Here is a 196,363-nt window from a genome sequence, read left to right as displayed (position 1 = left end):
ACAAGCAACCAGCATCCATTTCCTCTAATGTGTTCTATTGTATCTATTGTGGTTTATTTTTATGAGTGCCTGAGTGCCTGAGTGCCTGAGTGCCTGAGTGCCTGAGTAAGCGATTGCGAAGATTACTATTCCGGTTAGGACTGATCAGCCAGCTGGCGGACTATAGTTTTCTATTGCTTTCAACTGCTTCCCATTGCTTTCAACCGCTTTCTTTTACCACAGAGAACCACGGAGATTTTTTGAGTGCCTGAGTTCCTGAGTGCCTGAGTGAATTAGTGCATAAGTTCATAAGGAAGCCATTGCGAAGCAAATTACGATTCCACTTTCCGCACACCAACAAGCAACCAGCAACGAGCATCCAGCAACAAGTAACGAGCAACGGTTTCCTATTGTGTTTTTTTGAGTTCCTGAGTGCCTGAGTTCCTGAGTAAGCCGTTGCGAAACAAGTTTGCAGTTCACTATCCGCAACCAGTAACGAGTAACGAGCAACGAGTAACGAGCAACAAGCAACCAGCATCCATTTCCTCTAATGTGTTCTATTGTATCTATTGTGGTTTATTTTTATGAGTGCCTGAGTGCCTGAGTACCTGAGTGCCTGAGTAAGCCGTGGCGAAGCAAGTTAGCAGTCCACTATCCGCAACCAGTAACGAGTAACGAGTAACGAGCAACCAGCAACGAGCATCCAGCAACAAGTAACGAGCAACGGTTTCCTATTGTGTTTTTTTGAGTGCCTGAGTGCCTGAGTTCCTGAGTAAGCCGTTGCGAAACAAGTTTGCAGTTCACTATCCGCAACCAGTAACGAGTAACGAGCAACGAGTAACGAGCAACAAGCAACCAGCATCCATTTCCTCTAATGTGTTCTATTGTATCTATTGTGGTTTATTTTTATGAGTGCCTTAGTACCTGAGTGCCTAAGTAAGCCATTGCGAAGATTACTATTCCGGGTAGTAGTGATCAGCCAGCTGGCGGACTATAGTTTTCTATTGCTTTCAATTGCTTTCCATCGCTTTCAGTTGCTTTCCATTGCTTTCCATTGCTTTCAGTTGCGAAGCAAGTTGGCATTCCACTATCCGCACACCAACAAGCAACCAGCAACCAGCAACGAGTCCGCCAGCTGGCGGATTTCCATTGCTTTCCTTTTCGCCTTACCGACACAACGACCAATGACTTTTTCCCTTTGTCTTCAATTGCTTTCAACTGCTTTCCCTTTTTTCCTTTTTTCCTTATTGACCATTGACTTCTTCCTTAGCACATCATTTTTCTTTATATTTGACATGCGTATCAGTAAACACTAAACCCTTTTATAATGAGCGAACAACACAAACTCATCAGGATTTTCACCGGCTCCGAAGTAACAGCCTTACTTATCAAAAGCAAGCTGGAAAAGCACGACATCGACGTGCTGTTAAAAAACGACTTCCGTTCGGGCATCGCTGCAGGTGTTCCCGGAAGTGTTCCATCGGCGGTGGATGTGTACATCGATGAAGCGGCAAAACACGAAGCGGCAATTTTACTCGATGAATTTAACCAGCATCTGCCTGATTAACACAAGTCATCAATTTCATTTTTACATAATCGGATCATACTGTTTGTGAATTCGAAAAAATGAAGTACTTTTGACGCCTCAAAACAAGGTGCCATAGCTCAGTTGGTAGAGCAACGGACTGAAAATCCGTGTGTCCCCGGTTCGATTCCTGGTGGCACCACTAAAAAAGACGATCAGCTGGTCGTCTTTTTTTGTAAACACGTTCACTGACAAAAATAAAATCTGTTCAAAAGCGCTGATAATTAACTTCCAACACCGAAGTGCTCAAATTATTTGATTTTTTTATTGGCAGTTTGATTTTTTTTATAAATTTGCACCCGTCTTAGAAACAAGGCAAACAAGGACTGTCCCATGGTGTAACTGGCAACACGTCTGATTTTGGTTCAGAAGAGTCTAGGTTCGAGCCCTAGTGGGACAACAAAAAGATCTGCAACTGGCAGGTCTTTTTTTTTGCCATAAAGCGAGCACAAGGCTGACCATTCAGCGTCTGAATCCCAATCAGTAGCCCTCGCTCAGGCCCCTTCGTTCACAGCAAAACAACTTTGCCCGAAGCTTTCACTGCCGGAAAAATCACCCCGCCGCTGCCCTTTTCTAAAAATTGAAATGACTACATTTGTTCCCATGATTGATCAGCATACGGTTGAAAGAATTATGGACGCTGCCGACATTGTGGAGGTAGTGCAGGACTTTGTTACCCTCAAACGTCGCGGGGTCAACTACCTTGGAAATTGCCCCTTCCATAACGAAAAAACACCGTCGTTTACCGTATCACCCGCCAAGCAGATTTACAAATGTTTTGGCTGTGGAAAAGGTGGAAGCCCTGTGAATTTCATCATGGAACACGAGCATCTTTCGTACGTTGAAGCACTTCGTTACCTGGCAAAAAAATTTCGCATCGAAGTAGATGAAAAAGAAGAAACGCCCGAAGAAATTGCCCAGCGTAACCGCCGTGAAAGTTTGCTGATTGTTACCAACTATGCCCGTGAATACTTCTCAGCTTTTCTGATGAACGAAAATGAGGGACGCACCATAGGCCTAAGTTATTTCAGGGAGCGCGGTTTTCGCGACGACATCATTAAAAAATTCCAGCTGGGCTACTGCCCCGATCAAAAAGACACCTTTACCCAGGCTGCCCTTCGCAACGGGTACAAAATGGAGTTCCTCGAAGAAACCGGACTGACCATCAAACGTGACAACTGGATTCGCGATCGCTTTTCGGGGAGGGTCATCTTCCCCTTTCACAACCTGGCAGGAAAGGTCATTGCTTTTGGCGGACGAATTTTAAAAACCGACCCCAAAGCCGCCAAATACCTCAACTCGCCCGAATCGGAAATCTACCATAAAAGCAAGGTGCTTTACGGCATTTTCCATGCTAAAAATGCCATTACCCGCAACGATAAATGCTACCTGGTGGAAGGCTATACCGACGTGCTATCGATGCACCAGTCGGGCATCGAAAATGTGGTGGCTTCATCGGGAACCTCGCTTACCAACGACCAGATCAGACTGATCAAGCGCTTTACCTCCAACATCACCATTATTTACGATGGCGACCAGGCCGGAATCAAGGCTTCAATCAGGGGAATCGACATGGTGCTCGAAGAAGGCATCAATGTAAAAGTGGTGCCACTGCCCGATGGCGAAGACCCCGACTCTTTTGCCCGCTCGATGAATGCCACTGCCCTGCTCGACTACATCAGCAAGAACGAAACCGACTTCATTCGTTTTAAAACGAAACTGCTGATCGATCAAACCGATCAGGATCCCGTGGCCAGGGCGCGGCTCATCATCGACATTGTAAAATCGATTGCAGTCATTCCCGATACCATTACCCGCTCGGTGTACATCAAAGAGTGCAGCAAAATGCTCGACATGGAGGAGCGCATCCTGTACACCGAAGTCAATAAAATCAAATTCAGGCAGACTGAAGAGCAGATTGTAAAAGAAAAGCGGGAGCAAATCAGGGAAGCAACACAGGCAAAAGCAGCTGCTGCGCAACCGGCCGAAGCACCCAAGAATCCCTGCGAAATTGAAGAGAAGGCTTTGCTCAGGGTATTGCTACGCTATTTTTCAAACGATTTATTCAAGGTGGAAGAAGAAGAAAACGGAGAAGAACGCATGGTAAAGGTGGGCGAATACATCCTCTCGGAACTCGAGGCCGACAACCTTTCTTCGGTCGATCCGGTTATTCAGAAAATATTTGAAGAATTCAACGAACACCAGTTCGAAGATTATTTCAACCCTGAACGCTATTTTGTTCAACACACCGACAACCAAATCAGCAGTCTGGTAAGCGGCCTGCTGGTCGACAAGCACATCGAAAGTATGATCTGGCGCAAGAAAGGAGCCTACATCGAAGAAGAAGAAGAAATTCTCTTTCAGATTGTCCCCCGCCTGATCGAGGAATACAAGCTCAGGCATGTGAAACTCATCGTGAAAGGCTTGATGAAGAAAATCGGAGCACTGGGAAATGAACACCTCGACCAGGTGCTCGAAATGCAAACCATCATCACCAACCTGAAAAAGGTGGAAAAGGAACTATCGGTCAAACTGGGCAGAAGGGCCATAACATCATAATTATGAGAACACTATTCATCGAAGACAAAGAAAGTATTGAACAGTTGATCCGGTCGTGTCGTACCTGCTATGTAGGCCTGGCTGATAAAAACATGCGACCTTATGTCATCCCCATGAACTTCGGCTACGATGGTGAATACATCTACCTGCACAGCGGGCAGTTTGGACGCAAGTGGGCAATCATTCAGGAAAATCCCCTGGCCTGCATTACCTTCCTTTCGGGCGACGATCTGGCCTGGCAGGACGAAATGGTAGCATGCAGCTGGCGCGTGAAATCGAAAACGGCGATTGTTGAAGGCCGCATTGAAATTGTCGATGATTATGATGAAAAAGAAAAAATACTGCATATTTTCATGCAACAATACAGCGACAAAACCTTCAAATTCAATGCACCTGCCGTGAAAAATGTAGGCGTCATGAAAATGAAAATCGACCAGCTCGCAGCCAGGGAATTTGGTGCCAAAGCCCCCACACCATGGAACAGTTGAAGCACGACGAAACAAGCATAAAACCCCTGGTACTGGTAACCGGTGCGACCGGCATGCTGGGATCGAGACTGCTGATCGACCTTTTCAAAAAGGAATGCCGCATCAGGGCCATCTACCGCGAAAAGCAGCGCATCGAACAGTTTGAGAGCAATGTGGCAGCCTACGCCGATTGTCCCGCACAACTGTCGGCTGCCATTGAATGGGTAAAAGCCGATTTGCTCGATGCTGTTTCCATGCTGGAAGTGCTCGAAGGTGTCGACACTGTTTACCACTCAGCAGCCATGGTATCATTCGATCCTGCACGCCGAAAGGCCATGTATCGGGCCAACATCGAAGGCACCCACCTGCTGATTAATGCGGCCATCGAAAAAGGAGTACAACGTTTCTGCCATGTGAGCTCGGTGGCAGCTTTGGGAAAAACCGAAAATGCCGAAGCCATTAATGAAGAAACCGGCTGGGTTCCTGAACAAAAAAATTCGGGCTACAGCATCAGTAAATTTCATGCTGAAATGGAAGTTTGGAGAGGAATTAACGAAGGCCTGGATGCTGTGATCGTCAATCCTTCGATTATTCTCGGCCCCGGCGAATGGGAAAGCGGAAGCTCGGCCTTCTTTCACCAGATTTACAAGGGCCTGAAATTTTATACCCGGGGCGAAACCGGTTTTGTCGATGTGCGCGATGTGAGTGCGGCCCTTGTTACGCTCACCAACCCGCAAAACTGGGACAAGACAAAAAACCAGCGCTTTTTGCTCAACGCCTCCAACCACAGCTACCAAGAAATATTCGGTAAAATTGCCGAAGTGCTGCGAGTGCCTGCTCCCCGTATCCATGCCCGAAAACCCATGCTGGCCGTGGCATGGCGTGCTGCCTGGCTGTTGGCTAAACTAAGCGCTTCGTCCCCGCTTATTACGCGCGAAAGCGTAAGCAATTCGGTCAAGATCAACCGTTTCGACGGTTCCAAAATTACCCGCATCACCGGATTGAACTACCGTTCAATCGATGACACCATTGCCGAGGTGGGCGCCATGTTTCTGGCATCGCTTAAGAACAAATAGCAATGGCCACCCCTCAGGGCAGCCATCACTTTTTATTTTTCTTCAGAACAACTAAAGACCAAAAGCGGCCTTTACCTTTTCAACATAATCAAGTTTTTCCCAGGTAAAGAGTTCAACTTCCCGCTCGAAAGCTTCGAAATAGGGAGAAGTGAAAACTTTCTTCACCACTTTCGGATCACGCCCCATGTGCCCGTACGAAGCGGTTTCCTCATAAATCGGGTTGCGCAGTTTCAGCCGGTCTTCAATGGCCTTGGGCCGCATGTCGAAGAGTGTTTCTACTTTGGCTGCAATCTCCTCGTCGCTTATTTCAAGCTTCGACGTTCCATACGTATCGATGAAGATGTTCATGGGCCGTGCCACACCAATGGCATAGGCTACCTGCACCAGAATTTCATCGGCAAGGCCGGCCGCCACCAGGTTTTTTGCTACGTGACGCGCGGCATAGGCTGCCGAACGATCGACCTTCGAAGGATCTTTGCCGCTGAAGGCACCTCCTCCGTGAGCTCCCTTTCCACCATAGGTATCTACAATAATTTTGCGCCCGGTAAGGCCGGTATCGCCATGCGGACCGCCTATTACAAATTTACCGGTTGGGTTAACGTGGAAGATGATCTGATCGTCGAACAACGCCTGCAAGCGTTCAGGCAAATTACTGACCACGCGGGGCAGCAGGATCTCTATCACATCTTTCCTTATCTGATCAAGCATGAGCTGATCGGCCTTTTCGACCGCTTCGGGCGACTTGCTTTCGGGCTGTACAAATTCGTCGTGCTGGGTCGATACCACAATGGTATGTACCCTAAGGGGCTGGCCCTTATCGCCATATTCAATGGTCACCTGAGATTTCGAATCGGGGCGCAAATAGGTCATTACCTTTCCCTCGCGACGAATGGCTGCGAGTTCAATCAGCAGCCGGTGCGACAACTCGAGTGCCAGTGGCATGTAGCTGTCGGTTTCGGTACAGGCATAACCAAACATCATGCCCTGATCGCCGGCACCCTGCTCCATTGGATCGGTGCGTACCACCCCACGGTTAATGTCGGGGCTTTGCTCATGAATGGCCGAAAAAACACCACACGACTCACCATCGAAGCGATAGGCAGCCTTGGTGTAACCAATGCGGTTAATCACCTCGCGGGCTATTTCCTGTACATCGATGTAGGTTTCGGTTTTAATTTCACCGGCCAGTACCACCTGCCCTGTTGTGACCAGGGTTTCGCATGCCACTTTGGAGTTGGGGTCGAATGCCAGCAATTTATCTAAAATGGCATCTGAAATTTGATCGGCCACTTTATCGGGGTGTCCCTCCGATACCGATTCGGATGTAAATAAGTATCCCATAATTATAGTATTTCCTAAACTAACAGGTTAATAAATAAGGAAGGGATTTGTGAAGTGAGCGGCAATCGATAACAAGTCGAACGCTTTAGCATTTTTTTTCGTGGTTGCAATCATTCACAAATCTTTCCACAAATACGGGGCAAATATACAATGTTTTTCTGACTTTCAAAGCGTTTCACCCTAATGAAGACCTAAAGGTATCCAATTAATTTCCACCACATGAGCGATGAATACTCACTTCGAAGCGCTGGCGACATTGTTGCATGAAACCCGGGATGCCTAGTCAACTTCTTCAAAATCGACGTATTCCCCCTTGTCCTTGTCGACAATTTTTTCACCTCCCGGTTTGTAGCGAATGGTGGTTTCCCCCTCGTTTGGTTTTTGGGGTTCGTTGGAGCCCTGCCTGCGTTGAGCCGACTGGCTGCCCTGAATAAAAAGACGGGTCAGCCATCGTACCACCAGGTAAATCACTGCAATGACCAGAAGCGTTCGCAGCAGGCCGACAAAATATAGAATGATGCTTAACATTTTAACTAAATTGTGTTCGTGCAAAGGAATAAAAAAAAGTGCCTGTTTCAAAGTCAGGCACTCCAAATTGTAATGCGATGAATCCTACTGATTAATAAAGCCGCGTGAAGAACAAGCAAAACGCCCGAATTCGCTAAGATCCTCAATGGTAATGTCACCATAAAACGAGAACAGGAGGCTCATCTCGTCATCGTGCAGCAACATGTGAAATTCATCCATGTTATGGCGCTGTCCGTGGCCGATAAAAACAAGGCGGTCATCGTCATCGTCGAGTGTAATATGGCAGTTATCGTTGCTTACTTCATCGGGGTCGATGGTAAAATATCCTTTGCCATCCAACTGCTCAAGCATTCTTTCGAAAACCTCATCGGCAAAGAGGCTGCCTTTGCGCTCGTTGTACGACAACATTTTTATTTTATCCATCTTGTAGATCACCTTTTTGGTATCCTCATCGATAAAAACTTCTAACGGTTTGATTACCGACTTGGAAAAACTCAGGTTCACCACGCCATCTTTTCCCGAGAAAAGATCATAAATTTTATCTGACTGGCTCTGGGAGAAACCCAGCAATGAACTCAGCGTCATGGCCAGTATGATTCCTAGTTGAATTAGTGTTTTCATATTTGTCTTTTTTGGAAAGCTGAATTGTATCTGTTAGTAGTTTATTTATCAACCAGCGTCAGGCCATCGGCTTTCATTTCCCAATAACGACTGGTCATGTCGCCATCCCAGGTGTTGGTTGTGTTTTTAATATCATGAATAATGGGCAACAGGTTATCGTTGAGATACACCACCTTGCCTACAGGAAGTTTCAATTCGATGATCGTTTTCTGATCTCTCCACTTCCCTCCTTCTTCAATAAAGAACCAGGGGTCGAAAAGCAGCGTATTGCCCTCGAGCTGATACTGATAATTGATTTCGCCTGCATTGTGCAGCGCATTTTTAAAGTTATTTCCCTTCGACGATGAGCGCACCTTGAGCTCCACTGCTTCATTGTTGCTTTCCCTGATAGTAAACCTGGGTTTGCCCACCAGCCGTTCCTCGCCGTCGACAACAAGTATCTTAAAGTTATTCACCTGCATTCTCGATTCGTAACGCTCATACAAGTCCTCGTTCATTTCGAGCCATAGGGTGTCGCCTGGTATGTTCAGTTCCTTTTCGTTACTCACCGAAGTGCTGGTACTGAAAACATCGATGGCACCAGCGCCCGACCCAATCGCTACAATGATGCCAATTACCCACACGCCAAGGGCCGTCAAAAGTACCGAACGACTGTTGGCCACATAGTTGAACAACATTTTAGTTCCCAGATAAATGAGCAACAGGATGGGCATTCCCACAATGATGAGTACTGCCAGCAGCAGGGTGGTTGCCATGCTTCCGCTAAAGACATGATCGAGGAAGATTCCGCTATGAAAACCGGGAAGCACTCCTGCTATTTTAGAAGAAGTGAAAATACCAAACATCAGTCCGGCCAGCATTAAGAAACCAGTTACTAAAAAGATAAAACCAAATATGCGTGAAAATACGCTTACCGTTCCCCGTCCGGCCGCTTCGACGGTTTCACCCGTTCTGCGGGTGTACTCACGGGCCTTCTGGTATTCCTTTGAGTTTTTGTACTTGCCAAAATTATCCTTCATCTCACTGAATTCTTCTTTTACCGAACGTCCAATGTTCTCTACATTGATGGGTTCTCCCTTCATCTCGAGGCGTTGGGTGGTAGAATAAGCCTTTGGAACTGCAATCCAAAGTACCAGATAAACCGGCAGGGCAATGCCAGAAGTGGCAATGGCCAGGATCACAAAGAGCAAACGCACAATCCAGCGCTCCATGCCAAAATAGTAGGCCAGGCCGCCGCACACTCCGCCAAAAACGCGGGTTTCGGGATCGCGGTACAATTTTTTGCGTTGCGTATAATAATGCCTTTCGCTGTGCTGCTTCGTATCAGCTGTTGGCTCCTTAGGCGCTTCATCGTCGCCACCCGGAAAATCTTCGGGCATGCCCATGGTTTCGATCACCTGATCGACCAGCCGCTTGTTAATCACGCCCGAACCTCCGCTGGTACGTTCGCTAAACAGTTCGGCAATCCGTGCTTCAATGTCGCTAATGATCTCGTGCCCGCCTTCTTCTTTACTGAAATGTTGGCTAACACGCGACAAATAGTCTTTCAATTTTTCGTAAGCATCATCATCAATGTGAAAGACGATTCCGCTAATATTAATGGTCAATGTTTTTTTCATATCGTTATAAGTTATCGTTGTTCTGTTGTATTTCAAGATACTGAATCGATGAAAGGATTCAAAGCTTTCTGATTCGCTGCACGGCAGCATCAATTTCATCCCACGATGCGGCAAGATCAAGGAGGGCACTTTTCCCATCGCTGGTGAGTACGTAGTACTTCCGGGGCGGGCCCTGTTGTGATTCTTCCCAGCTATAGCTAAGCAGACCTGCATTTTTCAGCCGGGTAAGTAAAGGGTAAAGTGTACCTTCAACAACCAGCATCCGCGCTTTTCTCATTTCTTCAATAATGTCGGGCGCGTAGGCCTGTCGTTTCGAAAGAATTTCGAGGATGCAATACTCCAGTATGCCCTTCCTCATTTGTGCTTTTGTATTTTCTGTGTTCATGCGCTTAATTTAATTGATGTGTTCATGGCTTTTATTTTTTGTGTTCCTGGTTAAAAAACACGATTCAAAGATGCGGTACAAAATGGTACTTGGCAATGCAAAGTAGTATGTATGCAACAAAATTATCGGTAAACGAACCAAACAGGCAGGTAAACCAAGGAGCTGCTTCTGCAATTCGGACAATCAAACAACATTTGAGTTGACCGAAGGACCTATTTTTTTATGTTAGTCAAATGATCGTGCTGCACTTATTGAAAAAATTCTTAATTTAGGAGATCATTAAAAAATTAGATTATTTTTGATTTTGAATTAAGGGCTCCATCAACCCACAAGAGTTAACTTAGCCATTATGCAAAAAGAAAACAACTCCCTGATTTTTGTAGTAGAAGACAACAGGGTCTACAACAAGCTGATAGTGAGCTATCTCAAATCGAACAAATTCACCAATGTGATGCCTTTTTACTCAGGTGAAGATGCGATCAATAACCTGTACCGTAATCCCGACATTATAATACAGGACTTTCTGCTTGATGGCATGAACGGTATTGAGGTATTAAAAAAGGCGAAAGAGATGGATACCGACATCGAATTTATCTTCCTTTCGGGTCAGGACAACATCGATGTGGCCATCAACACGATGAAATATGGTGCCTACGATTACATTGTAAAAGATCAGATGGCGCTGAAGAAACTGGTCAATAAAATCAATAAGATACAATCGGTGAACAAACTGGTTCAGTCGAATAAGCGTTACCGCGTGGGCGTTATTGTATTTTTTGCCGCACTGATCATCATTGTTCTGGCAATTTTGGCCTTTACCTTCTTTTTTAACAAATAAAAGCTGCACTTATAAAATACTGCTATTCAGACCCGTACTCACACTGCGGGTTTTTTTTTCACTTTTTTTTGAATTTTTTTTGAAAAAGAGGGTAACCTTTTTGCCTTTTTCGGAATTAATAAGTGAAACCCTTTCACAGATTGTTTTTCGTTTACCCTGTCAATTGTAAGACTATTTTCATGGTAGAGACTGGCCAAACGGCCAGTCTTTTTTTTATCAAAACAACATGAGAATGGCCGATAATACCGTCACCACAATCACCATCCACTGATAGCGCCTGTTCGAGATCCGTTTTACCAGCCAGAAGCCGCTGAGTGCTCCCAGGGTAATGGCCGGCAGGGTGTAAAGGTCGGTCAGCAATCCTGGCCCGCTAATGGTATGCCAGCTAAAAACATGAAATGGTACTTTAATTACATTGATCAGAAAAAAGAACCACGCAGCAGTACCAATAAATTCGTTTTTAGGCAGGCGCAGGGCCAGCAAATAAATGGCCAGTATCGGACCTGCGGCATTGCCTATCATGGTGGCAAAGCCCCCGGCAAGTCCCATCAGGGCTGCAAAATACCACTGAGTGGGAATGGCGGCCTTTTCTTCCTTCCGCTCACGCCAGATCATCAGCCCCACACCGGCAAAAATAACCAATGCAATCAGGCGTTTAAACTGTTCATCGTTTACCCGGTTGCCCGCCACCATGGCCAGCAACACGCCCGCAACAGCCCATGGCAAGGCCCGCAACACATGCTTCCAGTGGGCATGACGGTGATAATAGCCTACCCCGAACAGATCGGCCATGATCAGTATGGGTAATAAAATTCCGGTTGAATTCTTTCCCCCGAATACCATGGCCAGTATGGGAATACTGATCATCGAGACGCCGGGCACACCGGCTTTCGACATTCCTACCAGAAAAGCACACAGCATCAGCAGTACCCATTCGGTACCATTCAGCTCAAGTACATTCAATAACATCACTGCTTACTAATTATGAAGAGATAATATAAACCCCCGACGCTAAAATTGTTTAAGCTGCCTTAGAATAAAACTGACATATTCTTCTTCATCGCTTACCGAGCCTTGTTTAATAGGATAGCCCATGGTATTCCGGTAAATATTTCCTGTTGAAGTCCCCCGCAATTCAATATTAACCGACTTCGACTCGAACTGAAACAAATCGGGCCGGCCCAGGTAAACCATTGGAAGCACATCGTAAATAAGGTATTTCCCGCATGTTTTGCAGGCAGGTTCGAGCAAGCTTCCAACCACACGGCTAAGCGCTTTGTCGCTGTTCTTTTCAAGATGATACAGCATGAACTGATCGACAGGCAAATGCTTTGCTGCATCGACAGGAAACAAATAAACCGGCAAAGAGGCGGCCAAAAGATTCACCGCAGCCTGTGGATCTCTGTAAATATTCCACTCGGCGCTTCCGTCGTGATCGGGCACCAGCACATTTCCATCGGCATAAAATGCCCCTGCCACCCACAAAATCCGGTCAATCTTGTCCTTCACTTCGGGATATTTCTCCAATACGGCGGCAAAGTGCGTTGCAGGTCCTGTAAGTACCACGGTTGTCTTTTGCTCCTCTGCAATCAGCTTCCGGTAAGTAAAATCGAGCGGATCTTCTTCAACAAGCTGCTTCTCATTGGGTTTTCGCTCGGCAAGCAGCTCATTGCATATCTTACTGGTTGTAATGCACCATTCCTCAGGAAAAGGATTTGACTCCACAGCTGAAGTTGAAACAACTTCCACATCGTGGCGGCAGAACAGATCCAAAATTCTCAAAGTTGCCTGTACACCACATGGTGGCACATAACAGCCCGGAGAGACTGCAATACCGCTCACCCGATACTGACTTAAAGTCAATAACAGTACCAGCGCCACCAAATCATCGATGGCACCATCGTGGTTAAAAAACAGGGGGGGCTGAACAGGTTTAGTTTCGATCACAGGCATGAAATATTAATTTTCAGGCGATACAAAAATAAAAATATTATTGTTAGTTAGGCTTTTTGCTGCTTAAAGTTGATAAAAAGGAAAGACGGTTGCTTGTTGCTGGTTGCCTGCCCCGTGAAATTCGACCTTAGGAGAATATTTCTACGAGGCTCGTTGCTGGTTGCTCGTTGCTGGTTGGTGTGCGGATAGTGGAATGCCAACTTGCTTCGCAACTGAAAGCGATGGAAAGCGATGGAAAGCAATAGGAAGCAATAGAAAAATACAATCATAGCTACATCGGGAGCGGCGATCTCCGATTCGCCGAACATCATCCGAATATTTCAAAGGTGCTGGATGCTGGTTGCTCGTTGCTGGATGCTCGTTACTGGATGCGAATAGTGGAATGCCAACTTGCTTTGCAATTGCTTACTCAGGAACTCAATAAACCTCTGTGGTCCTCTGTGCCTGCTCTGAGGTTCTCTGTGGTAAAAGAAAGCGATGGAAAGCAATGGGAAGCAATAGAAAACTATAGTCCGCCAGCTGGCGGATTGTGAAGATCTATGCAATTATCAGAGGAATCGTAATTTGTTTCGCAATGGCTTCCTTATGAACTTATGCACTTATTCACTCAGGCACTCAGGCACTCAAAAAATCTCCGTGGTCCTCTGTGGTAAAAGAAAGCGGTTGAAAGCAATGGGAAGCAGTTGAAAGCAATAGAAAACGGTTGTCCGCGAGCTGGCTGATCACTACTACCCGGAATAGTAATCTTCGCAATGGCTTACTTAGGCACTAAGGAACTCAGGCACTCAGGCACTCAAAAAATCTCCGTGGTCCTCTGTGGTAAAAGAAAGCGGTTGAAAGCAATGGGAAGCAGTTGAAAGCAATAGAAAACGGTTGTCCGCGAGCTGGCTGATCACTACTACCCGGAATAGTAATCTTCGCAATGGCTTACTTAGGCACTAAGGAACTCAGGCACTCAGGCACTCAAAAAAATAAACCACAATAGACACAATAGGACACATTAGAAAAGGGTTGAAAACGGTTATCGGTTGTCAAGGTTGTTGGTTGGTGTGCGGATAGTAAACTGCAAACTTGCTTCGCAACTGAAAGCGATGGAAAGCGATGGAAAGCAATAGAAAAATACTATCATAGCTACATCGGGAGCGGCGATCTCCGATTCGCCGAACATCATCCGAATATTTCAAAGGTGCTGGTTGCTCGTTGCTCGTTGCTGGATGCTCGTTACTGGATGCGAATAGTGGAATGCCAACTTGCTTTGCAATTGCTTACTCAGGAACTCAATAAACCTCTGTGGTCCTCTGTGCCTGCTCTGAGGTTCTCTGTGGTAAAAGAAAGCGATGGAAAGCAATGGGAAGCAATAGAAAACTATAGTCCGCCAGCTGGCGGATTGTGAAGATCTATGCAATTATCAGAGGAATCGTAATTTGTTTCGCAATGGCTTCCTTATGAACTTATGCACTTATTCACTCAGGCACTCAGGCACTCAAAAAATCTCCGTGGTCCTCTGTGGTAAAAGAAAGCGGTTGAAAGCAATGGGAAGCAGTTGAAAGCAATAGAAAACGGTTGTCCGCCAGCTGGCTGATCACTACTACCCGGAATAGTAATCTTCGCAATGGCTTACTTAGGCACTCAGGTACTAAGGTACTAAGGCACTCAGGCACTCAAAAAAATAAACCACAATAGACACAATAGGACACATTAGAAAAGGGTTGAAAGCGGTTGAAAACGGTTATCGGTTGTCAAGGTTGTTGGTTGGTGTGCGGATAGTAAACTGCTAACTTGCTTCGCAACTGAAAGCGATGGAAAGCGATGGAAAGCAATAGGAAGCAATAGAAAACGGTTGTCCGCCAGCTGGCTGATCACTACTACCCGGAATAGTAATCTTCGCAATGGCTTACTTAGGCACTCAGGTACTTAGGTACTTAGGCACTCAGGAACTCAAAAAATACCCCCCTCTCCCGATAGCTATCGGGACCCCTGAAGGGTGGAGGTAGCGCGGAATGATGCGAAAATCTATGCAATTATCAGAGGAATCGTAATTTGTTTCGCAATGGCTTCCTTATGAACTTATGCACTTATTCACTCAGGCACTCAGGTACTCAGGTACTCAGGTACTCCACCCACTGACTCACTGACTCACTGACTTTTTACTTTATTAATCGCGTGTAATCTCGTTGGTGGAAATGTTTTGATGAATGGTGAAAGGGGCATCCACATCGGTGCCATGGGTGAAAGTCCAGGTTTTGGGGCAGCCACCTGGAACTGTAATGGATTCAATCACTTGCTCGGTATCGGTAAAAGTGACCACAACCGATTCAGTACCCGATAATTCCAGTCCATCGGTTGTATAAGTACCAATTCCATCACCAACCTGATCGGGGTCATTCCAACCCAGCGGATCAATTTCTTCAGGTGTAATGACCGGCACTTCATAAACTCCCGTTCCACCGCTTACTGTCAGATTAAACTGAACTTCTTCTTTCGAACAGAAATGATCTTTTACAGGGTCAAAATTGATGGTCAAAGGCCGCAGGATTTTAATGTCCTGAGTAACTGACATTGAAAGACCTGCTTCGTCGCGTACGGTCCAGGTTATGGTATAAGTAGTATCGTTTAAAACTGGTTGCGGAAAGGTGGTGATGGTGATGGCTCCACCACTGGCCACCGTTGTGCCCGAAGCAGGTACTACATTGTCGCCATTAACCGTTACTTCCCACTCGATGGAGGGATCGGCTGTACAGCCACCATCGTTGGCTTCGGGGATATCCAGCGCTACATTCGAATTGTGACAGAAATCAAATATCTGGTTGACGGCCGCATTAATGAAAGGTTTACTTCCTATCCCGATTTTCTGCACATGGGTGCTTAAATTGCCGCAGGCATCGGTAATGGTAAAGGTACGGTTGAACCAGAATTCCTGATTTTCGGCTTCGTTACATACCCAGTTAACCGGACCATCCTCATAAGTCACCACAATTGTGCCTTCGCTGGTTTGGTTGTCGGTACAATTCTCCGGCTCTCCGGCACCCCTTGAATTTGGATTTTCCGGATCGTAGGGATCGGTGGTAATCATGCTGCCCACCGTGCTTCCGCTTAAAACTACATTTTCGATGGTAAAATCTTCAGTACCATCGGTGGTATAGCTCAAATAAACCCGAAGTTCATTGGCTCCCTGGGCAATCAGGGGCAAACTCACACTTACTTCCTCATCATCCAGCTCACTTCCCCAGCCATTTTCAGGATCCGGCAGCCGATAGATTTCTTCTTCTACCCCGTCGTAATTGATGCTTACAACAAAATAATCATCTTCATCGTCCCAGGTTTGACCGTCAGGTGTATTTTGTGTCAGATTAAAAGTGAGTGAAAGATTGTTATGATTGGATACATCAAACAGATACTCCCGGCTATATTCGTCAGCCAAAGTGTTCTCGAGATAGTCGTGATAATCATCTTCAGGTACTGCAGGTTGATATTGTTGTTGTGTTAAATCGATCGGGTTTTGAGTGTAAATAAAGTCCTTGAAATTTTCATACAGGAAGGTAGCATCCCCTGGAAGATCAGCACATACGGGCGCATCCTCGTCATCTTCCAAAATTACCTCTACCGGAGTAAAGGGGCAACTGTTGACATCGTCTACATTAATTGTATAGGTTCCCGCCAAAAGATTTTCAAAGGTATAATCAGAAGCACTAACAGGCCCTTCGTTAACAGGCCCGGAAAGAGTAATGTTGTAGGGAGGTGTGCCTCCTGAAACATGGGCTGTAATCGAACCATCATCACCAATACATTTTACCATTTCGTAAGTGAGGGAGAGTGGCTGAGGATTGGTTAAAACATAGTTATCGGTAAACACAGTTACATCGGCTTCATCTTTTATGCTTAAGCTATAGGTTCCAGGCACCAGGGCACTGATAGATGGCTGATCGCTTGTAAAACTATTAGGACCACTCCAGGCATAGGTATAAGTACCGCTACCGCCACAAATCGTTACTGCGATGGCACCGTCGTCAACCCCGTTGCAGGTATTGTTGTTTATTTCTACTCCAAAGGACAAGGCCGATGGGGCTTCCACCGTAATCTCCCTGTAAATTTCAGCTGATTCACCACCACAAGACCCTCCTGTTACAGTAGCACGAAGGGTGCCGGGCAATGAGGTCCACCTTACGGTACAGCTTGCTTCATCGTTCACACCGATAATCGATCCGCCTCCGCCTTCAATGCTCCAAGTAATTGTAGCATAATCGGCCGCATTGGCAATGGTATAGCTGGCATCGCCGGTTACGCACACTTCGCTTTCGATGGCTCCCCACTGGATTACATTGGGTGCAATGCCCCCTTCGTTGGTGGCAGCAATGGTGACATTATCGAGTGTTACCGTTTCCCCATCGGGAAAATTATCGGCATAGAGCCTGACTGCCACAATACCTCCATTGGCCATAATGCCTTCTGCACGGTACATGTCGCCACTATAATTGGTAAAAGAAACTGCGGCTGACCAGGTGTTTCCTCCATCGGTGGAATATTGCAGATAGGCCTCGGCATAGCTTGCTCCACCACTAAAAGTCACATCGGCCGATATTTGAACCCCGACATGACAATCAGTTTCCACATCGCCCGATTCCCAGATGGTTCCGGTAAAAGGACTTCCTAAATTATTGGTATAAGGTACTCCGGCCATGTCGGCAGTACTATTGAAAAGAAGCACGTCCATGCCTTCGGTCACATACAGAATGGGATCACCTGCTTCGATGCTTGTGGTGATTGTTGCAGGCTGCTGTGTTCCGCTTGCGGTCCCCATTACATCGACTTCACCATTGTCGGTATTAAAATTTGAAGAAGAAAAATCAGCATTTCCCAATACGCCAATGTAGGAACCCAATTGAAATTCGGCGTCAGCAGCTGAAAGACTCATATCTTTTCCAACAACAAGCGATCCTGACAAATTGAGTGACCGACCTCCTGAATGAGAAAAACTGCCACTTGTATTCCACGCTCCTGCAACAGCCAAATCACCCCTGACTGTTGTGTTTTGATAAACGACCAAACGCCCTCCACTATCAATTGTTATCGTACCATTTTCCTGGCTCGCACCATAATTGAAATTCCCTGTAACAATTAATAAGCCTTCAGATCCAATGGTAATTCCGGGTGAAGCACCGTTGGTAAAGGTCAGGTCGCCTTCCACGATCAAGGTATCATTAACAGTTAGTGTTTTAAAGTTGTTGGAGAAACTGAGTGAAGCCGATGAAGTAATGGTGCCGTTGATGGTTATCTCCAGATTGTTATCTGACTCATTTGGCACACCACCAACTTCCCAGGAAGCAGCATCGCTCCAGGTACCTGTATAAGCATCTTTTGTGGTATGAACCTGTGTCATTCCACTTGTTGCTATCAGCAACAGCCCTACTATGATTATTAAATACTTCACTGCGACGAGTTTGCTTAATCAGCTCAAAAATAGCAAGATTTTTTTAAGTAGCAGTGTGGATGGGAATTAATTCGTAAAGAAAGGAAGAAGGAAAAAGGAAGAAAGGGAAAGCAATTGAAGACAATGGGAAAAAGTCATTGGTCATTGTGTCAGTATGGTGAAAAAGAAAGCACTAGAAAATGTTTGCTGGTTGCTCGTTGGTGTGCGGATAGTGGAATGCCAACTTGCTTCGCAACTGAAAGCGATGGAAAGCGATGGAAAGCAATAGGAAGCAATAGAAAACGGTTGTCCGCCAGCTGGCTGATCACTACTACCCGGAATAGTAATCTTCGCAATGGCTTACTTAGGCACTCAGGTACTAAGGCACTCAGGTACTCAGGCACTCAGGAACTCAAAAAAACACAATAGGAAATCCGCCAGCTGGCGGACTGGTTGCTCGTTGCTGGTTGCTGGTTGGGGCTTGCCTGGCGTGCGGATAGTGGAATGCCAACTTGCTTCGCAACTGAAAGCGATGGAAAGCAATAGGAAACTATAGTCCGCCAGCTGGCTGATCACTACTACCCGGAATAGTAATCTTCGCAATGGCTTACTTAGGCACTCAGGTACTAAGGCACTCAGGCACTCAGGCACTCAGGCACTCATAAAAATAAACCACAATAGATACAATAGAACACATTAGAGGAAATGGATGCTGGTTGCTTGTTGCTCGTTACTCGTTGCTCGTTACTCGTTACTGGTTGCGGATAGTGAACTGCAAACTTGTTTCGCAGTCGCTTACTCAGGCACTCAGGCACTCAAAAACCTCCGTGGTCCTCTGTGCCTGTCCGTCGGCTGACGGACGGTTCTCTGTGGTAAAAGAAAGCGGTTGAAAGCAATAGGAAGCAGTTGAAAACGGTTACTGGTTGCTCGTTGCTCGTTGCTGGTTGCCTGCCCCGTGAAATTCGACCTTAGGAGAATATTTCACCGGGGCTCGTTGCTGGCATGCAGATATTGGACGGCTAACCTGCTTTGCAATTGCTTACTCAGGCACTCAGGTACTCAGGCACTCAGGAACTGAAAAAATACCCCCCTCTCCCGATAGCTATCGGGACCCCTGAGGGGTGGAGGTAGCGCGTCCGCCAGCTGGCGGATTGCGAAAATCTGTGCAATTATCAGAGGAATCGTAATATGCTTCGCAATAGCTTCCTTATGAACTTATGCACTAATTCACTCAGGAACTCAGGAACTCAGGAACTCAAAAAATCTCCGTGGTCCTCTGTGCCTGCTCTGAGGTTCTCTGTGGTAAAAGAAAGCGGTTGAAAGCAATGGGAAGCAGTTGAAAACGGTTACTGGTTGCTCGTTGCTTGTTGCCTGCCCCGTGAAATTCGACCTTCGGAGAATATTTCACCGGGGCTCGTTACTGGTTACTGGTTACTGGTTACTCGTTGCTGGTTACTCGCTATTGACCGGAATGGGAGTCTTCGCCAATGACTTCTTAGGAACTAAGGTACTCAGGAACTCAGGAACTCAGGTACTCAAAAACCTCCGTGGTCCTCTGTGGTAAAAGAAAGCGGTTGAAAGCAATGGGAAGCAGTTGAAAACGGTTAATGGTTGCTCGTTGCTTGTTGCCTGCCCCGTGAAATTCGACCTTCGGAGAATATTTCACCGGGGCTCGTTACTGGTTACTCGTTACTCGTTGCTGGTTACTCGCTATTGACCGGAATGGGAGTCTTCGCCAATGACTTCTTAGGAACTAAGGTACTCAGGAACTCAGGAACTCAGGCACTCAAAAACCTCCGTGGTCCTCTGTGGTAAAAGAAAGCGGTTGAAAGCAATGGGAAGCAGTTGAAAACGGTTAATGGTTGCTCGTTGCTTGTTGCCTGCCCCGTGAAATTCGACCTTCGGAGAATATTTCACCGGGGCTCGTTACTGGTTACTCGTTACTCGTTGCTGGTTACTCGCTATTGACCGGAATGGGAGTCTTCGCCAATGACTTCTTAGGAACTAAGGTACTCAGGAACTCAGGAACTCAAAAACCTCCGTGGTCCTCTGTGCCTGCTCGGAGGTTCTCTGTGGTAAAAGAAAGCGGTTGAAAGCAATGGGAAGCAGTTGAAAACGGTTACTGGTTGCTCGTTGCTTGTTGCCTGCCCCGTGAAATTCGACCTTCGGAGAATATTTCACCGGGGCTCGTTACTGGTTACTGGTTACTCGTTGCTGGTTACTCGCTATTGACCGGAATGGGAGTCTTCGCCAATGACTTCTTAGGAACTCAGGTACTCAGGAACTCAGGCACTAAGGAACTCAGGACAGGCACTCTGCCCGAAACATTCCGGCCAATGACAGACGCACGATAGTGCGTCTCTACTGCCTTTCTTAATCCCTGCGCATGATGCCGTAGCACAAAATACGCACGAAATTATCGACTGAGAGTTCAATGTTGGTTTCGTGGTAGTTGCCGGTCGAGAGAGGCATTTCGAGTCCTTTCATGGCCGTGGTGATGCCCATGGCCGTCAGGTTCAGATCGTCGATCTGGAACTTGTCGCGTCGTACGCCTTCAATCAGAATACGTTTGATCATTCTGATTTCGTCCTTCTCGTTTTTCTCTTTGATTTCTTCGATGAAGCCAATGGCCGTTACATCGTTTTCGAGGGCATTGTACAGGTTGGCCAGACTGCGGAAAGTCGACAGCTTGGTAAGTATGTATTCGCGCAGTTTCTCTTCAGGATCGAGCGAACGGAAAACGACCTTCTCGAGTGCCTGTTTCAACATTTCCACCTCCTTGACAATCACTGCCTGAAATAAATCTTCCTTGCTGTTGAAATAGTAATACAACGAGCTTTTCCCTTTACGTACCGCATTGGCGATGTCGTCGAGGGTTGTTTTTTTGTATCCGTATTTGCTGAAAATTTCCTGAGCAATCTGCAGAATGGTTTCTCTGTTTAGGTCCTTTTTATTGGCCCCGTTTTCGAATGATCCCATTTGGTATTGGTTTTCGATTTAATGCGTAGCAAATATACAAAAAGATAAAGCCATCCAACACGATGACTTTACCTTCTGTGAATATTATTTTTTTACCCGTTCGGAATAGCTGTTGTCGCGGGTGTCGACCTTGATCATATCGCCGGTATTAATAAAAATGGGCACCATGATTTCGGCACCGGTTTCGAGGGTTGCAGGCTTAAGTGCAGTAGATGAAGCAGTGTTCCCCTTTTCGCCCGGAATGGTATAAGTTACTTCCAATTCGACAAAAGGCGGCATCTCGAGCGTCAGCGGCGTTTCATCCTCAGCATGGAAGTTGATTTCAACAATGTTACCTTCCTTGAGCAGACCTGGATTATCGATCAGTGCTTCGGGAATAGAAACCTGTTCAAAGGTTTCGGTGTGCATGAAGTTAAAGCCCATCTCGTCTTTGTACAGGTACTGGTACTGGCGACGTTCGATGCGAACCGTGGTAATTTTCACACCGGCATTGAAGGTATTCTCAACCACCTTGCCGGTCTTCAGGTTTTTCAGTTTGGTGCGCACAAAGGCGGCCCCTTTTCCGGGCTTTACATGCTGAAACTGAACGACCGAAAAAAGCTGTCCGTTGTATTCGATGCACAGTCCGTTTTTAATATCTGATGTTGTTGCCATCTGGTAATCTTATAAAGTGTTATATTTCAATTTGCTGTGCAAAAATAAAAAAATTCTTTAAACTTGGTCATCCATGGCCTTCCTGATGTCGCAAATGGTCTTTGCTTGCACGGGAATCGGTGACGACGGCCTATGTTGGTAGAGACGGCCTATGGTAGAGACGGCCTATAGGCCGTCTCTACTACCGTTTTCGATTCCTTCGCTTTCCCGATCGTGATTTTTTGCCCGTTGTGGCGGCTTCGGGTTTTGCTGTCGTAGCATTTTCTTCTTCCACCAGATGGAAGTCGAGCTGCTTTTTCTCCAGATTGGCACGTACTACCTCCACCTTCACATCGGCTCCCAGCTGGTAGCTTTTGTTGGTATGCATGCCCGAAATACTGTAGTTCTTTTCGTCGAAAAAGTAGAAATCGTCGGTCAGGTCGCGAATCGAAACCATGCCTTCACACTTGTTGTCATCGAGCTCGACATAGAGTCCCCAGTCGGTCACACCCGATATTACGCCCGAAAACACCTCGCCTACTTTATCCTGCATGAACTCAACCTGTTTGTACTTGATTGATGAGCGCTCAGCTTGCACCGAACGTTGCTCCATGTTGGAGGCATGGCGGCATTTTTCCTCAAATACATCGGCTTTCACCGAACGGCCACCATTGAGGTAACGCTCCAGCAGTCGGTGCACCATTAAATCGGGGTAGCGCCTGATGGGTGAGGTAAAGTGGCTGTAAAAGTCGAACGACAAGCCATAATGCCCAATGTTGCGGGTGGAATAAACCGCCTTCGACATGGCCCTGACGGCCAGCGTCGAAATCACATTTTCCTCGTGCTTTCCTTTTACATTTTCCAACAGCTTGTTCATCGACTGCGAAATGTTGTTGGGTGAATTCATGTCGATGCCATAACCAAACTTATGAATGAAGTTGTTGAACGACTCCAGTTTGTCGGGGTCGGGGCGGTCGTGAATACGGTACACAAAGGTTTTGGGCTTTTGCTTTTTGCTGGCCCCGATGAATTCAGCCACTTTCCGGTTGGCCAGCAACATGAACTCTTCCACCAGATGGTTGGCCTCTTTCGATTCTTTAAAATACACGCCCAGTGGCTTGCCCTTCTCATCGAGATGAAACTTCACCTCGACCCGGTCGAAGGCAATGGCCCCGCTTTTGAAACGCTGTTCTTTCAGTTGTTGTGCGAGCTCATGGAGTTTCAGCACTTCTGCTTTCATTTCTTCTCCCTGGCCTGTTTCAATAATTTGCTGTGCTTCTTCGTAGTTGAAGCGCCGGTCGGACCAAATTACGGTTTTACCAAACCATTCCTTTTGTACCTGCGCCTGATCGTTGAGTTCGAAAACGGCCGAGAAACAAAGCTTGTCTTCGTGCGGACGCAGCGAACAAACGCCATTCGACAGTTTTTCGGGCAACATGGGCACCACGCGGTCGACCAGGTACACCGAGGTTCCGCGCTCTTCTGCCTCGTTATCGATGACCGTGCCCGGCTGCACATAATGACTTACGTCGGCAATGTGAACACCCACTTCCCAATTGCCGTTGGGCAGTTGCTGCAGCGACAGGGCATCGTCGAAATCCTTCGCATCTTCGGGGTCGATGGTAAGGGTGGGTACTTTGCGAAAATCGCGACGACTGGCCAACTCATCGGCCGAAATCTCAGTTTTGAGCTGACTGGCTGCCCGATCGACACTGCCTGAAAATTTATAGGGCAGGTCGAACTCAGCCAGGATGGCATGCATCTCGGTGTCGTTTTCACCACTTTCACCCAGTACATCGATGATTTCGCCAAAAGGATTTTTTGCGTGGGCCGGCCAGTCGGTAATTTTGGCAATTGCCTTCTGTCCCTGTTTGGCCCCGGCCAGTTTATCCTTTGGAATGAAAATATCGAAATTGTTCTTACCACTTGGAACCAGAAAGGCAAAATTCTTCGACATCGAAATGGTTCCCACAAAATTGGTTTTTGCCCTTTCGATGATTTCCACCACTTCGCCTTCGGGTTGTTTGCGTTTGCGCTTGGCATTGATGTACACCCTCACCTTATCGCCATTGAGCGCCTTGTTCAGGTTGGGGCCGGCAACAAAAACATCATCGTCCAATTCTTCGGAAATGATAAAGGCGTAACCTTTTTGTGTCATGTCGACCGTTCCAATTACATAGCCGGTTTTTCCCTTCAGCTTGTATTTGCCCCTGCCTTCATGGTCGAGATAGTTGTCGTCGGTCAGTTCCTGCAGGGCCACCGTGATCAGCTGGCGGCTCGATGGGTCATTCACTTTTAATTCGGCTGCCAGTTGTTTGTAATTGAATAAACGTTCGGGTTCAGAATAGTATAATTCGAGAATCGCTTTCTTTAATTCTTTTTTATTGAGGCCCTTTTTTCCTTTGACGGCCTTCACTTTATTTTTTTTTGCCATGGTATTCACTTTAATAATTTATCATAAATATAGAACGAATGGGAGCAGTGAAAGTTTTAACCGGGAAGTATTTTACACTTACCCAGGGCATCCTGCCATAAACCCCGGTTATTGCTTCCCGGCCCAATCCATCCGGTAGTAAAGCACAGTAGAAATTACATTGTTAAATTGTCCGTTGGAAAAATATTTGGTAAACAGGTCGTGATCTTCGTCGATCGAGAGCGCCGAATAGTGAAAGCGTGTTTCGAGTTGCAGCCGCTTCGCCCAGTTCTGGCGCATCAATCGTTCAAAATCGACCCTGATGCCGGCAAACATGCCCAGCTCCCAGGGAGCAATGTTGTACAAATCGGTGGGTTCGTCGCCATAACTGCTCTTACTGTGCATGTTGAAAACATAGCCGAACGACAATCCGCCAAACACCGACCAGTCGGGCTGAATGCGAAAACCGGCCATTACCGGCAGATCGATGTAGTTGATCCGGAAAACATATTTCCAGTTCGAATTCTGAGCCACCCATTTACGGCTTCCTTTCTGGTTTACTTTCAGTTCCATTCCCCAGTAAAGGCGCTCCGATACATCGCGCTGAATCCAGGCACCACCGGTCAGACCCAGCTTTTTGTAGCCGCTCGAGGCATCTCCCTCAACCTGGCTGCCATTAAAACCCGCCAGTACGCCTCCTTTGAACTCCTGTGCCCTGAGCTCGAAAAAGGTGGTGGATAGCATCAGCAACAGAAAAATTGTTTTCTTCATCATGTTCCCAGGGAAATCAATTGTTTTCGTCGGAGTCGGTGAAATATTGTTCTTCATCGATCATGCTGTCGTCGTTTGTTTTTATTTCGGTCAGCACATCGTAATCGATGCCCAATTCGGCCAACAATTGAGAAACAAAAAATGCTTTTTCTTCAGGTACTTTCAATAAGTATTCAATCATAATTTCCTGTTTATGCCAGAAGGAGCAGTTCATCGCGTAGCATCTCAATGCCTCTGCCGGCTTTTTCCTTAATTACCTTTACTTTGGAATACACCTGTACAGGTTCGGGATCGATGAGAAACACCGGTACTCCCGGTCGTACATAATTGAGCAGTCCTGCTGCAGGGTAAACATTCAATGAAGTTCCGACCACGACAAAGAGGTCGGCTTTTTGTGTCAGCCGCATGGCTTCGTCGATGGCCGGCACCGCTTCGCCAAACCATACCACATGGGGGCGCAACTGGCTGCCCTTTGCACAGTGCTCGCCCAACTTCAGCTCCCAGCCATCGATGTCGTAAAGCAGGGAATCGTCGACCGAGCTGCGGGCCTTCATCAGCTCGCCATGCAGGTGCAACACCCGGGTGCTTCCGGCTCTTTCGTGCAGGTTGTCGATGTTCTGCGTGATAATGTGCACATCAAAATCCTTTTCGAGGGCGGCCAAAGCGTAATGTCCTTTATTGGGTGCGCATTCGAGCAACTGTTTCCGGCGTTCGTTGTAAAAGCGCATCACCAGCTCCGGATTTCGGGCCCAGGCCTGCGGGGTGGCCACCTCGTTCACATCGTATTCTTCCCACAAACCACCCATGTCTCTGAACGTTTTAATGCCGCTTTCCTGACTGATGCCGGCTCCCGAAAGTATAACCAGTTTCTTTTTCATCTGTTACTTAAAGGCTAAAAGATTGTAAGATCTGTCTTACCATTTTAACCTTTGATTTAGGTGTATGAAAGACAGGATCTAATTTAACAACATTTTGACGGATAGTGAAGTCTAACCGTAAATTTGTCGTTATTAAAGTCAGTTTTAAATGGCACCAAAGTATCTTTTTAACCATAGATACGTATTTCCGGTGAATGGATTCACCATAGATACGTATTTTTGGTGAATACATTCACCCAACCTGCACTTCGTTGAAAGCTATCGTGCTATTTTTTGGAGCAACCAGGCCATGTTTTCACCCAGTTTTTTCATGGTATTGATTCCTTCGCTGTCGTTCAGCACGTCGCCGGGTTCTTTTCCCATGGCAATGTTCCAGTAGCTCGATCCGGGAATGATCATCTGGTTGATGAGAAAGAAATTGTTCATGCTGTTCAGCGCGTGCAGATCGCCGGCGCGGCGCTGTACGGCAATGCCAGCTCCCACCTTCCGGGCAAGCAAATGGCCGTTACCGCGGGTAACGTAACCGGCCACATCGATCAGGGCTTTCATTTCGCTGGTGACATCGGCAAAGTACACCGGCGATCCGAGAATGATCCCGTCAGCTTCGATCATTTTTTCGATGCACTGGTTCAGCAAGTCGTTTTTAATGTGACATTTTCGATCCTGCATTTCGCGACATTTGCCGCAGGCCGTGCAACCGTGGACCTTTTTGTTGCCCACCTGCACCTTTTCGGTTTCGATACCGTGTTTTTGGAGTACTTTAAAAATTTCGTCAATAAGGATGGAAGTATTGCCCTTTGAACGGGGGCTTCCGTTAAATGCTACTACTTTGGTCATTGGCTTGAGGTTAAGGTTGAGGTTAAGGTTAAGGTTGAGGTTGAGGGATTAGGGCAATTCGCGCTGATCGCGGTTGAAAACATAGGAGATGATGTTGGCGCCCATTTGCAGTGCCTGCTGGCGGATGTGCTCGGGATCCTTGTGTACGCTGTACGATTCCCAGCCGTCGCCCAGGTCGCTTTCGTAGGAATAAAAGACAACGAGCCGGTCTTCGTGAAAAAGGCCAAAGCCCTGAGGCGCCTTGCCATCGTGTTCGTGAATTTTGGGCAAGCCCTGATCGAAATCGTAATGCTGGTGATAAATGGGATGATCGAAAGCCAACTCTACAAAGTCCTGCCCGGGAAATACCTTTTTCATTTCGCGGCGGATGTAGGGATCGAGCCCGTAGTTGTCGTCGATGTGTAAAAAGCCGCCGCTCATCAGATAGGCCCGGAGCAGTTCTGCCTCATCGTCGGAAAACAAAACATTGCCATGGCCGGTCATGTGCACCAGCGGATAGTTGAACAGCTCGTAACTCCCCACCTCGACGGTGGCAGGCACCGGGTTGATGTTGGTTCCAATGTTGGCATTGGCAAATTCGATCAGATTGGGTAAGGAAGTGGGATTACTGTACCAATCACCGCCTCCGCTGTATTTCAGCAGGGCAATCTTCACGGTGGTGCCACTTTGTGCCCTGGCTCCCATCCCAACAATCAGTAAAATATATAGTAAGAATTTCGTCATTTTATTTCGTTCATTAAATTCACCATTTGCGTGGCCACCAGCCCTGCAGTTTCGGTACGCAGTCGGCTTTGTCCAAGACTTACGGGCTTAAAACCCCGGTCCAGTGCCTGTTCAATTTCCTTTCCTGAAAAGTCACCTTCGGGACCAATGAGCACCAGCACCTTTTGTCCGGCTTCCAGCTCATGGAACAAATGCGTTTTGTGCAGTTCATCACAATGAGCAATCACCTTCAAACCTTCGTGCTCATTTTGTATAAACGCTTCAAAATTAGTATAATTATTCAACCTGGGAAGATAAGCCTTCAATGATTGTTTCATGGCAGCCACCACCACCTTGTTCAGCCGCTCGGGCTTTATATTCCTGCGCTCCGAATGTTCGCAGATGAGCGGAGTGATTTCATCGATCCCGATTTCGGTCGCCTTTTCGAGAAACCACTCGAAGCGATCGTTGTTTTTGGTGGGCGCAATGGCCACGTGCAAATGGAAGGATCGCTTTTCATAATCTACAACATGCTCGAGCACCTTCACCTTACAACGACGGGGATCGGCTTCGGTAATTTCGGCACGGTACCATCCGCCCTTCCCGTCGACCAGCCTCAGCACATCGCCTTTCACCTGGCGCAATACCCTTACACAATGCTTCGATTCATTCTCATCGAGCACGTATTCATCGCCGGTAATATCGGGAGTATAGAAAATATTCATTGTAATAATTGTTCGAGCCAATCAATTGAACCGGCTCATTTTTAAAGAAGCAAACTTATAGCTTCTTCTGAAGTTTTACAAAATCATTCGTCAGCTTCGTTTCCCCGGATACAAATGAACAAACAGCTTTCCCTGCCTTGCCTCGATTTCCTTCCAGGCTTCCACCTCAAAATCGAGCACCACCGTTGAGCTGGTTGGCATGTGCCCGTCGTAGTCGCTGCTCATGTTCTGTGCCATGTAATGCATGAAAGGATTGTGTCCGAAGAGGAAAAGTGTTTGCACGCCGTCGTTGGTCTGATGAAGCAGATCGATAAAGTGGCTGGTGGTGTAGTCGAAATAAAGCCCTTTTTGTTCTTCTATTTGTGCAGGGGGAAAAGCCAGCCCTTCGGCAAAGATGAGGGCAGTTTGCAGCGCCCTTGTGGCCGGGCTCGAAATGATTTTATCCGGAAAAATCTTTAATGCTTTCAATTCTTCAGCAAGCCGGCGGGCATCGTCTATTCCCCGTTGAACGAGCTGGCGCTCAAAATCACGGTCGTAATTCTGTTGCTCTGATTTGGCATGACGGATAATGGCGATTCGTTTCATATTCTTTTCGTTTTTCAGGTTGCATCCTCGTTCTACACGAGGGAGGAATGAATTTTTGTTGAAGAAGCGATCGGAACCTTTTCGTTTCGCTGCTTTAACTTTGAGCTAAAGGTCGTAAATTTTCTACTTTTACGCCAAATTTTAATGAGCAATGAAGAAAATTGGTCTTCTATCGGATACACACAGCTTCATCGAACCGAAGCTCTATGAATTTTTTGCTGACTGTGATGAGCTTTGGCATGCCGGCGATTTCGGGAACATGGAAACCCTCGACCGGCTGTCGGCCTTCAAACCGCTCAGGGGTGTTTATGGCAACATCGACGACCACCAGATCAGAACGGTTTTTAAAAAGCACCTGAAATTCACCATCGAAGGCGTAAAGGTATGGATGACGCACATTGGCGGTTACCCGGGCCATTACGATAAAAGTGTGAAGCCGGGCATATACAACAACCCGCCCACCCTTTTCATTAGCGGCCACTCCCACATCCTCAGGGTGATTTTTGATAAAAAGAACGGAGCACTGCACATGAATCCCGGGGCAGCCGGTAATCACGGCTTTCACAAGGTGAAAACGCTGCTGCGCTTTGTGATCGACGAGGGCAACATCCGCGATCTGGAAATCATGGAAATTCCACGGAAGCAGCTTGTAAATGAAGTGCCGTAAAACGAAAGTCAATAAGTATCAGGCATCAGAAAGAAAAAGGTTTAAAACTGCCTTTTGCATCTTTTGAGGACTGCAGTGAAAAGCTAATTGGCACGGTAAACTTAACTTTTACCGGCTTCCCTTTCTGACGACCCGGTTTCCATCCGGTCATTTTTTTCACTACCCGAACGGCTTCGGCATCGAGCAAAGGATGGACACTCCGTACGACCCTCACTTCATCAATACTTCCATCAGGTTGAACAACAAAGCTGACGTACACCCGACCCTGAACACCTGCCCTGGCTGCTGATACAGGATATATTATTTCATTTCTGATAAAATTTCGCAGTGCCTTTTCTCCACCCGGATATTCGGGCATTTTTTCGACGATGACGAAGACCTCACCATCCTTCGACCCGGCTTTTAGTTTTTCGATTACTGCTGCTGGTTCCACTATTCGTTCGAAATTCAATACGCTTGAAAGCAGCCAGTGTTCATCGCCAGTGATCTTCAATACATCCTGTCTCGATGAGCGATAGCTGCGATTGAGCCATTCGCCGTTGTAGAAACTAAGCGGCAGTGTAAGTAGATAATCAACGGGAATACCATCAAAAGTAGCTCGGTCGAGGCCGCTTACCGTAGCCGCCCAGTCCCTGATACGGTCCTTGTTGGGCACCGAATTGGTACCATACTTATGAACGCTGCTCACCTTGCCCTCCTGATCGACTGCCAGCACAATTGGAATATTCACCACCGTATCCTTTTTTTCAAAATCAGGTAAACGGAGCTTTTCAAGTTGCTTACTCAGGGTATCGACCGAAGCAGGATAGTGATAGATTTCGGCATATTGTGTTTCACCTTTATCTTCTTTTTTGATTTTGGTAAGGCTGCTTCCGTTATCATACCGGTATTTGCGCTTTAACCTTCCTTCCTTATCATAAAACAATTGACGGCCATCGAGTCGCCCAAGGTTATACTTCAGCACCGCCCAAAGCACACTGTCGGGATAATAGATTAACTCCCTGCCCATTTTCTGATCGTTTTCAAAGTTGCTTTCAATCATGGGAGCCCCGTTGGGATAAAAAGACTGCAGACGTCCTTGTAAACGACCATCTTCCCAATTGGCAATCATTTTTAAATGACCATCGGGATAATATTCAACAACTTGTCCGCTAACCGTTCCCATTATGAAACGGCAAAGCAGCTGCATGGTACCTTTGGGATAATACTGCACATATTGTCCGTTAAGCACGAGCGCACCTTCCTTCATCAGCTGAACTACATTTTCACGGTTCACTTCCTGCTCACAGTAGTATTCGGCCCTTTCGTACAAGGTATCATCAACAAAAAACACAAGCGTGTAGTGATCAGCGTGTGGCGAAGTTTCCAGCTGAAGTCCGGAATAGTTCTGGGCAGAAAGAACAGTAGCCCAGAACAGACTGATCAGAAAGATGAGATGTTTCATTTTTAGTTGAGTTTAGTTTGAGTTCAGGCAGTTGTTGCTCTGATTAGTAAATAATAAAACAATTACCGTAATTTTTATTAATTTGATTGCCGAATTAAAGTTACCAATTTTATAGCTTAATAAACATAAGGCTCACAAAAGTTATTCCGCAAACAAGAACCCGGGCTTAATAACTAAAAAAAAGATCGTATGCATAAAAATATATTCTACTGCTTCTATGTCATCTTTTCGTTCGTCCCGGTATTTGTTGCGGCTCAGCACAATACCTCCGGGGTACCTTTTTACAAGGATGAATTCTTATTGACGCCTGACGAAAGCAGTCGATTCAAGTCGCTCGAAAAAGAGCGGACAGATTATGGCACCTGGGATCTTCATTACAACCGACTGGAGCTGGAGCTCGATCCGTCGAGAAAATTCATCAGCGGCAGTATATATTTTGCCTTTAGTGCACTGGTCGATCAGCTGCAAAGCATCACCATTGATCTGGCCGACGAGATGGAGCTTAACAGCCTGGTTTCAGAAGGCCGGCAACTTCATTATCAGCGCATGGGCCACCAGTTGATTATCACCCTGCCCAAGGTACTTTCAGCCGGTGAGCAGGCTTCGTTTACGGTTCATTACTCAGGCGTTCCGCCTTCATCGGGCTTCGGATCGTTTACAAGCGGAATCCATAGCAACAACATTCCCGTACTTTTCACGCTCTCGGAGCCCTATGGCGCACGCGAATGGTGGCCCTGCAAGCAAAGCCTGATCGATAAAATCGATTCGATCGATGTAATTGCCCGCTCACCCATGCCATACGAAACGGCGTCGAATGGTCTGCTCATCGAAAACAGCATTGAGGGCAATGTGCGCACCTGTCACTGGCGACACCGACATCCCATTGCCACCTACCTGGTTTTTGTGAGTACCACCGATTATGAGATTTATTCAGATTTTGCCACCCTTGACGATGGCAGCAAGGTTGAAATTCTGAACTATGTGTATCCCGAGAGCCTTGAAACGGCAAAAAAACAAACACCATTTACTGGTCGTTTAATCGAATTGTACAGCGAACTCTTCATCGATTATCCTTTTAAAAATGAAAAATACGGACATGCACAGTTTGGCTGGGGCGGCGGTATGGAGCACCAAACCATGAGCTCGATGGGCGGCTTCTCCACCAGTCTGATTGCCCATGAGCTGGCTCACCAGTGGTTTGGCGATTACATTACCTGCGGAAGCTGGCAGGAAATATGGCTCAACGAGGGCTTTGCCACCTACCTTACGGGACTATATTACGAACATCTCAATCCCGACTGGTGGTACCGCTGGAAGGAAGCCGTCATCGAGAAGGTTACATCGAATGCAGGGGGCAGTGTGTGGGTGGCCGATACCAGCAGTGTTAACCGGATTTTCGATTCGCGCCTCTCGTACAACAAGGGGGCCTATTTGCTGCATATGTTGCGGGGCCAGCTCGGCGACGAAGCATTCTACGACGGCATCAGGCATTATCTGAATGATGAGCGGGTTGCCGATGGTTTTGCCACCACCACTGTATTGCGCGAAAATCTGGAGGCTGCGGCAGACACTTCACTTGGTGAATTTTTCAACGACTGGTTGTATGGCGAAGGACATCCGCTCTACAATATTGAAGTGTTGAACGCACAGCATCAGCTTCGCATCGACATACAACAAGCACCCTCGGTAGTCGGCGGCCCCTTCTTCGAAATGAAAATTCCTTTGTCGCTTTATAAAAATGGAACCAGGGAAATGATTTGGGTTCCAAATACCTCACCTGAAGAAAGCATTATTCATGAAATGACTTATTCACCCGACTCGGTTGTAGTGGATGAAGATTTGTGGCTGCTGGGTACTTTAAGCTATAGCTACAGTTCGTCGCCAATACTGCAAAATGGCTTGTTGAAAATATATGTTAACCACCATGAACAAACGCTTGTGGTTGATCTACCCGGAGAGGAGAAGGCGACGCTTTCAATTTACAACATAAACGGTCAGTTCATCGAAAAAGCCCTTTGGGAAACAAACAACAGAAGCCATTCCATTCAATCGTATCGCAGGGGTATGTACCTGCTGCTTTTCAGGAATGACCATCAGAGCCTGTCGGCACGTTTTTATGTGCCCTGAAGAAACGAATTTAAAACATATCGTTGTGCGGACTGAGCAATTGGGTAATACGATGGATCCCACAAAGACACAAAGCACACAAAGGAATTTTTATTTGAACTTTGTCTGCTTCATACAAGAAATTTTTAACTCAAAAGCAAGCAGCTTTTTTTATATTCTATTTAGAGGCCTTTGGGGGATTTACCAACCCGAATTAGTATTAAAACCTTCGCAGCACAGTACACCCTAACGATTATTACTACCTTTTTTATACATTAGCCGCTCAAACAAAATTTCAAAATAATGAGTGGTTTTTTTGGCGCTACAGCTTTGAGTGATTGCATCGACGATGTTTTTTATGGTACCGACTATCATTCCCATTTGGGAACCAAGCGTGCCGGCATGGCGGTTTTTTCATCCCAAAAAGGTTATCAACGGGCAATTCACAGCCTGGAGGATGGTTATTTCAGAAACAAATTCGACAGCGATGTTGCCGGCTTTGAAGGCGAATCGGGCATTGGCATTATCAGCGACAATGAAGCACAGCCCCTGTTAATTTATGCACATTTGGGACGCTTTGCCCTGTCGACAGTTGCCAAAATCAACAACATCGACAAACTGGCGCAGCGCTTTCTGGGGCAACAAAAACTCTTCAGCGAAACCAGTCAGGGCGGCATTAACACCACCGAACTAATTGCCATGCTTATTTGTGAAAAGCAAAGTTTTAAGGAAGGCATCGAAAATGTATTCAACACCATCGAAGGTTCGTGTTCGATTCTGATACTGAACGAGGACGAAATCATTGCTGCCCGCGACAAGCTGGGCCGGACACCCATCATTATCGGAAAAAGAGAAGGTGCCTATTGTGCTGTTTCCGAAACTTCTTCTTTTTTAAATCTCGATTACACCATTGACAAATATTTGGGACCCGGCGAAATTGTTTCGATCCGTCCCGATGGCTACAAAGTAATCAGGAAAGCGGATGAGCCCATGCAGATTTGCTCCTTCCTGTGGGTTTATTATGGCTATCCCACTTCATTTTACGAAGGAATTAATGTAGACGAAACCCGTTATCGTTGTGGTGCCCGGCTGGCTCAAAACGACGATGTGGAACCCGACTTTGTGGCAGGCATCCCCGATTCGGGTATCGGACATGCCATGGGCTACAGCAATGCGGCCAAAATTCCCCTGATGCGTCCCTACGCCAAATATACACCTACATGGCCAAGAAGTTTTATGCCACAGAATCAGAAAACACGCGATTTGGTGGCTAAAATGAAATTATTGCCCAACAGTGCCCTGATTGAAGGGAAGAAAGGACTTTTTCTCGACGACTCGATCGTACGTGGCACCCAGTTGAAAGACAATGTGAAAGACCTTACCCGCTCGGGGATCGCCGAAGTTCACATGCGCATTGCCTGTCCTCCCTTGCTTTATCCCTGCGAATACCTGAATTTCAGTCGCTCAAGAACCACGCTCGAGTTGGCTACGCGCAAGGCCATTGTTAAACTGGAAGGAAAGGAAGATGTCGATTTATCGAAATATGCCGACCCCGACTCTGAAGAATACGGCCGAATGGTGGAACAGATAAGAAAAGACCTGGGACTTACCACGCTGAAGTTTCAACATCTCGACGACCTTGTGGAAGCAATAGGTCTGCCAAAGGAAAAGCTTTGTACCCATTGCTGGGATCAATCAAGCAGGGGTTAACAGAGGCTATAAACATGATCGCGGCGCTGCCGCTTTTTTTACACCTGCCATTTTACAACAAACAGATGTGGAGTTTCGATGCTGTTTATTGCATTCAAGTTCAAGAGCAACCTTAGGTGCGGAGCACCGATCATGTTTACAGCACAGGAATTTGCATCGTAAGCATTTAGGTGCAGCGCACCGGAATGTTGATGCCTGCGTTTATTCCACATAAGGCCTCAACATACTCTCTTCACTCTTAAGCACCAAGGTATAAGGTTTCAATCCTTCTGCTTTTGCAGTCAGCCTGATCGATCCTGCTTCTCTTCCGGTTTGTACGATCACCTGGGCATAACCACTGAACAAACTTCGCTGGTAGGGTGCTGCCGGTATAATTACCTGTACCACACCCGGATCGGTATTAGGCGACTCCCAGCTGTTCTTCACGGTGTAAGGAGTAGCCACGATGGCAATTTCGTTTTTACCGGGCCGAAGCAAGGAGTTTTCCAATTCGAAAGCATAGCGCTCCTTTTGGTCCTTGTTCAGCTCATCGCTAATCGCCTGGCCGTTAACATAAAGCTGCTGCAGGTTGCCAATGGCATTGTAAAACAGCTTTACTTTTGCTTCAGAAATGTCATCAGGCAAATGAATTTCACCCCTGAAAACGACGGCTTTAGCTTCCTGAATCTGCCGGCCCATTCTTTGCATGGACGACCAGCTGCTATCGTCGAAGCCCATAGTCACTTCGGGCCGGTCGAGGGTATTCTCCACCGTTTTGGCTTTCATGTTTTCAATTTTAAGCGCCTCCACCGTTTCGATGTATTTGTCGGGTTCGAGACAAGAAGGATCACCATTCCCGACGCCAATGATTTTACCGGGGCCGTCGAGCTCAAAATGTATCATTTGATCTGCTGTGGGAACATGTCGTCCCTGCCCATCGACTGTCGAAACTGTGATGATGGCCAGGTCTTCACCATTGGCACTGAAAGTTTTCTTGTGGGCTTTCATTTGTAATTGAGCCGGCTCTCCGGTACTTTCAATTTTCTCTTTCATCTGTACTTTGCCATTCACATAGCCGATGGCCTCAATGTTTCCAGCTTTGTAGGGCACCATCCATTCGATGTGTCCATTGCGCGGCATGCTTTCCCTTCCGGCACTTTTACCATTCACCAATAACTCCACTTCGTCGCAGTTGCTGTAAGCCACTACCCTAATGTTTTCGCCTTCGCGTCCCTGCCAGTTCCAGTGAGGAAACAAATGTAAAACAGGCTCATTGCCCCACCACGATTTGAGGTACCACACATTGTCCTTCGGAAAACCACACACGTCGTACATGCCGAAATAAGAGTTAATGGAAGGCCATCCATGGGGAGTTGGCTCTCCACGGTAATCAAATCCGGTCCAGATGAACATACCGGCCAGCCAATCACGCTCGTCATAAAATTTCCAGGTATATTCAATGGTTTTGAAATGGCCGTTTTGGGCCGTGCGGTCGTAGGCGGCAATGTGAAGTTGGTCGGGATCGTCGAAATAAATGCCGCGCGTGGTATTGGTCGATCCTTCTTCGGTTCCTACCGAAGGTTTATCGGGAAACTTTTGATGATAGGCATCGTGATCACCATTTCCGAGGTAGTTAAATCCCATTATCTCGATGTGCTTTGAAATGCCATTCCCCCAGCCACCGCTGCTGGCCGCATTTTTAGGTCGCGTTGGATCGAGCTGACTGGCAAAGACCTGCATTTCCTGAATAATACGTTCTCCGGTGATGGTACCCTCAATTCCCCATTCTTCGTTGCCCATGGACCAGAGGATGATGGAAGGATGGTTGCGGTCACGACGGATGAGCCGTTCAAGATAATCTTTCACAATGGGCGCTGTACCCATCATGCGGTTTTCGTCAATCACCAGCATGCCCAGTTCATCGCAGGCATCGAGCAGTTCGGGGGTGGGCGGATTGTGTGAGCTGCGATAGGCATTGCTGCCCATGGCTTTCAGCTGCGAAATCCGGTAGTATTGCAATTCATCGGGCATGGCTGTTCCCACGCCGGCATGGTCCTGATGGTTGTTGGTGCCCTTTAGTTTCACATGTTCACCATTCAGGAAGAAACCCTTATCGGCCTTCCATTCAATGGTACGAATACCTGTACGGGTAAAATAAATATCTTCGCTGGTACCCCCATGGCTAACGATGGTTTTCACCTGATAGAGATAGGGATCATCGAGCGACCACAAGTGTGGATTGTCGATTTCCATTTGTTGTTTGATGGTCGTACTTCCAACTGCCGGGATGCTTGTTTCTTCTTTACCCGAGCGGGCTACAATTTTCCCATCGGCATCGAGCAGTTGATGTTCGACCTGTGCAACAACCTGGTCGAGCTGGTCGTTTCGTATGATCGTTTCTATGAAAACCGTGGCCTGATCTCCCTGTACTTCGGAATAAACAAAAGTTCCGTTGGTGTCTACGTGCAGCGGGCTGGTTTTGGTGAGCCATACATGGCGGTAAATACCGGCTCCTTCGTAATACCAGCCTTCTTCGTAAGTAACATCAACGCGCACCGACAACACGTTTTTACCACCATAGTTCAGGTAACGGCTGAGGTCGTAACTGAAACTGTTGTAGCCACTCTCCTCATTCCCCAGGTAATGCCCGTTGATCCATACTTTCGAATCGCGGTGCACCCCGTCGAAGGTGACTGTGATGCTGCGGCCCAGGTCTTCCTCCGGTATTTCGAATGTTTTACGGTACCAGCCAACGCTCACATCGGGGAACTTGCGGCCAATGGCCTTGTATCCATGACTGTGGCTACCACTGGCACTAAAAGGTTGTTCCACTGCGAAGTCGTGCGGTACGTCGAGTACCCGCCAGGCACGGTCGTCGAAATTGGCAGCCGCCGGTCCGTCGCCATAACCGGCTTTGGCAAAATAGGAGAAATAGGCAGTTCCATGATTAAAGTCCTGTGCTGCATCGTAGGGGTGGCCGTAAGCAAATTTCCAGTTAAAATCCATCAGCAGCTCTTCACGCACACTGGCAGAAGCAAAACTGTTCACCAGTGCCCACATCAGAACAGTCATCATCAAAAACATTCGTTGCATCTCTTTTCAAGTTTAGATTCAGGGTAAAGATAAAGCGCAGAATACAAAAGGGGATGGGCAAATATTGCATGAATTACATTTCAGGGTGTGATTTTTGACATTTTAGGTTTCCTCTGGAAAAAATTAAGGGCGAAGTCCGCTTGATCGTAATTATAAAACAAAAAATTATGTTGTATCTTAGGCATTGATTCAAGAAATACTAATCAACAAAAACAATAACGATGGCAAAGCTTACTAAAGAAATGAAGGATATGATTTCATCGCAGCAGTGTTTTCATGCTACTGTAAGTAAAAACGGAGTACCCAACAATGCGCCCAAGCGTTCGACCCGTGTTTTCGATGACGAAACGCTTATTTTTAATGAAGGGGTAGGAAGAACTACTTATCAGAACCTGCTCGACGGCTCATTGGACGCAGTAGCCGTTGTGAATCGTGAAGTCATGGAAGGCTTTCGCTTTGTGTGTACTCCAAAAATTGTTACCGAAGGTGATATCTATGAGCAAGCATCCGAAATGTCGTTAAAAGCCGGAATGCCCCAACCCAAAGCCGTTGTTTTACTGCATATCGATGAAATTTACAGTCTAAAACCAGGTCCCGGGGCCGGACAACGCATTGCATAGAAGGCGTTTGACACCCAACAATACCCTTTAAATCATAGAGCGCTTGGCATACTACTCAACAATTTGAAAATAAGAACCATCTCCATCTCTTCTTAAGCTGGCCGGAGTCGTTATGTTTATTGTTTTGAGTTCCCGGCGAATGAAAAACAAATGAAATTTTTAAAGAAATAAAGCCTTGGCTGCACCGGGACAAGTTATCTTTAGCGCCGCAAAAAATATTATCATTATGAGAATAGAATACGATATCAAGCTGGGATTTAAGGATGTAATGTTCCGCCCCAAGCGTTCAACACTTAAAAGCCGTTCACAGGTAAGCCTGGAGCGGACTTTCAGATTAATGCACACACAACAAAGCTGGACCGGCATCCCAATAATGGCAGCCAACATGGATACGGTGGGTACCTTTGAAATGGCGCTGGCCTTATCGGCCAAAACGATGTTCACGGCCATTCACAAGCACTACACAACTGCTGAGTGGAACTCCTTTATGCAGCAGGCTCCCGACGGAATCGAGAACTACATTGCCCTTAGTACAGGCACAGGGGAACAGGATTTACAGAAGGTGCACGCCATCATGGATACGCATCCTCAACTTAAATTCATCTGCATTGATGTGGCCAATGGCTATTCGGAACCCTTTGTCGATTTTGTGAAAAAAACCAGGGAACAATTTGCCGATAAAATCATCATTGCAGGCAATGTGGTAACCGGCGAAATGGTGGAAGAACTGCTGCTGGCCGGAGCCGACATTATCAAAGTGGGCATAGGTCCCGGTTCGGTTTGCACCACACGTGTAAAAACGGGAGTTGGTTATCCGCAGCTTTCGGCCATTATTGAATGTGCCGATGCAGCACACGGGCTGGGCGGCCTGATCATCAGCGACGGAGGATGCAGCACCCCCGGCGATGTGGCCAAAGCCTTTGGCGCCGGAGCCGATTTTGTCATGCTGGGAGGCATGCTTGCCGGACACGACGAAAGTGGTGGCGAGCTGATTGAAAAAGAAGGAAAGAAATTCAGACAATTTTATGGCATGAGTTCGTCAACAGCCATGGACAAACATGCCGGCGGTGTAGCCGACTACCGCGCCAGCGAAGGGAAGACCGTTGAGGTACCTTATCGCGGAGCCGTTGACAATACCATTCAGGATATACTCGGAGGCGTTCGCAGCACCTGTACCTATGTGGGCGCATCGCAACTCAAGGAATTATCGAAAAGAACCACTTTTATCAGAGTGGCTGAACAAGAGAACCAGGTCTATTCCAAATAAAAAGAAAGCGATGACTGCCATTTTCAGTCATCGCATTCTTTTTCCATTTACTATTTATCGGCTTTAGGCAGTGCAAATTTAAGTACCACATAGGCTGTAATTCCTGCAGCCAGCGATCCAATGATAATCCCTATTTTCGACGAATCGAGGTAAAGTGAACTATCGGCAAAAGCCAGGTTGGCGATGAAAAGCGACATGGTAAAGCCCAGTCCTGAAAGCAGTGCCACTCCAAAAACCTGCATGAAATTAACCCGCTTGGGCAGATCGGCCAGTTTTAACTTGATGGCTGCCAGCGAGAAGAGCGAAACACCCAGCACTTTACCAACAAAGAGTGCAATGGCAATGGAACTAACCAGGGGAAGCTCAAAATTCATCCCTTCGGTAAAGCTCACTCCGGCATTCGAAAAGGCAAAAACAGGCATAATGAAAAAGGCCACCCAGCCATGCAGTCGGTGTTCGAGATGCTGCAGCGGTGATTGTACCTTTGCAGTCCAGTCTTCCAGATCATCGATGGCTTCGATTTGATGATGGCTCAACACAGGCAGCTTGGTAGTATTTTTATCGCGTGTGATATGACTTACAATTTCTTTCAGTTTTTCTGCAAAAGTAAATTCGTTGATTTTTTGGTTCACGGGTACTGCAAAAGCCAATAATACACCGGCAATAGTTGGATGAATTCCGGCCTTCAGGAAAAGCACCCATATAGCTGCACCTACCAGAAGAAGTAAATATTTATTGTATTGTTTTCGTGCCGATAACACATAGAGCAACAACAGAAGCAGTCCGGCAATGAAAAGCAGGTTCCATGCTATATTTCCCGTGTAAAACAAGGCGATTACCAGCACGGCACCAATGTCGTCGATGATGGCAAAAGCGGTGAGAAAAATCTTTAGTCCGATGGGCACCCGTTTACCCAGCAGCGTCAAAACAGCCAGCGAGAAGGCAATGTCGGTTGCCATGGGAATGCCCCAACCACCGGCAGTTTCAGGATTTTCGTTCAGAAACATATACAGCAACATGGGAACCACCATGCCCCCAATGGCCGCAAAAATGGGCAACGACGATTTCTTAAGCGAATTCAGCTCCCCAATGACGAGTTCCCGTTTTACCTCTAAGCCGATTACAAAGAAGAAGATGGCCATTAACCCGTCGTTGATCCAAAGGATAAGCGGTTTAACCAGTTTAAAAGAATCGGATTTAATTCCAATCTCAAACTGCCACAGTGCATCGTACCACTCGCGCAGTGGCGAATTGGCCAATACTAAAGCCAGAATAGTACTTGCAAACAGCAGCACTCCACTTGAGCTTTCTGCTTTGATAAACTTCTGAACCGGGTTCATTTTTAAATTTCTCTCCATAGCCTTTTTGCTCTTTTGTAAAAACTATTGAAGATAACAACACCAGTTTCATTTCGGTTTGCTAAAGCCAGACAAATCGTTCATTTAAACCTTGCAGCACGATGAATTAACACTTCAAATTCCGGATATTTCATCCACTGGAAGCACCCCAGCGCTCCATTTACTTCCTGATGCTAAAGACTCACCACTTTGTCGGCCTCGTTCTGTAGTGCAATGATGTCGAGCATGGTTCCGGCCTTTCCGACCAGCTGTTTATCCATCAACTTAAAATGATTCAAACAGGTTTTACAGGCAAGCAGTTGCACTCCCTTTGCTTCGATTGCTTTCAGGCTGGCGATTACCGTCGATCCTTCGGCCAATAACTTCACCCCACTGTTATAAAAAACAAGCACTTTGGGCAGGCTGTCTTCCTGTAAAATCAGTTTGAAGTAATTCTCAATCAACTGCATCCCCAGCACTTCATCTCCACTTCCCATTCCATTGGAAGTAAGCTGCAACAACATGTTCTTCATTCGTTTTAGATTTATCTTGAGTCGTTTTCTTCTGCTTGCGTCATTAGTATATTACTGCACCCCCTTCGGATAAGAGTTTCAGTTCCACCTTTCCGCTTTGATCAACTTTCAACTGCCTAATTCCGGCAGTACGGTCTTCCTTATCGTAGAGCATATTTACTTTTTGACCGGCCAGCATGGGCAGCTTCACGCTGAGTGTTTTTTCATTCTTTTCACCATTAACGGCCACCACATACCATTGTTTTCCCTTTCGGCGGGCCAAAACAATTTCTTTTCCGGGATATCCGTCAATCAGGCGTGTTTCGTCCCAGGTGCTGGGCACTTCCCTGATATAATTCAGCACATGCTCCGGTTGCTCGTCAAGATTGTTGGGTGTGATTCCAAAATACTGAACCGGTGAAAAATACAATACAGCTGTTGCCGCTTCAAATGCATCGGTGGTGCGTCGATAATTTCCATGATTTTCAGGATCGCGTGCCAGTCGCTTGTTAAAGAACACCGGTGCAAAGTCCATCGATCCGATGGCATTTCGTGTAAAGGGCAAGATGGTCGCATTAAAGGCATGCTTGTCGGTGAAATATTGGTTGAAGATCAGATTTTCGGATGCCAGTACGGCTTCGGAAGTGATGAAGTTCGGGAACATGCGCTGCCAGCCACGCGGAATGGTACTTCCGTGAACGGTAATGACCAAACCGTAGTCGTTCGCATCGGAAAGGATGTCCTCGTACAATTTCATGGTTTGCTGTTTGTCGCCTCCAAAGAAATCGACCTTGAGCCCTTTCACGCCGATACGCTGCAGCCAGGCCATTTCCTTTTTGCGGGCAGGGGCTGTGTTCATACAATCCTGCGGTGTTTGGGGCGCATTATTCCACCAACCGTTGGAGTTGTACCACAGCAATACGCTCACATTTTTAGAGGCAGCATATTTTACCAGCTCTTCCATGCGTTGGCGCCCGATGTTACGATCCCACCAGTTGTCGATCAGGATGTATTCGAAGTGGAGTGCGGCCGCTAAATCGATGAATTTCACCTGGTCGTCGTAATTAATGCTGTTGTCCTGCCACACAATCCAGCTCCAGGTTGAGCGCCCCATTTTGTATTCCTGCGAAGGCTCATAAAGCGGTTTCACCACATCGAAAGCCACTGTCGATTCCACAATGGGTTTCAAATCGCGCCCCACCGTGATGGTACGCCATGGTGTTTGTGCCGGCAGCGCCATGGCAGCAAAGGTTCCGCCCAGCCCATTGTTTTCTCCTTCCTGTGGAAATTCGAGCGGATAGAAGCCTGCCCTGTTTCCTTCCCCCAATCGCGAACCCACATAACGGCTGTCGACTCCGGTTTCTGAAAGTAAAACCCAGCCTTTTTCACCAATTCTGAAAAGTGCAGGAAAGGTATAGCCCACCCCATTGGGTGAAGGTGTACCTACTGCTTCGTCGTAAGTATATTCCTCTTCGTAACTTGGTTTGGTGTTCATCCAGCCGGTCATGGGCAGGGCCTGCTGCGAAATGAAAGTGGTGGCAAAATCTGGTAAATCGAATGCGGTCGCTTCGGCATTCACCCTGAGATTGGTTTCATCTCCCGATACGGCAATGCGGTAGGAAAAAGCCACATCGTTGTTACTCACCCTGAAAACGATTTGCAGGGTATCACCTTCCGAATTGATAAAGCTTTGTGTCAGCTCATTGGCCTGGTAATGAATGCGGCTTACCTTGGCCCGGTTCATTTCGTAGCTTTCATCGATTGTACGGCTCGAATGAGCAAGATAGTCCAGCGCGTTCGAGAAGCTGCCCAGCGAGGTTTCGAGCCCCAGGGGTGAAGGTTCAAGCAATACTTCACCATCATATTTTACAGTGTAAAACGGACTTCCATCTTTCAATCCGGTTTGAACTTCCAGACGACCATCGGGACCCGAAAGCTGATGGATTTGTGCCATCGAAAGCATGGCAAACAGGCTAAGGAAAGCAAGAACAAAGTATTTTTTCATTGGTTTGTATTTTCAATTTATCGCTTAATCATTATTTTCTTAACTTCTCACCGCTTTGCATCAGGAATTGATCTTCCAAACCTTTAAACCATTTGATCGTAATATCAGAAGAATTTACCAGCTGCATCAAGCCCGAAGTGTTGCTTTTGTCTGCTTCGATATCGAAAAAGCGAGCATTGGCCACATCGTCGAGTACATAAGCCGGCCGGCCATCGTCTTCTTCAAATTCTGCTTCCACATTGTTGAAATCGATGTTTTCGGCATGACGAACAAAGAAGGCCCATGCAGGAATATCACCATACATGCGCGGATCGGGATAACCGGTTTCGAGTTCGGGCACTTCAAGCTGTGCCTGACTGGCGGGTGCGCCGCCCTGAACCTTCATTTTTATGTTGTTAAAGTCGACATCGCAAACAGGATGACCGGGAATTCCCATGATCAGTGCTGCGTATCGTGGTGGCACTCCGGTGATGGTAACATTGGAAATGGAGATTCCTTTAAGCGTTCCAACCGGCACTCCTTCGGGGCCTCTCATTCGTGAACCCAGACGGATATAAAAAGGTGAGTTAACAAGGTCGTTCATTACCAGGTTGCTTACCACCACATTCTCGATAATTCCACCATCGACCGACTCGATGGCAAGGCCACGGCAATGGGTAAAAGTACAGTTGGTAATGGCGATGTTCCGGAAACCACCGTTCGACTCGGTACCCAGTTTGATACGTCCCGTAACCCCTCCTTTATCGGGTGCCATGGTCTGGGTAGTTTGATAGGTGCCGTCGAGAAAAGTACCCATGTCAAAGCCCGAAACCTTGCAGCCCGTAATGGTCACATTCTCGGTTGTGCGCGCATATCCCAGTGCATACGAGCTTTTCAGCACAATGGCATCGTCGTTGGGGGTATTCACATAACAATTGCTGATGCTTACATTGCGGCAACAGTCGATGTTGATGCCATCGCGGTTGGAATCGATTTTCACATTGTCGATGGTAAACTGGTCGACCGCAGTAGGCAGAATACCAAAGTGCCCTCCCCTGAAAATGGTGATATCCCTGATGGCAATGTTCCGGCAGTTTTTCAAAGCAATGGCTTTGTTTCCCAGTCCGGGAGCACGACTACCGTGTTTTACCAGGCCTTTGCCATCAATCATTCCCTGCCCTTCGATGATAACATTTTCGAGACCGATTCCCCAAATCAGACTGTTCTTCCAGTGGCTGTGGCCGAAATCCTGGTATTGCAGTGAGTCGCCCCACACATTGTAATCGGGCAGGTCGTAACCCTGATCGGGAAAGTCTGCCGGATTGGCTGCAAGCAGTATGGCGCCAGCTTCCAAATACAGGTTCACATTGCTTTTCAAACGGATTGAAAAAGAGAGGTATTCACCAGCGGGGAAGTAAACCGTTCCGCCACCGGCTGCTGCAGCTGCATCGATGGCCGCATTGACAGCCCGGTGATCGGTTTGCTCATCACCGGCTATTGCACCGTAGTCAAGCACATTGAAGCTTGTTGATCCGGGGCCGGCCAATAAATTCAGGCTGAAGAAGACCAAAAAAAGCAGAGGGGCTAAACGAAGCATAATTTCCTATTTTAAATGAATGCGATGAAGATAGCAATTCCTGCTCAAAATGAAAGGACAGCAAATATACATCTGCTGCCCTTCTCCCCCTTTTTGCTACAATAAGCTATTGTTTTACAATTCTTCTGCTAAAAGTTGATCCGTTTCTTTGTTCTGCACGTAAAAGATAAATTCCGTTTTTGAGCGAAGTAACATCAAGTCGCGTACGACCTACGGTTGGTTGTACTTCCCAGGACATCAGTTGTTGGCCACTTAAGTTATATATGCCGACTTTGCTTAGCTGTTCTCCTTCGATGGTAAGCCAGTCATTCACTGGATTGGGATAAAACTGAAACACAGATTCCCCAATAAACTGATCGTCGAGACGGATGCTAAACTGGGGCTGTTCCATCTCACGGGTGGTGAGCAGCAGGTATTCACCCGGTTCAAGGTTGAAATCCATTGTTGGCGAACTTAGCTCGATGGTGCTTTGTGCAAAGTAATTGTACCAGGTGCCCGTTGTTGGAAAATCGATCGAAACAGTCTGTGCCTGTACATCGAAATTCCCAATGGCGATTACATGCTCGCCTTCGTTGCTAAGTTGATAGCTTTTCACCTTTCCCTTTAAAGAATATGTGAAATCGCCTTCCGAAAACTCGCTGTAATTTTGCTTGAGCAGATTCAATGCAGCATATACTTTGAACAGATCGGCCCGATTGGCCTTATCGACATAGTTCCACCGTACAGGCTTTTCTCCCAGGCGTCCATTAAAATCGATGTTGACATCGTAGCCCAGTTCGCCAAACTGCCAAATCATTTTCGGACCGGGAAGTGGAAGGTGAAACAGGGCCGTAAGTGCGAGCCGATCGAGTGCAACATCCAGGTTTCGTATGTTATAGGCTCCTGAGCTGGTTCCAAAGTTCAGACAACGATAGGCATTGCGCTCTTCGTCGTGACTCTCCTGGTAGGTGACCAGATTGGGCTCACTCCATCCACGTTGTCCGTAATAGCCCCACGAAAGATCCGAATTATCGGTATAACCCATGGCTGCTTCTCCATAAGCGTGATTCATGTTTCCCCATAATAACATTCCATGGTCGGCCAGCGCCTTTTCCTCACTGTTGTCGGCCAGATGCTCAAGAATTACCAGCGCACCGGGTTTCCGTTTCCAGATTTCATCGGCCATCCGTTTTAGGTTATTGATACGGGGCAAATCATAATTACTTCCCCAGCTGGTGGGACCATAGGGCGTATTTGAAAATCCTTTGGTAAAATCGAAACGAAATCCATCGACCTTGTATTCGTTCATCCAGAAGCTGTTTACACTGTCGACCAGTTCGCGGGTAGCCGCCGCCTGATGATTAAAGTCGTAGCCCCACTGTGCATCGGGATTTTGAAAATTCGAATGAACATTGTACCAGGGATTATCGCTGGTGATGGTCCAGTTGTCCATATACATTTGTACAAAGGGACTCTGTCCATAGCTGTGGTTCAGTACCATGTCGATCACAACGGCAATTCCGCGTTGATGACATTCATCGATGAGTTTTTTCAGTTCGTCGGCCGGGCCATAATATTTGTCGGGGGCAAAATAGAAGGAGGGATTGTATCCCCAGCCTGAATTCCCTTCAAACTCATTCACCGGCATCAGCTCCAGTACATTGATGTTCAGATTTTCGAGATAGTCAAGCTTTTCAATAACTGCTGCATAACTATGCTCTTCGGTGAAATCGCGAATCAATAGCTCATAGATGATCATTTCTTCCTTCGCAGGGATTTCAACCTGCGGAAATTTCCATGTGTAGTTGCTTTTTCCGGGTTGAAAAACCGATGCAATTCCATCGGTTTTACCTACAGGGTAAGTCAGCAATTCGGGATAGGTTTCAGCACTGATGTACTGGTCGTTCCATGGATCAAGAATTTTTTCGGTATAAGGATCAGCCAAAAAGATTTCGCCGTCAATCAGGTATTGAAAGGCATATTCCTTACCACTTTCCAGTCCGCTGAGTTCAATCCAGAAATAGTCGCCGTCCTTTTTTAGCTGGTATTCGTTTTTAGGTACCCAGTCGCTGAGTTCTGAAAGAAGAAAGACAAACTCTTTCCCTGGAGCCCAAAGCACCAGCCGTACCGACTGATTGTCGGGATAAGCAATGCCTTTTCGGGAGCCTTCCGGGAGTGCCAGTTGCTCAACCGCATTGCGCACCAGCACCATCGAGGTATCGGCGGCTTCATTGGCACCTGCTTTTGCCTGTACCACCACCTCGTAATTTCCTGCTTCGGCAAAAGCATAATCGGCACTAATGCTTGTGCCGCTTGTTACGGCAAGCGTTGTACCATTCACTTTCAGGGTGAGAGCTGCTGCTTCGGTGGCTGTAGCCTGGATATTGACCGAAGTGTTTTGCTCGAGAATTGCGTTGTTATCGGGCACCTGCAGGTCGACACTCAATCCGGGCTGGTACACCGTCACAAAGAGATCGTTGGTCTGAGCCGTTCCTGCTGCATTACGAAATACAAACGACATGTTAATCACAGTTTCACCGGCTGAAACACTGTAAAACGAATTAATGTCGGGTGCAATGTTCAGTTGATAAATTCCATCGCCCTGGTATTCGAGTTTAGGCTGTGCCTCGTTGTTCCCCCAACTGCCAATTACATGTTGCCAGTCGCCTGCTTCGTCGGTGCCTACTCCGGTATGGGCATACAAATCGCCGGTAAAATAGCCCAGGCGACTCTCTTCGGCCGAATTGAAGGTGATGGTTACCGACTGATCGGCCACCGGCAGTTCAGGTGAAGTGCTTATTTGTGCCAGCGTCCAGATGGGGAGCGACAGCAAGATGCTAAAAAAGTATTTTCTCAATCTCATGGTATCCTTTCGCTTCTTATTTCATCAAACTCACTGCAACCCCGCCACCTTCGGCCAGGTTCAGTTTTAGTACATCGCTTGAAGTTACGGTTTTTTCTTCAATGGTATAGGCTGCAGGATTTTTGTCCCAGTGAGCATCGGGGGCATCGGCATAAATGATGGCCTTGTAGCTTTGTCCGGGTTTCAAAAAATCGAGGGGAAGCTCAAAATTGCGTGCCTTTTCGTCCGTGATACTACCAAGGAACCAGTTTCCTGTTTCGCGTTCCTCACGCGCCATGGTGATATAGTCGCCTACCTCGCCGTTCAATACCAGGCTTTGTTCCCAGTTAACCCCCACATCGCTGATAAACTGAAATGCAGGATGCCCTTCGTAGTGCTCGATTAGGTCGGCAGCCATTTGTACCGGGCTGTCGATAATTACATACAAGGCCAGCTGTTTGGCCAAGGTAGTGCTTACCTGGTTATTCGGCTTATAGGGTTCAAGTTTCAGGTTAAAAATGCCGGGGGTAAAATCGATCGGTCCGGCCAGCATTCGTGTAAAAGCCACAATGGGCAGATGTTCGGGAGGGTTGCCGCCATCGGAAGCCCAGGCGTTGAATTCCTGACCGCGTAAGCCCTCGCGGGAAATGATATTGGGCCAGGTACGGCGTTTGCCAGTTCCTTTAATGGGTTCGTGGGCATTGACAGCCACCTGGTATTTTGCTGCAGTTTCAATTACCTTCTGATAATGGTTCACCATCCATTGTCCGTGATGGTACTCTCCCTTGGGAATAATTTTGCCAACATAACCTGTTTTTACAGCATGGATTCCCAGCTTTTGCATCAGGGAATAAGCCGTGTCAAGCTGTGCTTCGTAGGTCCTCGGAGCTGCCGATGTTTCGTGGTGCATGATGATTTCCACTCCCTTTTCCTTTCCATAGCGAACCACTTCTTCAAGATCGTAGTCGGGATAAGGTGTAATGAAATCGAAAACCCCTTCACGGTCTTCAAAACCAATCCAGTGTTCCCAGCCGGTATTCCAGCCTTCGACCAGTAAGCCGCCAATGTTGTGCTCCGAGGCAAAGTCGATGAAGGCTTTTGCATTCTCGGTGGTGGCTCCGTGGCTTGAGATATTGGCTCCGGGAAGCGCTGCAGCATCTCCGGCGGCCTGGGTCTTGCTGATATCCCAGGTCGATTTTCCAAGGTGCATTTCCCACCAGATACCCATGTATTTCATCGGCTTGAACCACGAAATATCACCCAGTTTGTTGGGTTCATTCAAATTTTCAATTAAATCGGAGGTGATCAAACCAGCCGCACCTTCCGATACCTGAATGGTGCGCCACGGGGTATTGAAAGGAAGTGAACGTTTCACTTTGTACCCAAGCCGGTCGGAACCGACCAGTTCGCTGGTCATTTGCATATTTACGGTATCAACCAGCAGGGTCATGCCCGCATAGTTGGTGAGATCGGCTTCGTGAAAGCTCAGATGCAGACCACTTTCGGTACGCATGGTCATCGGCGTATTCACGGCATTATAGGGAATGTAAGTTTGTCCCAGGTTGGGATTATCGCGTTTGGTCGTAGCATCAATTTGGGAAAAAAGAGTGGTAGAGTACAAATGCTCATAGATGTCCCAGTCGCCGGGAATCCACCAGCAAGTGTGGTTTCCTGTAAGCCTGAACTGTGTCAATTCGTCAAGAATGATGAGTTCGTCGATTCCTTCCTGTTCGGGAAATTCGTAGCGAAAGCCCAGTCCGTCGTCAAAAACCCTGAACACAATCGAAAGCAAGACCCCAGTAGCCTCCTGTTTCAGATCGACTTTCATCTGCTGCCAGGTATTATCGACCAGGCGCTTTTCGCCCCAGGGCATTTCCCATTCTTCGGAGAAACGGCTGTGTTCAATATCCTGAATAATAAAACCTGCCTTCAAGGGTTCGCGATGATCTAATTCAAAGCCCAATTCTGAAGGAAGGATAACATTTTGATCACCATAACGGAGCTGGTAGTGTGGCACCCCTTGGTCGTCAAGCGAGAAGTGAAGCACCAGTTTTCCATCGGGTGATGTTTCCTGCATTCTTTGTTCAGAATTGCTACACGATGCTGTTAACAACAGGGTAAATACTACTAACAGGAAAATTTTCATTTCAATTCAGATTAAGTTGTTTTTTCACTTCATGAAAAAATTTAAAAATAAAGCGCACCAGGCATTCGGTGCGCTTTATACTATTCGCTATTTCATCAATTTGATCAGCTGTTTAGTTTTTTACCACCGAATAAGTATAAACCGGTACCTCAAGGTTCATGGTGATGGTATAGTTACCAGCCTCTCCAATTACAATATTGGAACCACCCTGGTCAAGTGTCAGATTCGCGCTGTTGTCACCATAATCGAGGTTCCATGCATCGTTGGCACGGAATTTAATGTCACCAGCTACCAAATCGAGGGTGATGGTCCACACATGGTTCACCATGTCGTAGTTCATGTTCTGATCGGTATCCCAACCACCGGGAGTTGCTGAACCAATCAGTCCCCATGTGGTATTCTCGATCTTGTAAGTCATATCGTTCAGATTGACATTCATCTTGTAATAACCTGCTCCCGGAGAAGCAATGTCGGCACCACCCGCATCGAGACTTCCATCGGCACCATCATCACCCCAGTTAACTGTCCAGTCGGGCAGATCGGTAAACTTGAACATTCCGCCATCGTTGGCAAAATTCACATAGCCTTCGTATTTGCTATTGCTCAGCACCGAATAGAGTTGTGGTGCATCGGCAGGTGACCAGTCGTTGGTATAGCCACTGGCTGCCTGATAATTACCCGGCACATACAACGAAGGATAAATGATGACCACTTCGTAAGGACTTACCGACAAGGCAACACTTTCGGAATAAAGTGTATCAACATTGGGATTAACATGGGCCATAACACGGGCTTCGAGCTGTGTAGCCATAGAATGGGGTAAACCATAAGCCAGCAGTTTTGAGTTGAGTTCTGCCACGGTTAAACCCACTTCAATATCTGAGGTTGTACTAATGTCGATAGGTCCGGCAAAATCATTACCAGCACGGTCGAATTGGAGTACGTAGGTTGTTGCACTCTGAAATCCGAAGTCGGCTTCTTCCCAGCTAAAAAATACTGAATCGGAAGCGTTGTCTTCGGTAAATACCATGTTGGCACCCATCGAAGGTTCTTCAAGTACCGGTCCGTTACCGGGTACTGCAACCGGTTCTCTTTCTACCTCTTCGCAGGCAAAGAATAAAAACAGCCCCAGTACGATGTATCCTAATTTCTGTATTTGTTTCATAATGATTACAATTTAAAATTACACGATTAATAACCGCTGGTTGGTTCCAGGTTTGGATTGGCAATAATGTCGGATGCCGGTATCGGGAATACCCGGTATTTGGCATCGGTAGCCTTGCCTTCTTTTACTCCGCCTTTCCAGGGCCAGATATAATCGCCGCCGGTTAGCAGCTTGTAACGAACCAGGTCGGTACGACGATGGCTTTCCCAGTACAATTCGCGTGCACGCTCATCGAGAATGAAATCGAGAGTCAGTTCACCGGCGGTGATATTACCCGATTCATCGGTATAAGCACGAGTTCGTACCTTGTTTACATATTCCACTGCCAGATTCTTATCGCCTCCGCCACGAAGTACTGCTTCGGCAAAGGTCAGGTAAGCATCAGCAATACGGAACATCGGGTAGTCGGTATCGGCATGTACAGGGTCAGAACCGGCAACACCATCAGAAGTCAGGTTTTTCCATTTGGTCACTGCATATCCATTGGTAAAGTCAGACATCAGGTCGATTTCGATCGACTGACCATCGGTGTGGAACATGGCGCGCTCGTCGGAACTTGCTTTTTCCATTCCGTAAGTGTAATCTGCAGCATTCAAAATCAAAGTAACCGTGTATTTTCCGGGTTCGCTAATAGCGATATTTTCACCATCTAACTCCAGCAAACCATCGGCACCGGTATCGCCGTAATTGATGGTCCATTCGTCATTGGCCCTGAATTTCATACTACCTGCAGCCAGTTTTACCTCGGCTGTCAATGATCCATCGGCGTTCAGCGTCATGTTCTGATCGCTGTCCCAGCCACCTTCGGTAGCGTCGCCAATGATGCCCCAGTCGGTGCGAACCATGGAATAAGTCATGGCATCGAGGTCAACATTCAATTTGTAAAGACCTGCATCGCCTGCGACGATGTTGTCACCGTCCTGGTCAAGGGTGCCGTCGGCACCACTGTCACCATAGTTGAGGCTCCAGTCACCAAAGCTGTCAAATTTGAATTGGGCACCATCTTCATTAATGTAGATGTATCCTTCGTACTGATTGTTGCTTTCGCGTGAATAAACCACCGTTGAAGTATTGGCTGCATCCCATCCCTGGTAGGAACCAGGCACATACAATACAGGATAAGCTGCGGTGCTTTTCATCGGAACAACTACACTTTTTCCGGCATCGGCATATTGTGGAAATTTCTGAACAAAGGCACTGGTGGTGCGATGACCGCCCCAGTTTTCCTGTACTCCAAAGTCGGCAGGATCCATGCTTCCACCAATGGCACCATTGATGATGAAGGTAGTAGCACCCCATGTTTTGGTATGAACACCATCAAAAGGAACAGCAAAGATAATACCCTGTGCAGTATGATTGTCGGCCAGGAAAAGGTTACCATAAACAGGATCCAGCTCATAACCGGCATCGATTACTTTTTGCGCATATTCAGCTGCTTCGGTATAATGTGCTTCATCAAGATAAACCTCGGCATTCAAATAAAGCTTCGACAACAGCATCCATGCAGCAGCACGGTCGGCACGGCCGTATTCATTGGTCATTGGTTCGGCCATCAGGCTTTCTATTTCGAGCAGTTCACCTTCGATGTATTCAAACAAGGCACCTGCTTCGATTTGTTCAGGTAAAAAAGAACCAACAGGATCATTCTCGGTGATGAAGGGAACATTACCAAACATATCAAGTGCATGCCAGTAGCTTAAGGCTCTCAGGAAGCGGGCTTCGGCACGATAGGTTTGAATCTCGCTTTTCTGGGCATCGTTTACTCCGCGCTCATTCAGTTTTTCATCGCTCGATTCGCGAATGAATTCATTGGCAATGGCGATCTGGTAAAAAACACGGTAATAGAAACCTTTTACAAAGTCGTTGTTCGATGTCCATACCTGAGCATGAAGATCAACCAAACCATCGTCGCCCCAACCGGTAACCGCCTCTTCGGTGGGTAACTCCTGGAGGTTCCAGTATCCACGCAGATAGGAAGAAAAACCTTCGTCGATACCTCCCACATCGGGGATGCCGGCAGGTCCTTCCTGACCGGTAGTAGCAAGACCTGCATATACTTTCGCCAGTACCTGGCGATAGGCCTCGGGATTATCGTACACCGTTGCACTTGTGGTGACATCGTCGTCAAGTGGTATGGTGTTCAGGTCGTTCAGACATGAGGTCATCGCAAACAGTGTTGCAAAAACCACCAATACGTATATTTTAATATTTCTTGTATTCATATTCAATATTGTTTTCCGATTAAAAATCAAGTGTTACACCCAACATGAAGGTCCGTGGTCGCGGATAGATGTTGTTGTCGATACCTCCGCTAACCTCAGGATCGAGCCCGGTATAGTTGGTTACAACCAGTACATTCTGAACAGTACCATAAACTCTCAGATTCATACTTTCCATGAGTTTCGGAATAGAATACCCCAAGGTAATATGATCGAGACGCAAATAAGAAGCATCCTGCACATAGTAATCGGAGAAGAAACGAGAGTCATAGAATCCGGTGTTGTAAATATCGCGGGTAACATTGTTCAGGTAACCCGACGACCAGTATAGATTTCCTTTGTAAGCCATTCGTGAGTCGATGTTGTTGTAAACATAGTTCCCCAGGTTGATACGTCCGCCCAGGCTGGCATCAAAGTTTTTGTATTCAAAGCGTGATGAAAAGCCCATGAAGATGTCAGCGTCAGGTGTTTTATAACGGTAACGGTCATCGTTGGTAATCTGACCATCCTTGTTACGATCAACATAAAGGCCTTCAATTGGTTTACCATCGGCATTGTAAACCTGCTCCTGAACATAGAAGGAGTTTTTAGGGAAGTTTACGCTGTGAATCTGGATGTTATTTCCAACGCCACCGCCAATACCTCCGGTTTCAACGCCCAGGTAATTGGGATCGTCGGAAGCAGTAAGACGGGTAATTTCGTTTTGATTGTAGGTAAGGTTAAAGCCTATTTCCCAGAACATATCGGTGGTACTGATGGCCCTGCCATTAACTGAAAATTCAAAACCCTTGTTGGTCATGTCGCCCACGTTGGTAAGCAGTTCGTTGGTAAAGTTCGAACCGGCAGCAACTGGTACCACATTCAACAGGTCTTTTGTATCACGCTGGTATACGTCGATGGTACCGGTAATGCGGTTGTTGGCCAGACCATAATCGAGACCAATATTGTAGGTAGTGGTTTCTTCCCACTTGATGTTGGCATCGTAACCATCGGGGCGCAGTGTATTCACATAGCCATCGCCAAACTGATAAGCTGCATTGTCCTGACTGGTAGTGTAACGGGCAAGATAAGGATAATCGCCCTGTCCAATGTTTTGCTGGCCGGTGATTCCCCATCCGAGACGAAGTTTCAAATCGGAGATGGCATCCACATCTTTAAGAAAGCTTTCTTCACTCATTTTCCAGGCTAAAGCAACAGCCGGGAAAAGCCCCCAGCGGGTTTCGGGCGAAAAACGGGAGGTTCCGTCCTGACGAAGGGTTACGGTTGCCAGGTAGCGGTCTTTCAGTGTATAATTTACACGGCCGAAAAAGGATACAAGGTAATATTCGGTTGGATCATAATTGGCCAGATATAAATCTTTTGTTCCGGCTACGTTGGTCGATTTGGCATAATTTTCACGGAAGAAATGCTGCCATGAATATCCACCCATCACATCAATACGGCTATCGATGCTTTCGATTTCTTTCACATAATTAAGGTAGAAATCGAGCAGCTCGTTGCGTTTATCCTGTGTGTACTCCCTTTTTTCACCGCCACCATTCACTGCATCGTACATCCACGAAGCATTTTCGGGAACATCAATGGTTCCTTCACTTTTTGAATAATCGTAACCGAGGTTAAGGTTGGCCCTTAAATCAGGTAGAAAGTGAAATTTATAATCAAGTGAAAGGTTACCAATGCTGCGCATTACCTGCGATACATCTTCGCGCATTTCGAGCATGGCCAGCGGGTTGTCGGGCGCCACCGTATTGGGGGCTCCGTTGGGCTGGGTCCAGGTAAAATAGCCACCATAAGGACTTTCGCTGTCGTAAACAGGCTGGGTTGGGTCAAAGCCAATGGCACTGCCAATGGCGCCCTGATCAGCAAAACGGTTGTTTACATACATTCCCTTTAGGTTGGCATTCACCTGCAGGTGTTCGTCAAGCAAGAGTGGATTCAGATTCAATGAACCGGTAAAACGCTCAAGGCTTGAAGTTTTCAACAAACCTTTCTGATTCGAATAACCAATTGAGGCACGGTAAGGGATGTCGGCCACACCACCTGCCAAACTCAGGTTGTGATCGGTACCGGTAGCCATCTGAAATATTTCGGATTGCCAGTCGGTATTGGCTTCACCCACGATGGCATTGGCGAGATCGGCTGTTGGCAGCTCCTGCAGGAGGGCTTTGTATTCGGTAGCATCCAATACGTCGATTTCACTCGCGCGGGTACCTACCGAGAAGTTACCACTGTACGACACCTTCATGCCCTGACCAAGGCGGCCTTTTTTGGTTGTAATTATTACTACACCGTTCGAAGCCCGGGAACCATAAATGGCGGTTGCCGAGGCATCCTTCAGTACAGTAAAGGTTTCAATGTCGTTGGGATTGATGGTATTCAACGGGTTTCTCATACCCGACACGTTATCGTTGTCGAGCGGAACCCCGTCGATTACAATCAGCGGATCGTTACTTGCCGACAAGGATGAACCACCGCGAATACGAATGGTCGAACCCGATCCGGGCGCACCACCACCACTTGTAATCTGCACACCGGCTATTTTACCCGAAACCAGTTCCTGAGGTGAAGTGATCGCCCCTTTGTTGAAATCGTCGACCGAAACAGCCGAAACCGAACCGGTAGCATCTTCCTTTTTCACCTGTCCATAACCGATGATCACCACTTCGCCTATGTCTTCAATATTGGATGAAAGGCTTACATTAATGGTGTTCTGATTCTGAACCAGTATCCTTTGGCTTACATAACCGATATAGGAATAAGAAATTGTTTGACCGGGAGCCGCCTCAATGGAATAATCGCCGTCGAATCCCGAAGTAGTTCCGATTGTTGTACCATCTATTACTATGGTAACACCGGGAAGTGGTTCACCCGACTGTGAGTCGGTAACCACACCTGTAATAACGTTTTGCTGTGCCATCGACAGCTGAACAAGCAGCATCGCCGCAAGCAGCAAAACATTACGTAGTTTAAATCGATTAAATCTCATACGTTAGAATTTAATTTTTAGTTTTAAAGTGCTTTCCTTCTAAAACAATAATTGGGATTTCGATGCTTCAAGTTCAGGAAAAAGAACTTTTCCCTTCTTCATCCACATAAAATCCATGAAGTAATCAGCTTCAATCTTAAATAATCTTAAAGAATCGATGCCAATATAGAACTTTAATATTAACGAAACATACTGTTTTTTCAGGCTTTGCACGAAAAAACAAACGCAAACGATATCGCAAACGTTTGCACTAAATATGCTTTAAAACATGTTTTTGAAAATACCCAAAAAAAGCACGAATGTTTTTGAGTTCTACATCCATACTTTAAAGTTTAAAAAGAGAATCTTCCGTTTAACAGCTTTAATTTTTATATTTATGCTTTCGAATCTTCAAACATGAGAAGCAATCAGGTTACCATAAAAGACATAGCCCGCAAACTGGGCATTTCACCATCCACCGTATCGAGGGCCTTGAAGGATCATCCCGATATCAGCCCCGAAACAAAAAGGGCAGTAAAAGAGCTGGCACTGGAACTCAATTACCAGCCCAATGCCATTGCGCTCAGTCTGAAGCATTCACGAAGCTTTACCATTGGAGTCATTATTCCCGAAACGGTACACTATTTCTTTTCATCGGTAATCAGTGGGATCGAAGACGTAGCTTACGAGGCAGGCTACAACATCATGATTTGTCAGAGTAATGAGCTTTACGACCGCGAACGATCGAATGCCAACATGCTCTATTCGAACAGGGTAGAAGGACTACTGGTTTCAATATCGAAGGAAACCTGTGATTTTGGTCACTTGCAGTTTTTTCAGCAAAACAACATTCCCGTAGTTTTTTTCGACCGGGGTACCGATGCCTTTCCCTCCGACCAGGTGCTGATCGACGATTATTCAGCTGCCTTCGACATTGTTAATTTCCTGATCCAACGAGGGCATCGCAAGTTGGTACATCTGGCGGCACCACAAAACCTGAAAATAGGTTATTTCAGAAAGAAAGGTTTTGAAGATGCACTCAAAAAAAATGGAATCGACTTCAATGAAAACCAGATCATATTTGCTGATAAATTCAATGTGGCTACCGAAGCCGTCGATCAGCTTATCAAAAAAGGCAACCTGCCCGATGGCATTTTTGCCGTCAACGACCTCACGGCCCTGGGTGCACTGAAGGCATTGAAACGCAATCACATTAAGGTACCTGAAGAAATCGGGCTGGCCGGATTCGGGAATGGCGAAAACGCAACACTTACCGACCCTCCGCTTACCACCATCGATCAAAATGGTTACAACATGGGCAAAAAAGCAGCACAGATTTTGCTGCATCGCATAGCCAACGGACTGGAGAATTTTGTTCCCGAAAGACATTTAATCGAAACGGAATTGATTATCCGTTCGTCGACCAGATAAAATTTTTTACATCTATTTGCATTTTTTTTCGCAAACGTTTGCATTGGATGCTTCAGCGTTAAAAACGCCTATAATGCTTGTAAATATCGGCGTTTCGGGGCTTCATCAATTTGGATCATTGTTTTTCATTCAGTACATTTGAATCAGTAATCAAACTTCAGGCAGTGGTTTTCATACCACGCTTACTTATCTTTCAGAATCACTTTCGATGCTGGTTTGCAGGAATACTGCAAGCTAAGTACTAACTATTTATTAAACATTATCATCATGAGTAAGAAGCCCAGACTCAGTTTCTGGCAAATCTGGAACATGAGCTTCGGGTTCCTTGGAATCCAGTTTGGTTTTGCGCTCCAGAATGCCAACGTGAGCCGTATTTTTCAGACCCTGGGGGCTGAAATCGATAATCTGGCCATCCTGTGGATTGCTGCGCCCATTACCGGGTTAATTGTACAACCCATTATTGGACACTACAGCGATAAAACCTGGACGCGTCTGGGCCGGCGACGACCCTACTTTCTGGCAGGAGCCATCATGGCTTCACTGGCTTTGTTTGTGATGCCCAACTCTCCTGCCTTATGGATTGCTGCTGGCATGCTCTGGATCATGGACGCTTCCATCAACATCTCGATGGAACCCTTCCGTGCCTTTGTCGGCGACATGTTGCCCAACGATCAGCGCACCATGGGCTTTGCCATGCAAAGTTTCTTCATTGGTCTGGGTGCAGTAGTGGCTTCGGCCCTGCCCTACATTCTCACCAACTGGTTCAATATTCCCAATACAGCCGAAGTGGCAGGTGAAATACCCCCCTCGGTAAAATGGGCCTTCTACATTGGAGGGGCGGTTTTCTTTACAGCGGTTATGGTGACCATTATCAGTACCAAAGAGTATTCACCCGATGAAATCGAAGCTTTTGAGACCCGCTCAGCTGAAGAAGTAACGGCCGACAAATTGCACAGCGACCGGCCGGTGAAAGGCAAAACCTTTTATTCTACCGCGCTTGTATTTGGAATCATCGGAGCCGTCAGTGTGCTGCTCACCTACTTCCTCAAACTGGAAAAAGAATTGTACATCATGGGCTTCATCCTGCTCTTGTTTGCATTGTTGATGCTACTGGCTGTTTCATTGCGAAAAGGAGGCAAAGAACACAATGCGCTGGTCGAGGTTTTCTCCGACCTGCTCAGAATGCCTGTCACCATGAAACAACTGGCCATTGTACAGTTCTTTACCTGGATTGGATTGTTTGCCATGTGGATTTATACCACCAGTGCAGTTACCAGCCATATTTTGAATACCACCGACACACAGTCGGAAGTATTTAACCGCGGTGCCGACTGGGTAGGTGTATTGTTTGGACTTTACAGCGGTGTGGCTGCCCTGGTGGCTTTTTTGCTGCCGGTGATGGCCAAATATACCAGCCGAAAGATCACACATGCCGTTTGCCTTTTACTGGGCGCTGCAGGCCTGGCTTCCATCTATCTATTCGATTCGATTGAACTGCTATGGATTCCGATGATTGGAATTGGAATTGCCTGGGCTTCGATCCTGTCGATGCCCTATGCCATTTTAACCGGCTCATTACCTGCCCATAAAATGGGAATCTACATGGGCATATTCAACTTTTTTATTGTTATACCACAAATTCTGGCAGCTACCATTCTTGGCTTTCTTGTTAAAGATGTATTTGGCAATCAGCCCATTTATGCCCTCGTTTTTGGAGGAGCATCAATGGCCATTGCCGCTTTTACGGTCATCTTTGTGAAAGACGAGGCTGCCGCTGAAAAAATTTAAAAATGCAAATCAAAGCCTGTTTATTCGATCTTGACGGAGTTATTGTCGATACTGCAAAATACCACTACCTGGCCTGGCGTGAACTAGCGTTGGAGCTGGGCTTTGAATTTACCGAAGCACACAATGAGCAGCTAAAAGGAGTTAGTCGTATGGCTTCACTCGACCTACTGCTCGAAATTGGCGGGATAAGCATCAGCCAGGAAGAAAAAGAAAAATTGGCAGCGGGAAAGAATGAGCGCTATGTGGCGTTCATCTCGAAAATGCAAGCCGATGAAATATTGCCGGGAGTGCTCCGATTTTTAGACGAACTTAAAAATGCCGGCATTAAAACGGCCATTGGTTCGGCCAGCAAAAATGCACCACTCATTCTGGAACGACTCAGGCTTACTCCCTTTTTCGATGCCATCGTCGACGGGAACAAGGTAGATAAAGCAAAACCCGATCCTGAAGTTTTTCTTAAAGGAGCCACCGCCCTGGGGGTCGAAGCCCATGAATGTGTCGTCTTCGAAGATGCTGAAGCAGGAATTGAAGCAGCCATCAATGGCAAAATGAAATGTGTTGGCATAGGAAATCCAAAAGTGTTGAATAGGGCCAACCTGGTCATCGATGGCTTTGAGCGTTTTACGCTGAATGATTTAAAATCTTTGTAAGCCTGAATGTACATGCTTACAAAGCGTACTGCATTCACAGTACAAAAAAATACTGGTTCTTACGCAGAGCCAGGGAGATCAAGCTGTTTGACTTAGAAAACAGGATCCCGATGATGGTTTTAAAAACAAAACAATGAAGCAATATCTGTTACACGACGAATGGAAAATAATTGAAGAGGGTTTTCATCGTGAAAACAACCGGGTTTCGGAAAGCATATTCAGCCTTGGAAACGGACGCATGGGAGGCAGGGGAAATTTTGAAGAAAAATATTCCGGCTCGTCACTTCAGGGTAATTATGTTGCCGGAGTGTATTATCCCGACAAAACCCGCGTAGGCTGGTGGAAAAACGGCTATCCCGAATATTTTGCCAAGGTGCTCAATGCAGCCAACTGGATTGGGATTAACATCCATATTGAAGGCGAAAGCCTCGACCTTGCCAAAATGAACATTGAAAGTTTTCGCCGTGAACTCAACATGAAAGAAGGGACCCTTGCCCGCAGCTTTGTGGCCACCTTTAAAAACGGGAAGAAAGTCAAAGTCAGCTCGCTGCGTTTCCTCAGCATCGTAAAACCTGAAATCGGTACAATTAAATACTGTCTCGAGCCACTGAATTTCAGCGGCAGTATCACGGTGACACCTTACATCGATTTCGACATCATGAACGAGGATGCCAATTACGATGAAAAATTCTGGGTAGCCGAAAGTGCCGAAAATTCAGGAAATGAAGCCTATCTGTCGGCCCATACGCGTAAAACCAAATTTCTGGTCTGCTCGGGCATGAAATACAATGTAATGGTCGATGGCAAGGAACGTGCTGTTCAGATTGAAAACGAATCGAAGGAAAAATACGCCGAATCGACCTTCACCATTGAACTCAAACAATACCAACAACTTACGCTCCACAAATATGGAGTAAACACCTCCTCGGAATATTATCCCAAAAAACAACTGGTAAGCAAATCGAAGGAGCTCTTAAACGAGGCCTTCGACATCGGTTTTGAGCGTTTGCTAACAGAACACATCGAAGCCTGGGCCCGGAAATGGGAAACCAGCGACATCCATATCGAAGGAGATGTTGCAGCCCAGCAGGGTATTCGTTTCAACATTTTTCAGCTGAACCAGACTTATACCGGCGATGACGAACGACTCAACATTGGTCCTAAAGGCTTTACCGGTGAGAAATACGGTGGTACTACCTACTGGGATACCGAAGCATATTGTTTGCCCTTTTATCTGGCCACCGCCTCGCAGGACGTAGCACGCAATTTATTAAAATACCGCTACAAACACCTCGGAAAAGCCATCGAAAATGCCGAAAAACTGGGCTTTATCGATGGTGCAGCACTCTACCCCATGGTGACCATCAACGGAGAAGAATGCCATAACGAATGGGAAATTACCTTTGAAGAAATACACCGGAATGGTGCCATTGCCTATGCTATTTACAACTACATCAGGTATACCGGCGACAAAGGCTACCTCGCACCTTACGGTTTTGAAGTATTATTGGCCATTTCACGTTTTTGGAGCCAACGGGTCAACTGGTCGCAAGCGCTCGGAAAGTATGTAATGCTGGGGGTAACCGGTCCCAACGAGTACGAAAACAATGTCGATAACAACTTCCACACCAATAACATGGCTCTGTGGACCATGCAGTACACGTTGGAGGTAATTGCTTTCATGAAACATGAGCATCCCGAAATGTATGCTGAACTTTGCAGGAAGCATCAATTCGGTGAAGAAAAGGAAACAGCCCGCTGGAATGAGATAATCGACAAAATGTACCTGCCCTACGACGAACAAGGTCAAATTTATCTCCAGCAGGACGGCTTTCTCAACAAGGAACTGAAACCGGTTTCGGATATCAATCCGGAAGAACGCCCCATTAATCAGCACTGGTCGTGGGATCGTATTTTACGTTCGCCCTACATCAAGCAGGCCGATGTCTTGCAAAGCCTTTTCTGGTTCGAAGAAAAATACGATAAGGACTTTATCGCACGTCACTTCGATTTCTATGAACCGCTTACAGTGCATGAATCGTCACTTTCTTCATGTGTTCATTCGGTTTTGGCAGCCAGCATCGGACGGCCCGAAAAAGCCTATGAATTTTACTTACGTACTGCACGTCTCGATCTCGACAACATCAACAACGACACCGACGACGGACTGCACATTACCAGCATGGGCGGAACATGGCTGGCATTTGTATATGGTCTGGGTGGTATGCGCGTCATCAATGATCAGCTAATTTTTAAACCCATCTTACCCGAGGGCTGGAAGTCGTATTCTTTTAAAATCAACTTCCACAATGCCCACCTTAAAATCAGTGTGACACACAAGGGCATAGAAGTTTCGAACCTTTCCGAACCAAAGCTCGAACTGATGGTTTATGATCAATTATACCTGCTCGATTCAAAAAGCAAAATAACCGTTTAATACTATAGAATGAAGAAACTATTAAGTGCAATAGCAGGACTGCTGCTCAGCCTTTCAATTCTGGCCGGCACGGTCAACAGGGTAGAACCGCCATCGTGGTGGGTAGGATTTCAAAATCCCGAACTGCAGCTCATGATCCATGGTGAAGCTATTTCACAGCTCTATCCGCAAATCGATTATGAAGGCATCACAGTTACTGCCGTAACACGGGTTGAAAATCCCAACTACCTGTTTGTCGATTTAAACATTGCTCCGGAGACAAAAGCCGGAACCCTGCAAATCAATTTTACAGCCGATGGGGAAATAATGAGCACCGTTCCCTACGAACTGAAAGCACGCGATGCGGCATCAGCCCATCGTGATGGCTTCAATACCAGCGATGTCATTTACCTGATAACACCCGACCGCTTTGTCAATGGCGATGTTTCGAACGACGAACTGCCCCAGTGTAAGGAAGGAATTGATCGCAGCGACCGCGACGGCCGACATGGCGGCGACATCAGGGGAATCATCAATTCACTCGATTACCTGCAGCAACTGGGTTTTACCGCTGTATGGCTCAACCCGGTACTCGAAAACAACATGACCAGTACCTCGTACCACGGCTATTCAACCACCGATTTTTACAAGGTCGATCCTCGCTACGGCTCCAATGAAGAATACCTGGAACTCGATCATGAACTCGACAAAAGAGGCATGAAACTGATCATGGACATGATTTTCAATCATTGTGGTTCGGAACACTGGTGGATGGACGACATGCCCATGAGCGACTGGATCAATCACTATCCGTCTTACGAAATTACAAGCCACCGACGCACGGTGAATCAGGATCCCAATGCCTCACAGTACGACACCCGTGCCATGACCGATGGCTGGTTTGTACCCACCATGCCCGACCTCAACCAGCGCAACCCGTACATGGCAAACTATCTGATTCAAAACAGCATCTGGTGGATCGAATACGCCGGACTCGAAGGCATACGCCAGGATACCTGGCCCTACCCCGATAAACACATGATGAGCGAATGGACCTGGCGTTTACTGGCCGAATATCCCAATTTCAACATTGTTGGAGAAGAATGGAGTCTGAATCCTGCCATTGTTTCATACTGGCAAAAAGGAAAGCACAATGCCGACGGATACCAATGCCACCTGCCCAGTTTGATGGACTTTCCACTACAAGCCGCCGTAAGCAGGGGGCTTAATAACGAGGAAACCTGGGACCGGGGATTGATCGAAATATATGAAGCGCTTTCAAACGATTTTCTCTATCCCGATGCAGGTAAACTCGTCGTATTTCCCGACAATCACGACATGTCGCGTTTTTACATGCAGGTAAACCAGGATGTTGATTTGCTGAAAATGGGCCTTGCCTTCTATCTTACAAGCCGGGGTATACCTCAGATTTACTATGGAACCGAATTGCTGCTGACCCACGAAGGAGATCATCATGGCAACATTCGGGCCGACTACCCCGGAGGCTGGGACAACGACCCGGTGAACGCCTTTACCGGAAAAGGGCTAAGCAAAGAACAGACCGATGTCAGAAATTATTTGAGCAAGATTCAGAACTGGCGTAAAAACCAAAAGGTGATTCATCATGGAAGTTTCATGCATTTTGTTCCCTTCGATGGTTTTTATACCTATTTCAGATACACCGACGAGGAAGCAGTGATGGTGATCATCAGTAAAAATGAAGAGGAAAAAAATATCAACACCAGCCGATTTACCGAAATAATGTCACCCTATTCTTCCGGAAGGGAAATCATTACCGGGAAACAAATCAATCAACTTGAAACGATTAATGTTCCGGCACGCAGTGCCATGATCATTGAATTAAAAAAATAAATCATGAAAAGTAAGAAATTTACCATCCTGGTCTTCGTCCTGCTTATCTCAGTCTGGTCGTGTAATAACAAGACCCAGACAGACAGTGAGCAGTCGGATTGCTATTATCCTACCCTGGCAGCAGCCTCTGAAACGATGCATCCTGCCTGGTCGAACGATGCAACCATCTACGAAGTCAATATCAGGCAGTACACTCCCGAAGGAACGTTCAAGGCTTTTGAGCAACATTTACCCAGGCTTCAGGAACTTGGAGTTGAAATATTGTGGTTCATGCCCATTCATCCCATCTCGGAGAAAAACCGAAAAGGCACACTTGGATCGTACTATGCAGTAGCCGATTACAAAGCTGTAAATCCGGAATTTGGAACCATCGACGATTTCAAAAACTTGGTTGACAAGGCCCACCAAATGGGTTTCAAAGTACTTCTCGACTGGGTGGCCAACCACACCGGCTGGGATCACCACTGGATTGAGGAACACCCCGAATGGTACAGCACCGATTCGACAGGAAACATCATTCCTCCGGTTCCCGACTGGTCGGATGTTGCTGATTTGAACTACGATGTTCCCGAAATGCGCGCTGCCATGACCGATGCCCTTAAATTCTGGGTAGCCGAAGCCGACATCGATGGATACCGTTGTGATGTTGCCGGTGAAGTTCCCACTGATTTCTGGAACGAAGCCCGTGCCGAACTCGATCAGATCAAACCGGTTTACATGCTGGCCGAAGACGAAGGAAATAAAGAGTTGCTGAACAAGGCCTTCAATGTAAATTATGGCTGGAGTTTTCATCATCTGATGAATGAAATTGCAAAAGGCGAAAAAGAAGCCGATGAAATAATGGCTTATTTTGCAGCAGCCGACTCGAGTTATCCCAGCCGAAGCTACATGATGCAATTCACCAGCAATCACGACGAAAACAGCTGGAATGGTACGGCATACGAACGCATGGGAGAAGCAGTGCAAGCCATGGCTGCGCTGTCGTTTGTGGTACCCGGAATGCCCCTTATTTACAGCGGGCAGGAAGCCGGTCTGAATAAACGTCTCGAGTTTTTTGAGAAAGATGAAATTGACTGGAGTCAACTTCCACTACAGGATTTTTACGCTCAACTCATCGATGTAAAGCAAAACAATCAGGCCCTATGGAATGGTTGCGCAGGCGGGCCGCTTACTTTTTATCCCATGACCGAAAAAAATAATCTTCTTGTTTTTAGTCGTAAAGCTGCCAATAACATGGTAGTAGCTATTTTCAACCTATCGGATGAAAAACAAAGTAACATGGTAGCGACCCTTGCCGTCGACGGGACTTACAAAAATGCACTTACTGACAACGAAATGGTACTGAACAATCAGACCATGTTGGAGCTGGAACCATGGCAATTCATGATTCTGATCAGGAAATAGTAAAGAATAACTTCAGGTACAAAGCCCGTAACTTTCATGACTGTTACGGGCTTTTTATTTTTCATAAAATTACCTTAATTTGTGATAGTTAATGTGTGGCGCTTTAAGGGGAAATGATATCCCAAGAAATAGCTGTGTATTAAGGGGTAAAACAGATGTTAACGAAAGAGAAAAAGATGAGAACGTCATTGCTTACAGTATTTTTCACCTTGCTTGTTACTGCTTTAATGGCCCGTTCGGCCTATAAAGTAGAAGGAAACAACGTTATTGTCAACCTTGATGGTTATGGCGTTAAATCAAAACTGCTCAAGGTCGAGTTATGGTCGAACAATACGGCCAGGGTGGTTAGCACCATGAACGAGGAATTTAAGGATCAGTCACTGCTGTTCGGGCAGCCTTTTGCAGGAGAAATTAAGTTCAAGGTTGCCTACTCACAAAACGACATCGAAATAACCACCAGCGACCTGTACATCGTAATTGAGGAAAGCGGACTGATACGGCTGATGAGCCGTGATGGACGAAAACTGCTGGTCGAATCGGATCGCAGCTACGAGCCATCGGAAAGCCACGAAGGCATGTTCAGGGTTTCGCAAAGTTTCTTTCTTAGCCGCAAGGAACATGTATACGGTTTTGGACAAAACTGCGGAAAGCCTCACTTTAACTTAAGAGATCAGTCTTTCGACCTTGTTCAGAATGAAAGCGATGTGGCAAACCCTGTTTTTTTCTCCGAAAAAGGCTATGCACTTATCTGGGATAATTTCTCGGCTACCCGTTTTGAAGATACTCCGGCAGCCCTGAAGATCAGCTCGGAGCTTGCCGACGAAATCAGTTTCTTTATGATTTCGGGACCACAGTTTGACCAAATCATCAATGAAATCAGGAACATCACCGGCAAAGCTAAACTGCTGCCTCAATGGGCCTATAATTTTCACCTCAACCCAATGGCTTATGCTTCGGAACAAGATTTAAAACAAGCCATCGGCCTGCTGAAAAGCAAAAACATAAATGTGGCAGAGGAAAGTGCAAATACTGATCTGCACCGAAAAGAAATGCAAATCAACACACAAGCAGGAAATGAAATCCATGAAAATGCCCGGGCTTTTCATGCCCTGAGGGATGAATTCTCGGCAGTTGAAAAAAACGGCAATACAAGGGTGGCTGTTGCAACCCATATCAACCTCCCTGGCATACAGCAGTACGGCAGTTTCAGTACCGCAGGAATGGTAAAATGCAGCTGGGAAAGCCTTCAAAACCAAGTGCAATGTGGCATTACAGCTTCCTTAAGCGGGCAGCCTCACTGGAGTACAACAATCGGTGGAAACGGCCAACATGAGCTAAGCAACGACGGCTATAACGAATTACTGCTCCGTTGGTTTCAGTTTGCCTCGTTTACTCCCGTATTTCAGGGACCAGCCGTATCGGGAGTACTCGAAAGCCTGCTCAATGCCAGCGATGAACAGAAGGAAGCTTTTGAGTCAACCCTTCTGTTGAGAAAACAGTTACTTCCCTATTATTATTCGCTTGCAGCCGATGCTGTGCTCAATAACAAAAGCATTATGCGCTCCCTTTTATTCGATTATCCCGATCAGGAACGCTTGCATTCAATCAGTAATCAATACCTTCTTGGAAAATACCTGATGCCCGTTACCATCAGCAGCCCGGATGCCACACAACAACAGGTGCTCCTTCCGGAAGGAACTCCCTGGTACGATTTCTTTACAGGTGAAAAGCTGGATGGAGGAAAAACCATTCAACGCCAGCCTGGCATCAAGTCACTTCCCTTAATGGTAAAAGCCGGAGCAGTGATTCCCATGCAATTAAGCGGAAATGAAGGAGATGAATCGTTGATCGAAATTCGCATCTACCGTGGAGCCGATGGAGCTTTTGTCCTTTATAACGACGAAGGGACCAACAAGGATTATCTCAACGGCGCGCATACTTATATTGCCTTTAACTACGACGAAAAGAAAACAACACTGACCATCGAAGCACTTGAAGGCGAGTTCCCCGGCATGCCGGCTACACAAAATTTCAGAATTGTGTGGGTTGATGAAACAAACGGAATTGGAACCAATCCGGCTGACAAGTACCAGGAAGTGGCTTACAAAGGCAAAAAGGTGAAGGTGAAATTTGAATAATCAGCCGGAAACTTCCACCGGAATGCCGGTTTCCTGCTCCACTTTTCGGGCGATAGCCTGCAAGGTCTTTTCATCAACCTTTTCAAGGGTTTCAAGCGGTGTATCGCGGGCAATGGTATATATCATTACCTTTTGTGGTCCGATAAATTTTAAGCTTTCGATCCAGGCAGCCAGCTCGGTATCCGTGGTATTGTCGAATGTTTGTCCTTTGAACTCCCCCTTTAAAAACAGGGTTTGAATAATCAGCTGTCCTTCAAAGGCTGCAAGTGCCTCGATCGTTTTTTCAAGGCTGAAATGGCCAACCGGACAATTCATTAGCTCCACTGTTTCGGGAATGGCCGAGTCGAGCTTCAGAATGTTATCATCGACCTTTTTCAGGGCTTCGACAACAGCCGGTTTAAACAACATGGTCGAATTGGAAAGAACAGCGATTCGTGCTTTCGGAGCCAGCTGGTTTCTAAGGGCGATGGTATCGTCAATGATGGCTGCAAACTGTGGATGCATGGTCGGTTCACCGTTCCCGGCAAAAGTAATCACATCGGGTAGAACGCCCTTTTGCAACATGTCGCTCAATCGGTCTTCAAGCTGCTGGTAAACCTCCTTTTGTTCAGGTAGTCGGGCCTTTACCTTTTTGCGGTCGGGATTCCAGCCACATTCGCAGTAAATACAATCGAAAGAACAAAGCTTGCTGTCGTTGGGCAAAAGATTAATACCCAGAGAAACTCCCAGTCGCCGGCTGTTAACCGGACCAAAAACAGTTTGATCAAAAAGAAAAGTGGCCATGGTTTTTCACGCAAAGTTATAAATAGGTGATCAATTGAGGTGGAAAGAAAATTTCAGATTTAACAATACGAGGGCTTTTCAGTTGATGATTACTTTTTCTTCACCCTTTTTTTCTTCCATCAACAAACTGATTCCACTCAGTACATCACCAAATATTTTATCATATTCCTTTTGATTACGCGAATAGTACAGTGTGGTGGTAAGCATTTGTTCCTCGCTTACTCCGTGTTTCTTCAGAACAGCCAGATACAATTCAGGCGAAGTAATACTGTCCAGCTTGATCCGGGTACGGTCGCGGTAAATGGCCTCCGAAAGATGCACATCAATAAGAACGGCAACAAACAGCTCCCGGTCAATCGCATCGCGCGGAACAGGATCCCGCTTGCACGATAAAAGGCTCAGTGCAAAGGCAAACAAAAGAATCAATTTTCTACTCGAATTCATGCCGGTAAAATTACGGGTTTCGAAAGAGCTTACGAAGCGTTTCGCTAACATTCTTAACGCGGTGGATGGTAATTTCGTATTTCTTCGGATCGATTCCTTTGTTGGCAAAAGGGATGTATATTTCGTCGAAGCCCAGTTTCGCGGCTTCACCTATACGTTGCTCCACCCTGCTAACCGGTCTTACTTCACCGGTAAGCCCTACTTCGCCAGCAAAGCAGGTACCCGCACTAACTGCCAGATCAAAATTCGACGACAATACCGAACAGATCATGGCCAGATCGATGGCCGGATCAACAACACGGATGCCGCCGGCGATATTCAGAAATACATCTTTCGTTTGCAGTTTAAATCCGGCCCTGCGTTCAAGTACGGCAAGCAACATGTTCATGCGTCGCAGATCGAAACCGGTGGCCGATCGCTGTGGATTTCCATAAGCTGCTGAGCTCACCAGGGCCTGCACTTCGATCAGAAAAGGACGTACCCCTTCGATGGCCGCCGCCACAGCCGTCCCGCTCAGTCCCTGATGTTCGGCATTAATCAGCAGCTCCGAAGGATTACTCACTTCACGCAAGCCGTTCTGTCCCATTTCAAAAATGCCCATCTCACTGGTCGCTCCGAAACGGTTTTTGCTGGCTCTTAAAATACGGTACATAAAATTGCGGTCGCCTTCAAACTGCAACACCGTATCCACCACATGCTCGAGCACCTTCGGCCCGGCAATACTTCCCTCCTTGTTGATATGACCAATTAAAATAACCGGAATCGATTGGGCTTTTGCCTTCTTCATAATCCCCGCAGTACACTCTCTTATTTGAGAAACACTGCCTGCACTCGACTCTATCAGTTCGGTACTTACGGTTTGAATCGAATCAATCACCAGCACATCGGGTCGAACCTGGTCAATTTGAACAAGAATATTCTCAAGCGAGGTTTCACTCAGAAACAGACAACTTTGGTTGGCACCTTCCAGCCGGGTAGAGCGCAGTTTGATCTGTTCGAGACTTTCTTCACCCGAAATATATAGCACTAGTTTTTCCCTGATGGTCAATGCCACCTGCAATGCCAGTGTCGACTTACCGATGCCTGGCTCTCCACCAAGCAAAACCATGGCTCCCGGCACCAGGCCCCCGCCCAGCACGCGGTCGAATTCCCGGTTGGCCGTTGAAAAACGCTCCATCTTTCCGGTTTCTATCTCTCCAAGTGTTAAGGGTTTTTCGAGATGACGCGAAACCATGGTAGCCAGATTTTTATTTTTGCCTACCACCTCAATTTCTTCCACAATCGAATTCCATTCCCCGCATGAATTGCACCGGCCAGCCCACTTGGGACTGGTAACACCGCAGTGCTGACAAACATATATTGTTTTTGTTTTAGCCATGAATTCAAAGATACATTTTGTGAGCTAAAGTGTCAGGCTCTCCATTGAAATATTGTCGAAAAATGATCGATGTTTCCACTACAGGGTAAAAGCTTCAATAAATTATTAACTGCCTTTATTCCCAAAACTTCATACATTTTTCTAATTTAGTCACAAATACAATTTATGAATACCTCATCAGTTAAATATATACAGCTCATTATTACGCTGCTGTTTATTACGTGCCTTGGCCCGAAGGCATGGGGAAACAGTACACAAGGCACTGTAAGCGAATCGGTCAGTATTGCATCACTGCTTGCAGCCGACAGCCTGCTTTACATCGAAGATGTGGCTCCTGAATTATCGTCCGAAGGCCGTAAACCCTTGTTGCTGATCCACGGCTGGAGTTTTGACGGACGTCCTGCTCCTCCCGGCGGAGGCTACTGGGATCACTTTAAACAATACCTGCTTAACGATGCCACACTGCGGGCTTCATTTAAGCCCTACTACGTGAAGTACTGGTCGAATGCCGTTTCAGTTAACGAACTATCGGCACTTTTACGTGCAAAAGTTGAAGCAGAAGGATTTAACGAGCAGAAAATTGTCATCATTGCACACAGCATGGGCGGCCTCGTGGCCCGCTCGTACATGAATGAACAGGTATTTACCGAAGGAAGCATGCAGGGCGAAGCTTGCGGTCTGCTGGTTGACCGGCTGATTACTCTCGGCACGCCCCACCACGGCTCTCCCATGGCCAACGGACCGGCACGTGATGCCAAAGTCGACTTCCTTTTACAGGTTTACTTGAGCATGCTCGAATCGCTTGTGTTTAGCGAAACGACCTATCAACAGGTCAATCGTAGCGACCTGAGATGGGATAACTATGATCAGCTGCTTGATTATTCAAGCTACCCCGACGAAAAAAACCAGTGGCTCGAAGCCCTGAACCTCCATACCCGTTTCGACGAACGAACCATTTGCTATACCGCTTCAATCGAAGGAGAGAACAATCCCTTCGGTGCTTCAACCCTTGAAGAACAATACCAACTGGGAGCTTACATCATCAAAAGTGGGTTTTCGTTGGAGAACGACGGAATTGTCCCCTTAAAAAGTGCGGCTTTCGACGGGCACGAGGTATTGCTTCTGCGTCACTTCGACAACTACAACCATGCTGATATTATCAGGGGAAAAGAAAACAAAAGCGAACTATTCGATCCCATAAAAAGCGACCTTTCGACACTCTTTCCTCTTCAACTCACCTGGCCCGCAGCAGCCACGCTGTACCTCGAGAACACCAAAGCCTATACCATTAGCTGGAAGGCTCCTTCAAGCGTAAGCAAGGTGAATCTGTATTTCTCGTCCGACGGAGGGGTGAATTACCAGCTGCTAGCCGAACAGATCGATGCTGCTTCGGAAAGCTACCTTTGGCAGCCACCTGCAGTGAATGCTAAAAACTGCCTGATTAAAATTACCAATGCTGAATATGAAAATGAAAAGAGCATTGCTCCGACTCCTTTCACCCTCTTCCACAATGCTGTTGCCTTCACTCACCCCATAAACAATCAATATTTTGTTTACGATCAAATCAACAAGATCGAATGGGAATACGAAGGAATTGCAGATGAAGTACGCATCAGCTACCGTGATGCCATGAATAACGACACCCTGCTTATTGCAGACCACTACAGGCTTGAACAGGGAAACAATGCCCTGAAATGGGCTCCAGACACAGCGCTGCTTCCCAGCAACGAAGTCTACATCGATATCGAATTGCTTGTTGATGACAGCTTTTATGCCACCGGCGTTGCTTACCAGTTCAGCTCAACAGCATTTCATGTGCTGGGCGAGCCTTCATTCACCTTAAAGAGCCCCGAAAGCAATCCGGTGGATGTCTTTGGAATTGAAGGTGAAAAACTATTGTGGGACCAGCTTTCCAACATTAGCTGGAACGTGACGGGAGAAATAAAATATGTAGAATTCTGGCTGTGTGATAGTTTAAAAAACAAAGTGGCCTACATCGATACTGAAGTCTTTGTGCCCCGTTACGAATTAAGTAAAGCATCCCGTTGGTATGTTCCCAAACTCTATGGTGATCAATTTTATTTGCTGGCCCGGGCAGGAAAATCGAAAGACGAGATCTTGATTGAGCAATACGCTGATTATACTTTCAGAATCAACCGGCAGACTGAAATAATTGCCCCCTCGGCCGATGAAGCAAACGTTCCGCTTTATCCCTGCTTTACTGCCCGTGTGAAAGGCGGTGCCGATTTTTATCACTTTGCCCTTGCCACCAACCAAGCTCCTGATCAATTTCTTTGGGAGATAAAGCATCGTGATAGTAGTTTCTGCACTCCCACCTCACCCGATTATGAATTACTTCCCGGAGAAAGCTACGTACTCACCGCATGGGCTTCGGTGGGTGATACTGTCACCACCTATCCTCAACGCCTTTCCTTTTCATCAGCACAGGTTGCACCCGAAGTTTTCAGCATTATTTCGCCTACAAACGGCGATTCACTTGAAGCAGACCTAACAGAAGTCAGCTGGGAACGCTCCGTTGGTGCCAATGGCTACCAGCTCACACTGAGTCAATACGAAAGCCCGGTTCAAAGTATCAATCTTTTGGGAAGTATCGACACTGTTGCTACCATCGATCTTACACATCTTGAGCATTATGTTCCTGCAAACATAAGCATAACAGCACTTAACGATTTTGGAAGCACTGAGCAGTCGCTTACAATAACACGAAAATTTAAGACGGGAGTTCAGTACCCTATCAAAAATTACGAAGCAAGGCCTTTGGTTTACCCCAATCCATTGATCAATCAGGGACAAATTGAGTTCACGGTTTCCACGCTGCAGGAACGGGTGATCATCGGCTTGTACCAGCCTGGTGGAAAATTGATTCTGACAATAATTGATGAGGAATTAACACAGGGCAGACATACGCTTCCGTTCGACGTGAGTTCTATCAAGCGGTTTCAGCAAAAAGGAGTTTATTTTCTTCAGCTACGAACGGAGACACAAGTCCGTACCGAAAAGCTGATTATACAATAAGAGAGAGAGGCAGCAGGCTGTCTCTCTCTCTTTTATTGCTTATTTCTTGTGGTCTAAATCTAAATCAATGAATTAGTTTCCACATTGGGAAACACCAGAGCGGGCTTAAAGCTTTTTGCCTCTTCAAAATCCATCGAGGCATACGAAATAACTATGACCACATCACCAACAGCCACTTTGCGGGCTGCAGGTCCGTTAAGGCAAATTACTCCACTTTGGCGCTCACCCTTGATGACATACGTTTCAAGACGTTCACCATTGTTAATGTTCACCACCTGTACCTTTTCATTCTCGATCAGGTTGGCTGCATCCATCAGGTCTTCGTCAATGGTAATGCTACCTACATACTGTAAATTAGCTTCGGTAACCCTTACTTTGTGAATTTTCGATTTACAAACTTCAATCAACATGCCTATGAAAAAGTTACGTTATCTATCAATCTTACGCTACCACAATGAACAGCTATACAGCCTACTTTGTTGACCGGATCGTCCCAACTACCGATGGCACTGAGTTCACGATCATCAACAATTTCAAAGTATTCTGTCCGGAGATACGGGTTGGCATCAATGGTTTTGATGACCCATGCTTTCAATGCCTCCACCGTTAGCTCATTCGCCTTATCAAGTGCTTCAAACAAAGTCTTTGAAATAAGTGCCGCATTGGTTCTTTCTTCAGGTTTTAACAAACTGTTACGTGAGCTCATTGCAAGTCCATCGGGCTCACGAACAATGTTACAGGGCACTATTTCAACATTCATTTTCAGTTGTTGCACCATCTTTTTCACAATGGCCAACTGCTGAAAATCTTTCAGTCCAAAAAAAGCTTTATGGGGTTCAACCATGGCAAACAACTTACTCACCACCTGCGCCACACCATTAAAATGCCCCGGCCGGTGTTTTCCTTCCATTACTTCCCCTATTTTTCCAAAGTCAAAAACTCTCTTATCTTCCTCCGGGTATATTTCTTCAACCGATGGTGCAAACACCAAACTACAGGGCACCTTCTTCAGCAAGGCCATATCTGTTTCCAGATTTCTGGGGTAACGCTTCAGATCGTCCTTGTCGTTGAACTGGGTAGGATTCACAAAGATGCTTACCACCACGTAATCGCTTTGTTCACCCGCCTCACGCACCAGCTGAAGATGCCCTTCGTGCAAAGCTCCCATAGTGGGTACAAAGCCAATCAAATCGCCCTGCTTTTTCCGAAGTTCAAGCACCGCTTTTAATCCGGCAACTGTGTGTACTAACTCCATTCAATTATTATTAGAGTGCAAAGTAAATAAATTAATCAGTAATAAAACAGGCCTAAAGCAATCTTTTGACTCCGGCTTACCATTCGGTAACAGTATGATATATCATGGAATTTTACTAATTTTGCAAAATCAAAAATATCGAAAGATAGAATGGAAAAGAAAAAGATATTGTTTATTTTTCAAGAGATTACTCCCTACTTACCCGAATCCGAAAAATCAAAAATAGGCAGATTTCTACCCCAGGGCATCCAGGAAAGAGGAAAAGAAATTCGCACCTTTATGCCGCGTTACGGCAGTGTTAACGAACGTCGTAATCAGCTGCACGAAGTGATCAGACTTTCGGGTATGAACCTGGTAATCAACGATACCGACCACCCGCTCATCATTAAGGTGGCCTCAATTCAGGCAGCACGAATGCAGGTGTACTTTATCGATAACGAAGACTATTTTCATCGTAAGTCGGTAATGGCATCGAAAGATGGAAAGCCCTTTGAAGACAACGACGAGCGCGCCATCTTCTATGCAAAAGGAGTTCTCGAAACAGTGATAAAACTGCGCTGGGCTCCCGATCTGATTCATTGTCAGGGCTGGTTTGGTGCAATTGTACCCCTGCTCATTAAAAAAGTGTATGCCGACGATCCCTTGTTCTCACAGGCCAAAGTGGTGTATACCATCCACGACGATGAGTTTAAAAATGACCTCGATCCAACAATGATTGAAAAAATTCAGGGTGAAGAAATTACAGCTGAAGATGTGAAAATTATTGAGCAGCCTTCGTATGTCAATCTGAACAAACTCGCCATTCAATATGCCGACGGCATCATTAAGGGAAGTCCCCGTATCAATGCCGAAGTGGAAGAAGCACTGAATAAAAGTGGCCTTCCGGTACTCGAATACCAGGACGAGGACAACTACATCGATGCCTACGATCAATTCTACGATTCGATACTCGAAAAAGAATAACAACATTACAAAGGGTGCTGCTTACAGCACTCTTTTTTTTCCCCTTTTTTTGCCTTATTTTTATTCCCAACCAAATTATTCATCATTTAAATGAAAAAGACATGTGTGGAATTGTAGCTTACATTGGGCCCAAAAACGCCTACCCTATCTTGCTCAAAGGCCTCAAGCGGCTCGAATACAGAGGATACGACTCAGCCGGAGTTGCGCTTTTCAAGAACAACAACATTGAAGTTTTTAAGAAAAAAGGAAAAGTATCAGAGCTTGAAAATTATTGCGCCGACAAAGATACTTACTCCAATATGGGAATTGCCCACACCCGCTGGGCCACCCATGGCGAGCCAAACGATATCAATGCCCATCCCCACACCTCAATGAATGGCTTGTTTACCATCATTCATAACGGAATCATTGAGAATTACGAGAAAATTAAAAAAGATCTGGAAAAAAAGGGCTACAGGTTTTATGGCGAAACCGATACTGAAATCCTGGCCAACCTGATTGAATACATGTATTCGGAAGCTGAAAATATCAATGCAGAACAGGCTGTGCGCTATGCGCTTTCGAGGGTTGTTGGGGCTTATGGCCTGGTGGTACTTTGTAAAAACGAACCCGAAACCATGATTGCCGCCCGAAAAAGTAGTCCAATGGCCATTGGCATAGGCGAAGGCGAATACTTCATTGCTTCGGATGCAACCCCCATGATCGAATACACCAAAAATGTTGTTTACCTGAACGACAACGATGTAGCCATCATTACTCCGCACAGCTTTACGCTGAAAAGCATCGATCATGATGAAGAACTTAAACCTGAAATTCAGCAACTTGAACTCAGCGTTGGTGAGCTCGAGAAAAATGGTTTTGAGCACTTCATGCTGAAAGAGATTTTCGAACAACCCAAAACCATTGCCGACTCGTTCAGAGGACGCATTGATCCACAAACAAAAGAAGTATTTCTGGGAGGACTCAACGAAGTAATGCCCCGGATACTTGATGCCAAAAGGGTCATCATTATCGCCTGCGGTACTTCGTGGCATGCAGCCCTGATTGGAGAATACCTTATCGAAGAATATGCCCAGGTGCCCGTCGAGGTCGAATATGCCTCGGAATACCGCTACCGGCGCCCAATTATCCGTGAAGACGACGTGGTACTGGCGATCAGCCAAAGCGGTGAAACAGCCGATACACTGGCCGCCATCAGACTGGCCAAAGAAAAGGGAGCCCTTGTTTTGGGTATTTGCAACGTGGTTGGCTCGAGCATTGCCCGCGAGACACATGCCGGAATATACACCCACGCCGGAGTCGAAATCGGAGTGGCATCGACCAAGGCATTTACAGCCCAGGTGACCGTGCTAACCCTGATTGCACTTCGCCTTGCCCGCAAGCACCAAACCATCAGCGACGAGCGCTACTTCTCCATTGTGAACGATCTGATCAGTATTCCCGATAAAATTCAACTTATTCTCGAGAATCATCTCAAGTTGAAAGCCATCGCCGAAAAATACAAGGACAGTGTTAACTCACTTTATCTTGGACGCGGCTACCTCTTCCCTGTAGCACTTGAAGGCGCACTGAAGCTGAAAGAAATTTCATACATTCATGCCGAAGGCTATGCCGCAGGCGAGATGAAACATGGGCCCATTGCCCTGATCGACAGCAATCTCCCCGTTGTTGTAGTTGCTGCCAAAGACCGTTATTACGAAAAGGTTGTAAGTAATATACAGGAGGTAAAAGCACGAAAAGGAAACATCATTGCAATTGTTACCGAAGGAGACAGCAACCTGGCAGACATGGTTGAAGACATTATGGAAATACCAAAATCGGACGATGTGGTTACTCCATTGCTGGCGGTAATACCACTGCAGTTATTTGCCTATTACGTTGCCGTAATTCGCGGATGTGATGTTGACCAGCCACGCAACCTGGCAAAAAGTGTAACCGTGGAATAAAAAAAAGCTCATCATTTACCAAAAACGTTGGTGAAGTGATGAGCTGATTATAGAAAAAATAGTATTTTCGCCGCACGAAATGCATGACAGGGCTGTTTCCCGACCTTCATCGGGACAGTTGGTTTATACATAAGGTAACAGGGACGTTAGCTCAGTTGGTTTAGAGCGCTTGCTTGACAGGCAAGAGGTCACTGGTTCGATTCCAGTACGCCCCACTTTATTTGTTTAAATTTCACCTGATAGTGTAGCAAGTTTTCGTTGCACGTTTCGACTCCGGTACAGCCCACATTTTAATTTTCAAAACAAGACGCTTTGAGCTATTGCCTGCCCTTGTGGTGGTCTCTTTTGATGTGTTTCACCATCCTGGCAAACTGCTTACCCTGCTTTCTTTTTTCATGTTCAGAAACAGTATAGTGCCATGCTTCCCGTTTCAACTTTTGATAATTGTTGTAAATCCCCCTGTCAAGAACTCCATCTTCAAGCGCTTTAATTACAGCACAGCCTTTTTCATTCGTATGGGTACAGTTTGTATAGCGACATTCATTTTTCAAATGATCAATATCAAGCACCTCTAAAAGTGCTTCATGGTCATCGGTACTAATCCCAAACAATTTGATGCCAGGCGTGTCGATTAAAATACCCCCTTGTTCCAGCAAAATTAACTCACGCTTCGAAGTGGTATGTTTTCCTTTTCCCGTTGCACTGCTGATTGCAGCTGTTTGCTGAATCTCCCTGTTACACAAAAAGTTCACAAGTGTACTTTTTCCTACACCCGACAAACCCAGAAAAACAACTGTTTCACCGGTTTGAATAAAACGGCGTAACTGCTCAATACTTCCACCCTCAAAAATACTGGTATATACTACCGGAATTTTGTGACCAAGATGACTAATTGCTTGCTCGATGGAAGCCTTATCGTGATTCAAGTCGGCTTTTGTGAAAATCAAAACCGGCTGTATTTTCCCGACTGCCAACTGCAATAAAAATCGTTCAATGCGCCTTACACTGAAACCCTGATCGAGGCTTTGTACAACAAAGGCTTTATCGACATGTGAGGCAAGTGCCTGCTTCCCGAAAGTGGTATCACTTCTCGATCGATGCAATGTTTTTTTTCGTGGCAACATATCCAGAATAATCCCCTTGTTATCATCAATTGGCTGAAAAAGCACCCAATCGCCCGTACAGGGATAGTCATAGCGATCCCTTCCGAAAAGCATGTTACCACTCAATTCACAATCGAAATTGCCTGCTTCAGCCACAAGCACATAACGGGTTTTGTGGGTCACTATTACCCTGCCATGTACTTGTTCTTTATAGCTACTTGCTTCCTTTTGCTGCAATAATTCCTGATTCCAGCCATATAATTCCAGGTCATTCATTTCTTTTTACTTTTAAATTATTCATTTGCTTTTGGATCGATCTGCGTCTGTCAACTGACGAATCATAACGAAAAATCTTGCCCTCATAGCTTGTCCCAATCTGTCTCTTGAACTCGCACATGGTAATCGATAGAATGAAGTTGGAAGGCATTGATCTGTCACCATTCTTCAATCCATTCAATTCATTTTGAGGCGATCAGCCTGGACCCTATTTCTACAGTCTGCCACTTCATTCCCTCCTGGATGACTTCGCCCCCAACGGCGTTTCTAAGCACTACAATACTGGCTAATTTTAATACAAAGCCCCTGCTGAAAAAACCAAGCGTGGTTTTGAGTAAAACCACGCGTGGTTTTTATCATCAACACGCCTGCGATTCATCTAAGAGCTGATCTTATTCATTACGGCCTGTTTATTCGCAGCTAGCACGGGCTTGTCCGGGTGCTAATTCATCACTTCTTCCCGATATAAAATACATAGCCATAAAACGCCTTGTACTTTTTGTACAATTCATATTCATGCCGTTGATTGGCTACCAACTCAACGGCCGTTACATTGCCTGCATTTTCTTTCAGGAAATCCTCCTGCATAGCTTCCTGAGGCTCATAAAAGTTCTGAAGCCAGCATTCGTCAGGTAAAACAAAAGTAGCAAGCGGAACATATCCGGCCTTTTGCATTTTCTCAAGCTTGCTTGCTATGGTTTCAATTTCGGGATAAGCATCCATCCAGAATTGCTCGATTTCTGCTGGTCGTGTATTGCTTAGCCACGACACCTCAGTGACGGCAATAAATCCGCCTTTTTTCAGGTATTTATACCATTCATTCAGTCCCTTTTCGAAGCCGATGTTGTAAATAGCACCTTCCGACCAGATGAGGTCGAGCTCTTCTTCTCCGAAAGGCAGATCGTCCATCGAACCAACAAGGCCTTTAACGCTCTGCTGCAAATTCAGCTTCATGGTATTTTGATTGAAAAGATCGATGAAAGCCGGAAAAAGATCAATACCGGTAAGCTGTCCCTGAGTATGCTGAGCCAGCACCATGGTTTGTCCACCGGTACCACAGCCAAGATCGGCAATTTTCGATGCCGGTCCCGGTGGGTCGATAAAACTTAGTGCTTTTAAAGTTGCTTCCCGACTTCCGGGCCCCTGACGATCAAATGCTGAATAATAACGGCATATCAGGTCGATGTCAAATTCGTGGATTGATTTTATTTCTTCACTCATGATGTTTAAATTAAGTTTTAGTCTCAATGCTGTAAATGATCTGTTTACTGCAGAGACACAATGATTATTTCAGATATAAGCATAAAAGAAGTGCTCAGACACGAACAGGTCTGAACCGAATGAAGGGATAACCACAGACTGTAAGCCGATGGTTATTTACTTTACCGAAACCGTAATTGTATTAAACATCCAAAAGTTTTAGTGAAAGCAAAGATAAATATTTTTGAAATACGTGTTGCCCAATTAGCAATCTGTTTTACAATCACTTTGCAGATCAGCCCTTTCAACCTGAAAAGTGGTGTGTCCGATCCCGAACATGTCGTGAAGTGACTGCTGCAGGTCAGTAATGAAATGATCACCAGCCCCATGCGGCATAATCAGGTGAACGGTGAGCGCCACCTGCGTTGTGCTCATGGCCCAGATATGCAAATCGTGTATATCATCGACTCCGCTTTGAGAAAGTAGAAACTCACGTACTTTGCCGGCATCGATGTGCTTTGGTACCGCGTCGAGGGCCAGATCAACCGAGTCGGTAAACAATTTCCAGGTACCCCATACAATTACTGCGATGATCACGAAACTGGTAACAGGATCGATCCAACTCCATCCTGAGAAATGAATCAATAAACCCGAAAGCACCACTCCAAGCGAAACTCCGGCATCGGCTGCCATGTGAAGGTAGGCTCCTTTGATATTCAGATCGTGCTTTTGTCCCTTCATAAACAGCATGGCTGTAATGGCATTGATCACCACTCCTATCCCGGCCACTATCATCACCTGCTTTCCTGCAACAGGAGCAGGATTTTTAAGATGATCGACGGCTTCCCAGGCGATAAAGCCAACAGCTCCAAACAACATCAAGGCATTCACAATCGACACCAGTATGGTCGTTTTGCGCCAGCCATAAGTATATTTGCCCCGGGGCTTTAGCGTTGCAAGCCAACTGGCTGTCCATGCAAAAATCAAACTGAGCACATCGCTGGCATTGTGACCAGCATCGGCAAGCAAGGCCGACGAATTGGCCAGCAAACCATAAACAACCTCAATCACTACAAAGGCAATATTAAGTCCGATGCCAATGGCAAAAGCCTTTCCATGAGTCAAACCAGAACTGCTATGATGATGATTGTGCGACATAAACGAATCTAAAATAAAACAAAAGTGCATGCTTTAAGAAAAGTAAGCTGCTTCAAATTTGTACTTCTTTCAATTTGTTAACAAATGCCCTGAACAGAAGTTTGCTCAAAAATACACACAATGACTGTTTCTACTCCAATTATTACCGTTAATTGACCCGCTGCATCTGTTGACCGGTGCTTTTCGGTCGTTGATCGATCCTTTCATTTTTACTCAGTAGTACGCATTACCTTTACCGCAGGTTAATAAGAGTCATTTTCGTACAATGAACTCGAAAAGATAAAGGAGGTTTCGCAAGCCTCCTTTTGTTTTTATTGCGCTGCCTATAAATTCTAATCCAACAGCTGAATTCATCTATAACAAAATCACAGCCTCCATAGCTTACTTTTTGCTGTTCTTGGGCTTTCGATTTCTCCGGGGCCGTTTGTACACAAAGCGGTATTTTGCATTTACTCCTCTCTTAGATTGCATGCATGTTCAACTCCCAGTAAACTGGTACAAACAACTTCTTTCACAATATGAGCTGCATAAAACATTTCAGGGCTGACATTGAAATACGTACGAAGGTCGTACATCAATCATTCATTATTAAGAAAACGGGACACACTATTTTGAGCTTTCACCTCGAAAAACGAAGTGGATTTCGAGCGATCAAAAACCAAAAACTTGCTTTTATGAAGAAAATTTACATGTTACTACTGTGTCTCACCATGATCTATTCATCAATGGCACAAGAATTAAGCATTTCAGGCAGGGTCATTTCGGCCTCCGATGGGGAAGCCCTGCCAGGCGTTACTGTATTTCTGAGCGGCACCTCCATTGGAACCGTTACCAATGTCGACGGACAGTACCGCATTAATGTACCCGATGCCAATGGCACACTCCATTTTACTTTCATCGGGAAAAAAACAGCAAAAGTAGCCATCAACAATCGCTCTGTACTAGACGTAAGCCTCGAAGATGAGGCGGTTGATGTGAATGAAGTGGTGGTAGTTGGTTATGGACAACAAATTAAATCAGAGATTACCGGAGCCATTAGCAAACTCAACAGCGAAGAACTACAAAAAATGAATTCACCTTCGTTTGAAACCTCTTTACAAGGGAAAACACCAGGTGTATTTATTGAGAAATCGACAGGCAAGCTGGGCGAAGGAGTCAAAATAAGAGTCAGGGGAACTTCTTCGCTGGGCGCCAGCAACCAGCCACTCTACGTGGTCGACGGCATCATCATTACTACCGAAGACCAGGGCACTACGGGTAACCACCCAACCAATCCGGTGTCGGATATCAACTTCGACGACATCGAATCGATACAGGTGCTGAAAGATGCTTCGGCAGCTGCCATTTATGGTTCCAGGGCCTCAAACGGGGTGGTCATCATCAATACCAAAACGGGACGAAAGAATCAGCCCTCGAGTATTAGTGTAAACTATTCACGTACCTATTCGGGGCCAACCATTGTTACCGACTTTCTCAACACTGCCGAATATGTCGAGCTGATGGGAGAAGCCATGGAAAACAGCGGCTGGGCCGATCCCGGCCAGGGAGAAGCAACTATATTAAGTTATGCCAATTACGAAAGCCTCGACGAAGCCATCGAAAACAACTGGAACGATCATATTTTCAGAAAGGCCGTTTCATCCAATTTCAACCTGTCGTCGCAGGGAGGCAGTGAAACAACACGCTACTACCTCGGTTTTAGTTACGACGATCAGGAGGGCATTCTCATTGCCAACGACTACCAACGCTTTAGTGGCCGTTTAAACCTCGATCACAAGGTCAACGAGTTCATTGATTTGGGAGCCAAGTTCAATTTTGTGCGCAGCGATTTGTTCAGGGCTGCCAACGACAATGCCTTTGCTACTCCCATGCAGCTCATTGCCCAGGCACCTTACTTTCCTGCTTTTGTTGATGACGAACCCTTTGAGGATACTTTCTATTACAATGGCCTGATGACTTTCAAGTACGATAAAAACGATACCCGTGTTTACCGCACCTTTGCCATCGCTTATGCCCGGATGAAACTGGCTGAAGGGCTCACCTTCAATTCGGTTTTTGGCATGGACAACCTCAACCAGCGTGAAGATCAATACCGCAGCAGAAAAACCGACGACGGATCTCCTGCCGGAAAAGCCTACCTGCGCAATGTCAATGTTTTCAACTGGTCGTTCGACAACTATTTCACTTACAGCAATACCTTCGCCGAACTGCACACCCTGGATTTAACGGCAGGTACTTCGGCCCAGCAAGCCGACCGCTTTATAAGCCGCACAGGAGGAAAAACCTTTCCTTCCGATCAGTTTCAAACCATTGCATCGGCAGCCGAGAGTGACGACTTCTTCAGTTTTAGTACCGGCTATAGTTACCTATCGGTCTTCAGTCGAATCAACTACAAATATGCGGGGAAATACCTACTGGGAGCCAGCTACCGTGTTGATGGATCCAGCAAATTTGGCAAGGACAATCGCTTTGGTAGTTTTTATTCGGCCTCGGCCGGATGGCTGCTATCAGAAGAAGCCTTCATCCAGTCAGCCGAGGGAATCAGCTTCCTGAAACTAAGGGCATCGTATGGCGTAACCGGCAACTCCGAAATTGACAACTTTGGTTCACTGGGTCTGTACGATGGCAGCAGCTATGCCGGAAAGCCAGCCATTGAACCATCACAGCTGGCCAATGAAAAGCTTTCGTGGGAAAACACTGCACAAACCGACATTGGTATCGATTTTGGTTTATTCAAAAACCGCATTAACGGCGAAATCGACTTTTACTACAAAAAGACATCCGACCTGCTGCTTAACAGACTCCTCCCCTTTACAACAGGTTTTGCCAGCATTACCGAAAATGTTGGCGAATTGGAGAACAAAGGTTTTGAGCTGGCCATCAACACGGCCAACGTTACCGGCGATTTTAGCTGGAACACCAGTTTCAACCTGGCTACCAACCGAAATAAAATACTGAACATTGTTTCTCCCATGACTTTTGGTGCCAATCGCGTGGAAGAGGGGCAGGCCATCGGAGTATTCTACATGAAAAAATATGCCGGTGTTGATCCCGATAATGGCGATGCCCTTTATTATGTAGAAGAAGGCAGCGACGAAACAACCAGCAACTATTCGCAGGCAGCCGACATGGTGGTGGGTGACCCAAATCCCGAGTGGTTTGGTGGAATGCTCAACCGTTTTGCATACAAGGGCTTCGATTTGAACATCTTTTTTCAGGCTGTTTACGGCAATGATGTGTACAACGACGCAGGTCGTTTCATGAGCAGCAATGCCAACTGGGTCGATAATCAAACCAAAGATCAGATGAACAGGTGGCAAAAGCCGGGCGACATAACCAATGTACCTCAGGCCCGCTTCGGCGTAACCAATGGCAACCGCATGTCGTCGCGTTATATTTACGACGGTTCCTATCTGCGCTTTAAAGAACTCACCCTGGGTTACACCCTGCCGAAAGATCTGACACGCAAAGCATCTCTCGAAAAAGTAAGAATCTATTTCAGCGGTGTAAACCTGCTTACCTGGACCAACTTTCCCTTGTACGACCCTGAAGTAACTGCACCCGGAATTAACCGGACCACCACTTCAGAAAATATTCAGCAGGGAATATGGTACTATTCAACCCCACAGGCCAAATCGTACTCGTTTGGTGTAAACATCACCTTCTGAAAGCGATCATTGTGTACAACTATTTGAGTCGAATAATCATAAAAAGAAATAAAATGAAAATAAAGAATATACCAGCAATGCTCATCGTCCTGCTACTGTTTGCCTGCGACGGGTTTCTCGACATTGAACCAAAACAGAGCATCGATTCCGAAACAGCACTAAGCAGCAGCGAGAACCTGCGGCTGGCCCTTAATCAGGCTTATGTCAATATCCGAAACGGATACGGACAACAACTACTGCACGCCGGGGCACTTTTGCCCGATGACGGAGAAATCTTTTTCCAGGGAACCTATCTTGAACCCCGCGAGTACCTCAACAAGGAACTGGTGGCTTCATCGCTGTGGCCCCGTGAAGCCTGGCAGGATCTTTACAAGGGAATTTACATTTGCAACCAGGTATTGGGGCACATTGAGGTAGCCGAACCTGACGCAAAAAACCAGCTAATGGGAGAAGCCCTTTTTCTGCGCGGCTTGTGCTACTTCGATCTGACCCGTTACTTCGCGCCGGCTTATGAACCCGGAGGAGCTAATGAAGCCGATGCTGTGCCCCTACTGCTTGAGAATGATACCACCATGTACCCCCCGAGGGCTTCGGTCGAAGCGGTAATTAATCAGGCACAGGCTGATCTTGAACAGGCAGCTTCCCTGCTGGCTCCCGATGAGCACTTCTTTGCCGGCAGCTATGCTGCCAAGGCCATTCTTTCACGTTTATACCTGATGAAAGAAGAATGGGAGAAAGCAGCCACCGCAGCATCCGAGGTGATTGAATCAGGTCAGTTCAGCCTGATGGAAACACCCCTGGCAGCGTTCAATCACCCTTCGAACCTGCAGGAAGATGTGTTTGCCTTCCAGCAAAACAACGACGACAACCTGGGCTCGGAGCAAGGAACGGGCAATGAAGGCATGTCGACCTTTTATGCAAGTACCAATGTAACCGGACGAAGCGATTTTGCAATGAACGACAAAGTATTCGATTTGTATGAGGAAGGAGACCTCAGAGCTGCCATTCAGACCGATCTGGGCGAGGACTCAGACGAGAGCGACATCGAAAGTATGTATTACCGGGGCTTTGGAAGTAACAGCAACGACGGAATTTTCTGTGCCAAGTGGCTTAATTTTGAGAACAATGTCACCTTTATCCGTTTGGCCGAAATGTACCTCACACGTGCCGAAGCCAACCTGGAGAACGGTAGCGAAACAGGCGATTTGCCTGTCAACGACATTGCCCGCATTCGCAGCCGCGCAGGCCTTTCAACACCCGAAACAATCGACCTCGAGTTGGTAAGGACTGAACGTATCAGGGAATTGATTTTTGAAGGCTGGCGGCTACATCATTACCGTCGTTGGAAATGGTCAGTCGGAGAGCTGCCCTACAATGCTCCCCGCTTAGTACTTCCTATACCTCAACGCGAGCGTGATGTGAATAATAAACTAAGCCAGAATAACGGCTATTAAAATCAAGGCCAAATATCCGACGTCAGTTTGCATTAAGAAGAAAAGCAAGTACCCACGGGTTTACTTGCTTTTCCTTTTAATGCAAATTACTGTTTAGGTATCCTGCACCTTCCCATTGTACTCCAATGCGTGCAAAACCGACTTTTTATAACTTCGGCCAATGGGCAATTCCTTCTCCTTATTGATTTCGATAATCGAGGCAGAAAAGGCCGTCACCTTTTTCAGAGGAACCACAATCGACTTGTGGATGCGAATAAAATCTTTGTCGGCCAGTAGTTCCTCGAATTGCTTGATCGACATTTTGGGAATAATCCGACGCCCTTCGACAAAAACCTGACAATATTCTCCCATTGCTTCAATATAATCGATCTCGTTGAGGACCACCTTCACCACCTTCTTATTTTCTTTCAGATAAACAAAGGCTTCTTCCGTATTTCTCGAATCGCCGTGCAGGCGGGTAGCATTGTTGGAAAGCATAAAAAACTTGTCGATGGCTTTCAAAAGTCGGCTAAATGAAACAGGTTTCAGTAAGTAGTCGACCACATCGAGCTCAAAACCTTCGAGGGCATATTCTTTATGTGCCGATACGATGATCACCTTTGGCGGGTTACTGAGTGAACGGATGAAATCGATGCCCGTAATCTGGGGCATGTTGATGTCGAGAAAAATAAGATCGATCTTCTTTTCCTTAAGCACCTGGAAGGCTTGCATTGCATTGCTGCAACTTGCTATCAGTTCCAGATTATCTATCTTTTCAAGATATCCGGCGATGAGTTCCCTGGCTAAAGGCTCATCATCAATAATCATACAGTGTGTTTTCATGTTTTCATTATTATTATGTAACGCTATTTGCTGGATTCATTGTTTGATTGATATTTTCTTCATAAAAGGAAAGCATTTTCCCCGATACCACATTAAAGGTGAAAGGCACTTCCTCTTTGTTGATTCTTCGGTACGAATTAAAAAGGTAATTCAGATTCAACGATTCACCGGTCACCTGTTCCAGCATATCACTCCACTCCATTGAATCGCCCAAACGCATAAAACCCTTTACCGGACCGATCACATCGTCGGGGAAATAAGCCTCAAGCTGGGCAGCCACTGCTGTGGCAAACAAATAATACACATGAACACCATTGGCATAAATAATGTGCTGATTCGAAATCCATTCTGGCAATCGCTTATCGTTGTCGGTCTGATAGTACAGGTATTTTTCGTTCAAGCTCCACCATAGCTCATTAAAATCCTGTTCGGGGTTTTCAAAAATCTGTTGCTGAAAGGCGATACTTCGCAAGAGTTTTCTTAAAAATACGAGGCGTGAAGGGTCGACAAACTCGCTGAAATAGGCCGATTCAGAAATATCGGGCAAGGCCATCAGCGTTCGTAGTGTGTTTGAGTGATACAACTTATCGTTAAAATAGATGGCTACCGCCTCGGTGGCAATGGTGTGCGGTTCACAAAGAAGGTAAGGCAATTTCTTATCTACCTCCTGGTAATGTACAGCATGTCCGAATTCATGAAGCATGGTATACACGCCCATCGTATTGGTTTTTATATTGGCATAAATCCTGTAATCCGATTTTTCGGCATCGACACTGAAAAAGAAACTCTGATTAATTTTTTCAGGAGCAAACCACAAATCTGAATTCTGAATAATCGATTCAGTGTTGTATTCACCATAAGCAAAATAACGATTCAATATATCAACAAACTCTTCGCGCGTATAATCTTTGTCCCAGGCTTCGGGCAGCATCATTTTCTTTGCTTCATAGTTGTAATGTTGCGCTGTGATTTGGCTGGCCGGTATATTAAAATTGCGATTGATTTCTCTATTGCATGCTTCCAAAAGCTGCCTGTAATCGGCAGCCGTCTCCTGCTCGATAATTTTTGTAAATTCATCCAGCTGTTGATAGTCGACCCCATTGAAATCCATGACAAGCTGAAAATAATTCGCATAACCCATTTTTTGGGCATCACGGTTCATGGCTTTAATCATTTCCTTGAAATCGACGGTAAGTTCCGAAAACTGTTCGATCCATTCGTTGCGTGCATCCACTCCGGGAACCTGCTGCACTGAATCCCAGAAAGCCGTTTCACTTTTCTTCAGGTCGAAAAACTGTTCAAACAATTCGGCCTGTTTGCTTTCCGATTCATCCCAGCTATTTTGAATGGAAAGATATTGCCGGAATACCTTCATGAACTGCCTTTTTAGCAGCGGATCCTGAATCAGCCCCGACGCTTTGATCTTCATTAAAATATCAAAATCGCTAGAATTGTCGTATACATTGTTTAACAGGTTTTGATAGTATTCGACCGGCTCTCCTGCCGCCCTGTAGAGCGAATCGGTCATGCGTGAGCGTTCAAGCAAGGACGTAAAACTCGCTTGTCCGGTATAGGTTGCCCAAACCACTTCGCTGTATTTCTGATTGATGGGTTTAATCCGATCGACATGGCGATCGAGAAAATGCTCCAGTACCCTTTCGGTCTGCTTTACATCGGAACAGGCTGCCAACAGAAATACGATGAACAGGGTAAAGACAAATTGTATTCTCATGCTGATCGGTTTTAGGTTTTACTGTTTAGTTGCCTGACATTGTCAGTTGAGGAATTTTAAGATGGACCTGGTAGCAGCCATCACTGATTCCATTGTTGAACTCATATTCATCCTTGTAAATCAAATCGAGCCGTTTTTGCGTATTATCGAGTCCAATTCCTCCGAATTTTGATTTTTTGCCTTCGTTTTCGGGAATGCTGTTTACCGACTCAAAATGAATGTATTCGTCTTTAATCAGAACCGATATTTTAATAAATGGCTTCCCCACATCGTTTCGACATCCATGTTTGAAAGCGTTTTCAACGAAAGTGAACAGAAGCAGGGGCGGAAGAATAATCTGCTCATTGATGTCCTCGGGTAATTGAATGTCAATTTTAAGTCGTTCGTCATACCTGATTTTTTCCAGCTCGATATAATTATCCATTAATTTTAATTCTTCCCTGAGGGGATAAAAGTCCTTGTTGCACTCATACAACATGATACGGTAGAGCTCCGAAAGTTTCATAATGTACTCCGCCGCATTCTTGTGATCGAGCGTCGACATCACATAAAGATTATTCAGCGTATTGAACAGGAAGTGCGGATGAAGCTTTATTTTCATCAACTGGATCTCCGACAAAAGCTGTTTATTTTCAATGATCAGTTTTTCCTGTTCGGCTCTGAACCAGTTAAGAAAAAAGGTTTTAATCGAAAGAATGAAATACGGAAACCACAAAAGGATCACATTTTGAGGGATCATGCGCCAGTTAAACCAGGGAACGGGCTCAAAAACACGCGGATACAATAAGCCAAAGAAAATAAAGTGATTCAACACAGGAATAAGCAAAGCACAGGCAAGGGTAAACACAAAAAGCAGAAGAAGAAATAAAACTGCCTGGTGTTTCCCAAACAGCAAGCGGTTGCCCAGTGCATCCATCACATACGAAAACAACATCATGGCAGGGAGTGCCACCAGCATGTTTAAAAGATAGAAACTAAAAGGCCAGCTACCATTAATACTGATTAATCCTGTAAGAATTAACAAGACCCCTATCCATAAAACGGGATGAAAAAACCAACTGTTTTCAATTACCCGCATCACTTCATTGCTGTACGATCGTGATTTTATCTGCTTTTCCATTGAAATTTCCTGTTACTATACTTGTCGTATGAAAAGTGAAAAAGTTACTAAAAACAGTCATTTATTATTCAAAAACATGTTGCAAAGCATCAAAAGCAGCTTAAAACTACCCATCGACACAACAGGCACAGCAAGCCAGCCTGACTTTCATCCTCAGCAACCTGTTAATCATTTGCTTTTGCAGTCCATTACCTCTTCGCCTGCTAAAAACGAAAAATACGGCAGCCAAGGTTCATCAATTACCGTAAACTGCTATTGATTAGCTCCCAACGGTCGATCGTTGATCTTCGCAATTTATTTTTTTTCAGGTACTTAATTTAGCTTACAAACACAAACGTTCCGCAGGAAATAAACCTTCGTTTCATTTCACCCGGAACATAATAAGCCATTGAAACAATAAAACTTATTAAGATGAAAAAATTAATGATCGTAATCGCAGTTAGCCTGCTTGCAACTGCCAGCTGGGCAAAGAAACCAATCAGCGGTAACAGCAACAGTTTTCTGAAAGGATATGAAGTAAGCAGTTTAGATGAAAACAGTTATCAGCTCAGTTATGAAAATGCTTCGGCACATTTTACCATCGAGGTATGCCCTGGTGAATCGGAATGCTGCTATTTACTTCGGGGTGATAATGTTGAAGTAATGTATGTATGCAACGATTTGGGTTTAGGCTTACGAAAAATGCCCGAAAAGTGGCAACAGCTTTCAACAAAAAGTTATGCAGGCTTGGTAGAAAACAAAGCATTCTGCTATCAGTCGCTGCTTACTCCAAAACGCAAAAGCACCAAAAAAGCATTGGCGCTCATTGCCTGTTTCTTTCCCTCAGTGATCAAGGAAGAAGCCCGTGATGTAGTGTTTCAGAACCAGTCGCTGCCTAAAACCGATGGTCTGGCCCAACATTGATCAAAACAAATACAATCACATCTTTTCAACAGTTCCGTATCGCTAACACCGGTGCGGGACTGTTGCTTTTTAGTGGAAAACCCGCCGAAGTGTTTCCCTTCCTTGATAATTCTTATCAAAGTTTCGTATTATTGCATATTTTATAAAGCAGCCTTCGACGGGTGCATACAATATAATTGCAAAAAAAGAGTTTTATTTTCCGAGACAACGATTTTAGACCTTGAGAAACACATTACCACATCAGAATATCATCGCGTTTTTGTTGACATTGGTACTTCTTTCCTGTTCAACCGAGAAGAATACGTTTGTGAACAGAAATTACCATAATCTGACCGCTCATTACAATGTTTACTTCAATGGCGACGAAGCCATGAAGATGGGACTGGAGAAAATTGAAACCCGCGTTGAAGAAGATTATACAAAGATACTGCCCGTTTTCAAAACCAGTCTGCCGGGAACCGAAACCCTGGTGATGAGCGACATGAACACGGCCATCGACAAAGCAACCAAACTCATCAAATTCCATTCAATTACCAATCAACCCGAATCGAACCGGCGGAAAACCAATGCCCGAAAAAGGAAACCCATAAAACCCGAATACAACAAATGGGTCGACGATGCCTACATCATGATGGGAAAGGCCTATCTGTATCAGAAAGAATACCTGATGGCAGCCAGTACCTTCACACTTACTTTACGAAAATTTAAAGACGAAGATGTAAAATACCAGGCTTATTTGTGGCTGGTTCGCACTTATAACGAAGCGGAACGATATACCGAAGCGGCCGAGCTGATCGAATCGCTCGAAGGCAACGATCAGTTTCCTGAAGCGCTCGAAGGTGAACTGGCCATTGTTGCTGCCGATCTGCATCTTAAACAACAGCATTTCGAGGAAGCCATACAATACCTGAACATTGGAATTAAAAAAATTAAAGGAAACGAACGCAAGACACGTTATACCTTTATTCTGGCACAATTGTATCAGGAACAGGGAAACAAACTAAAAGCACTCGAAGCCTACAGGCAGGTGGTCCGTCGTCGTCCCGATTACGAAATGATGTTCAATGCCCGCATCAACAGTGCAGGTGTTTTTTCAGGCGAAGGCGATGTGGCTACCCTGAGAAAGTCGCTCAATAAAATGAGCAGAAAAAAAAGAAATGAACCCTTCCTCGACCAGATTTATTATGCCCTGGGCAATATTCTGTATAACGAAGGCAAAATCGACGATGCCCTTGAATACTATCGCCGTTCGGCAGCAGTTTCGGTCGAAAACACCCATCAGCGCGCCCTGAGTTGTCTCACGCTGGCCGAAATCTACTTTGAAAAACGCGCTTACCTGCCAGCCGGAAACTATTACGACAGTGCCATGGTGGTGATCGACGAGAATTATCCCAATTATCCTCAAATTGCCGATCAACATGCCAGCCTCAGCCGGCTGGTAAACAATCTGCTAACCATCGAAACCGAAGACTCCCTGCAGGCACTGGCTGCCCTGAGCCCGGAAATGCTCGATGCAAAAATCAACTCCTGGATACAGGAGGAAGAAAAGCGACTTGCCGAAATGGAAGCATCAGGAGCCGATGGCATGTATGCCGGAGCTTATGGAAACTCGATGAACAACCGCATGCGACTTAACGGAAGTGGTGGAGGATGGTATTTCTACAATCCGTCAACGGTGTCGTACGGAAAGCAGGAATTTGAAAGACTGTGGGGCGACCGTAAAAATGAAGATAACTGGAGGAGAAGCGATAAATCGATCTCCTACGATCAGGAAGGCCCGGAAGCACTTGCCGAAGCCGATTCAATCGGACTTTTAGATGAACTTCCCGAAGAAGAACCGCGCATTGATGACCCCACTACCCGCGAATTCTACCTTCAGGACATTCCCAGCAACGATTCATTACTGGCTGTTTCCAACCAAAAAATACGCGATGCCTTATTCAATGCAGGAAATATTTTCAAAACCGACTTCAGCGATTTTGAACGCTCCATCGAGCAGTTCAAGAGTCTGAATCAACGCTACCCGGGAAATATGTATGAATTGCCAAGCTATTTTCATCTGTGGGATTTGTACACTACCATCGAGAACAGCGACAGTGCCGCTTATTACAAACAATTAATCCTCGACCGTTATCCCAATTCAAACTATGCCAAATACCTCATCAATCCCAACTTCTTTATTGAAGAAGAAGCCCGGATCGACAGCATTAACACACTTTATCAAAATGCATTCAATCATTATAAATACCGCGACTTTGATCAGGCTCTGAAATACAGCCGTATGGTGCTCAATTACCAGCCCGATTCGGCCATGGTACCCAAAGCCCGCTTCATCGAAATGATTGCTGGTTCACGACAGCTCAACAAAGAGCAGTTTACCGATTCACTCAATGCCTATATCAATACATGGCCAAAAGCCGAACCAACTCCACTGGCTCAACAAATTGCCGGGCTGATCAGTCAGGATAAACTTTCAGATTACGATCAGCTGGTAAATACCGGTTATCTGAATGAGGTAATAAAAAACATGGAACTTCTTCCACAAAACGAAGAAGAGCAAAATGCCTTTGATGCAAAATGGGACGACAACACCGGACTGCTTCACTACTTCATCATTGCCTTCCCCAACGACGATGGCATTGATGTAAACCGGCTCAAATTCGATATCGCCAACTACAACATCGATCATTATACAGCACTCGATTTCGACATCGAAACAGAAAACCTGAATAACGAAACAAAGCTTATCATCGTTCGCAACTTCGGAAACAAGGAGAATGCGATGGTTTACTTCCTCTCCATTATCCGCAAACCCGAAGTATTTAAAACACTGGCCGGTCAAAAATTCCTGAATTTCATTGTTTCAAGCAACAATTATCGCGAAATGCTTGGCGACCGTTCCTACAATGAATACCTGAAGTTTTTCGTAAAAAATTACAGTTCGTTTACCACCGGTGAGTTCCCCGAAGAAGAACTCGAATCGCCCGAGGAATTGATGGCCCGTCTCAACCGTGACGAAGAGGAAGAAGTTGTCGAGCAGGGTGAATTTGTAGAAATCGATATCGACACGTCGTTGTATCAGGCACCCGACCCTGCCAGTCAGCCTTTCGTTAACGACTACAATCTTCCACACAACTACCTGTTGTTAATCAACGAACCAAGGTACCGCACAGGATTTGTGATGCGCGACCTGGTACGTTACAATCTCGACAAACACCGCCAGCAACGCCTGCGTGTTGTTCCCGGCAATCTGCCCGACGCGACCATGCTTCAGGTTGTTCAGTTTGAAAATGCTTATCTGGCCCTTCAGTATCTCAATGAAATAAAAGAACAGGAAGCACTTTTTGAAAGCCTTGGAGAAACACCGTACGAACAATACATTATCAGCAATCCCAACCTGGATTCCCTGAAACAAAACAACAACATTGACGAATGGAAGGAATTCTATCAGCGAAACTATGTATACCGGAAACCCCCTGCTCCAAAAGATGAAAGCATTGAGGAAACTCCGGAACAAAGCCAGATCAGGTCCGAAGAAAACACTTCAGTCAAAGAAGCAGACCAAACACTGCCTGAAGAAGTAACAGCGCAGCAACAACAGGCAAGCAATGCAGAAAGCACAGTCAGTGAGCTCAACCCGCTTGCTGAAAATGAAACAGAAAAAAGTGAAGAAATATCGGAAGCACCACTGCTTACTGACCCGACTGCAGGCAAGGAAACCACTGAAGATACCACTTCGGTAACAGCCAGTGAAGCTCCTGTTTCAAGCTACGATGGTGAGTTTTCATTCGATGCCGGAGCCGATCAAAATCTGATTTACCTCTTGCCATCAGGCGGATCGAATCAGACCTTGCTTACCACCTACCTCAACCGACTCAATGCAGTAAATTTCCGTGGAAACGGAATCACCGTTCAGGTAGAAAACTTCGACGACTTCCGTTCGCTTGTTATGGTAACAGGAATTGGCACAATTGAGCAAGCCAATGAATACCTTCGCGTTCTTGATGCTGACCGCCGGATCGGCATGTCGCTGCGCAATGTGAATTATAAACGCTTTTTAATTTCACAACCCAATCTGGAATTGCTAAAGGAATCGAAAGACATAGGCGACTACCAGCGCTTCTACCAGCAGTTTTATAATATTGAAGAATAAGCCGTCATTCATTTGCCTTGCATTGTAAAGCCATGGTCTGGTCAGGCTCTTTTTGGGTCCAATTCCGCATTCCTGCATCAAAACGCATCAAAGGGGCCTAAGCGTTAAAAGTTGTCAAATCGTGCAAAATGAACAATAATTGCCAAATGGGCTTGTTATAAAGTCAGCAGAAGATTAAAAGAAGCATTAACTTTACACAAAAAACAGCCTATGCTTGCAAAGCGCATTAAAATATTATGGGTCGACGATGAGATTGACCTTTTGAAACCACACATTATTTTTCTTGAGAACAAAGGATACGACGTACTAAGTGCAACCAATGGTGCCGATGCCATCGAGATCGTTAAGGAAAATCCGCTCGACATCATTTTTCTCGATGAAAACATGCCAGGCTATTCGGGACTCGAAACCCTGAATCTTATTAAACAGATCAACAACCTGGTACCGGTTGTGATGATCACCAAGAGCGAGGAAGAATCGATCATGGATGAAGCCATTGGATCTCAAATGGCCGACTACCTGATTAAACCTGTAAATCCGAAGCAGATTTTACTTTCGATTAAAAAGAACATCAACAAAAAGGAACTCGTCACACGACAAACCACTTCGGCCTATCAAATGGGCTTTTCAAAACTCGGCATGCAAATTAACGACTCCTACACCATCAGCGACTGGGAAGAAGTTTATCGCAAGCTCACCTACTGGGAAATGGAATTAAGCAATTCCGACGACAAAGCCATGGACGAAGTATTACAAATGCAAAAGACCGAAGCCAATCATGCTTTTTGCCGTTTCATTGCCAAAAACTATATAAGCTGGCTCGACAGTAACAACAAGGAACGGCCGCTCATATCACCCGATCTTTTTCCCAAACGTATTTTTCCGGTACTCGACGAAGGAAAGAAAGTGTTTGTGATGATCATCGACAACATCCGCTTTGATCAGTGGCGTGCTCTGAGTCCCATCATCAGCGAGTATTATTCGGTGGTTAAAGATGAAATGTACATGAGCATTCTTCCTACTGCTACCATGTACGCCCGCAACAGTATCTTTTCAGGCCTGATGCCTGCCGATATTAAAAAAATATCACCCCGGTTCTGGTCCGACGACGACAATGAAGAAGGCGGGAAGAACAATTTTGAGGAAGAGCTATTAAAACAACAAATGTCTCGTCACGGACGTAAAGAAAAGCTTTTCTTCGAAAAAATTACTTCGGTAAAACCGGGTCGAAAAGGGACCGACAACCTGAATAAAATGTTGCAATCCGATTTGGCCGTACTTGTGTTGAATTTTGTCGACATGATTTCGCATGCCCGTACCGAGATGAACATGATCAGGGAACTGGCTTCCGACGAAGCAGCCTACCGCTCGCTAACGGTCAGCTGGTTCAAACATTCGGGCCTGACTGATCTGCTCAAGGATTTGAGCGACAACAATTACGAACTGATATTGACAACCGATCACGGAACCATCAGGGTGAACAATCCCTTAAAAGTGATAGGAGAACGAAGCACCAATACCAACCTTCGATACAAGTTGGGGCGCAATCTGAATTACAATCCCAAAGAAGTATTTGAGATAAAAAAACCTGAAGAAGCACGCCTGCCGTCAAACAATGTCAGTACTTCGTTTATATTTGCCATGAATCAGGATTTCTTTGCTTATCCAAATAATTATAATTACTATGCCAACTACTATCGCGATACTTTTCAGCATGGTGGAATTTCGATGGAAGAAATGCTCATTCCTGTTATCAGGTTACAGCCCAAATAAAAAAATGATACCGTATCAATGAGTCGCCATTTTGTAACATATCCTTCTCAGCATGAAATTATTCAGAAACAAATAATGACAACAAACCAATCAGTTGAAAGTGCTTTTTATCAATTTTGAAGCAAGGAATCGTTTCAGCACACTGTTTGAAAATGATATTTTAGGTATATTTAAGCTCCAACAAAAACAATTCAAATATGAAAGATAATTTTTGCGTGATCATGGCTGGCGGAATCGGAAGCCGTTTCTGGCCACTCAGCAAATCATCGCGTCCAAAACAATTTCTCGATATTTTAGGTACCGGCGAAACCCTCATACAACAAACCTACCGGCGCTTATTAAAGATTTGTCCGGTTGAAAACTTCCTGATTGTAACCAACCTCGACTACAAGGAACTGGTTATGGAACAACTTCCCGATCTGGATGAAGAACAGGTATTGTGTGAGCCCATGCGCCGAAATACTGCACCCTGCATCGCTTATGCAAGCCACAAAATCATGAAAAAGAACCCTGAGGCCAACATCATTGTTGCACCTTCGGATCACCTGATCACCAAGGAAGATGATTTTATCAAACATTTAAGCAACGGACTCAATTTCATTGCGCAGCACGATGCTTTGCTTACGCTTGGCATCAGGCCCAGCCGTCCCGAAACAGGCTATGGCTACATCCAGATAAACGGGAATGTAAAATTCGATGGTGTAGAAAACCTGCACAAGGTCAAAACCTTTACCGAAAAGCCCGATCTGAAAATGGCAAAGGTCTTTATGGAAAGTGGTGAGTTCTTCTGGAATTCAGGTATCTTTCTTTGGTCGCTCAAGTCGATTATGAAAGCATTCGACAATTACCTCCCCGATGTGAACGAGCTTTTTGCCAAAGGAGCCAGGTATTATTACAGCGACGAAGAATCTGCCTTCCTGAATAAAACCTATTCGGAATGCCGTAACATATCCATCGACTACGGTGTGATGGAAAAAGCACAAAATGTATATGTATTGTGTGCCGATTTTGGCTGGAGCGACCTGGGAACATGGGGCTCGCTTTGGGATAATTCAGAAAAAGATGAAGCACAAAATGCAGTCAATGCAGCCAATGTTAAATTGTACGATACAAACAACTGCATTGTTAACATTACCGACGACAAGCTCGTTGTTATACAGGGCCTCGACGGATACATTGTAGCTCAGTCGGACAATACGCTGATGATTTGTAAAAAAGAGGAAGAACAACAAATCAGACAAATCGTAAATGATGTCAAAATCAGCAAGGGTGATGAATATGTATAAGCAAAGCTGAAACAAATAGGAAAGCACTAACCTCTGTAGTCAACAGAGGTTTTTTTGTGGCTTAACATTGGCTTAACACAGTTGCATCTATTTCAAGAAAATCTACCTCCTTCTGCTGCAGGCAGCGCAAAACCAAATTCTACTTAAAACAAAGCATTCGCTTATACTTCGTAAGCCGAACTCCCCCAAAAATATCACTTTCATTCATATTTCATCATAGCTTTTATAAACACCAATAATGTTAACAAATGTTAATTTGTTTAAAAAATGAAGACCAACTTTAATCAGTTTTTAAGGGCTAAAAGCAGCCTTAATTTGCACCTATCAAACAAACACAATAGTTAGCCACACATTAAATAAAATGCTATGAAACGAATTATTTTAACAAACGCAATCCTTATCGTATTTTTGATTTCCGTTTTGAGTGTTAATGCCAAAGGCATTGTAAAGGCAACCGAATCGTTTACTATCAGCACCAACGATGCAGTTGAAGCCACACTCGATTTTGAAAAGTCGTGGAACATCAATTATGGCGACAGCAGTAAAGGAATCACTGTTTACAAAAACGTTACAAAAAAAGGTGAAGAGTACATTGTTAAAAACAACTTCTTCGAAGTTCGCTATGTAAACACAGCCGAAGGTTTTGGAGTAAAATCAGTAAAACGCTCGCAGAGCACTGTTGATCCGATGATCAACGAAGCAGTGATCGATCAGCAACAAATGAGCTACCAGTCGAAACTTTCACCAAAGCAATTAAACGAAGAAAAAGCACTTAACTACATTGCTTCGTTTGTACCACAGCTGTTGAATGAGAACTACAGCCACATTCTGAATTAATTTTCTCATAAAAGATAAGCAAGCAAATTTTCTTAAAAAGAAACCCGCAGCAATGCGGGTTTTTTTATGTTTATACTCGACCGGGATAAACCTTCAAAGCCTCTTCAAGTACTCTTAATGCCTTTCCCAGGTCGGTCTTGTTGAGCACATAGGCAATCCGAACCTCGTTGTAACCTAAACCGGGGGTGGTGTAAAAACCACTGGCCGGCGCCATAAATACCGTACTGTTCTCGTAAGTAAAATCGCTTAACAGCCATTCGCAAAACTTATCCGAATCATCAACAGGTAAGCGGGCCACAGTATAAAAGGCGCCCATAGGAATAGGTGAATAAACCCCGTCGATGCGATTCAAGCCGTCAATTAAAAATTTTCTGCGCTCTACATACTCATTGTATACTTCGAGCATATAATCGTCGGGAGTATCAAGCGAAGCTTCGGCTGCAATCTGCCCTATCAAAGGCGGACTTAAACGCGCCTGACAGAATTTCATCACATTGGCACGTACCGCTTTGTTTTTACATATCAGTGCACCAATCCTGATTCCGCATTCGCTGTAACGTTTCGATACAGAATCGATGAGAATTACATTTTCTTCAATGCCCTCGAGATGAAATGCCGAAATATAAGGTGCACCCGTATAACAAAACTCCCGGTACACTTCATCTGAAAACAAATACAGGTCGTACTTTTTCACCAAATCCCGTATTGCATTCATTTCACTCTGCGTGTAAAGATAACCAGTCGGATTATTGGGATTACAGATCATAATCCCTTTTGTCCTCGGGGTAATGAGTGCTTCAAATTTTTCAATCGGAGGCAATGAAAATCCCTCTTCAATTTTCGAAGGAATTGTTTTCACAATGGCCCCGGCCACAATGGCAAATGCTGTATAGTTGGCATACGAAGGTTCGGGTACAATAATCTCATCGCCCGGGTCGAGACAGGCCAGAAAAGCATAAGTAACTGCTTCCGATCCACCTGTTGTAATAATGATATCGTCGGCCTCGACGGCAATATTAAATTTGTGATAATACTTCGCCAGTTTCTCCCGATAGGAACCGATACCTTCACTTGGGCTATACTCCAGTATCTTTCGGTCGATATTTCGGATCGCATCAATCGCCACCTGAGGCGTATGCACATCGGGCTGACCGATGTTCAAATGATAAACATGAACTCCTTTGGCTTTGGCCCTGTCGGCGTGTGGAACCAGCTTTCTGATTGGCGACGCAGGCATTCTTACCCCTCGTTTTGATACTTCCGGCATAAATTTTTGCTTTTTAACAAATCGCGTAAAGATAAAACTAACAGATTGAAATAAAAAATACCCTTCAGCCACATTTTTAACACCGAAAAATGACACTGTCTTTCAATTTTCAAGCATTGAAAAAAAGATGAAAAAAATCAGCTACAAATTGTTGCCAGCCCCTTGTTTACATGGGTTTTATCATATTTTACAGCTGACAGGTAGCGTATTTTTGAATTAAACAAAAAAAATTAGCTATGATAATTGGTGTTCCTAAGGAAATTAAAAACAACGAAAACAGGGTCGCTTTAACCCCGGCAGGAGCCGGTGAATTGGTTAAACATGGTCATGAAGTTTATGTTCAGTCAACAGCTGGTGAAGGCAGCGGTTTTATGGATGAGGATTATGCCCTGGTAGGCGCCAAGCTTCTGGGCACCATCGAAGAAATTTATTCCATTGCCGAAATGATCATCAAAGTAAAAGAACCCATTGAGCCAGAATACAAGCTGGTTAAGAAAGACCAGATTCTATTTACCTATTTTCACTTTGCTTCATCTGAGGTGCTCACCAAGGCCATGATCGCATCAAAGGCCGTATGTCTGGCCTACGAAACGGTTGAATTACCCGACCGCAGCCTTCCATTGCTGATTCCCATGTCGGAGGTAGCGGGACGCATGTCGGTTCAGGAAGGTGCAAAATACCTTGAAAAAACCTATGGCGGACGTGGTGTACTTCTGGGTGGGGTTCCAGGTGTTCATCCCGCTAGAGTGTTGATCATAGGAGGAGGAATAGTGGGTACCGAAGCGGCAAAAATGGCTGCCGGACTAGGTGCCGATGTCACCATTATGGACATCAGTCTCCCCCGCCTGCGTTACCTCGACGATATTATGCCAGCCAATGTGAAGACCATGATGAGCAACGAGTTTAATATCAGAGAACTCATTTCAACACATGACCTTATTATAGGAGCCGTTCTTATTCCTGGGGCCAAAGCACCTTCACTGATTACGCGAGACATGCTCACCAGCATGAAACCCGGAACAGTATTGGTCGATGTTGCAGTTGACCAGGGAGGCTGTATCGAAACGACCCATCCTACTACCCACGATGATCCAACCTTTGTAATCGACGATGTGATTCATTACTCTGTAGCCAATATGCCCGGAGCAGTTCCACGTACATCAACCATTGCACTTACCAATGCCACCTTACCTTATTCCATTAAAATTGCCAATATGGGATGGAAAGCTGCATGCAGGGAATCAGCGGCACTACGTAAGGGCCTCAATATTGTGGATGGACACATTGTCTATCAGGGTGTTGCAGAGGCATTCAATCTAAAATATGAAGATATTGAGAAATCCCTATAATTGTGTATGATATACACATACAGCTTTTCAACTAAAAAGTCAACTTTTTGGACATCTTTTTTTGAAATTTCATATTGCTGTATTTGTGCAACTTACATCATAGGTGTTAAAAAAAAATCAACAAACAATGAAAATTCATTAAAAAAAACTTGCATTGTAAAAAAACACACTTTATATTTGTACAAGAAATCAATTACAAACATGATTGATTTCATTCAGATCAAGTCTTTTTCATGTTTGGCGTTTTAGTTTGGGGGATAGTTTTTTGGGAGACATCAGATGATGTCTCCTTTTTTTATGCCAACTTGTAATTCCTGCCCTTTTTCAGCTTACCAACATCATTTTTTTTATTTTTGTACGATTTTAACAGAAACAACATTAATCAATGGAAATTCCCAGCAAGTATAATCCTTCTGAAGTTGAAGACAAATGGTACCGTTACTGGATGGAAAATAAATATTTTCATTCCGAACCCGACGACCGTGAACCCTACACCATTGTAATTCCACCGCCCAACGTCACCGGCGTTTTACACATGGGACACATGCTCAACAACACCATCCAGGACATTCTTGTACGCCGCGCCCGGATGCTGGGAAAAAATGCCTGTTGGGTGCCGGGAACCGACCATGCGTCCATCGCCACTGAAGCCAAAGTGGTTAATAAACTAAAATCGGAAGGCATCGATAAACATGCGCTCTCAAGGGAGCAGTTTCTTGATCATGCCTGGGAATGGACCGAAAAACATGGCGGAATAATTCTGGAACAATTAAAAAAACTGGGCGCATCGTGCGACTGGGACCGAACCTGTTTTACCATGGACGAAGAACGTTCAGCATCGGTAATTAAGGTATTTGTCGATTTATACAACAAAGGTCTCATCTATCGTGGTGTGAGAATGGTTAACTGGGATCCCAGCGCCAAGACAGCAGTTTCGGATGAAGAAGTTATACATAAAGAAGAACAATCGAAACTTTACTATGTAAGATATAAAATTGAAGACTCACATGACGAGTGGGTTACCATAGCCACAACGCGGCCGGAAACCATCCTGGGTGACACTGCCGTTTGCGTGCACCCCGAAGATGAGCGCTTTAAACATCTTAAAGGGAAAAAAGTGCTGGTACCTTTAATTAAGCGAAGTATCCCTATCATCGAAGATGACTATGTTGACAGAGAGTTTGGTACCGGCTGCTTAAAGATAACACCTGCACACGATGTCAATGACTACGAGATTGGCATGCGTCATAACCTGGAAACCATTGATACTTTTAACGATGATGGTACACTTAGCGAAAACGCAGGACTCCTGATTGGCATCGACCGTTTCGAAGCCCGCAAGCTAATCGTCCCCATGCTTGAAGAAGCTGGAAATCTGGTAAAAACTGAAGACTACAAAAACAAAGTAGGTTACTCCGAACGCACCAATGTTGTTATCGAACCCAAACTTTCGGCTCAATGGTTTCTTTCAATGGACAAACTGGCCAAACCGGCACTCGACGCTGTTGAAAATGACGACGTTGAATTTCATCCGGCAAAATTCAAAAACCTTTACCGCCATTGGATGGGAAACATCAAGGACTGGTGCATTAGCCGTCAACTTTGGTGGGGCCATCAAATTCCGGTTTACTACCTTAGCGATGGCAGCTATGTAGTGGCTGCAAGCCTGGAAGAAGCCTTACAATTAGCCCGCGAAAAAACAGGCAACACGGCGCTAAGCGCCAACGACCTGAAACAGGATGATGATGTGCTCGACACCTGGGCCTCATCATGGCTTTGGCCAATCTCGGTTTTTGGCGGAATAAGCCAACCCAACAATAAAGAAATTCAGTATTACTATCCGTCGAACGATTTGGTTACCGGACACGATATTATCTTTTTCTGGGTAGCCCGGATGATTATGGCCGGCTATGGCATCCGCGAAGAAAAGCCTTTTAAGAATGTATATTTCACCGGAATGGTGCGTGACAAGCAACGTCGAAAAATGTCGAAATCGCTGGGCAACTCACCCGACCCACTTGAATTGATTGCAAAATATGGTGCCGATGGAGTTCGTGTTGGCATGCTGTTTTGTTCACCTGCAGGTGGCGATCTGTTATTCGACGAAAGCCTGCCCGAACAAGGCCGGAACTTTACAGCCAAAATATGGAATGCTTTCCGGCTGGTAAAAAGCTGGGAGGTCGATACGAGCATTCCCCAGCCCGAACATGCTAAATTAGCCATCGAATGGTTCGAATCAAAAATGAGCAGTGTCATTGAAGAGATGAATAAGCATTTCGATAAATTTCGAATTTCGGATGCCCTGATGCTCATTTATACTACCATCAGAGACGAATTTTCATCGTGGCTGCTCGAAATCGTGAAACCTGCCTACCAGCAGCCCATCGATCAAACAACCTACAACAAAATCATTGGCTTGTTCGACGATCTGATGAGATTACTGCACCCCTTCATGCCTTTTATCAGCGAAGAAATATGGCAACTTATAAGCGAACGCCAGAAAGGTGAAAGCATCATGATCAGCCCGATGCCAGTGTATCTCCACTCCGATGCACAGCTTCTGAGTGATTTTGAAGATGTAAAGGAAACGGTTACCGGCATACGCAACATCCGAAAGTCGAACAACATCGCCTTTAAAGACGCCATCGATCTGCTGGTCAATGAAGGATCGAAGGGATACAATACCCGCTTCAATGCTGTCATTCAGAAGCTAGGTCACATTGCACAAATTGAAAAAATAGATGAAGACCTGAAGGGTGCCGTTTCATTCAGGGTGAAAACCTCCAGTTTCTTCATCGATCTTGGCGATCAGGTTGATGTTGAGGCTGAACTTCAGAAACTGGAAGAAGAACTTAACTACACCAAAGGATTCTTAAATTCAGTGTTAAAAAAACTTAGTAATGAACGCTTTGTAAACAATGCCCCTGAAAGTGTCGTTGAGACTGAACGTAAGAAACAAGCCGATGCCGAAGACAAGATCAAGGCCCTTGAAGAGCGCATCGCAACACTGAAATAATATAGTATTTCATCTAAAAAGCCTGCCCTGATCATTCAAGGCAGGTTTTTTAATGTTCTTTAACCAACAAACAGGGCGTCTCAGTTGTATTATTGGTACTAATGTCTGGTTTTTCATTTTTGAACCATGCATTGATTATGAACCCATTTAATCGTTCTAAAAACAATGTATACAATCATCATCATACTGGCTTTATTTTATCCACAAAAGAAAGACACCGTGCAATACAATCAGCTTAACAATTTCGAGAAATTCGTTATCGAACAAAAAGGAACCGAACGCCCCTTCAGTGGCGAGTATACCGACCATTTTGTGCCGGGAACCTATTTGTGTAAAAAATGCGATGCACCGCTTTACCGGTCTTCATCAAAGTTTCATTCGGGCTGTGGCTGGCCCAGTTTCGATGACGAAATAGAAGGGGCTGTAAAACACACAATCGATGCCGACGGACATCGTACCGAAATAACCTGCAATAATTGCGGCGGGCATCTGGGGCATGTATTCAAAGGAGAACGGTTCACAGAAAAAAACACACGCCATTGTGTTAACTCAGTATCGCTAAAATTTTTACCCGAAACCAGCAAAACGAAACAAGCCGAACAAGAGTAAGGAAGCACATCCGCTTTCTGTTTTTTATCCTGTAAAATTTCCATAAATTTGATGAATGCTCAATTATACCAGACATTCATTGCTGTTACAATATAATGTATTGGGGAGCCTTTCAACATACATTAACACTAAAGCTATATCATGAGTAACATTATCACCTACATTGAAAAGAACAAGGAACGTTTCCTCGAAGAACTTTTTGGTCTCATCAGAATTCCTTCAATCAGCTCTGAACCCGAACATGCAGCCGACATGTACAAAGCCGCTGAATATTGGAAAAAATTATTGATCGATGCGGGGGCCGACAAGGCACTGGTGATGGAAACCGACGGAAATCCTGTAACCTATGGTGAAAAAATAATCGATCCGGCGCTTCCCACCATATTGGTGTATGCCCACATGGATGTTATGCCAGTTGACCCGCCTGAGCTTTGGGAAAGCGACCCGTTTGAACCAGTGATAAGGGATGGGAAAATATTTGCACGTGGTGCCGACGATGACAAAGGCCAGGGCTTTATGCATGCAAAAGCCTTCGAATACATGATCAGAACCAACACGCTTCCATGCAATGTTAAATTCATGATCGAAGGCGAGGAGGAAATAGGCTCTCCCAATCTGGGAAAATTTTGTGAAGAAAATAAGGACCTGCTCAAGGCAGATGTGATCTTAGTTTCGGATACAACCATGATTGCAGCCGATAAACCATCGATTACTACCGGACTAAGAGGACTTGCCTACTGGCAGGTAGAAGTAACAGGGCCTAACCGCGACCTTCACTCAGGACTTTATGGCGGAGCTGTTGCCAATCCCATCAATGCCCTGTGTCGTATGATTGAAAAATGCACCGATAAAAACAATGCCATTGCCATTCCGGGTTTCTACAACGAAGTAAAAGTAGTTTCTGCTGAAGAAAAAGAACTGCTTAATAGTCGCCCCTTCGACAAGGAGGCTTATAAGTCGGCAATTGGCGTTGACAAACTTTTTGGTGAAATGGGCTACACCACCATCGAACGCACCGGCATCAGACCCTCGTTCGATGTTTGTGGAATTTGGGGTGGTTATACAGGAAAGGGAGCTAAAACCGTTCTTCCCTCAAAGGCCTATGCGAAATTATCAAGCAGGCTGGTACCTGATCAGGATCACCACGAAATTTCCAAATTGCTTGACTGGTATCTTAAGAGCATTGCTCCACGTTCAGTTAAAGTGAAGGTAGAGTACCTTCACGGCGGACAGGCCTACGTGTGTCCGATTGACCACCCCGCTTACCTGGCTGCAGAAAAAGCAATGACTCAAACATTTGGTGCAAGGCCCCTTCCCGTGCGTAGTGGAGGCAGCATACCTATTGTTTCAACTTTTGAAGAGATACTTGGAATAAAAACCATTTTAATGGGTTTTGGCTTAGAATCTGATGCCATACATTCCCCAAACGAAAACTTCCCGCTGGAAAATTTTTACAAAGGCATAGAGACCATTCCTCTGTTTTATCAATATTTCACCGAAAAGCACCAATAACATTTTGACAGCTCAAATAAAATAAGCAGATTTTTTAGTCTGCTTTTTTTATTGAATAACGACACTTTAACATTTTTTATTTTTCAATAAACTAACATGTTTTATTAATTAGCCCCCCGCATAAACACGACCTGAACTAACTATTTTTTCGATTTTGAAAATTTCTATTTTATATTCCAACCTATTTATAAAGGAATACAAAACTCACCTTAATCACTGTTTTACTGCACCTTATATCACACCAGCAAGCAATTTAAAGAAAAAGTAAGACAGCGAAGAATATCCTGAAGAATTTACCCCTGGCGCGCCTCTTAATTATATTTACTATTCATCGACCCCCATTTTAAACCAAGTCTGTTTGTGTTTTTACACCTTTTTATCATCATTAGCCTCACTCAAATGGACTCAATGTTAATTTTTCTGTTTTTTATTCACCAATTCTGCAAATAATTCAACAAAATTTCATTTTTTTGTGTCAGATGATCATTTTTAATGGGTATTTTCTCAATAATTAAAAATTTTACGTTTTGACAAAATGCCAGATCATCATACCGATCTTCAGAAATGGTAATGATAAAACGATAATTAAAACAATTAGCTATGGCAACTTTTCGTTTAGCAGCTTTTGAAAAGCTTTTAGAAAGAAAACCTGTACAGGTAAAGAGGGAATCTGATCTGACATCCGATTATTATGGAATGCTTGTATTCGATCGCCCCAAAATGAAGAAATATTTGTCGAAAGACGCATACAAGGCTGTTGTTGACGCCATCGACAACGGTACAACCATCGATCGCAAGATTGCTGATGGTGTAGCTACAGGAATGAAGGCATGGGCCATGGACAATGGCGCAACCCACTACACCCACTGGTTTCAGCCCTTAACTGACGGAACAGCTGAAAAACACGATGCATTTATCGACCTGGATGAAAATGGTGGTGTGGTTGAAGGCTTTTCAGGCAAACTGCTTGCTCAGCAGGAACCCGATGCATCTTCTTTTCCAAGCGGTGGCATACGTCAGACTTTTGAAGCCCGTGGCTATACAGCCTGGGATGTTTCATCTCCTGCATTTATCATTGGAACCACCCTATGTATTCCAACCATATTTATTTCGTATACCGGAGAGGCGCTCGATTATAAAGCTCCGCTGTTAAAATCACAGAGTGCTGTCGACAAGGCTGCTGTAGCTGTATGTCAGTATTTCGATCGTAACGTAACGAAAGTAAATGCCAATCTTGGATGGGAACAGGAATACTTTCTGATTGATGAAGCACTGTACCATGCCCGTCCTGACCTGGTATTGACGGGCCGCACCCTAATGGGCCATTCATCATCGAAAGACCAGCAGCTCGACGATCATTACTTTGGCTCCATTCCCGAACGAGTAGGCAGCTATATGATCGATCTTGAAAATGAAGCCTATAAACTGGGAATACCGGTAAAGACCCGCCACAACGAGGTTGCTCCCAACCAATACGAGCTTGCACCTATTTTCGAAGAAGTAAACATTGCCAACGATCACAACCAGCTGATCATGGACCTAATGAAAAAAGTAGCCCGCAGGCATGGTTTCAGAATTCTCTTCCACGAAAAACCCTTTGCCGGCATCAATGGTTCAGGAAAACATAACAACTGGTCTTTGTCGACCAATACAGGAGTCAACCTATACTCTCCTGGTAAGAATCCCAAAAGCAATCTTCAGTTCCTAACCTTTGTGGTCAATGCATTGATGGCAGTATACAAGCACCAGGATTTGCTGCGTGCAAGCATACTGACCGCATCGAACTCACACCGGCTTGGTGCCAATGAAGCTCCACCGGCAATCGTTTCGGCCTTCCTGGGTACCGAGGTAAACAAAATGCTCGACCTGATCGAACAAAATGTTAGTGACAAGAAAATGTCTCCCGAAGAAAAGACATCACTAAAACTGAACATCGGTCGTATACCAGAAATTCTGCTCGACAACACCGACAGAAACCGTACCTCACCGTTTGCCTTTACAGGTAACCGTTTCGAATTCAGGGCTGTTGGCTCTTCGGCCAACTGTTCGTCGGCAATGATCGCGCTGAATACCGCTGTTGCAGAACAACTCATCGAGTTTAAGACAGATGTTGATGAGCTCATAGATAAAGGAATTAAGAAAGACGAAGCCATTTTCCAGGTATTAAAAAAATACATTGAAATATGTAAGCCCATCCGTTTCGATGGCAATGGCTATAGTGAAGAATGGGTGACAGAAGCTGAAAAACGTGGCCTCACCAATATCAAAAGTGTACCTGTTGCACTCGAAGCCTATTTGACAGAAAAAGTTAAAAAGCTCTTCGACAAAACGGGTGTTTTCTCTGAAAAAGAGCTGGAAGGCCGTGTTGAAGTCGAATATGAAAAATTCACCATGAAAATCCAGATTGAAGCCCGGGTATTGGGAGATCTGGCTATCAACCACATTGTACCTACCGCAGTTCGCTATCAAACACAATTGGTTGAAAACGTCAAAGGGCTAAAAGAGGTATTTGGTGACGGAGAATTTGAGAAACTGGCCGGTAACCGGATTGAATTGATCAAGGAAATTTCAGATCACATTACTCAAATTAAAAATAAGGTCAATACAATGATTGAGGCCCGTAAAGTAGCCAATAAAATTGAGGATGGAAAAGAGAAAGCCTATGCTTACGACAAAACCGTACGCCCATACCTTGAAGAAATTCGCTATCACATTGATAAGCTTGAACTGATTGTTGATGACGAAATGTGGCCACTACCCAAATACCGCGAATTGCTCTTTAACAGCTAATCATTTGAACACTACCATAAAAAGAACTGCCCTCAACAGGAGCAGTTCTTTTTTTTATCCTGTTGCTTTCCATCTGTTACCAACCACATACTCAATTCGCATTTTCTCCGTTATGCATAAGAGTTAATCTCAACCTTCGGCATGTCGTTGAAATTCTTTATTTTTAAAGCCATTTTAGTAAAATAACAATGCAGCAACATAAATACACCTTTATCTACCTGATTGCCTTGATTCTTCTCCTTTCGGCCTGTTCGTCATCCCGTACGGCCAACTCTGCATTAAAATCGTATGAAATTGGAGAATACAATGCGGCCATCGACAAACTGATCAAGGCCTACCGTAAGGAGAAGCTCCCCGACAAACGAACAGAATACGATTACTACCTGGCAAACGCCTACTGGTATCTCGACGATTATCAGCGGGCTGAATTAAGAATCAGAAACCTGCTTCGCAAAAACTATCCCGACAGTTCACTGGTACTAAAATATGCCCACGCTCTGCGATACAATGGAAAATTTGATGACGCACTTGCTTCCTATCAACAATTTCTCGATTCATTTCCAAATAACCAGGAAGCTTTAAACGGGATTGAAGCCTGTAAGCTAATCCCCGTATGGGAAGAAAACCCCACCCGCTTTGAGGTCAATCGCGAAAAGCTGCTCAGTTCCCGCTATGCCGATTTTTCGCCCTGGTTTATTGGAGGCCTCGACAATGTGATCATTTTTACCTCGACCCGCGACGGTGCAGCCGGCAAAGGGAAAAGCGAAATAACCGGTCAAAATGCAGCTGATTTGTTTCGTTCAAACTTCGACATCCAGAGACAACGATGGGAAAAGCCGGTACCAGTAGATGAAGAGTTGCTCATAAATACTCCGTTTGAAGAAGGAGCCGCTTCGTTTAGCAGCGATGGTAACACCATGTATTTTACCCGTTGTGAATTCGACAAGAAAGGATCGAACGGAGCTGCCATCTATACAGCCCTGAGGAGCAAGGATACCTGGTCCGATGCTGTTAATATCGACTTACTCCCCGACAGTTTGGTTGCTGCTCATCCGGCCATCTCGCATGATGGAATGACACTTTACTTCGTTTCCGACATGGAAGGTGGCCAGGGAGGTAAAGACATATGGAAAGTCGAAAAACTAGCTAACACCTGGGGCCCGCCTGAAAACATGGGCTCGGAAATAAATACTCCCGGTGACGAACTCTTCCCCTTTATTCGCGATAACGATGAATTGTATTTTTCATCTGATTATCATATCGGCATGGGAGGCCTTGACCTATTTAAAGCCACTTACAACGAAAGCACAAAAACATGGGAAGTTGAGAACATGAAAGTTCCGATCAATTCGGCCGGAGACGATTTCAGTATCACTTTTATTCCCGGACGCGATCAGGGCATGTTTACCTCCAACCGGAAGGGTTCAACCGGCGATGATCTATACTCCTTTATACTCCCTCCTAAAATATTTCGCACCGAAGGCCTTATTGTTGATTCAGAAACAGAATCACGGATCAACGATGCCTACATCAGGGTGATTGGCACCGATGGAACCATGCTGAAGGTTCGATCGCAGGATGGTAAGTTTCAATACCGGATGGCTCCTGAAACCGACTATATTTTTGCAGCCTTTAAAGACGGATTTCTGAATGCAAAACAAATTATCTCCACCACCGGACTTCCCGACAGTAAAGTCTTTGAAATTGAACTGAAGCTAACCCCAACCGATGCCCCGGTTAAGGTCGATAATATCAATTACGAATTTGGAAAAGCTGACTTGTTACCAGAGGCAAAAAAAGCGCTCGATAGCTTAATTACCATCCTGACCATTAATCCTACTATCGTAATCGAAATCATGTCGCATACCGACTTTGTGGGATCTGTGCAGTTTAATTCCAATCTGTCGCAACAGCGCGCTCAAGGAGTTGTAAACTATCTGATAGAACAGGGAATAAATCCCAAACGGCTGCTTGCAAAGGGATATGGTGAAACATGGCCCAAAACCGTGAACCGTAAACTTGCCCGACAATATGAATTTTTAAGCCGCGGAGACGAACTCACCGAGTCGTTCATAATGGCACTTACCACTGAAGAAGAACAGGAAATCGCAAAAGCCATCAACCGCAGAACAGAATTCAGGGTATTGAGCAACGATTTCAGAGAAGATTACAGTGCGCACTAAGTTTATTCCCTGAATTTTTCGGGAATATCTTTGGAAGCAGATGCTCCCAGCTCCCTGATTTTTTCAATTCGTCTAACCAGGTTTCCACTTCCTGTATAGAGCTTCTTCGTTGACTGATCATAGGTTTTCTGAAGTGAGTCAATTTGCGATCCCAGCTTATCGAGATCGTTGATAAAACCAACAAATTTATCGTAAAGCGCACCACTTTGGCGGGCAATCTCGAGGGCATTCCGGGTTTGGTTCTCCTGTTGCCATATGGATGCAATGGTGCGAAGTGTGGCCAGCAATGTCGAAGGGCTGACCAGAACAACCCGATTGTCCCAGGCATAGGCAAAAAGTTGCTGATCATATTCCAGCGCCATACTAAAAGAAGCTTCCACTGGTAAAAACAACAATACAAAGTCGGGGCTGTTTAACTGAGGAGAACTACTGTAGTGTTTATCACTCAAACCTTTTATATGTTGCCTCAACGAAGCCAGGTGGGCCTTTACTTCCAACGCCTTCTGCTCTGCATCATCGCAATTGGCCCAGCGCTCATAAGCCACCAGCGACACTTTTGAATCGATGATCAGGTGCTTTTTATCAGGCAGATTCACGATCACATCGGGCCTGATGGTTTTCCCTTCGCCATTCAGCATCACTTTTTCGCGTTCGTATTCCTGACCTTCGGTGAGCCCCGACCGCTCCAAAATCCGCTCAAGTACCACTTCTCCCCAGTTTCCCTGCTGCTTTACATCACCCTTTAAGGCCCTTGTTAAATTGGAAGCTTCGGTGCTAATACGGTGATTTAGTTCATACAACTTCTTTAGTTCTGCCCTTAAATCAGTCTGATCACGCAGGCCTTTCTCATAACTTTCTTCCACTTTTTTCCCAAAACCTTCAATTTTCTCCTTTAATGGTCCAATCAATTCGGACATCCGCTGTTGATTGACCTCTGAAAACTCCCTGCTGTTTTTCTTTAAAATTGAATTGGCGAGATTCTCAAAACTAAGCGCTGCCTGCTTTTGGAGTTGTTCGAATTCACCCAGTTGCTCATTCAATTTACGCTGTAACATGTTGTTTGTAGCCACCATGGCACTATTTTGCTTCAACAGTTCGTTCCGCTCATTTTCAAATTTTCCGGAAGTTTCGTCGGCCCGCTTCAACTGTTGATTTAGCTGATCGTTGCGCTCTTTCAAAATCAAACATTCATTCTTAGCAAGGGAAACCCTACTGCGTTCTTCATCGATGCGCTTCATCAGTCGTTGTTTAAGAACAGAAACACGATAAAAGTAGATGGCAATCAAAAGTAACAATGTAATTATTCCCAGGTAAATTTCAGATTTCATGCTTTTCAGTTAATTCAATTGTTTTACAAATAACAATAAGATTTTTTTTCAATAACACCATTCATGCTATTCCAAACCCTTAAAGAACTATTATTCTATCAGAATATCTTCATTAATCGATTTAAAATAAAATATGTGGCCAGAAATCAGTTTGTTTTTAGTAAAAATATTTATTTTCATCCAATATTTTATTTAATAAGGGGGATAAGCGCATGGGGATTTTTTTAACCAGCCTGATCAATGTTTTTTTTTACTTTGAAAAAACAATGCAACAGGTTCATATTCTTGATCTGGGACGTTACAGATTCAAACAACATACACTGGCTTTGATTGAAATCAACCACAGTAACAATATGGTTTCTGTCGATTTAACAACACTCATTGCCTTTTTTCTGCTTGTAATTGCTTTGTTTATTGCAGCCACTTTCTTTTTCAGGGGAAAAAGACAACGCCATTTACTTTACGAGAAGAACATGATGTCGTCGCTGATTGACAACATTCCTGACACCATTTATTTCAAAGATCTCGACAGCAAATTTACGCGGGTAAACAAGGCCCAGGCGAAGCTTCTTGGCTTTGAAAATCCGGAGGATGCAATTGGCAAGTCTGATTTCGATTTTTTCGATCATGCGCAGGATGCTTACGATGTTGAACAACAGATTATCAAAACCGGAATCCCTGTAGTCAATCAGATACATGTCCACACAAAAGACCATGTCACCCGCTATTTATCCGACACTAAAATTCCGCTTACAGGGCCCAGGGGAAATTGCATCGGAACGGTTGGAATCACACGCGACATTACCGATTTTAAAATAACTGAAGATGCCATGCTGGCGCATCAGGCAAAGTTCAAAGCACTTTTCGACAATGCCCCGCTTGCCATATTCAGACTTGACAAACAAATGAGGGTTGTTGAATGCAATCATCGTTTTCGGAAAATGTTTGGTTACGACGAAGATTATGACATTACAACGGTTACCAAATTTGACCTTCTGGTTGAACCCGATCTTGGAGAACTCATTATCGACACCTTGATGGAAACCAAGGAGGTTAATACCGAGATAATGCTAAAACGCAGTAACGGAGAGTCCTTCATTGCCAACCTGACTCTTGCCCTGCTTAGCGAAGGTTTTAAGGAAACCTCGATTGAAGGAATAGTAGAAGACATTACCATGGTGGCCAAGGCACGCGACGAGATCATCAAAGCCAAGGACAAGGCCGTGGAGGCCGACAACCTGAAATCACTCTTCCTGGCCAATATGAGCCACGAAATTAGAACGCCCATGAATGCCATTATTGGTTTTACCAATATGCTGAGAGAAGATGACTTAAGTACAGAAGACAGAAATTCATTCATCGATGTCATTCAAAGCAACGGCAATTCACTAATGACACTTATCGATTCAATTGTTGATTTTTCGAAGCTCGAAACCGACCAAATGGTTGTAAGCATCAGCGAATTCAACTTCAGGCCTCTTTTTGAATCGCTTTGTGATCATGCCAGTAAACTCATTGCCACCGAAGAAAAAAGTTCAAAAATCAAACTCATAAAAACCCTGCCCGAACAGCTCGAGGTCAGAATTAAATCGGATCGTCACCGCCTAAATCAGGTACTGACACACCTCATTTCGAACGCTGTAAAATTTACCGACGAGGGGCAGATTGAACTCGGTTTTGAGCTTGATAACAAAAAGATTAATATATTTGTACGTGATACCGGAACAGGCATCCCAAAAAACAAGCACCGTACCATTTTTGAGCGTTTTGCCAAGGTGAACAGTGATAAAAACAAGCTCTACGGAGGAACCGGTATTGGATTAACCATATCGAAAGGACTGATCAAGCTTATGAATGGTAAAATAAGGGTTGATTCAACCCCCGGTAAAGGATCCACCTTTACTGTTGAATTAAAGCTTGATGAGTAACTTAGGCACAAAAATTACTTAAAGTTGAATTTAAGTAATGGATTGATTACTTTTGAACCATAATTTAAAACGGCGATAATGAGTGCAAACGACAAACCTTTGATCTTAATTGTGGAAGACGTAGAATCGAATTACCTCTACCTTAATGCAGTACTCACAAAACTGAATGTAAGCATCGAATGGGTTAAAAACGGTCTCGAGGCTGTCAACTTTGCCAAAGAACACCCGGAAATCAGCCTGATCCTCATGGATCTGCAAATGCCCGAAATGAATGGCTATGATGCAACCCGTGAAATTAAAAAGATCTATCCCGATTTAAAAATCATTGCTCAGACAGCCTTTGCCATGTCGGATGACAGAGCCAAAGCAATTGAAGCCGGTTGTGATGACTATTTGGCCAAACCTATCCGTTCAAAAGATTTGCTCGACACCGTTAATAAATATTTAGAAAACTAAACAAGCTTTAAAATATGAAAGTCCGGATCACAGCTTCCGGACTTTTTTTTTTAGTTTTGAGATCAACTTCTTCTTAAAATGTATACATGCAAAGATACTTCAAAATATTACTGCCCCTTTTGCTCTCGATTGCTGTCGCCGGAGGCGTACTTCTTGGAATTAAGATTGAGCAACGAACATCGGTCAAACCACATGGCACCTCAACCAGCTTCTTTCAGCCCGATAAAATTTCCCTGTTGTTAAAACTGATTCAACGAGATTATGTCGATAGCATAGACCAGACAGAAATAGCAGAAAAAGTAATTCCCGAGATTCTTGATGAACTTGATCCCCACAGCACCTACATTCCGGCGAGCCAAATGAAGGCCGTAAGCGAAGAAATGCGTGGAAATTTCTCAGGCATCGGTGTTCAGTTTGTAATGCAAAAAGACACGGTGCTTATCACCGACGTTTTATCGGGCGGACCTTCGAAGGAAATTGGGATTCTCGCTGGTGACCGCATTGTAGAGGTGGACGGCCGAAACATAGCAGGCACTAAAACCAGTCAGGATACCATTGTAACCTTACTAAAAGGGAAAAAAGGAACCCTGGTAAATGTGATGGTTCACCGGCCGGGCTACCCCGACTTGCTTGACTTCACCATTACAAGAGGTGAAATCCCGCTATTTAGTGTTGACGTAGCTTATAAAATTACCGACAACATTGGCCTGATTAAAGTAAACCGTTTTGCCGAATCGACCTATGAAGAATTTGTTCGCGCCATCATCGAGTTGTCTCAGTTGGGAGCTCAAAAACTAATCGTTGATTTGCGGGGCAACTCCGGAGGCTCATTACAGGGCGTAATCCAAATGGTTGATGAATTCCTGCCTCAGGGGCGGCTCATAGTCTATACTGAAGGCAAATCGAGAAACCGGAACGACTTCTATTCAAGTGCCAAAGGGCTGTGGACCGACAAGGATGTGGCCGTCTTAATTGATGAATTTTCGGCCTCGGCCAGCGAAATTTTTGCCGGAGCCATACAGGACAACGACCGGGGAATTATTATCGGACGCCGTTCATTTGGCAAAGGGCTTGTTCAGGAACAAATTCCCTTTTTCGACGGATCGGCACTGCGTCTGACTGTGGCCCGCTTTTATACCCCCAGTGGACGATGTATTCAAAACTCATACGAAAACGGTGTGGAGGCATACTACGACGACTATCATGAGCGCCTTATTCAAAGCCAGCACAACCAGGCCGATACAATTTCCCGTTCCGATTCACTAAAGTACCAAACCATTGGCGGACGAACAGTTTTTGGAGGAGGTGGAATTACTCCCGACTTTCATGTGGCAGTCGATACTACAGGAATCAACCGTTTCTTCTCGGCAGTAGCATCACAAAACCTGGTATATCATTTTGCATTCGAATATGCCGACCAACACCGCAGCGAACTGCTTGAACAAAACGATTACAGCTCACTTGACACATACTTACATAAAACAGATTTGTTCAGCGATCTTTTAAAGCACATCAAAGCCAGGGGAATCAAATACACAAGCGAGGAACTCGAGGAGTCGAAGTTGCTGCTGCAAACCCAGTTACACGCCTATGTGTGTCGCAACATTTTTGGAGATGACGCCTTTTATCCTATTATCTTTCAAATTGACAAAGTGGTAGAAAAGTCAGTGGAACTGCTTCAGAATAACTGGGAAGCCGAAAAGGTTGCTGCAATAAACCGTTGAATCAATACAAATTATTTTGTGCTTCATCGACATTAATTGCAAAATCGCCAATGCGTTCACATTGTGAAATAATGTCGTTATAAATAATTCCGGCATCGTATTTATACAAGCCCTTTTCCAGATTATTCAGATGTTCACTTTTAAGAATATCCCTGTAATTGTTGATTTCCCGCTCAGTTTCCTGTGCCATACTGAGTGGGAGCTCTTCATTGTGGGTCAGCATGGTTACCATCATATCGAGTGCTGCACGAACCATGTTAAAAATTAACTGCACATTGTAATTGATTGAATCGGGAAAGTTAATTTTTGCATTTCGTTTTCGCTGAATCGCATTGGCAATGTTAACACACGAGTCGGCTATGCTTTCGATATCATCTATCATTTTAAACAGCGATCGCATTCTGCGTGAACTGTTTTCACTCAGGCGCCCTTCGCCAACCGAAGTAAGGTATTTGGCAATTTCTTTCTCGAGCCTGTTAGCAAATTCCTCATCATCATGGATTTTTTCAATCAGTTTCTGAAATTCCTTTTCATTCGATTCAGAAAAGGCTCTTTCGACATTCAAAAACATCTTTCTCACCCTTTCGGCAAAAAGCACAGTTTCTCTTTTTGCCTGATATAGTGATGCATCGGGAGTCGACAACAGGCCAATTTTAATGTGGGTAAGCCTGAATTCATTATCGTAGTTAGGCCCCGGGGTCACCCTGCGTGTCACAAAACGCGCTATACTTCCTGAAAAACCACTTAACAATAAGGCATTAATAACATTAAACAAGGTATGAAATAAGGCCAGCGCAATAGGAACACTCTCTTTGTTTCCGAATGGATCTCCCCCTCCCATACTCATATACAACATGGCTACTCCCTTCAGAAAGAAGGGAAAAACCAGAATCACCCAAATTACACCAAAAAGGTTGAAAAAAAGATGAGCCATGGCAGCACGTTTTGCGGTTAAATTGGCCACTCTGGCTGCGGTGATTGCTGCAATGGTGGTACCTATATTCTCGCCAAGCACCATGGCAGCTGCATGTTCAAATCCAATCCATCCATTAAAAACAAGCACGAGGGTTAGCGCCAAAATTGCATTCGACGAACGTATCAGCATGGTAATTACTGTTCCAAGGAGCAAAAACAGCAAATAGGAAAAATAGCCTATTCCGGTTAAACGTAACACAAAATTGCCCACCAACGATTCTCCGGCACCTGGTAAATAAGCTTTTAAAAAACTAAGGGCAATGAATAAAAGTGAAAATCCCAACAACATTTCACCCCAGTTTTTCACTTTTCGACGATTAGAAAATAGAAAGGGAATGCTTAAGCCTATTAAGGGCAAAGTATATAGCGAAAATTCGATCTTAAATCCAAAAAATGCAATCAGCCAGGCAGTAAAGGTCGTTCCGATATTGGCTCCCATGATGATACTTACTGCTTCAAACAAGCGAAGAATTCCGGCATTAACAAAGCTAACCACCATAACAGTGGTTGCCGATGACGATTGAATAAGCGCGGTAATAAACAAGCCTGTCATAACGCCCTTGAACTTATTCGAAGTCATCGATGTGAGAATCAGCCTGATTCGCTCGCCTAAGATTTTCTGCAGCGACTCACTCATTAACTTCATTCCATAAAGGAAGAGAGCGGTTGCCCCGGCAATGGTTAAAAGTAAAATGAATATGTCCATAATGCTTATTGAATTGCATGCAAATTTAACAATCGAATTTTCAAGTAGATCGTTTTATCATGAAAATATTGTGATAACTTATTGCTTTTGAATATTACACACAGAATTTGAATCGGGCCGGATGCCCTTCCTGACACATTATCCCGGGGAAGGCATTCTTTCTTTCTAATTTTGTTAAAATGGTTGATTAATCGTATTTTCGCCAAGTTTAATCTTGAGGGCAAATGTGGCAGCGATTATCTAGTTTTATTCTACGATACAGGGTTTTATTATTAATTCTTGTTATTTTATTTACCATCTTCATGGGCCTTACCGGCCGGAAGATTGAGATGTCGTACACCTATGCTGAGATGCTTCCTGAGAAGGACTCTGCATCCATTATATACGATGACTTTGTCGAAAGTTTTGGTGAAGAGGGAAACATCATTGTAGTTGCCGTTAAGGACAGCAATTTTTACGAGTTAAATCACTTCAGACAATGGCAACAACTATGCACTCGCCTGCAAGGCGTTGGTGCTGTTGAAAATATGCTGTCTACACCCAACGCCTATCAGTTGGTAAAAGATACCGAGGCTAAAAAATTCGACGTAAACAAAGTTTTTCCCGAACAAATAGATAGTCAGAACCAACTCGACAGCCTGAAGACGGTGTTTGAATCAATACCAATTTACCGAAACTACTTATACAACGATTCAACCAAAGCCTATCTGGCGGTGCTTACCATGAACAAAGACCGCATGGCCACCAAAGAACGTGAAAAACTGGTTGAGGACATCATTTCGCACTGCAATACTTATGAGGAAGAAACCGGAAATACCATACGCTATTCAGGTCTGCCCTACATACACGTTCGTAATTCCATCCTAATAAAAAACGAGATCTACCTTTTCACGGTACTTGCCCTGCTAATCTGTCTCATCATTCTTTACGTTTTCTTCCGCTCGTTCAAGGCCATGATATTCCCGGCACTGGTTGTACTTTCAGGCGTGGCAACCGCCATGGGATCCATGGTATTATTCGGCTACCAGATTACCATACTTACGGGAATGATTCCGCCCTTGCTGATAGTAATCGGAATCCCCAACAGCATTTATATCCTTAACAAATACCACCATGAGTACCGGCTGCACGGGAATAAAATTCTGGCCCTGAAAAGGGTTATTATGAAGATAGGGAATGCCATCTTTCTCACCAACCTGACCACAGCAATGGGTTTCGCCACCTTTATTACTACCAGCAGCGAAATCCTCAAAGAGTTCGGCATTATTGCTTCATTGAATATTGTTTTCCTGTTTGTACTTTCCATATTGCTTATTCCTATTATTTTCAGTTTTCTTAACCCGCCTAAAACCCGCCATGTTCGCCACCTCGATCGTAAGCTTTTAGGCAATGTCACAAAAAAACTGATTTTCATTACCGAAAATTACCGGATCACTGTTTATTCTTTAATGATTATTCTGGTACTGGTCAGCATATTCGGCATCACAAAGATCAGAACTACCGGCTACATGCTCGACGACATACCCAAAGATGATCCGATCAATGTTGACCTGCACTTTTTTGAGTCAACCTTTGACGGAATCATGCCGCTCGAAATAGTGGTTGACACCCGAAAACCCAATGGCATATTACAGGCTTCAACCTTAAAAAAAATAGAAGAACTCGATCTCAGGCTCTCGTCTTACGATGAGCTCTCGTCATCGCTTTCACTGGTCAATGCCATAAAACTTGCCCGTCAGGCCTTTTACAACGGGAATGAGAAATTCTACAGCCTGCCGGCAAACACCGAACGAAACTTCATCATGTCGTATATTGGTAATGGCGAAGGCGACATCGCCATGGCTCGCTCATTCATCGACAGCACCATGCAAAAAGGCAGAATCAGTTTTCGGGTTAAAGACATCGGCACCAAGCGAATGGATGCTCTTTATGAGCAAATCATGCTTGAAGTTGATGATCTGTTTCCGCCCGACCGTTATGATGTTACGATAACCGGGTCGATGGTCGTTTTCTTCAGAGGCAATCAGTACCTGGTTGGAAACCTTTTTATTAGCCTGGCACTTGCCATTGGACTCATCTCCCTGTTTATGGCCGTCATGTTCAAGTCAAGCCGAATGATGCTGATGTCGCTCATCCCCAACATCATTCCTCTGATTGTAACAGCAGGAATCATGGGCTATGCCAATATTCCCATAAAGGCTTCTACAATTTTGGTTTTCAGCATTGCCTTTGGCATATCTGTCGATAACACCATCCACTTTCTGGCCAAGGTCCGACAGGAACTATCAAGCACTGGCTGGTTCATGCGCAAAGCCGTTATTAAGGCGCTGAAAGAAACCGGTGTTAGTATGATGTACACTTCAACCGTACTTTTCTTTGGTTTTGGAATATTTGCCATTTCAAAATTTGGTGGAACCCAGTCGATGGGCATACTGGTTTCAGTAACGCTATTGGTGGCACTGATTTCAAATTTAATTCTTCTTCCCTCTTTGCTTATTGGGCTCGAACGATTTATTACCACCAAATCGTTTCACGAACCCATGCTTCAGATTTATGATGAAGAAGAAGACATCGACCTCGATGAACTGGAAATTGCTTACAGGCCCAAAACACTGAATAAAAAAGATAAAACCGATGCATAACTTTGAACAACTGTACGACTTTTTTTCAGTTCAACTGGAACAGGAACGGAACAGCATATCGGACCGAAAGCCTGAAAACCTATATCAGCCGGTAGTTTTCACACTCGACATGGGTGGGAAACGCCTTCGTCCGGTACTGCTTTTAATGGCCCACGAACTGTTCTCCAATGAAATTGAAAATGCATTGCCTGTAGCTTTTGCTATTGAAATGTTTCACAATTTCACGCTACTGCACGACGATATAATGGATGGTGCCCATCTCCGGCGCAATCATCCCACAATACATGTTAAATATTCAAACAACATTGCCATTTTGTCGGGCGATGCCATGTCGATACTTTCCTACGAATACATCAACCAGTGCAAGTCGCCCAACTACCGCGAAATATTTGAACTGTTTACTCAAACGGCATTGAAAATTTGCGAAGGTCAGCAATACGATATGGATTTTGAAACCCGCGACGATGTCTCGGTTGATGAATATCTGTATATGATTGGGCTTAAAACTGCAATTCTAATAGCTGCCAGCCTGAAACTGGGTGCACTTATCGCCAATGCTCCTGAATCGGATGCCTGTTATTTGTATGATTTTGGATACAACCTGGGCATGGCTTTTCAGATTCAGGACGATCTGCTCGACACTTTTGGAACAACCAGTGACTTCGGAAAAAGAATCGGAGGTGATATTATTTCGAACAAAAAAACCTTTTTGATGTTGAAAGCATTGGAATTGGCAAAAAGCAGGCAGCTTGAAGAATTAAAGCATCTCACTTCATCGACTAATTTCGATGCTGAGAAAAAAATAGAAAAGGTAAAATCCATTTTTAATGAGTTGCAAATTGACAGCGTAGCCAAAGCAAAAATGGAAGAATACTATCAGCTTTCACTACAAGCTTTAAATGCTGTTAATGTCAGCAGTGATCGCAAGCACGAGTTACTGCACATCGCCAGTCGAATGATGAAAAGAACCAGCTGAATAAATGTTTAAGAACAAACACATATCTATTGTTATTTAGTTTTATACTAAATAAAATTATTAGTTTTGTGCTTCAAAATTGAATAGGACCATGACAGTTAAGGGCAAAGTATTACAAGTGATCGGACCAGTAGTCGATGTAGTTTTTGACGATGAAAAATCGTTGCCTGAAATTAACGACGCACTCGAAATTGAAAGAAAGGGACAAGCGCCCCTGGTTTTAGAGTGCCAACAACACATTGGTGAAAAAACAGTAAGAACCATTGCCATGGATTCGACCGATGGCTTACGACGAGGCATTGAAGTTACTGCAACCGGGTCCTCTATTATGATGCCCAACGGTGAAAATGTACTTGGTCGTTTGCTTAATGTCACAGGTATACCGGTTGACGGTCTTGCCCCTGTTGACAAAAAAAACGGAGTAAGTATTCATCGCGAACCTCCAAAATATGAAGATCTCACCACCGAAACCGAAATTCTGTTTACCGGAATCAAGGTAATCGACCTAATAGAACCCTATGCCAAAGGTGGTAAGATTGGTCTCTTTGGCGGTGCCGGTGTTGGAAAAACAGTATTGATTCAGGAGCTGATCAACAACATCGCCATGGCCCATTCGGGCTTGTCGGTATTTGCCGGTGTTGGAGAACGCACCCGGGAAGGGAACGACCTGCTGCGCGAAATGATTGAAGCAGGAATTATCGACTATGGCGATGCTTTTCGCGAGGAGATGAAAAAAGGCAACTGGGATCTTTCAAAAGTTGATGCTCAAAAATTAGAAAAATCAAAACTTGCCCTGGTATTCGGCCAAATGAATGAACCACCGGGTGCACGCGCAAGAGTTGCTCTTTCGGGATTGTCAATCGCAGAAAGTTTGCGCGACGGAACCAAAGAATCGGGCGGACGTGACATTCTCTTCTTCGTCGATAATATATTCCGCTTCACCCAGGCAGGGTCCGAAGTCTCTGCGTTGCTGGGGCGAATGCCTTCGGCTGTAGGGTATCAACCGACCCTGGCCAGTGAAATGGGAACCATGCAGGAAAGAATCACCTCTACAAAGCAGGGATCAATCACTTCGGTTCAGGCAGTATATGTACCTGCCGACGACCTTACCGACCCGGCCCCTGCAACCACCTTTGCCCACCTCGATGCAACCACTGTATTGAGCCGTAAAATTGCAGAGCTGGGAATCTATCCAGCTGTTGATCCGCTCGACTCGAGTTCACGAATCCTGTCTCCCGAAGTCGTTGGTGACGAACACTACAATTGCGCACAGCGGGTTAAGCAGTTATTACAGCGCTATAACGAACTTCAGGATATTATTGCCATTCTGGGAATGGATGAACTGAGTGAAGACGACAAGCTAGTTGTTCACCGCGCACGCCGTGTTCAACGTTTCCTTTCGCAACCGTTCTTTGTAGCCGAGCAATTTACAGGATTAAAAGGTCAGCTTGTTGCTATTGAAGATACCATCAAAGGTTTTAACATGATCATGGATGGTGAAGTAGATCAGTATCCCGAAGCAGCTTTTAACCTGGTTGGAACCATTGAGCAAGCCATCGAAAAAGGCGAGCAGCTGATTGCCAACTCAAAATAAAGCATTATGCATCTCGAGATTATTACACCAACAAAGAAATTATATGCCGATGAGGTGTCCCTGGTAAAACTACCAGGGACCAGCGGTTCATTCGAAATACTTGAAAACCATGCTCCCATCGTTTCGACGCTCGAAAAGGGTAACATTAAAGTAATTGACCGTCATCGCGAGACCCATTTCTTCAATATCACTGGTGGTGTAGTTGAATGCAGGTCAAACAAAATTACGGTATTAGCCGATGGCATCGTGGCCAACGCTGAATAAACAGCTCAGCTACAAGCCATCGATTGCACTTTTCATCTTAACCAGCGCTTCGTGCAACACACTGCGCGGGCAGCCCATGTTTAAACGCAGATAATTTTCTCCACCCGATCCGAAAAGTTTTCCCGGACTTAAACCGACTCCGCCATCTACCAAGGCCTGGTAAACCTTCTGAGCCGGTACTGCTAGCGCTGAAACATCGATCCACAATAAATAAGTTCCTTCGGGTTGCATTAATTTTAGCTGTGGAATATTTTTGCTCAAAAACTCACTCACCAATTTAAGATTCCCCTCAAGATAAGTCATTTGTTGCTGCAGCCAGTCAGCTCCGTGCCGGTAAGCTGCCTCGGTAGCTACCAGACCAAAGAAATTACCTGACGAAATATGCGTCGCATACATGAATCGATCGTAGGCCCTCCGATGTTCATTATTAGGTACGATCAGATACGAAGCCGACAAACCCGCAATATTGAAGGTTTTACTGGCCGACATGCTTGTTATACTGTTTTGGGCAAATTCATCAGAAATACTGGCAAAAGGTGTGTGCCGGTTAGGACTAAAAACCAAATCGGCATGAATTTCATCCGAAACGACTATGACTCCCTTCTCAATACATATATTACCAAGTTCGCGCAACTCTTCCTTGCTCCAAACTCTTCCACCGGGATTGTGCGGATTACACAAAAAAAGCATTTTCGTATTTTCATCAATCTTCGCCTTTAGATCTTCAAAATCGAAGCGATAACGGCCATCTTCATTGATAAGCTGATTTTCGATCATCACCCGCTCATTTCCTTCAATTACATGAAAAAACGGGAAATAAACCGGTGGCTGCACAATAATTTTGTCTCCCGGTTTGGTCATCGAAAGTACCAGTGAGGCCAAACCAATCACCACATTCGGGCTATACCTGATCCAATCCCGTTTGGTATTCCAGCCATGCTGGTTGCTGATCCATGACTGTATCGCTTCGAAAAACGATTCAGGCTTCTGAGGATAACCATATACCTCGTGCGCAGCCCGCTCCTTTACCGCGCTTACAATAAAATCAGGGGTTCTGAAATCGGTGTCGGCAACCCAAAGCGGAATCACATCACCCTTTCCAAATATTTTTTCCCTGCTGTCATATTTTTCACAGTCCGTATTGGTCCTGTCTATTAGCTCATCAAAATTATACTTCATCTGTTAATCTCTTGCTTTGGTTAATACATTTTAATCGCAAACGCGCTGATCGTTTTTTCATGCACTATGGCCTGACCTAATTATTGCTGATCAAATAAACGATACACTAAAATACAAGTTTATTGGAAATTTCGTAAACAAACGAAATATGCAGGTTCCAAACACAAAATATTTTGTACTCGCCTATCATCTGTTGACATAAACCATTCACAATTTATCCCATCCTTATCTGGAGAAAGTCTAAATTAATATAAAATTTACATTGTGAATTTTTGCGCCCAAAAGTCTAATCGCTGTTTTTCTGGCACTTAGATCGAATCTCTCGCTTCTATAGCATATTTTTTGATAATTAATGTATGCTTAACGTATGTTCTTCAGCATAATGTTGTAAAACATATTAGGTTTGCGCTGTAGTTAGATCAATTCATTAGTTAGTTAATTTAAAAAAGATCAGAAAATGAAAACAAAAGTATTCTATTTAGCAAGCAAAGTAACGGTAGCCGTTGTTTTGGTTGCAATTTTAGCCCTCAAGGCACTGGCAGGAGAAGCTCCTAAAGTAAAAATGGTACCTCATTCGAGCGAACGCGCAGTGGTGGTGGTTGACAATGCAGTAAACACCATTTCAGAACTTGCTATTGAAGATTCGAAAGGCGATGTTCTTTATTACCGCGAAGGTCGTATTGATGAGAAAGTCTATTCAAAAATCTTTGATTTCAAAAACCTTAGCGATGGTGATTACAAGATTATTGTAAGCAATGACTTTGGTAAAAAGGAGGTACGTTTTACAGTTGCCGACAACACCATCGAAGTAATAAAAGACGTAAAATCCGAAGTTCCCTATTTTTCTGTAGAAGATGATGTTTTAAAGCTTTCATTTTTGAATCATTCACTTAAAAACATCGACATTGTAATCAGCGATGCTTACGGTGAAGTTTTCAAGAAATCATTGGGTAACAATTTTAACATTACAACCGGATTTGACCTGGCAAAATTGAGTGCAGGTGGATATGCCGCCATCATAAGCGACGGAAAAAACACCTATCACTACACTTTTGAAAAATAATGCCATGGATGAAAACAAACAGTTAGAGAAAAGGAATAATCAATTAAGGCCTTGTCAGGATAATATCTGAACAAGGCTTTTTTGTTGATAAATATTGAAAACCGACCATGCGAATTCTTTTACTTCCAGACTCCAGTTCTTATCTTCGCACCAAACAAGAAAACGCATGCCATACCGCCGACTTCCCAATACAGATAAAGCACGCTTAAGGGCGCTTCAAAAAGCCTACAGAATGCTTGAAAAGAACGGATCCGACTCACTTCCCTTCTCCGAAGCGACACTTACGAGTCTGCGTGCCTTCCTGCCTTCGTTTCAAAATGCCATGATCAATCTCGAAGCGGCAAAGAAAAATCAGGTAAGAAAAAACACAGAACATACTGAATTGGTAAGAAAGGCCAGAATGTATGTTTCCCACTATATTCACGTAATGAATTTTGCCATTATACGTGGTGAGCTCAAGGCAACAGTCAGGGAGTTTTATGAACTGGAAACTTACGGTCAGAATTTACCTCCGCTGAATACCGAGAACGACTTACTTGAATGGGGCAAAAAAATAATCGACGGGGATCAAAAGCGCATCATGCACGGAGGTAGTCCCATCTACAACCCCTCGATTGCCCTTGTGAAAGTACATTATGAAAAATTCGCAGATTCTTTCCGCTTTCAAAAAACACTTCAGTCCACTACGGCCAGGCTTTCAACACAACTGGGTGACTTACGCCAGAAGTCAGACCAATTGATACTTGATTTGTGGAACGAAACCGAAGCCAGTTTTGAACATCTTCCCGATCACAAAAAGCGAATGATGTGCGAACCCTTCGGCCTGGTTTATGTCTACAGGAAATCAGAAAAAGAAAGACTGAAAGCAGAGCGCCTTCAGTCGAAATTTTCTTTTGAATAATCAAGCTTATTTCTCTGCTTGTAAGGATTTCGCTTTTCCCCATAGCAGAATAATACCTTATACAATTTGCTCGATGGTTGATTTTTTGGCTTCGTTGCGATAAAATAAAACAAACATCCCCACAACAAACACCAAACTAAATACTGCGGCTATGCCATACTCGCCTTGTGTACCTATGGCATCAGGATCGATTTTCAACGTTCCGTTATGGTATAAATAATAAGCAATTACTGCTGCTGTGTTGTTTATGAAATGCGCAAGTACCGGCAACCACAAATTGCCACTCCAAACAAGCATATATCCAAACATGGCACCCAAAACAGCCCTTGGGAAGAAACCATAAAACTGCAGGTGCAAGGCACTAAATAAGATGGCTGTTATCCAGATGGCTGCATGTTTATTGCGCGTCCACTGTGTAAATATTTTCTGAATCACCCCCCTGAAAAGCAACTCCTCTCCGATGGCCGGGATGATTCCGATAAGCAAAATGTTATATAAAAGAGCAGGCACCGTTTCAACCTGAACAAATATTTCTGTAAGATGAGCCGCTGCTTCTTCTTTTTGCTGCATCCAGCGTTCAAGCCCGTTGAGCCATGCAGGCAGTTGCATCTCAGCATTCCACAAACCAATCTGATTGATCATTGGGTTAGCGAAAACAATGATGGCTATTGCCAATAATGAACTCACCAACAAAGGCTTGCGGCTTAATAAAAGGTACTTGCCTATGTTTCCACCAAAAAGATAGGCTACAACGAGGGCAGGTACAACAAAAAGCCCTATTGATTGTGCCAGCTGAAAGAACTTCAAAACAGCCACATCTTTGGCACTCGAAACATCCACTCCTCCTCCTGTAAGGGCAGAAAAAGCATCGCTACCAAAAATGGGAATGACCAAAACAGCCGATAAAATCATAAACACAAGCAAGCCAATCAAGGCGGTAAGTGTTAGTACTGCAATTTTAGAAGCCGGACTAAGATGTTGATAAATAGCTTTCATTTAATATTTATAAAAAGAGCAAATTAACATTCTAATTTATGCTGAAATACAAGAGCCAATTGAAAAAAATTAAGATTGACAATATTTCACAAAAATAGCAAAACATTCCCGGAGTTCTTCTCAATAGAACAAACACCATCGACAAACAGATGTTATAGAACAAAAATTTCATCAGGATTTCGTCCTAAACGAAATTTTTCTAAATTTGTGCTTAGCATAAAACAGAGGCGTTAAAAATATGAACGAAGAAGTGGACATGATTATTGACATGGCTGGCGAGCAGATGCAGGCAGCTTTGGATCATTTGGAGAAAGAACTTAGCCACCTCAGGGCTGGTAAAGCTTCACCCCGCATGCTCGATAGTGTAATGGTTGACTACTATGGAACCATGACTCCGCTAGCTCAAACGTCGAGCATCACAACCCCCGATGCCAAAACAATTGTAGTACAACCCTGGGAAAAACAAATGATTGCTCCCATTGAAAAAGCAATTATCAATTCAAATTTAGGCTTCAATCCTGATAATAATGGAGAAATTATCCGTATTTTTATACCTCCTTTAACCGAAGAACGCAGAAAAACACTGGTTCGCGACGTTAACAAGGAGGGTGAAACTGCTAAAATCAGTTTGCGCAGTGCACGGAAAGATGCCAATGATCAGTTAAAAAAGATGCTGAAAGACGGACTTTCGGAAGATGAGGAAAAACTGGCATTGGATCAGGTACAAAAGTTAACCGACGAATTCACCGTAAAAGTGGATGAAAAAGTTGAGAAGAAGAACAAAGAAATTATGACTGTGTAATTATTTTATCTCACGATAAAGTTTGTGTTTTCATGGCTATTTATTTAAGAGCAATCCTTTGGGGTTGCTCTTATCTTTTTCGGGTAATTACATACCTGAACAATTTAGCCAGCGCCTCACTTGCTTCATTCTTTGGAAAAACCTCCAGGCGACGTATGGCTTCATCACAATAAAAGTTCATTCTTTCAGAAGCATATTCCAATCCTCCCCGCTCAACCACCAGGTCGATAAGCTCATTTACCTTTTCTTTGCGAAGATTTTTTCGCTTAACAATACGCAATATTTCGCGCTTTTCTGTTTTACTGGCGTTGTTAAGCACATGAATCAACGGAAGCGTGATTTTCTTCTCCTTGATATCGTTTCCGGTAGGTTTGCCAATGATCCCTTTATCCTGATAATCGAAAATGTCATCGCGTATCTGAAATGCCAGGCCTGCCAAAAGTCCAATTTGTCTCATCTCTTCAACCACCACATCGTCCTTTATTGCCGAATGCGCGCCAACTGCAAGACTGGTTCCTATGAGTGATGCCGTTTTTTTTGAGATAATTTCAAAATAGGTACGCTCATCAATGTCGAGTTTTCTGCTTTTCTCACTCTGTAAGAGCTCTCCTTCGATGGTTTCACGAACCGCTTCCGACATGATGTCAAGCACCCGGTATTCTTTTTCCTTGGTGGTGATAAGCAGGCCTTTTGATAAAAGAAAATCACCTATTAAAACGGCGATTTTGTTTTTCCATAGCGCATTGATCGATAACTTACCTCGTCTTTCGAACGATTCGTCAATAACATCGTCGTGAACAAGCGTGGCCGAGTGAAGCAATTCTATTGATGTTGCTGCAACGTAGGTACTCCGGTTGATCTCTCCGTGCATTTTGGCCGACAAGAATACAAACAAGGGCCTGATTTGTTTCCCTTTGGTTCTGATTAGGTAGTTAACAATCAGGTTGAGCAATTTTACATCCGAACGCGTGGCTTCTTTAAAAAAATGCTCAAACTCTTTAAGCTCGTGAGCTACAGGCTCCTTTATTTTTTCTAATTTCGACATGCTTAATACAATCGATTTCTTCCTTTTTTGTAAACGCTGCAATCTAAATCCGCTAATCCTTAGGCACTTCCAAAAATCCGTATAAAGCCTTCATTTTCGGGATTCAAAAGCAACATTTTCCTCGCTCAAAAGTAAAAAAATTAAATAGAATGATTCTACATCACTGTACTCTTTTATTACTCCCTCAACTTACAATCTAAAATTAATTTAAATATCTATAGTATTGGTTTGTGCACATATATATTATGTTAGAATTTTTAACTTTGTAGTTCAAAACTCAAAAATATCATGTTAGGATCAGGTTTTAAGGAAGATCAGCTAAGTATGGCAACAGGCATGCTTAAAGCGATGGCTCATCCGATTCGAATTTCTATTCTTCATTTTTTGAAAGAAGGTGGAAAATTAACAGTTACTCAAATACATGAGCGACTGGGGATTGAACAATCAACCACCTCGCATCATCTCGGAATTTTAAAGGATAAGGGAGTGCTGTGTTCGAAACGAGATGGTAAAAACACCTATTATTATCTAAAGCATCCGGTGCTGGGGCAAATAATCGATTGCATGAAAAGTTGTGCCTGCGAAGATTAAGCATGCATGCTGCATCAGTACAATTAACATTTTTATCGTTTCATTGTTAATACTTAAGAAAACCTGAAACGATACAATACAACTATGGCTAAGATTCGCGTTACCAAATTTTACGATTTCGAAATGGCTCATGCCTTATGGAATTACGATGGATTGTGTAAAAACATACATGGTCACACCTACAAACTGTACGTCACTGTAATGGGCGAACCAATTGCTGATCAGCATGACATGAAGAATGGAATGGTGATCGATTTTGGTGATCTGAAAAGAATTGTAAAAGGTGAAATTGTTGATCAACTGGATCATTCGCTGGTGATCAACAAAAAAGCCCCACATGACAAACTTCTGGAATTGAACGAAATGTACGAGCGCCATTTTGTTTTCGATTTTCAGCCAACCTGCGAAAATCTGGTAATTTGGATTGTTGACAAAATTAAACCCCTGTTCCCTGAGGGAGTAGAACTTAAAAAAGTGGTATTGTACGAAACAGCCAGCTCAAGTGCTGAGTGGAATGCCGATGACAACTAAGCGCTATGGAACCCGAACATGCTGAAAAGAAATTATTCCTTCTCGATGCTTATGCATTGATTTACAGAGCTTATTTTGCTTTTATCCGTAATCCCCGTCTTAACTCGAAAGGGCTAAACACCTCTGCAATTTTGGGTTTCACCAACACCCTTGAACAGGTACTCACCAGTGAATCGCCAACCCATATAGCGGTCGCCTTCGACGTTCACGGAGCTACCTTCAGGCACGAAATGTTTCCCGAATACAAAGCCAACCGCGAAAAAATGCCTGAGGACATCAGGCTCTCAATTCCACACATTCGTGAAATCATCAGGGCTTATAATATCCCGATTCTTGAAAAAGAAGGTTACGAAGCCGATGACCTGATCGGCACCATTGCAAGCCAGGCAAAAGACAGAGGATTCATCACCTACATGATGACACCCGATAAGGATTATGCCCAATTGGTTGAAGAAAATATTAAAATGTACAAGCCAGCAAAGGGAGGCAACAAAGCCGAGGTTTGGGGACTTGACGAAGTAAAAGCGAATTTTCAGATCAACACAAGCGAACAGATGATCGATTTGCTTGGACTGATGGGAGATACAGCCGACAACATTCCCGGGTGCCCGGGCATAGGGCCTAAAACAGCCATGAAGCTAATCGGCACCTATGGAAGCATTGATGGGCTGTACCAGCACATCGATGATTTGAAGGGCAAACAGAAGGAAAATCTGGAAGCCAACAAGGAACAGGTATATCTTTCACGTGAACTGGTTGTCATTAACCGCGAAGTCCCCGTTGATATCGACTTCGAACTGATGAAAATGAAGTCGCCCGATTATGACAAACTGCTTGCCAAATTTCAGGAACTTGAATTCAGAACACTTGCCAATAAAATAAGCAGTCCTGCTCCGAACAGTTCAAACAATACAGCAGTTCAGGGCTCATTGTTCGATCAAAACGAAGGTGCAAAAGCAAGTGATCAGAGAGATCTTAAAACAATCGACACCCTTGCTCACCGCTACTTTAAGGTAGAAACCGAACAGCAACGCGCCTCACTTAGAGCCGAGCTGGCTGTCAGTGCTTCATTTTGTTTCGACACCGAAACCACAGGACTCGATCCCTACCAGGACGAGCTGGTGTGTATCTCATTTGCCATCCGCCCCAATGAGGCCTATTGTGTATTGCTCCCAGAAAACCGGGATGAAGCAACAAAAATTGTAGCTGATTTCAAACTGTTATTCGAAGACGAGAAGATTGAGAAGATCGGTCAGAATATTAAATTCGACATGCTCATGCTCCAACAATACGGTATCAACTTTCGGGGTCCCGTTTTCGACACCATGATCGCTCACTACCTGTTGCAACCCGAATTACGACATAATCTTGATTACCTGTGCGAGTTGTATCTCGGCTACAAAAAGGTTCCCACGAGCCAGCTCATTGGAGACAAGGGCAAAAACCAGCAAACGATGCGCAGTGTCCCCGTCGATCAACTGGTAGCTTATGCCTGCGAAGATGCCGACGTAACACTTCAGCTCAAAGTAATACTCGAAAAGGAGTTAAAAGAACAAGAACTCGACCGACTTGCATACCAGATTGAGATGCCCCTGATTCCTGTACTTTGCGACATGGAACTTGCCGGAGTTAAAGTCGACACCAAAGCCCTTGACGAATATGCCGCCAAGCTCCGGCATCAGATCGAAGCACTTGAAAAAGAAATTCATCAGCTGGCCGGAAGTGATTTTCTCATTTCATCGCCCAAGCAACTTGGGATTATTCTTTTCGAGAAACTAAAGATCGATAGCAACGCCAAGAAAACCAAGACCAAACAATATTCAACCAACGAAGAAACACTGGTAAAAATTGCCGATAAACACCCGATTGTAAACAAAGTACTTGAATACCGAGGACTGAAGAAATTACTCAACACCTATGTTGAAACCCTGCCAAAGCTCATCAACCCTAAAACAGGAAAAATACATACTTCGTTCAACCAGGCGGTTGCTGCAACCGGAAGACTCAGTTCAGTAAATCCCAACCTGCAAAACATTCCAATCAGAGACGATAACGGGAAAGAAATACGTAAAGCTTTCATTCCTACCGATGAAAAGAGGGTGTATCTTTCGGCCGACTATTCTCAGATTGAATTGCGGATTATGGCCGCCCTTAGTGAAGATGAGAAAATGATCGAAGCCTTTGCCAACAAGCTTGACATTCACTCCATTACTGCCTCAAAAATTTTTAAGCTCCCGCTCGAAGAACTGACACCCGACATGCGCAGAAAAGCTAAAACTGCCAATTTTGGCATCATTTACGGCATTTCGGCCTTTGGACTTGCCCAGCGGCTTAACATCAGCCGCAGCGAAGCAAAGGAGATCATTGATGGTTACTTTGAAGCCTTTCCTGCTGTAAAAGCCTACATGGATAAAAGCATTGAAATTGCACGTAAAAAGGGATTTGTAAAAACTTTGTTTGGCCGTAAACGTTACTTACTAGATATTAACTCGGCCAACTCAGTTGTACGAGGTGTTGCCGAACGAAACGCAATCAATGCACCTATTCAGGGTTCTGCTGCCGACATCATAAAAGTTGCCATGATCAACATTGACAAAAGATTTAGAGAAAAGCAGCTACAGTCAAGGATGATTATCCAGGTGCACGATGAATTAAATTTTGATGTTTTTACAAACGAACTTGAAACAGTTAAAGCCATTGTAAAAACAGAAATGGAAAATGCCATTCAGCTTGAGGTACCCCTCACAGTAGAGATGGATAGTGGTAATAACTGGCTTGAAGCTCATTAGCATGACTTATTTTTATATGCAGGAAAGAATTCTAACAGAAGATGAATATCGGAAAGCCATCATCCGCTTTCTCGAGATTTGTGATGCAAATCCTGGCTCACCAGAATATGATGAAGCCAAAAGGCTAAGCATGTTAATGGAACAATATGAAAATATGAGCTGCTTCGAACGCAGGCACCTTAACTAAAACGAGTCGCTACCCAAATAAATTCTTGCAAATCTCACCCAATTACCGTCGGTCGATGATCACAGCATTTTATATTTCGATCAAAATTAATGTTATCTTTGATCTCAAATTTTAATATATGCTGCCTCTCGATTTCAATTTATCTGATTCAGTGGTGACCATCAATAGTTTGCCTGACACGCTGGCAAACCTGCAAATACTTCATTTCGAATCCGGTGTACCGCTTAGTGCACTTCCTAAAAAACCATATGTTGCCAACTGGGCAGTTCTTATTTTCGTTGTGATGATGGCATTGTTAGCCTGGGTTAGAACCACATCGGGAAAATATCTGCTCTCGCTTGTACAGTCAGGAATAAATTATCAGACAGCCAACAGGCTTTATCGTGAAAAGGCAGCCAATATTATTCATCCCTCATTTCGTCTCAATTTGTTATTTTTTCTGGCAAGTTCATTGTTTTTATACCAGGTAGAAATTCACTTTTTTCACCTGGAAACCTATCCCGGCTTATTGCTCTTTCTTCTCAACCTTACCTTGCTTTACGCTTTTATTAATATAAAAACGGTGCTGTACGAACTGAGCGGATTTCTTTTTAAAAACGAACAGGAGATAAATGAATACCTTTTCAATGTCGACTCGGGTCACCGAATTATTGGTATTTTTATGCTTCCACTTGCGGTTCTGCTCTTCCTTTCAGAAGGCATACTGTTAAATACACTGTTCGTTTTAGGCTTTGCAATTGTACTCTTATTCAGCGCCATCAGCCTGTTTAGAGGATTAAATATATTAGTAAAAAAAGATTTTTCTATTTACTATTTGATTTTATACCTTTGTACCCTCGAAATTTTACCCCTTTTGCTAGTGTGGAGGATTTTGTGGCGAGAATAGAAATATGTAGAACCTTCTAAAGTATTAGGTTTTGAAAATCAAGAGAATACTAGTGTCCCAACCAGAGCCGACTTCGGCTCGCTCACCCTATTTTGAATTTGCCGAACGAAACAATGTAAAGGTCGATTTCAGGCCTTTTATTCAGGTCGAAGAGGTTTCTTCAAAAGAGTTCAGACAAAACAGGGTGAATATCCTCGACCATTCGGCGGTAATTTTTACCAGCCGTACGGCTATTGACCATTTTTTCAGGATCTGCAACGAGTTGCGGATTACGGTACCTGACTCTTTTAAATATTTTTGCATTTCGGAAGCCACTGCTTTCTACCTGCAAAAATACATTGTGTACCGTAAAAGAAAAATCTTCTATGGTGACGGTAAATTTTCCGAACTTGTTGAAATAATAAAAAAACACAACGACGAAAAGTACCTGGTACCCTTATCACACATTCATAAGCCTGAAATTCCGAAACTGCTTGATGAAGCGAAGGTATCGTACACCAAAGCCATCCTTTACAAAACGGTTAGCAGCGATCTTTCCGATTTGAAAGATGTGAACTATGACATCTTAGTGTTTTACAGTCCTTCGGGAATTAAATCACTGATTAAGAACTTTCCCGAATTTCAACAAAACGACACCAAAATTGCCTCTTTCGGGCCATCAACCGCCCAGGCAGTAAAAGAAGCAGGATTACGACTTGACATTCAGGCACCTAACCCGCAAGCACCATCAATGACCATGGCGCTTGAACAATACATTAAGAAACTAGGAAAGAAATAATAAAAACCAGCTTCGGCTGGTTTTTTTATCTATAAATCCCATCCTCTTCCTACCCGCCAATCGCTTTTTTCAAATTATGGATAACGATCAGTTATTAAAGGGATAAAATGTATATTTTTGACCCAAATTTTAATGTGGATGGAGAATAGAGAAATTGAAATAATGGCCCCTGTCGGCTCCTATGAATCTTTAAGAGCTGCCATTCAGGCAGGTGCCGGATCAGTATATTTTGGTGTTGAACAGCTCAATATGAGGGCCCGTTCATCAAATAATTTCACCCTTGTCGATTTGGAAAAAATTGCATCGATAGCCAAAGAAAACAAGGTTAAATCGTACCTCACCGTTAATACCGTCATTTTCGATAATGAGCTTGGAAAACTCGAAGAAGTAATCCGGGCTGCAAAAAACGCAGGCGTTTCAGCCATCATTGCATCCGACATGGCTGCCATCATGACTGCACAGCGCATTGGTATCGAAATACACATTTCAACTCAACTCAATGTCACCAACTTTGAGGCGCTGAAGTTTTATGCACAGTTTGCCGACGTCATTGTGCTCGCCCGCGAAATGAACATTGGAAGAGTTTGGGAAATAAGCCGTCAAATAAAAGAACAAAACATAACCGGGCCATCGGGCAAACTGGTTCAACTTGAAATGTTTGTACATGGCGCACTATGCATGGCCACTTCAGGCAAATGCTATCTCAGCCTGCACGAAATGAATTCATCGGCCAACCGTGGCAGCTGCATGCAGGTGTGTCGCAGGGCCTATATTGTTACCGATAAGGAAACCGGGAAGGAAATAGAGATCGACCATGAATACATGATGTCGCCCAAGGATCTGAAAACAATACATTTCCTGAACAAAATACTGGATGCAGGAGTGAGCGTATTAAAAATAGAAGGAAGAGCCAGGGCTCCCGAATATGTTAAAACAGTGGTTTCGTGCTACCGCGAAGCTGCCGAAGCCTATCTGCAAGGTACATTTAACGATGAAAAAATTGCAGATTGGGACCAGCGGCTTGCAACGGTCTTTAACCGTGGTTTCTGGGATGGGTATTACCTTGGACAAAGACTGGGTGAATGGAGTAAAAACTATGGATCGCAGGCTTCGAAACGCAAAATATACATTGGGAAAAGCCTCAACTACTTCGCAAACATTAAAGTGGGTGAATTTAAAATTGAAACCCAAAAAATTAGTATTGGTGACAAAATTATGATTACCGGCCCAACTACCGGTGTGATCGAAACAGTGGTAAACGAAATCAGGGTCGACCTTCAAAAAGTCGACACAGCGCCCAAAGGGGCTAAATGTTCTATACTTGTAGGCGAAAAAATCAGACGAGCAGACAAATTGTATAAGCTTGTTGACGCTTCGGAAGTACGAAGACAATAAAATACCGACTGCGGGGGTTAATAGAGGGGAGAACTGTTTTCCGACCGTCGTCAATTATTGCCAATTGGGTTAAATACATAGCAACGATAGCAACTTGAGGCAACTTTTATTAGGGATATTATTATTTTGGGGGGTGAATACAAATTTGTTGGCACAGGGCTGGGTTGCCGACGATAACAACTTTGAAACCAACTGGAACGTCACTTTTCAGGTAGGACGCACCGCTCTGCTCAATGAAGTCAACATCGACTTCAGTGGGTCGAGTAATGACATGAATAATATGTCCGATTGGGGTATCAACCTCCAAATTGCAAAAATGGTTTGGGATGGTCTCGACATTGGCATGGAGTTCGGTGTTTCAAACTACAAAGGTTTTAAGGATAACTCAGCGAATGTTAACTGGCTGATGCTCCACAATGATTTTAACAACGAAAATGTCGATTTCAAACCCTACCCCATTTACTACGACTCAGACCTGACCAACTTTACCCTCTTTCTCAAATACAATTTCATCAATTTCAGTTCATGGTCCAAAGGATACTTAAAGATGAATATCTACCTCAAATTGGGAATTGGTCTGGCCTTCCCTTCATCGGAACTGGGATTCAAGGATTTTGCCAGCTATGAATTCACCGGCCTGACGCATCCTCTTTATTTAAAGGGACGCTATCCAAATACAGGAAAAGACACGCACAACTTTTTCAGTCCTGCTTTCGGACTAAATTATCAGTTAAGCGAACGATTATTCATTTCGGCCGAAACCAGCCTTCAGTTGATTGGTGCCGATAATCTCGATGGTATTCATAATTACAACCGGGAATTAAGTCCTGATGTGCCCGATAACATGACTAATGAATACCGCATCAGGGTTTACGATATGACGGCAAAATTTCTGTTTGGTTTGACATACTTTTTTAACTTTGATACGCATAAACAAAAGCGGAGAGAACACATGCCCTGGTTCTCGAACCGCTATCGTTCGTATTACTCAAAATTTCATCAGCAGAGCTCAAAAAAAGAACGTCAGGAGCGGCTGCCTTTTTACAGGGATAATTTTAAGAATGAGTAATTTTTCAACGTTCAGTTAAATTTATACAAACTATCATGCCATGTCGAAGCGTACAATTTACATCATCGGGTCAATTGTTGTTTTAGTACTTGCTGTACTTTGGTGGGGCTTTCTTAAACCCCGTGAAAGCATTGGTAATACCAATGTTTTCAAAGCAATTCCTCAATCGTCACCTTTGGTATTTAAAATCAACAAACCAGTCGATTTTATTGAACATTTCAATACCAATAAGATGATTCAAACCCTGCATGACAGTACACGTGAAGCCTCAATCTTTGCAATGCTTCATAAAATCAACGCTTTGGCTAAGGACCAACCTGTGTTTTACAAGGTGCTCAAAGGAAACGAAGTAATTGTATCACTGAATCACAGCGGTCGTGAGCAGATCAACGCACTTGTTCTCCGGGCAGTTAAAAACAACGATGATAGCGATCAGTATCAAAAACTGTTGAACAGCATTAAAAACGACCATCAAAGCCAGCTGCTTGCCAACAAATACAACAAAGTAGCGCTGTACGAAATCACGACGGCTGGTTTTACCTTTTACACTGCTTTACACAAAGGAATAATCATGCTGAGCGATCGGTCATTGTTAATCGAGGAGTCCATCAGACAGCTCAATGCCGACCATAGCGCCTACAGCGATGCGTTACAGCCACTGCTGAAGACGATTGGTCAGCAAGCCGACATCAACACCTTCATCAATCATCAGCATACAAAGCAATTAGCAACCCGCTTCTTTTCAAAATCGATTGCTTCAAAAACCGACCTTTTGAGCCGTTATGCTGCATTATCCGAAATCGACATTCAACTGGATGATGAAAAGATAATGATGAGCGGATTTACTCTTGGCGACAACGAAAATGATTACTTCAGCGAAATACTTCAGCACCAGCAGGCTGTACAAAGCCGAATCGACGAGGTACTCCCTGCTTCTTCAGCCTTCTTCATTTCCATAAGCCTTTCTGATATTTCATCCTTCTTCAATAAATATGAAGATTATTTAAAGAAACACAATCTCTATTTTCAAAGACAGGACCAACTTTTAAATATTCAAAAAGAAACAGGAACAGTCATCCAGGAACTTTTTGCATCATTTATAGACGAAGAGACCGCCATGGCAGCTATCAATGTTGATCAGTCGGCACCAACTAACGGGAGAATCTGGGCAGTGAAGACCAAAAGTGGCAGCACTGCCTTCACCCAGGTGCTCGAATTTCAACAAAGTTATCTCAAATCAAAAGGCAAGGGTAGTCAAAACTGGGAGCAAAGCTACAGCATTGATAACCAAACCAGTTTCAGCATCCATCGTTTTCCCTATCCCGGGCTTCCTGAATTGTTGTTTGGTAAATTGTATGCCGGAATTAAGGCCGAATGGTTTACCGTATATGACAACTATCTCATTTTTGGAGATTCCTTCCGCACGGTAGCCAAAGCTGTCCATTCCAATGTTTTGGGTGAAACCCTTTCGTCGAACATCGATTTCAACAAGTTCAAATCGAATCTGAATGGCCGAAGCAATGTACAATTCTTTTCAAATACCTCCATTTCGCTCCCGATAGCCGGGCTTCTGTTCAACAGCGAACTTGCCGGGCAACTTACAGCCAATGACCATCTTCGCAAGTTCAGATTTTTCGCATGGCAGCTTATGTCGGCCAACAACATGGTATATAACAACAGTTGCATAACTTTCAGCGAGGAAATAAAAGCCAAACCACAAACCATATGGCAAAGCCATCTCGAAGCTTCGTTTGATTTCAAACCCCGCTTTGTGCTTAATCATTACGACCGACTGAATAAAGAAATTGTTATTCAGGATCATGAAAACAATTTCTACCTGATAAACAATGTTGGACGCATCCTATGGAAATTACGACTCGATGCTCCGATCATGGGCGAAGTACATCAAATCGATTACTTCAACAATGGCAAATTACAATATCTTTTTAATACCGAAAACAAACTCTACCTGATTGACCGCAACGGGAATAATGTGAAGAACTTTCCACTTAACTTCAGGGCAAAAGCAAGTAACGGAGTTTCCATCTTCGATTATGACAATAACAAGGACTATCGCTTCTTTGTAGCCTGCACCGACCGTAAGATCTACGCCTACGACATCAACGGCAAACTACTCGAAGGCTGGAACCTTTTTACCACCGATCATGAAGTAAAACATCCGGTACAGCATTTTAGGGTCGATGGAAAAGATTACCTTGTTGCAAGCGACCGAATGAAGGATTATGTTTTACATCGGGTAGGAACGGTCAGAGTTCAAACAAACGAAGTTTATGCCCACTCAGGCAATACCATTTATCTGGAGGAAAGAACCAATACCCATGAACCCCGAATGGTGACAACCGATACCGAAGGTCGCATACATTATACTTATTTCGACGGTACGCACAAAGTACTTGAAACAGGCATTGGAAATCAAAAACATTACTTTACACTCAGTGATATTGATTCCGACAATGTATCGGAATACATCTTTGTAAGCGACAAACAACTAAAAATAATAGAAGCCAGCGGAAGTACCTTACTAAACAAGACTTTCGAAAACACCTTGTCACACCAACCCAATATCTATACTTTCTCCCGCAATCAAAAGAAGATAGGGTTGACCAGTAAAAGTGCCAATAAAATTTATCTGATCGATGCCAAGGGTAACAATCACCCGGGATTTCCGCTGGAGGGATGCACCGAATTCAGTATTGGATTTATCAGTGAGGAACTCAGCAATTTTAATCTGCTGGTTGGGAGTCCCGATGGCTACTTATACAACTACTATGTTGAATAAAAAACAGCAGCACAAGAACTCTGTTGTTTCTTGTGGTGCTGCCCTTACCTTGTATGGGTTTTAGTTCGACTGTATTATTTCCAATACTTCGCTCAAATCGGGGGTAAGAATGATTTCGGTCCGACGGTTCTTTCTTCGGGCGTCGGGGGTATTGGCTTCATCGAGCGGAACAAATTCGCTTCGTCCGGCTGCAGTAATTCGTTGCGGATGGATCGATGGATTTCGCAGAATTATTTTGGTCACAGCGGTAGCTCTCATTACACTCAGATCCCAGTTGTCCTTCACCTGACCAGCTCCGTTCAGTGGAACGTTATCGGTGTGCCCTTCAACCATGATGTTGATTCCTGGATTATTGGCCAATACCTCACCCAGACTTTCGAGTGCTTTCTGCCCTTCAGGGTCAACTGAATAACTGCCGGTTTTAAACATCAGGTTCTCTTCCAGCGAAACATATACCTTTCCATTTTTCTCGTAAACCGAAAGCCCCTGATCGTAAAAACCTCTCAGGGCATTGTTCAGTTTTTCCTTTAAATCGTTCACTGCACTTTTCTGACGGTCAAGCGCATCCTGCAATTCCATCAATCGCGCCTGCTGCATGGCCAGCTCCTTTTCTTTTTGCGTCAGGGCTTCTTCGGCATCATGCAACCTTTGCTGTTGCTGCGCAAGTAATTTCTCGGCCTGCTTAACACGATCTTCTCTTTCCTGAAGATCTTCCTGCATTTTCTGTAATTCGCTTAGCAAACTGGATATTTCATCCGAACTACCGGCTTTTAGCAGCTCAATTTGTTTTTCAAGTTCTGCCTCGTTACGTGACAACTGTTGATTATTATATTCCAGATCATTTGCCTTTTCCTTAAGCATTTCAGCCCGCTTTTCCAACTCCTGAAAACGTTTTTGCAAATTCATCACCTGTGCGTCGAGTTCGCGGTTTTCAACAGTTAGCTCACGGTTTTGTTCCTTTAACAGCTCGTTGCTGTCCTGCAGGCTTTCGGCATATTTCTTATTCTCATCCAGCTGTTTTAACGGCACACATGAATAAAATACCCCCAAAAGCATCAGGGTCGAAATAATTATCTTTGTTCTCATACTGTTTGTTTTTTGCTACTAAGTAATATCAAGGTTTTTCTTATAAAACTGCGTAATTTGCAAATTTATTTCGTGTAAACACAAGATGAAAACATTTTTTCATTTTTTATCCGCTAATATGAACAGGCAGGTTCAGCTAAAAATACGTATTATTGTATATTTGCGACCCGATATTGAGTAACTATGGCAGACGAACGGTTTAAATTACTATATCAAATTAATGATCCTTCCGATTTAAGAAAACTTAATGCTGAACAGCTTGAAGAAGTATGTGAACAATTGCGTTGTTTTCTGATCGACATACTTTCAGAAACCCCCGGGCATTTTGGTGCAAGTTTGGGTGTGGTTGAACTTACAGTTGCATTGCATTATGTTTTTAATACGCCGGTCGACAAACTCATTTGGGATGTTGGACATCAGGCCTATGGTCATAAAATTCTCACGGGCCGACGCGATCTGTTCCGCAGTTTGCGGCAATACAAAGGGATAAGCGGCTTTCCCAATCCGAATGAAAGCGATTACGATGTATTTGGAGTAGGACATTCATCCACCTCTATTTCGGCTGCCATAGGCATGGCCATGGGGGCCAATCTTAAAGGTGAAGAAAACAGCGTTGTTGCCATTATAGGCGATGGAGCACTTACCGGAGGCATGGCTTTCGAAGCACTGAACAATGCCAGCGAAAACAATCCCGACATTCTCATCATACTCAACGACAACAACATGGCCATCGACCCCAATGTGGGTGGCTTAAACAAATACCTTATCCAAATTTCGGCTTCCGACACCTATAACAGGTTGAAAGAAGTAGTGTGGAATTTTTTGGGTGCCTTTAAACGTGTAGGCCGAAAAACAAGAAAAGCAGTACAAAAGATAGAACACTCAACCAAGTCATTTTTCTTCAAGGAAAGCAATCTTTTCGAGTCGCTTAACATTCGATATTTTGGACCTGTCGACGGGCACGATGTTGAATTGCTGGTGCAGTTACTGAGCCAGCTAAAGAAGATACCCGGCCCCAAATTACTCCACATCATCACCAAAAAAGGCAAGGGCTATTCACCGGCCGAGAACAACCAAACCCTTTTTCATGCACCCGGCAGGTTCGACAAGCTTACTGGTCGTCAGCTGCATACACCCAATGGAAATGAACCCCCGCTTTATCAGCAGGTGTTTGGTGAAACGCTGCTTGAGCTGGCCAGGTCAAATGATAAAATTGTAGGCATTACCCCTGCCATGCTTACCGGAAGTTCGCTAAGCATCATGCAGAAAGAATTTCCGCATCGTGTATTTGATGTGGGTATTGCCGAACAACATGCCGTAACCTTTGCCTGCGGTCTTGCTAAAACCGGAATGCTTCCTTTTTGTAATATCTATTCCTCTTTTTCACAGCGGGCCTACGACCAGATTATTCACGACCTGGCCATCCAAAAACTGAATGTGGTGCTGTGTCTCGACCGTGGCGGACTGGTTGGTGCCGACGGAGCCACACACCACGGCGTATTCGATCTCGCCTTCCTCAATTGTGTGCCCAACATCATCATTGCCGCCCCTATGAACGAACAGGAAATGCGCAACATGCTTTACACGGTACAGCATGATCCCCAGGGGCCTTATGCCATTCGCTACCCCCGTGGAAACGGTGTGATGAAAAACTGGAGAACTCCTTTCGAAACCGTTGAAACCGGAAAAGGACGCAAACTCAGGGATGGAAAACAGATTGCCGTCATTTCGATTGGACACACCGGCAATTTTGTTCAGGAAGCACTTAAAAACCTGGGCGACGAAGATGCAGTTGCCCACTACGACATCAGGTTTCTCAAACCCATCGACCAGCGACTGCTACATGAGGTATTTTCAACTTATAAGCAGATTATTACCGTTGAAGACGGCAGTTTGAAAGGCGGACTGGCATCAAGCGTGCTCGAGTTCATGAATCAGAACAACTATCATGCGAAGATAGAAAGCATGGGCATTCCCGATTATTTTATTGAACATGGAAAGCCGGAAGAACTCTACCGCGAATGTGGCTTTGATGCTGAAGGAATAGAAGCTACCATTAGAAGAATGCTTGATCAGACCAGCTGATTATTCTTTTCAAGACTTTCTTAGACCAATTTTTCTGACAGCATGAAGGCGATAAGCACAATTTATAGCAGCAGCATACGTTTGATCACTAAAATACAAACGGTTACGCAATGGACATCTACTACAAAAAACGTCGTTGGAAACAGATTCTGTTTCTGAGTGCCATCATCATCGGCATCGGATCGTTACTGTACACCAACACCCTTGTCAAACAAACCTCGAATGAAGAACGGGCGAAGGTTGAACGCTGGGCCGAGGCCATCCGTCTGCTGGTTACCCACGACAACCTGGGCAGTGATGTCAACCTTTTTCTGAATCAGATATTAAGTACCAATACGACCATCCCCATTATTCTCGTCGACGATAACGGCCAGATCAATACCGACCGCAACATAAAATACCAGGCTAAAAATCGTGATAAGGTGCTGACCCGCGAATTGGAAAAAATGAAAGCCAAACGCCAGCCAATTGTTATTCCTTTGGGTGAAGAAGAAAAACAATACCTCTACTACAAAGAGTCATCGTTACAGGTTAAGCTGCGCTACTACCCTATTTTTCAGCTTGGAGTGATCATGCTGTTCATCACCTTGGCTTATGTCGCCTTCAGTTCGGCCCGTAATGCCGAACAAAACCTGGTTTGGATTGGCATGGCCAAAGAAACGGCCCACCAGCTGGGAACCCCAATTTCATCACTCATGGCCTGGGTTGAGTTATTGAAAGAGGAAGAAATTAACCAACAAATCATAACTGAATTAAACAAAGACACCGAGCGACTCGAGAAAATAACCGAACGTTTTTCAAAGATTGGATCGAAACCCGAACTTTATCCCGAGAACATTTACGAACACCTGCTGGGAAGCATTTCGTACCTAAGCGCCAGGGTATCAAAGAAAATTCGTTTCGAATACAATTTCACCGAACAGCAAACACTTTTTCTACCCCTTTCATCAGCACTTTTTAGCTGGGTAATCGAAAACCTGGTACGCAATGCAGTCGATGCCATCGGCAGCAACCAGGGTTTAATCGTTTTTGATTTACAGGAAAAAGAAAAAGAAATCATCATCGACATCAGCGACAATGGCAAAGGCATTGCCAAATCGAAATACAAGACCATCTTTAATCCCGGATTTACCACAAAAAAAAGAGGGTGGGGACTGGGGCTGACCTTGTCGAAGCGAATTATCGAGAACTATCACAGCGGTAAAATTTTCCTGAAGAATTCAGAATTGAAAAAAGGAACGACTTTCAGGATAATTCTGAAAAAATAAGTTATTTTCGTCCGAAAATCAATGTGTTAAAATGAAGAATCCTTTCCAACACCTCGATGTAAAAACCCTGTATCAGCTTAACGTCACTTCGCTGATCATAACCGCACTGTGTGAGGTATTTGTGATCTACATTTATCTCACCAAAGCTACTTTGCCTTACATTGAAAGATGGAAATACATTGCCATTGTCATTGGTCTTGTTGTTGTATCATTACTTTTTGCCGGAGCCATTGCATCGATGGTACTTTTCATAATCATGAGAAGGAAGAAAAAGCAAAAATAATAGAGCAACTTAGAACACATTGAAAATGTCGATCTTAAAAAAAATCCCAAATATTTAATGGTTTGGTATTTTTTTATAATTTTGCAGCACTTTTTTAAGGGCTGTTAAAAGGTGGCTTAAAGTGCAATAACTGTTTAAAATGAATACGAACACAATGCCAACAAACTAGACCAGAGTCTACTAAGGCATTTTTTAAAGCAGCAACAGCATGAAGACACTCTCAAAATACAACATTGCCTTTAAAGGATTGAAAGAAGGTGATCATCATTTTGAATTCGAATTGGATGATCAGTTCTTTGAAAAGTTCGAAAACAGCATTGTTCAAAAGGGTAATTTTAAAGCAAAAGTAACCCTAAAACGTCAGGCAAGCCTGATGATTTTGAAAATGGCTGTGAAAGGAAAAGCAGAACTGGAGTGCGACCGCTGCCTTGACAACTACCTGCAAAAAGTAAAAAACAGCAGTAGTTTGTACATTAAATTTGGCAGTGAAGCAGAAGAAATGAGCGATGATGTGGTGGTCCTTCCTTTCGACGAGTACCAGATCAATGTTGCTCACTTTCTTTACGAACTTGTAATTTTGGGATTACCAATTAAACATGTGCACCCCGATGATGAATACGGAAACAGCACCTGTAATCCCGGAATGGTAGACAAACTGAATGAATACCTGATCGTCGGGGATGATGTTCCGGAAACAGAGGAAACTCAGGAAACAGACGACCGATGGAATGAATTAAAGAAATTATTAGATAACAAGCAAAAGTAGAGAAGAAAATGGCACATCCAAAGCACAAAACTTCGAAATCGAGAAGAGACAAGCGCAGGACTCACTATAAAGCAACTCCTGCCACCCTGTCGACCTGCTCAAATTGCGGAGCAGCTGTAAAATATCACACCGTTTGTGGAGAGTGTGGATATTACAGGGGAAAATTAGCAATTGAGAAAGAAGTTACTGTATAAACAACAGTTATAAAGAACTTTATTAAAACAAATCCCGTGAATGCGGGATTTTTTTTGTATCCGTACTTTTACAATTGTCACACCTCAGGTTGAGCAGATCATCATATTTTATTACATTTGCTTACCACAATAAAAACAACATGGCAAAGCAAGTCGAAAACAGCATTGGTACCGTTAACCTCATTGCATCAACAACCCACCTCGAAGGCAATGTTCGTACAGAATCAGACATCCGTATCGACGGATTATTAAAAGGAAATCTGACAACAAGCGGCAGGCTTATTGTAGGCCCCAAAGGCAACATCAATGGAGAAATTACATGCAAAACAGCCGAAGTTGAAGGAAGCATTGAAGGAAAAATAAATGTAAGTGAACTTCTTAGCTTAAAAGCAAGCTCTCGTTTTACCGGTGAAATTATCACTAAGCAGCTGATGATAGAACCGGGAGCCATGTTCTCGGGCAATTGCAAAATGAATTCAACTAGCGAGGGGAAAACTAAATAAATTTTATAATTTAGTCCTTGATTGATTGCAGGTAAGTAGATCACCCCTAATCAAAAGCAAATACAGACAGGTCATGGATAATAATTTTGCAAAATTTTTGAAGGGGCTCACAACATTTACACTCATCATACTGGGTGTAGGCATTATCTTGTTCCTTACACTGTTTAAGAAGCATTTCTTAATCATATTCCCCTTTGTTCTGGTCTTTTACTACAGCTCAACCCTTTTACTGCATCGTTACATGTTAAAGATCACCCGAAACGACGTATCGCGTTTCAGCTTTAAGTTTATGATGCTATCCTTCCTGAAAATGTTTATCTACATTATTTTTGGAGTACTGTACATTATCTTCGACGAAGAACATGCCGTAAACTTTCTGATCGTTTATCTTGTTCTTTATGTCGCTTATGCCGTTTACGAAGTCAAATCGGTCATGAAGCTGATCAACGAATCGAAGGTGTGATAATTTACAATTATTTGCACTTCTTATTTGTAAGATATCTAAATAAAATGTTTAATTTTACGCCTCTTTTTAAGGCTTATGAAGTGGTTTAATTACATTCTGGCAACAATTTTCCTGAGTTTCTTCCTACCCTGTTCGCTTATTGCCGCAAATGAGGCTGGCGATCAAAACGGACATGAAGAATTCAACACAGTAGATTTCATCTTTGGCCATGTCAACGATTCCTACGAATGGCATTTCTTTTCTGTTGGCGACAAACATTACTCAGTTCCTCTTCCGGTTATTCTGTATAGCAAACACAGCGGATGGCACTTTTTCTCTTCTGCAAAATTCCACCATCCCGGTCATGATTTTCCTTTCTACATTCCCGCCGAAGGTGCAAACGAAGGAAAGATTGTAGAAAAACTTGAAAATGGAAGTGAAATAGTACCTTTCGACCTATCGCTCACTAAAACAGTTTTGGGATCCATCATGGTCTCCCTTATTCTGATTTTTGTAATGATAAAAGGAGCCCGGAAAACCGTAGCCAATCAATTCAAAACGCCAAAAGGAATCCAAAACATTGTCGAGCCACTGGTGCTTTTTGTACGCGACGACATTGCCAAACCTTTTGCCGGCCCCAAATACCAACGTTATGTTCCCTATTTGCTGACACTTTTTAGCTTCGTTTTGCTGGCCAATCTTTTCGGACTCATACTCCCACTGGGCTTCAATATTACAGGAAATATAGCAGTAACCATGGTGCTGGCCGCCATTACTTTTCTTATTACATCGTTTAGTGGGAACAAGCATTACTGGGGACATATAGTCAACCCCGACGTACCCATTTATATGAAAATACCGGTACCGCTGATGCCTTTAATCGAATTTGCCGGCATTTTTATTAAACCAATTGTACTGATGATTCGTTTGTTTGCCAACATGCTTGCCGGACACATGATCATTACAGTGCTCATCGCACTCATTTTTTTAATGTCGACGGTGCTTAGTCCCGTAGTAGGAGCAGGAACATCAATTATTTCGATTGCATTTTCCATTTTCATGGTACTACTCGACATTTTAGTATCAGCAATACAAGCATATATTTTTACCTTGTTATCGGCCATGTATTTTGGCATGGCCACCGATAACGGACATTAACCATAAAACAATTGAATATGACAATTTTAATGGTATTGGCCCAATTGGCCCTCGGCAAATTAAGCGCAGGTTTGGGAGCAGGTTTAGCTGCTTTGGCTGCTGCAATCGGAATTGGTAAAATTGGTGCTGCTGCAATGGAAGCCATTGCTCGCCAGCCCGAAGCCAGTGCCGACATCCGCTCAAACCTGATCGTGGTTTCAGCCTTTATCGAAGGGGTCGCCTTCCTGGCTGTGATCGTGTGCGTTTTGTTGGCCGTATTGTAAAAACAAGTGCTGCCAATACGGGATTGCCGTTTGGCAGCACTCTTTATTTGAATTCAAAAAAAACAAGACATGTTTCTGATACCACATGTAGGAACCATTATCTGGTCGACCATCATTTTCGGAATCGTATTTTTTATTCTGAAAAAATTTGCATGGAAACCAATTCTGAGTGCACTCGACGAACGGGAGAAGTCAATTGAGAAAGCCCTGAAATCAGCAGCCCAGGCCGAGAAGAAACTGGCTACCCTGAAAGAAGAACAGGAAAAAATAATCGCTGCTGCCAATCAGGAGAAAGAACGAATTGTGAAAGAAGGTATCGAACAGCGTGAAAAAATTGTGGCCTCGGCTCACGACAAGGCACGCAGTGAAGCCGATAAAATCATCGCCGAAGCACACAAGCGCATACAGCGTGAACGCGAAACTGCACTTACCGAGATGAAAAACCAGATTGCTACCCTCTCGGTCGATATTGCAACCCGTGTAGTGCATGCCGATATGGAAGACAAAAAAAGGCACGAGAAACTGGTGAACGAATTGGTGAACGACATCGAGCTAAACTGATAAATGAATGGATAGAAACAGGGTAACCGTACGCTATGCCAAAGCACTGATCGAACTGGCCGAAGAACAAAATAAAATTGATTTTGTCGATCGTGACATGCGCATCATACATACCGCATTTACCAGCTATCAGGGTTTTGCCGACTATGTGCTGAACCCGGGTGATAGTTCAGATGAAAAGTTTAAAAAAATCAAAGCAATTTTTGCTCCTCAGTTTGATGAACTAAGCATCCGTTTTTTGGAAATGGTCTTCTCCAACAAGCGTGAAGAATATCTAAAAGATCTGGCGCGCAATATCATCGAAATGGCGCGTAAAAAGCGTGGCATTTTAAAGGCTGAACTCGTTTCGGCCATGCCCCTTGATGCAAAGTTGATCGAACGCATCCAACAAAAATTTGAAAAGCAGCTGGATAAAAAACTGGAAATGGAAACCGGCATCAGCGAAGAACTGATTGGAGGTTTTATATTTTCAATCGACGGGCAGCAGTATGATGCCAGTCTTGCCAGCAAAATCAAATCAATTCAGAAACAATTACAAATAAAATAAACAGGGATGGCAGATATCCGACCCGCTGAAATTTCAGCAATTCTTAAGGAACAATTGGCCGGTTTTTCGGCTGAAACTTCGATGGAAGAGGTAGGTACCGTATTGGAAGTAGGCGATGGAATTGCCCGTATTTACGGCTTACGCAGTGTTGAAGCCAACGAAATGATTGAGTTTGCAAACGGAACAACAGGCATTGTACTAAACCTTGAAGAAGACAATGTAGGTGCAGTGTTACTGGGTACTTCCGACGGCATTCGTGAAGGTGGCATCGTAAAACGCCAGCAACGAATTGCTTCAATCATGACAGGCGACGGACTGTTAGGAAGGGTCATCAATACCCTGGGTGAACCCATCGACGGGAAAGGCCCCATCGAAGGAGAGCGAATTGAAATGCCCCTTGAACGCAAAGCACCTGGTGTTATTTACCGTCAACCGGTTACCGAACCACTGCAAACAGGACTCAAGGCAGTCGATGCCATGATCCCGATAGGTCGCGGTCAGCGTGAGTTGATTATTGGCGACCGGCAAACCGGTAAAACAGCCATTGCCATCGACACCATCATCAACCAGAAAGAAAATTTTGAAAAAGGAGAACCTGTATACTGTATTTATGTCGCCGTTGGACAAAAAGGCTCAACAGTTGCCAATATAGCCCACACGCTCGAAAAATACGGTGCCATGGAATACACCTGCATTGTATCGGCCACAGCGGCCGAACCTGCAGCCTTACAATACTATGCCCCCTATGCCGGTGCATCCATCGGTGAATTCTTTCGCGATACCGGTCGTCACGCACTCATCATTTACGATGATTTGTCGAAACAGGCCGTTTCGTACCGCGAGGTATCACTTTTGCTTCGTCGCCCACCAGGCCGTGAAGCATATCCCGGTGATGTGTTTTACCTGCACTCACGCCTGCTCGAAAGAGCTGCCCGTATCACCGATTCCGATAAAATTGCACAGACAATGAACGACCTGCCCGAAAGCCTTAAAGGCAAAGTGAAAGGTGGCGGTTCGCTTACCGCACTTCCAATCATTGAAACCCAGGCAGGCGACGTATCGGCATACATCCCAACCAACGTTATTTCAATTACCGACGGACAGATTTTCCTCGAATCCGACTTGTTCAATGCAGGCATCCGCCCCGCAATTAACGTGGGTATTTCGGTATCGCGTGTGGGAGGTAATGCACAAATTAAATCGATGAAAAAGGTAGCCGGCACACTCAAACTCGATCAGGCACAGTACCGTGAACTGGAAGCCTTCTCAAAATTTGGATCCGATTTGGACGCAGCCACCAAGCGGGTATTGGCAAAAGGAGCACGAAATACCGAAATTCTGAAACAGGGGCAATACCACCCGATGAGCATTGAGCATCAGGTAGCAATTATCATCCTTGGTGTAGAAGACCTGCTTAGGGAAATTCCACTCGAAAAGCTCGACGAGTTTGAAAAAGAATACCACGAACGGCTTGAGCTTAACCACCGTGATACACTCGACCAGCTCAGAGCAGGCCAGCTTGACGACGATATAAAGAACGTACTCAAAAAAGTAGCTGCCGAGCTTTCGGCAAAATATCAATAAGAAGCGCATTATTTAAAAGGATCAAATGGCCCAGTTAAAGGAAATACGCAGCAGAATAACTTCGGTTAAAAATACCCGCCAGGTAACCAGTGCCATGAAACTGGTATCGGCAGCCAAACTTAAGAAAGCCCAGGATGCAATCATGCAAATCATTCCTTATGATGAAAAATTGCATGAAATCATTCAGCATCTGAGTTTGGGAGAGGTTGAATTCAACCCGGTATTTTTCTCGAAACCTGAAAAAGGAAAAGTTCTGATTGTGGTTGTTGGGGCCAACAGAGGTCTATGCGGTGCATTCAATGCCAATGCTAGTAAAATGGCCCTGATGCATGCCACCAAAAATTATTCCGACGAGCTAATGGCCGGGAAAGTGGTGTTCCTTCCCATAGGCCGACAGGTTGAAAAACAATTGAAGATCCGCAATGCCATTATTTTTAACGAAGCCAACCAGCTGATTGATGAGCACAATTACGATGAAATTTCATCATTCAGCGACCAGCTGATGCAAGGATTTTCACAAAGTGAATTTCAGCAGATTGATATAGTTTACAATAAATTTAAGAATGCGGCGGTACAGGAACTCACGGCCGAGAATTTCCTTCCCGTCAACAAGCCAGAACTGGATGAAAATGACAGGAGCAGCTCAGACTATATTTTTGAACCATCGCAGGAAGAAATACTTTCATCACTTATTCCACAATCACTCAGGATGCGAATTTTCCGCATTCTGCTTGATTCGAATGCAGCTGAGCACGGAGCCCGTATGACGGCCATGCACCAGGCCACCGACAACGCGACCGACCTGCTAAGACAGCTGAAAACAACCTACAACAACGCACGTCAGGATGCCATTACCAATGAGATTCTTGAGATTACAGCAGGAGCAGAAGCCTTAAAAGCTTAATCTAATTTATTTGGAAGGACGCCCATGCAAGGTCTGAAAACAGCTGCTGCTTGTTTTTAGCTCCTCTTTATTCAACAATTCAATAACATCCGGGAGCATTGTAGTATTGCCTTCGGTGGTTATCGATTGTGAAAGGGAAATAACAGGGCGAGCCCATGTTGGCATTGTAGCGCAGCCCCTGCATTCTGTAATTTCCATTTTGCAGATCAATGGGCTTTGGATCATATTCCACACAATTTTCTCCCAGAATTGAAGCATTCACTTCATCGATGGTTTGCCAGCTTTTACGATCAAAGTTGCGCGTAACAATCGAATTCACATCATTCGCAAAAAATACACAGTTTTCGAAAGCGACCCAGCGTTTTAGCACCACCGCGTCTCCTGCTTCGTTGACCCTTATCTGGGCTTCACCCTCAATTTCGAAAAGTGTACCTCCATTGTTTTCATACATTATGCAGTTAAGCAAACGGGCTGTGGCGGGCACCCTTCCAAAGTTTCCAAGAACAGGCCCCTTGCTGATCCCACTATTGTGTACAAAGCTGGCATTGACCACGCTTAGTCCTGCGCTGCCGTTTAACGCAATGGCACCTGCATGACCAAGGGTTTTGTTGCGCACCACCAAAGCATTCACCAGCTCCAACACGCCATGATTTCTGCGATTGGTATCGAAAAAAACAGCACCCCCATTGCCGTAGGCAAAATTATCATCGAAACTGCAATTGTAGAGGCGCGAGTGATAACCATTGGTCATGTTACAATAAATGGCCACAGCGCCTCCGTTACGCCTTGAAACATTGTTACGAAAGGTACAGTTGAGCAATAAGGGAGAAGCGCCAATAGAGGCGTAAAAAGCACCGCCGTCGAGCTGTGCCTGATTGTCCTCGAAGATGCAATTCACAATGCGTACCGTTTCTCCTCCGCCCAGCAAATGAATGCCTGCCCCGTAGCGTTGAAACTGACTTCCGTCGCTTGCATTTCCCCGGGTGATGGTAAGCCCTTCAACTCTGATGTAGCGGCTCGATTTAATCGAAATCACATTCTTTGCATTCCGCCGACCATCAATGATGGTTGGATACAATTGAGGATCCCTCTCACTTAAAAATTGTTCGTTGCCCTTGAAGCCTCCAAAAATATACACTCCCTCACGCAAGTTTAATTCTATGGGGCCTTCATAACGATCACCTGCCACCCATATCTGAGAGCCATTTGCAGCCAGCTCAACAGCCCTTTTCAGGGTAGTAAAGGCATTGGCCCACGATGTTCCGGTTGAATTATTGCCATAGCGTGAAACATACACCACAGGAATGCGATGATCGGGGAAAAAAGGATAGGGATGATTCATGACAAAACCCTTATCAGGGTTGCCTTTCAACGAAATGACCGAAGGGACCGAATTGACCGGCTGAAAATTTCCTTTCCCCGAAAAAAGAAGAAAATAGCGCTCGTTCAAATCTCTGAATACCTCACCTCCACCTCCATGAGGAATGCTTGTTACTTTGCGATAACCCGCCAGTAACTGATCAGACACTGCAATAAAAGCAGCCGATGCTTCACGCATGGGGTTGAGACATTCACCCGATGCCACCTCGTTTGGATCGCTTTCGGGCCGGGAACTTCCCGTGAGAATATATTTGTCATCGACCTGCGTAATGTTAATACCTTCCGCCACGACCGGCGTACCATTGGCATCTGAAAGATAGGAAGGGCTTTCCGAAACCAATGCATTGAGCTCCTCATTGAGCTGGTATACCCTGCCTTCGTCGCACAATAAATATACAGTGCTGTCGACCGAGCTTACAAGCGAAGGATGTTTTCCTTCAACCAGTCCCTTTTCAGTGGCCTCAGTATACGGCCCCTGTGCCCTGCCTGAAAGGCTGCGTAAGATTCCAATGGTATTTGTATTCGAATTGGAATAGACGATCCAGTAATTGTTTTTCAGATAATGTAGCGAAGGAGCCATTATCCCCCTTTGTTTCCAACCATTACGGGTACTTATTTCATTCTGCCAGGGAGTACCGTCAGCATCGAAAGTCCAAACATAACCATTATTGCTCCCAATAAGGTTCCAGTTTTTCATGTCGCGCGAGGCCCAAATCTTAATTCCGCTTTGCACCCCGTCGATGTCGCCGGAAGTACCCGTTATGTAATAGGTTTTATCAGGCCCGATACACATTGAAGGATCTTCAAGGCGTTCATCGAACAAGACTTCTACCATTGGCAAGGCTGGTGCTACCGAATCGATGTATTGTTCGGTAAGCGCCATTAAACTGTCGGGTGAGGCTCCCCGTGCTGAATATAGCAGCGTAAGCAGTAACAATAAGCAGTAAAACCTCTTCATGTAGCTGGTAGATTATTTCAAACAATTCAAAATTATGAAATTAATCGTAGCACAAAGAAAAGAGTTATCAACAGCATCATCAGGGTTTTGCAAGTTCTTCCTTCAAAAGCTTGACCTGGTTTCGTAAAACATTCAGTTCTTCATTACGCGAAGCGATGGTGTGCCGGGCTTCATCAAGTTGTTTTTTCATCGAATCCAACTCCTTGTTAAGTGCCGAAAGCTGTGCTTCGTCTGCGACTTTTTCTTCTTCCAGTTTGTTTAATCTTAGCGCATTACTTTGCTTGTCGGTGCTAAGTGAATTCACCTTATCTTTAAGGGCTTCAAGCTGGATACGGCTTTCATCCAATGCTTTTTGTCTTACGCTGAGTTCCCTGTCCTTTTCAGCCAACATTTGATTCAGCCTTCGCTTTTCGACCTGAAAGGTATTCACACGATCTTCTGAATTCTGCATTGTGGAATTGATGCTTTGATTCAAATCATTGATCTCTGCCTGTAATGAATCGATTACCGACTGCTTTTGTACATCGTTATAGTGAAAATCTTTTTTTATACTGTTGAATTCACCTTCCCACTGCTTTAACTGCTGTGTGAGCTCAAGCACCCGGCTTTGGGCACGGTTGCGTGATGCTTCCATGGCAACAAATTTCTTCTTCGCTACACAAGACGAGAGGATAAGAATCGCAGCAAAAAGAAGCAGGCGGGTTAAAAAAATCTGTAACTTCATGTTTTTAGTTTTTGTGTTCTCAATTACCCTAAGCCGTTTACCAACGACAACAACAATATTTTCAAAGTTAGAAAATAATATCTATAGTATGTAACGTTATATAAGTACTGGAATTGTATTTAACCATCGCAAAAAAGAAAGTACCATGACACATAAAATTATTTTATTCTTCCTGTTTCTGCTCTTTGTATTGAACAGCCGGGCACAGGAAGCCATTACAATTAGCGGAACGGTGCACGATGCTGTAAGTGGTGAAGGAATAGGTTTTGTCAATATTGGAATTGAAGGTACAAGTACCGGAACTGCAAGCAATGAAGCGGGTGAATTTGAGCTGAAAATTCCACCCCTTTACCAAAGCGACCGTCTTTATTTTTCAGCCATCGGTTATGAAAACCTGATACTTGGCGTAGCCTACTTTTTGAAAAATGAAAAACATCGCCTTGTTTTACAACCTCTTACATACGGAATTGGTGATATCGAAGTAAGCGCCGAATCGAAGGTACTTTACCGAATTGTACATGAAGCTGCCGAAAATATTCCGGCTTCATTTGTTTCACAAGCCTATGCCTATACCGCACTCTACTCCAATGAGCTTTTCGTGCAGAACAATGCGATCAAACGTAGGGATGCCCTTGTTGAACTTTCGGACCACACAGCCTACAGGGACCGAAAAAATGCTTATCAGTCCATCAACTATAAAATAGTGAATGTTAGTCGTAATTTCGAAATTTCAGACCTTCTTGACGGAACGACCCTCGTTGACGAGCTACTTTCATTCGATATTGCACGCTGCCAGTACAATGTGCTCGACACCTCACGCTTGTCGGCTTTCGATCTGCAACTGGTCGAAACGCTGCCAGCATCCGACGATACAATTTATATTATCGGCTATCAGCTGAGTGAGCCCAAACTGACATTCAGCGGCAACTGGCAGGCTGATGCTTATTCCGGCCGGCTTCATATTTCGAAAAGTAAAAAGGTGCTGCTAAAGCATGAACTCCAATTCAGCAGCAGGCAGCAAAGCATTCATGGCAGGGCAGTCGCCTCCGAACATCCCTTCAACATTTATGAAACTGAAAACCATGCGGTGGTAACTTATCGCATGACCCCTCAGGGATTAATTCCCAATAATTTTTCTTTAAATCGTAATTACTACAATGAAGAAAAACAAAAATGCAGGACTAACAGTACTCTTAAGTTGCTCAGTGCCGATTTTCAGAAACCGGAAATGATTGAAGGTCGCCAATACTTCGAAAACCTCCTTCCCGATCCTGATTTCTGGGTCGTTTTAAAAGAAAGATATCCAACAGAATAAGCAAGCTGCCTATATTATCTATATATATTAGAAAAGATCATCATTAATTATGATTTCCACCCTGCTATCCTATAAACCAGGTAGGATAGCAACAATTTATTCTAAATTTGCCCCTGTAATTAATTAAAATTAAAAAGGGGATGAAAATTTATATTGTTGTTTTACTGTTAATATCTGCGCTGTCACTTTGGGGGCAGGGAACTGATTATCTGAATGCTTCACAAAAAATGATTGCTGCAACAGATCAGAAGGTAACGCTGGGAGGCTATGCACAAATTGACTACAATCAGCCGCTCAGTTCTGACATCAGGCAAAATGGAAAATTGGATGTACACCGCATGGTTTTGCTTTTTGGATACAACTTTTCTGATAAAACACAATTTATCACCGAGCTCGAACTGGAACATGTAGTTGAAGTGTATGTTGAACAAGCCTGGCTAAATCATCGCATCAACAACTGGTTGAATTTCAGGGGAGGACTGATGCTGGTTCCCATGGGTATCGTAAATGAATACCACGAACCACCGACTTATAACGGAGTAGAGCGACCCAATGTTGACAAATACATTGTTCCCACTACCTGGCGCGAAATTGGTGCAGGTTTTAACGGCTATCTAAGCGGTGCAGGACTCAGCTATCAGCTTTACCTGATGAATGGCTTCAACGGCTACAATGGCAGTGCAAAATTCAATGGTGCCAACGGCTTGCGAAGTGGTCGGCAAAAAGGCGCCGAGTCGTACATCAGTGCACCCAATCTGTCGTTTAAGGCCAACTATAACCATATTCCCGGGCTGAATCTGGGCCTTTCGGGCTACTTCGGTAAAAGCCAGTCCACCTTATACAACGGGATCGATAAAAACGATGCTGCTGCCCTGGCACGTGCCGATTCATCGATTATCGGCATGAGTATGCTTGGGATTGACGGACGTTATAACCTCGGTCAACTTCAGCTGAAAGGCCAGTACATTCTTGCCAGTCTGTCGAATACTGCAGCCTACAATGCCTTTACCGGCAGTGATGTGGGAAGCGGGCTGTTGGGCTGGTATCTCGAAGGAGCCTGGAAAATGAATCTGAGCACAGAAAATGAGCTTAGCCTTACTCCATTTGTGCGCTTCGAACAGTACGACACGCACCATTCGGTAAGTGCCAACACCACTAAAAACGACCTTTACAATCGTCATGACATCACCTTTGGTGCTTCGCTGGGCTTAAATAATGGTGCCGTTTTGAAAGCCGACTATCAGCTATTCGGAAATGCATCAAACAACGAGCGCAAAGGTCAGCTGAATCTGGGAATTGGAATCTGGTTTTAAAGAAATATATGCTGCTACTGCTTTCTATCCTATTATTCACTGCAATTTCAGCCAGCGACGTACAGCCGGATATCGATCCGGCCTTGCAACGGCGTGCCGAAAAAGTTCTGGAAAAGGAATTCGACAAAAGCAGTTTCAGCTATACGGCACTGGCAATGGATGAACACAAAAAACTATACCGGCTTGAATCGGATGGAAAGCAGCTCGGATTGATCGTTTTTGCCAGCTCAAAAGGCCGTTTCGAACGCTTTACCTATCTGGTACTTTACAATTTAGAAATTGAAGTGAGCAAGGTAAAGATACTGGCCTATCATTCGTCGCATGGAACCGGAGTGACCTCCCGAAGATGGCTGCGACAATTTGAGGGTAACTCAGGAGAAACACTTCGCTATGGGCACGACATTCAGGCCATCAGTGGAGCCACCTATTCGGCAACATCGCTTACTGAGGACATCCCGGCCCTTAGCCAATGGGTAAAGGAACAAATGGCCCAATAAGCAACAAGGCCTGAAAGATCTGCTCTTTCAGGCCTTGTTTATACTGATTCAAATGCAATCGAAGCACTTATTCAATAATGCGCACCCAGTTGTGCACGTCGGGTTCGTCACCGTATTGAATACCAATCAGCTTTTCATACAGTTTTACACTCACTTCTCCGGGTTCGTCGCCATAGGTGTATCTGATGTCCCTATCGGCATCGTAAATGCTGCGAATGGGTGAAATGACAGCCGCTGTTCCGCATGCTCCGGCTTCACTGAAGTCAGCCAGTTCTTCCACTGCTACCGGTCGTTCTTCCACCTTCATTCCCATGTCTTCGGCCAACTGCCGCAGGCTCTTGTTGGTGATCGATGGGAGAATTGACTTTGACTTGGGTGTTACATAGGTATTTCCTTTTATTCCAAAGAAATTTGCCGGTCCACACTCATCAATGTATTTCTTTTCCCGGGCATCGAGATAAAGAACGGCTGAATAGCCTTCGTTGTGCGCCCTTACGCCGGCTTTCAGACTGGCAGCATAATTGCCCCCCACCTTGATCGTTCCGGTTCCCAGTGGCGCGGCACGGTCGTATTCACGATAAATCACATAGTCGGTAGGACGGAATCCTTCTTTAAAATATGGACCAACAGGCATTACAAAAACCATGAACATGTACTCGGTGGCTGGTTTGACTCCTATTTGCGGTCCGCTGCCGATTAACAAAGGACGAATGTATAGCGAAGCTCCTTCAACACCTGCAGGTGGTACAAATTCACTGTTCATTTTGATGGCTTTCACAATGGCTTCCTTAAAAAGTTCTTCAGGCACTTCAGGCATTAATATTCCCCGGGCCGAACTTTGCATCCGCTTTGCGTTTTCATCCATTCTGAAAACCCTTATTTTTCCATCTTTCCCACGATAGGCTTTCAGCCCTTCAAAGGCTTCCTGTCCATAATGCAGGCAGGTAGCTGCCATGTGCAGATTAATGGTGGTTTCGGTCGATACTTCCAATTCGCCCCATTGACCGTTCTTATAATAACAGCGGATGTTACAATTGGTATCGGTATATCCAAATCCAAGTTTATTCCAATCAGTATTTCCCATATTTGATGATTTAGCTATGTTTTACAAGTACTTCTATATTACACATTCACTTTTCAGCTCTAAAAGTAAAAAAAGTAACTTACGGTTCATATGCGTTGAGACTACTTATTTTAAAAAGTGACAACGATTTCATATCCATTGTGTTTTCTGACATTAAAAGCAGCACCGTTATCAAAAACCAGGTATTGCCCTTTAATGGCACTCAGAGTACCCTCAAGTACCGCTTGCTTATCGAGGCTTACCGTTTGCAGTGTTTCATCAGGCATGACTCCTGGATACTGAATTCTATAAACTTCGTCGCCGGGAAACACATACTTTTGCAATTCGGGATGCAAAACTGCTGCAGCCTTTTTCTTTTCATCAAGCAGATCAATCGTTGTTTCACCGGTACTGATCAGCATGTCCTTCCATTTTGTTTTATCGGCCATGCTTCGTTTCAGGTAATTTTCTATAATCCCGGCAATGTGTCTGTTTGGTGTAAGGGCAAGCTTTATAGCCTGCGATGCACCCTGGTCGATCCAACGGGTTGGTAGCTGGTGGTGCCGGGTTACCCCTACTTTTAATCCGCTGGTGAGCGACAGGTACACATAATGCTCGATTAAATCGTGTTCCTCACTCCAGGCCAAATCGCGTGCAACACCAAATTGTGCCATCGACAACTCAGGTCGCACCACACTTTCATCGGCCTCGGGTGCCGTTTTAAAGCAAGAAAAGCAAAAACCCTGATGAAACGATTTATTGGTTTTTCGACCACATGCTATGCAATGGATTGTCCCAGTGTACTCAATACTCAATTTCTTGCCGATCAACTCATTAACATACACTTCATCATTAGTCAGCCGGAGATAATAATCGACCGGCTGGCCTGCTTCTGTCCGCATTTTAATGAGATTTCCCTTTAGTTTCATCGTTACAAAAGATAAAATTTATTTGCGAAGTACTGCACGATCTTTGTCATGTTCATCGCTCATTTAAAAAAAACCCTGTCCCGAAAGAACGGAACAGGGTTTTCGGTATAGTTTACAAGACGAATTAACTTTCTTTTGAAGCCAGTTTTTTCGCTTTGCTTTGCGTATCGAATGCAATTGGTGTTGCAATGAACAATGATGAATAGGTACCCACCAACACACCAACCATCAGGGCAAAAGTAAAGCCTCGAATGGTTTCACCACCAAAAATGAAGATGGCAAGCAATACCACAAAGGTAGAGAGTGAAGTACTGAAGGTACGTCTCAGCGTACTGTTCAGTGCATTGTTGGTATTCAACTCACGTGAACGTTTTGGATAAAGTCCGATAAACTCCCTGATGCGGTCAAATACCACCACGGTATCGTTAATCGAATAACCCAGTACGGTAAGAATGGCCGCAATAAATGCCTGGTCGATTTCGAGCGAGAAAGGCAGCAGACCACTTAAAAGCGAGAAAATACCAAGTACAATGAGGGTATCGTGTGCCAGTGCTGCGATGGCTCCAAGACCATACTGCCAGTTCCGGAAACGAATAAGAATATATACGAAGATAATCAGCAAAGCCAGGGTGATGGCAATCATCGAACTGGTGCGGATATCATCCGAAATGGTTGGTCCCACCTTGGTTGAACTTTGAATGTAGTTTTCAGTAAATTCATCTTTACTTACATCGCTTCCAATCATCGGCTTTAAACCTTCATACAGCAGTGCCTCCACCTCATTGTCGACAGCCTCATCGTGACTTTCAATCATGTAATCGGTAGTAATACGCACCTGGTTGGCTCCACCAAAGGTTTTCACCTCGGGCGCATTTCCAAATACAACTGAAAGCTGACTGGCCACTTCCGAAACTTCCACGTCGTCATCAAAGCTTACCACATAGGTACGTCCTCCTTCAAAGTCGATACCATAATCCAATCCTTTCAGGGTAATCGATCCGATAGATACGATCAGTGCAATACCTGAAATTACATAGGCCACTTTGCGCTTATCGAGAAATTTGATTTTTGTATGCTGTAACCAGTCTTTGGTGACGGTCGAAGCAAACTTGATTTTTTTATCTTTTCCGAGGAATTGCTCAAACAATAAACGGGTAATAAAGATCGCACTAAACAGTGAAGTAATGATACCAATGATCAGGGTAGTAGCAAAACCTTTGATCGGTCCCGATCCGAAGAAATAAAGTACCACACCGGTTAACAAGGTAGTTACCTGACCATCGATAATGGCCGAAAGTGCGTTTTTGTATCCATCGCTGATGGCGAGCTTCAGTCCTTTACCGGCTCGTACTTCTTCCTGAACCCTTTCATATATCAGCACGTTGGCATCGACCGACATACCAATGGTCAGTACGATACCAGCAATACCAGGCAGAGTCAGTACAGCGCCAAACGACGCAAGTACACCAATGATGAAAAACAGGTTGGCTAGAAGTGCCACGTTGGCAACAGCTCCGGCATGATAACTGTAAATAAGCATCATGTAGGCTAAAACCAGTGCAAAGGCAATGGCGAATGACCAGAGACCTGAGCTAATTGACTGTTTTCCGAGTGAAGGACCCACAACATATTCTTCAACGATGTCGACCTTCGCTGGCATCTTACCACTCTTGAGCATGTTGGCAAGGTCTTTTGCCTCTTCTACCGTAAAGTTTCCGGTTATGTTTGAACGACCTCCGGTAATTTCAGTCTGTACGGTTGGATAAGATACAACATAGGCATCGAGCATGATGGCGATGGAGCGGCCTACATTGTCCTTGGTCATACGGGCCCAGGTTTTGGCACCTTCGCTGTTCATGTTCATGGTTACTTCGGCCGAGGCCTGAGTTTGTCCGAATTCCTGACGTGCATCGGTAACCACTGAACCATCAAGCGGAGCAGATCCGTCGCGGGTGCTTACTTTCAGGGCAATCAACTGATAAAAGTTTTCATCTTCATCAAAGGGCTTCATGGTCCAGCGGAAAATCATATCGCGTGGTAATAGCGAACGCACCTGAGGAATGCTGAGGAAATTATTTACCCTGGCGGTATCGGCATAGTGAGCAAAACCGATGGCAGGTCCCTGGAACAGTTGTCCCTGATTGTTTACATTAGGTGTTAAAACGGCAAACAAAGGAAAGTCTTTGGCCATGTCGGCCGATTGGTCGAGCGACAAACTATCACTTTCGCCGGCAGCCAGCTCATCGAGAAGTGACTTCTCTTCACCATCCTCGCTTACGGTTGTTTCTTCAGCCTGTGTTGTTTCTTCTGCTTCCTCTTCGCCTTTCACATCGGCCGAAGTTTGTTGCCTTTCTTTCAACACTTCATTTACTTCGAGTAAATAAGGATATACTTCCTGGTTTTCGTAGGTAGTCCAAAACTCGAGCGATGCAGTTCCCTGCAGAAGGTTACGCACCCTTTCCTTATCCTTTACACCGGGTAATTCAACAAGAATACGGCCTCGCTGTGCCAGCTTCTGAATGTTGGGTTGCGAAACACCAAAACGGTCGATACGTGAACGAAGAATGTTGAATGTGTTATCGATGGCCGCATCGGCTTCATTACGAATCACTTCAAGTACTTCGGCATTGGTCGAATTGAAGTTGATCAGATCTTTCAGTTCAGGAGTAAGAAAGTTGGCAGCCAGCTTGGCATTGGGATCAATTTCCTCGAATGCCTGTCCAAAGAGGGTTACAAAACCTTCCTGACTGTTTTGCTGGTATTCCTGAGCCAGCTTAAGAGCGGCATTGAAAGTTGAATCCTGACTGTTGTTCGATAAGGCCCTTACCAAATCGACTACTGAAATTTCGAGGGTTACGTTCATACCGCCCTTGAGGTCGAGACCTAAATTGATTTCCCGGGCTTTTACCTCACGATAAGAATAATCGCGTACTCCCAGAAAACTATATACGGTTTCACTTGCTATTGAGTCGAGGTAATGTAGTTCCTGTTGTGGATCTCCTCCGGCATACTCAGCAGCGTCTTTTTCAACCTGCCGGGCTTTGAAAGTAAATGATAGTTGGTATACACATACCAAGGCCAGCAATATTGCAAAAAGCCTTACAGCACCTTTATTCTGCATTTGTTTAAATTTTATTAATTCTTTTTGAAGCTTTTTTACTGAACGGCAAATATATCTTTTTTTTTTATAAAAAGGCAGGCCAAATCTTTTAAATCTCAATGCCAACAAGGGTGATGGTTGAATAAAACAACTAACTGAAATTCACCCAAAAAGACAAGGAAATCATGCATGCATTGCACTTCGTTTCAATTTTATGTAGCTTTGAATAAGCAGCATGCACTCATAAGGTGCAGGTTGTAACGTTTTTAAGCGGAATACTTAAATAAATGTATTTGAAGAAAAATGGTAATCAAAAAAAGAAAAAATTCCCAGTCATGAAGAATAAACGTTTTGCAATTATTTTATCGGGATGCGGTGTTTTTGATGGATCTGAAATACAGGAAGCAGTAGCCTGCATGCTGGCCATCGACCAGCGTGGCTCGTCGTACGAATGCTTTGCCCCCGACATCTGGCAATACCATGTTATCAATCACCTCACTGGTGAAGAAAGTACAGAAAAGCGGAATGTGCTGATTGAGTCGGCACGCATCGCCCGCGGAAAAGTTACCCGGCTCGACGACTTCGATCCAGCCAGGTTCGATGCCCTGGTTTTGCCAGGCGGATTCGGAGTAGCTAAAAATCTCTGCACTTTCGCAATCGACGGCCCCGATTGCCTGGTGAATCCCGAAGCAGAAAAAGCCCTGCTCCTTGCTCACAAGTCAGGCCTGCCCATTGGCGCCCTGTGCATTTCGCCTGCGCTGGTAGCCAAAGTATTGAGGGATATCCAACTCACCATTGGAAGCGATGAATCGACAGCGGCTGCGATCGAAAGCATGGGAGCCAAACACCACACAAGCCATGGCGACGAAATAGTTATCGATCGTAAAAACAGACTGGTTACTTCGCCCTGTTACATGCACGACACCTCCATTTCGGTGGTTGCACGCGGTGCCGCCAATGTGATCGACGCACTGTACGATTTGATGTAATTTATTTTCCTGCTGTCAGTTTGCCCTTCACAGTCCCGTAGTCGATGTAATAAAGAATTTTAAGGGACAGGTTATTGATTTTATCGGCATTGAATAGTCGTGACCAGTTTTCTCCGGCCGAAATACCCACTTCATCTTCGGAGGTATAAATCGCATTTTTCCATGCCAGTGAAAGTTCGCTACCAGGTGCAAACTCCCAGGTAAAAATCATGTCGATATTGAATGCATTGAAGTTGACATCGGCAGCCGTTGTACACCCGTCATCAGCCAGCAGCGTACCGTCTGACTGTAATAAATAATACTGAGCATCATAGTCGGCTTTCGACCAATAATGTCGTGCGCGAAAATCGAGCGATGTTTTGGTGTTGAAAGCATAGCCTAATGAAACGGTATTTACCAGTGTATTCCTGTCGTAAGTACCAAAGTAGATCGAATCATTCCCAAAATCATCAACATAACCTTTGGCGTTGATTTCATTTCTTAGTGAGAAATCATAATTGATGTTGAAACGCTGTGATGCTTTGAGCCATAAACCTGTATTCTGCCATGAGCCCCAACGCCCCTTTTCATCTGTTTGATAGAGCCCGCCATTGTAACTCCAGGCCAGCTTTTTGTTGTGATCGCTGTTTAGGTTGATTTCGACTGAATGAAAAGCCGGCCCTTTGTAATAACGATTATTGGTAGAGCGGGGCTCGAAAAAATCGTGACTGCCAAAATTATAACCATAGTACATACCCATCCACCAGTTGTTTTTAAAGGTGGCATCGGTCCAGAAATTCACTTCAGAATCAATGGCATGCCGGGGTTCAAAAAGCCGGGTATTCTCCCACCAAACCTGGCTGCTCCAGTTTTTGAATATCAAAAAAGGATCAAAAATATGATAGCTCAGTTCCACTTCATGTTCGATGATGTTATTTCGCTGCATATAGCCCATATCGTTAAAGTCGATTGTATTTGAAAGCACCCCCCGCTCGGCTGAATAGCGAAAATTTCCCTTGATCTTGCTTAATTCAAGCGTATATCCATAGCCGGCAGGATCGTCGGCAGTTGGCTTATAACTCATTCCGGCCACGCCCGAAAACTGGTGGGTTTGTTTCTTGTTTTTCAACATAAACTGCGTCGCTGTGGCATTGGCCGAATAATGATGATCGACCATCGACAGGTTGGTATTGATCAGGCTGACATAGGAATTGTTATTCATCGATTTTTCAAGCACCGAAACATTGAAGTTGGTGAAAGGCTGCGTCATTATTTCACGGCTGCCACCGCTAATTGTATCCTCTACACGGGCATATGACGGCAAGGTCATGGCATTGAGGAAGCCAACACCCCAGCCCGATTTACCGCGCCCCGAAATCTTTGTTGCATTAATCATTTGGGCACTGGCCGGATTGTAGCTGATTTTTTCGTGGTCCTTCAGCTGCCCTTCAACGTCGCCTGCAAATACAGGATGCCCGCCAATGCGCCGTGAGTAAAACAGATCGGCACGTCCGAAAAGCTCTCCTCCTTCGTTAAAAAACTGTCGTTTTTCATCGTACTGAATTTCATAGGGACTTAGGTTCAGTTCTTCGTCATCGGACTGAATTTGACCAAAATCGGGAATCAGCATCATGTCGAGGGTATGGCTTTCGCTGATACCATATTTTAAATCGAGCCCGCCTTTCAGCAGGAAATCAGGCTTTTCACTGCCCGTTTTCATTTCAACATATTCGGCAATGTAAGGAGATACCGACAAACGAACCGGCGGCTTAATGTTTTGTAATCCATGCAATTGTCCCGTTTGATGCAGAAATCCTGAGATTTTAAAGTTGACAAAGCTCCACGAATTGTTTGAATTGTATCGCCTGATGCGCCGAAAAAAGTTAAGTCCCCAAACAGGATTTTCTTCGGCTGCAAATCGTAAGGCAGAATAGGGAATGCGGATTTCGGCCGTCCAGCCCTCGTCGGTAATTCGGGTTGCACTTTGCCAAACGGCGTTCCAGCTGGGATCTTCATTGTCCCCGTTGTTGCTTCGTACCCCTTTCAAATCGGTTTGACTGTTGGCAGGGGTTACTATGAACTCGTAAGCCAGCAGCCCTTCATTATTGGGATCGAGCATCACCACAAAGTAATCGGAACTTCCAATGTTGTCGCGGGTAGTAATGTAAGATGCAATGCTGTCGGGATGATCGTATAGAGTGGCAGCAAAATACAGGGCATTGTCGTCGTAGAGCACTTTCACTTCGCTTGCTTTGTACGACGGCTGCCCATTGTAGGGCTCCAGCTGAACGAAATCACTGGCAGTTTCCACCCCTTCATACGCTTCTTCGTCGAGTAAACCGTCAATCGTTATGATACTGTTGGTGCGAATGGCCGTCAGTGATTTTCGTTCTACTTCCTGAGATAAAAGCAAAAGGGGAAACAGGAAAAAAAGAGCAATAAAAAGAAATCGTATTTTCATGGTCATTTAGGCTAACGGCCTATATGACGACCATCAAAGTAAAATGTTACACTTGAGTTGAAAAAATACCGGATCTAACTACAAGCGCTTATTCACCACATTGTTATAAATCGATCCAAAACGATAGCTAATACCAAGCGAGCCCGAGAGCTCAAAGCGTGAAGGCAGATCAAAGTTGTTCAGCAAAATATCTTCCAGCGAGTAAGCGCTTTCGGGAATGTAAATCTGGTTGTGTACGCTTTCGGCTGTCAGACGCACCGTAAACGATAAGCCCTTGCTTACCCTGAACGAAACATCGGTTGAAAACGTAAGATTGTAAAGACTCAGATCGTGCAGGTACTGGGTTCCCATCATGCTCACCGAAATGTCGCCCCACTGCTGAATTATCTCTGAAGTAAGATAGACTTTATGAATGGGAAGCGTCTCGTCCATTTTTCCCATGATTGTTTTTTCGTAATAGCCCAGCGATTCAAAACCTGCCGAATAGGCCAGCGCCAACAGCCTTTTGTTCGATTCATCCCATGGGAAGAAATTGTACTCAACTGCATGCAGGTACGATACCGACCATCGCGTATTGTAATAACTGCTTTGGTAACCGTAAAGTGTTCCGCCGGTTGACCAATGATCGCTCAGGCTAAAAACCGCCTTGGTATACATGTATTTGTAGTTGTATCGGTACTGATAATCTCCCTCTTCGTAGTTGGTTACCCTTTCGGTAAAATACACGTAGTTATTGATCTTCAGCTTCTCGGTCACTTTATCGGCTTTAAGGGTCGTGGTGTAGTTGTAGCCGTTTTTGCTTTCTTCATAATCAAATCCACCGGTGGTCGAAAGCCGGAAGACCCAGCTCCGCCAGCGATCAGTCAGCTCGTTGTTGGTAGAAGTTGGTTTTGGAACTACTTTCACCTCATAATTATCAGAAGCACTTACCTCGTTGAAGAAAGGCAGCAGTCCTTTAACGATGGCATTGGTTAACAAGCTTCGGGTTTGGTGAATGGTTTCGTCAGGCAAGGTGTAGACCGAAAGATTAAAGTCGTTGATCTGTTCAAAGCGAAGGCTGTTGAACCACACCGTATAATTGTAGCCTCCGCTTCCGGTGGCCTCCCTGATCACAATCAGATGCACATCGGCTGTTGCAGGATCGTTGACAAAATCAACAAAATTGATGCTTTGCCTGATATGATCAGCTCCATATCCACTTCCTTCAATAAATATTTTGAGTCTTTCTATTTTTGATGATGCCGGTGGATTTTGAGCAACTACAATTAAGCTAAAACTTGTAAACCAGAAAAGAACAAGGTATCTCAGTATTTGGGTCATTGGCAAATTTTTGTTCTGCAATGATCAAATATAGTTCTTTTTGATATACGCGACTGTAACGTAGTTTGTTTTTTTTATACAAAAAAGGCGGTAAAGGGATTTACACCTTTACCGCCTTTCCAACTTTTCAATTTTAGCAACTATTCGCTTTTCGGTACAAAAACGACATCGACCAGGTCGGCATTTTCAAAGAATTTGCTGGCAAACTTTTGAACGTCCTCTGCTTTCATCTTCTCTAAAATCGTTTCAAAATTTTCATCGAGTGCCGGATTATATCCTGTATAATAGTAATTATAGAGTGCATTCATCCAGAACTGATTGTGTTCGCGCGACTGTTCTCTGTCCTTTAAAAGGTTCTTAACGGTCTTGTCGAAATCGACAGCCAAAGGCCCTTCTGCTTTAATTTTATCTATTTCGCGATAAATGATTGCTTTCAAATCGGTGGCACGATTGGGATCACAATCGAACAACATGCGCATTGTTCCCTCGCTCACAGGATATTGACTTAAACCCGATCCAATTCCCACACCATAGGTTCCACCTTCTTCTTCACGAATGGTTTCGGTGTACCTTAAATCGAGAATGCCTTCAAGTACCTGCAGTAAAAGTTTGTTTTCGGGGGTATATTCCACTTCGTTCACAAAACGCACATTCACGTTCGATTTGGGGGTGGTAAAAGCAATCGGTATTTCCTTTTCAACTTTACCTTCGGGGGCCCTTACTCCGCGGTCTTTCCAATTTTCTTCCCGCTCATTGTCGCTTAACGAACCCAGGTACTTCTGAGCCATGGCTTTGGCCGTTTCCTCATCGATGTTACCAACAATGAACCAGGTAAAATCGCCTGCATCCTGCATACGGTCCTTGTAGATTTTCTGAATGTCGTCAAAACGAATGTCATTCAGATAAGCTGTGTTCAAAGGTCTTACGCGTGCATGGTAATCGTTGAAAATGAACGACAGCGAATCCTGCATAATTTTTCGGGGATCTTTCTGCATATTGGCTACATAAGCCAGGTAACGCGACATCAAAGCATTGTGTGCTTCCTCATCGAAACGTGGATGTTCAAAATAAAGGTAGGCCAGCTGCATCATGGTTTCAAAATCTTTTGGCGTTGAAGAACCGCTGAATCCCTCGGTAAGTGAACCCAGGGTCGGACTCATCGATACTTTTTTCCCTGTCAGCATTTTTTGCAGGGTAACTGCATCATAATCGCCCACACCGTAGGACTGAACAAAGGTGCCCAGCATGTCGAGATCAGGAACGTACTCATCGTCCCACAGAGAGCTGCCGCCATTGCTGTAGGCCATGAGTGAAACATTGTCTTTCTCATAATCGGCGTGTCGGTAAATTACTTTGGTATTGTTTGCCAGTGTCCATTCAAGGGCATCGAAGTCTTTTAGTTTCTTTTCCGAAACGATGGCGGACCCCTTCAGTTCTTCGCTAATAAGTGAACTACCAGAAGCTGCATCGACATAAGGTGCTACATCCATGGTTTCTACCTTACTGATGATCGCTTTGGCTTCGGCTTCAGTAAGGTGTTCGGCATCGGTGGGGCCCGTAATTACAATGGCACGGTTCTTTGGCGTGATCCATTCTTTTGCCTTGGATGAAACCTCTTCAACGGTGATGGTCGGAAGAATTTCATTGGCAAAACGGAATTCCTCTTCAATACCCGGAGCCGGATCGGCAGTCAGGTAATTTTGGGCATACTCGCGACAAAACTGATCGTTACGAATTTTGTCACGTTCCTTATAACGGCTTTCCATCCGGGTTAAGAGATTGGTTTTCGCTCTTTCGAGTTCGCTTTCCACAAAGCCATGTTGCTTCACCCTTTGCGTTTCAATCATGATGGCTTCGAGTGCTTTTGCTTCTTCACCACTGTTGGCGGTAGCACCAATCATGTAGGCATCGTAACCGCGCACAAAACCACCGCGCTGGGTATTTCCATTGATAAACGGCGGTGTTCCCTTTTGCAGCAATTCACTGATTCGCTGACTGGTCATCGAATTATACAATGAGCGTACAAAGCCTTCCCGAAAATCAGCATAAGTTCTTTGCTGCCCGTCTTTGTTCTCGTCGAAAATATAGATATTGATGCCCGACTGAGATGCTTCGTCGTCGGTAGCCAGTACGAAATAGGTCTCATCGTGCTCTGGTATTTTAAACGCAGGTCTTTCCTTTGGATTTTCAACCGCCTCAATTTGTGAGAACAATTCCTTCACTTTGGCTTCTACCTGATCGACATCAATGTCGCCCACAATGGCAATTGCTTGCAAATCGGTACGGTACCAGTCGTGATAGAAAGAGCGGAGGGTTTCCGGTTCGTGGTATTTAATAACCGTGGTATCGCCAATTACATCGCGAACAGCCCATTGCGAACCTTTAAAAACCACCGGGAACCACTGATTGCGCAGCCTGAATGAAGCATTGCGCCGAGTGCGCCATTCTTCGGAAATCACCCCGCGCTCGAGATCAATTTCTTCTTCAGTAAGCAAAAGACGGTCTGACCAGTCGTGCAAAATCAGCAGGCAGGTATCCACCAGCCCCTCGTGTGTAGTAGGCACATCACTCAAATTGTACACCGTTTCATTAAACGAGGTATAGGCATTGATGTTACGGCCAAAGGCTACTCCATGTTTTTCAAGCGTGTTTAGTATTCCTTTGCCTTCGAAATTTTGGGTTCCGTTAAAAGCCATGTGCTCCAGGAAGTGCGCCAATCCGTTCTGATCGTCGTTTTCGAGTAAGGCGCCCACATTTTGAATGATGTAAAAGCTGGCCCTTTCTTTGGGTTCCTGATTATGCTTAATGTAATAAGTCATTCCGTTTTCAAGTACTCCTTTTCTGAGCGTAGGATCATTGGGTACTGACTTCGACAAATCGGTCTGTGCAAAACCGGCCTTTGCCATAAGCGCTGCCAGTACAAGCGCCAGGAAAATAAATAATTTACTCATTGTATGCTTTCTTTAATTATTTGAATAGTTTTTGAATAATGCTAACATAAGTCGTGATTTAATGTTTTTTGTTACATAATTGTTCAGAAATTTTTGTTGTTGGGCCGAAATGCTCAAATTTACCCAGGCGTAAGATCATTTACATCAACTGCTACATGCAGCATCAGTTCAAGGTCAGAATATTAACTCACAAACAACTAAATTTATTACCATGATACGGAAAAACTATTTACTCTTTTTGGGCATTTTACTCACCACACTCAGCTCGTGCGATGTGCTGTTGCGCACTGCCGGCGAACTGGCTGTTCAAAACAAGCCACTGAGCACCGAAGAAATCAAACAGGGCCTAAAGGAAGCACTGCGCGTAGGCGTTGACACCGCCCTTACCCGGCTCCATGCCGAAAACGGCTACTATCTCGACAGCATGGTAAAAATTAATCTTCCGCCCGAAACCGACGAAGTGCTGAAATATGCCCGCAGGGTTCCGGGACTTGATAGCAAAATAGAAACACTGATCAGGCAGGTAAACCGTTCGGCCGAAGACGCAGCCCTGAGTGCCGCCCCGGTTTTTTACCAGGCCATCCGTTCGATGAGCATCGACGATGCCCGCTCAATACTTGCAGGCGAAAAGGATGCAGCCACCAACTACCTGCACCGGCAAACCTACGATTCATTGGTTTCGGTATATCTGCCCACCATGAACCGCTCGCTCGACAAGCCCATTGTTGCCGGAATTTCGGCTAACCAGTCGTGGAGCGAAATTAGCGGACAATGGAACAAATTTGCCACTTCACTGGCAGGCCGCTTACTCGAGGTTCAAACCCTCGATACCCGGCTCGATCTTTATGTGACGCGCAAGGCCCTCGACGGTGTTTTTCTGAAAGTAGCCATACAGGAAGCACAAATCAGGACCAAAGCCGAAGCCAGAGTCAACCAGCTGCTTGAGAGAGTATTCGGAAACCCTTCGCTTGCCGGAAGCTAATGAATATTCCATCGAAAAAATCGGCAGCTTTTCATCGTGTTGAAAAGGCTTTTGCTATTTTTGTCAACTCAAACAAAATAAATACTGTAAAATGTTAACACTGAAATTCATTCAGGAGCATCCCGATTTTGTTATTGAACGCCTGAAAGTAAAGCATTTCGATGCCAGCCAGATCGTGGCACAGGTCATTGAACTCGACAGGCAGCGTAAAGCGACACAAACACAGGTCGACCAGTTGAAAGCCGAGATGAATAACCTTTCGAAACAGATCGGTCAGCTTTTTAAGGATAAAAAGATGGATGAAGCCAATGCTGCCAAAGAGAAAACTGTTGCACTAAAAGACGAGATCAAATCGCTCGACAGTTCATTTGCAAGCATCGACAGCCAATTGAATGAGTTGCTGGTACAACTGCCCAATATACCACATGAACTGGTACCCGAAGGTCGCAACGAAAACGACAACCAGGAAATCCGTTCGGGAGGCACCCTTCCCGAGCTGGGAGAAAACAAACTCCCCCACTGGGATTTGATACAGAAATACGACATCATCGACTTTGAAATGGGCACCAAGCTTACGGGCGCAGGCTTTCCGGTATACAAAGGCAAAGGGGCAAAACTACAACGTGCCCTGATCTCCTTCTTTCTCGATGAAGGCGAAAAAGCTGGGTTCAACGAAGTGCTGCCTCCCATTTTAGTGAACGAAGATTCAGGTTTTGGAACCGGACAGCTTCCCGACAAGGAAGGCCAGATGTACCATGCTACTGCCGACAACCTTTATCTGGTTCCTACTGCCGAGGTGCCGGTTACCAATATTTACCGCGATGTGATTCTCGACGAAAGCGAACTACCTGTTAAGAACATGGCTTATACTCCCTGCTTTCGCCGCGAGGCCGGATCATGGGGCGCTCATGTACGCGGCTTAAACCGTCTGCATCAATTCGATAAGGTGGAAATTGTTCAAATCGCCCATCCCGATCATTCGTACGAGATACTCGACAGCATGGTGGCCCATGTTGAAGGCCTGATCAAAAAGCTCGAACTTCCCTACCGCATCGTCAGGCTTTGCGGTGGCGACATCAGCTTTACCTCGGCCATGACCTACGACTTTGAAGTGTATTCGGCTGCCCAGGAGCGTTGGCTCGAAGTGAGTTCGGTATCGAACTTTGAATCGTTCCAGGCCAACCGGCTCAAATGCAGATACAAAGGCAAAGGGATGAAGAAGCCCGAGCTGGCCCATACGCTCAATGGCAGTGCCCTGGCATTGCCCCGTATTCTGGCGGCCCTGCTTGAAAACAACCAAACGGCCGAAGGAATCCGGATCCCTGCGGTATTGCTTCCCTACACAGGCTTTGAATACATTGCCTAAGGTTTAAAAAATTGTATTTGAAGCACTAAAGAAAATAGAAAAAAAGAAATCCATAATTTTTCATTTTTTCTTTTGGTAGTAAAAAAACCTTTTCTATTTTTGCATCGCTCTTGAGAACAGAGCATGTTCAAAACAAGAGATTATACTCCCTAGTAGCTCAGTTGGTTAGAGCGGCGGACTGTTAATCCGTAGGTCGTAGGTTCAAGTCCTACCTGGGGAGCACCTAGGAAAATAAAAGCGTTATACTTTCAAAGTGTAACGCTTTTTCTTTTTGCATCAATTCACAAAAAAATAGATTCGTATATTTGTTGGTAGAAATGACAACAAAGAACTTCATATTAAAAACTTTAGAAGCCAATCGATACCAATTCTCGTCAATTGGTGTTCGCAATGTAGGTTTGTTCGGATCATACATACGTGATGAACAGACGGAAAATAGCGATATTGATATTCTTGTTGACTTTGATCCTGAAAAGGAAACATACGACAATTTCTTGGCAGTCTATGAGCTGTTAGAAAAGCTTTTTTCACAAAATAAGGTTGATGTTGTTACAAAAAACGGTTTAAGCCCCTACATTGGTCCCAAAATACTAAATGAAGTACAGTATGTCTAAAGAGCCATTAGAATACCTCAAACATATTCGGGATGAGTGCTCTTATATTCTTTCCGTAATTCATAGGGATGTTTCAAAGGATGATTTTTTGAGAGATGAAACATTAAAACGTGCCATAGTAAGAAGTCTTGAGGTTATTGGAGAAGCAACTAAAAAGATTCCTGCTGATGTAAAATACAAATGGAGTTCTATCACATGGAAGAATATGGCAGGGATGCGAGATAAGCTTATTCATGATTACATGGGCATCAACTACAGCATTGTCTGGGATGTCGTAAAGAACAAGATACCGGAATTGTATCCCCAAATTGTTGAAATTATCGATAATCAATAGTTATTTGGCTTGCAACTTTCAACGGTTAGGGGGAGCCAGTACAAAAAAGAGAGCAGAGATGGTCTCTTTTTTGTACCCAATATTTCCTGTTGCCTGCATCTTTTATCTGTCAGTGGGAGCTAGATCAAGCCATGCATAAGGGGTCAGCTTTTTCTTTCAGCTTATTTCAATACAATTTCCGGCTGCTTACCCCGTACAATTAACCAAAGGGCAAAGCCTACTTCGCCTGCCATCATAGGCAAACTGAGCACCATTTCAACAACAGCCATGAGCTGTTCCGATCCGGGAACAAAATTTTTGCCTGCGTGAATCAGAATATACGACGCTGCCGCAATGATTAATAGTAGCCCCCAAAAGCGGTGAATATTCACCGACCTGTAAACGAGAAAGCCTAATAAAAGCAGGTGGAAACCAAAAATGATCAAGCCCATCGACCAGGCCGTTTCAAAGACATGCAAGGAATTCATCACCTCTGTTTGAACTGTTTTATCAAGCACATTGATTCCTTCGACACCAATACTGATGCTGATGAGATGATAGATGGCATAAGCCAAAATACCACTATAAATCAAACGAAAGGCTGCCATCCATCGGGCAACATTCCGACAGGAATCTTTAAAATAGCCATACAAGGCGAAAGAGGCTATGAGGTCGCACAGGAGGATCAGCATCCAGCCCATGATTTCAAATTTGAACAACGACGACATGGACTTCAGATTGTTTACTGTGTTGGCGGCATCGCCCGAAACAACAATCGCATTGTGGGCATAGCCGAAGGTGAATGCTGCAGCCACGGCCATAATGACAATGGCAAGGCCTGCTGTTAATGATGATTTTCTGTTTGCTTGCATTTTATGGTGTTTTTTAAGCTTGAACAATGATGACAACATTTCCCTTTTTGTGGCCTGAAGCCACGTAGGTATGGGCTTCGGCTACTTTCTCCAACGGGTACTGACGATCGATGACGACATTTAGTTTCCCTTCCTTGAACAGCTTAACAACTTCGCTCAGTTGCACGCACAATTCATGATCTTTGAGCAAGCCGGTAGCGCTGAATTTGGCTTTCTTCTTTCCAATAATGGAGCTTGCCATCATTTGAATTAATAGGGCGAATCCCATCACCGGCGACAGGTAGGTGCCTGATTCGGCAAGGATATTTTTGCATTTGTTGAAAGAGCTTTTTCCAACCGTATCGAAGACAAAATCGTAGGTTTCATTGCTATGGGTAAAATCTTTGCGGGTATAGTCGATGACCTCGTCGGCACCCAATGCTTTTACGGCACCAACATTGCGATGACTGCAAACACCGGTTACCTGAGCACCCAGGGTTTTGGCGATTTGAACGGCTGCCGTTCCAAGACTTCCGGAGGCGCCATTAATCAGCACTTTTTGTCCGGCTTGCACTTTGGCCACTTCTTTTAGAAAATTATAGGAAGTGAGCGGACCATCGGTCAAGGTAGCTGCTTCGTTAAAACCAAGGTTCTCAGGTTTTGGAAGTATTACGCCCGTTTCAGGAATGCTAACAAATTCGGCATTGGTGCTGGCTCCCAGCGTGGTTTCACCAAAAACTTCGTCGCCCGGCTGAAAGCTGGTTACTTTCTTTCCGATCGCTTCCACAACTCCTGCAAATCCGGTGCCTGGTATTGGATGCTTTGGTTTGCTGAGTCCGGTAAATAAGCGACCAAAATAGGGTGTGCCTGTGCGCATCATGCCATCGGCCGTGGTCACGGTACTTGCATAAATTTTCACCAGCACTTCGTTTTCTTTCGGTGCAGGTTTGGCCACCTGTTGTAGCTGAAGCACATCCGGTGCTCCGTATCCTGTGGCTACAATTGCTTTCATCATTTCTTGCATCGTGTTTTATTTTATTGTTTTCTGACGCTGTTTGATTGGTGTTTCAATCACGATGCAAAGTTGAGGAAGACGAACAGGCGAAACGTTCGGGAAAAGAATCAGGAGGTTCGGGATTATAATTGCGGGCTAAAATGCATGATTTGCAGGATTAGGCTGCCAGGCAAAACTGATGTGTTGTACTATAGTGAAACTTATCCTATCTTTGTCTTGTGGAATCAAAAAAAAATATAGAACAGCGATTTTCTACAAAGATTATTTTGAGAAATTCTTTCTTAAACAATCTGAGAAAGTTAAGGCGAAAATAATCTGGACTATTCAATTAATTGAAGAACTTGAACGCATTCCTGAATCTTATCTTAAGCATATTGAATTTACTGATGGACTTTATGAAATTAGGGTAAGATTGAGCAGAGACATTTTTAGAATATTTTGCTTTTTCGATCAAGGTAAGCTGCTTATACTAAGCAATGGGTTTCAAAAGAAAACACAAAGAACGCCTAAAAATGAAATAGAGAAGGCATTAAAAATTATGGAGGAGTATAAAAATGAAAACAAGTAACAAAATGACCCTTGATGAGTTTAAGGATAAACATTTCGGAAAAAAAGGAACTACTAAACGTGATGATTTAGACGAAGGCTATGAAAATTTTAAGCTAGGAACACTTTTGTATGAAGCAAGAATGGAAAAGGGTTTAACCCAGGCAGAATTGGCAGAGAAAGTTGGAACCACAAAATCGTATATTTCAAAGATTGAAAATAATGTAAAAGAAGTAAGACTTTCAACATTACAAAAGATTGTGGAATTAGGCCTGGGTGGACAACTTGACCTATCCATAAAACTTTAATCAATGTTTCTTACTCGCAAGAAGACCTGATACGCTCTACCCCCTTAACAAGCGCTTTAAAATCGAAATCGTATTCATCCATAAAACGAATGGCAATAGCACCACTTGGAAAAAACCAGACATAATTTCCCCCATAGCCCAGCATGTAGGTGACATTCACTTTGCATCCGTTGCTTCGTACATCTGTGGCCCAAAACGAATGCCGGTAATATTCGCCCCTCCAGTCATTATTGGTGCTATAGCCTTTCCAATTGGTCCGGCCAAGTGCTTCACGGCATTTTTCCCTGTTCAGGATCTGCTGCCCGCGATACATGCCTTCTTTTGAAAACAACATGGCTATTTTTGCCACATTATCGAGGGTAGGCCATGCTCCGTAGGCCAGTAGCGGAATGCCTTCCGAACCGTCCGATTCCACTGTATGCAGCAAGGTAAAGTCTTCAGCACCTATCGGGACCAACACATTCTCGCGAAGCAAATTCCAATACGAGCTACCTGTACCCTCCTTTTCTTCTACATAGTTTTGCAGTGCATAAGAAAGCACAAAAAGGTTGGTGGAGGCATAATTAAATGCTTCTCCGGGTTGGGCCGCCTGGTCACCTAAGCCTGCAATATTATTGATTACTTCTTCAGCTGATCGGGGCTGAACCATTATTTCATACATACGCGCAGCATCTTCTCCTCCTTCGGTACCGGTAAGCATGTTCAGGGTATTTGAAAAAGTTACCCCATGCCATTCGGGGAGACTGGCCAGTGCAGGCACGTATTCTGAAATCACCGCATCGAAGAGCTCGTTGCCGTAGCGTTCAGCAAAATAGAACAGCGCCAAGGCACCGGTCATGCTTTTGGAAACTGAATATACCGCTTGCCGCATTTCATTGGGGTAGGGATACAAACCATGTCGTGTTTTGGGCGCTTGCAAATAGATTTGGTCATCCATTACAATGGCTCCCAGACTTGTTGGTGCATTGGTATAGCCTGCTTTCTCAAAATAGTCGGCAACTTTATGATCGGTATCTATCTCAGACAAGGGATGTACAGGCAGTCTTTCTGCTTTGATTCTCTTTCGTTTTTCGATAACAGAAAGTGAATCGGTATAGGTTCTGGCCTTATAATCTGCCATTAGCATCACCCGGATGTTCCCAACCTGTCCATCGTTAAAATCGGCAGTTTCCTGACTGCATTGAACGTAAACATTGCTCACCGAATCTCCTTTGTAGAGAAAGGTAGCCACACAATTTTTAACCTGGCCAATGTAGCTATCGCTTAACGACAGCGGGAATGATGCCCGGTTCCAATCCCCGTCTGCTTCCTCATGCCATATTTTTCCGGTTCCGACAAGTACATTCCAGGAGTCATTGCCTGAAGAACGGTAGCCAGGAATTTCATTCTTTATGGGGATTAATTCACCATCGTGGCTGATAAAATCCAGCGTAATACCCGGAAATATATTCTCTCCCGGATAATAAGCTCTTTCTATAGGAAAGTCCATTTCAGTATCTTCAAACGAAATGGCCCCCGAAAAAGAATGCGTTGCTGTTTGTGCCCATTCCGGTTTGGCGAAAAAACTCATATCCATTAAAGGGAGAATACTTTCAGCCTGTAACTGTTGCAGCGTTAGCTCATCGCGAGGTTCAGTAATCACAGGCCCCGTCCATAAATCGGGATCTTTCTGACAGGAAATGGTCACTAAGGCTAGTTGGAAAAGCAGGATGATTATGTTCATTTTTTGCATTGTTTTCTTACTTTTTCGTTTTTGACTAATTCAGTTTTGTTGAGCGGATTTTATTGCTTACGTTCCACAAATCTCCATCGTTATAATATTCCAGTGAATTGCCGCAGTGAACAATGATAATTTCCTGGTCGGGAAGTACATAAATGTTTTGTCCCAGGTTGCCTGAAGCGGCAAACTGATAGGTCGAATCACAATTGGCATGCCCCCACCACTGATAGCTGTAGTAGCTGTGACTGCAATTGTCTCCACCAAGCCAGCCGGGGTAGATTTCGCGTGGAATTGATTGATCTTCGCGGGTAGATTTTACTACCCAGTCTTTCGAAATGATTTGCCTGCCGTTCCAGTTACCATCATAAAGAAACAAACGACCGAAGCGGGCGTAATCAATGGCCCTTGCAATAAGACGGCTGGGCATGTATTCAAAGCCCGATTTTTTGCTGTCGATGGAAAACAAGGCATCGTATTCCATGATTGGTGACCAAAGCTTTTCTTCCAGGTATTTCGATACGGTTTTGCTGCTAACCCGCTCAATGATTAATCCCAGATAGCTGGTATTGTAGTTGCAATATTGGAAGTCTTTTCCCGGTTCACTAGCAATGTCCACCTTCTTCAGTAACAATTTGCGAACATTCGGGTGATAGTAACCAATGGCTTCGTCGTGCCACGGTGCATGAATGGATGTTCCGGGAATAAAACTGGTATTGTATTTCAAACCTGAGCGCATTTCCAATAGATTTCGGATGGTGATCCTTTCAAAGCGCGGGTCGCGGTCTTTTAATTCAGGCAGGTATTTAGTCATCGGATCATTAATGCTGCTAATCAGTCCCTCGTCGATAGCCGCTCCAATTAAAAAAGAAATAAACGATTTGGCCATCGATTGGGAGTGAAAATACGCATCGCGGGTGAAACCGTTAAAATACTTCTCATACAGAATGGTATCCCTCCGGATGAAGATGAGGGCCGTGGTTTGCGATTTTTCGGCCCATTCATTGAACGAAGCAAAACCGGAATGTTGAACTCTGTCGGCGAACAGGCTTTCGACATAGGCTTCATCCAGCTTTTTTGTAAAACGAAAAGTATCAGAAGAACCGTTGATTACCCTGTTTTCGTAAAGTTGATAGTCGTATACATCGGCTACGTTTTGCGTGATTAAGCGATAAACATAGGTAGGCGAATACATCACTGATAAAACGATCAAGGCAACTATCAGAAGCACCAATGGGCTTAGAAAAATTATTATTACTACTCGTTTCATTTTGCTGAATTTTAGTGTTCAGGGGCAAAATTATGCTTATGAAGCTGCACTGAAGTTCGGGATGAACTCCAACAAGTTCCGAATTATAATTTCGAACCACAGATCATCTTTTTTACATTTTTGGATGTATTATGGAATTGGGTTTTTCATTTGTTAATTTAATTGTGCTTGTACGAAATAGGTTAAATTTATGATACTGATCTTATTTTCAGATTGTTTAGCTACTCAACAAACAGGGCATTGAAGGAAAAGCAAAGAACCGTAGATTCGTCTTATTTTGTTATTTTTGTTTACACCGGATTAAAATCCGGCGTTATAAAATTAGTCGTTCCTACGGAACTGGTTGTAAATTGCGTATCAAAAGTTGATTATAAACTATACAAATGCAATGGAAAATTCTGGCTATCCTCTCAAAAATGTTTTATTTATTCTGCTTGAGAAATTCTTTTGGCGTCATTCCCTCTTCTTTTTTGAAGTAGGTATTAAAAACGGTTTTTGAATTGAAGCCACTTTCATAAGCCAGACCAATCAGCGAGATATGACTGTTGGCCGGATCGATGGCCAGTTTTTTAAAATAGTTAATCCGGTAATGATTGATGAACTCGTTAAAGTTTTTGCCCATCCGTTCGTTCAGTAACCACGACAATTTGTTGGGATGAATCTCCACCTGATCGGCCAGTGAACGCAGTGAAAGATTGGGAATCAGAAAGGGTTCTTCTTCTTCGATAAAACGGAGCAGTTGATTGGAATACTTATCGGCTGACTGATCATCTAATAACGCGACTTTTTCTTTTGTGCTTTGTACTTCCTTGAGTGGCTTTCCATAGATTTTGTTTTTGAAAACTTCATACCGGGGATCGCTTTTTAAATTGTACGCAAGCGGGTCGCCATAACTGAGCAGCAAAACCGACGAGTTTAGTTTTAAAGCCCGATCGAGCCAGGTAAAGGCTTCATCGGTTTTACCCATGTTGGCATAGGCTAAATAGAGATAAGAATGCGCCTGAAAAGACCTGGGCTTTTGGGCCTCTGCAAAAAGTTGATCAAACGATCTTTGAGCATTTACTTCATCGTTTTTCAGGACATAAGCCAGGCACAAGGTGCCCAGCTGTTCATCGGCCACCACAATTTCGTTGGGCATGCTCTTCATGAAAGCGATGGCCTCATCGTAGCGTTTCAGGTGCAAGAGGCAATAAGCACGTACAAAATAGGCAGGAATGTTATGCGGATTCTTTTCAAGCGCTTCATCGTAGAGCGCCAGCGCTGCTTCGTAATGCTCGCTGCGATACAAATAGTAAGCACGGTAAAACAGGGTTTCCTGCGAAAGCGGGTCGATGCGATAAGCCAAATCGAGATGAACTTTTGCATTGGCCATATCGCCTGAAATGATGAAGAGAAAAGCCATAAACTGTTGTGCTTCGGGATAATTGGCTTTTAGTTCAACGGCTTTTCTGGCATATTTCATCGACTCCTGAAAATTGCTGTCGAAAAAGAAGGCCACATTGGCCAACAGGTAATGAACGCCTGCATTTTGCCGATCCAGTGAATAGGCCTTGTCGGTATAATCTCTCGATTTTTGCCAGGCTTCCTTGGAGGGCATCAATTCGGTTACCGCAAAAAAGCTGTAGGCATCGGCCAGTCCGATCCAGGCATCGGTATGTTGGGGATCCAGCTCAATGGCCTTTTCAAACAGTTCAATGGCTTTCTTCGCATCAACCGGATTCCATTTGTTAAAATGATATTTTGCTTTTAGGGAATATTCATAAGCATCAATACTATCCGTTTTTTTAGTGACCAGCTGTTCCTGTATTTCAAAGTGCCCGTATTGCTCCCTGAGCTTTTCGGCAATGTGCAGGCTGATTTCGTCCTGAATCTCGAAAATATTTTCCAGCTTACGGTCCCAGGTTTCCGACCAGAAATGAAAATCTTCTTCAGCATCAATGAGCTGTGCCGTAATTCGAACGGTATTGGCTGCCAGGCGAACACTGCCTTCCAAAATGCTTGAAACATTCAACGCTTTTGCAATCTGATTAATAGGAATGTGTTTGTTCTTGAAAAAGAACGATGAAGTTCGTGAAGTCACCTTCAGCTGTTTAATCCCGGCAAGTGCATTAATAATTTCTTCGGTAATACCATCGCTGAAATACTCCATCTCCTCATTGTTGCTCATGTTGGCAAAAGGGAGCACGGCGATGGCTTTTTCTAATAGTTCGGATTTTATCATTTGTTCTCGCCAATGTAAATTGTTCTTGTTTTGTTTCCCTAATGTTTTCAAAGATAATTCAATGAATTACCCGAACATTGTGAAGCAAAACTATCAATTTTAACATAAGCAAGAATGAAAAGTTTAAGTGGACATATTTTAATGGCTGCTGTTCTTCTGGTTTCTTGTCATTAAAATCGCAATGGTTAGAATGTACACGAATACAATGGCAAGGGGGATTGCCACAAAGCGTTGTTGTGGCAAGGCATACCAAAGAATCAGTACGATTACCGTTCTGACAACGGAATGAAAAATTCCTACCCAATGTTTGATCATCCATGAAAACGGGACCCACATCAGCCCGGTCAAAATGCCGATGGTCATTGGGAGTGAGCTGTAATCGATTAAGAAAAACGGAATGGCGATGGAATAAACCAGTACGGCCTGAAAAACGGTAAACAGGAACAGCCGGTCGAATTCGTTTTTCGCTTTGCTTTTATCCAGAAATTTTTCTCCGGTAAATTTAGAAATAAACAGGGCCATATAAACAATGCTGCCGGTTGCAATAAACAGCACCCAAACGCTTACCACAGGAGGAAACAGCGTGCCTGCAATTCCGGAAATCAGCCAGGCAATTATTCCTGCAATCGGAGTGGCCATGAATTTACGTTTGGCAAATTCTTCTCTTTGTTGTTCAAGTGTTTTTGTGAATTGTTCCATTTGTATTTAACTTATCAAACTGCCTAAAGTTTAATCCATTGAGCTGGTTTTTTTAAAAATCAGTTGACTATGCTCTTTTGCTAGTGCTGTGAAAAGCAGGCGCGAGTCTTCCAGTGCGGCCCTCCGATGGCCGATGCCTCTTGCTTACGCTTCGTGCGCTTCGAAAAAGAAAACAATGCAGCGAAAAGTTGAGCCAGCCAACTTCTCCCCTTTCCTGCTTCCATGCTGCCTAAGGCCCCATCCATCCTGTACCAGGCTAAAAAGCTGCTGAATGTTCAGACAGCTTATTAGTCCGGACAGTCTATTAAAGCTGTTCTTCCTTTTCAAATGTTTCGATTTCCTGCAAAAAGCCCAGCGCCTCATCGAGCTGACTGCCGCTTCCTTTCAATAAACGTCTCATCCATGGCTTGTTGATGTTTTTCGAACGAAGCGCCCTTAGCAGCAGGAGCGACAGGAGCTGAAGTACAATGCTTAGCACGGCAAAGCCGATAATCGTCTCGCGGCTGATGAACACAACAGGATCGAAAGCCCACAGGGCTTTGACTACAAATAAGCCGATGAAGAGTCCAAAGGGAAGCATGTAGGCAGCGATCCGAAGATTGCTCAGCAACAAAAGTTTCAGCTTCGACAGCTGACTTTGCAGCCTTAGCACCGGTGCATCGTAATTCAGCATCGAGATGAGCCGTAGCTGGCGAATGGACACGGCACTCAAAAGCAAGGAAAAAAACGCAACCACCGCCCCCGAAAAGGCCAGGTACCACACCTCCCAATTCGTACTGATAAAATAAAAGGCATACCCGGCACTCAGGGTGTAAAACAGCAAAGTGCCCAGCGGCAGGAAAAGCAGGCTTTGAACCGATTTCCTTGCATTGTGAAGCTCCACTTTTTTCAGCAGGGTAAGATCCGGATTTCTGGTACTGGCTAATTGTATTTCGTTTTGCCTCCAAAGGGCTTCGATATTTCTATTTTCCATGTTCATACTCCTTAAATTTTTTCTGTAACTGTTTTTTGATACGGCCAATTTTCGTTCCTACATTGCTTTCAGATAGGCCCATGGCCTGTGCAATGTCGTTGTGATGATTGCCATCGAGGTACATGATCAGGATGGCCTTGTTCAATGGATCAAGCTCCTCTATGAATTGTTGCAGCAGCCTGAGGTCATCATTGCTTTCTTCAGGCCCGGCTTCGTCGATGCTCACCAGTTTCTCGGGCATGGGCGCCAGGTATTTCTGACGAGTACTGATTTTTCGGAAATGCGAAATGGAAACATTGAAGGCCACCTTGTACATCCAGGTCGTTACCTTTACCTGATGATCGAAACGAGGATAGGCCTTCAGCAGATGAAAAATAATTTCCTGTATCAGATCTTCCTGTTCATGCTGCGCTTTGCAGTAACTGTTGGCCACCTTGTAAATTAATCCCAGGTTTTCCTTAATCAGCCCGGTAATTTCATCGTGTTCTCCTTTGGTCATCTGTTTGATTTCAGTTGATGCTTGAAAGCCCAATGGTCAACTTTCGTCATGGCTTCGCTGCTGTGTCGTATCCCATTGTGCGTTTCACCTTCAACAAGATAACATTCTCCGCCCGAATAAGCCTCAATTACTGCCGGATATTCATGAGCCAGAAAGGTTTCATCGTTCTTTCCAAGCAGAACAAGCAGGGGCTGATCAATGTTCCTCAGGGCCTTCACATAGTCAATGGGAACACAGGCCTCCATGCTCCGGTAGGAATAAGAACGTAGCGGCATTTGTTCCGGAAGGTTATAATACACCACTTTCAGCGAATCGTAGCGATGGATGCCCAGCTCGTTGAGCATGCGCAGGCCCAGTCCTCTTGAAAGATGCGACCTGACAAAGTTGTTTTCAAGGGCCAGATTTTTGGAACTGGTAGGTGCACTGGCACCCAAATTGGGTGCAAACAATAGATAGCCATCTACTTTGGTGTCGGGGAAGGTTTCAGCATGGCGCAACACAATACCTCCACCCATGGAGTGGCCTGCCAGAATAATTTTTTGGCCTGGCTGTTGATGCTTTACCGCGGCAATGACCTCGTCAAGATCTTTGGCATATTGATTTGTGGCAGAAACATCGCCCGGGATCCCCCCCGACTGGCCATGCCCCCGCAAATCAATGGCGATGATCTCTGCCTGCAGGGCCTCGCGAAGCAGTCCGGCCATTTTGTTGTAAGTAAAACTGCTCGACAAAACCCCGTGCAATAAAATCAGCGTGCTTCCCGAGTTCTTTGCATACTTTTGAGCATGCAGCTGAACACCGTCCTCCATCACAAAGTTGATGCTTTCGTATTCATGGAGCTGTTCAAAGCCCATGTCGGCCATGGCCTTAGGACTTAAGGCTGCCTGATAAGCGTGGGGAAATACAGGGTCGGGAAAAGCAATCATTTGCAAGGCTTCATGAACAATGCGCAAACTATCGGCATTTTCTTTGGCCCACATGGCCGGGCTGGTAAAAAAAAGCAAGATCACTACCATCAATACTTTCATTTTTTGTGTTTTCATTTTCTGATCTTTTTAAAGTTTGTTCACTCCATTCATCGTTTCACCTTCTAAAAAATCACAGCCCCCCGGCAAAAAACTAAAACAAGGGGTATTAAAATGAATGCAGTACCCGGCTGCTAATAAATAAATTTTTCCCTGCAACTTTCAATTTCGTTTTAAAAACATGTTGCAGGAAATAATTTAAGTTATTATTATTGATAAATTTTACAATTTAGTAGTGCCCTCTTGTTTTTAACAGGCCGGGTGAAAAAAACCAATTGGTACCAGCAGGTACTTTGCAAATCAAACTTTATAACCTTAATAAATCAAAAATGGCTAACATCAAATTTCATTTAGGAGAAGAAATCCCCCTCGAAATGCACAAGGTAAGAATGGTTCAACGTTTAGACCTTGTGCCCATCGAAAGAAGACAAGAGGCAATTCAGGAAGCCGGAAACAACACCTTTCTGCTTTTTAACAAAGATATTTATCTCGACATGCTTACCGACAGCGGGGTGAATGCCATGAGCGACAAACAAACCGCATCGATGCTGGTGGTGGATGACAGCTATGCCGGTTCGGCAACCTATACCCGACTGAAAGACAAACTGACTGAAATTTTTGGTACCGAATATTTTCTGCCGGTGCATCAGGGGCGTGCCTGCGAGAACCTGCTCGCTAAGTTCTTTGTAAAAGAAGGCACCTTTGTTCCCATGAACTATCACTTTACCACCACCAAAGCCCATATCATGGTGAACGGTGGAACGGTACTTGAACTTTTCAAATCCGAAGCACTGAACCCCATTAGCACCGATCCCTTTAAAGGCAACATGGATCTGGATGCCCTGCAGCAGGTAATCGAAAAAGAGGGCGCCGAAAAAATTGCCTTCATTCGTATGGAAGCCGGAACCAACCTTATTGGTGGTCAGCCCGTCGCCCTTGACAACTTCATGGCCGTAAGTAAAATCGCCCGCGCCAATGGGATTCCTTTCATTATCGATGCCAGCTTGTGGGCCGATAACCTTCATTTCATTAAAACTCGCGAAGAGAAGTACAGGGAGCTGTCGACACGCGAAATCACCCGCATGATGACCGATACCGCCGACCTCGTTTATTTCTCGGCCCGTAAATTGGGGCATGTAAGGGGGGGTGGCATTATTACCAACAATGAAGAAACTTACAAACGCTTGCTCGAGATGCTGCCGCTGTACGAAGGCTTCTCGACCTATGGCGGCATGTCGACACGCGAAATGGAAGCCATGACGGTTGGTTTGGATGAAACCATGGATGAGGAAATGATCAACCAGGGCCCGATCTTTATTAAATTCATGGTGGAAGAATTGCTGAAACTGGGCGTTCCGGTTGTAACTCCTCCGGGAGGACTGGGCTGTCACCTCGATGCCATGCAGTTCCTTTCGCACGTACCACAGGAACAATATCGCGCCGGAGCACTGGGTGCCGCCCTCTACCTTGCCAGTGGTGTAAGGGGAATGGAACGGGGTACTGTTTCGGAAGAAAGAAATGCCGACGGAAGCGATCATTTAGCCGCTGTTGAATTATTGCGACTGGCCCTCCCCCGTCGTGTTTTTACCCTTTCGCAGGTGAAATATACCATCGACCGGATTGCCTGGCTGTATGAAAACCGGAAATTGATCGGCGGACTTGAATTTTACGACGAACCCAAGGTGCTGCGCTTCTTCTTTGGTAAACTGAAACCAACCTCCGACTGGCAGGAAAAGCTGGTGGCCAAGTTCAAAGCCGATTTTGGAGACAGTTTGTAGCCAATACGAATTAAATAAATTTCCTATAAAAGCTGTACTTCGAAAGTGTACAGCTTTTTTCTTTTGATCCCCTTCGTTTGAATGCAAGGGAAACAAAGGGCTTGCACTAACGCATCTCTGACGAGAGAAATCCAGCTTATTGGAAGCCAAAGCAGGAAAAATATATAAAATCCATTAAAATTTCTTGTGGAGCGAGCCTGTCTTCCCCTCCGTCCAGGTATCTATATTTAGAAACTTTTTTATCTTTACGCTGATTATTGTGACAATAAGCAATGAGATATTTTGAGACTAGATTTATGGACGAAGCGGATAAATTTATCGCCCAACTAGATTCGAAAACAGCAAAAAAGATTTTCTATAATATTGATTTAGCAGAACAAACTAATGACCCAAAATTATTTAAGAAATTACAATCTGATATTTGGGAATTTAGGACAAAGGTTGCAGCGCTTCAAATTAGACTTCTTGCATTTTGGGATAAGTCTGATAAAAAGAAAACGCTGGTTATTGCAACGCACGGATTCATCAAAAAGATTGATAAAGTACCTGCAAATGAAATTAAAAGAGCAATGAGATTGCGAGAGAAATACTTTGACAGAAAAAAAAAGTAATTTATGGCAAAAAAGGAAATCAAGACCTTTACGCTTGCTGAGATGAAAGATAAATATATCGGCAAGGTTGGGACAACAGAGAGAGATGAATACGAATACGAACTTCGTATGGATGTATTAGGTAAAATGATTAAGACTGCCAGACAAGAACGTAAGCTGACTCAAGAGGAACTTGGTAAACTTGTTGGCGTTCAGAAAGCACAAATTTCGAAACTTGAACGTAGTGCTAATAGTGCAACTATTGACACGATTATAAAGGTATTTAAGGCATTAAAGGCGGAGATAAATTTTAATGTGAAGCTTGAAAATAATTTTGTAAAATTAGCTTAATAAAAACTCGGCTGGTGTAGTTTCTATCCCCCAGCTGATTGAGATATCCCGCCTCTCCTTCGTTTGAGTGCAAGGGAAACGAAGGGCTTGCACTAACGCGTCTCTGACGAGAGAAATCCAGCTTATTGGAAGCCAAAGCAGGAAAGCGAAAAAGGAAAATTGATAATCGGGTCGCTTATGAACTGAAGTTCTAACGGAGCTATGAATAGCCGTTGGCTTTAGCCTACGGACCAGGAAGAACAAAGAATCATCCGGCCACAGTAGCTCCTGTTCAAATGAATGGGTGCTGTATGGCCGGAAGATAATGGTGAATGGTGAATGATTAATGGTGAATTGTATCAAAACAAAACAGTCATTGGTCATTGGTCATTAAGGAAAAGGAAGATGGAAGCAAGACACTCAGGAACTAAGGAACTAAGGCACTCATGCACTTTTCTTGCTTTCACTGGTCTGATGTACGAGAGTATCATGATCTGGCAGCTGCTATCCCTTCCCTGACTTGGGCGTCTGCTGACGGAAGGGTGGCTTAGGAGGGGCAGACTGGCTGTCGGCTATTTTATTTAAATTGTTTTTGAGCATTGGTAACTCATTGTTAATTATTTGCCACACAATGTCGACATTGATGCCGAAGTAATGGTGGGCAATAATATTCCGTAATCCATATACTTTTGACCAGTTGATTTGAGGATGGTTTTTTTGATACTATCACTTAATTTGCCGCTTTCTTCACCTAAAACAATAAAATTCATCATGGCAGCATCAAAATCGCGGTCGTTCTGATACAATTCTTCTGCTGATTGATAAGCTGAGGTATAACGTAGAATCTTATTGATCGATTCCAGCATCGACAGTATAATATAATAGTCTTTGCTAAGCATAAATGGCATCTTTCAAGACCAGGGGTTTAAAGATGGGTTTTATCCATTTTTTTGAACAGATATCAATTTCTCGTTTTAAGTTTTTCTTGAGATATTCTTTAAGTTCATTTTCAATAGTGTATAAGTCGGGTGCATTGGTGTCGAATTCAACAATGATATCAATATCACTTTTGTCGGTTTGCTCGTTTCGGGCAAAGGATCCAAATAGACCAATTTCAGTGCAAAAATATTTTTCCTTTAGGATGTTTTTATGCTGCCTTAAGAATTGGATAATTTCGTTTGATGTGGTCATTGTTGCTGTTTTTTACAAATATAATAAATAAACGAATTCAGAGGGTAGCAAGAATCAGGCATCAGGACATTTGGTTCACTGAAACTCACGGCGTTGCCAAGAGCGACACCGTGTGTGCAAGCGCTTTTGCCTGAAAGCTTGATTGCCTGATAAAAGGAAAAAGTCAGAAAGTCATTGAGGAAAAGGAAAATTGATAATCGGGTCGCTTATGAACAGAGGTTCTTACAGAGCTATGAATAGCCGTTGGCTTTAGCCAACGGATTAGGAAGAATAAAGAATCATCCGGCCACAGTAGTGCCTGTTCAAATGAATGGGTGCTGTATGGCCGGAAGATAATGGTGAATGGTGAATGATTAATGGTGAATTGTATCAAAACAAAACAGTCATTAGTCATTGGTCATTAAGGAAAAGGAAGATGGAAGCAAGACACTCAGGAACTCAGGAACTAAGGCACTAAGGCACTCATGCACTCATACACTCATGCACTTTTCCTTTGTGATCTTTGTGCGTACTTCGTGTCCTTTGTGGTTAAGAAATGGTATCAGAACGCAAGACAAAATGGGGCTTTGCCCCAAACCCCACTGACTTTTTTGTCTTGACACAAAAAACTCAGGAAAAAAAGTCATCCCGACAATTGTCGGGACCAAAAAAAAGCATTTTCATCTTCACAATCACTAAGTGCGGCCGGGTGATCTTCTCCCTGACCGGGAGAAGCTTCCCGGTCTTACTAAGTGATTGTTTTGATTCGAAAGCATTTTTTTGGAGGCCGTAGCGCTATGGAAATGCCTTGTTGGTGGCGCCCATGCACTTTTCTCCTGCTTTCACTGGTCTGATGTACGAGAGCATCATTATCTGGTAGCTGCCATCCCTCCCCTTCAGGGGAGGTTAGGAGGGGTATTACCTGATTAAAGACTAAGGAACTAAGGCACTCATACACTCATACACTTTTCCTTTGTGTCCTTTGTGGTTAAAAATGGTAGCCAAAGCAGGATCAAATGCAGCCCCGTTTTTCCATTCACTAAGCAAAATGAACCATTCACTCAATTTTTCCGGCCATTCACTCAATTTATTTTACAAATACCTGATTTTGATATAGCTTTGTAGTGATATAAAAAAATAATTAGCCAACAGATGACGGCTCAGCCGTGGACTGTTTCAGGCTTGATAGCGTTCCCTGAAAAGCACAATTCAATCCTGATCATCATTCATAATTGATTGTGTTGCCTCTCTTACCGAAGAGGATGTCTAAAAAGATCATGGTGTGACTTTGTGATAAGCTTTGGGTGCCTTGTGCTGAAAGCTAACAAACAGAACCACAAAGGTAAACCAAGTACAAGCAAAGTAGCACAAAGGAAAAAGATAGAGTTGGATAACTTTTTAGACAGCCTCTTCCTTATTCGTCTTCACTGGCCAATGGCCGGCTTTTAAATAAAAGACTACTTCGCAAATGCAATTCTTATCCAAACTTTTGGGAGGCGGTGCCTCCGAATTCATCGACGGGGTGACCAATGCCGTGGATGAATTCACCTTGTCGAAAGAAGAGAAACAAGACTTTAAGTTAAAAATGCAGGAATACCTGCTTAAACTCGACGAGCGCGCCAAAGCAAGCTACCAGGAGGAACTGAATACCCGTTCCGAGATTATCAAAGCCGAAATGGCTCAGGGTGACGTGTTCACCAAAAGGGCCCGGCCTACCATTGTGTACACCGGATTGATCTTCATCTTTCTGGTCCATGTAATTCTTCCCATAGTCGGCTATTTTACCGGCGACACCGAAAGCCTGCAACAACTGAAACTACCCGGTGAATTCTGGTGGGCCTGGTCGACAGTGGTCGGCATTTATGGCGTTGGACGTACGGCCGAGAAATTCGGCATGGTGAACAGTTATACCCAGCTGGCTACCGGATCGGGAGCCGCCAATGTACAGCGGGGCAACGCACCGCTTCAAGCTAAAACACCCGCAGGATGATTCGCATCAGTGACCATGTAATCGACAACAGCGACGGCCTGTTGAAATTCAGCCTCCACGACACGCCGAATCACTCCGGCCTGTTTTCCGCCGGAATGCCCGACACCCTGGTCATTCATTACACAGCCGGAGCCGGCTACCAATCAACTGCCGAATGGTTGTGCAACGAAACAGCGGGTGCCTCGGCACACCTGGTCATTGGCAGGCAGGGAGAACTCGCCCAGCTCCTTCCCTTCAATAAAATGGCCTGGCATGCCGGCACCAGCGCATGGAAAGGGCGCACGCACCTGAATCGTTTCAGCATTGGCATCGAACTGGCCAATGCCGGCATGCTTACCCGGCGCGCCAGTGGTTATTTCACCTCCTTCGGTCAGAAAGTGGCCGACGACAAGGTGGTACTGGCCCGGCACAAAAGCCGGACTTCAGAAGAAGCATGGGAAGCCTTCAGCGAAGCCCAGCTCGAAATGTGCGAGGCCGTTTGCATTGCACTCAAACAATGCTATGACATTAAGGAAATTGTGGGGCACGACGACATTGCCCCCGAACGTAAAATCGACCCGGGGCCGGCCTTTCCCATGGAACACCTGCGCAGCAAAGTTTTGTTCGGGCGCAGCGATGCCAGCGAAGAAGCTCCCCTGCTCAGTGCAGGCCATCCTTCAATTCAGGGACTGGTACTGGCCGAACTGCTAAACATCCGTGCCTCACCGGTACTAAACGCTGCCACCGTAGCCGAACCCCTGCGCAAGGGAACCCGCTTCAGCGTGCTGAAACAGGACGATCGATGGGTGAAAGTAAAGGTGGTAACCGAAGGATGGATTCATAAGGACTTTATTAAACTGGTAGAATAGAGGAGAAGCAACTGGCTTTTTTAAGCAGAAATAAATTTTTGTTTAACTTAAAATTAAAGGCCATGGCCCAATTACTTTACGACCGGCACTCGCCAAATGTAGTGCTAAAAACGGCAAAGCGCCACATGCGTTTGTGCCGTCAGAACAAGGGCACCGAAGACCATGCAACGGCCATCGAACCCGCTTACAATGCCCTGCTCGAAAAAAGCGAAGCAAGCAAAGCGGCCGTTGAGAACTATGAAAACAACTACGACCTGGTAGTGATCTGTGATGCCGAACTGGATGATAAGGCAAGGGATTCTAAAGAAGCCGCCCAGAAATTCGACCGTGAGCATCCCGGTGAAATGACCACCACTAAGTTGTTTCCAAACGGAATTACACCCGTTATTTACGTATCGTACCAAAATGAACCCTCGGAAATCGAGAAGCTGATTTTACGGATCAACGATTTAGGTGCCGAACATGAACTGCATGTTTTGGTTGAACCCCTTCAAACAGCTTTGAACAATTCCAAGGAAGCATTGAATGCCTTAAACCTATCGATTGAGGCTTTAAAAACTGCTGAAGCGCTCGAACAAATTGCCAAGATTAACTTATGCAGGCAATACGAGCAAAATTACTATGCGGTATCGTCCAGGTTTGGAAAGCTATATGCCAACCGTTTGTTCCCTAAAATTGCAGTTCCACCAAGGCTATCTGATGAAGAAACTGAAAATTAGGAAAAAAGGGCAGTGAATTATTTTCTAAAGCTGAACGCAACGCTTGTTGACACCTGAAAAACGTTTTTTAGGCTTCTCGAAACGTGTTGAGACCTGAAAAAATTATTTCAGGCTTCAACACGCGCAGAGAAATGCTCAGAAATCTTTTTTTAGCATTCAACACGTAAAAAGTTACCTGAAAAAACTTTTTCAGGTAACTTTTTACGTGTTGAGACCAGAAAAACGTTTTTACAGTTCTGACCAAAAAAAAAGTTGCGCTTTAAAACTTTTTCAGGCTTCTCGCGATGTTGTAAACGCGAAAATGAACTCTTTTGGGCAACTTTTTTCATGTTGGTCTCGTTTAGCCGTCGAAAACACACCGCGAAGCATGTTGACGGGCTTTTAAAGCGATGGATGGAAGATTGAAGGAAAAAGATGGATGATTGACGATTGATGATTAACGATTGAAGATTAACGATTAACGATTAACGATTGAAGATGATCGATTAACGATTGAAGATTAACGAAGGCATTTCCTTTTTTCATAGGCAGTACCATTTTCAGATGGAAGATGAATAGAGTCAATGAGTCATTGAGGAAAAGGAAAATGGAAGAAGGAAGATGGAATCATGTATCAAGACACAAGTTAAAAAGATAGGAAGTCAGTAAGTCATTGGTCAATGAGTCATTTCTGCTGATTCGTACCGTGTTGGGAGGCGCTAGCTCCGACTCGCGCATTTTAATGTATACAGGCATGACAGATTCCAATAATGATGAATTGAAACCCCGTTCGAACCGCTTTGCCCTTTGCTCCCGGCTCCATGTTCCCTACTCCATGCTCTCTGCACTCTGCGCTCCACCCTCCGCAATTATCCAAAGCGGCAGCGCCGCGATACTGTTTATAGCAGAAAAGTACGACACAGGAAGAGCGATGAAGCGCACCGGGAAATAAACAGGGCAAGCAATTTTCCAATAATGCATTTTATGAAACACATTCAGCGTATTTTAGAAGCCATGAGTTTTCCTTTGGAATTTTAAATTAAACTTTTCATAAATAGAAAAGATTGCATAGTTTTGTATCCAGGTGAATACAGATTGATCAATGTATATCATTGAGAAAACAGACGAATTTGACAAATGGCTGAGAAAACTAAAAGATTTAAGGGCCAAAGCCAAAATATTGTTTCGCATTCAAAAAATTGAGATTGATGAACACTTTGGAGACTGCGAACCTGTTGGCAATGGGATTCGGGAATTAAAAATTGACTACGCAAAAGGATACAGAGTATATTTTAAAGCATCTGATGGAAAAATCATTATTCTGCTAATTGGTGGAGACAAATCAACTCAGCAGAAAGACATAGAAAAGGCAAAGGCGATTCTAAAACGAATTAAAAAGCAGAAAAATGGAAACTACAAAATTTGATATAGCAGACTATTTAGATAGTAACGAAATGATTGCAGAATATCTGAATGCTGTTTTAGCAGAAGGAAATGATTCCGATGTAATTACAGCAATCGGACATATTGCAAAATCAATAGGAATGACAAAAATTGCTCAGGCAAGCGGATTAAGCAGACCAAGTTTATATAAAGCTTTATCTGATGGTGCTAAGCCGCAATTCGAGACAATTATGAAAGTACTGAGAGCAATCGGCGGACAAATACAAATAAAACCAGATAACTCAATAAAAAACGCCTCCTAATAATTTGACATCAATCACACGCATGATCCCAGGCTGGTCGGTTTGTTCACAACTGCTGGTCCCGATGAGCCGTCGAAAATGCACTGCGAAGCATGTTGAGGGGCCTTTAAAAAGATTGATGGAAGATTGATGGAAAAAGATGGATGATTAACGATTGAAGATTAACGATTAACGATTGAAGATGATCGATCAACGATTGAAGATTAACGAAGGCATTTCCTTTTTTCATAGGCAGTACCATTTTCAGATGGAAGATTAATAGAGTCAATGAGTCATTAAGTCATTGAGGAAAAGGAAAATGGAAGAAGGAAGATGGAAAAATGGAATCATGTATCAGGTATCAAGACACAAGACAAAAAGTTAGGAAGTCAGTAAGTCATTGGTCAATGAGTCAT

The 196,363-nt window shown here is 44.5% G+C and carries 152 protein-coding genes and 4 tRNA genes; 87 read left to right on the top strand and 69 right to left on the bottom strand.

Going from position 1 to position 196,363, the window contains the following annotated elements; all coding sequences use genetic code 11:
* Positions 1-954 precede the first annotated feature (954 nt).
* Complete coding sequence (locus FHS86_RS13245) at positions 955-1,197, bottom strand: hypothetical protein (protein ID WP_429414430.1); 243 nt, start codon at positions 1,195-1,197, stop codon at positions 955-957.
* Between the two features lie 109 nt (positions 1,198-1,306).
* Here FHS86_RS13245 and FHS86_RS13240 point away from each other — a divergent pair, with 109 nt between their 5' ends.
* The 6 genes from FHS86_RS13240 (at position 1,307) to FHS86_RS13215 (ending at position 5,666) form a co-directional block, all read left to right on the top strand.
* A complete protein-coding gene (locus FHS86_RS13240; protein ID WP_429414427.1) occupies positions 1,307-1,546 on the top strand; it encodes a putative signal transducing protein in 240 nt (79 codons plus the stop codon).
* An 87-nt stretch (positions 1,547-1,633) separates the two neighbouring features.
* Positions 1,634-1,706 (top strand) — tRNA-Phe (locus FHS86_RS13235).
* Between the two features lie 185 nt (positions 1,707-1,891).
* Positions 1,892-1,964 (top strand) — tRNA-Gln (locus tag FHS86_RS13230).
* A gap of 185 nt (positions 1,965-2,149) precedes the next feature.
* Positions 2,150-4,123: a DNA primase gene (dnaG, locus tag FHS86_RS13225; protein WP_429414424.1), complete on the top strand. Its 1,974-nt coding sequence runs from the start codon at positions 2,150-2,152 to the stop codon at positions 4,121-4,123.
* 2 nt (positions 4,124-4,125) lie between these two features.
* Positions 4,126-4,611, top strand: coding sequence for a pyridoxamine 5'-phosphate oxidase family protein (locus FHS86_RS13220; protein ID WP_429414421.1), 486 nt, complete (start codon positions 4,126-4,128; stop codon positions 4,609-4,611).
* The gene (locus FHS86_RS13215; protein WP_429414418.1) at positions 4,599-5,666 is read left to right on the top strand and encodes an NAD-dependent epimerase/dehydratase family protein; all 1,068 of its coding nucleotides are present in this window, start codon (positions 4,599-4,601) and stop codon (positions 5,664-5,666) included. Before FHS86_RS13220 ends, FHS86_RS13215 begins: the two co-directional genes overlap by 13 nt.
* A 51-nt stretch (positions 5,667-5,717) precedes the next feature.
* On the opposite strand, the gene metK is transcribed toward FHS86_RS13215, so the two are convergent.
* The 5 genes from metK to FHS86_RS13190 all read right to left on the bottom strand — a co-directional run bounded on the left by metK (position 5,718) and on the right by FHS86_RS13190 (position 10,160).
* Complete coding sequence (metK, locus tag FHS86_RS13210; protein WP_429414415.1) at positions 5,718-7,007, bottom strand: methionine adenosyltransferase; 1,290 nt, start codon at positions 7,005-7,007, stop codon at positions 5,718-5,720.
* Between the two features lie 279 nt (positions 7,008-7,286).
* Positions 7,287-7,535 (bottom strand): hypothetical protein, encoded by a 249-nt coding sequence (locus FHS86_RS13205; protein WP_429414412.1) that lies wholly within the window; start codon positions 7,533-7,535, stop codon positions 7,287-7,289.
* 84 nt (positions 7,536-7,619) lie between these two features.
* The gene (locus FHS86_RS13200; protein ID WP_429414409.1) at positions 7,620-8,156 is read right to left on the bottom strand and encodes a DUF4252 domain-containing protein; all 537 of its coding nucleotides are present in this window, start codon (positions 8,154-8,156) and stop codon (positions 7,620-7,622) included.
* Between the two features lie 41 nt (positions 8,157-8,197).
* A complete protein-coding gene (locus FHS86_RS13195; protein WP_429414406.1) occupies positions 8,198-9,775 on the bottom strand; it encodes a PspC domain-containing protein in 1,578 nt (525 codons plus the stop codon).
* Positions 9,776-9,833: 58 nt separating this feature from the next.
* Positions 9,834-10,160: a PadR family transcriptional regulator gene (locus FHS86_RS13190; RefSeq protein WP_429414403.1), complete on the bottom strand. Its 327-nt coding sequence runs from the start codon at positions 10,158-10,160 to the stop codon at positions 9,834-9,836.
* A 349-nt stretch (positions 10,161-10,509) separates the two neighbouring features.
* Here FHS86_RS13190 and FHS86_RS13185 point away from each other — a divergent pair, with 349 nt between their 5' ends.
* Positions 10,510-10,998, top strand: coding sequence for a response regulator (locus tag FHS86_RS13185; protein WP_429414400.1), 489 nt, complete (start codon positions 10,510-10,512; stop codon positions 10,996-10,998).
* Between the two features lie 216 nt (positions 10,999-11,214).
* On the opposite strand, the gene FHS86_RS13180 is transcribed toward FHS86_RS13185, so the two are convergent.
* The 13 genes from FHS86_RS13180 to FHS86_RS13120 all read right to left on the bottom strand — a co-directional run bounded on the left by FHS86_RS13180 (position 11,215) and on the right by FHS86_RS13120 (position 28,881).
* Entirely contained in the window at positions 11,215-11,967 is a 753-nt protein-coding gene (locus FHS86_RS13180) for a sulfite exporter TauE/SafE family protein (protein WP_429414434.1), read from the bottom strand.
* 42 nt (positions 11,968-12,009) lie between these two features.
* Entirely contained in the window at positions 12,010-12,951 is a 942-nt protein-coding gene (locus FHS86_RS13175; RefSeq protein WP_429414397.1) for a nucleoside hydrolase, read from the bottom strand.
* A gap of 2,155 nt (positions 12,952-15,106) precedes the next feature.
* A complete protein-coding gene (locus FHS86_RS13170) occupies positions 15,107-18,379 on the bottom strand; it encodes a hypothetical protein (protein ID WP_429414394.1) in 3,273 nt (1,090 codons plus the stop codon).
* Positions 18,380-20,731: 2,352 nt separating this feature from the next.
* Positions 20,732-21,337: a TetR/AcrR family transcriptional regulator gene (locus tag FHS86_RS13165; RefSeq protein ID WP_429414391.1), complete on the bottom strand. Its 606-nt coding sequence runs from the start codon at positions 21,335-21,337 to the stop codon at positions 20,732-20,734.
* Between the two features lie 84 nt (positions 21,338-21,421).
* On the bottom strand, positions 21,422-21,991 hold the full coding sequence (efp, locus tag FHS86_RS13160; protein ID WP_429414388.1) for an elongation factor P: 570 nt from the start codon (positions 21,989-21,991) through the stop codon (positions 21,422-21,424).
* A gap of 181 nt (positions 21,992-22,172) precedes the next feature.
* Positions 22,173-24,404, bottom strand: coding sequence for a ribonuclease R (rnr, locus tag FHS86_RS13155; RefSeq protein ID WP_429414385.1), 2,232 nt, complete (start codon positions 24,402-24,404; stop codon positions 22,173-22,175).
* Positions 24,405-24,512: 108 nt separating this feature from the next.
* Positions 24,513-25,157 (bottom strand): porin family protein, encoded by a 645-nt coding sequence (locus FHS86_RS13150; RefSeq protein ID WP_429414382.1) that lies wholly within the window; start codon positions 25,155-25,157, stop codon positions 24,513-24,515.
* A 13-nt stretch (positions 25,158-25,170) separates the two neighbouring features.
* The gene (locus FHS86_RS13145) at positions 25,171-25,335 is read right to left on the bottom strand and encodes a hypothetical protein (RefSeq protein ID WP_429414379.1); all 165 of its coding nucleotides are present in this window, start codon (positions 25,333-25,335) and stop codon (positions 25,171-25,173) included.
* A 10-nt stretch (positions 25,336-25,345) separates the two neighbouring features.
* Complete coding sequence (locus FHS86_RS13140) at positions 25,346-26,032, bottom strand: SIR2 family NAD-dependent protein deacylase (protein ID WP_429414377.1); 687 nt, start codon at positions 26,030-26,032, stop codon at positions 25,346-25,348.
* Between the two features lie 258 nt (positions 26,033-26,290).
* Entirely contained in the window at positions 26,291-26,869 is a 579-nt protein-coding gene (locus FHS86_RS13135) for a flavodoxin family protein (protein WP_429414374.1), read from the bottom strand.
* 48 nt (positions 26,870-26,917) lie between these two features.
* Entirely contained in the window at positions 26,918-27,592 is a 675-nt protein-coding gene (locus tag FHS86_RS13130; protein WP_429414371.1) for a DUF4159 domain-containing protein, read from the bottom strand.
* Positions 27,589-28,296: a 16S rRNA (uracil(1498)-N(3))-methyltransferase gene (locus FHS86_RS13125; protein WP_429414368.1), complete on the bottom strand. Its 708-nt coding sequence runs from the start codon at positions 28,294-28,296 to the stop codon at positions 27,589-27,591. Before FHS86_RS13125 ends, FHS86_RS13130 begins: the two co-directional genes overlap by 4 nt.
* A gap of 90 nt (positions 28,297-28,386) precedes the next feature.
* Positions 28,387-28,881 carry a SixA phosphatase family protein gene (locus tag FHS86_RS13120; protein WP_429414365.1) on the bottom strand — a complete coding sequence of 165 codons (495 nt, stop codon included), beginning with the start codon at positions 28,879-28,881 and terminating at the stop codon, positions 28,387-28,389.
* A 151-nt stretch (positions 28,882-29,032) separates the two neighbouring features.
* Between FHS86_RS13120 and FHS86_RS13115 the strand changes: the two genes are divergently transcribed.
* On the top strand, positions 29,033-29,548 hold the full coding sequence (locus FHS86_RS13115) for a metallophosphoesterase family protein (protein WP_429414362.1): 516 nt from the start codon (positions 29,033-29,035) through the stop codon (positions 29,546-29,548).
* Between the two features lie 25 nt (positions 29,549-29,573).
* Here FHS86_RS13115 and FHS86_RS13110 read toward each other — a convergent pair whose 3' ends face one another.
* Entirely contained in the window at positions 29,574-30,992 is a 1,419-nt protein-coding gene (locus tag FHS86_RS13110; RefSeq protein WP_429414359.1) for a TonB family protein, read from the bottom strand.
* A gap of 189 nt (positions 30,993-31,181) precedes the next feature.
* On the opposite strand from FHS86_RS13110, the gene FHS86_RS13105 reads away from it, so the two are divergent.
* On the top strand, positions 31,182-33,119 hold the full coding sequence (locus FHS86_RS13105; protein WP_429414356.1) for a M1 family aminopeptidase: 1,938 nt from the start codon (positions 31,182-31,184) through the stop codon (positions 33,117-33,119).
* 282 nt (positions 33,120-33,401) lie between these two features.
* Positions 33,402-34,808 carry an amidophosphoribosyltransferase gene (locus FHS86_RS13100; RefSeq protein WP_429414353.1) on the top strand — a complete coding sequence of 469 codons (1,407 nt, stop codon included), beginning with the start codon at positions 33,402-33,404 and terminating at the stop codon, positions 34,806-34,808.
* Positions 34,809-35,009: 201 nt separating this feature from the next.
* On the opposite strand, the gene galA is transcribed toward FHS86_RS13100, so the two are convergent.
* Positions 35,010-37,880, bottom strand: a complete 2,871-nt coding sequence (gene galA, locus FHS86_RS13095) for a beta-galactosidase GalA (RefSeq protein ID WP_429414350.1) — start codon at positions 37,878-37,880, stop codon at positions 35,010-35,012.
* Between the two features lie 221 nt (positions 37,881-38,101).
* Between galA and FHS86_RS13090 the strand changes: the two genes are divergently transcribed.
* Entirely contained in the window at positions 38,102-38,500 is a 399-nt protein-coding gene (locus FHS86_RS13090; RefSeq protein WP_429414347.1) for a pyridoxamine 5'-phosphate oxidase family protein, read from the top strand.
* 226 nt (positions 38,501-38,726) lie between these two features.
* Positions 38,727-39,767, top strand: coding sequence for a GMP reductase (locus FHS86_RS13085; protein ID WP_429414344.1), 1,041 nt, complete (start codon positions 38,727-38,729; stop codon positions 39,765-39,767).
* Between the two features lie 50 nt (positions 39,768-39,817).
* Here FHS86_RS13085 and nhaA read toward each other — a convergent pair whose 3' ends face one another.
* The 9 genes from nhaA to FHS86_RS13040 form a co-directional block, all read right to left on the bottom strand.
* Complete coding sequence (nhaA, locus tag FHS86_RS13080) at positions 39,818-41,125, bottom strand: Na+/H+ antiporter NhaA (protein ID WP_429414341.1); 1,308 nt, start codon at positions 41,123-41,125, stop codon at positions 39,818-39,820.
* Between the two features lie 173 nt (positions 41,126-41,298).
* Positions 41,299-41,637 (bottom strand): sulfurtransferase-like selenium metabolism protein YedF, encoded by a 339-nt coding sequence (gene yedF, locus FHS86_RS13075; RefSeq protein ID WP_429414338.1) that lies wholly within the window; start codon positions 41,635-41,637, stop codon positions 41,299-41,301.
* 43 nt (positions 41,638-41,680) lie between these two features.
* A complete protein-coding gene (locus tag FHS86_RS13070) occupies positions 41,681-43,621 on the bottom strand; it encodes a glycoside hydrolase family 97 protein (protein WP_429414335.1) in 1,941 nt (646 codons plus the stop codon).
* 31 nt (positions 43,622-43,652) lie between these two features.
* Positions 43,653-45,197, bottom strand: a complete 1,545-nt coding sequence (locus FHS86_RS13065) for a rhamnogalacturonidase (protein ID WP_429414332.1) — start codon at positions 45,195-45,197, stop codon at positions 43,653-43,655.
* A gap of 106 nt (positions 45,198-45,303) precedes the next feature.
* Positions 45,304-48,039: an alpha-amylase family glycosyl hydrolase gene (locus FHS86_RS13060; RefSeq protein ID WP_429414329.1), complete on the bottom strand. Its 2,736-nt coding sequence runs from the start codon at positions 48,037-48,039 to the stop codon at positions 45,304-45,306.
* A 16-nt stretch (positions 48,040-48,055) separates the two neighbouring features.
* Positions 48,056-50,164: a glycoside hydrolase family 97 protein gene (locus FHS86_RS13055; RefSeq protein ID WP_429414326.1), complete on the bottom strand. Its 2,109-nt coding sequence runs from the start codon at positions 50,162-50,164 to the stop codon at positions 48,056-48,058.
* A 112-nt stretch (positions 50,165-50,276) separates the two neighbouring features.
* Entirely contained in the window at positions 50,277-51,329 is a 1,053-nt protein-coding gene (locus FHS86_RS13050; protein WP_429414323.1) for a SusE domain-containing protein, read from the bottom strand.
* Positions 51,330-51,355: 26 nt separating this feature from the next.
* Positions 51,356-53,551: a RagB/SusD family nutrient uptake outer membrane protein gene (locus tag FHS86_RS13045; protein ID WP_429414321.1), complete on the bottom strand. Its 2,196-nt coding sequence runs from the start codon at positions 53,549-53,551 to the stop codon at positions 51,356-51,358.
* A 19-nt stretch (positions 53,552-53,570) separates the two neighbouring features.
* The gene (locus tag FHS86_RS13040; RefSeq protein WP_429414318.1) at positions 53,571-56,534 is read right to left on the bottom strand and encodes a SusC/RagA family TonB-linked outer membrane protein; all 2,964 of its coding nucleotides are present in this window, start codon (positions 56,532-56,534) and stop codon (positions 53,571-53,573) included.
* 396 nt (positions 56,535-56,930) lie between these two features.
* Here FHS86_RS13040 and FHS86_RS13035 point away from each other — a divergent pair, with 396 nt between their 5' ends.
* The 7 genes from FHS86_RS13035 to FHS86_RS13005 all read left to right on the top strand — a co-directional run bounded on the left by FHS86_RS13035 (position 56,931) and on the right by FHS86_RS13005 (position 68,212).
* A complete protein-coding gene (locus tag FHS86_RS13035) occupies positions 56,931-57,944 on the top strand; it encodes a LacI family DNA-binding transcriptional regulator (protein WP_429414315.1) in 1,014 nt (337 codons plus the stop codon).
* A 267-nt stretch (positions 57,945-58,211) separates the two neighbouring features.
* Complete coding sequence (locus FHS86_RS13030) at positions 58,212-59,732, top strand: MFS transporter (protein ID WP_429414312.1); 1,521 nt, start codon at positions 58,212-58,214, stop codon at positions 59,730-59,732.
* 2 nt (positions 59,733-59,734) lie between these two features.
* Positions 59,735-60,382, top strand: coding sequence for a beta-phosphoglucomutase (gene pgmB, locus FHS86_RS13025; RefSeq protein ID WP_429414309.1), 648 nt, complete (start codon positions 59,735-59,737; stop codon positions 60,380-60,382).
* 133 nt (positions 60,383-60,515) lie between these two features.
* Entirely contained in the window at positions 60,516-62,819 is a 2,304-nt protein-coding gene (locus FHS86_RS13020) for a glycoside hydrolase family 65 protein (RefSeq protein WP_429414306.1), read from the top strand.
* 9 nt (positions 62,820-62,828) lie between these two features.
* A complete protein-coding gene (locus FHS86_RS13015) occupies positions 62,829-64,670 on the top strand; it encodes a glycoside hydrolase family 13 protein (protein ID WP_429414303.1) in 1,842 nt (613 codons plus the stop codon).
* Between the two features lie 3 nt (positions 64,671-64,673).
* Positions 64,674-66,074 (top strand): alpha-amylase family glycosyl hydrolase, encoded by a 1,401-nt coding sequence (locus FHS86_RS13010; RefSeq protein ID WP_429414300.1) that lies wholly within the window; start codon positions 64,674-64,676, stop codon positions 66,072-66,074.
* Positions 66,075-66,250: 176 nt separating this feature from the next.
* A complete protein-coding gene (locus FHS86_RS13005; protein ID WP_429414297.1) occupies positions 66,251-68,212 on the top strand; it encodes a glycoside hydrolase family 31 protein in 1,962 nt (653 codons plus the stop codon).
* Here FHS86_RS13005 and FHS86_RS13000 read toward each other — a convergent pair whose 3' ends face one another.
* The 3 genes from FHS86_RS13000 to radA form a co-directional block, all read right to left on the bottom strand.
* Positions 68,213-68,995 (bottom strand): radical SAM protein, encoded by a 783-nt coding sequence (locus FHS86_RS13000; protein WP_429414294.1) that lies wholly within the window; start codon positions 68,993-68,995, stop codon positions 68,213-68,215.
* Between the two features lie 78 nt (positions 68,996-69,073).
* The gene (locus FHS86_RS12995) at positions 69,074-69,439 is read right to left on the bottom strand and encodes a DUF4296 domain-containing protein (protein WP_429414291.1); all 366 of its coding nucleotides are present in this window, start codon (positions 69,437-69,439) and stop codon (positions 69,074-69,076) included.
* 10 nt (positions 69,440-69,449) lie between these two features.
* Positions 69,450-70,817, bottom strand: a complete 1,368-nt coding sequence (gene radA / locus FHS86_RS12990; protein ID WP_429414288.1) for a DNA repair protein RadA — start codon at positions 70,815-70,817, stop codon at positions 69,450-69,452.
* A 165-nt stretch (positions 70,818-70,982) separates the two neighbouring features.
* Here radA and FHS86_RS12985 point away from each other — a divergent pair, with 165 nt between their 5' ends.
* Positions 70,983-73,853 (top strand): PGAP1-like alpha/beta domain-containing protein, encoded by a 2,871-nt coding sequence (locus FHS86_RS12985; RefSeq protein WP_429414285.1) that lies wholly within the window; start codon positions 70,983-70,985, stop codon positions 73,851-73,853.
* A gap of 59 nt (positions 73,854-73,912) precedes the next feature.
* Here FHS86_RS12985 and panD read toward each other — a convergent pair whose 3' ends face one another.
* Complete coding sequence (panD, locus tag FHS86_RS12980) at positions 73,913-74,263, bottom strand: aspartate 1-decarboxylase (RefSeq protein WP_429414282.1); 351 nt, start codon at positions 74,261-74,263, stop codon at positions 73,913-73,915.
* 2 nt (positions 74,264-74,265) lie between these two features.
* Positions 74,266-75,108 (bottom strand): pantoate--beta-alanine ligase, encoded by an 843-nt coding sequence (gene panC, locus FHS86_RS12975; protein ID WP_429414279.1) that lies wholly within the window; start codon positions 75,106-75,108, stop codon positions 74,266-74,268.
* A 150-nt stretch (positions 75,109-75,258) separates the two neighbouring features.
* Between panC and FHS86_RS12970 the strand changes: the two genes are divergently transcribed.
* From FHS86_RS12970 to FHS86_RS12960, 3 genes are all read left to right on the top strand, one after another.
* Entirely contained in the window at positions 75,259-76,071 is an 813-nt protein-coding gene (locus FHS86_RS12970; RefSeq protein WP_429414276.1) for a glycogen/starch synthase, read from the top strand.
* 101 nt (positions 76,072-76,172) lie between these two features.
* The gene (gene glmS / locus FHS86_RS12965; protein WP_429414273.1) at positions 76,173-78,017 is read left to right on the top strand and encodes a glutamine--fructose-6-phosphate transaminase (isomerizing); all 1,845 of its coding nucleotides are present in this window, start codon (positions 76,173-76,175) and stop codon (positions 78,015-78,017) included.
* A 140-nt stretch (positions 78,018-78,157) separates the two neighbouring features.
* Positions 78,158-78,232 (top strand) — tRNA-Val (locus FHS86_RS12960).
* A 102-nt stretch (positions 78,233-78,334) separates the two neighbouring features.
* On the opposite strand, the gene rsgA is transcribed toward FHS86_RS12960, so the two are convergent.
* From rsgA to FHS86_RS12945, 3 genes are all read right to left on the bottom strand, one after another.
* A complete protein-coding gene (rsgA, locus tag FHS86_RS12955) occupies positions 78,335-79,396 on the bottom strand; it encodes a ribosome small subunit-dependent GTPase A (RefSeq protein ID WP_429414270.1) in 1,062 nt (353 codons plus the stop codon).
* Between the two features lie 450 nt (positions 79,397-79,846).
* Entirely contained in the window at positions 79,847-80,617 is a 771-nt protein-coding gene (locus tag FHS86_RS12950) for a class I SAM-dependent methyltransferase (protein WP_429414267.1), read from the bottom strand.
* A 243-nt stretch (positions 80,618-80,860) separates the two neighbouring features.
* Positions 80,861-81,754 (bottom strand): cation diffusion facilitator family transporter, encoded by an 894-nt coding sequence (locus FHS86_RS12945; protein ID WP_429414264.1) that lies wholly within the window; start codon positions 81,752-81,754, stop codon positions 80,861-80,863.
* A 674-nt stretch (positions 81,755-82,428) separates the two neighbouring features.
* Between FHS86_RS12945 and FHS86_RS12940 the strand changes: the two genes are divergently transcribed.
* On the top strand, positions 82,429-85,422 hold the full coding sequence (locus FHS86_RS12940) for a SusC/RagA family TonB-linked outer membrane protein (protein WP_429414261.1): 2,994 nt from the start codon (positions 82,429-82,431) through the stop codon (positions 85,420-85,422).
* Positions 85,423-85,475: 53 nt separating this feature from the next.
* On the top strand, positions 85,476-86,876 hold the full coding sequence (locus tag FHS86_RS12935) for a RagB/SusD family nutrient uptake outer membrane protein (protein WP_429414258.1): 1,401 nt from the start codon (positions 85,476-85,478) through the stop codon (positions 86,874-86,876).
* A 93-nt stretch (positions 86,877-86,969) separates the two neighbouring features.
* On the opposite strand, the gene FHS86_RS12930 is transcribed toward FHS86_RS12935, so the two are convergent.
* Genes FHS86_RS12930 through FHS86_RS12920 form a run of 3 tightly spaced genes read right to left on the bottom strand, consistent with a single transcriptional unit; the run spans position 86,970 to position 90,550 of the window.
* A complete protein-coding gene (locus FHS86_RS12930) occupies positions 86,970-87,698 on the bottom strand; it encodes a LytR/AlgR family response regulator transcription factor (protein ID WP_429414256.1) in 729 nt (242 codons plus the stop codon).
* A gap of 13 nt (positions 87,699-87,711) precedes the next feature.
* Positions 87,712-89,430 (bottom strand): gluzincin family metallopeptidase, encoded by a 1,719-nt coding sequence (locus FHS86_RS12925; RefSeq protein ID WP_429414253.1) that lies wholly within the window; start codon positions 89,428-89,430, stop codon positions 87,712-87,714.
* A 25-nt stretch (positions 89,431-89,455) separates the two neighbouring features.
* Positions 89,456-90,550, bottom strand: a complete 1,095-nt coding sequence (locus tag FHS86_RS12920; RefSeq protein WP_429414250.1) for a sensor histidine kinase — start codon at positions 90,548-90,550, stop codon at positions 89,456-89,458.
* A 411-nt stretch (positions 90,551-90,961) separates the two neighbouring features.
* Here FHS86_RS12920 and FHS86_RS12915 point away from each other — a divergent pair, with 411 nt between their 5' ends.
* The 5 genes from FHS86_RS12915 to FHS86_RS12895 all read left to right on the top strand — a co-directional run bounded on the left by FHS86_RS12915 (position 90,962) and on the right by FHS86_RS12895 (position 99,502).
* Positions 90,962-91,453 carry a hypothetical protein gene (locus FHS86_RS12915; RefSeq protein ID WP_429414248.1) on the top strand — a complete coding sequence of 164 codons (492 nt, stop codon included), beginning with the start codon at positions 90,962-90,964 and terminating at the stop codon, positions 91,451-91,453.
* Between the two features lie 220 nt (positions 91,454-91,673).
* Entirely contained in the window at positions 91,674-95,606 is a 3,933-nt protein-coding gene (gene porW / locus FHS86_RS12910; RefSeq protein WP_459112894.1) for a type IX secretion system periplasmic lipoprotein PorW/SprE, read from the top strand.
* A 210-nt stretch (positions 95,607-95,816) separates the two neighbouring features.
* A complete protein-coding gene (gene porX / locus FHS86_RS12905; RefSeq protein ID WP_429414243.1) occupies positions 95,817-97,379 on the top strand; it encodes a T9SS response regulator signal transducer PorX in 1,563 nt (520 codons plus the stop codon).
* Positions 97,380-97,576: 197 nt separating this feature from the next.
* Positions 97,577-98,665: a mannose-1-phosphate guanylyltransferase gene (locus tag FHS86_RS12900; protein ID WP_429414240.1), complete on the top strand. Its 1,089-nt coding sequence runs from the start codon at positions 97,577-97,579 to the stop codon at positions 98,663-98,665.
* Positions 98,666-99,031: 366 nt separating this feature from the next.
* On the top strand, positions 99,032-99,502 hold the full coding sequence (locus FHS86_RS12895; protein ID WP_429414238.1) for a hypothetical protein: 471 nt from the start codon (positions 99,032-99,034) through the stop codon (positions 99,500-99,502).
* Positions 99,503-99,572: 70 nt separating this feature from the next.
* Here FHS86_RS12895 and FHS86_RS12890 read toward each other — a convergent pair whose 3' ends face one another.
* Entirely contained in the window at positions 99,573-100,769 is a 1,197-nt protein-coding gene (locus tag FHS86_RS12890) for a pyridoxal phosphate-dependent aminotransferase (RefSeq protein WP_429414235.1), read from the bottom strand.
* Between the two features lie 236 nt (positions 100,770-101,005).
* Between FHS86_RS12890 and ald the strand changes: the two genes are divergently transcribed.
* The 6 genes from ald (at position 101,006) to porE (ending at position 112,228) form a co-directional block, all read left to right on the top strand.
* Complete coding sequence (ald, locus tag FHS86_RS12885) at positions 101,006-102,118, top strand: alanine dehydrogenase (RefSeq protein ID WP_429414232.1); 1,113 nt, start codon at positions 101,006-101,008, stop codon at positions 102,116-102,118.
* 385 nt (positions 102,119-102,503) lie between these two features.
* Positions 102,504-105,134, top strand: coding sequence for a valine--tRNA ligase (locus FHS86_RS12880; protein ID WP_429414229.1), 2,631 nt, complete (start codon positions 102,504-102,506; stop codon positions 105,132-105,134).
* A gap of 165 nt (positions 105,135-105,299) precedes the next feature.
* Entirely contained in the window at positions 105,300-105,743 is a 444-nt protein-coding gene (locus FHS86_RS12875; RefSeq protein WP_429414226.1) for a methionine-R-sulfoxide reductase, read from the top strand.
* Positions 105,744-105,884: 141 nt separating this feature from the next.
* On the top strand, positions 105,885-107,255 hold the full coding sequence (locus tag FHS86_RS12870) for a dipeptidase (RefSeq protein ID WP_429414224.1): 1,371 nt from the start codon (positions 105,885-105,887) through the stop codon (positions 107,253-107,255).
* Between the two features lie 600 nt (positions 107,256-107,855).
* Positions 107,856-110,045 (top strand): glutamine synthetase III family protein, encoded by a 2,190-nt coding sequence (locus tag FHS86_RS12865; protein ID WP_429414221.1) that lies wholly within the window; start codon positions 107,856-107,858, stop codon positions 110,043-110,045.
* A 188-nt stretch (positions 110,046-110,233) separates the two neighbouring features.
* Positions 110,234-112,228, top strand: coding sequence for a PorE family type IX secretion system protein (gene porE, locus FHS86_RS12860; protein WP_429414218.1), 1,995 nt, complete (start codon positions 110,234-110,236; stop codon positions 112,226-112,228).
* A gap of 2 nt (positions 112,229-112,230) precedes the next feature.
* Here porE and FHS86_RS12855 read toward each other — a convergent pair whose 3' ends face one another.
* Positions 112,231-113,556 (bottom strand): DNA recombination protein RmuC, encoded by a 1,326-nt coding sequence (locus FHS86_RS12855; protein ID WP_429414215.1) that lies wholly within the window; start codon positions 113,554-113,556, stop codon positions 112,231-112,233.
* Positions 113,557-113,822: 266 nt separating this feature from the next.
* Between FHS86_RS12855 and FHS86_RS12850 the strand changes: the two genes are divergently transcribed.
* From FHS86_RS12850 to FHS86_RS12840, 3 genes are all read left to right on the top strand, one after another.
* Complete coding sequence (locus FHS86_RS12850) at positions 113,823-115,484, top strand: PAS domain-containing sensor histidine kinase (RefSeq protein ID WP_429414212.1); 1,662 nt, start codon at positions 113,823-113,825, stop codon at positions 115,482-115,484.
* 78 nt (positions 115,485-115,562) lie between these two features.
* Complete coding sequence (locus FHS86_RS12845) at positions 115,563-115,940, top strand: response regulator (RefSeq protein WP_429414209.1); 378 nt, start codon at positions 115,563-115,565, stop codon at positions 115,938-115,940.
* Positions 115,941-116,026: 86 nt separating this feature from the next.
* Positions 116,027-117,664 carry a S41 family peptidase gene (locus FHS86_RS12840; protein WP_429414206.1) on the top strand — a complete coding sequence of 546 codons (1,638 nt, stop codon included), beginning with the start codon at positions 116,027-116,029 and terminating at the stop codon, positions 117,662-117,664.
* 1 nt (position 117,665) lies between these two features.
* Here the strand turns inward: FHS86_RS12840 and FHS86_RS12835 are convergent, their stop codons facing one another.
* Positions 117,666-119,345: a Na/Pi cotransporter family protein gene (locus tag FHS86_RS12835; protein WP_429414203.1), complete on the bottom strand. Its 1,680-nt coding sequence runs from the start codon at positions 119,343-119,345 to the stop codon at positions 117,666-117,668.
* 224 nt (positions 119,346-119,569) lie between these two features.
* On the opposite strand from FHS86_RS12835, the gene FHS86_RS12830 reads away from it, so the two are divergent.
* The 4 genes from FHS86_RS12830 (at position 119,570) to atpC (ending at position 124,821) form a co-directional block, all read left to right on the top strand.
* A complete protein-coding gene (locus tag FHS86_RS12830; protein WP_429414200.1) occupies positions 119,570-121,987 on the top strand; it encodes an efflux RND transporter permease subunit in 2,418 nt (805 codons plus the stop codon).
* Positions 121,980-122,963, top strand: coding sequence for a polyprenyl synthetase family protein (locus FHS86_RS12825; RefSeq protein ID WP_429414197.1), 984 nt, complete (start codon positions 121,980-121,982; stop codon positions 122,961-122,963). The genes FHS86_RS12830 and FHS86_RS12825 overlap by 8 nt, the downstream gene beginning before the upstream one ends.
* A 91-nt stretch (positions 122,964-123,054) precedes the next feature.
* Entirely contained in the window at positions 123,055-124,557 is a 1,503-nt protein-coding gene (atpD, locus tag FHS86_RS12820; protein ID WP_429414194.1) for a F0F1 ATP synthase subunit beta, read from the top strand.
* Between the two features lie 6 nt (positions 124,558-124,563).
* Positions 124,564-124,821 carry an ATP synthase F1 subunit epsilon gene (gene atpC / locus FHS86_RS12815; protein WP_429414192.1) on the top strand — a complete coding sequence of 86 codons (258 nt, stop codon included), beginning with the start codon at positions 124,564-124,566 and terminating at the stop codon, positions 124,819-124,821.
* A 9-nt stretch (positions 124,822-124,830) separates the two neighbouring features.
* Here atpC and FHS86_RS12810 read toward each other — a convergent pair whose 3' ends face one another.
* Positions 124,831-126,000, bottom strand: coding sequence for a MalY/PatB family protein (locus FHS86_RS12810; protein ID WP_429414189.1), 1,170 nt, complete (start codon positions 125,998-126,000; stop codon positions 124,831-124,833).
* A 457-nt stretch (positions 126,001-126,457) separates the two neighbouring features.
* Between FHS86_RS12810 and FHS86_RS12805 the strand changes: the two genes are divergently transcribed.
* Together FHS86_RS12805 and FHS86_RS12800 are read left to right on the top strand one after the other, a co-directional pair.
* A complete protein-coding gene (locus FHS86_RS12805) occupies positions 126,458-127,063 on the top strand; it encodes a hypothetical protein (RefSeq protein ID WP_429414186.1) in 606 nt (201 codons plus the stop codon).
* A 166-nt stretch (positions 127,064-127,229) separates the two neighbouring features.
* A complete protein-coding gene (locus tag FHS86_RS12800) occupies positions 127,230-127,964 on the top strand; it encodes a hypothetical protein (protein ID WP_429414183.1) in 735 nt (244 codons plus the stop codon).
* A 57-nt stretch (positions 127,965-128,021) separates the two neighbouring features.
* Here FHS86_RS12800 and FHS86_RS12795 read toward each other — a convergent pair whose 3' ends face one another.
* Entirely contained in the window at positions 128,022-128,960 is a 939-nt protein-coding gene (locus FHS86_RS12795) for a CPBP family intramembrane glutamic endopeptidase (protein WP_429414180.1), read from the bottom strand.
* Between the two features lie 238 nt (positions 128,961-129,198).
* Between FHS86_RS12795 and frr the strand changes: the two genes are divergently transcribed.
* Positions 129,199-129,762 (top strand): ribosome recycling factor, encoded by a 564-nt coding sequence (gene frr, locus FHS86_RS12790; RefSeq protein ID WP_429414177.1) that lies wholly within the window; start codon positions 129,199-129,201, stop codon positions 129,760-129,762.
* 70 nt (positions 129,763-129,832) lie between these two features.
* Here frr and FHS86_RS12785 read toward each other — a convergent pair whose 3' ends face one another.
* Positions 129,833-130,807 carry a polyprenyl synthetase family protein gene (locus tag FHS86_RS12785; RefSeq protein WP_429414174.1) on the bottom strand — a complete coding sequence of 325 codons (975 nt, stop codon included), beginning with the start codon at positions 130,805-130,807 and terminating at the stop codon, positions 129,833-129,835.
* 288 nt (positions 130,808-131,095) lie between these two features.
* On the opposite strand from FHS86_RS12785, the gene FHS86_RS12780 reads away from it, so the two are divergent.
* From FHS86_RS12780 to FHS86_RS12740, 9 genes are all read left to right on the top strand, one after another.
* A complete protein-coding gene (locus FHS86_RS12780) occupies positions 131,096-131,398 on the top strand; it encodes an ArsR/SmtB family transcription factor (RefSeq protein ID WP_429414172.1) in 303 nt (100 codons plus the stop codon).
* A gap of 84 nt (positions 131,399-131,482) precedes the next feature.
* Positions 131,483-131,929, top strand: coding sequence for a 6-pyruvoyl trahydropterin synthase family protein (locus FHS86_RS12775; RefSeq protein ID WP_429414170.1), 447 nt, complete (start codon positions 131,483-131,485; stop codon positions 131,927-131,929).
* 5 nt (positions 131,930-131,934) lie between these two features.
* Positions 131,935-134,718, top strand: coding sequence for a DNA polymerase I (gene polA, locus FHS86_RS12770; protein WP_429414167.1), 2,784 nt, complete (start codon positions 131,935-131,937; stop codon positions 134,716-134,718).
* Between the two features lies 1 nt (position 134,719).
* Complete coding sequence (locus tag FHS86_RS12765) at positions 134,720-134,905, top strand: hypothetical protein (protein WP_429414165.1); 186 nt, start codon at positions 134,720-134,722, stop codon at positions 134,903-134,905.
* Between the two features lie 118 nt (positions 134,906-135,023).
* Positions 135,024-135,791: a DUF4271 domain-containing protein gene (locus tag FHS86_RS12760; RefSeq protein ID WP_429414162.1), complete on the top strand. Its 768-nt coding sequence runs from the start codon at positions 135,024-135,026 to the stop codon at positions 135,789-135,791.
* 52 nt (positions 135,792-135,843) lie between these two features.
* A complete protein-coding gene (locus FHS86_RS12755) occupies positions 135,844-136,569 on the top strand; it encodes a uroporphyrinogen-III synthase (RefSeq protein ID WP_429414160.1) in 726 nt (241 codons plus the stop codon).
* A gap of 138 nt (positions 136,570-136,707) precedes the next feature.
* Positions 136,708-137,964, top strand: coding sequence for a peptidase U32 family protein (locus tag FHS86_RS12750; protein ID WP_429414158.1), 1,257 nt, complete (start codon positions 136,708-136,710; stop codon positions 137,962-137,964).
* Between the two features lie 133 nt (positions 137,965-138,097).
* Entirely contained in the window at positions 138,098-139,033 is a 936-nt protein-coding gene (locus FHS86_RS12745) for a hypothetical protein (protein WP_429414156.1), read from the top strand.
* Positions 139,034-139,073: 40 nt separating this feature from the next.
* Entirely contained in the window at positions 139,074-141,833 is a 2,760-nt protein-coding gene (locus FHS86_RS12740; RefSeq protein WP_429414153.1) for a hypothetical protein, read from the top strand.
* Between the two features lie 60 nt (positions 141,834-141,893).
* On the opposite strand, the gene FHS86_RS12735 is transcribed toward FHS86_RS12740, so the two are convergent.
* Positions 141,894-142,919 (bottom strand): OmpA family protein, encoded by a 1,026-nt coding sequence (locus FHS86_RS12735; RefSeq protein ID WP_429414150.1) that lies wholly within the window; start codon positions 142,917-142,919, stop codon positions 141,894-141,896.
* A gap of 183 nt (positions 142,920-143,102) precedes the next feature.
* Here FHS86_RS12735 and dxs point away from each other — a divergent pair, with 183 nt between their 5' ends.
* The 13 genes from dxs to atpG all read left to right on the top strand — a co-directional run bounded on the left by dxs (position 143,103) and on the right by atpG (position 153,480).
* Entirely contained in the window at positions 143,103-145,004 is a 1,902-nt protein-coding gene (gene dxs / locus FHS86_RS12730; RefSeq protein ID WP_429414148.1) for a 1-deoxy-D-xylulose-5-phosphate synthase, read from the top strand.
* 110 nt (positions 145,005-145,114) lie between these two features.
* A complete protein-coding gene (locus FHS86_RS12725; protein ID WP_429414145.1) occupies positions 145,115-146,272 on the top strand; it encodes an ATP-binding protein in 1,158 nt (385 codons plus the stop codon).
* A gap of 31 nt (positions 146,273-146,303) precedes the next feature.
* Entirely contained in the window at positions 146,304-146,555 is a 252-nt protein-coding gene (locus FHS86_RS12720) for a hypothetical protein (protein WP_429414142.1), read from the top strand.
* A gap of 208 nt (positions 146,556-146,763) precedes the next feature.
* Complete coding sequence (locus tag FHS86_RS12715; protein ID WP_429414141.1) at positions 146,764-147,321, top strand: YceD family protein; 558 nt, start codon at positions 146,764-146,766, stop codon at positions 147,319-147,321.
* An 8-nt stretch (positions 147,322-147,329) separates the two neighbouring features.
* Positions 147,330-147,515, top strand: a complete 186-nt coding sequence (rpmF, locus tag FHS86_RS12710; RefSeq protein ID WP_429414138.1) for a 50S ribosomal protein L32 — start codon at positions 147,330-147,332, stop codon at positions 147,513-147,515.
* A 140-nt stretch (positions 147,516-147,655) separates the two neighbouring features.
* A complete protein-coding gene (locus FHS86_RS12705; RefSeq protein ID WP_429414135.1) occupies positions 147,656-148,018 on the top strand; it encodes a bactofilin family protein in 363 nt (120 codons plus the stop codon).
* Between the two features lie 73 nt (positions 148,019-148,091).
* Complete coding sequence (locus tag FHS86_RS12700; RefSeq protein WP_429414132.1) at positions 148,092-148,481, top strand: hypothetical protein; 390 nt, start codon at positions 148,092-148,094, stop codon at positions 148,479-148,481.
* A 78-nt stretch (positions 148,482-148,559) separates the two neighbouring features.
* Positions 148,560-149,621 (top strand): F0F1 ATP synthase subunit A, encoded by a 1,062-nt coding sequence (gene atpB, locus FHS86_RS12695; protein WP_429414130.1) that lies wholly within the window; start codon positions 148,560-148,562, stop codon positions 149,619-149,621.
* 17 nt (positions 149,622-149,638) lie between these two features.
* Complete coding sequence (atpE, locus tag FHS86_RS12690) at positions 149,639-149,884, top strand: ATP synthase F0 subunit C (protein WP_429414127.1); 246 nt, start codon at positions 149,639-149,641, stop codon at positions 149,882-149,884.
* A 69-nt stretch (positions 149,885-149,953) separates the two neighbouring features.
* Positions 149,954-150,445, top strand: coding sequence for a F0F1 ATP synthase subunit B (gene atpF, locus FHS86_RS12685; RefSeq protein ID WP_429414125.1), 492 nt, complete (start codon positions 149,954-149,956; stop codon positions 150,443-150,445).
* A 7-nt stretch (positions 150,446-150,452) separates the two neighbouring features.
* Positions 150,453-150,992 carry an ATP synthase F1 subunit delta gene (atpH, locus tag FHS86_RS12680; RefSeq protein ID WP_429414122.1) on the top strand — a complete coding sequence of 180 codons (540 nt, stop codon included), beginning with the start codon at positions 150,453-150,455 and terminating at the stop codon, positions 150,990-150,992.
* A 6-nt stretch (positions 150,993-150,998) separates the two neighbouring features.
* Positions 150,999-152,576: a F0F1 ATP synthase subunit alpha gene (gene atpA, locus FHS86_RS12675; RefSeq protein WP_429414119.1), complete on the top strand. Its 1,578-nt coding sequence runs from the start codon at positions 150,999-151,001 to the stop codon at positions 152,574-152,576.
* Positions 152,577-152,601: 25 nt separating this feature from the next.
* Positions 152,602-153,480, top strand: a complete 879-nt coding sequence (gene atpG / locus FHS86_RS12670) for an ATP synthase F1 subunit gamma (protein WP_429414117.1) — start codon at positions 152,602-152,604, stop codon at positions 153,478-153,480.
* 79 nt (positions 153,481-153,559) lie between these two features.
* On the opposite strand, the gene FHS86_RS12665 is transcribed toward atpG, so the two are convergent.
* Positions 153,560-155,818 (bottom strand): family 43 glycosylhydrolase, encoded by a 2,259-nt coding sequence (locus FHS86_RS12665; RefSeq protein ID WP_429414114.1) that lies wholly within the window; start codon positions 155,816-155,818, stop codon positions 153,560-153,562.
* Between the two features lie 79 nt (positions 155,819-155,897).
* Positions 155,898-156,542, bottom strand: coding sequence for a hypothetical protein (locus FHS86_RS12660; RefSeq protein ID WP_429414111.1), 645 nt, complete (start codon positions 156,540-156,542; stop codon positions 155,898-155,900).
* Positions 156,543-156,687: 145 nt separating this feature from the next.
* Here FHS86_RS12660 and FHS86_RS12655 point away from each other — a divergent pair, with 145 nt between their 5' ends.
* The 3 genes from FHS86_RS12655 (at position 156,688) to FHS86_RS12645 (ending at position 159,667) form a co-directional block, all read left to right on the top strand.
* Positions 156,688-157,857, top strand: coding sequence for a carboxypeptidase-like regulatory domain-containing protein (locus tag FHS86_RS12655; RefSeq protein ID WP_429414109.1), 1,170 nt, complete (start codon positions 156,688-156,690; stop codon positions 157,855-157,857).
* A gap of 140 nt (positions 157,858-157,997) precedes the next feature.
* A complete protein-coding gene (locus FHS86_RS12650; protein ID WP_429414107.1) occupies positions 157,998-159,170 on the top strand; it encodes a hypothetical protein in 1,173 nt (390 codons plus the stop codon).
* Between the two features lie 8 nt (positions 159,171-159,178).
* Positions 159,179-159,667 (top strand): FMN-binding protein, encoded by a 489-nt coding sequence (locus FHS86_RS12645; RefSeq protein WP_429414104.1) that lies wholly within the window; start codon positions 159,179-159,181, stop codon positions 159,665-159,667.
* A 67-nt stretch (positions 159,668-159,734) separates the two neighbouring features.
* Here the strand turns inward: FHS86_RS12645 and FHS86_RS12640 are convergent, their stop codons facing one another.
* The 3 genes from FHS86_RS12640 to secDF form a co-directional block, all read right to left on the bottom strand.
* Positions 159,735-160,751, bottom strand: coding sequence for a branched-chain amino acid aminotransferase (locus FHS86_RS12640; protein WP_429414101.1), 1,017 nt, complete (start codon positions 160,749-160,751; stop codon positions 159,735-159,737).
* Positions 160,752-160,861: 110 nt separating this feature from the next.
* A complete protein-coding gene (locus FHS86_RS12635; RefSeq protein WP_429414099.1) occupies positions 160,862-161,659 on the bottom strand; it encodes a DUF2797 domain-containing protein in 798 nt (265 codons plus the stop codon).
* Between the two features lie 124 nt (positions 161,660-161,783).
* Positions 161,784-164,780, bottom strand: coding sequence for a protein translocase subunit SecDF (gene secDF / locus FHS86_RS12630; protein ID WP_429414097.1), 2,997 nt, complete (start codon positions 164,778-164,780; stop codon positions 161,784-161,786).
* 314 nt (positions 164,781-165,094) lie between these two features.
* Here secDF and elbB point away from each other — a divergent pair, with 314 nt between their 5' ends.
* Positions 165,095-165,748, top strand: coding sequence for an isoprenoid biosynthesis glyoxalase ElbB (gene elbB, locus FHS86_RS12625; protein WP_429414094.1), 654 nt, complete (start codon positions 165,095-165,097; stop codon positions 165,746-165,748).
* 1 nt (position 165,749) lies between these two features.
* On the opposite strand, the gene FHS86_RS12620 is transcribed toward elbB, so the two are convergent.
* The 3 genes from FHS86_RS12620 to FHS86_RS12610 form a co-directional block, all read right to left on the bottom strand.
* Positions 165,750-168,188: a DUF5916 domain-containing protein gene (locus FHS86_RS12620; protein ID WP_429414091.1), complete on the bottom strand. Its 2,439-nt coding sequence runs from the start codon at positions 168,186-168,188 to the stop codon at positions 165,750-165,752.
* 78 nt (positions 168,189-168,266) lie between these two features.
* Positions 168,267-169,508, bottom strand: coding sequence for a hypothetical protein (locus FHS86_RS12615; RefSeq protein WP_429414088.1), 1,242 nt, complete (start codon positions 169,506-169,508; stop codon positions 168,267-168,269).
* A 140-nt stretch (positions 169,509-169,648) separates the two neighbouring features.
* The gene (locus FHS86_RS12610; RefSeq protein WP_429414086.1) at positions 169,649-172,459 is read right to left on the bottom strand and encodes a M16 family metallopeptidase; all 2,811 of its coding nucleotides are present in this window, start codon (positions 172,457-172,459) and stop codon (positions 169,649-169,651) included.
* Between the two features lie 211 nt (positions 172,460-172,670).
* Between FHS86_RS12610 and FHS86_RS12605 the strand changes: the two genes are divergently transcribed.
* The 5 genes from FHS86_RS12605 (at position 172,671) to FHS86_RS12585 (ending at position 175,755) form a co-directional block, all read left to right on the top strand.
* Positions 172,671-173,441, top strand: coding sequence for a DUF4197 domain-containing protein (locus tag FHS86_RS12605; RefSeq protein WP_429414083.1), 771 nt, complete (start codon positions 172,671-172,673; stop codon positions 173,439-173,441).
* 91 nt (positions 173,442-173,532) lie between these two features.
* Positions 173,533-174,807 (top strand): serine--tRNA ligase, encoded by a 1,275-nt coding sequence (serS, locus tag FHS86_RS12600; RefSeq protein WP_429414081.1) that lies wholly within the window; start codon positions 173,533-173,535, stop codon positions 174,805-174,807.
* 146 nt (positions 174,808-174,953) lie between these two features.
* Positions 174,954-175,027, top strand: a tRNA-Asn gene (locus tag FHS86_RS12595).
* Positions 175,028-175,124: 97 nt separating this feature from the next.
* Positions 175,125-175,421: a nucleotidyltransferase family protein gene (locus FHS86_RS12590; protein WP_429414078.1), complete on the top strand. Its 297-nt coding sequence runs from the start codon at positions 175,125-175,127 to the stop codon at positions 175,419-175,421.
* A complete protein-coding gene (locus tag FHS86_RS12585) occupies positions 175,414-175,755 on the top strand; it encodes a HepT-like ribonuclease domain-containing protein (RefSeq protein ID WP_429414075.1) in 342 nt (113 codons plus the stop codon). The genes FHS86_RS12590 and FHS86_RS12585 overlap by 8 nt, the downstream gene beginning before the upstream one ends.
* A 161-nt stretch (positions 175,756-175,916) precedes the next feature.
* Here the strand turns inward: FHS86_RS12585 and FHS86_RS12580 are convergent, their stop codons facing one another.
* Together FHS86_RS12580 and FHS86_RS12575 are read right to left on the bottom strand one after the other, a co-directional pair.
* Positions 175,917-176,606 (bottom strand): DUF4386 domain-containing protein, encoded by a 690-nt coding sequence (locus tag FHS86_RS12580; RefSeq protein ID WP_429414072.1) that lies wholly within the window; start codon positions 176,604-176,606, stop codon positions 175,917-175,919.
* Positions 176,607-176,619: 13 nt separating this feature from the next.
* Positions 176,620-177,600, bottom strand: a complete 981-nt coding sequence (locus tag FHS86_RS12575; protein ID WP_429414069.1) for an NAD(P)-dependent alcohol dehydrogenase — start codon at positions 177,598-177,600, stop codon at positions 176,620-176,622.
* A 211-nt stretch (positions 177,601-177,811) separates the two neighbouring features.
* On the opposite strand from FHS86_RS12575, the gene FHS86_RS12570 reads away from it, so the two are divergent.
* The gene (locus FHS86_RS12570; protein WP_429414066.1) at positions 177,812-178,168 is read left to right on the top strand and encodes a type II toxin-antitoxin system RelE/ParE family toxin; all 357 of its coding nucleotides are present in this window, start codon (positions 177,812-177,814) and stop codon (positions 178,166-178,168) included.
* On the top strand, positions 178,155-178,454 hold the full coding sequence (locus tag FHS86_RS12565; RefSeq protein WP_429414063.1) for a helix-turn-helix domain-containing protein: 300 nt from the start codon (positions 178,155-178,157) through the stop codon (positions 178,452-178,454). Before FHS86_RS12570 ends, FHS86_RS12565 begins: the two co-directional genes overlap by 14 nt.
* Positions 178,455-178,464: 10 nt before the next feature.
* On the opposite strand, the gene FHS86_RS12560 is transcribed toward FHS86_RS12565, so the two are convergent.
* The 7 genes from FHS86_RS12560 to FHS86_RS12530 form a co-directional block, all read right to left on the bottom strand.
* A complete protein-coding gene (locus FHS86_RS12560; RefSeq protein ID WP_429414060.1) occupies positions 178,465-180,177 on the bottom strand; it encodes a serine hydrolase domain-containing protein in 1,713 nt (570 codons plus the stop codon).
* Between the two features lie 34 nt (positions 180,178-180,211).
* The gene (locus FHS86_RS12555; RefSeq protein WP_429414057.1) at positions 180,212-181,441 is read right to left on the bottom strand and encodes a serine hydrolase domain-containing protein; all 1,230 of its coding nucleotides are present in this window, start codon (positions 181,439-181,441) and stop codon (positions 180,212-180,214) included.
* A 421-nt stretch (positions 181,442-181,862) separates the two neighbouring features.
* On the bottom strand, positions 181,863-183,662 hold the full coding sequence (locus tag FHS86_RS12550) for a tetratricopeptide repeat protein (protein WP_429414054.1): 1,800 nt from the start codon (positions 183,660-183,662) through the stop codon (positions 181,863-181,865).
* A gap of 138 nt (positions 183,663-183,800) precedes the next feature.
* Complete coding sequence (locus FHS86_RS12545) at positions 183,801-184,361, bottom strand: DUF7010 family protein (protein WP_429414051.1); 561 nt, start codon at positions 184,359-184,361, stop codon at positions 183,801-183,803.
* 304 nt (positions 184,362-184,665) lie between these two features.
* Positions 184,666-185,334, bottom strand: coding sequence for a hypothetical protein (locus tag FHS86_RS12540; protein ID WP_429414048.1), 669 nt, complete (start codon positions 185,332-185,334; stop codon positions 184,666-184,668).
* Positions 185,324-185,833: an RNA polymerase sigma factor gene (locus FHS86_RS12535; protein ID WP_429414045.1), complete on the bottom strand. Its 510-nt coding sequence runs from the start codon at positions 185,831-185,833 to the stop codon at positions 185,324-185,326. The genes FHS86_RS12540 and FHS86_RS12535 overlap by 11 nt, the downstream gene beginning before the upstream one ends.
* Complete coding sequence (locus FHS86_RS12530; RefSeq protein WP_429414042.1) at positions 185,830-186,876, bottom strand: alpha/beta hydrolase; 1,047 nt, start codon at positions 186,874-186,876, stop codon at positions 185,830-185,832. The genes FHS86_RS12535 and FHS86_RS12530 overlap by 4 nt, the downstream gene beginning before the upstream one ends.
* A 311-nt stretch (positions 186,877-187,187) precedes the next feature.
* Here FHS86_RS12530 and FHS86_RS12525 point away from each other — a divergent pair, with 311 nt between their 5' ends.
* The 3 genes from FHS86_RS12525 to FHS86_RS12515 all read left to right on the top strand — a co-directional run bounded on the left by FHS86_RS12525 (position 187,188) and on the right by FHS86_RS12515 (position 189,577).
* Positions 187,188-188,636, top strand: coding sequence for a tryptophanase (locus tag FHS86_RS12525; protein ID WP_429414039.1), 1,449 nt, complete (start codon positions 187,188-187,190; stop codon positions 188,634-188,636).
* A 296-nt stretch (positions 188,637-188,932) separates the two neighbouring features.
* Positions 188,933-189,247 (top strand): type II toxin-antitoxin system RelE/ParE family toxin, encoded by a 315-nt coding sequence (locus FHS86_RS12520; RefSeq protein WP_429414036.1) that lies wholly within the window; start codon positions 188,933-188,935, stop codon positions 189,245-189,247.
* Between the two features lie 3 nt (positions 189,248-189,250).
* Positions 189,251-189,577: a helix-turn-helix domain-containing protein gene (locus tag FHS86_RS12515; protein ID WP_429414033.1), complete on the top strand. Its 327-nt coding sequence runs from the start codon at positions 189,251-189,253 to the stop codon at positions 189,575-189,577.
* Between the two features lie 483 nt (positions 189,578-190,060).
* On the opposite strand, the gene FHS86_RS12510 is transcribed toward FHS86_RS12515, so the two are convergent.
* From FHS86_RS12510 to FHS86_RS12500, 3 genes are read right to left on the bottom strand one after another with little or no spacing between them, the layout of a single operon-like run.
* Entirely contained in the window at positions 190,061-190,222 is a 162-nt protein-coding gene (locus FHS86_RS12510) for a HepT-like ribonuclease domain-containing protein (protein ID WP_429414432.1), read from the bottom strand.
* Positions 190,174-190,455 carry a HepT-like ribonuclease domain-containing protein gene (locus FHS86_RS12505; protein ID WP_429414030.1) on the bottom strand — a complete coding sequence of 94 codons (282 nt, stop codon included), beginning with the start codon at positions 190,453-190,455 and terminating at the stop codon, positions 190,174-190,176. The genes FHS86_RS12510 and FHS86_RS12505 overlap by 49 nt, the downstream gene beginning before the upstream one ends.
* The gene (locus FHS86_RS12500; RefSeq protein WP_429414027.1) at positions 190,448-190,747 is read right to left on the bottom strand and encodes a nucleotidyltransferase family protein; all 300 of its coding nucleotides are present in this window, start codon (positions 190,745-190,747) and stop codon (positions 190,448-190,450) included. The genes FHS86_RS12505 and FHS86_RS12500 overlap by 8 nt, the downstream gene beginning before the upstream one ends.
* Before the next feature lie 1,447 nt (positions 190,748-192,194).
* On the opposite strand from FHS86_RS12500, the gene FHS86_RS12495 reads away from it, so the two are divergent.
* From FHS86_RS12495 to FHS86_RS12485, 3 genes are all read left to right on the top strand, one after another.
* Complete coding sequence (locus FHS86_RS12495; protein WP_429414025.1) at positions 192,195-192,716, top strand: holin family protein; 522 nt, start codon at positions 192,195-192,197, stop codon at positions 192,714-192,716.
* On the top strand, positions 192,713-193,564 hold the full coding sequence (locus tag FHS86_RS12490) for an N-acetylmuramoyl-L-alanine amidase (RefSeq protein ID WP_429414022.1): 852 nt from the start codon (positions 192,713-192,715) through the stop codon (positions 193,562-193,564). The genes FHS86_RS12495 and FHS86_RS12490 overlap by 4 nt, the downstream gene beginning before the upstream one ends.
* Before the next feature lie 62 nt (positions 193,565-193,626).
* The gene (locus FHS86_RS12485) at positions 193,627-194,283 is read left to right on the top strand and encodes a hypothetical protein (protein ID WP_429414019.1); all 657 of its coding nucleotides are present in this window, start codon (positions 193,627-193,629) and stop codon (positions 194,281-194,283) included.
* A 149-nt stretch (positions 194,284-194,432) separates the two neighbouring features.
* Here FHS86_RS12485 and FHS86_RS12480 read toward each other — a convergent pair whose 3' ends face one another.
* Positions 194,433-194,612, bottom strand: coding sequence for a hypothetical protein (locus FHS86_RS12480; RefSeq protein ID WP_429414017.1), 180 nt, complete (start codon positions 194,610-194,612; stop codon positions 194,433-194,435).
* Between the two features lie 752 nt (positions 194,613-195,364).
* Here FHS86_RS12480 and FHS86_RS12475 point away from each other — a divergent pair.
* Positions 195,365-195,688, top strand: coding sequence for a type II toxin-antitoxin system RelE/ParE family toxin (locus FHS86_RS12475; RefSeq protein ID WP_429414015.1), 324 nt, complete (start codon positions 195,365-195,367; stop codon positions 195,686-195,688).
* Positions 195,669-195,968 carry an addiction module antidote protein gene (locus FHS86_RS12470; RefSeq protein WP_429414012.1) on the top strand — a complete coding sequence of 100 codons (300 nt, stop codon included), beginning with the start codon at positions 195,669-195,671 and terminating at the stop codon, positions 195,966-195,968. The genes FHS86_RS12475 and FHS86_RS12470 overlap by 20 nt, the downstream gene beginning before the upstream one ends.
* Positions 195,969-196,363: the final 395 nt, after the last annotated feature.

Source organism: Roseimarinus sediminis (assembly GCF_050433125.1).
GTDB classification, from domain to species: domain Bacteria; phylum Bacteroidota; class Bacteroidia; order Bacteroidales; family Prolixibacteraceae; genus Roseimarinus; species Roseimarinus sediminis.
The sequence above is the reverse complement of the archived record's forward strand: the minus strand, read 5'-3'. Positions and strand labels throughout refer to the sequence as shown.

What these genes read in the sequence shown, in the direction of transcription:
- FHS86_RS12775 (WP_429414170.1), top strand. Translation starts at nt 131,483, where the DNA reads ATGGCTAAGATTCGCGTTACCAAATTTTACGATTTCGAAATGGCTCAT.
- porE (WP_429414218.1), top strand. Translation starts at nt 110,234, where the DNA reads ATGCAGCAACATAAATACACCTTTATCTACCTGATTGCCTTGATTCTT.
- FHS86_RS13195 (WP_429414406.1), bottom strand. Translation starts at nt 9,775, where the DNA reads ATGAAAAAAACATTGACCATTAATATTAGCGGAATCGTCTTTCACATT.
- FHS86_RS12610 (WP_429414086.1), bottom strand. Translation starts at nt 172,459, where the DNA reads ATGAGTAAATTATTTATTTTCCTGGCGCTTGTACTGGCAGCGCTTATG.
- FHS86_RS12560 (WP_429414060.1), bottom strand. Translation starts at nt 180,177, where the DNA reads ATGAACATAATCATCCTGCTTTTCCAACTAGCCTTAGTGACCATTTCC.
- atpC (WP_429414192.1), top strand. Translation starts at nt 124,564, where the DNA reads ATGCATCTCGAGATTATTACACCAACAAAGAAATTATATGCCGATGAG.
- FHS86_RS12620 (WP_429414091.1), bottom strand. Translation starts at nt 168,188, where the DNA reads ATGAAAATACGATTTCTTTTTATTGCTCTTTTTTTCCTGTTTCCCCTT.
- FHS86_RS12850 (WP_429414212.1), top strand. Translation starts at nt 113,823, where the DNA reads ATGCAACAGGTTCATATTCTTGATCTGGGACGTTACAGATTCAAACAA.
- FHS86_RS12535 (WP_429414045.1), bottom strand. Translation starts at nt 185,833, where the DNA reads ATGACCAAAGGAGAACACGATGAAATTACCGGGCTGATTAAGGAAAAC.
- FHS86_RS13185 (WP_429414400.1), top strand. Translation starts at nt 10,510, where the DNA reads ATGCAAAAAGAAAACAACTCCCTGATTTTTGTAGTAGAAGACAACAGG.
- FHS86_RS13005 (WP_429414297.1), top strand. Translation starts at nt 66,251, where the DNA reads ATGAGAACGTCATTGCTTACAGTATTTTTCACCTTGCTTGTTACTGCT.
- FHS86_RS13150 (WP_429414382.1), bottom strand. Translation starts at nt 25,157, where the DNA reads ATGATGAAGAAAACAATTTTTCTGTTGCTGATGCTATCCACCACCTTT.
- nhaA (WP_429414341.1), bottom strand. Translation starts at nt 41,125, where the DNA reads ATGGAGAGAAATTTAAAAATGAACCCGGTTCAGAAGTTTATCAAAGCA.
- atpH (WP_429414122.1), top strand. Translation starts at nt 150,453, where the DNA reads ATGGATAGAAACAGGGTAACCGTACGCTATGCCAAAGCACTGATCGAA.
- FHS86_RS13140 (WP_429414377.1), bottom strand. Translation starts at nt 26,032, where the DNA reads ATGAAAAAGAAACTGGTTATACTTTCGGGAGCCGGCATCAGTCAGGAA.
- dnaG (WP_429414424.1), top strand. Translation starts at nt 2,150, where the DNA reads ATGACTACATTTGTTCCCATGATTGATCAGCATACGGTTGAAAGAATT.
- metK (WP_429414415.1), bottom strand. Translation starts at nt 7,007, where the DNA reads ATGGGATACTTATTTACATCCGAATCGGTATCGGAGGGACACCCCGAT.
- FHS86_RS12505 (WP_429414030.1), bottom strand. Translation starts at nt 190,455, where the DNA reads ATGCTTAGCAAAGACTATTATATTATACTGTCGATGCTGGAATCGATC.
- FHS86_RS13105 (WP_429414356.1), top strand. Translation starts at nt 31,182, where the DNA reads ATGCATAAAAATATATTCTACTGCTTCTATGTCATCTTTTCGTTCGTC.
- FHS86_RS12525 (WP_429414039.1), top strand. Translation starts at nt 187,188, where the DNA reads ATGGCTAACATCAAATTTCATTTAGGAGAAGAAATCCCCCTCGAAATG.
- FHS86_RS13060 (WP_429414329.1), bottom strand. Translation starts at nt 48,039, where the DNA reads ATGAGATTGAGAAAATACTTTTTTAGCATCTTGCTGTCGCTCCCCATC.
- FHS86_RS13200 (WP_429414409.1), bottom strand. Translation starts at nt 8,156, where the DNA reads ATGAAAACACTAATTCAACTAGGAATCATACTGGCCATGACGCTGAGT.
- FHS86_RS13165 (WP_429414391.1), bottom strand. Translation starts at nt 21,337, where the DNA reads ATGGGATCATTCGAAAACGGGGCCAATAAAAAGGACCTAAACAGAGAA.
- FHS86_RS12760 (WP_429414162.1), top strand. Translation starts at nt 135,024, where the DNA reads ATGCTGCCTCTCGATTTCAATTTATCTGATTCAGTGGTGACCATCAAT.
- FHS86_RS12550 (WP_429414054.1), bottom strand. Translation starts at nt 183,662, where the DNA reads ATGATAAAATCCGAACTATTAGAAAAAGCCATCGCCGTGCTCCCTTTT.
- FHS86_RS12700 (WP_429414132.1), top strand. Translation starts at nt 148,092, where the DNA reads ATGGATAATAATTTTGCAAAATTTTTGAAGGGGCTCACAACATTTACA.
- FHS86_RS12865 (WP_429414221.1), top strand. Translation starts at nt 107,856, where the DNA reads ATGGCAACTTTTCGTTTAGCAGCTTTTGAAAAGCTTTTAGAAAGAAAA.
- FHS86_RS12580 (WP_429414072.1), bottom strand. Translation starts at nt 176,606, where the DNA reads ATGCAAGCAAACAGAAAATCATCATTAACAGCAGGCCTTGCCATTGTC.
- yedF (WP_429414338.1), bottom strand. Translation starts at nt 41,637, where the DNA reads ATGAAGAACATGTTGTTGCAGCTTACTTCCAATGGAATGGGAAGTGGA.
- FHS86_RS13135 (WP_429414374.1), bottom strand. Translation starts at nt 26,869, where the DNA reads ATGACCAAAGTAGTAGCATTTAACGGAAGCCCCCGTTCAAAGGGCAAT.
- atpA (WP_429414119.1), top strand. Translation starts at nt 150,999, where the DNA reads ATGGCAGATATCCGACCCGCTGAAATTTCAGCAATTCTTAAGGAACAA.
- FHS86_RS12520 (WP_429414036.1), top strand. Translation starts at nt 188,933, where the DNA reads ATGGACGAAGCGGATAAATTTATCGCCCAACTAGATTCGAAAACAGCA.
- FHS86_RS12485 (WP_429414019.1), top strand. Translation starts at nt 193,627, where the DNA reads ATGGCCCAATTACTTTACGACCGGCACTCGCCAAATGTAGTGCTAAAA.
- rsgA (WP_429414270.1), bottom strand. Translation starts at nt 79,396, where the DNA reads ATGAATGACCTGGAATTATATGGCTGGAATCAGGAATTATTGCAGCAA.
- FHS86_RS12785 (WP_429414174.1), bottom strand. Translation starts at nt 130,807, where the DNA reads ATGTCGAAATTAGAAAAAATAAAGGAGCCTGTAGCTCACGAGCTTAAA.
- FHS86_RS13020 (WP_429414306.1), top strand. Translation starts at nt 60,516, where the DNA reads ATGAAGCAATATCTGTTACACGACGAATGGAAAATAATTGAAGAGGGT.
- FHS86_RS13040 (WP_429414318.1), bottom strand. Translation starts at nt 56,534, where the DNA reads ATGAGATTTAATCGATTTAAACTACGTAATGTTTTGCTGCTTGCGGCG.
- FHS86_RS12500 (WP_429414027.1), bottom strand. Translation starts at nt 190,747, where the DNA reads ATGACCACATCAAACGAAATTATCCAATTCTTAAGGCAGCATAAAAAC.
- FHS86_RS13145 (WP_429414379.1), bottom strand. Translation starts at nt 25,335, where the DNA reads ATGATTGAATACTTATTGAAAGTACCTGAAGAAAAAGCATTTTTTGTT.
- FHS86_RS12540 (WP_429414048.1), bottom strand. Translation starts at nt 185,334, where the DNA reads ATGGAAAATAGAAATATCGAAGCCCTTTGGAGGCAAAACGAAATACAA.
- FHS86_RS12660 (WP_429414111.1), bottom strand. Translation starts at nt 156,542, where the DNA reads ATGAAGTTACAGATTTTTTTAACCCGCCTGCTTCTTTTTGCTGCGATT.
- FHS86_RS12635 (WP_429414099.1), bottom strand. Translation starts at nt 161,659, where the DNA reads ATGAAACTAAAGGGAAATCTCATTAAAATGCGGACAGAAGCAGGCCAG.
- FHS86_RS12810 (WP_429414189.1), bottom strand. Translation starts at nt 126,000, where the DNA reads ATGAAGTATAATTTTGATGAGCTAATAGACAGGACCAATACGGACTGT.
- FHS86_RS12945 (WP_429414264.1), bottom strand. Translation starts at nt 81,754, where the DNA reads ATGTCGCACAATCATCATCATAGCAGTTCTGGTTTGACTCATGGAAAG.
- atpF (WP_429414125.1), top strand. Translation starts at nt 149,954, where the DNA reads ATGTTTCTGATACCACATGTAGGAACCATTATCTGGTCGACCATCATT.
- FHS86_RS12950 (WP_429414267.1), bottom strand. Translation starts at nt 80,617, where the DNA reads ATGAGTGAAGAAATAAAATCAATCCACGAATTTGACATCGACCTGATA.
- FHS86_RS12875 (WP_429414226.1), top strand. Translation starts at nt 105,300, where the DNA reads ATGTATACAATCATCATCATACTGGCTTTATTTTATCCACAAAAGAAA.
- FHS86_RS13120 (WP_429414365.1), bottom strand. Translation starts at nt 28,881, where the DNA reads ATGAAACGAATCGCCATTATCCGTCATGCCAAATCAGAGCAACAGAAT.
- FHS86_RS12575 (WP_429414069.1), bottom strand. Translation starts at nt 177,600, where the DNA reads ATGATGAAAGCAATTGTAGCCACAGGATACGGAGCACCGGATGTGCTT.
- FHS86_RS13010 (WP_429414300.1), top strand. Translation starts at nt 64,674, where the DNA reads ATGAAAAGTAAGAAATTTACCATCCTGGTCTTCGTCCTGCTTATCTCA.
- FHS86_RS12900 (WP_429414240.1), top strand. Translation starts at nt 97,577, where the DNA reads ATGAAAGATAATTTTTGCGTGATCATGGCTGGCGGAATCGGAAGCCGT.
- FHS86_RS12915 (WP_429414248.1), top strand. Translation starts at nt 90,962, where the DNA reads ATGAAAAAATTAATGATCGTAATCGCAGTTAGCCTGCTTGCAACTGCC.
- ald (WP_429414232.1), top strand. Translation starts at nt 101,006, where the DNA reads ATGATAATTGGTGTTCCTAAGGAAATTAAAAACAACGAAAACAGGGTC.
- polA (WP_429414167.1), top strand. Translation starts at nt 131,935, where the DNA reads ATGGAACCCGAACATGCTGAAAAGAAATTATTCCTTCTCGATGCTTAT.
- FHS86_RS12490 (WP_429414022.1), top strand. Translation starts at nt 192,713, where the DNA reads ATGATTCGCATCAGTGACCATGTAATCGACAACAGCGACGGCCTGTTG.
- FHS86_RS12735 (WP_429414150.1), bottom strand. Translation starts at nt 142,919, where the DNA reads ATGAGAACAAAGATAATTATTTCGACCCTGATGCTTTTGGGGGTATTT.
- glmS (WP_429414273.1), top strand. Translation starts at nt 76,173, where the DNA reads ATGTGTGGAATTGTAGCTTACATTGGGCCCAAAAACGCCTACCCTATC.
- dxs (WP_429414148.1), top strand. Translation starts at nt 143,103, where the DNA reads ATGGCAGACGAACGGTTTAAATTACTATATCAAATTAATGATCCTTCC.
- FHS86_RS13175 (WP_429414397.1), bottom strand. Translation starts at nt 12,951, where the DNA reads ATGCCTGTGATCGAAACTAAACCTGTTCAGCCCCCCCTGTTTTTTAAC.
- FHS86_RS13190 (WP_429414403.1), bottom strand. Translation starts at nt 10,160, where the DNA reads ATGAACACAGAAAATACAAAAGCACAAATGAGGAAGGGCATACTGGAG.
- atpB (WP_429414130.1), top strand. Translation starts at nt 148,560, where the DNA reads ATGAAGTGGTTTAATTACATTCTGGCAACAATTTTCCTGAGTTTCTTC.
- FHS86_RS12605 (WP_429414083.1), top strand. Translation starts at nt 172,671, where the DNA reads ATGATACGGAAAAACTATTTACTCTTTTTGGGCATTTTACTCACCACA.
- FHS86_RS12545 (WP_429414051.1), bottom strand. Translation starts at nt 184,361, where the DNA reads ATGGAACAATTCACAAAAACACTTGAACAACAAAGAGAAGAATTTGCC.
- panD (WP_429414282.1), bottom strand. Translation starts at nt 74,263, where the DNA reads ATGTTGATTGAAGTTTGTAAATCGAAAATTCACAAAGTAAGGGTTACC.
- FHS86_RS12985 (WP_429414285.1), top strand. Translation starts at nt 70,983, where the DNA reads ATGAATACCTCATCAGTTAAATATATACAGCTCATTATTACGCTGCTG.
- FHS86_RS13050 (WP_429414323.1), bottom strand. Translation starts at nt 51,329, where the DNA reads ATGAAACAAATACAGAAATTAGGATACATCGTACTGGGGCTGTTTTTA.
- FHS86_RS12720 (WP_429414142.1), top strand. Translation starts at nt 146,304, where the DNA reads ATGAAGAATCCTTTCCAACACCTCGATGTAAAAACCCTGTATCAGCTT.
- FHS86_RS13055 (WP_429414326.1), bottom strand. Translation starts at nt 50,164, where the DNA reads ATGAAAATTTTCCTGTTAGTAGTATTTACCCTGTTGTTAACAGCATCG.
- FHS86_RS12780 (WP_429414172.1), top strand. Translation starts at nt 131,096, where the DNA reads ATGTTAGGATCAGGTTTTAAGGAAGATCAGCTAAGTATGGCAACAGGC.
- FHS86_RS12830 (WP_429414200.1), top strand. Translation starts at nt 119,570, where the DNA reads ATGTGGCAGCGATTATCTAGTTTTATTCTACGATACAGGGTTTTATTA.
- FHS86_RS12835 (WP_429414203.1), bottom strand. Translation starts at nt 119,345, where the DNA reads ATGGACATATTCATTTTACTTTTAACCATTGCCGGGGCAACCGCTCTC.
- FHS86_RS12765 (WP_429414165.1), top strand. Translation starts at nt 134,720, where the DNA reads ATGACTTATTTTTATATGCAGGAAAGAATTCTAACAGAAGATGAATAT.
- FHS86_RS12870 (WP_429414224.1), top strand. Translation starts at nt 105,885, where the DNA reads ATGAGTAACATTATCACCTACATTGAAAAGAACAAGGAACGTTTCCTC.
- FHS86_RS13115 (WP_429414362.1), top strand. Translation starts at nt 29,033, where the DNA reads ATGAAGAAAATTGGTCTTCTATCGGATACACACAGCTTCATCGAACCG.
- FHS86_RS13205 (WP_429414412.1), bottom strand. Translation starts at nt 7,535, where the DNA reads ATGTTAAGCATCATTCTATATTTTGTCGGCCTGCTGCGAACGCTTCTG.
- rpmF (WP_429414138.1), top strand. Translation starts at nt 147,330, where the DNA reads ATGGCACATCCAAAGCACAAAACTTCGAAATCGAGAAGAGACAAGCGC.
- FHS86_RS12845 (WP_429414209.1), top strand. Translation starts at nt 115,563, where the DNA reads ATGAGTGCAAACGACAAACCTTTGATCTTAATTGTGGAAGACGTAGAA.
- FHS86_RS12655 (WP_429414109.1), top strand. Translation starts at nt 156,688, where the DNA reads ATGACACATAAAATTATTTTATTCTTCCTGTTTCTGCTCTTTGTATTG.
- FHS86_RS12920 (WP_429414250.1), bottom strand. Translation starts at nt 90,550, where the DNA reads ATGGAAAAGCAGATAAAATCACGATCGTACAGCAATGAAGTGATGCGG.
- FHS86_RS12665 (WP_429414114.1), bottom strand. Translation starts at nt 155,818, where the DNA reads ATGAAGAGGTTTTACTGCTTATTGTTACTGCTTACGCTGCTATATTCA.
- FHS86_RS12640 (WP_429414101.1), bottom strand. Translation starts at nt 160,751, where the DNA reads ATGGGAAATACTGATTGGAATAAACTTGGATTTGGATATACCGATACC.
- FHS86_RS12515 (WP_429414033.1), top strand. Translation starts at nt 189,251, where the DNA reads ATGGCAAAAAAGGAAATCAAGACCTTTACGCTTGCTGAGATGAAAGAT.
- FHS86_RS12890 (WP_429414235.1), bottom strand. Translation starts at nt 100,769, where the DNA reads ATGCCGGAAGTATCAAAACGAGGGGTAAGAATGCCTGCGTCGCCAATC.
- FHS86_RS12645 (WP_429414104.1), top strand. Translation starts at nt 159,179, where the DNA reads ATGCTGCTACTGCTTTCTATCCTATTATTCACTGCAATTTCAGCCAGC.
- FHS86_RS13130 (WP_429414371.1), bottom strand. Translation starts at nt 27,592, where the DNA reads ATGACGAAATTCTTACTATATATTTTACTGATTGTTGGGATGGGAGCC.
- secDF (WP_429414097.1), bottom strand. Translation starts at nt 164,780, where the DNA reads ATGCAGAATAAAGGTGCTGTAAGGCTTTTTGCAATATTGCTGGCCTTG.
- FHS86_RS13180 (WP_429414434.1), bottom strand. Translation starts at nt 11,967, where the DNA reads ATGTTATTGAATGTACTTGAGCTGAATGGTACCGAATGGGTACTGCTG.
- radA (WP_429414288.1), bottom strand. Translation starts at nt 70,817, where the DNA reads ATGGCTAAAACAAAAACAATATATGTTTGTCAGCACTGCGGTGTTACC.
- FHS86_RS12925 (WP_429414253.1), bottom strand. Translation starts at nt 89,430, where the DNA reads ATGAGAATACAATTTGTCTTTACCCTGTTCATCGTATTTCTGTTGGCA.
- FHS86_RS13240 (WP_429414427.1), top strand. Translation starts at nt 1,307, where the DNA reads ATGAGCGAACAACACAAACTCATCAGGATTTTCACCGGCTCCGAAGTA.
- FHS86_RS12840 (WP_429414206.1), top strand. Translation starts at nt 116,027, where the DNA reads ATGCAAAGATACTTCAAAATATTACTGCCCCTTTTGCTCTCGATTGCT.
- FHS86_RS12615 (WP_429414088.1), bottom strand. Translation starts at nt 169,508, where the DNA reads ATGACCCAAATACTGAGATACCTTGTTCTTTTCTGGTTTACAAGTTTT.
- FHS86_RS12740 (WP_429414153.1), top strand. Translation starts at nt 139,074, where the DNA reads ATGTCGAAGCGTACAATTTACATCATCGGGTCAATTGTTGTTTTAGTA.
- FHS86_RS12930 (WP_429414256.1), bottom strand. Translation starts at nt 87,698, where the DNA reads ATGAAAACACACTGTATGATTATTGATGATGAGCCTTTAGCCAGGGAA.
- porX (WP_429414243.1), top strand. Translation starts at nt 95,817, where the DNA reads ATGCTTGCAAAGCGCATTAAAATATTATGGGTCGACGATGAGATTGAC.
- FHS86_RS12795 (WP_429414180.1), bottom strand. Translation starts at nt 128,960, where the DNA reads ATGAAAGCTATTTATCAACATCTTAGTCCGGCTTCTAAAATTGCAGTA.
- FHS86_RS13100 (WP_429414353.1), top strand. Translation starts at nt 33,402, where the DNA reads ATGAGTGGTTTTTTTGGCGCTACAGCTTTGAGTGATTGCATCGACGAT.
- FHS86_RS13090 (WP_429414347.1), top strand. Translation starts at nt 38,102, where the DNA reads ATGGCAAAGCTTACTAAAGAAATGAAGGATATGATTTCATCGCAGCAG.
- FHS86_RS12805 (WP_429414186.1), top strand. Translation starts at nt 126,458, where the DNA reads ATGAAAACAAAAGTATTCTATTTAGCAAGCAAAGTAACGGTAGCCGTT.
- FHS86_RS13125 (WP_429414368.1), bottom strand. Translation starts at nt 28,296, where the DNA reads ATGAATATTTTCTATACTCCCGATATTACCGGCGATGAATACGTGCTC.
- FHS86_RS12940 (WP_429414261.1), top strand. Translation starts at nt 82,429, where the DNA reads ATGAAGAAAATTTACATGTTACTACTGTGTCTCACCATGATCTATTCA.
- rnr (WP_429414385.1), bottom strand. Translation starts at nt 24,404, where the DNA reads ATGGCAAAAAAAAATAAAGTGAAGGCCGTCAAAGGAAAAAAGGGCCTC.
- FHS86_RS12470 (WP_429414012.1), top strand. Translation starts at nt 195,669, where the DNA reads ATGGAAACTACAAAATTTGATATAGCAGACTATTTAGATAGTAACGAA.
- FHS86_RS12715 (WP_429414141.1), top strand. Translation starts at nt 146,764, where the DNA reads ATGAAGACACTCTCAAAATACAACATTGCCTTTAAAGGATTGAAAGAA.
- FHS86_RS13035 (WP_429414315.1), top strand. Translation starts at nt 56,931, where the DNA reads ATGAGAAGCAATCAGGTTACCATAAAAGACATAGCCCGCAAACTGGGC.
- FHS86_RS13045 (WP_429414321.1), bottom strand. Translation starts at nt 53,551, where the DNA reads ATGAATACAAGAAATATTAAAATATACGTATTGGTGGTTTTTGCAACA.
- elbB (WP_429414094.1), top strand. Translation starts at nt 165,095, where the DNA reads ATGAAGAATAAACGTTTTGCAATTATTTTATCGGGATGCGGTGTTTTT.
- FHS86_RS12705 (WP_429414135.1), top strand. Translation starts at nt 147,656, where the DNA reads ATGGCAAAGCAAGTCGAAAACAGCATTGGTACCGTTAACCTCATTGCA.
- FHS86_RS12970 (WP_429414276.1), top strand. Translation starts at nt 75,259, where the DNA reads ATGGAAAAGAAAAAGATATTGTTTATTTTTCAAGAGATTACTCCCTAC.
- FHS86_RS13000 (WP_429414294.1), bottom strand. Translation starts at nt 68,995, where the DNA reads ATGGCCACTTTTCTTTTTGATCAAACTGTTTTTGGTCCGGTTAACAGC.
- FHS86_RS12880 (WP_429414229.1), top strand. Translation starts at nt 102,504, where the DNA reads ATGGAAATTCCCAGCAAGTATAATCCTTCTGAAGTTGAAGACAAATGG.
- FHS86_RS12995 (WP_429414291.1), bottom strand. Translation starts at nt 69,439, where the DNA reads ATGAATTCGAGTAGAAAATTGATTCTTTTGTTTGCCTTTGCACTGAGC.
- FHS86_RS12895 (WP_429414238.1), top strand. Translation starts at nt 99,032, where the DNA reads ATGAAACGAATTATTTTAACAAACGCAATCCTTATCGTATTTTTGATT.
- frr (WP_429414177.1), top strand. Translation starts at nt 129,199, where the DNA reads ATGAACGAAGAAGTGGACATGATTATTGACATGGCTGGCGAGCAGATG.
- FHS86_RS12555 (WP_429414057.1), bottom strand. Translation starts at nt 181,441, where the DNA reads ATGAAACGAGTAGTAATAATAATTTTTCTAAGCCCATTGGTGCTTCTG.
- FHS86_RS12495 (WP_429414025.1), top strand. Translation starts at nt 192,195, where the DNA reads ATGCAATTCTTATCCAAACTTTTGGGAGGCGGTGCCTCCGAATTCATC.
- FHS86_RS13110 (WP_429414359.1), bottom strand. Translation starts at nt 30,992, where the DNA reads ATGAAACATCTCATCTTTCTGATCAGTCTGTTCTGGGCTACTGTTCTT.
- FHS86_RS12750 (WP_429414158.1), top strand. Translation starts at nt 136,708, where the DNA reads ATGGAGAATAGAGAAATTGAAATAATGGCCCCTGTCGGCTCCTATGAA.
- FHS86_RS12935 (WP_429414258.1), top strand. Translation starts at nt 85,476, where the DNA reads ATGAAAATAAAGAATATACCAGCAATGCTCATCGTCCTGCTACTGTTT.
- FHS86_RS13085 (WP_429414344.1), top strand. Translation starts at nt 38,727, where the DNA reads ATGAGAATAGAATACGATATCAAGCTGGGATTTAAGGATGTAATGTTC.
- FHS86_RS12825 (WP_429414197.1), top strand. Translation starts at nt 121,980, where the DNA reads ATGCATAACTTTGAACAACTGTACGACTTTTTTTCAGTTCAACTGGAA.
- galA (WP_429414350.1), bottom strand. Translation starts at nt 37,880, where the DNA reads ATGCAACGAATGTTTTTGATGATGACTGTTCTGATGTGGGCACTGGTG.
- atpD (WP_429414194.1), top strand. Translation starts at nt 123,055, where the DNA reads ATGACAGTTAAGGGCAAAGTATTACAAGTGATCGGACCAGTAGTCGAT.
- pgmB (WP_429414309.1), top strand. Translation starts at nt 59,735, where the DNA reads ATGCAAATCAAAGCCTGTTTATTCGATCTTGACGGAGTTATTGTCGAT.
- FHS86_RS12585 (WP_429414075.1), top strand. Translation starts at nt 175,414, where the DNA reads ATGTCTAAAGAGCCATTAGAATACCTCAAACATATTCGGGATGAGTGC.
- FHS86_RS13015 (WP_429414303.1), top strand. Translation starts at nt 62,829, where the DNA reads ATGAAGAAACTATTAAGTGCAATAGCAGGACTGCTGCTCAGCCTTTCA.
- FHS86_RS13030 (WP_429414312.1), top strand. Translation starts at nt 58,212, where the DNA reads ATGAGTAAGAAGCCCAGACTCAGTTTCTGGCAAATCTGGAACATGAGC.
- FHS86_RS12855 (WP_429414215.1), bottom strand. Translation starts at nt 113,556, where the DNA reads ATGAAATCTGAAATTTACCTGGGAATAATTACATTGTTACTTTTGATT.
- FHS86_RS12650 (WP_429414107.1), top strand. Translation starts at nt 157,998, where the DNA reads ATGAAAATTTATATTGTTGTTTTACTGTTAATATCTGCGCTGTCACTT.
- FHS86_RS12590 (WP_429414078.1), top strand. Translation starts at nt 175,125, where the DNA reads ATGACAACAAAGAACTTCATATTAAAAACTTTAGAAGCCAATCGATAC.
- FHS86_RS12480 (WP_429414017.1), bottom strand. Translation starts at nt 194,612, where the DNA reads ATGAAAAAAGTTGCCCAAAAGAGTTCATTTTCGCGTTTACAACATCGC.
- atpE (WP_429414127.1), top strand. Translation starts at nt 149,639, where the DNA reads ATGACAATTTTAATGGTATTGGCCCAATTGGCCCTCGGCAAATTAAGC.
- FHS86_RS12725 (WP_429414145.1), top strand. Translation starts at nt 145,115, where the DNA reads ATGGACATCTACTACAAAAAACGTCGTTGGAAACAGATTCTGTTTCTG.
- FHS86_RS13220 (WP_429414421.1), top strand. Translation starts at nt 4,126, where the DNA reads ATGAGAACACTATTCATCGAAGACAAAGAAAGTATTGAACAGTTGATC.
- FHS86_RS12800 (WP_429414183.1), top strand. Translation starts at nt 127,230, where the DNA reads ATGCCATACCGCCGACTTCCCAATACAGATAAAGCACGCTTAAGGGCG.
- FHS86_RS12475 (WP_429414015.1), top strand. Translation starts at nt 195,365, where the DNA reads ATGTATATCATTGAGAAAACAGACGAATTTGACAAATGGCTGAGAAAA.
- FHS86_RS13065 (WP_429414332.1), bottom strand. Translation starts at nt 45,197, where the DNA reads ATGCTTCGTTTAGCCCCTCTGCTTTTTTTGGTCTTCTTCAGCCTGAAT.
- FHS86_RS13070 (WP_429414335.1), bottom strand. Translation starts at nt 43,621, where the DNA reads ATGAAAAAATACTTTGTTCTTGCTTTCCTTAGCCTGTTTGCCATGCTT.
- panC (WP_429414279.1), bottom strand. Translation starts at nt 75,108, where the DNA reads ATGGAGTTAGTACACACAGTTGCCGGATTAAAAGCGGTGCTTGAACTT.
- efp (WP_429414388.1), bottom strand. Translation starts at nt 21,991, where the DNA reads ATGGCAACAACATCAGATATTAAAAACGGACTGTGCATCGAATACAAC.
- FHS86_RS12530 (WP_429414042.1), bottom strand. Translation starts at nt 186,876, where the DNA reads ATGAAAACACAAAAAATGAAAGTATTGATGGTAGTGATCTTGCTTTTT.
- FHS86_RS13215 (WP_429414418.1), top strand. Translation starts at nt 4,599, where the DNA reads ATGGAACAGTTGAAGCACGACGAAACAAGCATAAAACCCCTGGTACTG.
- atpG (WP_429414117.1), top strand. Translation starts at nt 152,602, where the DNA reads ATGGCCCAGTTAAAGGAAATACGCAGCAGAATAACTTCGGTTAAAAAT.
- FHS86_RS12565 (WP_429414063.1), top strand. Translation starts at nt 178,155, where the DNA reads ATGAAAACAAGTAACAAAATGACCCTTGATGAGTTTAAGGATAAACAT.
- serS (WP_429414081.1), top strand. Translation starts at nt 173,533, where the DNA reads ATGTTAACACTGAAATTCATTCAGGAGCATCCCGATTTTGTTATTGAA.